The 230686-nt window shown below is 42.4% G+C and carries 167 protein-coding genes, 1 tRNA gene, 1 other RNA gene and 1 pseudogene (2 of these 170 only partly in view); 74 read left to right on the forward strand and 96 right to left on the reverse strand.

Annotated elements, in window-relative coordinates:
- The 4 genes from JMX18_RS04435 to JMX18_RS04450 all read right to left on the reverse strand — a co-directional run.
- Nucleotides 1-788: the 5' portion of an NAD(P)H-dependent glycerol-3-phosphate dehydrogenase gene (locus JMX18_RS04435; protein ID WP_201584880.1), read on the reverse strand. 529 nt of this gene lie to the left of the window's left edge; 788 of the gene's 1317 nt are visible here — the first part of the coding sequence; the start codon lies at nt 786-788; its stop codon lies off the left edge, out of view.
- A gap of 143 nt (nt 789-931) precedes the next feature.
- Entirely contained in the window at nt 932-1516 is a 585-nt protein-coding gene (locus JMX18_RS04440) for a nitroreductase family protein (protein WP_406947363.1), read from the reverse strand.
- A 133-nt stretch (nt 1517-1649) separates the two neighbouring features.
- Complete coding sequence (gene zapE / locus JMX18_RS04445; RefSeq protein WP_201584882.1) at nt 1650-2756, reverse strand: cell division protein ZapE; 1107 nt, start codon at nt 2754-2756, stop codon at nt 1650-1652.
- A 149-nt stretch (nt 2757-2905) separates the two neighbouring features.
- Nucleotides 2906-3559: an alpha/beta hydrolase gene (locus tag JMX18_RS04450; protein WP_201584884.1), complete on the reverse strand. Its 654-nt coding sequence runs from the start codon at nt 3557-3559 to the stop codon at nt 2906-2908.
- A 324-nt stretch (nt 3560-3883) separates the two neighbouring features.
- On the opposite strand from JMX18_RS04450, the gene JMX18_RS04455 reads away from it, so the two are divergent.
- The 3 genes from JMX18_RS04455 (at nt 3884) to xseB (ending at nt 6417) form a co-directional block, all read left to right on the forward strand.
- Nucleotides 3884-4264: a hypothetical protein gene (locus JMX18_RS04455; protein ID WP_227674558.1), complete on the forward strand. Its 381-nt coding sequence runs from the start codon at nt 3884-3886 to the stop codon at nt 4262-4264.
- A 260-nt stretch (nt 4265-4524) separates the two neighbouring features.
- On the forward strand, nt 4525-6051 hold the full coding sequence (gene xseA / locus JMX18_RS04460; RefSeq protein ID WP_201584886.1) for an exodeoxyribonuclease VII large subunit: 1527 nt from the start codon (nt 4525-4527) through the stop codon (nt 6049-6051).
- 126 nt (nt 6052-6177) lie between these two features.
- Nucleotides 6178-6417, forward strand: coding sequence for an exodeoxyribonuclease VII small subunit (xseB, locus tag JMX18_RS04465; RefSeq protein ID WP_201584888.1), 240 nt, complete (start codon nt 6178-6180; stop codon nt 6415-6417).
- Between the two features lie 125 nt (nt 6418-6542).
- Here the strand turns inward: xseB and pncB are convergent, their stop codons facing one another.
- From pncB to JMX18_RS04490, 5 genes are all read right to left on the reverse strand, one after another.
- Nucleotides 6543-7760 (reverse strand): nicotinate phosphoribosyltransferase, encoded by a 1218-nt coding sequence (gene pncB / locus JMX18_RS04470; protein ID WP_201584890.1) that lies wholly within the window; start codon nt 7758-7760, stop codon nt 6543-6545.
- 321 nt (nt 7761-8081) lie between these two features.
- Nucleotides 8082-9911, reverse strand: a complete 1830-nt coding sequence (gene msrAB, locus JMX18_RS04475) for a bifunctional peptide-methionine (S)-S-oxide reductase MsrA/peptide-methionine (R)-S-oxide reductase MsrB (RefSeq protein WP_201584892.1) — start codon at nt 9909-9911, stop codon at nt 8082-8084.
- Nucleotides 9912-10365: 454 nt separating this feature from the next.
- The gene (locus JMX18_RS04480) at nt 10366-11298 is read right to left on the reverse strand and encodes an ATP-binding cassette domain-containing protein (protein ID WP_201584899.1); all 933 of its coding nucleotides are present in this window, start codon (nt 11296-11298) and stop codon (nt 10366-10368) included.
- Nucleotides 11299-11368: 70 nt separating this feature from the next.
- Complete coding sequence (locus JMX18_RS04485) at nt 11369-13333, reverse strand: glycine betaine ABC transporter substrate-binding protein (protein ID WP_201584901.1); 1965 nt, start codon at nt 13331-13333, stop codon at nt 11369-11371.
- 256 nt (nt 13334-13589) lie between these two features.
- Nucleotides 13590-15062, reverse strand: coding sequence for a coniferyl aldehyde dehydrogenase (locus tag JMX18_RS04490; protein WP_201584903.1), 1473 nt, complete (start codon nt 15060-15062; stop codon nt 13590-13592).
- Nucleotides 15063-15320: 258 nt separating this feature from the next.
- Between JMX18_RS04490 and lipB the strand changes: the two genes are divergently transcribed.
- The 3 genes from lipB (at nt 15321) to JMX18_RS04505 (ending at nt 17495) form a co-directional block, all read left to right on the forward strand.
- Nucleotides 15321-16184, forward strand: a complete 864-nt coding sequence (gene lipB, locus JMX18_RS04495) for a lipoyl(octanoyl) transferase LipB (protein WP_201588223.1) — start codon at nt 15321-15323, stop codon at nt 16182-16184.
- Between the two features lie 177 nt (nt 16185-16361).
- Nucleotides 16362-16892 (forward strand): inorganic diphosphatase, encoded by a 531-nt coding sequence (locus JMX18_RS04500; protein WP_201584905.1) that lies wholly within the window; start codon nt 16362-16364, stop codon nt 16890-16892.
- Between the two features lie 135 nt (nt 16893-17027).
- Nucleotides 17028-17495 (forward strand): hypothetical protein, encoded by a 468-nt coding sequence (locus JMX18_RS04505; protein WP_201584907.1) that lies wholly within the window; start codon nt 17028-17030, stop codon nt 17493-17495.
- A gap of 33 nt (nt 17496-17528) precedes the next feature.
- Here JMX18_RS04505 and dusB read toward each other — a convergent pair whose 3' ends face one another.
- The 3 genes from dusB to JMX18_RS04520 all read right to left on the reverse strand — a co-directional run bounded on the left by dusB (nt 17529) and on the right by JMX18_RS04520 (nt 21514).
- Nucleotides 17529-18581: a tRNA dihydrouridine synthase DusB gene (gene dusB / locus JMX18_RS04510; protein WP_227674559.1), complete on the reverse strand. Its 1053-nt coding sequence runs from the start codon at nt 18579-18581 to the stop codon at nt 17529-17531.
- 120 nt (nt 18582-18701) lie between these two features.
- Nucleotides 18702-20747: a BCCT family transporter gene (locus JMX18_RS04515; protein ID WP_227674560.1), complete on the reverse strand. Its 2046-nt coding sequence runs from the start codon at nt 20745-20747 to the stop codon at nt 18702-18704.
- A gap of 326 nt (nt 20748-21073) precedes the next feature.
- Entirely contained in the window at nt 21074-21514 is a 441-nt protein-coding gene (locus JMX18_RS04520) for an HIT family protein (protein WP_201584917.1), read from the reverse strand.
- Nucleotides 21515-21720: 206 nt separating this feature from the next.
- On the opposite strand from JMX18_RS04520, the gene JMX18_RS04525 reads away from it, so the two are divergent.
- The 3 genes from JMX18_RS04525 to JMX18_RS04535 all read left to right on the forward strand — a co-directional run bounded on the left by JMX18_RS04525 (nt 21721) and on the right by JMX18_RS04535 (nt 26162).
- Nucleotides 21721-22473, forward strand: a complete 753-nt coding sequence (locus tag JMX18_RS04525; RefSeq protein ID WP_201584918.1) for a hypothetical protein — start codon at nt 21721-21723, stop codon at nt 22471-22473.
- Nucleotides 22474-22828: 355 nt separating this feature from the next.
- Nucleotides 22829-24715 carry a dihydroxy-acid dehydratase gene (gene ilvD / locus JMX18_RS04530; RefSeq protein WP_201584925.1) on the forward strand — a complete coding sequence of 629 codons (1887 nt, stop codon included), beginning with the start codon at nt 22829-22831 and terminating at the stop codon, nt 24713-24715.
- Nucleotides 24716-24911: 196 nt separating this feature from the next.
- Nucleotides 24912-26162: a cation:proton antiporter gene (locus tag JMX18_RS04535; RefSeq protein WP_201584933.1), complete on the forward strand. Its 1251-nt coding sequence runs from the start codon at nt 24912-24914 to the stop codon at nt 26160-26162.
- A 217-nt stretch (nt 26163-26379) separates the two neighbouring features.
- Here JMX18_RS04535 and JMX18_RS04540 read toward each other — a convergent pair whose 3' ends face one another.
- Nucleotides 26380-27747, reverse strand: coding sequence for a serine hydrolase domain-containing protein (locus tag JMX18_RS04540; RefSeq protein ID WP_201584935.1), 1368 nt, complete (start codon nt 27745-27747; stop codon nt 26380-26382).
- 241 nt (nt 27748-27988) lie between these two features.
- Here JMX18_RS04540 and JMX18_RS04545 point away from each other — a divergent pair, with 241 nt between their 5' ends.
- Nucleotides 27989-29566 (forward strand): phosphatase PAP2/dual specificity phosphatase family protein, encoded by a 1578-nt coding sequence (locus JMX18_RS04545; RefSeq protein WP_201584943.1) that lies wholly within the window; start codon nt 27989-27991, stop codon nt 29564-29566.
- The gene (locus JMX18_RS04550) at nt 29563-30450 is read left to right on the forward strand and encodes a phosphatidate cytidylyltransferase (RefSeq protein WP_201584945.1); all 888 of its coding nucleotides are present in this window, start codon (nt 29563-29565) and stop codon (nt 30448-30450) included. The genes JMX18_RS04545 and JMX18_RS04550 overlap by 4 nt, the downstream gene beginning before the upstream one ends.
- A gap of 9 nt (nt 30451-30459) precedes the next feature.
- Here JMX18_RS04550 and JMX18_RS04555 read toward each other — a convergent pair whose 3' ends face one another.
- From JMX18_RS04555 to JMX18_RS04580, 6 genes are all read right to left on the reverse strand, one after another.
- Nucleotides 30460-31299: an SDR family NAD(P)-dependent oxidoreductase gene (locus JMX18_RS04555; protein ID WP_201584947.1), complete on the reverse strand. Its 840-nt coding sequence runs from the start codon at nt 31297-31299 to the stop codon at nt 30460-30462.
- Nucleotides 31300-31323: 24 nt separating this feature from the next.
- Entirely contained in the window at nt 31324-32532 is a 1209-nt protein-coding gene (locus JMX18_RS04560) for a patatin-like phospholipase family protein (protein ID WP_201584949.1), read from the reverse strand.
- 9 nt (nt 32533-32541) lie between these two features.
- Nucleotides 32542-35262, reverse strand: coding sequence for an alpha/beta fold hydrolase (locus JMX18_RS04565; protein WP_201584956.1), 2721 nt, complete (start codon nt 35260-35262; stop codon nt 32542-32544).
- 177 nt (nt 35263-35439) lie between these two features.
- A complete protein-coding gene (locus tag JMX18_RS04570) occupies nt 35440-35943 on the reverse strand; it encodes a phosphatase domain-containing protein (RefSeq protein WP_201584958.1) in 504 nt (167 codons plus the stop codon).
- Nucleotides 35944-36097: 154 nt separating this feature from the next.
- Nucleotides 36098-37015: a MaoC family dehydratase gene (locus JMX18_RS04575; RefSeq protein WP_201584960.1), complete on the reverse strand. Its 918-nt coding sequence runs from the start codon at nt 37013-37015 to the stop codon at nt 36098-36100.
- Between the two features lie 337 nt (nt 37016-37352).
- Nucleotides 37353-38753, reverse strand: a complete 1401-nt coding sequence (locus JMX18_RS04580) for a 3-oxoacyl-ACP reductase (RefSeq protein ID WP_201584962.1) — start codon at nt 38751-38753, stop codon at nt 37353-37355.
- Between the two features lie 1060 nt (nt 38754-39813).
- Between JMX18_RS04580 and JMX18_RS04585 the strand changes: the two genes are divergently transcribed.
- Entirely contained in the window at nt 39814-41103 is a 1290-nt protein-coding gene (locus JMX18_RS04585; RefSeq protein WP_201588225.1) for an acetyl-CoA C-acetyltransferase, read from the forward strand.
- Between the two features lie 129 nt (nt 41104-41232).
- Nucleotides 41233-42246, forward strand: coding sequence for a polyphosphate kinase 2 (gene ppk2 / locus JMX18_RS04590; RefSeq protein WP_265088813.1), 1014 nt, complete (start codon nt 41233-41235; stop codon nt 42244-42246).
- Between the two features lie 122 nt (nt 42247-42368).
- On the opposite strand, the gene JMX18_RS04595 is transcribed toward ppk2, so the two are convergent.
- The 10 genes from JMX18_RS04595 to rsmG form a co-directional block, all read right to left on the reverse strand.
- Nucleotides 42369-42716 (reverse strand): PilZ domain-containing protein, encoded by a 348-nt coding sequence (locus JMX18_RS04595; protein ID WP_201584970.1) that lies wholly within the window; start codon nt 42714-42716, stop codon nt 42369-42371.
- 112 nt (nt 42717-42828) lie between these two features.
- The gene (locus JMX18_RS04600; protein WP_201584972.1) at nt 42829-43974 is read right to left on the reverse strand and encodes a DNA polymerase III subunit delta'; all 1146 of its coding nucleotides are present in this window, start codon (nt 43972-43974) and stop codon (nt 42829-42831) included.
- A 79-nt stretch (nt 43975-44053) separates the two neighbouring features.
- Nucleotides 44054-44878 (reverse strand): 3-deoxy-manno-octulosonate cytidylyltransferase, encoded by an 825-nt coding sequence (kdsB, locus tag JMX18_RS04605; protein ID WP_201584974.1) that lies wholly within the window; start codon nt 44876-44878, stop codon nt 44054-44056.
- A gap of 90 nt (nt 44879-44968) precedes the next feature.
- Nucleotides 44969-46093 carry a tetraacyldisaccharide 4'-kinase gene (gene lpxK, locus JMX18_RS04610; RefSeq protein ID WP_201584976.1) on the reverse strand — a complete coding sequence of 375 codons (1125 nt, stop codon included), beginning with the start codon at nt 46091-46093 and terminating at the stop codon, nt 44969-44971.
- Nucleotides 46094-46102: 9 nt separating this feature from the next.
- Nucleotides 46103-47884 carry a lipid A export permease/ATP-binding protein MsbA gene (msbA, locus tag JMX18_RS04615; protein ID WP_201584978.1) on the reverse strand — a complete coding sequence of 594 codons (1782 nt, stop codon included), beginning with the start codon at nt 47882-47884 and terminating at the stop codon, nt 46103-46105.
- Nucleotides 47885-47972: 88 nt separating this feature from the next.
- Nucleotides 47973-48404 (reverse strand): ExbD/TolR family protein, encoded by a 432-nt coding sequence (locus JMX18_RS04620; protein ID WP_201584980.1) that lies wholly within the window; start codon nt 48402-48404, stop codon nt 47973-47975.
- A gap of 48 nt (nt 48405-48452) precedes the next feature.
- A complete protein-coding gene (locus tag JMX18_RS04625; RefSeq protein WP_227674562.1) occupies nt 48453-49247 on the reverse strand; it encodes a MotA/TolQ/ExbB proton channel family protein in 795 nt (264 codons plus the stop codon).
- Nucleotides 49248-49359: 112 nt separating this feature from the next.
- Nucleotides 49360-50496, reverse strand: coding sequence for a ParB/RepB/Spo0J family partition protein (locus JMX18_RS04630; protein ID WP_201584982.1), 1137 nt, complete (start codon nt 50494-50496; stop codon nt 49360-49362).
- Nucleotides 50497-50583: 87 nt separating this feature from the next.
- Nucleotides 50584-51363 (reverse strand): ParA family protein, encoded by a 780-nt coding sequence (locus JMX18_RS04635; protein ID WP_201584984.1) that lies wholly within the window; start codon nt 51361-51363, stop codon nt 50584-50586.
- 139 nt (nt 51364-51502) lie between these two features.
- Complete coding sequence (gene rsmG / locus JMX18_RS04640) at nt 51503-52183, reverse strand: 16S rRNA (guanine(527)-N(7))-methyltransferase RsmG (protein WP_406947347.1); 681 nt, start codon at nt 52181-52183, stop codon at nt 51503-51505.
- 474 nt (nt 52184-52657) lie between these two features.
- Between rsmG and JMX18_RS04645 the strand changes: the two genes are divergently transcribed.
- The 3 genes from JMX18_RS04645 to JMX18_RS04655 all read left to right on the forward strand — a co-directional run bounded on the left by JMX18_RS04645 (nt 52658) and on the right by JMX18_RS04655 (nt 57333).
- Complete coding sequence (locus JMX18_RS04645) at nt 52658-55402, forward strand: AAA family ATPase (protein ID WP_406947348.1); 2745 nt, start codon at nt 52658-52660, stop codon at nt 55400-55402.
- Nucleotides 55403-55608: 206 nt separating this feature from the next.
- A complete protein-coding gene (locus tag JMX18_RS04650; RefSeq protein ID WP_201588229.1) occupies nt 55609-56652 on the forward strand; it encodes a helix-turn-helix transcriptional regulator in 1044 nt (347 codons plus the stop codon).
- 15 nt (nt 56653-56667) lie between these two features.
- Nucleotides 56668-57333, forward strand: coding sequence for a TerD family protein (locus tag JMX18_RS04655; protein WP_201584985.1), 666 nt, complete (start codon nt 56668-56670; stop codon nt 57331-57333).
- A 132-nt stretch (nt 57334-57465) separates the two neighbouring features.
- Here the strand turns inward: JMX18_RS04655 and JMX18_RS04660 are convergent, their stop codons facing one another.
- Nucleotides 57466-58446: an ion transporter gene (locus JMX18_RS04660; protein ID WP_201584987.1), complete on the reverse strand. Its 981-nt coding sequence runs from the start codon at nt 58444-58446 to the stop codon at nt 57466-57468.
- A gap of 667 nt (nt 58447-59113) precedes the next feature.
- Here JMX18_RS04660 and JMX18_RS04665 point away from each other — a divergent pair.
- Complete coding sequence (locus JMX18_RS04665) at nt 59114-59761, forward strand: OmpW/AlkL family protein (protein ID WP_201588230.1); 648 nt, start codon at nt 59114-59116, stop codon at nt 59759-59761.
- Nucleotides 59762-59941: 180 nt separating this feature from the next.
- Here the strand turns inward: JMX18_RS04665 and JMX18_RS04670 are convergent, their stop codons facing one another.
- Nucleotides 59942-61651, reverse strand: coding sequence for a 2-oxo acid dehydrogenase subunit E2 (locus JMX18_RS04670; RefSeq protein ID WP_201584996.1), 1710 nt, complete (start codon nt 61649-61651; stop codon nt 59942-59944).
- 36 nt (nt 61652-61687) lie between these two features.
- Nucleotides 61688-64507: a pyruvate dehydrogenase (acetyl-transferring), homodimeric type gene (gene aceE, locus JMX18_RS04675; protein WP_201585008.1), complete on the reverse strand. Its 2820-nt coding sequence runs from the start codon at nt 64505-64507 to the stop codon at nt 61688-61690.
- 617 nt (nt 64508-65124) lie between these two features.
- On the opposite strand from aceE, the gene JMX18_RS04680 reads away from it, so the two are divergent.
- From JMX18_RS04680 to JMX18_RS04705, 6 genes are all read left to right on the forward strand, one after another.
- The gene (locus JMX18_RS04680) at nt 65125-68244 is read left to right on the forward strand and encodes a DUF11 domain-containing protein (protein WP_201585010.1); all 3120 of its coding nucleotides are present in this window, start codon (nt 65125-65127) and stop codon (nt 68242-68244) included.
- 431 nt (nt 68245-68675) lie between these two features.
- Complete coding sequence (locus tag JMX18_RS04685; protein WP_201585012.1) at nt 68676-71792, forward strand: DUF11 domain-containing protein; 3117 nt, start codon at nt 68676-68678, stop codon at nt 71790-71792.
- Nucleotides 71793-72123: 331 nt separating this feature from the next.
- Nucleotides 72124-72588 (forward strand): hypothetical protein, encoded by a 465-nt coding sequence (locus JMX18_RS04690; RefSeq protein WP_201585014.1) that lies wholly within the window; start codon nt 72124-72126, stop codon nt 72586-72588.
- Between the two features lie 44 nt (nt 72589-72632).
- Complete coding sequence (locus JMX18_RS04695; RefSeq protein ID WP_201585016.1) at nt 72633-74681, forward strand: DUF11 domain-containing protein; 2049 nt, start codon at nt 72633-72635, stop codon at nt 74679-74681.
- 120 nt (nt 74682-74801) lie between these two features.
- Nucleotides 74802-80147, forward strand: coding sequence for a DUF11 domain-containing protein (locus tag JMX18_RS04700; protein WP_201585017.1), 5346 nt, complete (start codon nt 74802-74804; stop codon nt 80145-80147).
- A 185-nt stretch (nt 80148-80332) separates the two neighbouring features.
- Nucleotides 80333-81157 (forward strand): hypothetical protein, encoded by an 825-nt coding sequence (locus JMX18_RS04705; protein ID WP_227674563.1) that lies wholly within the window; start codon nt 80333-80335, stop codon nt 81155-81157.
- Nucleotides 81158-81372: 215 nt separating this feature from the next.
- Here the strand turns inward: JMX18_RS04705 and JMX18_RS04710 are convergent, their stop codons facing one another.
- From JMX18_RS04710 to glpK, 4 genes are all read right to left on the reverse strand, one after another.
- The gene (locus JMX18_RS04710) at nt 81373-82062 is read right to left on the reverse strand and encodes a TetR/AcrR family transcriptional regulator (protein ID WP_201585019.1); all 690 of its coding nucleotides are present in this window, start codon (nt 82060-82062) and stop codon (nt 81373-81375) included.
- A gap of 180 nt (nt 82063-82242) precedes the next feature.
- On the reverse strand, nt 82243-83268 hold the full coding sequence (locus JMX18_RS04715; protein ID WP_201585027.1) for an endonuclease/exonuclease/phosphatase family protein: 1026 nt from the start codon (nt 83266-83268) through the stop codon (nt 82243-82245).
- A 276-nt stretch (nt 83269-83544) separates the two neighbouring features.
- Nucleotides 83545-84015: a hypothetical protein gene (locus tag JMX18_RS04720; protein WP_201588232.1), complete on the reverse strand. Its 471-nt coding sequence runs from the start codon at nt 84013-84015 to the stop codon at nt 83545-83547.
- 460 nt (nt 84016-84475) lie between these two features.
- Entirely contained in the window at nt 84476-86053 is a 1578-nt protein-coding gene (gene glpK / locus JMX18_RS04725) for a glycerol kinase GlpK (protein WP_201585035.1), read from the reverse strand.
- Between the two features lie 463 nt (nt 86054-86516).
- On the opposite strand from glpK, the gene JMX18_RS04730 reads away from it, so the two are divergent.
- From JMX18_RS04730 to JMX18_RS04750, 5 genes are all read left to right on the forward strand, one after another.
- The gene (locus tag JMX18_RS04730; RefSeq protein ID WP_201585037.1) at nt 86517-88214 is read left to right on the forward strand and encodes a TolC family protein; all 1698 of its coding nucleotides are present in this window, start codon (nt 86517-86519) and stop codon (nt 88212-88214) included.
- 99 nt (nt 88215-88313) lie between these two features.
- Entirely contained in the window at nt 88314-89180 is an 867-nt protein-coding gene (locus JMX18_RS04735; protein ID WP_201585039.1) for a YihY/virulence factor BrkB family protein, read from the forward strand.
- A gap of 53 nt (nt 89181-89233) precedes the next feature.
- The gene (locus JMX18_RS04740; protein ID WP_201585048.1) at nt 89234-90436 is read left to right on the forward strand and encodes an HlyD family secretion protein; all 1203 of its coding nucleotides are present in this window, start codon (nt 89234-89236) and stop codon (nt 90434-90436) included.
- Nucleotides 90437-90439: 3 nt separating this feature from the next.
- A complete protein-coding gene (locus JMX18_RS04745) occupies nt 90440-91756 on the forward strand; it encodes an ABC transporter permease (protein WP_201585050.1) in 1317 nt (438 codons plus the stop codon).
- On the forward strand, nt 91756-92895 hold the full coding sequence (locus JMX18_RS04750; RefSeq protein WP_201585052.1) for an ABC transporter permease: 1140 nt from the start codon (nt 91756-91758) through the stop codon (nt 92893-92895). The genes JMX18_RS04745 and JMX18_RS04750 overlap by 1 nt, the downstream gene beginning before the upstream one ends.
- A gap of 100 nt (nt 92896-92995) precedes the next feature.
- Here the strand turns inward: JMX18_RS04750 and sthA are convergent, their stop codons facing one another.
- The gene (gene sthA, locus JMX18_RS04755; protein WP_201588233.1) at nt 92996-94474 is read right to left on the reverse strand and encodes a Si-specific NAD(P)(+) transhydrogenase; all 1479 of its coding nucleotides are present in this window, start codon (nt 94472-94474) and stop codon (nt 92996-92998) included.
- A gap of 315 nt (nt 94475-94789) precedes the next feature.
- Nucleotides 94790-95686 (reverse strand): posphoenolpyruvate synthetase regulatory kinase/phosphorylase PpsR, encoded by an 897-nt coding sequence (gene ppsR, locus JMX18_RS04760; protein ID WP_406947349.1) that lies wholly within the window; start codon nt 95684-95686, stop codon nt 94790-94792.
- A 564-nt stretch (nt 95687-96250) separates the two neighbouring features.
- Here ppsR and ppsA point away from each other — a divergent pair.
- The 6 genes from ppsA to JMX18_RS04790 all read left to right on the forward strand — a co-directional run bounded on the left by ppsA (nt 96251) and on the right by JMX18_RS04790 (nt 102638).
- Complete coding sequence (gene ppsA, locus JMX18_RS04765) at nt 96251-98635, forward strand: phosphoenolpyruvate synthase (protein ID WP_201585054.1); 2385 nt, start codon at nt 96251-96253, stop codon at nt 98633-98635.
- A gap of 113 nt (nt 98636-98748) precedes the next feature.
- Nucleotides 98749-99714, forward strand: coding sequence for an RDD family protein (locus JMX18_RS04770; protein ID WP_201585056.1), 966 nt, complete (start codon nt 98749-98751; stop codon nt 99712-99714).
- Nucleotides 99715-100002: 288 nt separating this feature from the next.
- Nucleotides 100003-100395 (forward strand): 30S ribosomal protein S6, encoded by a 393-nt coding sequence (gene rpsF, locus JMX18_RS04775; protein ID WP_201585058.1) that lies wholly within the window; start codon nt 100003-100005, stop codon nt 100393-100395.
- A gap of 16 nt (nt 100396-100411) precedes the next feature.
- Nucleotides 100412-100639 (forward strand): 30S ribosomal protein S18, encoded by a 228-nt coding sequence (rpsR, locus tag JMX18_RS04780; protein WP_068404827.1) that lies wholly within the window; start codon nt 100412-100414, stop codon nt 100637-100639.
- A gap of 25 nt (nt 100640-100664) precedes the next feature.
- Entirely contained in the window at nt 100665-101189 is a 525-nt protein-coding gene (gene rplI / locus JMX18_RS04785) for a 50S ribosomal protein L9 (RefSeq protein WP_201585060.1), read from the forward strand.
- A 150-nt stretch (nt 101190-101339) separates the two neighbouring features.
- Nucleotides 101340-102638 carry a questin oxidase family protein gene (locus tag JMX18_RS04790; RefSeq protein WP_201585062.1) on the forward strand — a complete coding sequence of 433 codons (1299 nt, stop codon included), beginning with the start codon at nt 101340-101342 and terminating at the stop codon, nt 102636-102638.
- Between the two features lie 111 nt (nt 102639-102749).
- On the opposite strand, the gene ssrA is transcribed toward JMX18_RS04790, so the two are convergent.
- Both ssrA and JMX18_RS04800 read right to left on the reverse strand, forming a co-directional pair.
- Nucleotides 102750-103108, reverse strand: a transfer-messenger RNA (tmRNA) gene (ssrA, locus tag JMX18_RS04795).
- A 244-nt stretch (nt 103109-103352) separates the two neighbouring features.
- Complete coding sequence (locus JMX18_RS04800) at nt 103353-104024, reverse strand: alpha/beta hydrolase (protein ID WP_201585064.1); 672 nt, start codon at nt 104022-104024, stop codon at nt 103353-103355.
- Between the two features lie 261 nt (nt 104025-104285).
- Here JMX18_RS04800 and JMX18_RS04805 point away from each other — a divergent pair, with 261 nt between their 5' ends.
- A complete protein-coding gene (locus JMX18_RS04805; protein ID WP_201585066.1) occupies nt 104286-105089 on the forward strand; it encodes a response regulator in 804 nt (267 codons plus the stop codon).
- Complete coding sequence (gene creC / locus JMX18_RS04810) at nt 105089-106831, forward strand: two-component system sensor histidine kinase CreC (protein WP_201585068.1); 1743 nt, start codon at nt 105089-105091, stop codon at nt 106829-106831. The genes JMX18_RS04805 and creC overlap by 1 nt, the downstream gene beginning before the upstream one ends.
- 196 nt (nt 106832-107027) lie before the next feature.
- Here the strand turns inward: creC and aroC are convergent, their stop codons facing one another.
- Both aroC and prmB read right to left on the reverse strand, forming a co-directional pair.
- Nucleotides 107028-108134, reverse strand: a complete 1107-nt coding sequence (gene aroC / locus JMX18_RS04815) for a chorismate synthase (RefSeq protein WP_201585076.1) — start codon at nt 108132-108134, stop codon at nt 107028-107030.
- 73 nt (nt 108135-108207) lie between these two features.
- Nucleotides 108208-109416: a 50S ribosomal protein L3 N(5)-glutamine methyltransferase gene (gene prmB, locus JMX18_RS04820; RefSeq protein WP_201585078.1), complete on the reverse strand. Its 1209-nt coding sequence runs from the start codon at nt 109414-109416 to the stop codon at nt 108208-108210.
- A gap of 346 nt (nt 109417-109762) precedes the next feature.
- Here prmB and JMX18_RS04825 point away from each other — a divergent pair, with 346 nt between their 5' ends.
- Both JMX18_RS04825 and JMX18_RS04830 read left to right on the forward strand, forming a co-directional pair.
- Complete coding sequence (locus tag JMX18_RS04825; protein WP_201585080.1) at nt 109763-111142, forward strand: L,D-transpeptidase family protein; 1380 nt, start codon at nt 109763-109765, stop codon at nt 111140-111142.
- Nucleotides 111143-111254: 112 nt separating this feature from the next.
- The gene (locus tag JMX18_RS04830; protein ID WP_201585082.1) at nt 111255-112046 is read left to right on the forward strand and encodes an aspartate dehydrogenase; all 792 of its coding nucleotides are present in this window, start codon (nt 111255-111257) and stop codon (nt 112044-112046) included.
- A 112-nt stretch (nt 112047-112158) separates the two neighbouring features.
- Here JMX18_RS04830 and JMX18_RS04835 read toward each other — a convergent pair whose 3' ends face one another.
- Nucleotides 112159-112377: a hypothetical protein gene (locus tag JMX18_RS04835; RefSeq protein WP_201585084.1), complete on the reverse strand. Its 219-nt coding sequence runs from the start codon at nt 112375-112377 to the stop codon at nt 112159-112161.
- A 386-nt stretch (nt 112378-112763) separates the two neighbouring features.
- Here JMX18_RS04835 and JMX18_RS04840 point away from each other — a divergent pair, with 386 nt between their 5' ends.
- From JMX18_RS04840 to JMX18_RS04860, 5 genes and pseudogenes are all read left to right on the forward strand, one after another.
- Nucleotides 112764-114494 carry a TIGR00341 family protein gene (locus tag JMX18_RS04840; RefSeq protein ID WP_201585086.1) on the forward strand — a complete coding sequence of 577 codons (1731 nt, stop codon included), beginning with the start codon at nt 112764-112766 and terminating at the stop codon, nt 114492-114494.
- A 168-nt stretch (nt 114495-114662) separates the two neighbouring features.
- Nucleotides 114663-117335: an alanine--tRNA ligase gene (gene alaS, locus JMX18_RS04845; RefSeq protein ID WP_201585088.1), complete on the forward strand. Its 2673-nt coding sequence runs from the start codon at nt 114663-114665 to the stop codon at nt 117333-117335.
- Nucleotides 117336-117605: 270 nt separating this feature from the next.
- Nucleotides 117606-118892: an aspartate kinase gene (locus tag JMX18_RS04850; protein WP_201585090.1), complete on the forward strand. Its 1287-nt coding sequence runs from the start codon at nt 117606-117608 to the stop codon at nt 118890-118892.
- 371 nt (nt 118893-119263) lie between these two features.
- Nucleotides 119264-119431 (forward strand): annotated as a pseudogene (csrA, locus tag JMX18_RS04855) (carbon storage regulator CsrA); the annotation flags it as partial.
- 105 nt (nt 119432-119536) lie between these two features.
- Nucleotides 119537-119911 carry a HopJ type III effector protein gene (locus JMX18_RS04860; RefSeq protein WP_201585094.1) on the forward strand — a complete coding sequence of 125 codons (375 nt, stop codon included), beginning with the start codon at nt 119537-119539 and terminating at the stop codon, nt 119909-119911.
- 143 nt (nt 119912-120054) lie between these two features.
- Here JMX18_RS04860 and JMX18_RS04865 read toward each other — a convergent pair whose 3' ends face one another.
- Both JMX18_RS04865 and JMX18_RS04870 read right to left on the reverse strand, forming a co-directional pair.
- Nucleotides 120055-120366, reverse strand: a complete 312-nt coding sequence (locus JMX18_RS04865) for a YeaC family protein (protein ID WP_201585096.1) — start codon at nt 120364-120366, stop codon at nt 120055-120057.
- A 60-nt stretch (nt 120367-120426) separates the two neighbouring features.
- The gene (locus JMX18_RS04870) at nt 120427-121431 is read right to left on the reverse strand and encodes an NAD(+) kinase (RefSeq protein WP_227674565.1); all 1005 of its coding nucleotides are present in this window, start codon (nt 121429-121431) and stop codon (nt 120427-120429) included.
- A gap of 410 nt (nt 121432-121841) precedes the next feature.
- On the opposite strand from JMX18_RS04870, the gene JMX18_RS04875 reads away from it, so the two are divergent.
- A complete protein-coding gene (locus tag JMX18_RS04875) occupies nt 121842-122561 on the forward strand; it encodes a Bax inhibitor-1/YccA family protein (RefSeq protein ID WP_201585105.1) in 720 nt (239 codons plus the stop codon).
- Nucleotides 122562-122871: 310 nt separating this feature from the next.
- Here JMX18_RS04875 and JMX18_RS04880 read toward each other — a convergent pair whose 3' ends face one another.
- On the reverse strand, nt 122872-125742 hold the full coding sequence (locus JMX18_RS04880) for a heavy metal translocating P-type ATPase (protein WP_201585107.1): 2871 nt from the start codon (nt 125740-125742) through the stop codon (nt 122872-122874).
- 453 nt (nt 125743-126195) lie between these two features.
- Between JMX18_RS04880 and mrcB the strand changes: the two genes are divergently transcribed.
- From mrcB to purH, 6 genes are all read left to right on the forward strand, one after another.
- Complete coding sequence (mrcB, locus tag JMX18_RS04885) at nt 126196-128673, forward strand: penicillin-binding protein 1B (protein WP_201585109.1); 2478 nt, start codon at nt 126196-126198, stop codon at nt 128671-128673.
- 108 nt (nt 128674-128781) lie between these two features.
- A complete protein-coding gene (locus JMX18_RS04890; RefSeq protein ID WP_201585111.1) occupies nt 128782-129600 on the forward strand; it encodes a tetratricopeptide repeat protein in 819 nt (272 codons plus the stop codon).
- A 92-nt stretch (nt 129601-129692) separates the two neighbouring features.
- Nucleotides 129693-130619, forward strand: coding sequence for a 50S ribosomal protein L11 methyltransferase (prmA, locus tag JMX18_RS04895; RefSeq protein WP_201585113.1), 927 nt, complete (start codon nt 129693-129695; stop codon nt 130617-130619).
- Between the two features lie 202 nt (nt 130620-130821).
- A complete protein-coding gene (locus JMX18_RS04900; RefSeq protein ID WP_201585115.1) occupies nt 130822-132033 on the forward strand; it encodes a DUF3426 domain-containing protein in 1212 nt (403 codons plus the stop codon).
- 186 nt (nt 132034-132219) lie between these two features.
- Nucleotides 132220-132555: a DNA-binding transcriptional regulator Fis gene (gene fis / locus JMX18_RS04905; RefSeq protein ID WP_201585123.1), complete on the forward strand. Its 336-nt coding sequence runs from the start codon at nt 132220-132222 to the stop codon at nt 132553-132555.
- 281 nt (nt 132556-132836) lie between these two features.
- Complete coding sequence (gene purH / locus JMX18_RS04910; protein WP_201585125.1) at nt 132837-134411, forward strand: bifunctional phosphoribosylaminoimidazolecarboxamide formyltransferase/IMP cyclohydrolase; 1575 nt, start codon at nt 132837-132839, stop codon at nt 134409-134411.
- Between the two features lie 114 nt (nt 134412-134525).
- On the opposite strand, the gene JMX18_RS04915 is transcribed toward purH, so the two are convergent.
- Both JMX18_RS04915 and JMX18_RS04920 read right to left on the reverse strand, forming a co-directional pair.
- Complete coding sequence (locus JMX18_RS04915) at nt 134526-136400, reverse strand: SurA N-terminal domain-containing protein (RefSeq protein WP_201585127.1); 1875 nt, start codon at nt 136398-136400, stop codon at nt 134526-134528.
- Nucleotides 136401-136819: 419 nt separating this feature from the next.
- Nucleotides 136820-137092, reverse strand: coding sequence for an HU family DNA-binding protein (locus JMX18_RS04920; protein ID WP_201585129.1), 273 nt, complete (start codon nt 137090-137092; stop codon nt 136820-136822).
- A gap of 706 nt (nt 137093-137798) precedes the next feature.
- Between JMX18_RS04920 and JMX18_RS04925 the strand changes: the two genes are divergently transcribed.
- The 8 genes from JMX18_RS04925 to fdx all read left to right on the forward strand — a co-directional run bounded on the left by JMX18_RS04925 (nt 137799) and on the right by fdx (nt 144980).
- Complete coding sequence (locus tag JMX18_RS04925) at nt 137799-138443, forward strand: hypothetical protein (protein WP_201585131.1); 645 nt, start codon at nt 137799-137801, stop codon at nt 138441-138443.
- 477 nt (nt 138444-138920) lie between these two features.
- Nucleotides 138921-139418: an Rrf2 family transcriptional regulator gene (locus JMX18_RS04930; RefSeq protein WP_201585133.1), complete on the forward strand. Its 498-nt coding sequence runs from the start codon at nt 138921-138923 to the stop codon at nt 139416-139418.
- Nucleotides 139415-140641, forward strand: a complete 1227-nt coding sequence (locus JMX18_RS04935; protein WP_201585135.1) for an IscS subfamily cysteine desulfurase — start codon at nt 139415-139417, stop codon at nt 140639-140641. The genes JMX18_RS04930 and JMX18_RS04935 overlap by 4 nt, the downstream gene beginning before the upstream one ends.
- A gap of 172 nt (nt 140642-140813) precedes the next feature.
- Complete coding sequence (gene iscU, locus JMX18_RS04940) at nt 140814-141233, forward strand: Fe-S cluster assembly scaffold IscU (RefSeq protein WP_201585137.1); 420 nt, start codon at nt 140814-140816, stop codon at nt 141231-141233.
- Between the two features lie 265 nt (nt 141234-141498).
- Nucleotides 141499-141819 carry an iron-sulfur cluster assembly protein IscA gene (gene iscA, locus JMX18_RS04945; protein ID WP_201585144.1) on the forward strand — a complete coding sequence of 107 codons (321 nt, stop codon included), beginning with the start codon at nt 141499-141501 and terminating at the stop codon, nt 141817-141819.
- Between the two features lie 46 nt (nt 141820-141865).
- Nucleotides 141866-142462, forward strand: coding sequence for a Fe-S protein assembly co-chaperone HscB (gene hscB, locus JMX18_RS04950; RefSeq protein ID WP_201585146.1), 597 nt, complete (start codon nt 141866-141868; stop codon nt 142460-142462).
- 211 nt (nt 142463-142673) lie between these two features.
- Nucleotides 142674-144551: a Fe-S protein assembly chaperone HscA gene (gene hscA / locus JMX18_RS04955; protein ID WP_201585148.1), complete on the forward strand. Its 1878-nt coding sequence runs from the start codon at nt 142674-142676 to the stop codon at nt 144549-144551.
- Between the two features lie 90 nt (nt 144552-144641).
- Nucleotides 144642-144980, forward strand: a complete 339-nt coding sequence (gene fdx / locus JMX18_RS04960) for an ISC system 2Fe-2S type ferredoxin (RefSeq protein WP_201585150.1) — start codon at nt 144642-144644, stop codon at nt 144978-144980.
- A 95-nt stretch (nt 144981-145075) separates the two neighbouring features.
- On the opposite strand, the gene JMX18_RS04965 is transcribed toward fdx, so the two are convergent.
- The 3 genes from JMX18_RS04965 to mfd all read right to left on the reverse strand — a co-directional run bounded on the left by JMX18_RS04965 (nt 145076) and on the right by mfd (nt 150982).
- Nucleotides 145076-146452 (reverse strand): adenylate/guanylate cyclase domain-containing protein, encoded by a 1377-nt coding sequence (locus tag JMX18_RS04965; protein ID WP_201585152.1) that lies wholly within the window; start codon nt 146450-146452, stop codon nt 145076-145078.
- A gap of 244 nt (nt 146453-146696) precedes the next feature.
- Nucleotides 146697-147128, reverse strand: a complete 432-nt coding sequence (locus JMX18_RS04970) for an HIT domain-containing protein (RefSeq protein ID WP_201585154.1) — start codon at nt 147126-147128, stop codon at nt 146697-146699.
- A gap of 140 nt (nt 147129-147268) precedes the next feature.
- Complete coding sequence (gene mfd / locus JMX18_RS04975; RefSeq protein ID WP_201585156.1) at nt 147269-150982, reverse strand: transcription-repair coupling factor; 3714 nt, start codon at nt 150980-150982, stop codon at nt 147269-147271.
- Nucleotides 150983-151501: 519 nt separating this feature from the next.
- Between mfd and JMX18_RS04980 the strand changes: the two genes are divergently transcribed.
- Nucleotides 151502-153136 (forward strand): BCCT family transporter, encoded by a 1635-nt coding sequence (locus JMX18_RS04980; RefSeq protein ID WP_201585157.1) that lies wholly within the window; start codon nt 151502-151504, stop codon nt 153134-153136.
- A 106-nt stretch (nt 153137-153242) separates the two neighbouring features.
- Here the strand turns inward: JMX18_RS04980 and rraA are convergent, their stop codons facing one another.
- The gene (rraA, locus tag JMX18_RS04985; protein ID WP_201588235.1) at nt 153243-153761 is read right to left on the reverse strand and encodes a ribonuclease E activity regulator RraA; all 519 of its coding nucleotides are present in this window, start codon (nt 153759-153761) and stop codon (nt 153243-153245) included.
- 140 nt (nt 153762-153901) lie between these two features.
- A complete protein-coding gene (locus tag JMX18_RS04990; RefSeq protein ID WP_201585159.1) occupies nt 153902-154609 on the reverse strand; it encodes an NAD-dependent epimerase/dehydratase family protein in 708 nt (235 codons plus the stop codon).
- Between the two features lie 549 nt (nt 154610-155158).
- Here JMX18_RS04990 and rpsT point away from each other — a divergent pair.
- Nucleotides 155159-155425 carry a 30S ribosomal protein S20 gene (rpsT, locus tag JMX18_RS04995; RefSeq protein ID WP_201585161.1) on the forward strand — a complete coding sequence of 89 codons (267 nt, stop codon included), beginning with the start codon at nt 155159-155161 and terminating at the stop codon, nt 155423-155425.
- A 143-nt stretch (nt 155426-155568) separates the two neighbouring features.
- Here the strand turns inward: rpsT and JMX18_RS05000 are convergent, their stop codons facing one another.
- From JMX18_RS05000 to JMX18_RS05090, 19 genes are all read right to left on the reverse strand, one after another.
- Nucleotides 155569-156405 (reverse strand): histidine phosphatase family protein, encoded by an 837-nt coding sequence (locus tag JMX18_RS05000; protein ID WP_201585163.1) that lies wholly within the window; start codon nt 156403-156405, stop codon nt 155569-155571.
- Between the two features lie 156 nt (nt 156406-156561).
- The gene (locus JMX18_RS05005) at nt 156562-157359 is read right to left on the reverse strand and encodes a metallophosphoesterase (RefSeq protein ID WP_201585165.1); all 798 of its coding nucleotides are present in this window, start codon (nt 157357-157359) and stop codon (nt 156562-156564) included.
- 301 nt (nt 157360-157660) lie between these two features.
- On the reverse strand, nt 157661-158365 hold the full coding sequence (gene pyrF / locus JMX18_RS05010) for an orotidine-5'-phosphate decarboxylase (RefSeq protein ID WP_201585167.1): 705 nt from the start codon (nt 158363-158365) through the stop codon (nt 157661-157663).
- Nucleotides 158366-158438: 73 nt separating this feature from the next.
- Entirely contained in the window at nt 158439-158846 is a 408-nt protein-coding gene (locus JMX18_RS05015; RefSeq protein WP_201585169.1) for a LapA family protein, read from the reverse strand.
- A gap of 236 nt (nt 158847-159082) precedes the next feature.
- Nucleotides 159083-159385, reverse strand: a complete 303-nt coding sequence (locus tag JMX18_RS05020; protein ID WP_201585171.1) for an integration host factor subunit beta — start codon at nt 159383-159385, stop codon at nt 159083-159085.
- A 235-nt stretch (nt 159386-159620) separates the two neighbouring features.
- The gene (gene rpsA / locus JMX18_RS05025; RefSeq protein WP_201585173.1) at nt 159621-161309 is read right to left on the reverse strand and encodes a 30S ribosomal protein S1; all 1689 of its coding nucleotides are present in this window, start codon (nt 161307-161309) and stop codon (nt 159621-159623) included.
- 341 nt (nt 161310-161650) lie between these two features.
- Nucleotides 161651-162400 carry a (d)CMP kinase gene (gene cmk / locus JMX18_RS05030; RefSeq protein WP_201585175.1) on the reverse strand — a complete coding sequence of 250 codons (750 nt, stop codon included), beginning with the start codon at nt 162398-162400 and terminating at the stop codon, nt 161651-161653.
- Between the two features lie 190 nt (nt 162401-162590).
- A complete protein-coding gene (gene tadA, locus JMX18_RS05035) occupies nt 162591-163130 on the reverse strand; it encodes a tRNA adenosine(34) deaminase TadA (RefSeq protein WP_201585177.1) in 540 nt (179 codons plus the stop codon).
- Between the two features lie 18 nt (nt 163131-163148).
- On the reverse strand, nt 163149-163898 hold the full coding sequence (locus JMX18_RS05040) for a uracil-DNA glycosylase (RefSeq protein WP_201585179.1): 750 nt from the start codon (nt 163896-163898) through the stop codon (nt 163149-163151).
- Nucleotides 163899-164120: 222 nt separating this feature from the next.
- Nucleotides 164121-166673 (reverse strand): ATP-dependent Clp protease ATP-binding subunit ClpA, encoded by a 2553-nt coding sequence (gene clpA / locus JMX18_RS05045; RefSeq protein WP_201585181.1) that lies wholly within the window; start codon nt 166671-166673, stop codon nt 164121-164123.
- 831 nt (nt 166674-167504) lie between these two features.
- Nucleotides 167505-167915: an ATP-dependent Clp protease adaptor ClpS gene (locus JMX18_RS05050; RefSeq protein ID WP_201585183.1), complete on the reverse strand. Its 411-nt coding sequence runs from the start codon at nt 167913-167915 to the stop codon at nt 167505-167507.
- Nucleotides 167916-167985: 70 nt separating this feature from the next.
- Nucleotides 167986-168957 carry a hypothetical protein gene (locus JMX18_RS05055; RefSeq protein ID WP_201585185.1) on the reverse strand — a complete coding sequence of 324 codons (972 nt, stop codon included), beginning with the start codon at nt 168955-168957 and terminating at the stop codon, nt 167986-167988.
- A 288-nt stretch (nt 168958-169245) separates the two neighbouring features.
- Nucleotides 169246-170313: an N-acetyl-gamma-glutamyl-phosphate reductase gene (gene argC / locus JMX18_RS05060; protein ID WP_201585187.1), complete on the reverse strand. Its 1068-nt coding sequence runs from the start codon at nt 170311-170313 to the stop codon at nt 169246-169248.
- A 67-nt stretch (nt 170314-170380) separates the two neighbouring features.
- Entirely contained in the window at nt 170381-171517 is a 1137-nt protein-coding gene (gene hemE, locus JMX18_RS05065) for a uroporphyrinogen decarboxylase (protein ID WP_201585189.1), read from the reverse strand.
- Between the two features lie 321 nt (nt 171518-171838).
- Nucleotides 171839-173011, reverse strand: coding sequence for a glutamate 5-kinase (proB, locus tag JMX18_RS05070; protein WP_201585191.1), 1173 nt, complete (start codon nt 173009-173011; stop codon nt 171839-171841).
- Nucleotides 173012-173192: 181 nt separating this feature from the next.
- On the reverse strand, nt 173193-174419 hold the full coding sequence (gene cgtA / locus JMX18_RS05075) for an Obg family GTPase CgtA (protein WP_201585200.1): 1227 nt from the start codon (nt 174417-174419) through the stop codon (nt 173193-173195).
- A 498-nt stretch (nt 174420-174917) separates the two neighbouring features.
- Nucleotides 174918-176363: a glyceraldehyde-3-phosphate dehydrogenase gene (locus tag JMX18_RS05080; protein ID WP_201585202.1), complete on the reverse strand. Its 1446-nt coding sequence runs from the start codon at nt 176361-176363 to the stop codon at nt 174918-174920.
- 254 nt (nt 176364-176617) lie between these two features.
- Nucleotides 176618-177814 (reverse strand): lipocalin family protein, encoded by a 1197-nt coding sequence (locus JMX18_RS05085; RefSeq protein ID WP_201585204.1) that lies wholly within the window; start codon nt 177812-177814, stop codon nt 176618-176620.
- 314 nt (nt 177815-178128) lie between these two features.
- Nucleotides 178129-178611, reverse strand: a complete 483-nt coding sequence (locus JMX18_RS05090; RefSeq protein ID WP_201585206.1) for a (deoxy)nucleoside triphosphate pyrophosphohydrolase — start codon at nt 178609-178611, stop codon at nt 178129-178131.
- Nucleotides 178612-178847: 236 nt separating this feature from the next.
- Here JMX18_RS05090 and hemP point away from each other — a divergent pair, with 236 nt between their 5' ends.
- Nucleotides 178848-179006, forward strand: coding sequence for a hemin uptake protein HemP (gene hemP / locus JMX18_RS05095; protein ID WP_201585208.1), 159 nt, complete (start codon nt 178848-178850; stop codon nt 179004-179006).
- A 93-nt stretch (nt 179007-179099) separates the two neighbouring features.
- On the opposite strand, the gene JMX18_RS05100 is transcribed toward hemP, so the two are convergent.
- Both JMX18_RS05100 and JMX18_RS05105 read right to left on the reverse strand, forming a co-directional pair.
- Nucleotides 179100-184097, reverse strand: coding sequence for a translocation/assembly module TamB domain-containing protein (locus tag JMX18_RS05100; RefSeq protein WP_201585217.1), 4998 nt, complete (start codon nt 184095-184097; stop codon nt 179100-179102).
- Between the two features lie 54 nt (nt 184098-184151).
- Entirely contained in the window at nt 184152-187640 is a 3489-nt protein-coding gene (locus tag JMX18_RS05105; protein WP_201585225.1) for an autotransporter assembly complex protein TamA, read from the reverse strand.
- Between the two features lie 379 nt (nt 187641-188019).
- Here JMX18_RS05105 and JMX18_RS05110 point away from each other — a divergent pair, with 379 nt between their 5' ends.
- From JMX18_RS05110 to JMX18_RS13320, 7 genes are all read left to right on the forward strand, one after another.
- The gene (locus JMX18_RS05110) at nt 188020-189351 is read left to right on the forward strand and encodes an MFS transporter (RefSeq protein ID WP_201585227.1); all 1332 of its coding nucleotides are present in this window, start codon (nt 188020-188022) and stop codon (nt 189349-189351) included.
- 153 nt (nt 189352-189504) lie between these two features.
- Nucleotides 189505-190149 carry a 2-polyprenyl-3-methyl-6-methoxy-1,4-benzoquinone monooxygenase gene (gene coq7, locus JMX18_RS05115; protein ID WP_201585236.1) on the forward strand — a complete coding sequence of 215 codons (645 nt, stop codon included), beginning with the start codon at nt 189505-189507 and terminating at the stop codon, nt 190147-190149.
- Nucleotides 190150-190390: 241 nt separating this feature from the next.
- Entirely contained in the window at nt 190391-191443 is a 1053-nt protein-coding gene (locus JMX18_RS05120; protein ID WP_201585238.1) for a hypothetical protein, read from the forward strand.
- Nucleotides 191444-191690: 247 nt separating this feature from the next.
- Nucleotides 191691-194174 (forward strand): esterase/lipase family protein, encoded by a 2484-nt coding sequence (locus JMX18_RS05125; protein ID WP_227674566.1) that lies wholly within the window; start codon nt 191691-191693, stop codon nt 194172-194174.
- 503 nt (nt 194175-194677) lie between these two features.
- Entirely contained in the window at nt 194678-196186 is a 1509-nt protein-coding gene (locus JMX18_RS05130; protein ID WP_201585240.1) for a cytochrome ubiquinol oxidase subunit I, read from the forward strand.
- On the forward strand, nt 196186-197202 hold the full coding sequence (cydB, locus tag JMX18_RS05135; RefSeq protein WP_201585242.1) for a cytochrome d ubiquinol oxidase subunit II: 1017 nt from the start codon (nt 196186-196188) through the stop codon (nt 197200-197202). The genes JMX18_RS05130 and cydB overlap by 1 nt, the downstream gene beginning before the upstream one ends.
- Nucleotides 197203-197287: 85 nt before the next feature.
- Nucleotides 197288-197404: a DUF2474 domain-containing protein gene (locus JMX18_RS13320; protein WP_227674567.1), complete on the forward strand. Its 117-nt coding sequence runs from the start codon at nt 197288-197290 to the stop codon at nt 197402-197404.
- A gap of 108 nt (nt 197405-197512) precedes the next feature.
- Here JMX18_RS13320 and murU read toward each other — a convergent pair whose 3' ends face one another.
- Nucleotides 197513-198241 (reverse strand): N-acetylmuramate alpha-1-phosphate uridylyltransferase MurU, encoded by a 729-nt coding sequence (murU, locus tag JMX18_RS05140; protein WP_201585245.1) that lies wholly within the window; start codon nt 198239-198241, stop codon nt 197513-197515.
- 59 nt (nt 198242-198300) lie between these two features.
- Complete coding sequence (locus JMX18_RS05145; RefSeq protein WP_406947364.1) at nt 198301-199404, reverse strand: aminoglycoside phosphotransferase family protein; 1104 nt, start codon at nt 199402-199404, stop codon at nt 198301-198303.
- Nucleotides 199405-199805: 401 nt separating this feature from the next.
- Here JMX18_RS05145 and JMX18_RS05150 point away from each other — a divergent pair, with 401 nt between their 5' ends.
- Together JMX18_RS05150 and JMX18_RS05155 are read left to right on the forward strand one after the other, a co-directional pair.
- Nucleotides 199806-202871, forward strand: a complete 3066-nt coding sequence (locus JMX18_RS05150; RefSeq protein WP_201585256.1) for an LPS-assembly protein LptD — start codon at nt 199806-199808, stop codon at nt 202869-202871.
- A gap of 226 nt (nt 202872-203097) precedes the next feature.
- A complete protein-coding gene (locus JMX18_RS05155; protein ID WP_201585263.1) occupies nt 203098-204498 on the forward strand; it encodes a peptidylprolyl isomerase in 1401 nt (466 codons plus the stop codon).
- Nucleotides 204499-204956: 458 nt separating this feature from the next.
- Here the strand turns inward: JMX18_RS05155 and JMX18_RS05160 are convergent, their stop codons facing one another.
- Nucleotides 204957-206075, reverse strand: a complete 1119-nt coding sequence (locus JMX18_RS05160) for an endonuclease/exonuclease/phosphatase family protein (protein ID WP_201585271.1) — start codon at nt 206073-206075, stop codon at nt 204957-204959.
- A gap of 378 nt (nt 206076-206453) precedes the next feature.
- Here JMX18_RS05160 and asd point away from each other — a divergent pair, with 378 nt between their 5' ends.
- The gene (gene asd / locus JMX18_RS05165) at nt 206454-207587 is read left to right on the forward strand and encodes an aspartate-semialdehyde dehydrogenase (RefSeq protein WP_201585273.1); all 1134 of its coding nucleotides are present in this window, start codon (nt 206454-206456) and stop codon (nt 207585-207587) included.
- A gap of 73 nt (nt 207588-207660) precedes the next feature.
- On the opposite strand, the gene JMX18_RS05170 is transcribed toward asd, so the two are convergent.
- Complete coding sequence (locus tag JMX18_RS05170) at nt 207661-208308, reverse strand: SOUL family heme-binding protein (RefSeq protein ID WP_265088814.1); 648 nt, start codon at nt 208306-208308, stop codon at nt 207661-207663.
- 203 nt (nt 208309-208511) lie between these two features.
- On the opposite strand from JMX18_RS05170, the gene tgt reads away from it, so the two are divergent.
- The gene (gene tgt / locus JMX18_RS05175) at nt 208512-209663 is read left to right on the forward strand and encodes a tRNA guanosine(34) transglycosylase Tgt (RefSeq protein ID WP_201585275.1); all 1152 of its coding nucleotides are present in this window, start codon (nt 208512-208514) and stop codon (nt 209661-209663) included.
- 174 nt (nt 209664-209837) lie between these two features.
- On the opposite strand, the gene JMX18_RS05180 is transcribed toward tgt, so the two are convergent.
- The 13 genes from JMX18_RS05180 to rimO form a co-directional block, all read right to left on the reverse strand.
- Nucleotides 209838-209969 (reverse strand): methionine/alanine import family NSS transporter small subunit, encoded by a 132-nt coding sequence (locus JMX18_RS05180; protein WP_201585277.1) that lies wholly within the window; start codon nt 209967-209969, stop codon nt 209838-209840.
- A 46-nt stretch (nt 209970-210015) separates the two neighbouring features.
- Nucleotides 210016-211539, reverse strand: a complete 1524-nt coding sequence (locus tag JMX18_RS05185; protein ID WP_201585279.1) for a sodium-dependent transporter — start codon at nt 211537-211539, stop codon at nt 210016-210018.
- 240 nt (nt 211540-211779) lie between these two features.
- Complete coding sequence (lpxA, locus tag JMX18_RS05190; protein WP_201585281.1) at nt 211780-212559, reverse strand: acyl-ACP--UDP-N-acetylglucosamine O-acyltransferase; 780 nt, start codon at nt 212557-212559, stop codon at nt 211780-211782.
- Nucleotides 212560-212670: 111 nt separating this feature from the next.
- Nucleotides 212671-213186 (reverse strand): 3-hydroxyacyl-ACP dehydratase FabZ, encoded by a 516-nt coding sequence (gene fabZ / locus JMX18_RS05195; protein WP_201585288.1) that lies wholly within the window; start codon nt 213184-213186, stop codon nt 212671-212673.
- 160 nt (nt 213187-213346) lie between these two features.
- Entirely contained in the window at nt 213347-214363 is a 1017-nt protein-coding gene (gene lpxD, locus JMX18_RS05200) for a UDP-3-O-(3-hydroxymyristoyl)glucosamine N-acyltransferase (protein WP_201585290.1), read from the reverse strand.
- Nucleotides 214364-214475: 112 nt separating this feature from the next.
- The gene (gene bamA / locus JMX18_RS05205; RefSeq protein ID WP_201585292.1) at nt 214476-216899 is read right to left on the reverse strand and encodes an outer membrane protein assembly factor BamA; all 2424 of its coding nucleotides are present in this window, start codon (nt 216897-216899) and stop codon (nt 214476-214478) included.
- A gap of 263 nt (nt 216900-217162) precedes the next feature.
- Nucleotides 217163-218539, reverse strand: coding sequence for an RIP metalloprotease RseP (rseP, locus tag JMX18_RS05210; protein WP_201585300.1), 1377 nt, complete (start codon nt 218537-218539; stop codon nt 217163-217165).
- A 145-nt stretch (nt 218540-218684) separates the two neighbouring features.
- Entirely contained in the window at nt 218685-219893 is a 1209-nt protein-coding gene (gene ispC / locus JMX18_RS05215) for a 1-deoxy-D-xylulose-5-phosphate reductoisomerase (protein ID WP_201585302.1), read from the reverse strand.
- A gap of 148 nt (nt 219894-220041) precedes the next feature.
- On the reverse strand, nt 220042-220854 hold the full coding sequence (locus JMX18_RS05220) for a phosphatidate cytidylyltransferase (protein ID WP_201585304.1): 813 nt from the start codon (nt 220852-220854) through the stop codon (nt 220042-220044).
- Nucleotides 220855-220920: 66 nt separating this feature from the next.
- The gene (uppS, locus tag JMX18_RS05225) at nt 220921-221691 is read right to left on the reverse strand and encodes a polyprenyl diphosphate synthase (protein ID WP_201585312.1); all 771 of its coding nucleotides are present in this window, start codon (nt 221689-221691) and stop codon (nt 220921-220923) included.
- A 454-nt stretch (nt 221692-222145) separates the two neighbouring features.
- Nucleotides 222146-222700, reverse strand: a complete 555-nt coding sequence (gene frr / locus JMX18_RS05230; RefSeq protein ID WP_201585314.1) for a ribosome recycling factor — start codon at nt 222698-222700, stop codon at nt 222146-222148.
- Nucleotides 222701-222894: 194 nt separating this feature from the next.
- Nucleotides 222895-223620, reverse strand: a complete 726-nt coding sequence (gene pyrH, locus JMX18_RS05235) for a UMP kinase (protein ID WP_201585321.1) — start codon at nt 223618-223620, stop codon at nt 222895-222897.
- A gap of 143 nt (nt 223621-223763) precedes the next feature.
- On the reverse strand, nt 223764-225371 hold the full coding sequence (rimO, locus tag JMX18_RS05240) for a 30S ribosomal protein S12 methylthiotransferase RimO (protein WP_201585323.1): 1608 nt from the start codon (nt 225369-225371) through the stop codon (nt 223764-223766).
- A gap of 478 nt (nt 225372-225849) precedes the next feature.
- Here rimO and JMX18_RS05245 point away from each other — a divergent pair.
- Nucleotides 225850-225934 (forward strand) — tRNA-Leu (locus JMX18_RS05245).
- Between the two features lie 82 nt (nt 225935-226016).
- On the opposite strand, the gene JMX18_RS05250 is transcribed toward JMX18_RS05245, so the two are convergent.
- Nucleotides 226017-226964 carry a serine/threonine-protein kinase gene (locus JMX18_RS05250; RefSeq protein WP_201585325.1) on the reverse strand — a complete coding sequence of 316 codons (948 nt, stop codon included), beginning with the start codon at nt 226962-226964 and terminating at the stop codon, nt 226017-226019.
- Between the two features lie 146 nt (nt 226965-227110).
- Here JMX18_RS05250 and JMX18_RS05255 point away from each other — a divergent pair, with 146 nt between their 5' ends.
- Nucleotides 227111-228091: an ATP-binding protein gene (locus JMX18_RS05255; protein ID WP_201585327.1), complete on the forward strand. Its 981-nt coding sequence runs from the start codon at nt 227111-227113 to the stop codon at nt 228089-228091.
- 6 nt (nt 228092-228097) lie between these two features.
- Here JMX18_RS05255 and JMX18_RS05260 read toward each other — a convergent pair whose 3' ends face one another.
- The 4 genes from JMX18_RS05260 to rarD form a co-directional block, all read right to left on the reverse strand.
- Nucleotides 228098-229243 carry an MBL fold metallo-hydrolase gene (locus JMX18_RS05260; RefSeq protein WP_201585336.1) on the reverse strand — a complete coding sequence of 382 codons (1146 nt, stop codon included), beginning with the start codon at nt 229241-229243 and terminating at the stop codon, nt 228098-228100.
- 3 nt (nt 229244-229246) lie between these two features.
- Nucleotides 229247-229495 carry a hypothetical protein gene (locus tag JMX18_RS05265; RefSeq protein ID WP_201588365.1) on the reverse strand — a complete coding sequence of 83 codons (249 nt, stop codon included), beginning with the start codon at nt 229493-229495 and terminating at the stop codon, nt 229247-229249.
- A gap of 114 nt (nt 229496-229609) precedes the next feature.
- Nucleotides 229610-230278 (reverse strand): glutathione S-transferase, encoded by a 669-nt coding sequence (locus JMX18_RS05270; RefSeq protein WP_201585338.1) that lies wholly within the window; start codon nt 230276-230278, stop codon nt 229610-229612.
- A 253-nt stretch (nt 230279-230531) separates the two neighbouring features.
- Nucleotides 230532-230686, reverse strand: partial view of an EamA family transporter RarD gene (gene rarD, locus JMX18_RS05275; RefSeq protein WP_201585340.1) — the end only. 916 nt of this gene lie beyond the right edge of the window; 155 of the gene's 1071 nt are visible here — the last part of the coding sequence; its start codon lies off the right edge, out of view; it ends in the stop codon at nt 230532-230534.

Genomic DNA, 230686 nt, shown 5'->3' on the forward strand with positions numbered 1-230686 from the left:
GCATAGATGTTTTTAAGAGCGCCGCCAAGCTCGACACCGCGAATATCATCGCTGGCAAACACTCGGAAAAAAGCACTGTGTAATGCCGCTTGTACTGCATGCCGCAGAGGCTCTGAGCTACTGGCAATAACCGTCGCAGATGGCATATTTTTCATAATCTCTACAGCGAGATTAGGTCCTGACATCACACCAAAATTTACTTCTGGCAACTCATCTTTGATGATGTCACTCATTAATGCAAACGTATCTTTTTCCATCCCTTTGGTTAGCGAAACAATGGACTGTCCGGTGATAAAAGGAGCAATATTTCTAAGGGTTTCGCGAAAGGCAGAGCTGGGTACAGCTAAGAAAATAATATCTTTATCTTTGATAGAGGCTTCTAAATCATGACTATACTTAAGACGATCATCAAGCTTATAGCCGGGTAAATACTGCTTGTTCATGCGTAATTTTGCCATAGACTTAACCGTGCGCTTATTACGCACCCAAAGGGTAGCATCACAGCCGTTACGTGCTGCTAAGTTTGCCATGGCGGTACCGAAGCTGCCCCCACCTAAAAAAGCTAAGCGCAGTTTGGTAGGATTTTTATGGATTTTATCCATATTTTTGGCAACGGCAGCTTCAACACTACTGGGATCAAGTTTTTTACGATTGAGACCTGATCTGGTAGCACGTTCAATGATACTGGCTAATAGGCCTTGTTTTTCAGTACTATTATCTTCGATTTCATTAATATCATTATTAATATCATTTTCGTTAGAGTCTTGATCATTTGTTGAGCTAGTCATTTCTATCTGTCCCTGTTAAGCGAATTATATTATGTTACTTAATTATATTGGTTAAGAGCTTTTACAGCCATTACAAAATAGCTTCTATCAATACTCAATATAGAACTATTTTCATAACTTTAGCGCTAAATATTTCATTTCATTTAGGATTTAAAGCTAATTAAGGACTCGATATCCATTGGTTTTCGAGCAGGACTCTCAGTAGGGCTGGTGCCAGTATAAACAAAAGCAGTGACATAATCATCCACGCCCACTCCAAAATATGCTTTGACTGCAGGCTCATTACACAATAAACCAGTACGCCATACGCTACTGAAACCTTGCGCTTTTAACGCTAAAATAAGATTCTGTACTGCTGCACCTGCACTTAACATTTGTTCAAAAGGTGGTACTTTTTTATGCTCTTGCATCTGAGTAACCACTGTAATGATTGTCGGTGCTCGCATAGGCAAGTTAGCAGTCTTTTTGCGAGTTTTATCAGACAGCTCCTCGCCTTCTGTAGCCGCTTTTGCTTCCGCAGCCTCGAGTAAAGCCTGACCGAACGCTTTACGGGCATCACCTTCAGTGACAATAAAGCGCCATGGACGTAGCTTTTTGTGATCAGGTGCGGTCGCCGCACAGCTTATTGCTGTCTTTATTTGATTGTGCGTGGGTGCAGGAGCTTCAAGATTACCAATACTGCGTCTTGATTTAATCCAATTAATCCGCTGCTCGCCCATATTATCCATTTTATTTGGTTGGCTTTCCTGCTTATTATCTATTAACTCATTGTTATTATTATCTAGTTTTTTATTCATTATCTATCCTTGCTGGTTTTCTGCTATTATCATCGGTTAATAATCGTTGCTCAGCTTCAATAAGCTAAGCGGCATCAGTGTCCTCAACCCGATGTTCCATCTTCAGATAATCCTCTGACTGCATCTCAAGCAAGCGTGAGCGGGTACGCTCTATCTCAAACGCTAGTTTTTCACCTTGATAAAGCTCCAAAATAGACTGTTGGGCTCTAACCAGTAGCTTGACTCTACGATCATAAAACTCATCTACCAGATAAATAAAACGCCGAGTAGGATCGCGCATCTCATCACTTAAAGCGGGTACAGCGTTGACCAATACAGTATTAAACTGTTTGGCAATTTCAATAAAGTCTGCGGCTGAACGTGGTTCCATACATAAATGACGGAAGTCGCAAAACAGTATATCTTCGGTACGTGCGTTAATTTTAATTTCACGGCCGTTGATGACAATGGGCTCATTACTAATTTTTTGGTTATTAGACAAGCTAGCAAAGCGGTTAGCGAGCCAGTGATGATTCTCTTTAGTCATTGGCGACTTATAAAGCTCCGCTTGCTGCAAAACCCGCAGTCGATAGTCAATACCTGAATCGATATTCATCACCGTAGTGTGTTTTTCCAGCTCTGCAATAGCGGGCATAAAACGATCTCGGTGCAAACCATCTTTGTATAATCCTGACGGCTCAATATTCGAAGTCGCTACTAAGGTCACACCACGATTAAACAGCATGGTAAATAAATCACCCAAAATCATCGCATCAGAGACATTAGAGACAAAGAATTCGTCAAAACAAATAATAATCGCTTCGTTATAAATAATATCAGCTACTTTTTCGAGTGGGTCACTCTGTCCTTGTAAGGCGTTGAGTTCACTATGAACACGCTGCATAAAATGATGGAAATGTTGACGCATTTTACGCTCAATAATCAACGACTCATAAAACATATCCATCATCCAAGTCTTACCACGGCCTACTCCACCCCACATATATAGGCCTTTTGGCGCTTCAGGCTTAGATTTTAAAAAGCTAAAAAAGCCTTTTTTCTGTTCTACAGTATTATTAAGCTGATGATAGAGATCATCAAGGTAGCTCATGGCCTGATATTGCTGCTCATCCCTCGTAAAATCATCGGTGCTAATAGCTTGTTCATAGCGCTGCAATGGTGATAATGACATAGTATGACTCATTTTTATAAAGATAAAATTAATAGGGGGAATTTATGAAAACCGGAACCAAAAATCTTGGTAAACATTTTTCTTTGAGCACTTTTTCCAAAAGCTGTTGCTGAAAGCCGTTTTTTGAGAGGTACAGTGTAGTTAGTTAGCTATTGTTTAAAACTATGCTGCTCTAATAATTGTTTAAGCTCAGACAAGCGCCCATGGAAAAAGTGTCCTGCGCCCTCAACGATACTGACTTCAATACCCAGCTTTTCTGCAAAATCTTGCATACTAGCAGGGTCAATAACCTTATCAGCATCACCGTAAATCTCAAAAGTTTTCTCGACTGGCAAGCTCAAGTCGCCGGTATCATTCTTTTCTACTGAGGGCGAAATAAGCGCCACATTGGCAATTTCAAAATCATCCAAACCCCATATATGAGGCGTTATCATGACTTGCTCAGCTGCCCGTGCGATTACATAGCCACCAAAGGAGAATCCACCAAGCCATAACTTACGAGCATTGGTTTGGGCACTAATCCATTGTAACACGGTCATAGCATCGATGACTTCACCTTCAGCGTAGTCGTGCTCACCTGTCGACTGCCCTACACCGCGAAAGTTAAAACGCACCGCATGCATACCGTTATCACGGGCAAAACGGTACATGGTGGTCACCACCTTATTATTCATCGTGCCTTCATATAAAGGATTAGGATGGCATAACAACGCGACCGTATCGGTATTAGGATCATTTGGGTTGTCTTGCTGCCATAATGCGTCAACTTCGAGCACGCCGGCAGGAGCAGGAATTAAGGTCATAGTTTTAGAGACTGTAGAGTATTTGACCCAATTATCCTAGATATAGTTTATATTTCAAGTTATTTGCTGTTTATATCACTCATAATCGCCAATAACTGTGATTGAAATAATTTTTATTAAATGAATTGCTTTTGAATTATATAAGATATTAAAACTATTAAGGCAATATAGAGGTAACACCGCATACAATAACGCTGTAGACGTTAGGACCATAAACCAGTTAAGTTTACAATAATTATTAACTATCCTTTGCTATTAATGGATATTGTTATACTTATGATCTTTTACATTCTAATCTACACTTAATTCATTGAGGAGTCAGCTATGGCTGTTTTTAATAAAACTTTTAATAAAACCCTTTTTTTAACTGGTGCCCTAGCTACAGCATTGACCTTGAGCGCTTGTCAAAGCACGCCATCATCACCCGTTATTCAGCGTGACAATGCTACCTATGAGACCACAGGCTTAGGTGCTACCAAGGTAAAAGCTCAGCAAAATGCTATCGATAGCGCCAACAAAGCTTGCCGAGGCAAACAAGTCATTGTTCTCAATGATAAAGTGGTTTATAACGGTATTTTGAATGAGCGTACTGATCGGATGATTGGACAAGTCGGCTCAGTAGTTGGTTCAGTATTTGGTACTGGCTCACCAAACTTGTCTCGTGATGATGACTATGAATACACGATTAACTTTCGTTGCCAGTAATGGTAACTATCAAACGGCTACTTAATACTTAACTCCTGTTCAAGCTTTATTTAAACCTCATAAAATAATGGCTAGCCAATGAGATTGCATCAAGTAACTTGATAGCACCTTGTTGGCTTTGCTTTTTGTAAGAGCGCTTTTAGGGTAAACTACGCTATCAGTCTATTTGGACTTTAACCAATGACAAGCTTTGTAAGCAGTTTCTAATTTATATAAGTCATATTAGCCACATTCACTTTTTACATTCTTGGTCTAAAATTATGCGCAAACCCAATCTTACTGGTCTTAAACAAGCTAAGGTTTTAACCCCTGCCAAAGACTTAGCGACGCTTGAGGCTGAGCTTGCCGAAAAAGAGAATGACCTTGAAGTCAATTTAGAAGATACCGTGCTGCGGTTAAGCGATTATCTATCCGCCGTTGAGATGGTCATCAAGCATACCTTTAATCACCGGGTTTGGGTCAAAGCTGAGATTCGTAACTTATCTAGCAAAGGCGGCCATTACTACTTTGAGCTGGCCGAAAAAGATGATGACGGCAAGGTCATCGCCAGCTGCCGTGGTAATCTATGGCGCTTTAAAGCCGCAAGAGTGTTGTCCAAGTTTGAGCGTGCTACGGGTATGGCTTTGGAGCGCGATTTAACCGTACTGCTTAAAGTCTCGGCAGGCTTCCATACCCAATACGGCTTTTCTCTTACTATTGAGGATATCGATCCCAGCTACACTTTAGGAGATTTGGCTCGGCAATACGCGGAGATGGTAGATAAATTAACCGGCGAAGGGCTCCTTCATCTCAACCAGCAGCTACCCACGCCTTTTGATATCGAGCATGTGCTAGTGATTGCGCCTGAAAAAGCGGCCGGATTGGGCGACTTTCAGGCTGATGCCAATAGGCTTGCCAGCACTGGCGCTTGCCAGTTTCATTATCATAATGCGACCTTTCAGGGCAATCATGCCCCTGGTGAGATTCGGCAAGCTATCGTCAGTGCCCAGCAGCAATTCTTTGACACTTATCAGCATCTGCCAGATCTGCTGGTTATTATTCGTGGCGGCGGCGCGGTAGGTGATTTGGCTTATCTTAACGATTATGAGCTGGCGGCGTTGGTTGCCGAGCAGCCTATACCCGTTTGGGTTGGTATCGGCCATGAGCGTGACAAGGTAATACTCGATGAGGTGGCGCATACCAGCTTTGATACGCCGTCCAAGGTTATCGCAGCTATCAGCAGCCATTTAGCAAGACTGGTCACGCAAACTTTGCATTATCGTGCTCAGATTAAACAAGCGGCCCAGCGTCAATTAAAGATCGCTGAGCAGCTGACCACACGCCAGTTGAGCCAAGTCCAATCACAAACCATTGGTCAATTAACCGCTCTCAAAAAGGACAGTGATTTTGCTTGGCGTAGTATTCAACAAAGTGCGCAGCGCCAGGTCAAACAGGCAGCGCGGCTCACTTTTGAGCTGAACAAACACACTCAAGCGAGCGCCTATAAACAGTTGAACAATGCTCAAGAGCAATGTACCAGCTATCAGCAAACCATTATGCAAAGTGCGCAGCAGCAGCTCATTCAAGCCCAGCGTAACAGCGAGCATTTGCGTGATATCATCCTTTTGCATAAACCCACACGGGTGCTACAACAAGGTTATACCATGCTAACGGATGAAAAAGGCAAGCAGATACTGACCAGTAGCGCTCAGCTTTATCCGGAACAAACCATCAATATTGTACTAAAAGATGGTCAGGTTAGCGCCCGTATTGTGGAAGTTAGAAATACTGAAGCTAAAGATCTATAATCAAAATAAAATATATTGTAGGTTAGCTTTTAACCCAGCCTCGCTATGCTATAGAACTTACAAATGAGTTAAAACCAGAAATATAGTAACAAAAACTTTATCTTTATTTAAATGACAGGAAACCTAATGACCACCCCTACTCGCAAACGTAAAAAAGCCGCCCCAAAAACCTTTAAGGCAGCCTACGATATTCTAAAAGCCAATGCAGCCGAACTCCAGCAGCAAGATGAGCCTGATATCGACAACTTGATGACTACGGTTGAAGAATCTATTGCCGCTTACCGAGTCTGTGAAACCCGTATTAATGCGGTGCAGCAAGCATTAGATGCAGCGTTTTCTGAAGAAGAAACCGATAGCGATGTTTAAGCGTCGCTAAAGTCTAGTCTTTCTATTAATATAGTCAGTCAAAAGTTTTGTAGGGTGCGCCCAGCGCACCGTTAACAAGACTATGACTAGCAATTAGTGCGCTGGGCGCACCCTACTAACAATAGCTAATCTAGCTCGTCAACTTCAAAAACTTGGCGTAGATAAGCTAGATAAGTATCATTGTTGATCATGGTTTTTCCAGGACTGTCTGAAAGTTTAGCGACTGGCTGGCCGTTGCATTCAACCAACTTGAGGACAATATTTATCTGGGTCAAACCGGTATCATTGGTCAAATTAGTGCCAATACCAAAGCTGGTTTTAATCCGGTCTTTAAAATACTGATGCAAGTCCCATGCTTTATTAATATCAAGCCCGTCGCTAAAGGTGAGGATCTTAGTTTTAGGGTCAATCTTTAACTTTTCATAATGAGCAATTGCCTTATCACCCCAACTATAAGGGTCACCGCTATCATGACGCAGTCCATCAAATAATTTAGCAAAATATAGATCAAAATCACGTAAGAAAGCATCCATTCCGACTACATCTGTCAAAGCAATACCCAAATCACCACGGTACTCGTGTACCCACGCCTCAAGTGCAGCTTTTTGCGAGTCACGTAAGCGCACATCCAACGCCTGAAAAGCTTGCATAAACTCATGTGCCATCGTGCCTATCGGCGTCATGCCTAGATTCTTAGCTAAATAGACATTAGAGGTTCCACTAAAGATTTCTGGCTCGGCTTTGTGAAAAGTTTCGACTACATGTGCTTGCCAGCTTTTACTGAAACGTCTACGAGTCCCAAAATCAGCAATGATAAAAGGCGGGTCTTCTGGTTGTTGACGTTTGGCATACTGATGCAGCAGCTCAACCTTGGCATCCAAGCGGCGCTGCGCCTCATCAATGACATCAGGATTCGATAAAGCATTGAAATAAAGCTCATTCACGATAGCCAATACAAACACTTCAAAAAACATCGCCTGAATCATCGGCCCTTCAATATCGATAAATAGTCGGCCTTTGCTATCAGTACTGACTTTAATAAAGCGGCGTTTAAGCTGAAACAGTTCTAAATAATCAACAAAATCTGAGCGAATAAAGCGTAATCTACGCAGATAATCGAGCTCATCTGGCAAGAACCGTAATTCACATAAACTATCTAGCTGTACCTCTAAAGATTCTTTAATGGTTGCCAATGGATAAGCGGCCTCATTATTATTACGGCAACGAAACCGATAAACGCCATGCGTTTGCGGAAACTGATGCAGCATAGCTTGTAGCATCGTAAATTTGTACAAATCATTATCAAGCAAAGAGGTAATAATCGGGTCGTGAGTAACGGTCATGCGATAACCTTAAACGTCAAAGAAAGATTAGGTCCAATAAACTAGCAAATAGAGAACAATATAAAATAAGAGGATTGCTCGTTATCAATAAAAACTTATCATCAAAAAACTTGTCATTGAGCAAAACAACTAATAGAAGCTGATGGGCTATTTGTTCAAAGTATAACGATATTTATATCTTTTTGCATGATTCCCTGCTGATTGCTGCAAAATGACTATAATTGGTCTATTAAAAAGACGCTAAGAATCCACCCTAGCGCCTTTTAATAGCAATAAATTCAAAAGTTAAAAATATAGCTCAGTCGTGCAATTAGACAATAATTATTGCTCTTTGACTAATTTGACCAGTGGCGCATAACCCGATTGCGGCATTACGCTGACCGGAATAAACTGTAGCGCGCCGCCATTGATACAATAGCGCAGCCCACCGCGATCTTTTGGACCATCTGGGAACACATGGCCTAAGTGTGAGTCGGCAACCCGCGAACGTACCTCAGTACGCACCATATTAAAGGCGGTATCTTGATGCTGAGTAATCACTTGCATATCGATAGGCTTAGTGAAACTTGGCCAACCGCAGCCTGATTGATACTTATCTGTCGATAAGAATAATGGCTCACCACTGACCACATCAACATAAACCCCCGGTGCAAACAGATCATCATACTCATGGCTAAAAGCACGCTCAGTACCCGCCTGTTGGGTAATATTATATTGTGCTTTGGTTAGCGTATCCTTGAGCGCATTTTTATCAAAGTTAGCATAGCGTTTCGGGTCTAGCACCTCAGCGACGGTATTAGCTGGGGCCAGCTGCACCCGAGTGCTCGGCTTAATCTTGTCATCAGCAAGACTTAGATCAACGTGGCAATAACCATTAGGATTTTTGGCCAAATAATCTTGATGATACATCTCGGCTAAGTAGAAATTATCTAGCATTTCATTTTCAACCACAATGGGCTGATTATACTTACTTTCTATTTGCTGAAGAGCGGCATCAACGATTGCCTTATCTGCTGGATCGGTATAATAAATCCCGGTACGGTATTGTACCCCGCGGTCATTGCCTTGTTTATTTAAGCTAGTCGGGTCGATGACGCGAAGGTAGTACTTGAGGATAGTCTCAAGATCCGTCTTGTCGGCATCATAAATGACTTCAACCGCTTCAGCATGGCCTGAGCCGCGAATCACCTGCTCGTAGCTTGGATTGGCCGTATCGCCATTAGCATAGCCTGATATGGCATCTACTACCCCATCGACACGCTCCATATAAGCTTCCACACCCCAGAAGCAGCCACCTGCCAGATAGATTGAACGCGTATTAATAGGTTTACCTTGATCATTATAATAAACGCCATCTTTTTGCTTGATAGTCTCAATTTTATTATTGCTATCTAAGGTTTTTACATTTGCAGGCTTGGCATTACCACTTTTAAGCTCGGCAAAATCGTTTTCTGCATTTTCAGCCAAAGCATAAGCTTGTTCTGCTGAGATATTTCCTTTAACCAGATGGACTAAATTGCCATTTTTATCCAATATTGCCCAACTGGGATACACTTGTACCCCAAGCTGATTGATCATATCGCCAGACCCATCAGCTAATACCGGCAGATTAGGATAATCCGCTTGGATGCCAGCATACCAACTATTAAACGCACTAGCATCTTTTTCATTTAAATGACCGGGGCTAGCAACCGTTACCACGTTTAAGCCAGCAAATTTAGGATCCATGCGCCAGCTTTCAGTCTCTTCAAGCGTACCTAAACATAGCGGACACCAGCTTGCCCAAAACTTTACCAAGGTGGGCTTGCTAGAGTCGATTACTGCAGCGCCAGTATCACCTAGACCTTTGGTCAGCTGCGGCAAAGCCTGCATTTGCTTCAAGGTATCAGATGGCAGCATATCACGTGAGCGAGTGACTCCGCTGTTTTGCGTACTGCCCTTCGCATTACTACTGCTATTATTGTCGGCATTACTTATCTGCCCACAAGCTAATAGTAGACCTGCACTCAATATCGTGGTAACCCCAAAAGCACTAACGTTTTTGAAAAAACGTGGGCGCTGGGGTTTAAACTCTCTCTTTAAACTTTGATTAATACTTTGGTTATTTCTGTCATTATTATAAGAGTTATTATGGCGATCTTTACGAGACATAAGGTGTCCTTTTGCGAGGCCTTGCAGATAAGATAGGAGGGAAATAGGGTCATAAAGCTAACTCTGATAAAATTAGCAGACCTTAACAGTATACTATATATAAAGGTTTTACTTTAATAATGACTCGATGGCTAATACATTTTTGAACAACAGGGAAAGAGTATTGATATAAAAGAATATAGATAATTGAAGCTCTATATGATGCTGTAGCTATAAATAGACAACTCTATAAAAGTAACAAAGATAATAAAGTTAGTTCAATATAAAAACGATACAGCGGGACTGAGATATATTTTTTGCAGCCTCTGTCGGCGTAGGCACAGCACGCCAGAAAAATTTATCCCAGTCCCGCGTTGAAATATAATGTATCTGCTTTGTTTGCAATTGACTATAGTAAAGCTACCAAACCACCTTTTTATAGTTGCCAAAACACAGCTATATCAGCGAAATGCTTTTAATGCTTAGCCGTCATAAACTGCGCCACATAGTCGTCCGCAGGATTGTCTCTGAGCTCGCTTGGCGTACCGGTTTGAATCAAACGTCCGCCATTTAAGATACTAATACGCTGACCTACTTTAACCGCTTCATCGATATCATGAGTGATAAATACAATGGTTTTATTCAGCCGTGCTTGCAACTCAAGCAACTGATCTTGCAGTTGCGCACGAATCAATGGATCAAGTGCAGAGAAAGCCTCGTCCATCAGCAAAATTGGATTGTCTGTTGCCAGTGCCCGTGCCAGCCCGACTCGCTGCTGCATGCCGCCCGATAACTCGTCAGGATAGCTGTGCTCCAAATTAGGCAGACCCACTTCATTTAGCCAATGACGAGCGATATCATGACGCTCGCTCACACTCATTTTACGTACTCTTAAACCATAAGCGACATTTTGAATAACTGTCATATGCGGCATCAAACCAAAATGCTGAAACACCATACTGACCGTATGCTGACGATACTGCTGAAGTTCCTTATCATTTAACTCCAAAATATTAATAGCTGTACTTTCTACATGGTCTGCATGATTAGTATTTGTTTCATGCGCAGCTATATTATTAGTATTACCATCGGGTTTTACAGCGTCTGTCTGCTGCTTTTTTTGGCCATTGATAGTGGTATCCACCCATATCTTGCCAGTAGTCGGATCAATTAAGCGGTTGAGATGACGTATCAAGGTAGACTTCCCTGAGCCTGATAGTCCCATAATACAGTGCAGCTCCCCAGCCTTTATAGCCAAATTAACATCATAAAGGCCTACCGAATACCCCGTTTGCTGCTTAACCTGCACACTATCCATACCATCCGCCAATAATTTCAAAGCAGATTTTGCTTGATTATTATTAGCGTTATAAATCTTACTGATATTCTCTAAGCGGATATGATTCATTATTCTCTCGCAATTTTATTGACCCAGCCTTTTATGGTCGCTATTGGTCAAAAATTAAAAAATAAAACTGTTAACCAATGTTGTGACGCTTGCCCTCTTCGATCGTTCTTTGCCGAGCACGTTTGCCTTGACCAAAAGCTTGGCTGATGCGGTCGATAATAATAGCGATGATGACGATAGCAGTACCCGCTTGCAGACCTTGACCAATGTTAAGAGTTTGAATAGATTGCAGTACGTCCTCACCCAATCCTGGCGCCCCAATCATAGAAGCCAACACTACCATAGCCAGCGACATCATGACCGCCTGATTAATCCCCGCCATAATACTAGGCAGCGCTTGTGGTAATTTAATCCAAATCAACAACTGCCAATGAGTACTCCCAAATGAGCGCCCGGCTTCAATCATTTCATGGTTCACTTGGGTAATACCCAAAGTCGTCAAGCGAATGAGCGGCGGCAGTGCATAAATAATAGTGGCAAATAGAGCAGGTACTTTACCAATACCAAATAACATCAGTACCGGTATCAAGTAAACAAAGCTTGGCATGGTCTGCATTACATCAAGAATCGGGGTGATAACTTTACGTAATAAAGCACTACTCGACATCGCAATACCAATAGGAATACCAACTACCACTGTTATCAAAACTGACACTATCAATAGCGCGAAAGTATTGATCAAAGCTCCCCATAAGCCAAACGCACCAATCAAAAATAGTCCCAATCCACAAGCAATAGCAAACCAGATTTTGCGTACTCCAAACCAAGCGAGTACCGTCACCAAAGCTATGATAATCCAAGGAGGGATAATCGTCAGCAGCTTTTCAATAGGCAGCAATAAATAGGTCAAAGTAACACTACTGATACTACGAAAAACCTCGCCGTAGTTTCTAACTACCGTCGCCAAGGTTTTATTTAAAGGCTCCTCAAGCGACCATGATGGAAAGCTTGATGACCCTCCCAATAAGTTGTCATTGGAGGCTATGTTGTTTATTGGGGTATCGACATCGGTGTCACCTGCGACGCCGGACGCTAGACTAATACCTAAATCAGCAGCCAAGCTATTAGCAGCCTCAGCTGACAACCATGACTGCCAAATATCTGGGTTCTCACGTAAAAACTTAAGCGCTTGCTCATCGCCACTACGCTTATTTTCATTCATCTCTAAGATTGCACCATTAAGCTGATCAGGCGTAAACTGGACTTGTTCAAACGCCTCAATCAGCTCAGGATTACTATCCAGAAACGGCGTTGAGACAGCAATAGCTAGTGGGGAGACAGGGAAGCCTGATATACAATCAGAAGTACCATTAGCTAACAATAAGTCTTGCCAGCAGGTTTCATCGTGAGGGGGGAAGTCTAGCGGCGCAAAGTCATACTTGGCCATTAGGCCGGTAGGCTGCCAATAGTAGAATAGCAAAGGCTTACGCTGCTCAAAAGCTGAGGAGATCTCCGCATCAAGAGCCGCTCCGGTCCCAGGACTAGTGATATTGAATAGCTGATCGAAGCCTGTATTTTTGAGCAAGCGCACGTTAAATACCTCACAGGCCCAACCTGCCGGACAGTTCATAAAACGGGCTTCACCAGGGTTTTCAGGGTCTGCAAACAGCTGTGCATAATCTGGTAAATCATGATAGCTACGTAGACCCGGATTGTCGTCCATAACGTACTGCGGTACGTACCAACCTTGGGTTGCACCGCCCTCTAACGTATCGCCTATCACTTTAATTTTATTATCAGCGATGGCTTGCTCTAAAATAGGCGAGCGCCCTATCCATTGTTCGCCTATTACCTGAATATCATCTTGTAAAAGAGCGTTTTCGAGCGCAGGCCCTGCTCCAGGAACTTCCTCAACGGTGCAGCCATAACCATTTTCGGTAATATATTTGAGTACTCCCGTAGTAAACTGCCCACTCTCCCACGTCAATGAGCCAAACTTGATAGGCGTATCACATACTGATGACGAAGCTGCTGCTGATAAAGGCAACAACCATGACGTTATTAACAGTAAACTTAAAGTGATCCATTGGCGCATACGCTGTCCTATCTGTTATCCGTTTATTATTGCTTAGCTTACTTACTATTATGATGGCTTACTAAGCGTTTTTGATATATAACAACAATTGTATCTATAAAAAAATATTATCAGACCCTACCTAACTGTAATTAAATATCATTTTTAAACCCTAGTTTGTATAAACTAGCAGTTTTTGATAGCTCCTTTTGTAAAAAAAAGCACTTATGAAAATAAGTGCTCTTTAAATTACAATATAAGTAGGGCTGAATGCTCTTTATTTTAGCAACAAAGCCATGCCTTTCTTGAACAGCTCCCCATAAGGCGGTAGCAGCAAATTCAGACCATTTAGTTTTGATTGTACAAACACGGGTTTCATATGACTCAAACGCTCAAACCCTGCTTTACCATGATAGGCTCCCATACCCGAATGCCCCACGCCGCCAAATGGCAGATCATGCTGAGCAACGTGCATAATCACTTCATTAATACAGACCCCGCCTGATACCGTATGGGCACGCACTTTATCAATATCTCGATTATTATCACCAAAGATATATAGCGCTAAAGGACGTGGACGTGCATTGATAAACCCAATAGCATCATCGAGGGTGTCATAGTGCATTAAAGGCAAGACCGGTGCAAAAATCTCATTCTGCATTACTTCGCTATCAGTCTCAGGGTTAGTTACAACTACTGGTGGCAGTAAACGGCTTTCGGCATCAGCAGCCACATCAGTAAGCGGCTGCACCACATCATTAGGCAGATCTTCTAAATAGCCTTGGACACGCTGAAACTGATCATCATTAATAATATGACTATAATCTGGGTTATTAGCAATATTGGGATAATGCTTTTGCATCCATTCTTTGGCAAGCTCAATAAAACGCTGATGATATTGACGCTGAATCAGCACATAGTCAGGAGCAATGCAGGTTTGACCGGCATTGAGGGTTTTGCCCATCATCACTCTATTGACCGCAGCTTCTAAATTAGCATCATCCAAGATAATGACTGGTGACTTACCACCCAGCTCCAACGTTACTGGCGTTAAGTTTGGCGCTGCTGCTGCCATGATCTTCTTGCCAACCGCCGTTGAACCGGTATAAAGCAGATGGTCAAAGGGTAGCTTGCTAAATGCTTCAGCAATATCGACTTCACCTAATACCACACTGATCATATCTGGGGAAAAATAATGGGCAATCTTTTTAGCAAAGGTTTCAGCAAATTCAGGCGCCGCCTCACTCATCTTAATCATGATCCGATTACCAGCGGCTAAAGCATCAATCATGGGCCCTATCGCTAAATATAGTGGATAGTTCCACGGCACCATGATACCCACAACCCCCAGCGGCTGTGGTTGAATCTCGTTATGAGCGGGCAAATATAAAGGTGAAATTGAAGCTCGGCGAGTTTTCATCCACGATTTACCGTGCTTTTTAGCATGGCTGATTCCCGTAAAGCTAGGGAACAGCTCGGCGAATTGGGTTTCTGAGACACTGCGATGACCAAAGTCTGCACTGATGGCTTTGGCTAAACTGTCTTGATTATCACTAAGTAAGGTCTCTAAGTTATTTAGCTGGGCTTCACGAGTTGGCCAATCAACGATAGGCTGACTACGGCTAAGCATTTGCATATGTGCAAATTGGGCTTGCATCTCCTCAGTATTTCTTATGATACTGAGCGCTTTATGAGGGTTGCTAGTGGTTGGATCGTTCGCTTGTTGATTAGTCTGATTATTATCCGTCATAAGTTATCCTTGTTATATATACTAAAATGAAAACATCTGCTTCAATCGCTATTCAATGTAGCCTATTGATTCGGAAATGAAAAGCAGGATTTACGTACTACTGGTTCGGTTAGAGTTATTTGGATCGCCTGCATTATGCCGATTTAAACTTAGATGAAGGTTATAAAAACTGTTAAAATTAGTCTTAATAACATTTAATTTATAAATAATAACGGGCAATAACTATCAAAGGTTATCTTGATGCAAAAACCAACACTAATGACAGAGGGTAATCCAAAAGCTGTCTCAAAAATCACAGATACCCTTATAAGAAAATCGCTAATTGCTGCTGATTATAATACCACCCATGAGGCGATGCTGGCACGTACCCTTGAGCGTATTGCATTAAAAAAGGCGGGTCAACGAACGCCTGACGAGCTTTGGATAGTCGATCATAATGATGTTTATACTCTCGGCCAGGCGGGTAAAGAAGAACATATCTTACAGCGAACGGACACTCCTATTATCAAGACCGACCGCGGTGGTCAAGTGACTTGGCATGGGCATGGGCAGCTGGTTATTTATTTCTTATTTGATTTAGGTAGTTTGAACTGGGGGGTGCGCAATCTGGTCTCTCATGCTGAACAAGCATTAGAAGATGTGGTCAGCGCTTGCCTAAATAAGTACTTATTATCGAGCAGTAATACCGCTAATACTACCTCCAGTATCAAAGCTTGTGCCCGCCGTGATGCTCCAGGCGTTTACTTATACAGCCACTTTGATAATAACGATGACGCCATCATGCTGGGCAAAATAGCTTCGCTGGGCTTTAAGATTAAACACGGTTTTAGCTATCACGGGATTGCCCTGAACCTAAATTGTGACTTGTCTGCTTTTAACGCTATCAATCCTTGTGGCTATGCTGGTATGCAGATGTTAAGGCTGGCTGACTTTATCGCAATGAGTGAAAATGCAGCTCACGCTACTGTGCCAAATGATTCGCTAAGCTATGAGCAAGTGACTCAAAAGCTGATCGATAATATTGCCAAGCGTCATGCAGGAGTGATTGAACTGCGTCCAACAGCGCCCTCAGAAGTGACGGCAAAAGAAGCATTGGTCGTCACAAAAATCCCTAAACCCTAGTTTATACCGCCGTTATGTTTAAGCTTGCATAACCTTTTGCCCGCTTAGACTTAAGCACGACAAGAAAATTTAAACCAAACTTGATATACTCGCACACCGCAGTATTTACAAACGATAGTATTCCCTTACCTTTAATCTTTGACCTTTGAGTCTTAAAAAACCAAATAGGAGTCCTTTATGGCTGATTTTAATAAAATTTTAGATGCAGGCGATGTTGATGGTGGCGTTATTAACGTAGTGGTTGAGATTCCAACCGGTAGCAGCCATAAGATTGAATGGAATCGTGAGCTAGCAGTGTTCGAGCTTGATCGTATCGATCCACAAATCTTTGCCAAGCCTTGCAACTATGGTTTTATTCCCCAAACTCTAGATGAGGACGGCGATGAGCTTGACGCACTGATTATTACTGAGCAGCCGCTGCCTACAGGTATCTTTTTAAAAGCTAAAGTTATCGGCGTGATGAAATTCGTCGATGACGGTGAAGTCGATGACAAAATCGTCGTCGTACCCGCTGACGACCGTGATACTGGCAACGCTTACAACAGCTTAGACGATCTACCAAAGCAATTGATCAACCAATTACACTTCCATTTCAGCCATTATAAAGACCTCAAAAAAGCAGGCACTACCGTGGTTGAGTCATGGGGCGATGTAGCCGAAGCTAAAGAAGTGATTAAAGAGTCTATTCAGCGCTGGAAAGATTTATAAATCGTTAATCTCTATAAAAAATGACTGATTAGCAATGCCGTAATCCTAAACGTGATTGCGGTATTTTTTTATGCTTGAGGTAAAGTTGCTATAATAGCTCTACTTTAGACCCGCCATGAAAAGGTAACTGTTATTATGTTCGATGCCGATCCAAAATCCAAGCCCGTAAATACTAAGCTACCAAAAGCGGTCATAATGATGATCGAAAAAGGCAACCTGGTAATGGCGATTAAAACTTTAGCTGCGGATGAAAATATAACTATGGATGCAGCAAAAGTACGCATCGATGCTTATGAGACTGAGATTAAGGTTAAACAGCAGCAAAAACTGAACACTATCGCCAGCAAGCAAGGGATTCCGAGTCAAGCTATTAACTTTGATAGAGAGCCTCCTGTTGATATACATCAAGAGCGACTAATTAAAAATCGAGTCAAAACTACTCAATCTGAGCAAAGCTTCAAAAGCTTGCAAAACGGTGTGGAAAATAAGTTGGGCAACTTAGGTTATAAAAAGCCATTAATTCCTTTTTGGGTCAAGCGTTTGCTGGTTATTGCAATTATTATGGTCGGCTTGTTTTTGATACTATGGCGGGTCTTTGGTTAATAATATATAAGAGCTTATTGAAATAAATAATAATTACTCGTGCGCCTGCAAGAATGCTTCAACCACTTTAAATTGTCCAGCGGTGCTCTCCTCACCATACATCGCTTGGCGAAAGGCGTTGGAGTCTGGAATGCCGGTGGTGTACCAAGCGATATGCTTGCGAGCGATACGGCAGCCTGAATATTCACCATAGAAATCATATAATTCTTGTAAATGCGCCAGTACGATCTGTTTAATCTCGCCAACGCTTGGCGCCGCTAATATCTCACCGGTACGCAAATAATGCTCAATATCACGAAACAGCCATGGCTGACCTTGTGCCGCACGCCCTATCATTACCGCATCACAGCCCGTTAATTCATAAACCTGTTGCGCCTTTTGCGCGCTATCGATATCGCCATTGGCAATCACTGGAATATTGATGCTGTCTTTAACTTCACGTATCAGCTCATACCTAGCTTCGCCTTTGTACATATCCTCACGAGTGCGTCCATGAATAGCGATAGCAGCTATTCCTGCTTGCTCGGCACGCTTAGCGACCCGCAAGATATTCTCGCGCCCGTTTTCAAACCCCAAACGGGTCTTTAGAGTCACTGGCGCATCGACAGCGTTAACTGCCGCATCTAGCAGACGAGCAACTAAATCCTCATCTTGTAGCAATGCTGAACCTGCCAGCTTGCGACAGACCTTTTTGGCTGGACAGCCCATATTTATATCGATAATCTGTGCGCCATTATCAATCTGATAACGTGCGGCTTCGGCCAGTTTATCTGGCTCTGCTCCTGCGATTTGTGCTGATATTGGAGCAATCTCGCCATCAAAATTGGCACGGTACAAAGACTTTTTGCGCGCATAAAGAGCAGTATCAGCGATAATCATCTCGCTGACTGCATGCCCTGCGCCAAAGGATTTACAGAGCCTACGAAACGGATTGTCGGTTACTCCTGCCATTGGTGCAACCATCAGGCGGTTCTCTATAGCCAAGCCCCCAATAATGAGCGGCTTTAATAATGGATGGTCATTAGCAATATGAGCTTGAGCTACAGGGGCTTGGGTATTGGGATGATTTAAGATATCTATTGACATAAAAAACGGCTTGATCTTTAAGCGAAACAAGCCGTTATTCTAAGGGTTCTTAGCTTTAATGCAAGCCATTCAAAAGAATAATTCGAATTAGCGAACATTAAATATTAGTAGTCAAACCAACTATTTATCAAACACACTGCCCTGCTCTAACGTCAGGTCTTCATCATGCTGCTGCATCCGCCATGGTAAGCTATCAGGCGATACATTCAGGAAGTGCAGATATTTCTCAAACTGATCAATAATATCATTGATGACAGCTTCCGACTGATAACCGTATAAATCATAGGTTTGCCCCCCGCGGCGTAAATAAACTTCCGCACGGTGGTAATGTTCTTGCGGTAAGTCATTCGCTACCCCTTCCGTATAATAGTCTGGCAACTCGTATTCAGATAAGCGCACCTCATACCAAAACTCGACGTCATCACCACGTTGCAGCTCAAGTACGGCGCGGTTATTGACTTCATCGTAATTGACTTCAGGTATCCAGCCAGTCTCCGCAAACTTCTTTGAGACCTCCGTCATGGATGGCATGACTACCTCTTTGATATAAGCCAATACATTGTCGCGGGTTGGCTGATTAGTGATATAGTCAATCCGATCACGCCATGCTGAGGGTTTCAGCAAATGCGGTGGTATTCTATTGTCTTTATCCAAGCTTTGATTACGATGTCCCTCGATACGTAGCGCACGCCACATACCAAATATCGCAATTAATATAATAATAGCAAAAGGCAAAGCACTAACGATCGCAGCCGTTTGTAAAGCGGTTAGTCCACCCGCAATCAACAAGACAGAAGCCACAGCACCTTCCGTTATGACCCAAAAAGAGCGCTGCCACCAAGGTGTATCGCTACGACCACCAGCCGCTAACGAATCAATGACCAGCGAACCTGAATCCGATGAGGTCACAAAAAAGGTAATAATTAATAGAACCGTTAACGACGAGACAAACTCAGTAAAAGGTAAGTTTTCTAATAACTTGAATAACGCAATCGCTTGGTTGTTTTGCACCTCGGTGATTAATGAGGTGTAACCATCGTTCATAATCATGCTAAGTGCTGTATCACCAAATACCGCAAACCAAAAGAAAGTAAAGAAAGTAGGAACCAACATCACCCCAAATACAAACTCACGGATGGTGCGGCCACGGCTAATTTTGGCGATAAATAGACCGACAAAAGGAGCCCATGCAATCGTCCATGCAAAGATAAACAAGGTCCAGTTACTGATCCAATCGCTGAGCTGATACGCTTGCAAGCTGAAGGTACGCTCAACGATATTACCTAAATAACTGCCGGTATTTTCCATAAAAGCGTTAAGAATAAATATCGTAGGACCGACGATAAAGACAAAGATCATTAGAGCTGTTGCCAACACCATATTTAGGATAGATAACCGCTTTACGCCTTTATCCATGCCCGCCAATACTGAGACCAACGCTGCTACAGTTATTAGCGCAATAGTAATGACCTGCACGGTCGTACTGACTGGTATTAAATCTGGTAGTAGATAATTCATACCTGCATTAATTTGCGATACTGAGAGACCCAAACTGGTCGCAATACCGAACATCGTACCCAAAATAGCAAACACATCCACCGTATGACCGATGGGACCATGGATTTTGTCACCAATCAACGGATATAGGGTGGAGCGCATGGATAACGGTAAACCATGGCGAAAAGAGAAATATGCCAACGATAAGCCGACTACGCCATAAATCGCCCAAATATGAAAGCCCCAATGGAAATAAGCAATCTGCATCGCTTCTTTGGCAGCAGCAATAGTTTGGGGCTCAGACAAGGGCGGGCTGGCAAAGTGCAGTACTGGCTCAGCGACACCAAAGAATAATAAGGCAATACCGTAACCCGCCGAAAACAGCATAGCAAACCACTCAAGGAACTTGTATTCAGCCTCTCCATGGTCAGGGCCAAGCTTAATACTGCCGTAAGGCGAGAACGCCAGCACAATAATAAACATCAAGAAGATCGCCACCGCCAGCATATAAAACCAGCCAAAGGTCTCAGTGATGTAATTGAGCACATCACTGAATAATGCGCCTGCTGCTTCTGGGTTAATAGACGTACCAATCACTAATAAAATCATGACAACGGCTGCAGGTATGAATACTGGCAGCAAAATAGTAGAGCGAGGTAACTTATTCATAAAAGATAATATCCTCAAATTAAAGAAGCTTTTACTGAATGAAAAAGTCATTCGTAAAGGCAAAATGGAACAAATGTGCCCAATAAAGCATATTTTGTACCACACTCTTAAAGTGAACCCTAGACAGAAACCTGTCTTGTAACATTAATTTTACGATTGTTACATGAATATTACCAAGCAATGTACAATAAACAAAAAAAGGCAGCTTGCTAGCTGCCTTGTTATACCTATCAGGAATTCTCTCGAGAACATCCTACCTCGAAAACACCCTAATGATTCCAATGTAGGATATATAAATCCTATTCTATAAAAGCTTATTCAGACAATTAAGAGTCAATCGCCGCTGCCAACTGCTCAGCCATATTGGCGAGCTCGTCGCTATCGGCTTGCTTGGCCGCATGAATACCTAACTCATGAATACTACCCGGGATCAGATGCACGTGGTAGTGAAAGACGCTTTGACCCGCTTGGGCGCCATTTAGCTGCATCTGAATAATACCCTCGCGCTCGAACACTTGGCGCTGTGCTTGCATCACTTTTTTGGCGGTCATTAATACCGCAGCGGCAAATTCTGGCTCAAGGTCTACCAAATCGACGGCTTTTTGCTTTGGAATGACCAGTACATGGCCTTGCGCTTGCGGCATGATATCCATGAAGGCTAGGGTTTTATCGTCCTCATAAACCTTATGATAAGGGATATCACCATTTAGCATTTTGGCGAAGATATTATTGTCATCGTATTTAGTGTTCTGATTATTCTGACTCATTTTTATTCCTTTATTAAAGTTTAGATTTATAATATTAGTGATAAGAGTAATATAGTGGACGAAATATAGAGTAAGTACAAGTTACCGTTTAGCAGGTGCTATTCAGCCTGTTATAGTAATTGACTGGCAGATGAGCTTATTAATTGATTGGCGGGACATAGGCCATAAATGTTATATTAGTAATCAACATTAATAATGATAAGTTTATGAATTTGACTGCTTCGCCTAATTCTACTGACACTCACACCGAGCTATTTACTAGCGCTACGGCCGATATTGGTGCAGCTCATGATGACAATACCCTTGATATCAATAGTCAGCAAACCATTGACCCTAATACCCTTATTTTAGCAGAAGCACTCACTGATGCTACTATTGCTTGGCGTATTCATAACTGCAAAGTTAGTGAAAAAATAGTTACTCAAGATAAACTGCTACCGTTTTTGTACCACTACGATAGCTTAGATGACACTATTAAACAGACGCACCCATTAACGCCTGAGCTTTTGGCACAGTTTAATACGCCTATGACGGCAAGCACGGCGGCCAAACTTATCGGTATCGACGCCGAGTTGATCCCCTGTCCTTGGCATGTCAAAATAATCGGCTCGTTAGTGGTATTTAGCGAGGCTTTGCAGTTGGCAGTACGTCTACATTGGACCAATACGGGAAAAGATGCCCAGCAAATTTATACAAAAATAGAAGCCGACGCTATTGCTGCTGCCTTGAAACACTGGCAGTTCTTTGGCCGTATCGATGTTCTCTATAAGAACGACAAGCAGCCACTTATTAGTATTGATGAGCAGGGTGTAAGTGACCAGCCGATACTCAAAATTGATGCCAATGCGAATTATCAGCTATTACCAGCCAGCCACGCTCTCACTATTATTGCTAAAATCGAGGCCGATAAAGAGCAGTTGCCTTGGTTTGAGACAGCTATTTTAGAACGGATTGAGTAAGGTTTGAATGCTAAGTTAATTAATATTACCAAGCCTTTTAAATTACTCATATAAACGATAAGTTATAAAAAGAACATAATACTACTGGGATGCTTTCTTCTTAAAATATAGATTGCGCAGCATTGAAAGATGTATAGGCCAGCAGCTAGCAAGGAAAATTTATACCAGTAGCTCATCTAAATCTATATGACAGTGTTACTTTCAACTGACTATAGCTAATGGTATGGTAAGCCTTTAATATTATTCACTTGTGCTACCTTTATATAAAAAGCAAACTATTCCTATAAAACAAATACCTATATCAAAAATGTAGGTGATTTTTAAAGAAACCTCGCCTATCTGTAAGGAACATCACATGGATTATCGCTCAAAAACCTCTACCGGTGGTCGTAACATGGCAGGCGCACGAGCCTTATGGCGTGCGACTGGTATGACTGATGGTGATTTTGGCAAACCGATTATCGCCATCGCCAACTCTTTTACCCAGTTCGTCCCAGGCCACGTGCATCTAAAAGACTTAGGTCAACTGGTGGCCCGCGAGATTGAACGCGCTGGCGGCGTAGCAAAAGAGTTCAATACCATTGCCGTTGATGACGGCATTGCTATGGGTCATAGCGGTATGCTCTATTCCTTGCCTAGCCGTGATTTGATTGCAGACTCCGTTGAATATATGGTCAATGCTCACTGCGCCGATGCGCTCGTATGTATCTCTAACTGCGATAAGATTACCCCGGGTATGCTGATGGCAGCGATGCGCCTCAACATTCCGGTAGTATTTGTTTCAGGTGGTCCAATGGAAGCTGGAAAAGTTATAGCCAGCACCGTTGGTCAGAGCCATAACAACGAAAACACTAAAGGCGATACTATCCGCAAGCTCGATTTGGTCGATGCGATGATGGACGCTGCTGATGACACTATTAGTGATGAAGATGTGTTAGCGATTGAGAACTCAGCTTGTCCTACTTGTGGCTCGTGTTCGGGTATGTTCACCGCCAACTCGATGAACTGCTTGACCGAAGCTTTGGGCTTATCACTTCCTGGTAATGGTTCGCTGCTTGCCACCCATGCGCTACGCCGTGAGCTGTTCTTAGAAGCCGGTCGTACCATTGTTGATTTGGCTAAGCGCCGCTATGAACAAAACGATGACTCGGTATTGCCGCGCTCAATCGCCAGCAAAGCGGCGTTTGAGAACGCCATGAGCCTCGATATCGCTATGGGTGGATCAACCAATACAATCTTGCACCTATTAGCAGCGGCTAATGAAGCCGAAGTTGATTTTAAGATGGCCGATATCGATAGACTCAGCCGCCGTGTGCCGTGCTTGTCAAAAGTTGCACCCGCTACCCAAAAGTATCATATGGAAGACGTGCATCGGGCCGGAGGCGTAATGGCGCTACTTGCTGAGCTTGACCGTGCTAACTTATTAACCACTGATATTCCAACTATTCATAGTCCATCCATGCGTGCGGCTATCGATAAGTGGGACATTATGAATCCTGATAATACCGAAGCTCGGGCACGCTATATCGCTGCTCCGGGCGGCGTCCGTACTACTGAGGCATTCTCACAAGACAAAGAATGGCCCAATCTCGATGTCAACCGTGAATCGGGTTGTATTCGTAGCGTACAACATGCCTATTCAACCGATGGTGGTCTTGCCGTACTCTACGGTAATATCGCTGAGCGTGGCTGTGTAGTCAAAACCGCAGGTGTCGATGAGAGTATCCTAACCTTTACAGGTCGTGCACGTATCTTTGAATCACAAGATGATGCAGTAGCCGCTGTTCTTGATGATCAAATTGTTGCAGGCGACGTGGTTATCATTCGCTATGAAGGTCCAAAAGGTGGCCCAGGTATGCAGGAAATGCTTTATCCAACGACTTATCTTAAGTCTAAAGGTTTGGGTAAAGAATGCGCACTGTTAACTGATGGTCGTTTTTCTGGTGGTACGTCAGGCCTGTCGATTGGTCATGCCAGCCCAGAAGCGGCAGAAGGCGGAGCGATTGGTTTGGTAGAGGAAGGCGATATTATTAATATCGACATCCCTAATCGTAGCATTAATATCGATATTAGCGATGCTGATTTAGCCGCTCGCCGTGAGACCATGGAAGCTCGCGGCCGCGATGCATGGAAGCCTACTAGCCGTGAGCGCCATGTATCCCCTGCTCTTCGTGCCTATGCAGCAATGACCACTAGCGCTGACACCGGTGCAGTACGTGATGTGAGCCAAGTTGAACGTTAATAAAAGTATCTGACCATTATTTATCAAAAAGCCAGCATAATGCTGGCTCTTTGCATATTAAAGAACCAAAAAACAACGAAGCTCTTATGCTGATAACGTTTTTTTGCGGAATTAATTGTTATTTGCCTGCATCATAGTAAGTTTTATACTTGTCAAATCACATTAGTTATAAGACCTATAAGTGTATGCACATATTATGCTTGAAAATTATAATTTACTCTTACTAAGTAGCGGTGTAACGTTTTTACTAGGGGCATTGTTTCCACTGGTGTTTAAGCGTAGCCCTATCTCATTACCTATGATGCAGATAAGCTTTGGGGTAATGCTGGGCTACTGGTGGACCAGTTTGGTATTTTTAAGGCCATTAGATGACGGTCTAATTATTGAAAAGCTCACTGAAATTCTAGTACTGATATCCTTGGTTAGTGCGGGTATTAAGATTGACACTCCATGGTCTTGGCAAACATGGCGACCTACAGCGCGTCTACTGCTTATCACTATGCCTGTCTGCATTTTTGCGATGGCGGTTTTAGGTTATTATACTTTTGGTTTAACTGTAGGCGCAGCGGTGTTACTTGGTGCTATGCTTGCACCTACTGATCCGGTCTTGGCTGCTAGCGTTCAGGTAGGACCGCCCAATACTGGCGGTGAAGATATCACTCATTTAACGCTGACTTCTGAAGCTGGTCTGAATGATGGTTTGGCTTTTCCTTTTGTCTATCTGGCTATTAAGATTGCAGAAGCTCATAGTAAAGGTGATAGATTTACCGGCCAACTACTTTGGTCATGGTTTACTCATGATGTGTTGTGGCAAATTGGCGCAGGTTTCGCTGTAGGCGTAGTTGTTGGTAAACTGTTAGCTAAAGTCGTGTTCTCGCAGCGAGCTTGTGAGACCACAATATCTCAAGGTTATCTCGTTATTGCCTTGACTTTAATAACCTACGGAATAGCCGAATACGTTAACAGCTATGGATTTATTGCCGTCTTTGTTGCCGCTTTTGTGTTTCGCCGTTCAGAATTTGAAAATGACTATCATCAAAAATTGCACGACTTTGCTGAACAATCAGAGGGGCTGATGATGTCATTTATGATTGTGACTTTGGGTATCCTTTTGGGACAAGAGCTGCGAATAGGGGTTGAGATACCTTGGCAGGTCTATATGATAAGCTTTGTGTTTTTGATATTGATACGACCTATCGGCGGCATTATTGCCCTGACAGGGCTTGACATGCAGCGTACCGAAAAATATGCGATTGCAGCGCTCGGTATTCGCGGTATTGGTACCTTGTATTATCTATCTTATGCGCTCAATCAAGGTTACTTCAATGACGACGATGCTACTAAACTATGGATTGTAGCTTCCATTATTATCTTTGTATCTATCTTTTTTCATGGTATCAGTGCGCCGTGGTTGTTAAATATGACGCCAGATAAATCAGATAAGTAGTCTCAGTGTTTTAACCCTTTAGCTTTTTAGTTGTTTGTGCTACTAACTAAAGTTTAAAAGAAACTGTCGCTCAATTTAGGCCCTCGTAGGTTAGCGCCTGCTCAGCCTTGTACTCTTAAAACTTTTAAAAGCTGGGTTAAAAACCCAGCCTACATCAATGAGGCTTAATAGTTGAAGTTGGCATTAAAACAGATTAACCCTATCCAATACTATGATTTTAATCGCCGGTTTCATCAATCATTTCAAGCAATGCCTCAGTTAAGACAAACTGGCGAATATCATTCAGCATGGTCACATCAAAGTTATGTACAAAGGCAAACGACAACTTACGAGTTGGCTCACACCAAGCGACTGAGCCGTTGTAACCCATATGTCCAAAACCATCTTCAGTATCTGTACAAACGCTAAATAATTGATGGTAACCCAAGCGCCAATTCATATTGACCGGCATAACTGCATCCATGCCGCTCACTTGCGGCGTCGATAGTTCTGCAAATGTATCACTATCAATTAGCGTTTTACCATTCCACGTGCCGCCATTTGCCAGCATCGCATAAATAATGGCGAGCGCTCTAGCAGATGCCACCCCATTGGCCGCTGGAATGATCGCTTGCATGGTTTGGCTATTATGATAGTCGATAGGTTGTCTATTGGCCGGTACTAACGCCGCTCTATAATTATTGGCATTTATAGCACTATGGTCAAAATATAAACGATTAATTTGAATGGCGGTCAATTTCTCATTTGCCAGATCAGCAGCGCTGTCAGTAGCTAGTTTTTGCCAACAGTTATAACTTGGCAAATTGGCATAAGTCGCTAAGGTCTGCTCAGAATCAGGCTTTAACGTCGGTTTATGGCGTTTGCTGCGCAGCTCTGAGTCCTGATCAGCGCTTTCATTAGCGGTCTCAAAGTCCTTAACCAATTTAGCCACCTCATCTACTTTGGAAGCCGGAACCCCAAAATAGCAGCTATCAGCAATACCGAGCGGCTCGGTCAAATAATGACGTAGCGCCTGAGCTAAGGTCATATCAGTTACCGCTTCTATCAAAGCGCCCAATATCCAGCCATAAACCAGTGCGCTATAAGCAGACTCGTACTTTTGGTGCTGGTCAGGCTTAATTGGCGACATCGCAGCGACTTTTTCTTTCATCGCCTGCCAATTAAGCAACGCCTCGCTATCAGCATCGATGGAATTAATAGCAAATAAATCCGCTTGATGGAGCATCAGCGCCCGCAGTGTAATATCTGCTTTACCATTGGTTGCAAATTCAGACCAATAATGCGCAATGGGCGTATCGTAATCTAACAGTTGCTGCGATACCAGTACATGAGTGAGCGTTGCCAAAACCCCTTTACCAGTAGAGAAATTCAGCGACAAGGTATCCGCCTGCCATGGCTTATTAGTCTGCGCCATACCAACGCTGGTTTGTGCGATACATTCACCAGCTTGATAAACCACTAAGGCACCGCCTGCTGGGGCGTCATCTAGCTGCAAATCGGTCAATACCTGTTGTAACTGCTGCTGGATGTTGGGATTAATATTTTTACTGTTGTCGTCGCTGTTCTTTTTATGGTTATTGGTCATTTTGACTCCGTTTACTGTATTTGGTTTTTATGGTTTATAGATACTGATAATAAATGACTACATGATATTTTTCAAAGATAAAAACCGTTAAAAAACAGTAGATTTATGAATCAAATGAAATTGTAAAACCAAGCCAATGCTGACGACGTTTTTATGATTTAATATTCTGCTAACTTTTCTAATTTAAAGTCTCTACAGTTTTTGCTACTCAATTATGACTAAAGAATCAAAAATAACTCTAGTGAAACGTATACAAAATTTAGCAATTTCTTTAGGGCTATTTGCTCTGCTGTATTCACTGACTAATAGCTATGCCGAAAAAATATTTTTTGCCAATCAAACTAAGCATTTTCATACATCCAGTCACCTGCCGCAGGTAAAGGTTTATGTATTAGCTACTGCAATCGACACTCATATCCCTTTTATCGCAAGCATGATTGTACCTTATAGCTGGTCAATTACTCTATTTTGCGCCAGTTTTTTTATGGTAAAAACGCCGCGGCAGCTATCTTTATTGACGCAAAGACTGGTTTTAGCCACTCTTTTGGCCTGCACTGTCTTTTATTTGCTCCCAGCTAGATTTAGCTTTGAGCGTCCTTTTATCGATAACTGGACCCAGCTTGGCTATCAATTTTTGAGTGTGACGGACAAACCTTTTAATCAACTCCCTTCCTTACATGTCACTTATGCGCTACTATTAGGCATCACATTATGGCCGATTACCAGAGTAAATAATGAGCTTTTAACATCTACTTATCGCCTGCTGTTGTTTGGTATTTGTAGCTTAATCATCGCCTCTACGGTATTTACTTATCAGCATCATCTACTAGATATTGTCGGTGGCTTTTTATTAGCCGCCGTGGTTTTGATAGGGGTAAAAACATTACGTAGCTATTTGGTGCTTAAATATATAACCATCGCTATCACCGGGTTTTTACTGCTTGCTACGACTGGGTTTTTTCTAAGCTTATCTTTTAGCGTAGTCATCGAAGCGCTGTTTTTTGTATTCGCTTTATATTGGCTGATCAGCTTTTTAAGGGTGGCTTGGTTTTATCAAACCCCCGATCAAATCCGGAATAAACATTGCTTTAAAAAAGATAAGCAGGGCCGTTTGAGCTTAATGACTTGGGTTAAATTTGCGCCATTACTGCTAAGCTATCGTTTGCTAGCATATTTAGGACAGCGCTATGAGTTACGCGGGTTAAACAAAGGTAATTGCAGGCTGAGTACTGATAAAATACCCAGCTTATATCGCTTTATACATAACCTACAGCCCTACTATATTACAGATTGTATTTATGCCATAGCCACGCCGCGCTTGGCAACTGCTAATATCGCCCATTATATAGCTCTGACTATTACCAAAAGCGATATTAAACAAATTATCATAGTCGACCTTGCCGCAGAAGTACCCAGTCATTTTTTAACCTTAAAAAGAGCTATTAAAAACAATCTCGATGCGCCACCAAATATGTCAGTGACGCTAGATTATCTGTATTTGCCGTTATTAGATTTGCAATCTTTGGATGAGATTAACCCTCAAGATTTAATCCATTTATTTGTACAGCTAGATCAATTATTACTTACTAAACAGATAATTAAAGGCAAAATAATGATCAACTTTCACTGCGTTATGGGATTGTCTCGCAGCGTGGCGCTACAGGTTTTGTATCTGCTTTACTGCGGCAAATTAACGCCTGCTAATTATTTATTGTGGCTAAGCGAGCACTACCCAAACGCGCATATTAACGATGATTATTTACCAAAATCTATAGTAGAGCATATGGCTTTTGCGAAAACACACAAGAAGACGTTATGACCCTTGCCTCAGACCAATTTTTCATCGTCTTTATCGTGACCATAAATACGATTGTATGGGTATTATTTTTTATACCGCAAAATCGCCGCAAGCTGCCCAAAATTTACTTGATCGCGCGCTCGTGGTGGTGGATGCTGGCGTTGTTGTTCTCAAGCTACTTATTAAGCATTTATACGCCCTTTTGGTGGCTATTAGATGCGCTATTTGTGGTGATTGGTCTACGCGGGGGCTATGAGATAGTAAGGCTGCTACGTCACGACAGCAAAATTAAATTTATTGCCAAACTAAAAAGACAGCAAGATAAAGAGGCACAAGAGAGCAATGCTGGAATAACTGTGATTCCTGTAACCAATGCCGCTATTCCTACGAAGCGTTTTAGAAGTATCAGCTTATTGGATATTGGATTTTTGATCGTATTTATTGGTTTAATCGCTAGTCTTATTCTGCTCAGCCGATTGACCATAATCCGTGAGCAGCCAGGCGTATTACTATTTGTATTATTCGCCAGTCAGTTTAATGATATCGCCCAGTACCTATGCGGACGCTGGATGGGTAATCGCTGGTTTAAACGTAAGCTTGCCCCCATTATCAGTCCTAATAAAACCATTGAAGGCGCATTATTAGGCAGCTTATTGTCGGCCAGTTTGGCGACAGTGTTAGGATTGTGGCTCACTCCGTTTTCAGCGCTAGTATGTTTCGGTATTGCTTACTTTTTGGCCGTTAGCGGTATCGCGGGTGATTTATTTGAGTCGGCCTTTAAGCGTCGCCACGGTATTAAAGACACTGGAACCATGCTGGCAGGACATGGCGGTATTTTAGACCGCGTGGATAGTTTATTACTTGGTGTGCCTGTTTTTACGGTGGTTTATTGGTTGCTGGGTTAATTTACCGAGCTATTTATCTAGTCTTTTGTGCATTACCCAATTAAGAACACGTTTGGGAGTTTTATCTAAAGCTCGCGTAAGATAACGCATTGATTTTGGAAAGACTGCCAGCTCAAGGTTATCTGCTATAGCCTTCATGATATGCTCTACCGCTGCTGCTTGTGTCATGATAAAAGGTTTATGACTGGCATCACCATGGTTAAGATCACGTAGAGTTTGGGTGTCGACATATCCGAGGGCGATACAATTGACGTTGATGTTAAAGGGTTTTAGTGCTAAACGATAGGCGCTAGCAGTCACTATCATCGCACGTTTGCATTTGGCATAAAGACTGGCGTATGGATAATTAATGGTGCCGGCAATGGAGGACAGACAAACTAATGATGGATTTTGATCGTTGCCGTTTAAGTCTGTCTTATTATGGCGATTATTGATTTTCAATTGCTCGCTTGCCCATGCAAATATTGCTTGAAACGCTTGCAAATTAACCGCTAGCATATAAGCACTATCTTGCTGGTTTAAATAAGAAGTGCGTTCGTTTAGATACCAACCTGCACAATATATTAAACGCTCAAATTTATACCCCTCTAACTGCTCAAATAATTGTCTTCGCTCGTTATCATCAGTAATATCACATTGCAGCGTTGAAATACGCGGCTGCTCTTTATTAAGCCGCTGGATTTTTTCGCTACTACTACCGACCACCACGATTTGCCAGCCCAGTGCGAGATGCTTTTTTGCTAAAGCTAGGCCTATGCCGCTGGTACCGCCAATAATGACGACGCAAGGTTTAGATAGCTCATTTGACGACTGAGAAAGTGATGACACTTTTATATTAGCAGTCTGCATAGTATTCCTTTTGCAATTCATCGATTATAACGATGCTAAATACTGCTGCGTACGCTGATAGCCATAATCCCACTGTGACTGCATTTGCGCCATAAAACCTGCGTAATCGGCGTGAATCAATTCAACGTTGCCTTGTCTTAAATTAAGACGCTTACGGATCTGCATTTTGATAAGCCTCTTGCTATTATCAGCGAAAGGTAGCCAATGAATAGTCGGTGACTGCAGCTCTGATTGCGCATCATTAGCCGATAATAAGTGTTGCGAATGCTGTTCGTTAATTAAAAAATCATGTACCGCTTGCAAACGACTATTAGGATCAAACCCGAATACGCGCTTGATAGCAGGGGCCGCAAGCTTGGTATCATAGCCTGCTTTGGTTTCGGCAAATACCGTTGATCCCAGTTGGCTCGCCAGCTCAACAGGGGTCAAATCAATGACCCCGCCAAGACACCAACCTAGTTTTTCTACCTGAATTGGCGTTAGATAGTACATATCCGCCATCGAGGCTCGCACAGCTTGCTCGGTACCTACATCGGTTATATTACTTATGAAAATATCAGGCAGTAGCCGATTGGGTGCATATTGGTACGTTGGGCAATTTAGTTCTGCGACTTGCTGGGAAGCTTGGTTGGCATAATGAATAACTTTTGAGGGCGCAAATAAAACCTCTTGTAGCTGCACTGATTGAGAGTCAGTCTGTTTCTCTTTTATTAGACGACTGGCAATAATGGCTATGTCAGGCGCATTGGTTTTTTCTTTCTCACGGTATTGACCGTTTTTACTTTCATTTTTTTGTTTCCAATCCATCAGTTCGTTTAACCACTGGTCTTCATTACGGATTTCAAACATAGCTAGATGTTGTAACTCTGCCAGTAGCTCATCATGCATTTCTAACGCTTGCAGCTGAGCTAGCTTTTTAGGACGATTAGATAAATACCAGCGCCTGATAGCGTTTTGAAAAAAGTTGGGCTTAACACTTTTTGATGATACAAGGGATACCGCTTGAATGGCTTGTAGCACGTGATAAAGCTCACGGCTCTGTGCCAGCTGTTTTAACTCACTAGGCTTGGGCGCTATATCTACCAATAGCGCTGATAAGCTGCCACCGCAGGTTGCCAAAATCAAATCCGGTTTCAGACCTTGCTCACACAAAGCGGCATAACTGCCTAAATAATAGCCAAAACGTGAGCCACCACCGGAGAAAAGCTGGACGCGATGATAAATAGGATTCATAAACTTTTATCAATCTTTTGTGCTGACAGAGTTGACTAAGTGTTCATCGTTAAAGGACGCTATAACATCGCTTGTTTTTATAGCTAATGAAACCGTAAATATACCAAAGCGATCGATACGCATATCTACCTTTTCAAAGCCTGCCTGCGTCACCAATTGATCCATCTCGGCTTGCGAGCGGCAGCGCATGACCCAGCTGCTACCGCGATGATTGTTTAAGGTTTTACTGATAAACTCTTGCTCTGGATGCCAAGGCTGATTGGTGTAAATAAAATAGCCACCGTCGTCTAAACTGTCATAAATACCTTTGATAGCGGTACTTACGAGCGTATTGTCTGAAAACAGCTCAAAGACTCCCGAAGCGATAGCAATATCAAATTGCTCAGTGGTTTTTGCAGGCTGTTTATCAGTCGTACTAGGATAACTATGGCTAGCAAAAGCATCTTTTTCTAATACGGTGACTCTATCGCTAAGCTCAAGCTGCGCAGCTTTCTCAGTCATTACCGTAACATTATGCGTATCATAATCGCGCAGTTCGGCTTGCAGATGAGCAAACTCAGTCAATAAATCAAACGCATAATAACCATTACCACTAGCGATGTCGAGTAGCTTGATTGCTGACTTGCTTTTGCCAGTAACATCTTTAAGCTGACGTTTTTTAACAGCCATACGGCCAAGCTCAAGCAAATGCTCGCGGCGGATACGGATGCCTTGCCAGCCGATATTGCTCAGATAAAACTTATCTACTGCTTTGCCAAAGGCGTTTTTACCTGCTGGCTGATTGCTATATACCTTATCAAGCGAGCTACCCGAATCAAAACCATGCTCAAGTCCTGTAGCAATAGCATCACTGACGTGACCGAATTTTTGCATGGCAAAGCGGGTTACGGCAAAGCTGGGGTTAAAGGGTTTGATCGCCAGGCGATCTACCCTATCCTTACTGGCGCTATTCATATGAGCCTGTGTTAAGTCTACGCTTTGGAGAGGCGCTACAAATAAACTATCGGCAAAGTCGATACAATCGCTGATGACATCGGCTTTATTGGTCTCGTGGAATATGGCATGAAAGCTATCCGGATATAGCTGCCAGTGCTTGATAGGCGTAGCGAGCTTTTCATAAAACTCACGCTCAGCTTGTTTATCTACCACGTAATCTTTGCCTGCACACAGGATAAAAGTCGGCACGGTTATTGCGCCTGCATCATCTAACAAGCGCTGTCCGGTGGCGTGAGTGTCAATTAATAAGTCGCTTGATATGGAGCTAGAGATGAGCGGATCGTCATTGTAAGCTTGCTGCGCCTCCTTATCATGAGTCAATACTTGCGCTTTGACGTAACTTGAGACTCGTGACATCAGGCCAAACTTACGCGCGATTTTCAGCGCAGGAATCGCCAGCGGAATATAAAGACGGATACTTATAGCAGGCGTGCCCAGTATCATACCGCGGATGGTTGGGGCGTAGTCATGCACCCACGCTGCAGCTAGCACCGCGCCAATGCTACTGGCGACAATGACAGTATCTTCGATACCAATACCTGTTTGCGCGATCACTAATTGCACAAAGTCATTTAAATCGCGCTCAAGTTGGGTCACACTATCGGCATGATCTTTTATGCCTCCTGAGCGTCCATTACCGCGTGCGTCCCAAGCAAACACCTGATAGCCTGCCCGAGCATAACGCTTACCCAGCTCATCTAGACGGCCAGAATGCTCATGCCCGCGGTGCAATAAGATGACTTGTTTTTGCTGAATAGACGCACTAGTAGCGCTGGACTGCTCTAAAATCTTATCTAGCGGCTGGGTTAGCCAATAACGATAATAAATCGCCGTGCCGTCATAAGCGTTAAAACAGCTTTGCTTGCTAATGACATCAAAAGACTTTGATGATGAAAAATCCGATGACGAATGCTTTAAGTTATTGTTATTATCGTGAACCTCATTGTTCTTAACTTCTTCATTATGCGTCTTAGCCATGGAAATTCCTTTTATAGTATCGGTATAAGTCAGCGAGCGATTTTCTCGTAATTGCGGGGCAGGATGTAATACTTCAAAATAACGCTTGAGCATAAAAGCTAAGCGATTGAAGCTGGTTTTTAGCAGCAATAACTGATTGATCAATAACAAAGGCTGAGCGAAGCGGCTTACAGGAACACCAAAAGTAGCCAATGTACCTATAACACCTAACTCTAGTGCTCTATCACTTTTTCCTAGCGGCCCTTGGTTGGCACGTTCATGAGTAGTAATCAAAGAGGTTATAGCGATAAGCTCGGTCGTAGTACTTAGGATATTGACAAGCTTGAGAGAGATATTTGAATTAAAGTGTTCTGATTGACTGCTATTGATCTGATCCGTAGATGCTTTAGGGAGATGAGGATGTAAACTGGCAATCAATAACGTATCAGCAACGATATCGCCCACTTCATTGAGCACTGCGCCAAGTTTTGATGCCTGTCCATGCTCACGCGCCATCATGCCATCGATGGCATTTAATGCCATACGGCAGAATAGAGTCACGGGTAATATGAGCCAAGTAGTTTTATTTGAATGGCGTTCATTTTTATTATCAAAATGCTTGCGATCATCGATAGTCGCGATGATATAAGCCGTACCTGCGCTCATCAACACCGCAGTGATAGTGACCTGATTGGCAGTGACACCCCATTTGACCAACTCATTGCTGATAGGCCGCAGTTGATTTTGAAATTGGGATTTGAGTTGGTACAGGGACATATTTTTATGCACGAAAGTAGGCTAACGAGAAGTATAGCAGGATATAGTCGAGCAATAGCAATACATGTGATAAAAATAAATAAAGCTCATAAAACAGGCCACCCACTGGTCGCCTAGTTTGAAATATACTACTTTTTTATAAATCAATACAGCTACCTGATCAATGCGGTACAAATATCAACGCGGTACTAATAAACGATTATATACTTCTTCTTCTAAACTGGTGAGCCCATGATTACGTCCGCGCTCCATAGCAGTATCCATTTTACGTCCACGTAACCAGCCTGCCCGCAGCGCTACTGCAGCGCCAGCGCGATTACCCGACCCACAGTGCATCACTGTTTTTTTGCCAGGATGTTGGCGCAATATATTATCAAATGCCAGTATTTTGAGCTGCTTTAGATCCTCTGCGCCATCTATGGGCAGATGCTCATAAGCCATACCTGCTTGCTTTACGGCTTCTGCTTCATCAAACTCTAGCTCTTCATCCGCTTGTAAGTTAATCACCAGCTCAACGCCCGCTTTTGCTAAAGCAGCTACCTTAGCCTTATCAAGCGCACCGCAAACAATAGTTTGTTCATCAGGACGATAATAAGGCTCTAAAGTATCAGTTAGATTAATGCCATTATCTGCGGGGGTTTTCTGTACGTCATCTAAGTTTTTTTTAATGTTTTGAGTCATGGTTATAAGTTAGTTAGTTGGATAGATTTAGCTCATTCATAGCATTCGCTTGATGAAACTGGCTAATGCTATGAATAAGAATAAGAATAAGAATAAGAATAAGTATAATAATTATTGCTGGGCGTTATTCAAATAAGATGACCTACTAAATTATCTACTGATCTTCAGCAACTAATTTAACCACCCCAGCAAGGTGCGGTTTATCATTTTTGGCGCTATATAAACCAAAAACACAGGCATCTTCTACAGTTTCAAGCTTATCAGTCGGCTCTGCAATCAGCTCAACCTCTGATGGCAAAAAGATAGGTAGTTTAAATGATACCTCAGCGCTACAAGCATCGGGTAAATCGCCCATCAATGCCAAGCATTTAGCTTTAGACCACATCCCATGTGCAATAGCTTTAGGAAAGCCAAAAGCTCGAGCAGATAACGGATGTAAATGAATTAAGTTAAAGTCGCCAGAGATGAAAGCATAGCGGCGACCGACATCTTCGGCGACCTCAAATACTTTATGCACCCCTTTTTCATCAACCATAGGCTTTACGGTCGCTGGACGTGGTTTGTTTTTGCTACTTACACTACTCTCCGGTTTCTTGCCACGAGCAAGATAAGTGGACACCCCTTCCCAGATAATATCGTCTTGCGACTTAACCGTAGTCACAAAATCAAACTGCTGACCCTGAGCATGATCACGTAAATTATCAAAGGTAACTGACATCGAGACCGTTTCGCGCTCGCCGATAGGACGATACTGAGTAACCACATTATCCACATGAACTAAGCCTAACATGGCAAATGGGAACGGTTCTTTGACCATCATATTCATTTGCAGCGTCTGTGATAACACCGCAAAATAAGTGATGGGCACTTTGCCATTATCCGCAAACCCACATATCTTACGATAATCATTCAGGTTACCCTGATCAATATGCAGATCATCTACATAATAAGTAGATCGGGGCAACTGGTCTTTACTGACCTTGGGGTTATCACCGATAGGCAATAAACTTTTGATAATATTAGCGTAGGTAGTATGCGCTTTTGGTAACGCATCATAATGTTTATCTGACATAAATCGATCCTATTGGGGCTTGAACAAATATTCTTAGCACATCCATTGAGCTATGAGTTATATATTATATTACGATATTACTAGTATTAACGGGCAAATGATCCACTCAAAAGCGCACAATACCAACAAATAAACAGCAATAGCGCAAATTTATTTTATTAAGCCTGTTTTTTATCATAAAAAAGCCACCCTAGGGCAGCTTTATTAACCTTTACTAGTGCTTTTTTCGTAAGCATTTGTTATCTTAAAAATTAATCAGCAACCATATCAATGACTTACAAGGTCGATAGACATTGCTACATCTGTACTCCAAACTAAGCTTTAGAGGAGTCAGCTTTTAAGCGCCCAGTAAGCTCTGACCACAGACACGAACGGTGTTGCCGTTCAGACCTCCAGATGCTGGCGATGCTAACCAAGCGATAGTTTCGGCAACATCGACTGGTAATCCGCCTTGGCTCATTGAGTTCATACGGCGACCGGCTTCACGAATAGCAAATGGAATCGCTTCAGTCATTTGAGTTTCAATGAAACCAGGAGCCACCGCATTAATCGTCATACCTTTATCACTGTCCGCCAGCTGTTTGGCAGTGGCATCAACCAACCCAATGACGCCAGCTTTAGAAGTGGCGTAGTTGGTTTGACCCAAGTTACCGGCGATACCTGAAATTGAAGAGACACAAACGATACGAGCATTTTCTTTTAGGACTTCGTTTTCAAGCAAATAACGGTTTAGTTTGACGATACTAGCAAGGTTGATGTTAATCACCATATCCCATTTTTTCTCATCCATTTTAGCCAAGGTTTTATCACGGGTCACACCCGCATTATGAATGATAGCATCAAGACCGCCCCGTTTTTTAGCAGCATCTGCTATTTGCGCGCCGGCATCTTCGCTAGTGATATCAACCATCAAGGCTGAACCGCTAATTTCGCTAGCTACTTTTTGTAAGTCGCTTTGCTGCTGCGGGACGTCAAGACAAATGACATGCGCGCCTTCACGAGCCAAGACTCGAGCAATAGCTTCACCAATACCACGGCTGGCGCCAGTTACTAGCATAGTTTTGCCGCCCAGTGGCTGCGTCCAGTCGAGCTCGACCACATCGCCTTTGGTTACTCGTACGACTTGTCCTGAAACATAAGCTGAGCGTGCTGAGGTAAAGAAACGCAAGCTTGAATCAAGGTTTTGCTCGGCACCGTCAGCCACATAAATTAGCTGTGCAGTAATACCGCGCTTAAACTCTTTGCCCACTGACTTCACAAAACCTTCAAGCGCACGCTGTGCCAATACGGTTTCTATATCATCATTATCTTCTGGTGGACGTCCGATGACAATGACCCGGCCTGACTTTTCAATACGGCGAGCGACAAAGTGGAAAAACTCATAAACTTGCTTTAATTGATCCGCATTGGTGATGTTACTGGCATCAAATAGCACCACTTTAAATTTATCATCACCACCCGTATTGGCCTTGGCATCGACACCAGCATCCGCAAGCGCATCTTTCACCTTGTCGCGACTATTGACGTAAACCTCAGCATGTAGCTCTGATAATACCCGAGCTACTGACGCACTAATGCTCATATCATCGCCATTAGCACGACCAACCAATACGCTACCACGCACCAAACGTTGACCGCTCTCAAAACGATCTAAACTAACCGGTAAAGGCAAACCTAAATTTTTTGCTACTTTTTTACCAATCGTAGATTGAACAAAATCTCCATAACGATCCGACATATTTATGCTCCTATAAGTATTTGTAATTGGGAATTTTTATCAAAAATCAAAACGATAACTATTATAATGTGATTTACTTAACATAAGCTATTTACTTACTATAATATAACTAGGTGTCTATAAGTACTATATAAATAAGCGTTGAGTAAGTGACACTAGCTAAAATAATGCTAAACGCTACCCGATAACTATACACACCAATGGGCCTAAGTACAAAAGTCAATATCTGACATCAGCAGTCATATAACTATTTGTAGACCGAGGCGTTACGTTAACCATCTTCAAAAAATAGTGAGTTATGCTAATATCATACCGATAAGTTATAGGTTTACGATATAAGTATTCTGTTTATTGATGCTATTTTTTATTAGCCGTTCCAGCTGTGTACTTAGCATCCGCTAAAATTGCATTGAATAGCATGGTTTGTGTATAGCAGATATTTTTGACCTTGTATATTCGGAGTTATGCGTTCTGAGTATAGTCATTTATCTAGTCTATTTGCTTATAGTTACCTGCTTTAGCATATTATGTACATTACAATAAGATCAGCTCTATAGAATAGTTATATTCGAATGCCATTTTTACATTCATTTTATTAAAGGATAATTTTATGAGTAACAAGAAAAACAATCCCATTGTCGAGACCTCTGTAGTCAAAAATTCTGACAGTTCTGACTCGGTAACTGCTAGTACGCAGACCGAAAATAAGGGTAATGATAAAGGTGGCCAAGACGCTAATACTAACTTTGATTCGATTGCTGATCTCAAACAAGCGACTGATATCGTAGATAGTGAAGGTAAACCAGTAGAAGATAATTCAAAAAATAAACAGGCGGAGAAGAAGTCTAAGATTAAGGAAGACTTAATTGAAGAAGCTGAAGAGCTTAACGCCTTTGATACTACCGCAAAGTCGAACGCAGCAGAACAACCGAAGCAGAGCAGCAAGCAAGAAGATAAAAAAGACAGCAAAAAGCAAAATGCTAATAAAGATCAGAAAGAAGCTGATACTAAAGCTACTAAGCAAACCCGCCCTACTCCTAAAAAGCCGGGCAAGACTACTCTGAGCTCAGGGCAACACCGAGTGGCTATTTTAGGCGGTAACCGTATCCCATTTGCACGCTCAAATGGTCCTTATGCTGATGCTAGCAACATCGATATGCTCACTGCTGCTTTAAATGGTTTGATTGAGCGTTATGATTTACAAGGTGAGCGCGTAGGTGAAGTAGTAGCCGGTGCAGTACTTAAGCTTAGCCGCGATTTAAACCTAACTCGTGAAGCGGCGCTCAATACCGCTTTGGATCCACATACGCCAACTTATGACGTCTCGCAGGCTTGTGGCACAGGCTTACAGGCTACTTTTGCCGCTGCTAACAAAATTGCGTTAGGAGTCATTGATTCAGCTATTACTGGTGGTGTCGATACCACGTCGGACGCCCCGATCGCTATCGGTGATGGCCTGCGTAAAGTCATTCTTAAGCTTGGCGCAGCAAAAAACAACAAGCAGCGTCTTAAAGCATTAATGGGTCTGAATCCAAAAGATCTGATTGAATCACCACAAAATGGTGAGCCGCGCACAGGTTTATCTATGGGCGACCATCAAGCGATTACCGCTCTTGAATGGAACATCGGCCGTGAAGCTCAAGATGAGCTGGCTTTTAACAGTCATAAAAACCTAGCCCGTGCTTACGATGAAGGCTTCTTTGACGATTTGATTACTCCTTACAAAGGTCTGACCCGTGACAATAACTTACGCCCAGACTCTACCAAAGAGAAAATGGCTAAGCTAAAACCGGTATTTGGTAAAAAGAACGCTAACCCAACCATGACCGCAGCCAACTCAACCCCATTGACCGATGGTGCTTCTTGCGTGCTATTAGCTAATGATGAGTGGGCAGAAGCGCATGGCCTCAAGCCACTGGCTTATATCGTGCATCAAGAAACCGCAGCGGTCGACTTCATTGGTAAATCTGGAGATAGAGAAGGTTTATTGATGGCGCCTGCTTACGCAGTACCACGTATGCTTGAACGCGCAGGATTAAGCTTGCAAGACTTTGACTTTTATGAGATTCATGAAGCCTTTGCCTCACAAGTATTATCAACGCTGGCGGCATGGGAAGATGAAACCTTCTGTCAAGAGCGTTTGGGACTAGATGCCCCACTTGGCTCTATTGATCGTAGCAAACTTAACGTTAATGGCTCGTCATTAGCAGCAGGTCACCCCTTTGCTGCTACTGGTGGACGTATCTTAGCGACTGCTGCCAAGCTACTGGATCAAAAAGGTTCAGGACGTGCGCTAGTTTCTATCTGCGCAGCTGGCGGTCAAGGCGTAACTTGTATTTTAGAAAAGTAAGACGCCTAAATATTCAAATTTAACTTGAAAGCTATTGAAACTCTATTACTTGCCCTTTAATCTGTTGATTAGAGGGCATTTTTATTTAGGTTTATTTAATATAGAAACATTATCTGACAGGAACTCATTATGGCAAACATCCCCTCATCGATAGACCCTAAGTCTTTAACTCCGCAAGAACGCAGCGAGCTTAGTGAGCCTGAGCAGGATAATTTTATTGAGCGCATGGACAAAGAGGTATTCAATGATGAGTTACGGCGCAAAATGCACCAAGACTTAATCGATACCTATGACGAAGAGCTTGAGAATGAAATCGATGATTACTTCCGAGATTTTCGTTTCGCTGGTATTGAGATGACCGAACAAGAAAAGCTTGATCGTCAGACCTACTTTCAAGAGCTGGTGCGCTTGCAACGTGAATTAATTAAACTGCAGGACTGGGTGGTGGATCGCGGCGAGCGTATAGTAGTGATATTCGAAGGTCGAGATTCAGCGGGTAAAGGCGGCGCGATTAAGCGTATTACCCAACGACTTAATCCCCGTGTCTGTAAAGTTGCCGCCCTACCTGCGCCCACTGAACGTGAACAATCACAGTGGTACTTTCAGCGTTATGTGGCGCACCTGCCAGCAGCTGGCGAAATTGTATTGTTTGATCGCAGTTGGTATAACCGTGTGGGTGTTGAGCGAGTTATGGGTTTTTGTACCGATGAGCAATATGAAGAGTTTTTCCAATCGGTGCCTGAGTTTGAGCGCATGTTAGTAAGATCCGGTATACGCCTAGTGAAATACTGGTTCTCTATTACCGACGATGAGCAGCATTCGCGCTTTATGAGCCGTATTCATGATCCGCTAAAACAGTGGAAGCTCTCACCGATGGACTTGCAGTCAAGACGACGCTGGGAGGATTATACTAAAGCAAAAGAAACCATGTTCGAGCGCACTCATATTCCTGAAGCGCCGTGGTGGGTGGTGGAAGGTAATAATAAAAAACGTGCCCGCCTAAACTGTATTGCCCATTTGCTGGAGCAGATCCCTTATAAAGAGGTGCCTCGTGAAGAGGTGGAGCTACCAGATCGCAAACGCGATAATGAATATTACCGCGAGCCCATTCCTGATGATATGTATGTACCGCCACGCTATTAGAGACTGTAATAGCCACCTATTTATGCAGTAAAGTCAGCTATAACTACCAAAAGAGATTGATATATGATCACTCTCTTTTTTTCTTATATGAATACTACTTTCAACGGACTGAATTATAAGGGCTACATGGTATAGGTAGCTTGTAAGCTGTCTATTTTTCCAGCCAATAGGCGCTCAACTTCATTTTTTATTCTTTGTCCCGCCACGTCCGTCCCGATTTGCACCGCAAAACCTGCTGGACGACTAGACTGAGACTGATGGTTTATCCATACCACTTTACCATTCATCGGTAGGCGCTCACTAGAATTTGGTAGCGTCACCGCAATAAAAACCTCATCACCTAGCGCTTGTTCACGCTTGGTAGGTATAAATAGCGCCCCATTATCGACAAACGATAAATAACTGGCATATAAAGTCTCGACATCTTCAATATGGCAGGTAAGAATTCCGCCACGCCCTGGCATTGCCATAATAAGCTCCTGATCGTAAAAGTTGATTCTGTTTAGTTACTAAAAAACCTTAGCATAATTACTGCTTGATAATTAGACTAAGCAAGCCTTAAGTGCAAGCCCTAAATGAGAGTTATAATTCTGCTAATTCTTGCATTAGCTTATCATAAGCAAATTTTTCTTGTACGTTTTGTTGCAAGGCAATTTTGATCTGTTGTAAGCTTTGGGTCAGAGCCTCTAGTGATTGAATACTGGGCGGATAGTTTTGTAGGGCAGCAGTAATCTCAATATCCTGTTGTACAGCCCTTAACCCAAGACCAACCCGCCTGATATCAACCAGCATGAGCTCAGACAACTTAATAAAATCAAAGATATCAAACTGCGTTTGCCAATAGTCGCTAGCAGCGATGCTACTGCGCTTACCACTACGTAGCGCCTGCCAAGTCGTAAGCCATAGCGTGCGCTTACTGTACCAACTAGCCTTGGCCAGATCCACCGCTGCCAGAGGCGCACCATTGGCCAGTTGTAATAACTGCTCGATCTGAGCGGGAGTCACCAGCTCTTTATTCACTACCCCGCCCAAGGTATCTGTCACATAATTGCGAGCAACCGATGTAGCAATCGCTTGTAGCGGTAACTGTTGTACACGGCTTTTAATAGTAGGTAGCAGTTTGGCTGGCATATCGCTAATCAGGAATAAATGCACTTGCGCTTGCGGCTCCTCAAGGGTTTTTAGTAGCGCATTAGCTGCGGCAATAGTCATTTGCTCGGCATGATCTAACACGCAAATGCGCATGCCCTGCCCGCCTTGGTAAATAAAAGGCTGTAGCGCGCGGATATCATCTATTTTTATAGTATTGCTGGAGGTTTTGGCAGATTTATTGTTGGCTTTGGTACTGGCTTTAGAGGATTTGCCTTTGTTAGTACTGCTCTCCATTTGGCTATCTCGGCTTTCATCGCTGATGAGCATATTGCTAATAGGCAACACTTGCAAGCTAGGATGGGTGCCCGATTTGAGCCACTGGCAGCTTTCACAATGACCACATGCCCCTTGTGGATGCTGCTGGCGGTTGCGACATAGTAACCAAGCGACCAAACGCCAGACAAAAGCTCGTTTGCCCATGCCTGACATACCAGCGGCAAGCATAGCGTGGGGTAAGTTTTGTGGCGGCGTCAATACGCGCTTAGTCAGCTGCGTCCAAATAATCTGTTGCCACGGTAATAAAGGCGCAAAATAAATGTCGCTTGATTTATTATTGGTATCTGCGCTGTTATTCACCTTTACTACTCCATTATTTGCAGTATCGACCTATTTTACGAGAGTTTAAATATGCTTAGGCTATTTCACAACTGTAGGCTTATTTATGATAATTCTGAAACTGCTCAATGCTAAGCGCATTCAAACGCTCTAAATCCTCTTGGGTATCAACACCTGCTGGCAGATGTAGTGCCGCCGCTTCGATAGCAATCTTGCCACCACTCTCTAAAATACGTAGCTGCTCTAAATGTTCTAGCTGTTCAAGTGGAGTTTGGGACCAATGAACAAACTGCTGCAATAAACTTACGCGGTATGCATATAAGCCCAAATGACGATAAGCGTTTTTTGGGGCGAGTGGCTGTACATTTTTTTCATTATCTGCTGCTAAGGCTACATCACGATCACAAGGGATAGGCGCTCGGCTGAAATATAAAGCTCGCTGTTTATTAGCGACCACTGCACTCACCACTTTTACCACCGATGGGCGCATAAAATTATGATAGTCGGTAATAGGCTCATATAAAGTCGCCATCACACTGTCTTCATCCTGCACTAATAAATCTTTAACTTGCTGCAATAGTAACGGCGGTACTAAAGGCTCATCCCCTTGCATATTGATAACAATATCATGAGCTGACCAGCCCTTAATAGCAGCGACTTCTGCCAAACGATCGGTGCCTGAGGCATGATCAGCCCGGGTCATAACCACTTCATAACCGGCATCAGTGCATACTTTAGCAATGCGCGCATCATCGGTCGCAATACACATATCATCGGCAAAATGCGCCGCTTGTGCCTTTTCAGCCACCCACAATATCATGGGCTTACCATGAATCGATAATAAAGGCTTTCCTTGTAAGCGGGTACTTTTAAACCTTGCAGGAATCACAATATGGGTTTTGACAGTGGCTGGGGTGATGGTCATGATTTATTCCTAGAACCTAATATACAAGCATTTTGCAAAAAGTGTTGGTAAGCGAAAAAGTTAATTCTTAAAACCAGTTATCGGCTGATACTATTTATTATTCTCAGTAAGCACTATGCCAACCGCTGTCAATTGCTGCTCTAATGTCTGATAGCAAGCATCTGATAATACCGCAGTGACGGGCAGCACCCAAAGCTGAGTTACTAAGTCGGTCTCTTCTGCTGAGTAGGCTACTTTGCTTTCATCTTGGGTCAGCAAAGTGCGGATTTTTACCGCATCTTTACTAGTCACAATAATAGGATAATCCTTATATTGCAGTAGCTCATCAATACCAAAATCATGGTGGTCAGGATAAGCATGTCCTATAACCTCAAAACCCAGCGCTTCAAGGGTATTAAAAAAGCGCTGAGGATAGCCGATGCCACTAACGGCATGTACTTTATTATTGATGGAGTTCGTAGCAGGAACAGTCGTCTCTGATATTGAAGAATTCTGACTATCATCAATATTAGCGGACAATAAGGGCTGCAAACTATCAGGCTGTAGCTGCATGGTTAGCGCAGACAGCTTACTTGATGCTTCGTCATTAACCTGACTATCATTAGGTTTTTGATGATAAATGACAGTACTGTTTTTGAGCCGCGATAGGGGCTCACGTAGAAATCCCGTAGGCAATAATTGCTTATTCCCAAAACCGCGGGCGGCGTCAACCACAATCCATTCTATATCACGCTCTAACGCATAATGTTGTAAGCCATCATCAGCGATGATCAATTGCAAATCCGGATGGGCTTCTATTAGTAGCTCAATAGCTTGCTGGCGATTAGGACATACCGCCATAGGTACTTGAGTCATACTAACAATCAAGCAAGGCTCATCGCCTACTACGCTTGGTAAGCTATCTATCGTTACTAACGCTGGCATTTGACTACTGTCACCACCGTAGCCACGGCTAATCACTCCAACCTTTACGCCATGCTGTTGCAAATGATCGACTAAGCTGATGATTAGCGGCGTTTTACCGCTACCACCAACCGTAATATTGCCAATTACCATTACTGGTATAGGAGCCTCGTAACTGGAGAACAGTCCTAGTTTATAAGCTTGACGGCGCAGTAAAGTGACTAGACCATACAACCCGCTAACAGGTAAAAGCAGCCATAACCAAGGCGCTTTTCGCTGCCATGCATCAGTGATTGTGGTCTCTAGGCTCATTGATAACACCTACTCAAAATCACGAGCATACATCTGTGCATAATGACTATTCGCTTGCATCAGCTCTTGATGAGTACCGATCTCTAGAATTCGTCCGCCATCTAGCACCGCAATACGATCAGCGGATTCGATAGTGGTCAAGCGGTGTGCCACTACCAAAGTGGTACGGTTTTTCATGACATTATCAAGCGCTTTTTGAATATAGTATTCTGACTCGTTATCAAGCGCACTGGTTGCTTCGTCTAAAATTAGAATAGGTGCGTCTTTTAATAACGCCCGAGCAATGGATAGACGCTGACGTTGCCCCCCTGATAATTGCAGACCTTCAGCGCCGATATGGCTTTGGTAGCCCTGCGGCAATTTCATAATAAAATCGTGGGCAAAAGCATCTTTTGCTGCCCGTTCAACCTCAGCTTGCGATTTATTTGCAAGACTGCCATAAGCAATATTGTTAAAGACCGTAGTATTGAACAGCACCACTTGCTGATTAACCATGGCAATTTGCGCCCGCAAGCTCTCTAAAGTAATGTCTTCAATAGGAATGCCATCTAAAGTAATCTCCCCAGAAGAAGTATTCAGCGTACGGGTCAATAGATTTAGCAAAGACGATTTTCCAGCGCCACTACGTCCTACAAGAGCTACAGTCTCCCCTGCTTTAATATTCAAATTGAAATCCTGCAAAGCAACGGTGGAGTCTGGGTAAACCAAGCTGACATTATCTAAATGAATATTACCACTTAAGCTGGGGTGAAGAATACCGCTATCGGTTTCTTCGGGCTCATCAAGTAGCGCAAATATAGACTCACCAGCGGCAATACCTCTTTGTAGCTTTTGGTTGACGTCAGTGAGGGCGCGTACCGGCTTACTTAGTAGGCCAGCTGCGGCAATATAGGAGATAAATTCACCTGCTGAGCTATTGGCAATAACCTCAGGACGCAATGCCAGCCATACTACCACTGACATCGCTATTGCCATTAATAGCTGGACGGCTGGGGTATTAATACTATTAGTGACCACCACCTTCATACCTTGGCGTAGGTTCTTTAGTGAAGTATAGTTAAAACGTTCAGCTTCATAAGCTTGCCCACCATAGTTTTTGACCACTTGATAGCCGCCAATAACCTCATTGGTAATATGGCTGACATCGCCCATGGTTTGCTGAATACCTTTTGACAATCTAAGATAGCGTTTAGAAGCAAAACGAATTAACCACAAAATCGGCGGCAATACTAAAAACAGAATTAACGTTAAGCGCCAATTGCTATACAGCAAAAAACCAATTAAGGCGACGACGGTTAAACCGTCTCGCAATAAGGTTTTCATAGAGTCAGTACTAGCCGCTGTAACTTGCTCCACATCAAAGATTAGCTTGGAGGAGATGGTACCAGAGGGGTTCATTAGATAAAACGAGCTTGGCAAACGTAGTAACTTATTAAACACCTCAACCCGCAGTTTATAGACTAGGTTGCGAGAGACTAAAGCTGAATAATAATTACCTAAAAAACTACCTAAACCACGTACAAAAAATAGCAGGATAATTAAAAAGGGAAATAGGTTCTGTTTACTTTGATCGTTTTGATTGACCGCATCAGTGACATATTGCAGTAATTTAGCCACCCAGATCTCTGTAGCAGCATTGATAGCAAAGCCAATAACCACTAATATTAGCGCCCACCAGTAGGGCTTTAGATAGCTTAGCAGCCGCAACAAAGTTTTATGCTTAGGCGGCGTTATAGGCTCCTGTGGTTTTTTAGTAATATCAGTTGCATCAGATGACCAAGATTGGCTCATAAAAGCCTCGAGTTAAAATAAATAAGTGAATTAATTTGATGGTTTAACTAAGAATGATAGTTATGATCTACTCATGATTAATAACTATTTATTGCGAAGAGGATTGACTTAACGGCATCACCGTACTGATGTTTAGATTTAAGAAGCCAAGCTTGCCCGCTATATCCATGACTCTAACTACCGATTGGTGAGTAGCATTAGCATCTGCCGCAATCACAAAGAGCATATCTCGGTTGCTGCCGGCCTCTTGTTGCAGCAGATTAGTCAGCTCAGCCTCACTACTACTAGCAAGACTGATGCCATTGACTAAATAGCTACCATCCTCTTGCACAGCCACTTCAATACTAGTCTCCGGCTCAATAAGTGCCACCCCTTCAGCTTCAGGTAAAACGATATTCAAACGACTGAAGTGATTGAATGAAGTTGCTAAAAGTAAAAAAATAATCAAGAAAAGCAAACAATCAATCATTGGGGTTAGATTGATTTCCAGCGGCTCAACAGCGGGCTTTCTAAAACGCATAGCAGTCTCTTTAATCAGGTCGACGTTACGGTACTAATAAACATGACGTCATAATGACTGCATGCCAACGGTAGCGCTCTCTGCTATCGATTGATTATCATTAGCAGTTCTCTCATTATCAATAGACTTATTACTTGTAAAATCTGCATTAGAGCTGCGAATATCACTTTGACTGTCTGCTTTAATACCAAGGTTAGTTGATGCTTTTTGGGTTGCCACCTGTGACTCTGAGAGTAATTGATAATCATAAAGCTCTTGAATCATCAAACCGGCTTCCGTTTCAAATCGGGCATTGACATCAACAACTCGGCGCTGAAAATAACGATACGCAACTAAAGCGGGAATAGCAACGATCATTCCTGCTGCGGTAGTAATCAGGGCTTGTGACACCCCAGCGGCTAATAAAGTTGGATCTTGCATGGCGCCATCGGTAATAGCCAAAAATGAGGAGATGATGCCAAGCACCGTCCCTAATAAACCCAGCAAAGGCGCTATTGCACCGATAGTCCCCAGCATATTGATGTTTTTTTCTAACTGATGAATCTGTACGCTAGCCCGATTTTGCATATGCATGGTCATAGATTCTAGACCATACTGCCTATAGATTAAGCCCGTTGCCAAAATATCGCCCAGCGGCGTTTTTTCTTTGACATTCATCAGCTGGGTGCGACCGATATCGCCATTTTCACGTAAGCGGGTAATCAGCTGTTCACGTAAACGCTTGGGGACAATATTGTCAAACTGTAAGGCGCGGCTACGCTCAATAATAATAATAAGCGCCACTACTGAACAAACAACAATAGGCGTCATTAACCAACCGCCGGCTTTTACCAACTCCCACATAGCTGTGCTTTCCCTTTATTAAGTCTAACGATTAAATTTTTATATCGATATAGCTTTGCTATTGGTTTTTCTGTGGTTTTATTGCCAAGACCATACTAGCGTTAAGACCACCTTAACTACGTTGTGCTTCTAATTGCTGAATGAGCGCAGCGAGCTCATCTTGATCATGAAAGAATATCTCCAAGCTGCCCTGCCCGTCTTTTTTATGCTTGAGCTTCACTTGAGCCCCTAATGCATCGGTTAAACGCTGGGTTAGACGCTCAGCTTCTCGGCTTTCTACTTGTTGAGTGCTGTTTGATTTAGCAGTAGGCTGCAAGATAGATTTGACTAGCTTTTCAGCCTCCCGTACCGTCATTCCGCCATCAATTATTTTTTGGGCGATAATAGGTTGCTGCTCAGATGACAAGGCTAGTAATGTACGGGCATGTCCCATATCAAGGGCATTATTGGCTAAGTGGTCTTTGACAGCGTCATGTAGCTGATTGAGACGCAGCAAATTGGATACCGTCGTTCGAGCCTTGCCAACCACATCAGCAATCATGGCATGGCTCATACCAAATTCAGTATGAAAACGTTGCAAAGCAGCCGCTTGCTCAATCACAGATAAGTCTTCACGCTGGATATTTTCAATTAATGCTAGAGCTATAGCTAACTCATCAGATAAAGCTCGTTCGATAGCAGGAATGACTGACTTGCCCGCCATTTTTGCCGCACGCCAGCGCCGTTCACCAGCGATGATTTCATGGGTCACCTCGGCGGTGCTCTTATCTTCATTAGCTAGTAGCGGACGGATAACAATAGGCTGCATGACACCGTGTTGCTCAATAGAAGAAGCCAGCTCCGCCAATGCAGTTTCGCTCATATCTCGGCGCGGCTGGTACTTCCCTGCTTGCAACTGTGTGACAGCTATTTGTACTAAGCTGATTTGATCTTCAGTGGCACCGCTTTCATCACTTGGAGCTTTGACACTTTTTCTAGCAGTATTGCGAACACTAGCCTTACGCGGTGCACGCTTATCGGTAGCTTCGACTTTGCTAGATTTGGCAGATTGGGCTTTTTTCGTACTAGCTTTGGTATTAACTTTGACATCTTCATTAGTTTCAATGCTGATATTTGCAGGCGTATTATCGCCCTCGTGCACAACCTTATCATCTTGCAACGCAGAGGCGGTAATTTGCTTTTCTCTTTTGATTGACCCAAGCAAGGCATCTAAACCTCGATTGGCAGCCAACCCTCGTTTTTTCGCCATGATTACCTATCCTCTAACGCTAAATAAATGCCAATTTGTGATTAATAATGGAGTCGAGCTACTACTTTTTTACTTTGAAGATCAATGCTAACGACTTTGCTTGATAACTTCAGCCGCTAACTTTTGGTAGGCTCGTGCGCCTTTGGACCATCTTTCATAAGCCAGTACTGGCAAACCGTGCGCCGGCGCTTCTGCCAAGCGTATATTTCTTGGAATGTGAGTTTTATACATAATATCACCGAAGTGAGCGTCAAGCTCAGCGGATACATCCTTAGCTAAAGTGTTACGCGCATCGAACAAAGTCCTAACGACTCCCCGAATATAAAGCTTATCATTAAGCTCTGTTAAACGCTCAATAGTCTGCGACAAATCAGCCAATCCTTCCAAAGCGTAATACTCACATTGCATGGGAATAATAACACCTTCAGTCGCTACTAAAGCATTAATGGTTAACAAATTCAAACTAGGCGCACAGTCCATAACGATATAATCATATGGCTGTTGCTGCTCGGCTGCTTGATCGGCGACTAGCTGGGTTATCGCTTTCTTCAATATCTCATGACTATCGGTCTGTCCCATTAAAGTAATGTCCATACCTGCCAGCTCGCGATTGGCCCCAATAACATCAAATCCTGCAGGACTATTGACCATAGCATCCGACAGCAAAACCCCGTCGAGTAGTACGTCGGCTATGGTTAAACTTAAATCATTTTTATCAAGGCCAGTCCCAGTGGTAGCATTACCTTGCGGGTCTAAATCAATCAGCAGAACATGCTTGCGCTTAGCGGCCAAACTGGCGGTCAAGTTTACCGCCGTTGTGGTTTTCCCAACGCCGCCTTTTTGATTCGCAATCGCTATGATTTCCATACACTCACTCAATTTAATTGGGGTCTATTACTGACTTACACTTTCATATTAGCTATTACAGTACTTTATACTTTTTTTAATTCATATCAACGGTTTCACAACTATAAAATAGTTTCATGAGTTTTCGGTTGTGCATAGCTTAGTCATTTTTAACCGATAATTCAATCAAATGACGACTGTCATCTAATCGTGGCACGTTTAGCTTAATAGTATTGATCTGCCAGCTCTTTTGTAGCGCCTGCAATTCTTCCTCAGAAGGCGCTTTACCTTTCATTGCCCATAATTGACCTTCTTTGCTAAGCCGCGACTGAGCGACAGTGACAAAGTCAATCAAGCTAGCAAAAGCGCGCGAAGTGATAATTTCATAACTGGCCTCATGAGCTTCGATACGTGCGGCAATGGGGTCTACATTATCGAGCCCAAGCTCGCTACTGATTTGCTTAATAAAACGAATCTTTTTCTGATTACTATCGAGCGCCGTGCAGTGACGCTCTGGCTGACAAATCGCTATAATGACAGCTGGCAGTCCCGCACCGGTACCAATATCGAGCAGCGAACCTTTCGGTAAATGCGGTATAATAGCCAAACAATCTATAACATGCTTGATTAATGCCTCTTTTGGATCGGTAATGGCAGTCAAATTATACGCTTTATTCCATAATAAAAGCTTGTCTAAGTACAATAACAAAGTGCGCATTTGAGTATCGTCAAGCGATAACTCCAGCGATTGTACTGCCTGCGCTAAGATATCAGCCAGTGCTGGAAGCTGGGCGCCAAGCTTTACAAAGCCTGCCGGATCTATAATAGTAGGATTCATCATATTGTTGATAGCATTTCTAGTGTTGGATTGGGTAGAAGCGAATATACAGCATATAGTTAAGTTACTTTAAAAGTGTTACCGTCCAGTGCTGCTGGTATTTATTTTACTTGCGTGCTGTGTCTACGCTGACAGAGGCTGCGCAAAATTAATACCAGCAGCACCTTTGAATTTACATAACAGTTTTACTTTCACCTAACTATACTACCCATTCTGGTATCTGGACCGATTATTTTATCACGCAGCCCGCTTATTGGATAGTTGCAGATTGCGCCAATGTGCGCCATCTTATACTATCTACCCTTTAATTAATGGTTTATTCTATATAACGAGCTCAAAACCTATAAGCTTAAACCTGATTTTATGTTTTGAAAAGCTATAGCTTCAATGACTACAATATCTATAAACTTATATAAACTCACCATCACAGATTATGCGTGCTGAGATTATCCTATATTTTATAAGCCCTATACGCTTATGCGCGAACCAAAAGCCAATCCTATGACTCAAGATTCAACAAATTTTACTGCTACAGAATTCGATTTGACGGCTGCAAACACTGCCGAATTAAATGAAATGACAAAACCTTCAAAATTAAAAAACGAGGAGTCATCAAAAAGCCCTCACTCGGTATCTCCTATATTTATTGAAACCATGCAGCGCTGCCGTATAGATGCTGAGCAGCTCAAACGCTATAGCCAACCTGATAAGCTCCCTACTGATACTCGCACGGCTCCTGATTTGGAAGTAGGTTTTGGGCAACAACGGGCCATCAAAGCCCTACAGACTGCTTTAGATATTAATGCCAGTGGCTATCACGTATTTGCGGCAGGTGAAAATGGCTTGGGCAAACGTACTATAATTAGCCGTTTACTGCAACGTATCGCCGCTGATGCCCCTACTCCTGACGATTGGGTCTATGTGCATAATTTTATTGATCCAAGGACGCCTATCGCTTTACATTTACCCGCTGGGCAAGCGCAGCTACTGCAGCAACAGGTCAATGAACTATGGCAGCAAGCAAAAAAACGGCTTAGCCAACGCTTTCGTAGCGATCATTATCAGAGCAAAATTGAAGCTATAAAAAATGCCACTCATCAGCAAGAAAGCCATGCTTACGAGGCGTTAAATACCGAAGGCAAGCAATACGACTTAGCGCTCACTTTTCGCTCTCATGACAATAAAGCAGTATTTGTTCATCCCAACCAGTTGCCCACAAACGAGCCTTCCGAGGATACTGGAGAGAGACAAAACCTTGCTCAAAGCGCTAATGAAAATCATAAGGAAAAAGATAAAAACAATAACGAAAATACAAATTCAAAAGCAAACATAAAGTCAAATCAGACTTCTGAGGATACTGAGCGGCATAATTTTACTCAAAAAAACTATATGCAAAAGCGGCTTAATCAGCTGACTATTGCTTTGGAGCAATTAGAAGATGAGGCTAATGACGCCATCGAAAGCTTACATCGAGATATTGCGCAGCGCACATTGCGACCTCTATTCACCCCTGTTTATGAGCAATTTAGTGAAAGTGCTGCGGTTGTAGATTATCTAAAATCCATGCTTAACGATATGGTTAATCATGTTGAGCGTATCGTCAATGCTGACGATGAAGAGTTTATCGCTGCTATTTTAGCCACCACTCCTAGTCGCTACACAGTCAATATTATCGTCAGCCACGAGCCTGAGAGCGGCGCACCAGTGATTTTTGAAGACTTGCCTACTCATTTAAACTTATTGGGTCATGTTGAACAAATCACCCAACTGGGTACGGTGACCACCGATGTTAGTATGATTCGTGCGGGCGCGCTGCACCGTGCCAATGGCGGTTACTTATTGCTGGAAGCTAGCCATTTGCTCGAGCATCCTTATGCCTGGCAAGGGCTAAAACGAGCGCTGCAATCTCGCAAAATTAAGCTATCTAGCCTTGAGCAAATGCTGACTTTAACCGGTAGCTTGTCATTAGCACCTGCACCAATTGACTTGGATGTCAAAGTGGTTTTGCTGGGCGAAGCGGATTTATATTATGAGCTGTTAGAGCTTGAGCCTGAGTTTGACGCGGTATTTAAAATACGAGCTGACTTTCATGATGACATCATTCGTAATGATGCTCATGAGCTGGCGCTAGTGGCAAAAATGGCTGATATTATCGACTATGCCCATCTTTATCCCTTTAACAATGAAGCTCAGGCGGCCTTGCTTGAGCATTTAAGCTTGCAAGCTGAGGACCAAGATCGCCTAAGCTTACATAGCGATCGGCTGATTAAACTACTGCATGAGTCCAATCGTCATGCACGCTTGAAAAAGCAAGATATCGTCGATGCCAGCCATGTCGCTCAAGCTATTGCCGATATGGATGAGCGCTCGGGCTACTTGCGCGATTTATACTGGAACGAGCTCAAAACGGGTCAGCAATTGATCAACACCGAAGGACAAGCGGTCGGACAAGTGAACGCCTTGACGGTAGTCAGCTATGCCGATAGTGAGTTTGGGATGCCTGCCCGTCTAACTGCGGTTATCCAGCCTAATACTGGCACTGGCGACATTTTGGATATTGAGCGTGATGTTGATTTAGGGGGTAGCTTACACGCTAAAGGCATGCTGATTATGACCAGCTATCTACGCGCCCTCTTTAGTCAACATCATGCGCTTAATTTTAGTGCCTCTCTTGCTTTTGAGCAAAGCTATGCGCATATTGATGGCGATAGCGCTACGGTTAGTGAGGCCTGCGCCTTATTATCGGCTTTAGCTGACGTACCTATCAATCAAGCATTAGCGATTACTGGCTCTATGAATCAGTTGGGTGAAGTACAAGCGGTTGGTGGTATCAATGCCAAAATTGCGGGCTTTTTTGATGCCTGCCGCGAGCAGCAATTAACCGGTGAGCAAGGCGTAGTCATACCGATGGCCAACATCAATCAGTTGATGCTACGTGACGACATTATCGATGCCGTTGAGGCAGGACGCTTCCACGTTTACGGCGTTAGCACTCTGAGCGAAGCCTTAACTTTAATGACCGGTCTACCTGTCGATACTCTAAATGAGAAAAAAGGCAAAAAAGCCAAGAAAAAGGGGCGCTATCATAAGGACAGTCTATTCGGCAAGGTGCTACAGCGCTTGATGTTATGGGATGATGATCAAGAAGCAGCCGAAATGATGGAAGATAAAAAGAGCAAAAAAAAGTCTAAGAAGAAACGCAAGGATAAAAAGCACCAGTAATCATTCCTAGACGTTACTGCCCTTTTCTGCGATGATAAAAAATGCAGGGCTAAAGTAGTGCTGTTGACTATTATCTGTCTATAGCTAACTTTTAACAGACCCTAATAATCGTATTTATTTATATAGGTTATCTTGCAATGACTGTGCAACCTACTGATAAAACAGATATTGAAACTGCTAATGAAGCCACAAATGAAACCAGCGGTATGGCTGCCAGTCGTCACGGGGCGGCGACTACAGCGCGGCAATGGCAAGTGCTGTCGCAACTACAACGCAATCGCTGGGTAGGAACCACTCATATCTATGAGCAGCTAATGTTAGCTGGCTTTGATATTAGCTTGCGTACGGTACAAAGAGATTTGAACGCTTTAGCCAAGCGCTTTCCTATCGAAAAGAATAATGCCAATCCGCAAGGTTGGCGCTGGAAGGAAGATGCGCCGCTACAAAGCTTACCGCACATGAATTTATCACAGGCCGTAGCGTTTAATATGGTCGAGGCCAACCTGACCCAGCTGCTACCCCCTGCTATTTTAGATGAGCTTTTCCCTTGGTTCGATTTGGCACGCCGGCAACTAAAAAACAGCAAAGTAACCCACTCTTGGATTGACCGAGTACGGATTGAGCCTGCCACGCAGCCCTTGATTGCGCCGCATATCGACTTGGAGAGCAAAGACAATATTTATCACGCGCTATTTTATCAATTGCAAATAAAAGCCTGTTATACCCGTAGCAATAAAACCGAAGCTAGCGAGTATATTTTAAATCCTATCGCTATCATTCAGCGCGGGGTAATTATTTACTTGCTGGCCACCCGCATCGACGATCCAGAAGCTATCATTCGCACCTTTGCTCTGCATCGTTTTGCTAGCGTTGAGATTCTTGAAAGTAGCGCTCAGACCCCTGATGACTTTCAGCTGGATAGCTATCTAGATGCTGGCGGTATGGGCTTTACTCATCCTTTATTGAGTCAGTTGCCCGATCATGGCAAAAACACCGCTATTGAGCTTACCTTTACTAAAAGAGCGGGCAAAAGCCTGACTGAGAGTAAACTTAGTGAAGATCAAGTGGTAACCATTAATGATGAGGATGATACGCTGAGCGTAAAAGCCACTGTAAATTTGACTTCGCAATTGGTTTGGTGGCTGCGAGGTTTTGGAAATGGCTTATTAGATGCCAAGCCCACACTACTCCATCAAGTGGTATTGAATCAGCCTGCCAGCGATGATTCTGCCCCCTCTAAAACCAAATAATCAATAAGGAACACTATGCCAACCTCACAACCTTTGTCACTGCTATCAGACAATTTGAAGGCGCTTGGACTAACTTCAGACACTTTATTTTTTGCCTTAAATTTTGATTTCACCCCGCCTGATCCTGAGCCTAAAAAGAAAAATAAGTTCAAACGTTTAAAGCAGAATCAAGGCGCAATCGATATCGATATTGCTTGTGCACTCTATGATGATAACTGTAATATCACAGACCTAGTATGGTTTAAAAAACTGCGGGACAAAGTGGAATGCGTACGTCATCAAGGCGATAGCCTAAATGGCAAGGATCGTGGTCACGAAGCTATGTATAATGCGCCGCTCGATCAAGAACAAATCCGCATTTATTTGGATAAAATCCCTGCCCATATCAATCAAATCGGCTTATTAGCGAGCTCATACTATGAACAAGCCTTTGGAAAAGTACACGCCGGTGAGATTCATCTTAGTGATGACGAGGGTAATCGAGCATTCGAGGTTAATTTAAAGCAGCTACCCCGTGATTGTAATGCTATTTGGGTCGCCAGTTTACAGCGTGAAGTTGATGATTGGCATTTAACGGTACAGAACTTGCCTTTATCAGAAACTGACTTACAAAAAGCCGCTCAACAAGTGGCTCATGAGCTCGCCCGTGCGCTGCCTGTCCCCGCCACTGCACGTAGCTAGGGAGATAGCTGACTATCGACTGTGATGGGTTATAAGTAAAAATGAAAAGTAAAAAACAAAAGGGCGATAAACTATAGACTAGTTTATCGCCCTTTTAGATATATAAGCTTAGGTTTGGTTGCAATTCTAGCCTTAATCTAATGGCTCTCCGCAATGGGGACAAAAATTCTTTTTGCGCACTTCTTTTTCGCGGCGCTCAAGCTCTTGCTCACGTAAAACTTGCAGTACAATATTCTGCGACTGCTCTTTATCAAGTCCAAGCTCACGACGAATCTTATCAATTAGAACTTGGTTTTGTACCAGATCAAAATCCCCATTTACCAGTTGTTCCCGAAAGTGCTGCTCAAGCTCTTCACGGCGCTGAGCAAGCTCATTTGCCAGACCCGTTGCCAAAATACCTGCTGGCAGTGCTGCTAGACCTACACCCAATATCGTAATGACCGCGCCTAGTATTTTACCCGCATTAGTGATGGGCGTTACATCACCGTAACCCACTGTGGTCAAAGTTACCACCGCCCACCACATGGCTTTGGGTATCGACTCAAATTCTTCAGGTTGGGCATGATTCTCAACTAAATAGATACCACTGGAGGCAGTCACAATCATGATAAGCAAAATAAAGATAACCGCTTGGAATGAGCCACGCTCTTTACTGATGACCACCAAAAGAATGCGCATTGATGCAAAGTAGCGAGTAAGTTTAAGGATTCTAAACAAACGTAAGATACGTAAGAAACGTAGATCTATACTGACAAAGAAGTTCAGAAACGCCGGTGCAATCGCTACTAGATCAATCATAGCTGAAGGACTTCTGAGCCAGTCCCAACGTTGCCGCCAGGTGGTATTATCAGGCTTAGCTTCGGCAACACTCCACAAGCGCAGTAGATACTCAATAGAAAATATGACGATAGAGAAGTTTTCAAACCAAGTAAAATACTGCTGATAAGGGTAATACAACTGGTCTACTGATTCGGCAATTACTGCCGTTACGTTAGCCAAAATTAGAAAAATGAGAAAATAGTCAACGTAACGACTAAAAAGGGTATCATGCTCATCGTTTTGTAAAATATTATAGACAAAACGACGTAAGCGCCGTATAGATTGGAATAGCATGCCGTCCCTATGCGGTATAATACCGAGCGTTAATAAGTAAGCGATAAAGCTAGAGATTTTAAGCAGATAATTAGATTAGCTTAATAAGAGCGGTAATTATACAAATTTTTGGTAGTGAATATAGACTAATATTAGTAGTAACCCTACCATAAGTAGCAAACTAACATACAAAAACTTCTGATCAAGGCGCAGACTATCATTAGCGTTCTCAGCAGGAATCAACGAAAACTCGCATTTAGGACAGTAATGACTAGTTTGCACCAGCACTTTCACTGAACGTGCATTATCACACCTTAAAAAAGAATTACTGCAATATCCATTCATGATATTTATTACTTAACCTTTAATTATTTAGAATTATCTAATTATTAACACTTGCTTTTAACTATTTATTAAAGAATAGTTAAAGACTTAATTTTAAAATTTGTTAATAATTACATTTGTTAAAGTGATAACAATATTAGCAATACTCTTTATTAAATTAAAACTTTTTAGCATTGAATAGCCGATTTGTGTCCAAATCACTACTGTTAACAAGGAATATGTATTATACTACCCCTAAGATGTTACAGATTATATTTTAACATCTGCGTTGTGTATTAGTGAAGGCATCCACTTCTGATTATAATCCCACTGATATTCCTCTTTTTCGTTAAGGAACCAAATGATGAAACTACAATCCCTAGTTTTAGCCACTGCCGCTGCACTTACTATGACCTCTGCTATCGCCGTTCCTGCAGGAACTTGGACTATCGGCGCCGGCGCCCACATGGTCGACCCTAAAAGCGATAACGGTACTTTGTCTACGCCTTTAGGTGCTCTTAAAGTCGATGTTGATGATGATATTCGCCCTACTATTACTGGTGAATATTTCATAGCTAATAACGTTGGTGTTGAACTGCTAGCAGCCATTCCATTTCATCACGACATCACCTTAAAAGCTGCTGATGGTAGCAAGGTTGATGCAAAAACTCAGCATTTACCACCTACTCTATCATTACAGTATCACTTTGATGGCTACAACATGCCAATGAATGTGAAACCGTTCGTTGGTGTTGGTTTAAACTATACTACTTTCTTTAAAGAAAGAATTGGTGTTAGCGGTGCAAAACTAGATATTGATGATAGTTTTGGAGTTGCTGGGCATATTGGTGTAGATATTCCATTCACGCCTACTGAGTCTTTCCGTATTGATGCCCGCTATATCGATATTGATACCGACGTTGAATTGCAAACAGGCGGTGTGTCTTATGATGTAGGTAAAGTTGATATCAGCCCTTGGGTTTATGGCGTTGCTTTTGTGAAGCAGTTCTAATATAGCCATAGCATTAGCAAAATTGAGAATGAAAAAGCCAGCTTGATAGCTGGCTTTTTGCTGCTTATGAATAAAATGTGCTGATATCAAAATGAGGGGTAATCACCATACTTAAGCAAAAAAAAAGACCATCCGTAGATGATCTTCTTTTCATAATTGCTATTTAGGCATCTTGAATACTTAAAGCAGAATATGACGTGGATCCGCTAGCAAGCTTGCTACATAACGAGTAAATACGGCCGCATCCGCACCGTTGATTACACGGTGATCATAAGATAATGATAGCGGTAGCATCAGACGAGGCTCAAAGGTTTGCTTATCTTTATTCCAGCGCGGCTGCATTGTCGCTTCAGACGCCCCTAATATACCGACTTGTGGCCAGTTTACTAGTGGTGTAAATGCGGTGCCGCCCAAGTTACCTTGGCTGGAGATAGTAAAGCTTGCCCCTTGTAAATCCTTGGTGCCGAGCTTTTTATCACGTGCTTTTACGGCCAGCTCACCAATCTCAATAGCGATTTGCTTAATACCTTTATCTTGCGCATTTTTGATCACAGGGACGATTAAGCCGTCATCGGTAGCAACGGCGATGCCCATATTGACGGTTTTACGTAAGATAATTTGGCTATTATCATCATTTAGATGACTATTAAATCTCGGATATTGAGTCAAGGCATAAGCCGTTGCTTTTACGATAAAGGCCAAAATAGTCAAACCAATACCTTCTGCCTTCATACCGCCTTTGAGCTCACCGCGTAGCTTTTCAGTTTCAGTAATGTCTGATATATCAAACTGGGTCACTTGCGGCAGATAAGTATTTAAGTTGAGCTGCGGAATCGAAACTTTTTGTAGACGACTTAAATCTTGTACTTCGGTCTCACCCCAAAGCTCAACATTGCTCATATCTGGTAACGCCGGCAGGCCCGAACCTACATTAGCGCTGGCAGGAGCGGCTTGCTGCGAGCTTAAGCGGCTCTTAACATGAGCAAATAAATCCTCTTTTAGGATACGATCATTGAGTGCTGAACCGTTTACTTGGGTGATATCTATCCCCAGCTGACGAGCCAGTTTACGTACTGCAGGACCGGCGTAAACCTCAGTTAGTTTTTCATTAACTTGTGCTTCAGACAGTTTATCGTCCTGATTATTGGTAGTAGTAGACTGTTTGGCCGCTTGCTTGGGCTCCCCTGTAGTTTGCACTTGCGTTGCTGTTTTTTTATCTTTCGAACTGTCTGAAACTGGCGCTGCCGTAGTTTCTACTTCATCGACTTGAGAGCCACTATCACCGATGATCACCACAAAATCTTGACCATTAGCGACCATATCACCTGCTTCGACCAAGATTTTTTCAATCTTGCCCGCTTCAGGCGCAGGGACTTCAACAGACGCTTTATCCGACTCAATCAATAGAATCGATTGATCGGCGCTCACTGTATCGCCCACACTTACCATAACCTCAGCCACTTGGGCTTCATCAACCCCTAAATCTGGTAGGGCATGGGTAGTTGCTTTACCTGATGCCGCTTTAGCTGATGTTGAGTTAGACTTAGATTGTGTCTCTTCTTCCTTAGCTGCTTTTTGCTCAGACTGCTTATTATCAGCTTCAGCCTTCTCAGTAGAAGCTTCATCCGAGTCTGAATTGGTATCATCATTATTGGTATCAGCTGCATCACTATCAATCTCAATGAGTACCGTGCCTTCACTGACTTGATCACCAACAGCAATATTAATCTTCGTAATCTTGCCAGCGGCTGAGCTCGGTACTTCGACTGAAGCTTTATCAGACTCTAATAATACAATGTTATCGTCTTTAGCAATGACATCACCGACTTGCACCATTATCTCACTGACTTCGGCGCTATCAACACCTAAGTCGGGGGCTTTAATGTCCATCTTTATTCTCCTTATCTTCCGATTGTCTTATGGTTATTATTCTTTGACATCATCATCATTGAGTAAATTGGCGTCAGCTTGATCTTCTGCGCGGCCTTCACTGCTGATTTCGTCATCGTCTTCACCGACAAATTCAGGTACAGGAACCGGATTAACATTATCAAGTGCAGGAGCAGGAGCATCTGGGAAATGGTCATAATGAGGCTGTTGTTGCCATGCAGGCGGCTGATCAGCATCAATACCAAAGCTTGAAATAGCGTCTTTTACTAAGCGCATCTCAACTTCTCCCTCATCTGCTAAGCGTTTGAGTGTTGCTACCACAATATGAGCGGCATCAACATGGAAAAAGCTACGCAGCTTCTCACGAGTATCTGAACGGCCGTAACCGTCGGTACCCAAGGTAGTATAAGGACGATTATCAGGTAACCAAGCACGGATTTGCTCAGAGTAATTACGCATATAGTCGGTCGCTGCTACTACGATACCTTCGTGCGGAGCCAGCTGTTCGGTTACCCACGAGACTTTTTCTTCTTCCATAGGATGCAAACGGTTATAATCATCACAAGCCATACCGTCACGGGTCAATTCATTAAAGCTGGTGACACTCCAAACGTTGGCCTTGATATTGAACTCGTCTTTTAGAATACGGGCGGCTTTTTGCACTTCACGTAAGATAACCCCCGAACCTAATAATTGAACTTGGTTTGAGCCATTATCTTCAAGCAAATACATACCACGCTTGATACCCTCTTCGACCCCTTCTGGCATCGCAGGTTGCTCATAGTTCTCATTCATTAGCGTCAAGTAATAATAGACGCGCTCACCCTCGGCATACATTCGGCGTAAACCATCATGCATAATCACAGCTAGCTCGTAACCAAAACAAGGGTCATAGCTGACACAGTTAGGAACGGTATTAAACAGAATCTGTGAATGTCCATCCTGATGCTGCAAACCCTCGCCATTCAAAGTTGTACGGCCGGCTGTACCGCCTAATAAGAAGCCTTGAGCCTGACAGTCACCTGCCGCCCACGCTAGATCACCTACTCGCTGAAAACCAAACATTGAGTAGTAGATATAAAGCGGAATCATCGGTAAGGCGTTCACTGAGTAACTGGTCGCTAAGGCAATCCAAGTACTCATTGCCCCTGCTTCATTGATACCCTCTTCTAACATATGACCGTCTTTGGCTTCTTTATAGCCCATCAAGGCTTCGCTATCCTCTGGGGTATATTTTTGTCCACCAGCAGAATAAATACCTAATTGACGGAACATACCCTCTAAACCAAAAGTACGGGCTTCGTCAGGGACGATAGGTACTACGCGGTCTTGGATATCTTTGTTTTTGAGCATGGCTGCGAGCAAACGCACGAATACCATAGTAGTCGATTGCTCTTTGCCTTTACTACCTTGGAGCATTCGATCAAAGATAGATAAATCAGGAATAGTGAGCGGGATATGACCACTGCGGCGATTAGGTAAATGGCCACCAAGGGCTTCACGGCGACCTTTGAGGTACTTCATTTCCAGTGAGTCCTCTTCAGGACGGTAGAAAGGTAAAGTCTCTAATTGTTCGTCGGTAAAGGGCAAATCAAAGCGATCACGGAAGTACATCAAAGACTCTTGATCCAGCTTTTTGATTTGGTGCGATTTATTTACCGCTTGAGCTTGGGTAGATAAGCCATAGCCTTTAACGGTTTTTACTAATATTACTGTCGGCTGGCCCTTGGTTTTCATGGCTTCACTAAAAGCGGCATATACTTTCATGGGATCATGTCCACCACGATTAAGCCGTGAGATATCATGATCTGATAGCTCATCTGCCATCTCTTTTAGCTCAGGGTATTTATTAAAGAAATGCTCACGAGTAAACTCTGGCGTACGTGCTTCATAGAGCTGATAATCGCCATCGACAGCTTCTTCCATACGATACTTAAGAACACCGGTCTCATCTTTATCGAGCAGCGTATCCCAGTTGCCACCCCAAATGACCTTGATAACTCGCCAGCCTGCCCCGCGGAATACGGACTCAAGCTCTTGAATAATCTTGCCATTACCCCGTACCGGCCCATCCAGACGCTGCAAATTACAGTTAATCACCCAAATAAGATTATCTAGCTTTTCACGACCTGCCAGCGAGATGGCGCCTAAGCTTTCAGGTTCATCAGTCTCACCATCACCGATAAATGTCCAAATTTTGCGATCTTCTTTTTCTAATAAGCCACGGTTTTCCATATAACGATGCACGTGGGCATGATAAATCGACATAATAGGGCCAAGACCCATGGATACCGTTGGGAACTGCCAATAATCTGGCATTAGATAGGGATGCGGATAGCTTGATAACCCTTTACCACCAATTTCACGACGGAAATTATCAAGCTGTTCTTCATCCAAACGTCCTTCTAGATAAGAACGCGCGTAGATACCCGGTGCCGAATGACCTTGATAATAAATCATATCGCCGCCGAAATGATCGGTAGCCGCCCGGAAAAAGTGGTTAAAACCGGTTTCATAAAGCGTGGCACTCGAGGCAAATGTTGCCAAATGTCCACCCAAATCATCATCGTTTTTATTAGCGCGCATGACCATAGCCAAGGCGTTATAACGAATCAAAGCCCGAATTTTACGCTCAATGGTCAAATCACCCGGATACATAGGCTCATCTTCGACCGCGATGGTATTGAGATAAGCGGTATCAAGGCGGTTGAACGGCATGCCTTCTTGCACCGCCTTATTGTATAAAGCCTTTAATAAAAACTGGGCACGATCTTTGTCTGTATGTTTAATAACCGACTCAAAAGCGTCGAGCCATTCTTGAGTTTCGGTGCTATCAGCATCCTTATAATAATTCATCTTTATTAGTCCTTATAAATAATCATCCCCGTTTAATAGCAGGGTATTAGTAATAATATAACCAGATTATAGTCTACTCAATAACTTCCTTGATTTATTTAAGTAGTTAATTCTTGCTGAATGGTTTAGATAGGCTGCGAAGGCGATAGACAATTAACAAAGATAGACAACTAATAATATAACCATTGCCTTACTAACCGTAAACCACAAACTATCCAAAATCTGTCTAGCAAGCTATAAGCATCTATTATAGGCGCTTACGCTCTTAATGTTTATAGCTGTGAAGAAATGACAACACAACAAGTATTTCTAAGATAAATAGCGATTAGTTAAAATATAAATATATTACTATTAGCTACTAGCACTTTGGTGCTAGTAGCTAATATTTAGTCTAAACTTATTTGGAGTAATAAAGGTAATGAATGTTGGATAATAAAAGTAGTTCCCGATTCCATTCAGGCATTAATCCTAGCCTTCTGTCACTAAAAGCTTACTATGAGTAATATAATGTTAGATTTTATTAAGGTTTTTGTTTATATTCTTTATAAGTAGTATTTTTTTTATTGTGAGTAAGATCACTGCTTATTTGCAACATGCAGGACATAGGAAGTAGCACTATGAGCAAAACCAAAGATGGTAAGCGTCTGAATTCAATTGATAATTTTGTAAAAAATATTATAAATCTCATCATACTGCTATTGATTAGCAGCTCATCTTTTGCCTTAGTGGCGAATGATGGTCCAGATACTTTCTGTCCTGCAGGAGCCATACAAGGCAGTTTAAACAATGCCAGTTATAGCACGCTAATGACGAGCTATAATAACAATGATTTTAGATCGGTAGTTAGCACCCCTTCTAATACCATTCCTTTACAGATCAAGATGAGCAAGCAGGAGCTGCCTAATAGCAACTCTAATACCACGAATAGTTTTGCGGTTAATAGCCAAAATAGTAACTACGCTATTAATATTAATAAGCGTTTTGCTAACAATGATACTGCCGCTACCACTATCACCCTTGAGTTTCGTAATAGTGATACCTTACAACCTTTATACCTTAGTAAGGTCGCTCTAAGTGCCTTTGATATCGACGCCTCTACTCAAGGAAGCAGTAACTTTGATGACTATGTCAAATTTACTGGTGTTGCTGAAAGCAAGTCTATTACTGGGAAAATCCAAACTATAACAGGTTCAAACGTAGTAGCTTTTGATAAAGGGCTGAGAACCAATAATATTAGTGATAGCGGCTGCTCTGCCAAAGGCTTGCAAGGAAGATGTCAAGGCTCCGTAGTATTTGAGGAGCCCGTTAAGTCCGTGACCCTTACTTACAGAACCACTGAGCGTATCAAGTCATCTGCAACCACTAATCAAGAGATTGACTTTCGGTTAGACAGTTACTGCTATCTACCGCCTTCCTATGAGATTACTAAAGATGATGGCCTAGCAATAGTTGCTACTGGCGATACCACTAATTATGTCATTAAAGTAACCAATACTGGAGGATTTCCACTAACTAATATTACCTTAAAGGATCCGGCAGTTTCAGGTCTCAATAAGCTCATTGGTATCAGCTGTGATAATAATGACCCCACCAATATTTGTAGTAGCGTGCCAAGTGTTAACCAGCTAGAGCGTGCCGCAGGATTTAATATCCCATCTTTACCAGTTGGCAAGAGTTATAGTATTAGAGTGCCAACACGGGTCACGGCAGCTGAAGGCTCTACTATTATTAATACGGCTAACATTAATACTGCAAACTTAGATCCTAAAAGTGCGAGTGATAGCAATGAAGTAACCTCTATATTTGGTGGTGGATCGAGCAGCGCACCAGCAACTTGTCCGAGCGGACATCAAATGTACTACCTTGGCGAAAGTCCACCTGCTTACTCTCCTATACAAACACAAAATCTAGGCTGGACTAGGAACTCCAGCAATACTAATAGCTTTAATTTTGGTAGCATCAAGCTAACCTTAGCGTTTTCTGATATATCATATTTACGTAACGGTTATCCAAGCTACAGTAGTTATTCTGGCGCAACAAACAATGCCATTAATATGTATCACGAAAGCCCATACGCACCTGTTAATCACCGATTAACCGCCACTATGAATAAGCCCGTATCAAAGTTCGGCTTTCTGGTTCAAGACTTAGATACCAATCGAAATAGCTATGTAGAGTCCCTTTCATTTGATACGAGCAATAATAAAGCGACGGGTGGCGTATTCTCATTTCCAAGTACGTTTAATGATTATTTAGAGCTTTCTAATAACAACCAAACTATAGCAGGCAAAAGATGGGAGAACTGTAGTACTTCTAATCCATGTGATTTCAATGTAGATTGGGGCTATCAATCAGCGGGCACCCCTTTTGTAGTCACTCATGGCAATATCTACAATACCTCTAGTACACCAGGGCAATTAATGGGCTACTCTGACTTTTACTTCTGTCTTGCGCCGCCAAAACTGGTAGTCAAAAAAGAGCTCGAAGGCAATCGTATTAATGATACTAACGCCAAGCGTGATCAGTTTGAGATAACCGTCGTAGGCGGTTCAATAGCTGCTAATAGCTTTACAACTACTGGAACCGGCGCGACTATCAATAACGGTCGTAGTACAGTTTTAGAGTTAAAAGAAAACACCACTTATACGATTACTGAACGAGTAATAAATGGTAATGCCAACAGCTATAGTGCCAGTTATACTTGTACCAACACTACTACTGATAGCACCACTATCGTACCTAGTGGCGCAATGAGCTATGATGCAGCGGCAGGCACACGCTCATTCAATTTGTCTAACGTCAACTTCGCCGATGAAATCACTTGTACCATTACCAATAGCGCCAATTATGTATTCTCAGGTATTGTATTCAACGATAATGGCGGTATCGTCGCAGACGATGAGAAAAAACGAGATATCTCCGCCACTTTTACCGCTAACAGCAGCTATTTTAATGGGCTATTCGATAGTGGATCTGAATCGGGGATTTCTAGTAGTAATTTAAGCATACGTCTAACTGACTGCAGTGGAACAGATATAGCTACTAGCTCGCCAAACCCACAAACGGTAGCAGATGATTCAGTAAACAACGGCAGATACCGCTTTACCGTAGCGCCTAGTGCTTTAGTCAATAAAACCCAAGTGTGCTTGATTGAGGCTGAACCCAGCGCGTGGGAATACCCCATAGATACTACCACCAATGTTCGAGAGATTACACTTGTAGCCGATGTCTATAATTACAAAACAGAAATAAGCAGTTCAGGGACGATAATACGTAATTTAGACTTTGGGGAAGTAAAGTCTGATAATGCGGCTTTAGTGCTTATCAAATCACAATACGTTCACGACTGTGATAGTAATCTTGATTATCAGAGTATTCCTGACAGTGAAAACCCAACGATAGGCTTTAGTATAGAGCCTATTAGTGATATTAGCCCAAATAACTGTATCGCTTACCGAGTTCAAGCTTATAACCGCGCTCATTTAATTCTAGAACAGATTCAAATTAGCGATATATTGCAAAACACGCCGGTTGCCTCTGTATTTAAACAACCTGCACCTTTATTTCTACCTACATCGGTAGCTAGTCCTACCGTTGTTTATGATACTAATGGGGAGATCCAGTCCAACCAGTTTAGCCTAGCTGCCGTTGCAGCAACAGCTAGCACACCCACTTCGGCGACGCTATACTTCAATACGAAATATGGTACTACCGTTACTAGTCTAGTAGTTCCTTAATTATTATTAAATCTATGATATAACTAAAGTTATTTCAAGATTAAAGTTTCAATAATTAGAAGCCTTAATATAAGGATATTAAGGCTTTATCTAGTCATTCTTCTTTTACTATGAATATAGTCTAAATATGATTGGACTTATTAATATCATCCAGCCCAAAACTTTAGTCCCCGTCTATCATACCAATAATGCCTCTTGTCACTTTAAACTATTCACTCACTCATATTATGTTAATATCGAATGTTAACATAGCGTCAGGCTATAGATTATTTAGAGCCGTTAACTAATTTAGAGCCACGAACTATTAGTAACCGCGACTTTGTAGCACTACCAAGCTGTAAATTTTACAAGATTTAAAGCTTTCCTATAACCCCAGTATCTGATTGGTGTAGAGCTTCGTAATATTAGTAGCGCTTTATTAGGAATATGTCATGCACCCAGCATTGTATCTGTTGAATTCAATAAGCTCACATCGAGCCCGTCATTTTATGTATAAACTATTCATCTCGATGAGTTTACTTATCGCTTTATTGATGAGTAATTCCTCATTTGCTATTGCGCCAAATCCTGGTGCAATATGCCCTGCTGGCACTCAAGGTAGTTTTACCGAAGCTGATTATAGTACTTTATTCTCTAGTTATATTCGCAAAAACTACGCGGATATTGCAGGCTCTGGCAGCATTCCTCTACAAATGCAGATGAGTGCTATAGATACTGACCGTAAAACCAAAGTAAGGGTTGAGCAAAGAGATAGCGGCGGCTATTCATTTATTCGTGTTAGGAGAGAAGCCGACGATGACCCTACTTCTACCACCAATGTAACCCTTGATTTTCGCAAAAGTGATACTACTGAACCTCTTTTTCTTAATAATGTTGCGCTCAGTGTATTTGAAATTGATAGATATCTAGATAAAGGTGAAGGTTGGGATGATTTGGTAACCGTGACGGGTAAGACCAAAGCAGGCACTACCATCAATGGCATTATTCAATCTATTGCAGGCTCTACAGTCACTGGTTCTAATGGCTCACTTTATCAGTCTGGCAATGCCAACCGAATTCGGTGTAGAGGCACGCTTGCAACAGACTGCCAAGGCTCTATCGCCTTTGATCAACCTGTAGACTCGGTAACGATTTCATTTGGCAATACGACCAGAATTACCAAAGGTGATGAGGAACAAGAAATAGAATTTAGAGTAGACAGCTACTGTTACGCGCCGCTGTCTTATGAAATCTCTAAAGACGATGGTATTACCAGTATCGGTACTACCAACCTTACCAATTATACGATTAAGGTAACCAATACTGGCGGTGCGGTCTTAAATAACGTGACTCTAAAAGATCCTATAGTCGCAGGTCTCAGTAAGCAATCTAATATCACTTGTGACTCGGCAGATAGCACCAATAGTTGTAATACAGTGCCGACAGTAGCGCAGCTAGAAGGTGCTGGATTTAGTGTTCCGCCTATACCGATTGGTCAGAGCTACAGTATTAACATCCCTACGAGAGTAACTGCTGAACAAGGTTCAACCGTAACCAATACCGCCACCATCAGCCATCCAACTCTAGCATCCAAGAGCGCCAGTGATCGTAATACAGTAACCGCTATATTTGATGGCGGCACCACTGACACGCCAGCCATTTGTCCAAGCGGACATAAAATGTACTATATTGGCGCTAACCCACCAGCTTTTAGTCCTATTCAGAGCCAAAGCCTGAGCAGTTGGGTTGGCGGCAACACTTCAAAGACTTTTACATTCACTGAGGCTTCAGGTAACAAAAGCTTTAATATTAGCTTCTCTAATCTTTTAGATTTAAACACTTCAACCTCTGGGGGCAGACCACCTTTTTATAGTTCACTAAAAGATGTTACTACCTCAGCGATTAATTTATTGCATCACTCTTATGGAGTGAGAACCAATCACGTTTTGGACGTTAGCGTAAACCGTCCTGTGAGTAAGGTCGGCTATAAAATACAAGATATAGACTCAACTATTATCTCCGGTCAAGTACCGTACATAGAACAAGTAGATGTCTCTAGTAGCAATGGTCAGCTAACCTTTAATGATATCTTCCATACTATCAATGCTAATAGAGATAAAGTCACGGCTATTAGAGGTCGAAACTGTGATACTAATGAATGTACTATCGATGCCACTTGGGGCTATAATCCTGCAAACACCCCTCTTAACTTAAAGCACAACAATACTTTTACTGAAAGAAATAGCTATCATGCCGTAGGCTATTCTGACTTTTACTTTTGTCTAGCACCGCCAAAACTAATAGTTAAAAAAGAGCTAGAAGGCAATCGTATCAATGATACTGATAGCAAGCGCGATCAGTTTGAGGTCAAAGTCACTGGTGGATCAATAGCGAGCAATAGTTTTACCACTACGGGCACTGCTGCCACTGTAAATAATGCTAGTAGTCGTCTCTTGAGCTTGACGGAGAATACCACTTATACCATTACTGAACGGGTAATGAATGGCTCGACGCTTGGTGATATTGCTAACTATAAAGCGACTTATATCTGTACCAACAATAGTACAGGTAGCACCACTGTCATGCCCACTGCTGATATGACTTACGACGCGGTGGCTAAGACTCGTTCGTTTACCTTATCAGGGGCATCCTATGGCGATGAAATCATCTGTACCATTACTAACACCCCGGTAAGCTATACTTTTTCAGGCATTGTGTTTAATGATAATGGTGGCATCACAGCTGCTGAAGAAACCAAACGAGACATCTCTACTACCTTTATCGGCAACAAGGATTACTTTAACGGTATCTTTGATAGCGCTACTGAATCAGGTATCTCTAATAGTAATTTGAGCATCAGCCTCACAGACTGTAATGGTAACAACATCACCAATACCACAGCGCAAACAGTCTCTTCTGAAGGCAGATATCGATTTGTAGTACCGGTAAGCGCTTTATTAGGTAAAACCGAAGTCTGCTTGGTTGAGAATGAGCCCAGCTCATGGCTGTATAAGGTTGACACCACTCCTGATAAGCGTAAAGTCACTCTAATGCCCAACGTTTATGATTACAAGACTGAGAAAAGTGCGGGAGGCGAAATGCTCCGTAATTTAGACTTTGGTGAGGTCAAAGAGAACAACTCAGCTTTAGTATTGGTGAAATCTCAATACGTTCATCAGTGTGATAGCGCCTTAGACTATCAAGCTATCCCTGAGGGCGAGAATCCAACTTTGGGCTTCAGTATAAATACGATCGAAGATCTTGCTCCAAACCAGTGTATTGCTTATCGGATTCAAGCCTATAACCGTGGACATATAGGTTTAGAGAAAATTCAAATCACTGACCAGCTACAAAGTACGCCTGTCATTTCTGTGTTTGAATTACCGGCACCTTTATTTCTTCCTACTTCGATAGCGAGTCCTACCGTTGCTTATGGCACCAATGGTGAAATTACGTCCAATAAATTTAACTTAGCGGCTACTCCATCATCTGCTACTCAGCCAAATATGGCGACACTCTATTTTAATACTAAATACGGAAACACCGTTTCTAATCCAGCGGCACCTTAACAGGCTGCCGTTTCTACACCTCCACAAAAGTATTTATGACTGTATTCTGCAAGTTATAAATCCCATTTAAAACAACTACCTACTGACTCCTTTCTTATCAATTTCCCTCATCACAAACAGAGGTCTTTGTTTGTGATGAGGGTCATTACCACTGACACCCTTCAAATTGCCATTTGTCGCTTTTATGATGAATGTTTGTAGCTACTTTGTAATAATGCCAACATAGAAAAGATATCTACTCTTTATCAGTAACAGTTAATTATATCGAACATCAGTTGAATAACTGAAGACCAAGGTTACTGATAGCCATGGTTTTAGCAAGGAAAGTTATATGAAATGTTTTAACTACTTACGCAGTGTTTTATTAGCTACTTTGGCTTCTAGCTTGTTGTTGAGCGCCGCTCACGCCAATGAAGCTCTAGATATGCAACTAAGTGCTAATAAAGTCATGACCAATGCTGAAGGCAAAGTTGTCTACTCGCCTATCAGCACGGCGCCCAAGGGCACGGTCGTACAATATAAAGCCACTTATACCAATACCATCGACAAAGACATTAAAGACTTAGTAGTGGTACTGCCTATTCCTGTCAACATGACCTTTAATGGGGTAGCACTCCCGACTAGTGCGCAAGCCAGCGTTGATGGCAAGAACTACGCTGATATGCCGCTTATGCGCCGTGTCGATGGCAAGTTGGTCAAAATCCCATTATCTGAATATCGTAGCCTGCGCTGGAATATCAAATTATTACCAGCCAAGAAATCTGCCGCTGTAGCACTGAATACTATTGTCAATTAATCCCATTGTTAGAGCATTTCATTTACCCTTAGGAGATTTACCGTATGAAACCAAACCCTTTTAAATATTCAGTGCTGACCGTTGGTATTGTTACTGCCATGGGCGTTGCCAGTATCGCTATGGCCACTACTAGCCTCACCTACGATCAGGAGAATGCCTTTTCTGTTACTAACAAAGCTGAAGCTACCTATATGGTTGAGGGTAATACTACTGAACAAAAAGCTGAATCAAATGAAGTCAAAATTAATGTTACTGAAACAGGTGCATTTAGCTTAATTGCTACTTCAGCTGACGACAAACCTAATGATGATCTTAATAAGAACCTTACTATTAACCCGCAAATTGATCAGAAGGTCGACTTTAAACATACCTTAAGCAACGCTGGTAACGTCGCTGATAGCTATACTATTAGTATTCAGAATGGCGAAGGTGATGACTTTAACTATAGTATCGCCAACAGCGTTATTAAATATCAAAAGGTAAGCGCTGATGGGAACAATATTGGCGACGTTGTGACGGTTGCTAACGGTGGAACTATAACACTAGGCGCTGGTGAGTCTGCTGGAATTACAGTGACAGCGGCGGCAGAAACAGCTCGTGTTGTTGGAAAGAACGGCATACTTACTGTTACTGCTATTAGTACCTTCTTAAATGGTAAGGGTAAAACAGCTACCATTACTAATACTGACAATGCTATTACCACTACGCCTATTTATGCCATTAACAAGTCGGCAACGACTAACCTTGGCACTAAGAATTTTGACCTTAAAAATGACAATGCTTATGTCGACTATACCATTACCGTCACTAACCAAGGTAATGAAGATGGTACCGCAGTTACTATCGAAGATAAGCTACCTAATGGTTTGGTTGCCATTCAAAGTGGTGAGGATAACTATGTAGCGCCTACTACCACTGGTGGCACTAGTAGCGTTACTCCTAGCATCTCAAGCGATGGCAGAACCGTTACTGTAACTGGTCAAAATATCTTACAGAACCAAACCATTACGGTTACTTTCCGTGCTAAGAAAGCAGAAAATGCTACTGTTGATAGTACCTTTAATAACTATGCAGTGGTAAGAGACGACACTAATGGCGATGGTAGCTTTGATCTTGTAGATAGCTCAGGCGATAAAAAAGATGACTCAGTTATTGAAAATAACTATGAAGACCCAGCTAATCCTAGTGTCGGTACAGATACTGATAACGGTACGATAAGACCTACACAGCAAAATCGCGAATTAAACATTAGTAAAGGCGCTGATAAAGAAGTAGCACTACAAAGTACTAATAACGTTTATACCTATACTATAACCAACGCTGGTAAAGACATTACCGAGGCTGCTAAAGCTGGGGATGTGTTGTTTACTATCACTCCTACTACTGATATCAGTCAAATTAATGTTACTCAAGTATTCGTGGATGCCAACAATAATGGCGTATTTGATTCGGGTGAAAAAGTATTGACTGCTAATCAAAGCGGGCAATATGATCTTAATAATGCTGCTCCAGCTGGCTTAGCATCTGCTGTTGCTGGCTCTCCTGCTGGTTCAGTCACTATTGGTGTAGTAGTCGCTACCAATGGTTCGGGCAGTAAATTGCAAGGTAAGAATGATATCGGTAAGTTTGAAGAGATTACTGTTGCCATCTTACCAAAGACTGAAGTAGATGGTACCCCAGCACCTACCAAAAACGTATCTACTACCTCAACTACGACTATGCAAGGTATTGACTTGACCAAGTACCAAGCTGTCGCTAGCTGTGGTACTGCACCAACAGATATTCCTGCTAATGATTGGGTCACAACTGATCTTACTGGTACAGCGGGTGCTTGTGCTTTCTATAAATTAGAGGCTATTAACACCTTTACTAATATCAAAATCAATAACATTGTCTTGAAGGATAGTTTGGTTGGCAAACTTACCTATCAAAGTGACTTTGCTTCTGATACCAGTATTAACTCAGCAGCAGCCACATCAAACATTTCTGGTAATGTCATTACCGGCACCTTTGCCAGCTTGGCAGGAAAGGAGATCGGTAACGTCTACTTCTCTGCAAAGATATCTCAAGCAGGTAATAACTCTAATCCATAAGTAATTAACCTTCATTTTAATAATTCAAAGGAGCTTTCTTAACCCGATTAAGGAAGCTCCTCTCCACCATCAACCAAGTCTCTCTAATTATATTTTCTTTCATAAGTAGGATTAACATATATGCATTACACTTTGTCATCGTCTAGTAAACTACGCTGCCGTACTGGCGTGCTTACTACACTGGCGACTTCGATGCTACTTATGCAAGCAAATATCGCCTATGCTGATACCGGTAAAGGCGTTACGACTATTAATAATATTGCCAGCGTTGATTACACGGTGGTTGCTGGTGAATCACAGTCCGGCACCTCTAATCAAGTTAGCGTCAGAGCTTTGACCTTGCCGCAGTACGATATTACCCTCACGCAGCCACCGCTAAACATTATTGATCTGGGTAGTGGTACTCAATGGATTAATATTCTGTCTAACACTGGCACCTATGACGCAACCGTATTATTAAGCTACTCTTTGACAGAAGGCTTCGCCCCTTTTTCTAACTCATTTAGCAGAACAATGCCTGCTGCTATCTCAACTTATGACTCTCCAGTAAGCCTTTCTAACTTTGCGGTCTATCAAGATGTCAATGAGAATGGCCGTATTGATGATGGTGATATTCGCTTTAGTAATCCACAGCAAATAAAAATTGCTCAGGGTGAAAGCATTCAACTGATTGTAGAATCATTGTCTGATATCAACCATCGTGAAGATGAGCAAGTGGATATACACCTCAATGCGTTAGTTCTTGAAGATAACTCGGTGACAAGTCTGGCAATGAACAGCTTGATACCTATTACTCCTCGTATCAATTTTAAAAATACAGCTTATGCAGATCCTCTAAAAGCTTCACAAGTGGGCAAAGAGATTTATGTTGAAGCCAGTTTTGCACAATGTAATGCTGATCCTAAGAAGCCTGATCAAGCTTGGGTTACCATAACTTCGGCCTTGACGGGGGACAAGTATTCGCTAAAAGCGGTAGAGACTGGCGATAATACGGGTAAATATCGTCTGTCAGCGCCTACACAAAATAATGCCAATCCTATTGATGATCAGATTATCCAAACGCTGCAAGGTGATACCCTTAAAGCCAGCTTGGATGCTTGTATTGATCCTGAAAACTCTACTTTGATTCCTATCAACCAAAATATTAGCAGTAATATCGCTATCGTTGACGAGCTTCCAAGCCTACAAGTCCTTAAAGAAGGCGATGTCAAAACTGCTGAGCTTGGCGACTATGTCAACTACACTATTCAAGTCACTAATAATGGTGCCGCTACCGTTTATGATGTCGAGCTAAAAGATGCCCTGCCTCGTGGTTTTGATTATGTCAAAGGCAGCGTTCGTTTTGACAAAGATAACCTTGATATCAATCAAACCCAAACGACTGAATTTAAAACTGAGGGTAAATACCAAGTTTTAAGCTTAGGCGAGATGGCGGCTGGTACAACTAAAAAGATTCGCTATCGGGCTCTCATTGGCTCTTCTTCACTAGGCGGCGATGGTATCAACCGTGCGACGGCTTATGGCCGTGATGAAAATAGCAATCCACTAGCATCAATGGAAGCTCAGTGGGAGATCGAAGTTGACCGTGGCCTGATAAATACTGACGGCATTATCGTTGGTAAGGTCTACCACGATATCAACCGTGATGGCATCCAGCAAAAAGCGGACGGCGAGCTTGGCGTCGCAGGCGTACGTATTTATATGGAAAACGGTAACTTTGCCGTTACTGATCCTGAAGGTAAATATAACTTCTACGGGGTCAGCGCCAAGACTCATGTCCTAAAAGTCGACCGCACTACTCTGCCAAGAGAGACTGAATTAGTTACCCAAAGTAATCGTAACGCCGGCGATGCCGGTAGCCGCTTCGTTGACCTAAAGTACGGTGAGCTCCATCGTGCAGACTTTGGTTTGGTCGGCGGGATGGCGGATAGCACTGAGCGTCTTAATGAAGAGCTTATTAACCGCAGCAACAGCATTAGTGCTAAAAATGACAAGCTAGAGCAAGCAGTCAAAAGCAAGCTAGATTTAGAGCCTATCTATAATCGCAACTATGAAGACAACGTTGACGCTAGTGGCTGTAAATCTAACGATATCTTAGATCAAGGTATCAAATGTGATTCAGCCATCGTCAATGAGATGGCAAATCCTAGTGCTGAACGTATCGATATGGCAGTCAATACGGTCACGCAGCCTAAAGCGAAACTGCTAGAAGAGTATCTCAAAGAAGTTCCTAATAATGATGTGGCTTTTATTAACTTGACTAATGATCAGCAATTAGCGTCTTACAAGCAGCTGATTCAAGTACAAGCGCCGCTAGGAGCACAGTTTACCCTTTATGCTAATGGCAAAGCGGTATCAGAGCAGCAAATCGGTAAGACCGCTGAGCAAGAAAAGCAAAGCGTTATCGCTTTTGACTACTATGCCGTCGAACTCAAACGTGGACGCAACACTTTACGCGGCGTAGCCACCGATGTTAATGGCAAAGTCATATCTGAGCAAACCATCCAAGTGACCGCACCGGATAGTCTAAAAGCTATTAATTATCGTACTCAAGATGGTCTAGTAGAAGCTGACGGCGTTAGCGAATATCAGATCGTCATCAGTCTAAAGGATTCAGATAATCGTCCTTATGTGGCCTCAACTCCTATCACTATTGATACCAATATTGGCCGTATTAACCTAAAAGATAGCAGTAACAATCAAGCAGGTACTCAGGTCACGGTCAATGGCGGCGAGCTTTTAATCCCAGTTATTGCCCCAAGCGTACCGGGTAAAGGCGAGCTGGTTATTGATACGGGTAGTAGCAAGCAAGTCATTCCGCTGCAGTTCACTGCCAAGCTACGTCCACTTATCGCCGTAGGTATCGTTGAGGGTGCTATATCCCTCAAGGACTTTGATGGCGGCAATATCACCGATGCTCAAGGCGCTTTTGAACAAGAGCTCCATGAGATCTCGGGCAACGATGATTACTCAGCAACTGGCCGTGCTGCTATGTTCCTAAAAGGCAAAGTACGCGGTGATTATCTGCTTACTCTAGCCTATGATAGTGACAAAAAAGGCGAGCGCTTGTTCCGTGATATCGAGCCTGGCGAGTACTATCCTGTATACGGCGACTCATCTGCCAAAGGCTTCGATGCTCAGTCTACCAGCAAGCTTTATGTCCGCGTCGATAAAGGTCGCTCGTTTGCGATGTATGGCGATCTAAAAACTCAGATTGAGAACGATGAAGGTATCGAGCTTGGTCGTTACAATCGTACTTTGACCGGTGCCAAGGCGCAGTATGAAGACGAGAACACTCGTATTACCGCCTTTGCCGCAGAAACCAGCTCATCACAGCGCGTAAATGAGACTCGTGGTTTAGGTATCTCAGGCCCTTATCCTTTAGCTGAGAACTTCGACGCCGTTCTTGAAAATTCAGAAACCGTTGAAGTGATAGTGCGTGATGCCAACAACCCGGGGCTTATCATCAGCCGCGAGACCTTGATTCGCTTTGCTGATTATGAGATTGATCCTATTAGCCGCAGCTTATATCTAAAGTCGCCTATCGCTAGCCAAGACTTGGCGGGCAACCCCATCTATCTACGTGTTACGGTAGAAGTAGACGCGGGCGGCGAAAAGTACTGGGTCGGCGGCGTAGCAGTTAAGCAGCAGTTAAATGAAAAAGTTGCTGTTGGTGGTAGCTATGTCAATAGTGACGATCCTTTAAACAAAGAAGAGCTTGCTAGTGTTAATAGCGTGATCAAATTTAATGATAAGCTCAAGCTCGTAGCAGAATACGCTCGAAACAAAGCGGATAATCCAAACTATCAACCTAGCAACCAGATCAATGCTGAATTACTAACAGGCGAAAACGTTGAAGGCGACGCCCTACGTATCGAGCTTGATTATGATGATAAAAAACGTACCCGTGCCAAAGCTTACTATAATGATGCGGACGCTGGCTTCGTTACTGGCGCATCCCCTTTAACCGCTGGACGTACTGAATCTGGCGTAGAAGTAGTTCATGCCTTAGAGAACAAAAAAACAGCTTTAAAATTAGAAGGCGTACGCACTAAAGACAACATTACCAAAGCTAGCCGTCAAGGGGTAGAAGCTAGTGTTGAGCAGCGTTTAAGCAAGAATATCGTTGGTGAGGTCGGTGTACGTTACTATAAGCAAGATGCTACGGCGGCCTCACGCAATATCCAAGCGGCAACCGATGTCGAAGATATCACCGATGATACAATATTTAATGATAGTATCGTCAATCAGTCGGCTCTTAGTAGTGTTAATGACGCTGATAAAGATATTGAGGGCACTACGGCACGTGCTCGTATTACTGCGCGCCTGCCCAAGCTTAATAACAGCTTAGTCTTTGCTGAATACGAACAGGACATTAGTCATAGCGAGCGTAATGCCACCTCAATTGGCGGTGAAACTCCACTAGGTAGCCTCGGTCGCCTTTATGCTCGTCATGATTTAATCAATAGCTTATCAGGTAGCTATGGACTCGACGATACCGATGAGCGCCAGCGCACGGTTATCGGTTTTGACACCACTTATATGAAAGACGGTAAAGTCTATAGCGAATACCGCATGCGTGATGCCGTTAGTGCACGAGAAGCTGAAGCCGCTATTGGTCTTAAAAACAAATGGTATGTACAAGAAGGGCTGACCCTTAGTACTTTATTCGAGCGTGTTGAGTCTCTTGAAGGTAAAGAAGACAATACCGCCACCGCTGCCGGTATCGGTGTCGAATATCTAGCGCAGGAAGACTATAAAATTTCAGGACGTCTAGAAAAACGTTGGGGCGAGACCAGTGATACGCTCCTTGCTAATGCAGGCGTAGCTTATCGTTATACCGACGACATTACCTTATTGGCAAAGGATATCTATTCACGGGTCGATTATCTCGACGGTCACCGTACCATCAACCGCTTACAGATCGGCGGTGCTTATCGTGATTACGATAGCAATCAGCTGGATATGCTGGCCAAGCTAGAATACCGTCTAGATGACAATGCTACTGGTGATGATCGCTATCAAAAAGATACTTTGGTTTGGACTTGGAATGGTAACTACCATCCTACTCGCGCCTTAACCCTATCGGGCCGCTATGCTGGTAAATATACCGAGTATGATGCAGATAATATTACTAGTGATAATACCGCGCACGCAGCCTATGTACGTGGTCTATATGATATCAGCGAGCGCTGGGATATAGGATTACAAGCAGGCTCTTACTGGAACGATAGAGCAGACGATTTATCTTACATGCTCGGTGCTGAGATTGGCTACAGCCCAATGACCAACCTATGGTTATCGCTTGGTTATAACTTTATGGGCTTTGAAGATGAAGATATTGCCTATGATGATACTACCCAAGAGGGCGCCTACTTTAGACTACGCTTTAAGTTTGATGAAGACTTATTTAAACGTAACGATCCTCGTAAGAACAAACGTATCACTAATAATGCTACATTATAGTGAACGTTTTTGAATATATGACATAAATAAAAAGGGTATCAATAAATATTGGTACCCTTTTTGCTTGTAATGAAGAGATTTAAGTTATCATTATGCTATGATTATTATTTTTTATGTGCTGTTAGAATAAATCTATTCGATTGCGCTATTACCTATCTACCCTATAATTTTATGAGACCCACTTTATGCTTCGCTTTGCAACTATGGCAACCCAAAAGAAATCTTATCGCCCGTTTACAGCTTCTACAGTTGCAGCCTTAATATCGTTAGCGCTAGGTACGCTCTCGTTAACCCTAGCACCAGCCAGCCAAGCCAGTGCTGTTGACTCTGTCTCTGTTAAATCGATTAATATTGATTGCCATACTGCTAAGGCGATGCAAGCCTCAAACCCCACTTATCAAAGCGCCCACCAGCGTACTATTAATTGTATGATGACTGAGCTAAATAGTTATCAGCAACAACAACGAAGCGCACGCCAGCGCTATTTCGCTTACAAAGCACAGGCATGGCTAAACTATGCTTATCATGAAGATAGTATTAACAGTCGTTCGATTGCTGGAAAACAAGCCTTTGAAGCTGCCGATACTATTCTACAAGCCCTAAAGAGTGGTACTGAAAACCGGCTCGATCTTACTACTGATATTCCTACTACCTCTGCTTTGATGCGGCCAGACCTATGGGCAACCCTCAGCGCCTTAAAAGATCGTCAAGGAATAGATCAGGCACCAAGAGAGCTGGCTTATAGTGAGATTGCCCTGATTTGGGCCGCAGCCAATCACTGTCAACAAGGATGGCGTCAGTCGAGTGCGCACTTTCGGATGGCAGACCGCTGGCTGCAGCAAGCTCGTGAAGCTTATGTCAACGCTCATAATTCTCGCGACAACGTTGCGCTTGAAGAGCTTATCAATCAATACTATAAGCACTATGCTCCTTTAGATCCTAGTGATGATGTTTGTCGAGGTCAGACACTCGCAAACAATATCTCGATAACAAAGAGCCAATCGTTATAAACTGCTAATGACAGCCGCTTAGAGTACATGCCATTTAGTTAGCGTTATGATCATGCTGACACTAACAACCATCTCCAATATCGCTGATTAGCTTTTATTATAAAGGGGCTTATAAGATTTAATTTTTACTTAAACGGCCCACAAAAAAGCTGACATGGCGTCAGCTTTTTTATTTCATCGGGTTCTTTCAATTAGAGAAGCTCTCCTAGCAACGATTAACTTTTACGAGGTAGTTTCTCCGGTAAATAACAACGCAAATAAGCAATAGAAGCCGTTATAGCTTCTTGTAAGTAATTATCTGTAATGCTTTCATGACGTCGATAAGATAAAGTAAATATCCCATTTATAATACTAAAAGTGACCAGTAGAGTATCTTCAATATCTTCAAATTTTGGTACCTCGTAACGTTCTGATAAACGCTCATATATTAGCTTTATAATTTGATGGTCAATATCCTCACCAAAGCTATCTTCTTCAAAATCTGGCGTATTGGTATCATAGATCAGCTTAGCTTTGGTTTGATCACTATGAAAGATACTAACCGAGCGCTCCATGAGGGCGGTTAGATAGCCCTGCCATCTATCATAATTGTCCGTTTCAACCGTCGCCAATATCTCCAATATTTCAATAGCGTTCAAGAAGCGCAACGCTAAAAATATCGCTTCTACATTAGGAAAGAAATGATACGCAGAAGCTCTAGGAATACCAGCTTCCTCACAAACATCAGCTAAAGTGATATCATTAATAGCCCGAGTTTCGCTTAACTTCTTGGCACCCATCAATAGCTTTTGACGACGGATACGCCCTTGTTGACTGGTAAACTTAAACTTATTAGGCACTAGTTTTTTGGCCAGCTCCGAATCTACGAGTATGTCTTCTATCTTTTCATCTTTATGTTCACTCATCGTAAACCTCTTAAAATTATGTTTGTTTTTACCCCTAACACTCTCAATCTCACTCTATTAAAAATAATTATAATAATTGAGCTATGGCCATTAGGGTTAATCAGAACCATTATAAACAGTAGTACATCATCAAGCACAGGGCGCAAATGAATTAAAATAATAAGCTACTAATCATTGCGCTCAATCATGAAGTTTTATCTTGGCACGTATAATACCATGATCAATGACTCTATCAGAATAATCCCATTTGAGATGATCATTAAAATAATCTACCCTATCTACATGACCTAACGCAAATTTACTATCAGGTAAAAACTCTTCTGAGACAAACAACTGATCAATAACCTCTGGCATACCTTGATAAATATGGGTATAAGCTACGTCTTTCATCCACCCATAACGCGCTTGGATACGAGCTGCATCGAATAATGCAACATCACGCATACTTTTATCATAGTTTACCTCACCTGTCTCGGTCATCAACTGGGTGGTCACACTACCCGTGACATCATTCATATCTCCAAGTAAGATAAGCGGCTCTCGAGTATGCTGCAAACGCTCGATAATAGACATTCTAATTGAGGCCGCTTCAGACGCACGCATACATAAACTACGCAGTTTAGCACGCACCCGAATATTAGGATCATCCATATCCTCTAACAAATTACCATTTTCGTCTCGTAAAAAAAAGGCACGTTTACTTTTTAAATGGGCAGTGATAATCGTTATCGGTTGACCAAAGGCATCGACTCGTAGTAATAAAGGGGGGCGATTAAAACGCTGATAGGGTCCGATATCTGGGATATCGATCACCGCCTCTGCTACTACCTCTTCTAATAATTCGCATTCTAATGGTTTAAAGCGGCTAATAATACCTACTGCCGGCGTCTTTTGGGCACCCAATCCTTGAGTATGAACACTGTTTTTATCATTACTAGCCAGCGGGATGACCACATCCTCAGCTTTGAACCCCAAAGATATAGCCAATGCTTCTAGGGCTGTACTGTCCCACACCTCCTGCACAGCAATGATATCAGCATGCGCTTTTGCTAATAGCTCAGTGATGCCTGTTAATTTGTGTTGATAAGCTTTTTGATCATAAGCAGGCGCATTGTCATAATAAATGCGCCCTGGATTGGCAAAATTAAGTAAATTGGCAGTAGCAATATAAAACTGTTTTTGACCATTAGTATTCGCAAGTTGCATAGTAACTAACCTGTTATTATTTTAGTATTTTAATTTTTGATATAAAAAAAGCTTTCAGAGCATCCTCTGAAAGCCTCAACAATAGCACATTTATAAAGATTAGGGTCATCGGCTCATAACTATATTTGCCTAGCAATTTACATGGTATGCATAGATAGATGACTATAAGTTTTTTATTTAGCATTACTCTAAAAGCTTATTTTATTTATATATAGTCTCTAAATCAATCGACCCTAACTTATTTTATGGCTTGAGAATTTGGGTTAATTTTTTGAATTAACTTACGCGATTCCAAGCATCGCGTGATGCCAAACGGGCTTCTTCCCAAGTCAAACGTGAATCACCTTTCACTTCTTCCCATGACCGTTTTAGATCTTGCTCATGATCTTCAAAACGAGCATCAGCGGCGTAGTGAGGGCGATTGGCGTAACCTACCGCATAGGCAGGATGCAAATCACGGTCAAAGTCATAACCTTCTTTGATATAGCTGGCATTGGCATGCTCTGCGCGCCAGTAAGCTTCCTCATGAGTGGGGTTGATAGCTTCAGCCGAGGCGTGACCTGCTCCGCCGCCAGCAACCGCACCGATCGCACCGCCAATAAGTGTACCTAAAGGACCAGCCATCGAACCAATAGCCGCACCAGCTACTGCCCCGCCAACACCGCCGACACCGGTACCTACTGGATGTGAACCGGGCTCGCCAGTAATCATACTAGCGTTAAGCTCATCTTTAGCTTCATCGGACATCTCTTTAACTTCGTGACGATCGATACCATCACGATCATGAATAACTCTGTCATTATCTACTCTAGTGCCATCCACTCTCGTGTCGACTACTCTACCATCTACATCTGTTACTACATGGTCAGCATCAGCCATGCGGCGGGCATTGTCATCAATAATACGCTCTCTATCGCCTACTTCCATATTATCTTGGGTGATTACGCGGTCATTTTTGTCTATCACTTTCTCATCAGCAGTTACTACTCGTTTTTGATCTACTCTATCATTGTTATTCATAATATATTCCTTTAATTAATTGTGAATTATTAATTTAAGCGCCATTAAAAGCTATTAATGACTTATCACCTTTAAATTAAAGGATATGCTTGGTAGTAGCTACCTTGATTTTGTAAACTATGTCGCTATAACGCTGAACTTAAGTTACAGCATGTACATTTATAAAGGCCTTGTATTTATATAGCTATCAAACTTTTATTAAAGCTCTATCAATAGTATCTTGCCATTTTGCTAAATGCTGCGCTCGGATGTCAGCTGACATCTTGGGTTCAAAAACTTTATCAATCTCCCATGATGAGGTTATAGTCTCACTATCATATAACCCTGTTTTTAGGCCGGCAAGCAAAGCCACCCCCTTCGCTGTAATTTCAGTGTCTTTAGGTCGCAGTACCGGCACATCGAGTAAGTCTGCTTGAAACTGCATAAGTAAATCATTATTAGCGGCGCCGCCATCAACACGTAATTCTGTTAGGGCGTGAGGACTGTCTTTTTGCATAGCAATGAGCACATCATAAGTTTGATAAGCAATAGCTTCAAGCGCCGCCCGTGCTATATGCGCTTTAGTGGTACCGCGGTCCATGCCACTAATACTAGCACTGACATCTGAGCGCCAATAAGGGGCTCCCATACCGGTAAAAGCTGGCAATAGAACCACATTGGCACTGTCATCAACTTGCTGTGCTAGACGTTCAATATCACCGCTTTGTTTGATCATGCCAAGATTATCACGTAGCCACTGTACGATGGCTCCAGCCATAAATACACTACCCTCCAAAGCGTAAATGACCTCACGTCCAAAGGTAGAATTGGGTGGTTGGAGCATACGCCTACCTGACTGGACTATATTGCCAAAGGATGAGTTGTCCATACGGTTCAAGCTAGTTTTGCGTTGCCATGCTACTGTGGTTAATAACTGATGCTCACTAAGCTTGGCTGTTTGACCAATATTCATCAGCATAAAACAGCCCGTACCATAAGTATTTTTAGCCATCCCCGGATCAAGGCAACCTTGACCAAATAAAGCGGCTTGTTGATCTCCCAGCACGCCATTAATAGGGATTTGTTTGGCAAACAAGCCTTTTTTAGTTTTACCAAAGTCGCCATCAGAAGGTAGTACTTTTGGCAATATCACCATAGGAATATCAAAACGTGCGCACAGCTCCTCCGACCATGCCAGATTATGAATATCATATAATAAAGTGCGTGAAGCATTGGTCACATCGATAACATGCTCGCCGCCGGTCAATTTATAAATCAGCCAGCTATCGATAGTACCTACTGCTATCTGACCACTACTAATACGAGCCTTGATATTCGGATGATGCTCTAGAAGCCAAGCTATCTTGCTAGCACTAAAATAAGGATCTAGCCGTAAACCAGTAATATTTCGTACATCTGCTACTGTGTCTTTATCGTCTTCAGCTAGAGCCTTACAACGGCTAGCGGTTCTTCTATCCTGCCAGATAATTGCTGGAGCCAAAGCGTTACCAGTCTGCTTGTCCCAAATAACGATAGATTCACGCTGGTTGGTAATGGCGATGCTAGTCACATCTGTTGCTAACAACCCTGCTTGATTAATGACATCGTGCGCACAACTGATCTGCGTCTGCCAAATTTGCTGAGCATCTTGCTCAACATAACCGGCTTTTGGAGTGCGTAACGTCGTTGGCTTCTGTACTATCTTTAGCGGACGCGCCTGATCATCATATAAAATAGCTCGGCTCGACGTAGTTCCCTGATCTAATGCTAAAATGTATCCTGCCATTACTTCCTTCCTCCATCCACAATACTGCTTATTTGCATAGGTAACGCTTTATAATAGGTATAGTTTTCTTGCTAACGATAGCATGGCAATAAAATATTAGTTTTATTTTAGCACCCTATCTTCATCAGTATGGTCGTCAACTATTAAGCCTGTCTTAAATACACTCGAATACTTTTATCTTTTATATTTATAACTGTCGATTTTAGTAGTATATTTATATTGTTGAATATCCACTATCATTCAATATGCATTATCAACCCTTAAAACATGCAAAATGACTATACTTATTGGCTATGACGCTAAGCTCTAGGCTCAAACAACAGTCTAACCTAATAGACAAAAATCATTATTAAAAGAATAACAAGCACATAATGAGTATTGACCCGTCATGATTAGGACTCTAAAGTGTACGCTTTTATTGTACCACCACATTCTGTTTTCTGATTAACGGTCTACTTCCATTATGAAATTTGCTATCTTATCTCTACCTAGTGCTATTGCTACTATTATGCTGGTAGGTGTGTCAACTCAGACGCTAGCGAACAGCCCTGTCGACACCGCTACTAATAGTCAAAACTCTATATCAGAGACCGCTGTAATACCGGTAGCAACCACCCAAATTGTAGATGCTAGCCGTACTAATGTTAGCAGTACCATAGACAATAATCCAAAAGTAGCCACTCATACTGATAAGAAAAACTCTAAAACGGGTGCAGTTCAGCCTATAACTACCCCTCTAAACACCCTTATAGATCCTGTTACTCACAAAAGTATTGAAAACAGCTATCCGTTAGAGGTTTCTAGCTTTTTAAGTCTTGAGCAGGCGCAAAATATCTTATTGCAGGTCTCACCAAAATTAGCAGCCAATCAAGCGGCGATTGCAGCCAGTGAATATCAGACTGAAGCGCTTGAAACTATCGATGATCCCTTTGTGTTTGCCCAGCTATCAGCAAGTACTTATACTTTCCAAGAAGACTTTGATTTGTCATCGCTAAGAAATGAGATCAATAACGGTATCAATAACTTAGAGAGCAATGGTGAAGGGCGTTCGCTGCCTATTCCTCCGCCACCTAACTTACCTAATCTCGATCTTCCAAACACCTACGAAATTAAGCGCTCAGGCTCGCTAACGGGTGCAGGGGTAGGCTTTGCTTGGCCGGTATATACCGCTGGACGTACTGCTGCATTGACTGGTGCCTCGAACGCCCGTACTCAAGAGGCTATAGCAGATAGCATAATAGATGAAAATGAGCTTTATAATACCTTGATAGAGCGTTACTTCAAGGCGCAATTGGCGATTATCGCCGCCTATCTACGCGAGGATGCTTACGATACTTTGCAGCAGACCGATCATATGGCACAGCGTCTATTCGAAGAAGGTTTCCTTTCCCGTGTTGATCGCCTAGAGGCGCAGTCGGCTCTTGCGGATGCAAAAAGCGAATCAATCAAAGCCAATAATGATGCTCGCTTAGCGATGATTGCCTTACAGCGGTTGCTACGCACAGATTATCGTATTAAGCCTACCACGCCGTTGTTTGTTTCTAGTCGACCTCTACCTGATATAGAATACTTCCAAGACTTAGCGCTCAAAAACCATCCCGGGCTGCAAAAAGTGGCTGCCAAACGCGCGCAAGCCGAGCAAGTACGCGCCTTATCTGATACCGGCTATAAGCCAACGGTCATGCTCTATGGCTATGGGCAAGTTGAAGAAAACCCCAGCTGGATTGCTGGAGTCTCCGCCAGTTGGAAATTATGGGGCGGACTAAATAAGAACGCATCGATTGCCTCTAGTAATGCGCAAATACGTCAAGCAGACCTCTCGGAGATTGAAGTTAGCGATAATCTGCTGTTGTTGGTGGAGAAAAACTGGAACGATGTCAATAATGCTCAGGCACGTTACCAAGCGTTACAGAGCAACGTCGACTTAGCTGCTGAAGTATTACGTCTGCGCCGTCTGGGACTACAAGAAGGGGTGAATACCACTATCGACGTGGTACAAGCACAGACTCAATCACTAAAAGCACGCACTGAACAAGCTCAAGCAGCACACGACTACGTGCAAGGTCTAGCATCCTTGATGGAAAGCTGCGGCACCCCACTCGCTTTCAATGCTTATCTGAGTGCTGCTGATATTCGCTTGCCAACCTTGTATAGCGAATAAGGTTTTATTAGCCATAATAACAACACTATTACTAACTAGGAGCGGTATAAATTTTATAAATTGACATCTATACCGATCCCCACTGTGAATAATTGCTTTATGAAAAAAAACACTTCTAAAATAACAAGTTGGCTGCATTCTATCCAAGAAACCTGGCGTATAGCAAACAACTCAAATGTCTGGGCGCATTGTGCTGGCGTGGGTTTTTTTGGTTTTTTATCTATTTTTCCGGTAATGGCGGTGTTTGTGCTGCTATATGGTCTTGCCTTTTCACCCGCTGAGATGCAAGAGCAAATTGCCTTACTACGAACATTCGTGCCTGCATCCGTCTATGAAATCCTTGATAACCGCTTAACTGAGCTGGCAGCTAACACCACTTCACGCTTGACTTTTAGTCTGCTACTCTCCAGCGTATTAGCACTTTATGCAGGCTCAAAGGGTATAAAATCATTAATTCTTCTTATAAATCTCGCTTTTGGTATCACCCAAGAGCGCAGCCTTATATCAGCTACAATCCGAGCGCTTAGTTTAACTTTTGCAGCGGTAGTGGTTATGATCATTGCAATCTCCTCTATTGCTATTATTCCATTACTGGCGGCATACTTTCCTTTCCCACAAATAGCTAAGACGATTGCCCTTTGGAGCAGATGGCCTATCTTAGCTGGCATTATATTCTTGAGCTTTTTAGGCCTCTATCGTCTGGCGCCAAACCATGAAGCTATAGCACTGAAAAAACTAGTGCCCGGAGCTATTCTAGCGACTGTTCTGTGGATCTTATTGTCAGTATTATTTTCGATTTATGTGCAAAACTTCAACAATTATAGTGCTGAGTTTGGTGCCCTTTCAGCCGCCGTAGTCATTATGCTATGGCTTTATTACTCAGCGTTTATCGTGGCTTTTGGTGCTATCTTTAACTATGAGAGCATAGAAGGATCTAAACCCTATGCTATTCGCATGTACTCGTAACCTATTGATTATATAACTCATTGCTTACTGATTGATTTAGGAATATCACTGTCATGACTGAACACAACCATAATAACGACGATTTGAATGCAGTAAATGCTTCTAGCACCTCTAGAAACAAAGTGGAAACTGAGCAAAAAGCTGGACAAGAAAATAATAACAGCGCGCCTGAATATCAACGCTCTCATTCAAATAATGATACTGCAAAAAAGAAAGCTGTGATTAAAAAAGCGGTTATTGCCTTAGTCGTCATTATAGTATTGGCTGTAATCGCTTATGGATTGTTCAAAAGCAATGAAGATAGTAAGCCTGCAGTGACGACCTTTCAAGGTCAGATGCAAATGCAGCAAACCTCCATCGCTGCCAAGGTGCCTGGTCGTATCTCCAATATATTAGTCACTGAAGGGGATAGGGTTGAAAAAGGACAACAACTTATTGAAATGGATCCTCCTGAGATTAATGCCAAGATTAATCAGGCGCAGGCTGCCAAGCAAGCAGCACAGAGTCAACTTGATAAAGCCATAAATGGTGCACGCCCACAAGAGATTGCTCAAGCAAGAGCGGCCTGGCAAGCTAATAAAGCCGCTGCTGATTTGGCTGCCAATACTTATGAGCGTATCGATAGACTCTATAAAGAAGGACTTATGTCACGACAAAAGCGTGATGAGGCCTATGCACAATATTTGGCTACCCAAGATCAAACCGAGGCGGCGCGTTTGCAATATGATATAGCTTTAGAAGGTACTCGTAGCGAAGATGAGGCAGCAGCAGCGGCGCAAGTGGCGCAAGCAGATGCCAAGCTTGAAGAAGCTCTAGTTGCAAAAGATGAAGCCAACTTACAAAGTCCTATTGCTGGGCTAGTGGACGACGTGATCGTGAATGCCGGTGAAGTCGTTGGACAAGGGGTACCGCTGTTAACCTTAGTTGATACCGATGATCAATGGGTCGTTTTAAACGTCACCGAAAGCTTTCTCAACCATTTTACCATCGGTAAGCAGTTTACAGGTACCATTCCAGCCTTGAGATTATCTTCATCTGAACAGCCTCAATCTATGCAGTTCACCGTCTATGCTACCTCAGTATTGTCTGATTTTGCCACTTGGCGACCAACCAATAATGACGATGGTTTTGATGTACGCACCTTTGAGATTAAAGCTCGACCTACCAATCCCGACTCACGTGTTCGTTCAGGAATGAGTGTCATTGTCGAGATTGACTCGAAAAGCTCCGCTCAACCTAATCGCTCTCAAGAGTAAGCTATGCGCCTGATACAAGCTTTTTTACGCAGTGCGGTTTATGAACGCCGTTTTTTGGCCAAAAACCCTTGGGATTTGGCTATGGTCATTTTTATACCTTTAGTTGCAGCATTAATGATTTGGTGGATTTTTTCTAGCACTCAAATTACAGACTTGCCTATCGGAGTTATTGATAACGATCATAGCCCCACCGCTGGTACTTTATTGCGTTACTTAGAAGTCACTCCTGATATTGTGGTAGCTCATACTTATCACTCGCCAGCGGCTGCTGAAGCGGCTATCTTGCAACGTGAGATATACGGCGTAGTGACTATTCCTGAGAACTTTGAGAGTGATATCTTGTCCGGCAAACCCTCGCCAATAGTCCTGCAGGTCAATGCTCAATACGGCACCCACTCAGGTATCATCCAAAAAAGCGTACAGTCGGTGGCAACCACCCTATCAGTAGGAGTTGAGATTCAGCGTTTAGTCAAGCAAGGCATGGCACCTACGCAAGCCGCTATCGCCGCATCACCCATCGGCATTCAGCGCATTAGCTTATTCAATGCCGCCACCGACTATCAACAATTCCTAGCCTCTACCATTATTCCGGCACTGCTACATATTTTGGCCATGGTGGTTGGAGCGACCACTATCGGCCGCGAATTACGCGACAAACAGATCGGACGCTGGTATCGTTTTATCGATACTGAAAGTAAAGCTTTAGTAAGTAAGCAACAAAAGAGCGATAAGACTCTAGCAAATAGTAATAATAATGATTTGAAAAATGCAGATAAATCAGACGATAAAACGCCGAATAAATTAAAAGCTCCTGAGCAAGTTAGTATTCTAGTATTGCTATTTGGTCTAAGTGGTAAGTATTTTTGGCCCATATTGGCTTATAGTCTTTGGTCAATATTAGCCATTTGGCTGGCCACTTATCAGCATTCAATCGCCTTTTCTTCTATTTTAGCCACTTATGTTTGTCTAGTCGTTCTTATGATATTGTCGTTTTGGCTGGGGGCTATTTTTACTCTAACCTCATACTCTTTACGCGCAGGATTATCAGCGGCGGGCTTTATCTCCGCGCCTTCTTATGCGTTTGCCGGGATTACTTTTCCTTATATTGCCATTCGTGATAGCGCCAAGTACTGGGCAGACGCGCTACCGCTTACCCACTATCTAAAGCTGCATTTGGCTCAGCTGCAAATGAAGGCACCAGTGCTGGTTTCGCTACCGATTTTATATGGATTGATATTAGCGACTGTTGTAGCCGGGCTTATTGCTGTTTTATTGACCAAACGCGCATTGGCGCATCCTGAACGCTGGGGAGCACGCTAATGATATCGATACAGAGTTTTTTTGGTAGCTTTATTCAGACCCTCAAGGATATCTTTAGCGATAGTGGGGTGATTTTGATGCTGATTATTGCTCCGGTTATTTATGGATTTTTTTACCCCTGGCCCTACTCATCTGAAGTCGTCGACCACGTGCCAGTTGGTATTATTGATTATGATAATAGCGACCTATCACGTACTATCGTGCGTTATGCTACGGCTACTCCGCAGCTGGACACCGAACGCTTTATCAATGAGCAGGCCGCCAAGGAAGCTATCTGGTCAAATGAAATCGCTGGTTATATGATTATTCCAAGCGGACTGGAACAGCGGGTACTATCTGGAAAGCAAGCTAAGGTCAGTGTCCTGGCTAATGGTAGTTACTTTATCCTAAATCAGCGAGTGCAAATGGGATTTTTGCAATCAGTCAGCACCGTATCTGCTGGTATTAAGATTGAAAAAAGCGTAGCACAAGGCGCTTATAAACCTATTGCGGAGAAGAGTTCCCAAGCGCTACCCTTACAAATCATTCCGCTATACAATCAAACCGAAGGTTACGGTTCTTATGTGGTTCCAGCGGTTTCCATCATTATCCTCCAACAAACCTTAATGATGGCAACCGCTATGCTAGTCGGCACTTGGTATGAGCAAAAGCGCGATAGAACCTCTGTGCGTGGCTGGCTTGGTAGAATTGCTGCACTCAGCTCCATAAGCTTTGTCATAGGTTGCTTTTTTTATGGCTGGGTATTTGAGATCCAAGATTACCCGCGCGGCCAGAACATGATGGGCAGTTTATTATTCTTGCTGTTATTCTGTCCAACGGTGGCAACGCTAGGCTGTGTCTTTGGGTTATGGTTCCGCCAGCGCGAACGTAGTATGCAGATTTTGATTTTCAGCTCGCTACCGATGCTTTTCATTAGTGGTTATCCTTGGCCCGCCAATCAGCTGCCGCAAGCATTACAGATATTACGTTGGTTAGTTCCTACTACCCCTGGTATCAATACCTCTGTGCAGCTTAACCAGATGGGTGCCAGCCTATCGCAGGTCGCTACCGGATTTTATGCGCTGGCGGGTTTACTGATATTTTACTTCATCTTGCTATTACTTTTCCGCTGGCGTACCGCCCAAAAAGCAACCTATTAATAGAAATCCAAGCAAATAAGCCCAAAAAAGCGCCCATTAATTTAATGGACGCTTTTATAGTAAAGATATACTTAAAAAGGTACTTAAAAAGCTCTAAAACTTAGAATATTCGGTTCAGACCATTTAGCGCCGCTACCCGATAGGCTTCTGCCATGGTGGGATAGTTAAAAGTAGTATTCACAAAGTACTCAAGAGTGTTATTACACTTCATTACCGCTTGTCCGATATGAATAATCTCGGAGGCATGGTTACCGTAGCAATGGATACCTAATATCTCTAAGGTCTCACGGTGGAATAGTATCTTTAGTACTCCAGAGCGTTCACCGATAATCTGTGCACGAGCCAGATGTTTGAAAAACGCCTGTCCCACTTCATAAGGGACTTTTTCATCGGTTAGCTCTTGTTCGGTTTTACCGATACTTGAGATCTCAGGGATAGTATAAATCCCCGTAGGTACGCTGGAGACTGGCTCGGCATCACTATCCCCTACCATAAAGGCCGCTGCACAGCGCCCTTGGTCATAAGCGGCAGACGCTAGAGAAGGCCAACCCATTACGTCACCAGCAGCATAGATATTTTCAACCTTAGTACAATAACGATCGTCAACCTTGAGCTGACCGCGGCTATTGGCCTCTAAACCAATCGCTTCTAAATTTAAACCTTCGGTATTGCCTGAGCGTCCATTTGACCAAAGAATGGCATCTGATTTAATTTTCTTACCACTTTTTAGATGCAAAATAACATAATCATCATGAGTTTCAAGATGGTCGATTTCCTCATTGTTACGAATGAGGACGCCAAATTGTCTAAAGTCATGAGCGATGGCATCACTAATTTCTTTATCAAGATAGCTTAACAACTGGTCTTGGTTGTTAATTAAGTCAACTTTGTAGCCAAGGCCGGTAAAGATAGAGGCATATTCACAGCCAATAACACCAGCGCCATAGATGATAATCTTTCTAACCACATAATCCATTTGTAAGATCTTGTCAGAATCAAAAACTCGTGGATGATCGAAGTCTAATATCTCTGGTCGATAGGGACGGCTACCCACAGTAATAATAGCTTTATTAAAGGTAACGGTTTCGAACACATTTTCGTCAGTTTCAACTCGCAAGGTATGCTTGTCAACGAAGCTTGCCCAGCCATGAATAACATCAATGCGATTACGCTCATAAAAGCGCGTATGAGTGGCAACTTGACTACGTATCACTCGGCGCGCATTAGTTAGTACTTTGTTCAGCGGTACTTGCTCGTACTCTAATGCTTTGGTGAACATAGGATCGCGGCGAAAGTTAATTAAGTTAAATACCGATTGACGTAGCGCTTTACTTGGGATCGTTCCCACGTGCGTGGAGTTACCACCCACTTGGTCGCGTGGATCAATGACGGCTACCTTTTTTCCCGATTTAGTCAGTTTCATAGCAGCAGCTTCACCAGCAGGACCTGCCCCTAATACCACCGCATCATATTCAAAATCATGCTGATCACTCTTTATACGCTGCGAGTCTTTGGTATAGCCTGACTTTATATCAATACGAGTATCATCTAATGGGTTAATTAAGTCAGGATGGTGCATGATATCTTCTGTGACTTGCTCATGAGTTTGTTCAATTTGTTCTTGTTTGTCCGCTTTTTTAGTATTTTCAGGAGTGGTTACTGGCGCACTACCGCTGTCTTTGTTAGACACTTCGGTATCTAGATCTTTACCAATATCATTGGTGGCGTCGTCTTTGCGTTTTTTTCCCATGATGTCCTCTTTATTTATTAAATTTTAATTTTTTATTAGATAACTAATATTTAATCACTTAGAGCTAATACTCTATCTTAACCGATTAGATTGATGCTTTATTTTAAGCCTCAATCTAATTCACAACTTTACGCTACCCTTTTATTAACCAATACGGCGCTTCAGACCTGTCATTTGCAATATGCGCGTGGCAATTTCCTCAACCGACATCTCCGAGACATCCAGACTTGGGATGCCCTGTGAGATATAAATAGCTTGTATGGCGCGTTGCTCTTGCTGAACTTGTTGATAGCTGGCATAACGACTGCCTGCGCGGCGCTCGTTACGAATACTGACCAAACGATCGGTGTCAATAATCAATCCAAATAGCTTGTCCTTATGCTCACGTAAAGCTTTTGGCAACTGGTTGTCATATAAATCATCTTCGGTCAGCGGATAGTTAGCCGCCCGAATACCAAACTGCAAAGCCAAGTATAACGAAGTTGGCGTTTTTCCTGAACGTGAAACCCCTATGAGGATAATATCCGCCATATTATAGTGACGGGTACGGGCGCCATCATCGTTATCTAAAGCAAAATGAACCGCATCGATACGTTCTTTATAAGTTTCAGAATCGACATTATCATGAGCATGTCCTGAATGACTATCCGCCTCTACCCCGATCTCCTCAGCAATACGACCAATCAAGCCTTCATACATATCCAAATTACAGCTCTCAGCAGAATTGATTTTTTCTCTTATCTCAGGGCTAACAATAGTATCAAATACTAAAGGCAGCAAACCATCACGCTGATGTGCCATATTGATCTGCGCTACTGCATCTTCTGCTCGCTCCAAGCTATCAACATAAGGCAAAACTTTAGTCTCAAAAGGCACCGAAGCAAACTGACTTAGTATAGAACGCCCTAAAGTCTCAGCCGTAATAGCCGTCCCATCAGAGATGAAAAATGCTGTTCTAATAGCTTGCGAATTATCCAGGCTTAGCGCATGACGATTTTGAATAGTAGGCTTATTTTGTTCAGGCGGATTGTTTGAGTACATAACTTAAAACCTCGGTGAGAAACTCGGCGGCAGCCTTGAGCGATTTGGTAATGCGATAACGCTTAAGCCGTACATTATACTCACAATACCCGCTGAAAAACAGCTGCGTCATAGAAATCCATACATAGTCCTACTCCTATTGATTGACTTCTGCTTATACTACTATTGCTACCCTCTTTATTATTCACAGTCAATTAAATACCAACTAGTGTTTATTAAAAACCACTTTCTATGATAGCTATTTGCCTTATGACTATTTATATCTTTTGTAGCTCTCTAAATCATTGCCTCAATAAGATAGATCTGTAGCTTAATAAAGGATATACCTCGTTTTATGTTAATATAGCGCTCGTAATAGTAGGGTCAGAAGAAAGCTTATATTATAGACACTGCAACGACTGCCTGAGCTAAATTTGGTATGGCTTTATCAGCAGGTGACAAACAAACTCTATAATTTGTATCTTTTTAATAAGTTTTTGACCTCACCCCTCGAAATTCTCTTCAGATAGCGGTATAATTTCGCATTATAATCCTTACTAAATAACCTTATTTTTTGGAGTTATCATGGCAGATCAATCTTCGGCCCTTGTAATTAATCTTGACCAGCTGGGAAAAAATGACATCGAGACCGTCGGTGGTAAGAATGCCTCACTTGGTGAGATGATCAGCCACTTGTCTGATTTAGGGGTCAGCGTCCCAGGTGGCTTTGCTACTACAGCAGATGCTTTCAACCGTTTTTTAACTGAAACGGGCTTATTAGACAAAATCAATGACGAGCTAGATAACTTAGACGTTAATGATGTTAATAAGTTAACCGCTACCGGTAAAAAAATCCGTGGTTGGATTATTGAACAAGATCTGCCAAGTGATCTTGAAAAATCAGTACGGGAAGCTTTTGAAGAAATGAGTGGCGGTGAAGACATTGCGGTAGCCGTACGCTCTTCTGCTACTGCTGAAGATTTGCCAGATGCCTCATTTGCCGGTCAGCAAGAAACTTATCTAAACATTCGTGGTATTGATAACGTTCTGATTGCTATTAAAGAAGTATTCTCTTCATTATACAACGACCGTGCTATCTCCTATCGTGTTCATAAAGGCTTTAAGCACGCAGGTGTTGCCCTATCAGCCGGTATTCAGCGCATGGTACGCTCAGAAACTGGCGCAGCTGGCGTGATGTTCACTCTAGATACTGAAAGTGGCTTTGATCAAGTGGTCTTTATCACATCAAGCTATGGTTTAGGTGAGATGGTAGTACAAGGGGCGGTAAACCCTGATGAATTCTACTTATCAAAGCAGTTGCTTGCTAATGGCAAACCCTCAGTCATTCGTCGTAACTTAGGTAGCAAACATAAAAAAATGATTTATGGCGATGAAGGCAGTACCGCTAAATCTGTCAAAATTGTTGATGTTGAAAAACAAGAACGTATGCAGTTCTCTCTAACCACAGACGAGCTGACCGAACTTGCTAAACAAGCGATGACTATCGAAAAGCATTACGGCCACGCGATGGATATCGAGTGGGCAAAAGACGGTGATAGCGGTGAAATCTTTATCGTTCAAGCCCGTCCTGAAACCGTTAAGAGCCGCCAAGACAGTAACGTTATGGAACGTTATGTCATTAATACAGGTGACGCCAAAGTCCTATGCGAAGGTCGTTCAATCGGTCAACGTATCGGTGCGGGTAAAGTTCGTATCGTTGATAACTTAAATGAGATGGATAAAGTACAAGACGGCGATATATTGGTTTCAGATATGACTGATCCTGATTGGGAACCCGTCATGAAACGCGCCTCTGCTATCATCACTAACCGTGGTGGTCGTACCTGTCACGCTGCTATTATCGCCCGTGAACTTGGTGTTCCTGCGATTGTTGGTTGCGGTAATGCCACTGAATTATTATTCGACGGTCAAGATGTGACTGCCTCTTGCGCTGAAGGCGATACTGGCTTCATCTATGAAGGTCAAATTGATTTTGAGGTTCAAACCAACTCAATAGAGACCATGCCAGAACTTGCATTTAAAATAATGATGAACGTGGGCAACCCCGATCGCGCCTTCTCATTTACGCAAATGCCAAACGAAGGTATCGGCCTTGCTCGTCTTGAGTTTATTATCAACCGTATGATTGGTGTGCATCCAAAAGCGCTGCTTAATATGAATAGCTTGCCACGCGAAGTGTCACAAGCAATCAATGAGCGTATTGCTGGTTATGCTTCACCCGTTGACTTTTATGTTGACAAACTGGTCGAAGGTATCTCAACTTTAGCCGTTGCCTTTATGGATCAACCGGTTATCGTGCGGATGTCAGACTTTAAATCAAACGAATATGCTAACTTACTTGGTGGTAAACTGTACGAGCCATCAGAAGAAAACCCCATGTTAGGCTTCCGCGGTGCTAGCCGTTATGTTTCTGATAACTTCCGTGATTGCTTTGAGCTTGAGTGTAAAGCGTTAAAGCGTGTACGTGACGAGATGGGTCTGACCAACGTTGAGATTATGATTCCGTTTGTACGTACCGTTAATGAAGCCGCTCAGGTGATTGAACTGCTTGAGCAAAATGGTTTGAAACGTGGTGAGAACGGTTTACGCGTCATCATGATGTGCGAGCTCCCAACCAACGCCCTATTAGCTGAAGAATTCCTAGAGCACTTTGATGGCTTCTCAATTGGTTCAAACGACTTAACCCAGTTGACATTAGGTCTAGACCGTGATTCTGGTATTATCTCTCATCTGTTTGATGAGCGTGATCCAGCAGTCAAAAAGCTTTTATCCATGGCGATTGCCGCTTGCCGTAAGCAAGGCAAATACATCGGTATTTGTGGTCAAGGTCCATCTGATCATCCCGATCTTGCTTTTTGGCTCATGGAACAAGGTATTAGCTCAGTATCACTAAACCCTGATTCTGTGCTTGATACTTGGTTCTTCTTAGCAGGCGAAACAGCACAATAAACCGTCACAGTGAGTCAATGCTGTAATCCAAATAGTAAGGGGTCTATGAGAATAGACCTCATACTATGGCTTAGAAGTAATGATTTAAGATATGACTAACTACACAGGTAACTATGCAGATTTTCCTCGCTCGAAATAACGTCCAAGCTGGCCCTTATAATCTGGAACAGCTTAATATCATGTTGGCATCCGGTGAAGTAACACTAGATGATTTGGCATGGCATGAAGGCCTAGATCAATGGCAGCGTCTTGGTAATTTAACTGGGAATCAGTATGTTTATCGCCCGGCAAATACTCCTGCGCCTAATGATTCTATTATTAACAACGTCACTGTATTTCCAGAAGACGATGATAAAAATGATGATAAAACCGTTTCATTAGATAGACTGTACGGTAAGCCCGAACGTTCAAAGCCTAATAGCAAAAACACTAAAGTCGATATGACTACTAACCGGAGCTATAAGCCCAATGTGTCACTCAATAAGACACCTGCGGCAAAATCGGCATCTAGTAAAGATGTGGTCATCGGTAACGTAGTACTTGCGCCTATCATGTCTCGAATATTGGCAACCGCTATAAACGGTTTGCTATATTTCTTGGCTATCTTGCCGCTCATACTGGCGCTGACGAAGATGGATATTGACTATAGTAAGTTTCAAAATATTCAGGATATGGATGCCGCTTACCAATACTCCATGACGCTTATGGAGAGCCTACCGAGCAGTACGCTGATGATGTCACAAGTCTTAGTCTTTGGCTTATTCATCTTACAATTGGTATTTATTACCATGCGTGGTCAGTCTTTAGGCAAGCTAATTACTGGCATTAGGGTGGTAGATCAAACTACGCATCGTTTGCCCTCTTTTGGTAAGCTCATAGGTATGCGTACCTTACTGCTATTTTTCGTTTATAACTTATTGTTCTCATTTACCAGCTTTTTAGGCTTTATCGTAGTCGCTGTACATTATTATATGGCATCAAAAAGCTCGCAGAATATTGGTTGGCATGATAAGTTGGCTAAAACCTTAGTGGTAAAGGCCAATAATGATCAATTAGTGAAACAGCCAAAAATAAAATAGTCAGCATTTTAAACCAGTAAAAACATATTTTAGTATTAAAAGCAGTGCTTAGGTGCTGCTTTTTTTATTAATACTATTTTTTAGACACTATTTCAGTGATATCAGTTTTGCTTATATAAAATTGATACATATTCATAAGTAACCATCCATTAAGCTTTGTATTAATGAGCGGTTACTGTTATAATACGGCGCTTTATAAACTAAGCTTATCTAAGAATTTGAGCTTACCTTATAAATCTCCTTGCTATTAACATAGGGTTGATAGCTACTAATCCGTAAGGAGTCATAATGCGACATTACGAAGTGGTGTTAATTGTACACCCAGACCAGAGCGACCAAGTGGTTGGCATGGTTGAACGCTATATCAAATTGGTTCAAGACAACAACGGTATCATCCATCGTCTAGAAGACTGGGGCCGTCGTCAACTTGCTTACCCAATTGACAAAATTCATAAAGCTCATTACGTTCTTTTCAATATTGAAACTGACGGTGAGACTTTAGCTGAGCTTGAAGAATTATTCCGTTATAACGACGCGATCATTCGTAGCCTAGTTATCCGCCGTGACGAGGCAATCACTGAAGAGTCACAACTAGCTAAAAATGCCGATGAAAAACGCGCACGTAAAGCTACTACTCGTCGTTCAGACAGCAATGACGACAACGACAACAGTGAAGACTAATTAAAGGAGAATACTTATGGCACGTTTCTATCGCCGTCGCAAATTCTGCCGTTTCACTGCTGAAGGCATCACTCACATTGACTATAAAGATGTTGAATTGCTAAAACAGTATATCAGTGACAATGGTAAGATCGTACCAAGCCGTATTACCGGTACTTCTACTAAATATCAGCGCCAACTAGCAACTGCTATCAAGCAAGCTCGCTATCTTGCGCTACTTCCGTATACTGACAACCATCAGTAATTTAACCGTTAACTAGGAATGACTCATGCAAATTATTTTGTTACAGCGTATCGTCAACCTTGGTAAACTCGGTGAAACTGTCGATGTAAAACCAGGTTACGGACGTAACTTTCTTATCCCGCAAGGTAAAGCATTACCTGCGACTAAAGCTAATATTGAAAAGTTCGAAGCACGTCGTGCTGAGCTTGAAGCTGAAGAAGCCAAAGAAATCGCTAGCGCTCAAGAGCGTGCTGACGCCCTAACTGATGTTAACGTTATCATGCGCGCCAAGTCTGGTGACGAAGGCAAGCTATTTGGTTCTATCGGTACTCGCGATATCGCTGAAGCCTTAACCAACTCTGGCCTAGAAGTTGACCGCTCTGAAGTTAAACTTCCAGAAGGCACACTACGTCAAATTGGCGAATATAACGTTGATATCCAGTTGCATCATGATGTTACTGCTAGCATTTTAGTTACTATCTTATCAGAAGATGGTGATGACGAAGACCAAGCAGTAGAAGAAGATGATAACGAAGCAGCAGACGAGAACGAAGACTATTCTGAAGAGTAAGTTTTAGAATCTCTAGTTTAATTTTAAAAAAAAGCCAGTAACTTAAGTTACTGGCTTTTTTTATGTGAAATGGCATTTAAAATGTTATATTTTATAACTGGTTAGGTTTTTTTGCAGTCTTTATTAGCATAGCAAACCAAGAGAATTCATATGACATTTTACTCAGCCCCTAATTATTCCCAGCGCTTACATGAGTGGCTCAAGCGTGGCAGAAACTGGCACATTGAGTATGATGAGTATTTATCCAATCATATTACTCATAACTGGATTGCGCTGGATGCTGCTGGTGCTGATAATGAAAAAATGCAGTGGTGGGAGGAGGTTTATGTTTATAACACTACCGATAAAGTTAATGGTAAAAAAGCGTTACACTCTAAAAAACTAGCAAAAATGCTACAGCCGCCACGCAGCAACCCCATTGATTACACCAAAATAACTGACGCTAATTGGTTAAATAATTTGCAGTCTATCCGGATTGCCTTTGGCTTATATCGTGATTTTTTTGATAAAAAAATAGCCAAGCTGGGTTTGAGCGCTTGTCTGAATCGCTATTACCCTGCACTATCAGAAGGTATGGCAGGGGCAGCAATGCATGCTGTTATTCATACGGGCTGGGCGGTTGATGTCGACTCTGTAGACATGGCAAGTGAGGGCTTAGCTTACATGGCAACCGCTTTTCAGCCGTTAGCAACTGGCTCAAATCATAGTGAACATCAGCTATGGTGTCCTAATGCACCGAGCATCATTGCAGCCTTTAAGCAGATTTTTACCAATAACGACATAGCAGCGCTGGCTAAAAAAGCCGATTTATTGAGTAAGACTGAAGACTATACAGACCTTAATAGAGGCAGCTTTCAGCAGCGGCTCATCACTTTTGATAATCCTGAACACCCAATGGCGCAGTTTCTCAATGAAAACGTGACGCTAAGACTACCCGATATCGGCTGTGACTTAACGCCATCAATAGAAGCATTAACGGTTACTGCAACCACAGCTTTGTACAGCAGTGATAACGAGTTTTTTATATTGCATGGATTAACTAGCCTACATGCTGTTTTGTGTGTCCTGCCGCACCTTGATGAGACAGCCCAGCGTAACGCTTTAGGCTACTGGTTTAGAGCGTTAGTGGCTACTATTATCGTTCAAGGCATCCCTAATATAGTGGATACAATCGTATTGCTAGAGCAATGGAATAAGTATAAGGACAAAAATCAATCTGATAAGCATCAGCTAACTGATGAACAACAGGCATGGTGGATGCAGATATTACAGTCAACCACAGACAGCCTTGATGAGCATGTCCCAAAAGGCGTTTATGTGTTAAAGCGTTGGGCTGAATGGCAGGCGTTTTCAAGTGCTACCCATGATGTGTATATTAAAGCGGCTCAAAACCTCGCAATGCCCCACCCTAGTGGTAAGTTAGATGCAAACTTATGGTTTAATCGTTGAGCATCAAAGGCTCTATAAAACAAAGATAAAAAATTGAGATAGCATAAACATTAAAGTTAAGACTACCCATAAAAAAATCCGACCACACTATGTGATCGGATTTTTAATATTTGGTGGAGATGGCGGGAGTTGAACCCGCGTCCGCCAGCATTACGCTCATGACTCTACATGTTTAGATTCTGTCTTTGTTTTTAGTCCGCACCGATCCGACAGGCAGGATGGATTGGACGATTCTCTACTTTTGAACCCAAGCGATTGAGACAATCCCTTGTGGCGAACCTATATTCGGACGCTTCAACTGGGCTGGTCAACTATAGGTAATCGGCAGCGCAGTAAGCAGGGTTTAAGCTGCTAGAGCGTAAGTTTCGTCGTTTGCGACTATAACAATATATGTTTGATTTACGAGAGGACATACACTCTCGACATGCATCATTGAGTTTCATCACCAGCGTCGAAGCCAGAACATCCCCAATAAGATTGCGTATTATAGGTTATAAAAGAGCTTTTGTCAACCATATAATAATTTATAGCGTATTAATTTACATCCTAACTGATTGATTATGTAGACAATATATCAAATTGTAATATCGCTCTAATTAAAACTCTATATCAAAATAGAAGCTAGTAAATACCCTATAGAATGATATATGGGGCAGATAGTTATCTTTTCAACCATTCAGGAGTAATAAGTTTATTATTATATGCTGTAGTGATTTAGCCCAAAACTTTATTCAGCCATTTACCGATATTTTGAATCTGCGGCATACAAACCTGATGCGCCATCGGATAAGTATTATATTCAACCTGATAGCCTTTAGCTGATAATAATTGCTGCGCCTGCTGACCTAAAACCACTGGAACAACGGGGTCATGAGTACCGTGCTCAATCAGTACAGGTATATTTTGGTTCGCCGTGCTATATTCTAAATCATCATTGGTCGCCAAATAAGTAGACAATGCCATCAAGCCAGCCAAAGGCTTTGGATAGCCCAATGCCACATGATAAGCTACTGCCCCGCCCTGAGAAAACCCAGCTATGACAATATTTTCAGGAGCAACGCCGTGCTCTATTTCACGAGTGATTAAATCATGTATTTTTTGCGCTGATTGCTCAATTTGGGCAATATCAACTTTACGCTCAAGGCTCATCTCCAAGATGTCGTACCAAGCTGGCATAACCATACCGCCATTAATAGTGACAGGGATATTCGGGGCATGCGGAAAGATAAAACGTACCGCCATATCATTACTCAAGCCCAACTGCGGCACTACAGGCTCAAAATCATGCCCGCTGGCACCTAAACCATGGAGCCATATAACCGCACGATCTATTTGCTTATTCGATGGGTTATGCTCTTTGATGACCGCCTCTAAATATTGACTCATTTTATTCTATTTCCTTTATATAAAATTATAGGTATGACCCATTTATGACTTAATTAGAATTTGTTGAACCTTCAATTATTATCCACCAATTTTTCACAGCTATTGAGATGCCACATACTACCCTAGCAAAGGTTTTATGCTAGGATAATTTAATAGCGTGAGTGGTGTCGATTTTACCAATGTAGCTACTTTATGACGCTCTATTATTATTTTTCAACATTTATTATATAAGAAAACTTTTTATAACAAGATATCACAACTATGACTCATATTTTATTGGTAGAAGACGATCCCGCTATTGCCATGTCTTTGAAAGTGACTTGCAAACGTGAAGGGTGGCAAATCACTTGGCTAGATAATGCCAGTGGGGTTTTACCTATGCTGCATAGTGATGAGGCGCAAACATTATCAGCTATTATTTTAGATGTTGGTTTGCCTGATGGTGATGGCTTGAGCTTGTGTCAACAAATTCGTCATACCGCCGAGCTTGAGCATTTAAAAGACTTGCCCATCGTATTTTTAACCGCCCGTAGTGATGAGGTAGATCGTATTTTAGGACTGGAGATGGGCGGTGATGATTACTGTGCTAAGCCTTTTAGTCCTCGGGAGTTGGTTGCCCGTTTAAAGGCGATTTGGCGGCGTGAACAAATAAGCGCCCAGCAGTATGCTACTGAAGATAGCACTCCGTCTCATAACTCTCATACCTCTAATGGCGCAGCTGATAACTTATCTCCTAACCCGATGTCAGGGCAGGCTTTAACTTTTGAGTGTCAATCTGGTACTTGGTATTATCAGCCGCTTAATTATTCACTAATGTGGCAAGATCAAAAGCTTGAGCTTAGTAATACCGAGCGCAAGATTTTATTAACCTTACTCCAAGCCCCCAATCAAGTCTTTAGCCGTGAACAATTACTAAATGCGGTCACTGACTATCCTGATCACCGCCTGGCACGCACGATAGACAGTCATATCAAATCTATTCGCAAACAGCTGGCTAGCATTGATGCTAGTACCGATGTGATTCATACCCACCGTGGTCTTGGTTATGGACTGTGTCCTGCCTAATGAGCTCTCCTGATAATAAAAATAATCCCATCAAACCCAATCAAAGCAGTTGGTATGCCAAACTGCACCCTATTGGTACTGCCCAGCAGCAGACGAAAACCCCGAAACGTCCGCTTAATCTAAGTATATTTTTTCGGATTTGGCTGGCCGTTGCACTGATTCTAATTCTCTCTGGCATAGTCGCCTTTACCCAATTGTTTGGCTATATCAAGCCGACCGCGCAGCAAGTCATTGAGGATACTTTATTAGATACTAGCCAATTACTAGCGGCCAGTTTGCGCGTGCCTCTAAGCTCAGGGCAACTATATGATGAGAGTTATCAGAGACAGCTGGATACTGGTTTTGCCAGCACCCAAACGACAATCAATGGCTCACTTAATAAAGATCTAGAGCCGACTATTAATAAGCAAACGGATAACGGTTTTCGAGTCTATGTTACCGATAATAACGGTTTAGTTATCTACGACTCTTGGCCTATGCCTTACAACGCTGAAGGCGAAGATTATAGCCGCTGGAATGATATCTATCTGACTCTAAAAGGTCAATACGGTGCGAGAAGTACGCTCAGCAAAGATAGCGGGCACAATACTTCTATCATGTATGTTGCCCAGCCGATAAGAGACGAATTAGGCGAGATTATCGGCGTGGTTAGTGTCGGTAAACCAGTTGCGAGTATCTTGCCTTATCTGAATGATACACGCCAGCGCATGTTGATCACTACCCTACTGGTTAGTATCGCCGCTCTGATACTAGCAGGTCTAGTGGCGTGGTGGCTTAAGCAAAGTATCACTCTGGTCACTCAATATACTGGCTCGCTCGCCGAGGATACTAAAAAGCCTTATTTCTATTTGGGTCATGAGCTTAACAGCCTAACCGATACTATCGAGACCATGAAACATCGGTTAGAAAACAGGGCTTATGTCAGCGATTATGTCCATACGCTAACCCATGAGCTAAAAAGTCCATTGACCGCTATTCGTGCTAGCAGTGAGCTGTTAGAGGATGACGGCCTAGATACTGAAGATCGCCACATGCTTAATCAGTCTATTGGTGAGCAAAGTATCAAAATGCAGCAATTGATTGATCGTTTATTATTATTAGCCAAAGTTGAGCAGCCTACTTTTAGACTAAATCGGCAACCCGTAGCCTTATTACCGATGCTCCAGAGCTTGATAAAAGACAGTAGTCCAAAGCTCCAACAGCGTCATCTGGACGCTATTGAATTGTATGTTAATGAGGAAAACCTGCTTTCTCATTCTAAAAATATGACGCTACCTGTGGAGATACTGGCCAAAACCACAGTATTTGCGGATAGTTTTTGGTTACTACAAGCCTTGCAAAATGTGCTGGATAATGCAATCTATTTTGCCGCCAATAAAGTCACCATTCATATTTATAATACTACAGCGCACTCAGTAGTTATTGACATCTTCAATGATGGCAAGCAGCTTCCGGATTATGCGGTTAGTAAAGTATTTGATCGTTATTTTAGCTTGTCGCATCAAAGCCAATTACGTTCAAGCGCTATCCAATCCGATCTCACTTCTCAACAACCTAAAACACAGACCACAACTACTCACACCTCTGCAAAAAAAGGAACGGGACTGGGGCTAACCTTAGTCAAACAAGTGATTGAACATCATGGTGGCAGCGTTATTATGCATAATGTTGGCGCTGACTCCGCTGCCGATCAGCTAGCTGGAGTTATGGTGCGCATAACCTTACCTTTATTTGAAAAGTAAATATCTGAGACCTGGCCACTGACAACTTTTAAACCATTCAATGGATGCTCAAAACCTGTGATAGCACTGGATGATGACTACAATAAAAAAGCCCTTTATCCTTCCTAGCTAAAGTAGAAAAGATAAAAGGCTTTTGGCACATAAACGCTTAGCAGCATAGTAGAAACATAAAGGCTATAGCTGCTAATAAGTTAGCTTATTCAGTAATCGATTCTACTGGCGGCTCTACGTCAGCGTTTTGACCCCGATGACGTAGATAATGATCCAGTAATACTATCGCTAGCATCGCCTCGGCAATTGGTGTAGCACGTACGCCAACACAAGGATCATGACGACCTTTAGTTAACATATCGACAGCCTCCCCTTGAGTATTAATACTCTTGCCAGCAGTAGTAATACTAGAAGTTGGTTTGAGCGCAATACTGACACGAATGTCTTGACCTGATGAGATGCCGCCCAAGATACCACCAGCATGATTGGCAGTAAAACCCTCTGGAGTCAGCTCATCACGAGACTTATGTCCAAACTGTCCAGCTACGGCCATACCATCCCCAATCTCAACGCCTTTTACCGCATTGATACTCATCATCGCATGGGCAATATCGGCATCTAAGCGATCGAAGACTGGCTCGCCGAGTCCTACGGGTACGCCGCTGGCGATTACCTCAAGGCGCGCACCGCAGCTGGTACCTTCACGGCGCAAGCGATCTATCAAAGCCTCAAAGCGGGTAACTGCTTCAGGGTCCGCACAAAAAAATGGATTGCTATTGACATAATCCCAATCTATTTGACTCGGATCCGTTACTTGACTGTGCTCATCACCGATTTGGGTTACGTGACCACGAATTTGTACGCCCAAACGCTCTAGCAGGTACTTTTTAGCGATAGCACCAGCCGCCACCCGCATAGCGGTTTCACGCGCTGATGAACGCCCGCCGCCACGATAGTCACGAAAACCATACTTCATACTATAAGTATAATCAGCGTGGCCGGGACGAAAAGTGTCTTTGATTTCGCTATAATCTTTGGATTTTTGATTGGTATTACGAATCAGCAGACCTATGGAGGTGCCAGTGGTTTTGCCTTCGAATACGCCCGAGATAATCTCAACTTCATCAGACTCACGGCGCTGGGTCGAGTATTTAGAAGTACCGGGCTTGCGGCGATCTAAGTCGGTCTGCAAGTCAGCGGCACAAAGCGCCATCCCAGGCGGCACCCCATCCACAATAGCCATCAGTCCGGCACCATGCGACTCACCGCAAGTCATAACCTGAAAAAGCTGTCCTATACTGTTACCTGCCATGTCTATCCTTAAACGAATTCGATTTATTTATAAATATCCGATAATAACTATCAAAGGCTGTATAGCACCTCTATTAATTATTGTTCATATCGTCTAAGCGCTGCACATAATGAGCAAAAAGCGAGCGATACTCCATCAATTCCTCAAAAGTAATCGCAAAGACTCCGTGACCGCCGTGCGCAAATGTCAACCAATCAAAGTTAATATCAGGATAAGCTTGGTTCAAAGCCCATTCGCTATCGCCTACTTCACACACTAGCAAACCTTCAGGGCTGAGATAGTCTGGCGCTTCAAACAAGATACGATGTACCAAATCTAGCCCATCTTGACCCGCAGCCAGTGCCTGCTCTGGCTCATATAAAAACTCAGGCGGCAAATCTGCCATAATAGCTGCATCAACATAAGGCGGATTGGTAACGATGAGCTCATACTGGTGCTCGCTTGGTATTTTAGCAAACAAATCCGACTCTATAACATTGACTTGATGGCCGAGTTCATGATGATCGACGTTGACCATTGCCACTTCTAAAGCACCTTTATCGATATCTACCGCATCAACCAAGGCATCAACAAAACGACTTGCCAAGGCAATAGCGATACAGCCAGAACCGGTGCATAAATCTAAGATACGCTCCGGTTGTGACAACTGCTTTACCTCAAGACCGTGGTCATAAAAAGCGGCTGACGGCTCTTTGGATTTTGTAGCTATCCCTGTCGCTGCTCCTAGCGGTTTGGCCCATTCATTGACTTCAAAGTAAGGATAAAACTGCTGGCGAATCAGCTCCGCTATCGGTGAGCGTGGAATCAAAACCCGCTCATCAATATAAAAAGGCAAATCACAAAAATAAGCCAAATTAATTAAATAGCTCAGTGGTTTACGATCACTAATACGGGCTTCCAATAAGCTTAGCACCGCCTGTTTTTCAGAGTGGGTAAGACGGCAATCTAAAATCTGTTCATTAGCTGACCAGTCCAAAGATAAAGAATGCAATACGATAGCTGAGGCTTCTGCAAACTCATCGGTAGTCCCTTGCGCCACTACTACATCATAATTGCGCAGTTGAGTGACCGCAAAACGAATAAAATCACGAATGCTGAATAATTGTTCGCGCGCTTCTTCAAGCTCGCTCTGCGAACTTGTCAATGAAATATTCTCGGGATCTAATAGCTCAGAATCCTGAAGATCAGAGCCTTGATAATCTAAGCCTTCAAAATCGCCTTCAGCTTCAGCAGAGTATTGATTTTGAAAATCTTCTGCGCTCATGATTTGGTCTTCTGACATAGGGCACCTTATTGATTAAAAGCCAAGCTTAGTTAAAAATAGCGTTAAAAGAGTAGCGCTTGAATAAAATTATATTAAAGCATTATAAACCCAAACGTTAGATGGCGCCAATGACTGTGCTTTTTATTTACTTTTATGCCAATGCTATCTTATCAACACCTTGCTTTACTCAATATTTATGCCATTAACTCTAACAATCATAGCTAGATTATCACTACACTGTTATTAATACGTCAATGATTGACGCCTAACAACCTTTTGCTATAAAAAGAGGTAGCAAAAGTTTGCGAAGCCATCGAATTATGCGCATAATAGCTCATCGTAAAAACAATTGTGATCAAATATTATGAAAATAAAACCCCTTATCGCTTCAATGTCAATCGCTGCACTGACAGCCAGTGTTAGCTTAAATGCGCTTGCTGCTCCTAACGATAATACTCGAAACCTCCCAGTAAGCGCAGGTGATAACTTGCCGGATATGGCAGTGTTGGCAAGTCTTGATATTCAAGAAGATCGTAGTCAATCAATCGATGGCAATACTTTGAGCACCTCTAAAAAGCAACCTGCTGATCGTATGAGCAAATTGATTGATAAACAAGATGAACAGTTGCAAGCTGACAACATTAGTGCAGAAGAATTGACCCGTAAAGATGAGCAGTCTGAGCGTAATGATGATATCAGTGAAGGCCAAGCGCTAGCTAATCCTAACAGTCAGCTGGCAGACAATGGTGCTGATTCTTTAGGATTTGAATCTCCCGTTAATGAGCAGCAAAGTGTTAATGACGAGTCCTCAATCAAAAGTATAGAAAATAAAGACGGTAAAACCTATACCACTTTGAATTTATCGAATTATGCGCAGCAAGTAAACAGCGCTACTTGGTCGCCGAACATGAAAGTCAACTCAGCCATGACTATCAAAATGCAAGCGTTGCTCGACTGGAATCACGCTTCACCTGGTCCAGTCGACGGCGGCTGGGGAATGAATAGCAGAAAGGCTTTGACCAACTTTCAAACTATGAAAGGCTTGCCAGCGACAGGTAAAATGGATCAAAAGACTTGGGATGCGCTGACCAAAAACATCCCGGCCAATAAGCCGGTACTCGTGACTTATACGCTAACCGAAGAAGATATCAATACTAACTTTGCGACCACGCCTGCAGGCTCAGAAGCTAAGTCAAAAATGAAAGGTTTATATTATCAAGACATCAAAGAGATGCTCGCTGAGCGTTTTCACATGGATGTGCGCTACCTTGATAAGTTAAATAAAAACAAAAAATATCAAGTCGGTGAAACGATTACCGTACTAAATACCCGTAAACCTCTTAATGAGCGTATCAATCGTATTGTTGCTGATAAAGCCACTAAAACCCTATATGCCTATAATGATAAAAAGCTAGTGGCTACCTACCCGACGACTATTGGTAGTGACGCCACTCCTTCACCGCAAGGCACTTTTAAGATTATTAATAGTGTTAAAATGCCATGGTATAAAGCGACTGTCGGTGAAGGCAGTGACAAAAAAGTACACATGCTACCACCAGGACCAAATAACCCGGTAGGAGTCGTCTGGATGGGGCTATCGAAGCCTTCTTACGGTATTCACGGCTCACCTAAACCTGAAGGTATTAGTCGCCAAGCCTCTGCAGGCTGTGTACGCTTAACCAACTGGGACGTATTAGAGGTCTATGCCAATATCGAAAAAGGGGCAACGGTTGAACTGAAGTAGTCAACTTCATTCTATAACCAATATAGTTATCAGTAATCTAAAAAGGCCTTTTAATAAAAGGCCTTTTTATTTTTTAGTTATATTGTTTAATTATAAAATATAGGAGTTAGATATGAAAAAAGTAATGTTTATAGGGTATGGCTCAATGGCTAGGAAGGTCCACGAGATGCTACCTGAAAACGTGGTGCTATCGACTATATTATCCAGTCAAAGAAGTGCCGATCGTTTAAGAGCTGAATGCGGTGACGCTATTAAAGTGATAACTTCGGTAGATGATTTAGCAGAGATGCCTAGTTTGGCTATTGAGATGGCCGGACAAGAAGGGCTGAAAGAACACGGTATCAATATTTTAGAGAAAGGCATACCACTTGGAGTGGTTTCTGTAGGTGCTTTTACCGACGAAAAGTTTGCGATATCGTTGTGTGATGCAGCAGAAAATCATGGTGTAAAAATCCATATACTAGCTGGTGCTGTCGCTGGTATTGACGGTATCAATGCCGCAAGTTTGGCTGGACTCGATAAAGTTGTTTATCAAGGTAGAAAGAACCCTGCCAGCTGGCAAGGTAGTCATGCTGATGAGCTTATCGATTACGATAACTTAGCAGAGTCAGCGGTCTTTTTTACTGGAACGGCTAGAGAAGCGGCGACTTTATTCCCAGACAACTCCAACGTTGCTGCAACGATTGCTCTTGCAGGAGTCGGGCTTGATCAGACTCAGGTAGAATTAATCGTTGATCCAGCACTTGAACATAACATTCACCATATAACGGCTGAAGGCGTATTTGGTAAACTTGAGCTTAGCATCACAGGATTACCCTTAGCTGAAAATCCGAAAACATCAAGCTTGGCCGCTTTTAGCGCTTTACGCTTATGCCATCAGCTGGATCAAACTCTACAAATATAAGCCTCAATTATCATTGATAATACTCTAACAATTGATATAAAAAAAACAGCCTCTAAAGGGCTGTTTTAAAATCAGGTATAACATCCTTTAAATACTACAAACGCATCATTAATTAGGCTCGATGTCCATTGTTATCTTCTTCACCAGTAATGCTTCCGACTTTTTTAGTAAAAAACAAACCTGCTGGAATAGAAACTAATAAACCAACCACCACAGCAATTTGAATATGAGGAATTTCATTAAATCCTGTCACTAAAGCTGTAATGATAAGCAATCCAACGATAACCGTTGCTGCCATCGAGTAGATCATGGAGAATAATGGCCAATTCATGATTTATTCCTTATTATTTGTGTGGGTATATCTACAGTTATACGCTAATTCCTTATAAAAAGTAAGTATTAATTGTAAACTAGCAGGCCAGTAATAACAGAAGACTTATAATAAAAGCCATGCTAATATTAAGGATTTATTTGTTATCTAATTTATCCTTAATCAATATTCATTTAAAGCTTTTATCACTATCGGTTTACATCCCTTATTTAAACTAATCATTTCGTATGATACTCATCTATACTTTTGACTGGCTATAGTATAGATACCCACTTTCTTCATTACTCTCCTTTTTCTGGAAGTTTTATAGTCATAAAAATTACTATGCTAGTATTGTTTTACAATTACAATAGTCACTCTTACTCTTCTGCAAAAGCCTTGTCAACATGACCTCATCTAGTAACAACTCTGCGAACTCTTTATCTAAACAAGACTCACTAGATAATGAAAATGATCCTGATATTGGTCATGATGAGGCCATTACCGAGTCTGGTGCTGAAATAGCGCAGGAACCTTTGATTGACCACGTAGATAATTTGGCTGAGCAGAATATTGAGGAAAACGAAAATGATGATGAAGATCAAGAAGTAGAAACAGAATGCGCTAAAGCTCCTGAACCTCAGATAACCATGACCTCGCCTAGCCCTGACGTGGTTATTGCTACCGTAGAAACTCCAGATCTTGAAGATTTAGCTCATAAAGATACACCAACAGAGCAGCAAGACCAAACCGCACCCGCCACCTCCGCTGCCGCAGATGAAGCTAAACAAAGCAGCTCTGAAAACTACGATAATCAAGCAAGCAACCTAGAAAACTATGCTGAACAGCAAGATAATGATAATGATCAAGTGGATAGCGATAATGTTGATGAAGCCCGAAATGATAACGATAGAGAGAGCATTAATGAAAGTAAGGTTGATAACAGCGATATTGATGCGAGCGACATTGACAAAACTGAGTCTAATCAAGATCTAGAAGATAGCGAGTATCTAGATGATGAAAAAAGACAAGAAGCCGTCGAAAAAGAGAAAGAATCTAAACTTGAGTCTTATAAGCAGTTTATTGCGCGGCAATTTAGCAATCAGAAAGTAGACTATCCAGAAGTACGGGTTAGAATTGAGGCCAATGCCCTACCCAGCAAAATGTACTTTGTGATGAATATGCTCTCAGCTATTATTGCCAGCTATGGTTTAGTCACTAATTCAGCAGCAGTAGTGATTGGTGCGATGCTGGTGGCGATGATGCTTGGTCCTATTACTGGTATTGCGCTCGCCATCATTGATCACCGTGCCCCTTTGTTGCGTAAGTCTTTATTTACGGTAATAACTGGGGTTTCTTTGGTGGTCTTGGTAGGCTTTGTAGTAGGTTGGTTGCACAATGAACAACCGCTGACTGCAGAGATATTATCACGTACCCAGCCGACCTCTATGGATTTGATGATAGCCTTAGCTGGCGGTACGGCAGGTGCTTATGCCATGGTCTCGCCGCATCTGTCAGTGGCCGTCGTGGGGGTGGCAGTGGCAACGGCATTGGTGCCGCCACTGGCTGCCAGTGGTATCTTGTTTGCTAATGGCGAGACCCAGCTTGGACTTGGAGCACTACTGTTAGCCATTACCAACATCATCGCCATCCAGTTTACCAACGCTTTAGTACTATGGATTTTGGGTTTTCGGCGCTTAGTCGATGATGATTATCAGTCAAGTACTTACTTAACTTTTTTGCGACGCAACGCCGTTACTTTATCACTGTTGGTGGTATTAGGTGTTTATTTGTCAATTAATCTAAATAAAAACGCCAATCAGCAAGCCTTTGAAAACAATGTTAAAACAGCGATTAATAGCTATTTTGTTGATAAAGGCAATGTACTGACCAACACCCAGTTTGATCAGACGGATGAACACTTAACTATTCGGGCAGTCATTCGCGGTGAAACCACCCCAAGCTCCTACGATGTGCGCCAACTTGAAGCAGAGATTGCTCAAGATATGCTCGATAGCTTTTCGGAGAACTCGCGCATTAAACTACAGCTACGCTACCTACCTGTACAAGTTATCGAAGCCAACCCTCTGACTGCTGATAAGCTCGACAAAACCGATGCCGCCATCTTAACCAATTAAGGGGTACGCTAATTAACGTTATAAAAGCTTTTGAGACTGTTAGAATAATGCAGCAATTGCATATCCTATATCAAGAGCTTAGCTGAATGTGCTAAAATCGCTTGCAAATTTATTAAACCTTTTCTTATCTCATTTTATCTCAACTATAGCCGTTAGTAAGGAGCCGCTGTGAGCCAGCCATTCCGCTCAGCCGACATTCGTAAAGCTTTTTTTGACTTTTTTATAAGCAAACAGCATACCCCGGTGTCTTCATCAAGCTTGATTCCACATAATGACCCGACCTTGTTATTTACCAATGCGGGCATGAATCAGTTTAAAGAAACCTTTTTGGGAATAGAGCCTCGCGATTATACTCGTGCGGTCACCTCACAAAAGTGTGTCCGTGCTGGCGGTAAGCACAACGATTTAGATAATGTCGGTTATACTGCACGCCATCATACTTTCTTTGAAATGCTAGGTAACTTCTCCTTTGGCGATTATTTTAAGCAAGACGGTATTGCTTATATTTGGGAGTTTTTGACCTCAGATAAGTGGCTTGCCATCGATAAAGATCGCTTGTATGTCACTATTTATGAAACCGACGACGAAGCCTATGATATCTGGCATAAAGACATTGGCCTGCCAGCGGAGCGCATCATTCGAATTGGTGATAATAAAGGGGTGCCCTACGCTTCTGACAACTTTTGGACTATGGGTGATACCGGACCTTGTGGTCCATGTACCGAAGTGTTTTATGACCATGGCGCTGAGATTGAAGGGGGTCTACCCGGTACTCCGGAAGAAGATGGCGACCGTTTTATCGAGATTTGGAACTGTGTTTTTATGCAGTTTAATCGTCAAAAAGATGGCACGATGACCCCGCTACCAGCGCCAAGCGTGGATACTGGTATGGGGCTTGAGCGTATCAGCGCTATTATGCAAGACGTCCATAGTAATTATCAGATTGATTTATTTGCGCACCTGATGGATGCCGCTGCGCAAGTTTTAGAGATTGAGAACCAGCAACAATCTTCCTTAAAGGTCATCGCTGACCATATTCGTGCGGTTGCATTTTTAATCGCCGATGGCGTGATGCCGAGTAACGAAGGTCGCGGCTATGTACTGCGCCGTATCATTCGCCGTGCGGTGCGCCATGGTCATAAATTAGGTGCCAATAGCGACTTCTTTTATAAGATGGTCGCCCCTTTGGTAGCAGAGATGGGCGCTGCTTATCCTGAGCTTCTAGAGAAGCAAAGCTTGATTGAAGACGCTATTCAAAAAGAAGAGGCTCAGTTTGCCAAAACTTTAGCACAAGGTTTACGCCTACTTGCCAGCGAGCTTGAAGATTTGCAGGATGGTGATGTCCTCTCAGGGGCAGCTGCCTTTAAGCTTTACGATACCTATGGTTTTCCGCTCGATCTAACCGCCGATATTACCCGTGAGCGCGGTATTACTATCAATGAAGAAGAGTTTGATGAGCACATGCAGGCACAACGTGAACGTGCTCGTGATGCTGGCAAATTTGACGTTGATTACAGTAGTGTGATTCAAGTAGATACGCCTACTGAATTCATTGGCTATGAGCAGTTAGAAGACCAGAATGTTCAAATTGTAGCGCTCTATCAAGAAGGTCAAGCTACGGACAGCTTAGCAGAAGGTGAAGAAGGGGTTATTGTTCTTGATCGCACGCCATTTTATGCAGAAGGCGGTGGTCAAGTCGGTGAGCTGGGTGAGATTCGCACCCCATCCGGCGTCTTTGAGGTACAAGATACCAAAAAATCTGGTCAAGCCATTATTCATTACGGCGTGGTCAATATGGGCACCATTAGTGCTCAACAAACCGCTGAAGCCGAGGTAATCTCTAGCATTCGCGCTGCCAGTGCCAAAAACCACTCAGCCACTCACCTGCTCCATGCGGCTCTACGTGAAGTATTAGGTGATACCGTTAGCCAAAAAGGCTCGCTGGTATCCAGTGAGGTGCTGCGTTTTGACTTTGCTTATGATAAGCCGGTTAGCGCTGCTGAAATTAATCGTATTGAGCGCTTAGTCAATGAGCAAATCCAAGCCAATACCCCAGCTTGTATCGAAAACATGCCTATCGATGAAGCTATGGATAAAGGAGCCGTGGCTTTATTTGGTGAAAAATACGGTAATGAGGTGCGGGTTTTAACCATGGGTACCGATCAAGTCATTGATGGTCGACGCCAGCCCTTCTCTATTGAGCTATGCGGTGGTCTGCACGTAGAGCGTACAGGTGATATTGGCGTATTAAAAATCACCAGTGAAGGCGGTATTGCAGCTGGCGTGCGCCGGATTGAAGCCGTTACAGGTATGAATGCTATCAAGTATATTCAGCAAAATGATCAGCAGCTAAGTACCCTTGCCGGTCAGCTTAAAGTCAAACGCCCTGATGTGGCGAAACGTGTACAAACTATGGCTGATAAGCAGCGTGAGCTTGAGAAACAGCTTGAACGTCTAGAGCAAAAAATGGCTAGTGCACAAGCTGCTAATTTGCTTGATGAAGTACAAACCATTGCTGGTACCCCAGTATTGGTCAGCACCTTATCCGGTATTGATGGCAAATCGATCCGTACCCTGATGGATGATATCAAATCCAAATCACCTGACAGTATCATTGTGTTGATTGGAGATAAAGACGGACAATTGGCCTTGGCTGCTAGTGTCGCTAAATCCTTAACCTCACGTATTAAAGCTGGTGATATTATCCGTCATTTGGCCGGCGAGCTTGGTGGTAAAGGCGGTGGTAAGCCTGATTATGCTCAAGGCGGCGCCCCTAAAGCAGATAATACTGCAGCTGTGGTTGGTGCTTTGCCAAACTGGATCGAGTCTCAGCTTGGCTAGTTAGACCGATTAACTCCTGAACCGGGATGCAGGTAAAGCGATTGGTTATAGCTCCTATAACTAATCGCACTGGATATAAGCGCATCTAACGGGTGCTGTGACTTAAATTCTTCGGACGAGTATGGTATAAAGGTCAACGTTTCACTTAATACCAAGTACAGTTTTTATATCCAGTTTTATCTTTAATCTATAGCTGAATATAAAAATAGCGCTACAATCTATAACTCTTAATAACTGATAGCTAGCATTGATGAATAATAGGTAAATTTTATGGCCTTAATAGTACAAAAATACGGCGGCACGTCAATGGGCAGTATTGACCGCATTAAAAACGTCGCAAAACGCGTTAAACGCTGGCACGATAATGGCCATCAAGTCGTCGTTGTAGTGTCAGCCATGAGCGGCGAGACCAACCGCTTGATTGATTTAGCACGCCAAATTAGCCCTCAGCCAGACCCGCGCGAATACGATCAGATGGTATCTACCGGTGAGCAAGTGTCGATCTCGTTATTAGCGATGGCTATCAAAGAGTTAGGTATCGGTGCACGCTCTTTTACTGGTCGCCAGGTAGCTATAAAAACCGATGCCTCGCACAATAAAGCTCGTATTGAGTCTATTGAAGATAAGAATATCCGTGAGCAGTTAGACGCTGGTAATGTGGTAGTGGTAGCAGGTTTCCAAGGTACCGATGAGCATGGCAACATCACCACCTTAGGCCGCGGTGGTTCTGATACTACAGGGGTTGCCATTGCAGCCGCACTCGGCGCCGATGAGTGCCAAATTTACACCGATGTGGATGGCGTTTACACTACCGACCCACGGGTAACCTCAAAAGCTAAAAAGCTTGAAAAAATAACCTTTGAAGAAATGCTGGAGATGGCAAGCCTTGGCTCTAAAATCTTACAAATTCGCTCAGTAGAGTTCGCAGGTAAATACGGCGTCCCTCTACGAGTGTTATCAAGTTTTGATGAAAACAACGATGGCAGCTTTGATGACGACTTTAAAGACAATGTTGGTACCCTAATTACGATAGACGAAGGAGACAGTATGGAACAGGCAATCATCTCAGGGATCGCTTTTAACCGCGATGAGGCAAAAATTGTAGTGCGCGGCGTACCTGATCATCCCGGCATAGCTTCTGCTATCTTGACGCCTATTGGTCGGGCGAATATCGAAATTGATATGATTGTCCAAAACGTATCCACCCATGGTACTACCGACTTTAGCTTTACCGTAAATCGTAGCGACATGGAAAGAGCTATGAAAGTGCTCAATGATGAAGTTAAAGATGAGATTGGCGCTAAAGAAGTACTCGGCAATAGCGAAGTGGTCAAAATATCGTTAGTAGGCGTAGGTATGCGCTCACACGCTGGGGTTGCTAGTCTGATGTTCCAAACACTGGCTGAAAACAATATTAATATTCAAATGATATCAACCAGTGAAATCAAAGTCTCTGTACTTATCCAAGAGCAACATCTAGAAAAAGCCGTTAGATCATTGCATACTGCTTTTGGTCTTGACCGGGAGGATGGTGATAGCAGAGTTGCTGGTCAATAATCAAGCGCTTAATAACAGAACGTTAGGAAATAAAACAGAGATTTAATTCTATATAGGGTCTATCAAGACCCTATCGTTTATTACAATGGTCTACTTTTACCCAGCAGTTTTGTTAAAAGCCGTGACAGTATCTAATAGGATACTTATAATAGGCTGTTCATTTGGGCTAAATGAATTTACCTATTATCACTGATATTTATTTTATTCTGGATTATGCTCTTAATCTTATTTTATTAAATAGGACGTTTCTTTATAAAGATAGGACGCTTTAGCATAATAAGTAGTGAAATAATGTTCAATTTGGTGATATTCTGAAGTTGAGTAATATACATGAGTAATAATATTTTATTGCGACATAAGGAGTGTGACGCATGTTAATTTTGACACGCCGCGTGGGCGAAACTTTGATGATTGGCGATGAAGTCAGTGTAACGGTATTAGGGGTCAAAGGTAATCAGGTACGTATCGGTGTTAACGCACCGAAAGATATTGCGGTACACCGCGAAGAGATATATCAGCGTATTCAACAAGAGCGTTCGGTGCAATCACAAATGCAGCACCTCGAACAAGGCAACTTTGCGCCTTCATTCGATGACGAAGACTATTTTAATCGCTAATTCCACCTGCTTTGAGGTCATTTGATTATGAGTATCCGCCAATCAGACGTATCTGCTTTGCTTAATGGTTTGGACAAAAAAGCCATTGGGTTCAATGATGTTATCAGTTTTATTGATGATTTTTATCGTTATGCGCCCGCACCATTTGTAAATGGTATGGTGCATAATGATGCTGGTGAAAATGAAGGTAGTGCCAAGATTTTTGGTTTTGCCAAGCACCATGGTTTAAGTCAGTTAGATACCCTTAAATTATTCGGTGAGCATTACGAAAAGGTGCTAGCTACTCCGAAAGGCACCGATCACGCCAATATTCGTAATTTTTTACATTGGGGTTGGCAAGGTTTCTTGATGACCAAGAATCCACTTACGCAGCGCCCATCAGTAGATACTACTGCATTGTAACTTTGCGATGTAAGTTAGATAGATAACATTTAGATTAAATAGATCTAGTATGAAATCCAAAAAGCCCACACTATCAGTCGATAGCGTGGGCTTTTTAAATGGCTGTTCTTACTCTTTATTCAGTCAACAGCTTATCATTACAACTATTTATCACGGAATTTAACCGGCTGTATCGCCCCTCTTGGATTAGGCATATTAGGATAATGATGTTCATGCTCGACATCACATTCAGCGCCTATAACACTCCCATCATCTTTTATGGGTTTATGAATATAGCCTGTACGTTCGGCAGGAGGCAAATGCTCATGCTCCCATACCATTACTGCTTGCATGCAAGTTTCACGTTGCTCGCTAGTCACTAGCCGGCCATCCGGCCATTTACCCAGCTCAATAGCAACACGGAATTTGTCGACTACTTCAGGCGTTAGGCTTGCTAATATTGTTTGCTTGTCCATACGGCCTACTCTCCTCATGATATCTGTTATCTGCTTTGTTTTATGCTCAAAATATACTCATTAATTATCATCTATAATATCATCATCAGTATCAAGACTGAACTCTTCAGCGTGGACGTTCCAGTGTAATTTAGTCCGGCAAGCTTCGTAGAACTCAAAGCCTGGCGGATGCAGCAAAGTCAACTTATCAGGATGCTTACGAATATATAGCCGCTGATTTTGCTCGATCGGTACACTTGCTTTGCCATCGGCACTGACCATCGGCTGGGTTCGATTATCTTCATGAATACGAATACATATCTCACTATTACCGCTGACCACAATAGGCCGGCTCGACAAGGTATGAGGATGCATAGGTACCAGACAAATCGCATCCATACTAGGATGTACAATAGGGCCGCCACCTGAGAGCGCATAAGCAGTTGAGCCGGTTGGAGTCGCTGCAATCAGCCCATCACTGTGCTGACGATAGACATCTTGACCGTCAATCTTCATCTGAAAGTCAATCATGTGCACCGATTTACCCGCATGCAATACCACATCATTCAAGGCCATATCTTCATACAATATCTTTCGCCCTTCTCTTACTTCCATCGTTAATAGAAACCTATGATCAAGCTGATAATCACCCATCAATACTTGGCGTAATTTAAAGGCTACTTCATTAGGTTTAACATCTGCTAAAAATCCAAGACGACCTCTATTAACCCCTAAGACTGGTACTCGATAGCGAGCTAGCGCTTCAGCAGCATGTAAAATAGAGCCATCACCACCTACGACAATGACAAGGTCACAAATCTCCCCAATCAAACCGCGCTTAACGATTTTGACTCTTTCGATATCACTTAAGTCTAGGGTCGGGAGATTGGCCGTCTGCACGTCCATAACTAAGGTAAGACCCATCTCATTAACGGTCTTAGATACCTGAATAAGACTTTGAATGACACTGCGCTTGCCAGCACGGCCCATCAGACCAATACGGCGAAAAGCAGGGTTCTTTATAGCATGAAACAGCTCTGATTCATGTAGGTGCGGCAATCTTGCGGACTGCGCTGAGTTTTCCATATAACGACTCGGCATAACTTTAGAATATATGACATAAAAACGTGATCATCTGCAATAAGATTGAGCACGTAACAATGATAGCGATAAATGAGCCGTTAAACTAGCATGTTTTATTAATTATCGTTGTTAACTGTCGTAATCGACCCCATATATTAGCTATTATGCGCTCTTTTAGAGTATTATTTCTGCTACTTAACTTACATCGTTCATGCTATTTTATAGCTAGATATGACTATTATCTTGATACCTATCTCTATCTTTAGCACTGACTATAATGGCGCTAAGCCTTGGTGCTAAACTGATAGAGACTTGCTAGCGGATCGATAAGCGTCACGTAAACACAGTTGACAATAGCAGCGGTTTTGCTAAAGTAGCGCTAATTTATATTATTTTATATTAAGGACTTATGTATGGCCAATCCTATTGTCAGTCGCGCAGAACTTGCGGTCGGCGGTAAGCCGATGACCGTCAAGGGCGTGGTACAAAAAACCACGATGTTATTAGGTTTGTCAGCGCTCTCTGGTTTAGGCTTTTTCTTTTATGCTATTGCTGCTGGACTCTCTAGCAGCTTTATCTACATGACTGCAATCGTGAGTATGTTTGCTGGTGTAGGCTTAGCATTTTTTATGATTTTCAAGCCGCATATGGCAAAAACCCTTGCTGTTCCTTACGCGTTATTAGAAGGGCTGTTCTTGGGCGGTATCTCGATGATATTTATGAGCATGTACCCAAGCGTGCCTTTGACCGCATTGTGTGCAACCTTTGTCACCGCAGCAGTAATGCTAGGTCTGTACCGTTCAGGTCTGGTCAAGGTTACTGATAAATTCCGCTCTATCATGATGTCAGCAGTATTTGCGATTATGATCTTGTATGTGGTGCAGTGGGGCTTTGTGTTATTTGGCTCAAGCTTACCGTTTTTATTTGACGGCGGCATGATTGCTATTGGATTTAGCTTATTTGTCATCGTTATTGCTTCATTCAGCTTGCTGCTTGACTTTGATAATATCGAGCGCGGTGTCGCTGCTGGCGTATCTGAAGACTTTGAGTGGATATTCAGTGTCGGTATCGTTGCCACTCTAGTGTGGATGTATATCGAATTCCTACGCTTGCTTAGCTACTTACAAGACTAATTTGTAACACTAAGCTAAAGCCTTTTAATAAAAAGCTTTTTAATAGCTGACTCTAACTAAAACGCCTGCTACTTTTATAGTACAGGCGTTTTTTATGGTTGTTGATAAAGAATCAGATGAAACTTTGTTATAAGCTTTAATATAGCTAAGTCACTCTAAAAGTGTTGTAACTCAGTGCTACTGATATTAATTTTGCGCAGCCTCTGTCAGCGTAGACACAGCACGCCAGTAAAGTTAATATCAGTAGCACGTGGCTAAATATGTCAGTTTTATTTGGGATTGACTATAGTTTTACTTTAATAACATAAGTCTAAGCGCGTTTTAAACGCAGCGCATTTAGCACGACTATTAGTGAGCTTAGGGACATACCGATCGCCGCCAGCCAAGGCGGTACGTAACCAAAGATGGCTGGCAATAGTACGATACCATTATAGCCAAGCGCCCAGCGGAAGTTTTGTTTAATGATACGCTCAGTTTTATCAGCAATACGCTTGGCGGCTGTAATAGCTTCGATTTGCCCGTTCAAGATAATACTGTCACTCGATACCTGCGCTAAGTCGGCGGCCCCTGCAATAGATGTCGATACATCAGCAGCGGCTAACACCGGCGCATCGTTGATACCATCACCGACCATTAACACCACGGCATTTTGGGCTTGTAACGCTTGAATGTGCTCGACCTTGTCCGTAGGTGATAGACCATTATAAGCCGACTGCATACCCAGAGATTCCGCCATAACTAGTGCTTGTGGACTGGGGTCGCCGGTCAGCATAACGGACTCGACACCTAAGCCTTTGAGGCTATCTAGCATAGTTTTTGCCGTATCACGAACTTTATCATTAAAGTAAAAGCACGCCAGCGCATGCCATGATTGGGACGGTGAGCGCTGAGAGGACAATACCACCGCAGAGCTGGCACGATTGGCTTCCAAATCGATAATTAAATCGCTCTCCACAGTAGCATCGCTATTATCTATTTTGTTCATCCTATCTAGCGCAAAGTCAACGTGACCAATACGATAGAGGACCCCATCAATCCTTGCTTCTACCCCGCCTGCCGGATAATACTCTAGATCCTGAGTGGTAGGTAGATGAAGTTGATAAGCCGCTGTTAATAGTGCATGCGCAATCGGATGTCGACTACCGACCTCTAAAGCTGCTGCTATTGATAGTAGCTCGTCTTGCTGCTCTACTTTCTGAGCAGCGTTTGTAGTTGATAATGCCGATGAGGATGAAGAAGGCAATAATTCAATATTTAGTAAATTGGGCTTACCGTAAGTCAAAGTGCCGGTTTTATCAAAGGCGACATGGGTAATCTCAGCTAGGGTCTGCAAAGTATGACCACGGGTAGTCAAAAAGCCGTAGCTTGCTAAGCGGTTGGTCGAGACCGTCAGAGCGATGGGGGTAGCTAACGACAATGCACAAGGACAAGTGGCGACCAATACCGCAACCGTTGCCCAAATCGCTTGGCTGGGATCCACAATATACCAGCCGATAAATACCAATACTGACAATACTAAAATCCGCGCGACGAACCAGCGTGCCAACTTATCCGCTTGCTGCGCTAATTTCGGTTTTTCGCTCATAGCCCGGTTCATAAGCCGATCAATCAAACCCATCTGGCTATCTTCTGGTAACGCCGTGACTAACATCTCAAAGGGCTGACTGTCATTTTGGGCACCGCCAATAATGTAGTCACCCTGCTGCTTAATGATTAAGTCGCCCTCACCTGTCAGCAAGCTTTGTGACACTGTAGCAGTTTCGCTTAACAAAATACCGTCGCTGATAATTTCAGCACCAGCCTCCACCATGATAATATCGCCAACCTGCAAGCTGTGCGCGGTGACCATCTCATTGTTATCTTTAGCTGGCTGTTGAGCTAACGAAGCATTTGAAGTTGATTGTTGTTCTAAATAATGATCCTGAGCTAGTAAATGCTGACGGTTCTGTTGCCAGTCCATCGCAATGCGCTTAGTAATCGCCAGCACATTCGCCTCTATATCGCCCATAAAGTTGGGTTTGGCACTAGCTAGCGATTTTGGCACGGACAATTTATCATCAGCAATAGACAGGTCGTCAGCAGCCGCTTGATTATGCTCATTTTGTTGTATCTGTGCTAACACCTGCTCAGCGGCCTGTTTATCCTCAGCGACCTTTTGGACCAAAACCGGCTCGACCACGACCAAATCATTGGCCATAGTGGCCGCTTTTAGACGCGCATTGTGCTCAATATAGCGCCCTGCCAGTAAGAAAAAGATAAACATACTGACCGAATCAAAGTAAGTCTCCCCTTGCCCAGTCACCGTAGCATAAAGGCTGGCGAAAAAAGTGACAATCAGCGCTACACTAACGGGCACATCCATATTGACTTGACGCGCTCGAATGGCTGACCATGCCGAGGTAAAAAACGGAATGCCGGCATAAAAGAACACAGGCGTACTAACAAATAAAGACACCCAACGCAAAAAGTCACGTTGAAAAATCAGCATGTCACTATATTCACCAAAATAGATTGCAACCGCATACATCATCGCTTGCATAGCCCCTAGTGCAGCAACTCCAAGGCGTATTAGCATCTGATTATTATGCTTGGCTAGCATGGCTTCATGAGTATCTTGCCGATACGGTTTGGCATCGTAGCCAATTTCATTGATAACCGCTAAAATACGGCTAATGGGCAGTTTGGTTTCATCCCATACAATGCGCATGCGCTGATTGGTTAGATTAACTTGGCTTCTCTCAATGCCATTGATCTCCTCTAATCGCGACTCAATCAACCAAGTACAGGCTGCACAGCGTAAGTTATTGACCGATAATTCAGCGACTGACAAACCATCTTGGGCATAAACAAACTGCGACTTTATTTCATCATGATCATAAGCTTCAAGACGAGTCAGCTGGGTTGGTAAACTTGCGGTACGGTTAATCTCTGAGCGATCTAGATAATACTGCTCAAGTCCAGCTTCAACAATGCTTTGTGAGGCTAGCTGGCAGCCCATACAGCACATTTCACGTGCGCTACCAAGCACTTCAGTATAAAAAGGCGGCTTGGGTACCGGATCGCCACAATGGAAACAGTGATCCGCTGGTGGTAACACCAAACCTTCGGTGATAGAGTGATCCTCATAACCAGAGGAAACCGCTAATGAGGAGGAAGGATTTGGTGAAAAAGAACTGGACATAGTCGCTCTTATTTCCTTTAAACAGGCTAAAATAGGGAACAGGGTTTATCTGAGATTTACTTAACGGCCATAACGTTAACTTGAATGCTATCAATCAGAAATAAAGCCTAATTAAAACTGGGCTTAATCCATATAAAAAACATCATCAGCAAGTGGATAACTCGTTATCTTATATGGCCTCTATAAGCCACATTAAAAGCTATTTTTTATTTAAAAAACTACCGAACATTTATCATCTGTTAAACCTTTACCAATAATCTTTTTCACTACCCTAGTGAAAAGCGCTACAGCCTCAATTTTATCAAGTACTAACAGATTATAAATGGTTATTATCATAATACTCCTCATAGGCTTTAGCCCTATAAATATTTAGGTCAGTGATGATAGATTGAAAATCTTGTCAATTTGCGTCATTATGAAGCAGTTTTTCTATCCCAAAACGGTGCGTTATCAGTGCAAAAATCCCATTCTACTCTATCACAGTCGTCTAAGCCTGCTGTAAATACGCTACCCTCGCAGCAGCGCGGCTTGGTATTTAGCAGTATTTTATTGATCATCATTATTGTTGGCATGGTGTTGCTAGCATTATATCTGGTCAAACTTGATCGTACCATTACGCACAAGTTTGAGGGCAAGCGCTGGGATCTGCCAGCAAAGGTGTATTCTCAGCCCCTTGAGCTTTATCAAGGTGCGAATGTAGATAAAGCCTCGATTGATACCTGGCTTGACTTACTCAATTATCGCAGTAATAAAGCCTACGAGCAGACAGGTAGTTTTCATAAGTCAGGTAATGATTATTTCATCCATACCCGCGGCTTTACTTATAGCGCTAATGACGTTGATAAAGAACAAGTCATCAAAATGACCCTCTCTGGCAATAAAATTGAATCCATTCAAAGTACTGAGCAGAATAAAACCGGCATCATTCGCTTAGAGCCTGTAAGTATCGGTGGTATTTATCCGGATAGCAATGAAGATCGTTTAGTGGTGTCCTTAGATCAGGTACCACAGCCCCTTATTGATGCTCTGATTGCTACTGAAGATCGCAGTTTTTATGAGCATAAAGGAGTCTCTGTACGTGGTATTGCGCGCGCTGTGCTCAACAACTTCTCGGGACGTTCCATGCAGGGCGGTTCAACCATTACCCAGCAGCTGATTAAGAACTTTTATCTTAATTCTGATCGCACCTTAAAACGTAAAGCCAATGAAGCGATAATGGCGGTGTTGCTAGAGCTGCATTATAGTAAAGACGAGATTTTGCAAACTTACCTCAATGAGATTTATTTAGGTCAAAATGGCAACCGTTCAATCAATGGCTTTGGACTAGCATCGCAGTTTTATTTCAACCAGCCATTGAATGAACTGCGTTTAGATCAACAAGCTTTATTGGTAGGGATGGCAAAAGGTCCTAGCGTTTATAATCCACGCCGACATCCTAACGACTCTAAAGCGCGCCGTGATACGGTACTCAACAACATGCTCACTGTTGGTATGATTAGCCAAGAAGATTATGATAAAGCTATTGAGCAGCCTTTAGGGGTGGTTGAAAAACCTATCGAAGGTAAAAGCCGCTTCCCTGATTTTTTAGATATCGTCAAACGTGAATTAAATGAAGTCTATTATTCTGATGATCTTAAAAATGAAGGTCTTATTATTATTAGTACCCTTAATCCAATCACCCAGTTAGCCGCTGATAAAGCGGTAGATAAAAAACTGGGCGAGCTGCGCCGTGGGAGCAGTAAAACTAAAGACCTACAGGGCGCACTGGTTAGCGCCAACCCTGAGACCGGCGAGCTGGTGGCAGTAGTCGGTAGTGGTAGCGAATTTACTGGCTTTAACCGAGCGGTTGACGCTAAACGTCAAGTAGGCTCACTTCTCAAGCCAGTCATTTATATGACCGCATTAGAAAGCGGTCGTTATAATCTAGCAAGCCCAGTGGACGATTCACCGGTAACGGTTAATTTGAGTGATGGTACCAAATGGACTCCCAAGAATTATGATGGACGTGATCACGGTTATGTCCCTCTTACTACTGCACTGGCCAAATCTTATAACCAAAGCACCGTACGCTTGGGGATGGAATTTGGCGTAAGTACTTTTACTCGCCAGCTCAGACGTTTAGGTGTGGAGAAAAAAATCCCTACTTATCCCTCCGTACTTTTAGGGTCAGTAAACTTAAGCCCTATGGACATGCTGGGTGTCTATCAAGTCTTTGCCACTGGCGGCTTTCGCACTCCCATTCACAGTATTCGTACTGTTATCGATGATAAGGGCCGTATCTTACAGCGTACAGGACTGAGTACCCAGCGTAGCATTCCTCCTGATGTCAACTATTTGACCAATTATGCTCTGCAGCAAGTAGTCAAAAATGGTACTGCACGCCGAGTACAGTCGCTAGGTAGTGAGCTTAATCTGGCGGGTAAAACCGGTACCACTAATAACTACCGTGATGCATGGTTTGCAGGCTATAGCGGCAATTATGTTAGCGTAGTATGGGTTGGCCGTGATGATAATAAGCCTATAGGGCTTAGCGGTGGTACTGGCGCATTACCAGTATGGGTTGACTATATGAAGCGCCTAAAGCTTACACCTGTTGCTATGCCTGAACCAGAAGGTATTGAATGGTTATGGCTTGAGAACAACTCCGGCAAGCTCTCCAATGAGCGCTGTGCCAACGCTCGCTATTTACCAGTATTATCAGCTCATTTACCAGAAGAAGCCAGTGACTGTGCCCTACAGCTGTATCAACAAGAACGTGCTCGTGAGCAGATTCAATGGCAGAATGAGCAAGGCTCAATAAACCAGCAACGTCAGCAAGAAGGGTTAGAAAACTTAGACGATCAGGCTAATGATGGCGGTGACCAACAAGACGATGATAACGCCCAGCCACAAGCAGATACTTGGTACGATCGCGCACTCGAATGGTTTTAGTTTAATTCAGATTAAGGCGCTATTTATTAATGCTTTAGCCAGTTATTAACGGTCTATAAGTAGCGCTACTATCTTAGTAGTCATAACATTATAAAGAAGGGGTTTGACATGGCAGTATCAGTTTGGCATCGCCAATTAATAGCTATTACAAGACTTCAATCAATGGCACTTAAACCGACAGTACTATTAAGTATTTTTGGCGCTTTAACTTTGACAGCTTGCCAAACTGTACCGATGTCACCATCCAGTCCTGCTGGCGCAGTTACTAGCCCTTCAAGCGCCACAACCGGACCTACTGATAGTCGATTTGATGATAGTAGCATGGCCGATAGCGCTGATAGTGTTGATGACGATAGCTCTTCAATTGAAGTCTACACTCCTCCCGTACAATCCCCTAGAGCGAGCTATCCAGCAGCTACGAACACCCCGTCGACAATTCCGGAAAATGTTTATCCTTACTCTTCAAGCCCCCAAACTTCCTCTGCTCCCGTCATTGTTACGCCAGCACGTGAGGACACCTTACCCTCTCCCTCTATACCCTCGCGTAATGAGCTGTTAGAACGTGCTCGTCAAAACTCGCAACAGCAACGCCGTCAGTCTACAACTGACCAAAGCGAATTGCCGGCATTTCGCAGTTTAATGCAAACCGGTACTAGCCAGCTCAAAGCTGGCAATCTGACCGCCGCTGAAAATAGTTTTACTCGTGCACAACGCTTGGCACCGCGCTCATCAGCAGTTTACTTTTATTTGGCTCAAGTGGCATTAAAAAAGAACCAACCTCGTAAAGCTGAAGCTATGGCAAGGCGTGGTCTCAATGTTGCAGAGGACGATAGCCGCCGCCGAGCCTTATGGCAGATTATTCTACGCTCAGGACAGCTACAGAATAATACCCGAGTGATTCGTGAAGCCCAGCAAGCACTTAGGTAACGTCAGTAGCTGAACTACGACTATTACTACTTTTATTATATTATTTCGTAAACTCATTTTTAAACCACTTCATTTTTAGATAAGGTTATTTTATGGCATGGCAACAACTCCACCTGCAATGTGAAAAAAAAGACGTCGATTTAGCAGAAGCGCTATTATTAGAAGCAGGCGCTTTATCTATCGTCCTAGAGGATGCAGGCGATCAACCGTTATTTGAGCCTCTACCCGGAGAGTCACCATTATGGGATGAAGTGGTACTCACAGGAATTTTTGATGCCACAACAGAGACAGGCAGCCGTCAGGCAGTAGAAAGTCTAAGCCATGAGATTGCAGCTCAAGTACAAGCTAGTCGTATTTGGCTAAGTGCCCTTGAGGATAAGGATTGGGAGCGAGAATGGATGAGTCATTATCATCCTATAGAATGTGCTAATAACTTATGGATTGTGCCTGAATGGTTATCTCCACCTGACCCTGATGCAGTTAATATTATTATGGATCCAGGTTTGGCTTTTGGTACCGGTTACCATGCTACTACGCGCTTATGCTTAGACTGGCTAACCGAACAGGACTTAACCGATAAAGTGGTCATTGATTATGGTTGCGGTTCGGGTATTTTAGGTATCGCCGCCCTGCTGTTAGGTGCGCGTCAAGTCTACGCCGTAGATATCGATCCCCAAGCCGTTCTTGCTACCAATCAAAACGCAGCACGTAACAAGGTTGATGGTCAACTTAAGGCCTTTTTACCCGATGAATTCCAAGATTTTTGTCAGCAGAACGATGTTTTACCAGTTGAGGTTATTGTCGCTAATATTTTAGCCAGACCACTAATCAGTTTAGCACCCTATTTCGCTACTTTAATAGCACCACAGGGCCGTATAGTTTTAGCAGGACTGATAGAAGCACAAACCGAGCAAGTTAGCGCTGCCTATGAACCCTATTTCAAGCTCGATCCTAAACATGCTTTTAGTGCTCAAGAAGATCAGCATTGGCAACGTTTGTCAGGTATATTTACACAGTAGCAACATTAAATTACATATGTTATAATAAGGAGTTAGCTTTGGTTTACATAATTGATGCTGCTCCTTTTTTATGTGAGTTAGTTCATCATTAATCCATCTCAAAACCTACCGCTTCGATAATTGATAGCCAATATCAAAATATATGGGACAGTGGTAAGTGGGTATGCGACCTAGCAGGTCGTAACTTTTTGGACTTGACGATATGACGACACCCATAAAAACTCAGTGCCCAAGTTGCCATACTTGCTTTGAGCTGTCTGAAAAACAGTTAGACCAGCCTGAGACCAAAGCACGTTGTGGACGCTGTAAGCAAGTTTTTACGGTAAATGAACATTTATTAGTTTTAGCACCAGCCTCTGAAGCTGTTACATCTATAGACATCGATGATTTAGACAGCGATAGGCTTATTTATGATGATATGGATATTGAAGCTAATACTGAAAAGGTAAATGGCAAGTCTAATATTGAGCCTATATTTGATTCTCTTGATGAGATGCAAGCTTGGCTAACAGAGCTGAAACCGACGACAATTCATTCGACTAAAGACACTACTCAAAGTAATAAACATAACTACTCTAATAGTAATCGCTTAGCAAACGATGGCCATAAAAACTGGAATTTAAGCGATTGCATAAAACAGTTATCAGATGCTAACAGTGACCGAGATTACGCCTACCCCTCACCACATGCAAATATAGTAAACGACGAAGCTGTTTCTAATACTAAAAACGTCTCTGACCTTAAAGGCTCAGCCAGCAGCCAAAAGCACTTTATTTGGCTTGAAGACCGTCTGAAAGAAAAAAGAATCGATTATTCTGAACCTAGCTTAAATCGGCTCTTGTCAGATATGGGTGTTAACATCGCTACCGCACAAAACAATAACGTTCAGACTCAAGCTATAAGCCATTTAGCTGCTAAACAGCGACCTCCTCTTACCCGTGCCCAAACCTCTATTGCTACCTTGCTGTGGTCGCTTGGCTCATTAGTATTAGTACTACTATTGTTTGCTCAATATATTACTTTTAATTTAAATACTTTAGTCAAGAACCCAGTTTATGCTCAGCATTTGCAGAGCCTTTGTACCTTAGTGGTGTGTAGTCTGCCATACGCAGATATTGACGCGTTTCAAATTACTGATCTTAACTACTTACCTAGTCAGATAAGCTCCCCTGTGGTCTTTAGTGACATTAAGGCCAGCCTAGTAAATCAAAGCGATTATTCTCAAATTTTACCGAGCTTAAAGGTGAGCATTCATGGTAATAACGCTTTAATTGGAGAGTTTATTGCCATGCCTGAAGATTATTTGCTTAGTCCGCAAAATCAGTTAGCAAGTCATTATGATAAGTCGGTTATGTTCACTATCCCTATAGCTATCGATCAAATAAATAAAGTAGTAATAGATCCTATCTATTGATAGTTTTAGAGATGAATAGTGCTATATTTATAATCCATACTATGAATATATGTCCCCTTAAACTAGAAGCTTGTCAAAAACTGACAGTTGCTTATACTATTTATTAATCCTTAGTAAGTGTTAACCTTTTATAGTCGTTCACATAACCCCGTGCCTAACTCTCTTTATATTTAAGGACAATACCTCATGGCAACTCACTCACAGATATCTGCCGACCGTCTTGCCCAAAGCCAGCCAACCTTTAACCGAGCTGAAAATCAAGGTGTTGATAGTAGCACCCAACATCCAGAGATGTCCGCCCCTTTACGCGTCCATGTCGAGCGGGTGGTTCGTGAGTATTTTGCTGCCTTAGGTGATGAGGTGCCAACAGACTTATATGAGCTCATTCTGCAACAAGTAGAATTGCCTTTGTTAACCGTGGTTCTTGAACAAACACGTGGTAATCAAACTAAGTGTGCACAAATTTTAGGGCTTAACCGTGGAACCTTGCGTAAAAAACTCAAAGCTTATGACTTGATGTAATCTGCACAGATGACGTTCATAAGCACACTCATAGGGTAACAATGCTATAAAAAGAGTCCTATTACTGTTTTATATTTTGTATAAAACGGTCAGATGTTTTATCATTATCATGCTCGGTAATTCGTAGACTATCTAGGGCATGTTGAATAGCATTAAATATGGATAAATAATCTCTGTCATTGGCAAGCCTAAATATCCCATAAACCCTAACGTAGTCACCATATTACCATTACTATTTTGCCGGACGTTGCTGTCAGGCTTTTTTTTATGGAACTGTTTTTATGGTTACATCACCACTTGCTCTGCTTTCAGTCTCTGACAAATCAGGTATTGTTGAATTTGCTCAAGGTTTATTACAATCTGGTTTCAGCTTATTATCTACTGGCGGTACTTTTCGCCTGCTCAAAGAAAACAACGTTGCTGTCACTGAAGTATCGGACTATACCGGCTTCCCTGAAATGATGGACGGCCGAGTCAAAACCCTCCATCCCAAAATTCATGGCGGTATCCTAGGTCGCCGTGGCACTGACGATGAAGTCATGAGCTCCAATGATATCGAACGCATCGACTTGGTAGTGGTTAACCTTTATCCGTTCGCCCAAACCATTGCTCGTCCCAACGTGACTATGGATGAAGCTATTGAAAATATAGATATTGGTGGACCAACTATGGTGCGCGCAGCGGCCAAAAACCATGCTCATGTTGGTATTGTGACTGATCCAGCGGACTATGAGCGCATCTTAGAGGCTCTTGGTAATGATACTAAGCTCAGCACTGCTCTGCGCTATGATTTGGCTGTAAAAGCTTTTGAGCATACTGCCCAATACGATGGCATGATTGCCAACTTCTTAGGCAGCCGTGTGAATGAGAACCAACAACCCGAAACCTTCTCACGTACCCTTAATTTACAGCTCGACAAGGTAGAAGACTTACGTTACGGTGAAAACCCGCACCAAAAAGCGGCTTTCTATGTAGAAAACCAGTCAACCGAGAATCAACAGGCTTCTATTGCTACTGCAAAACAGTTACAAGGCAAAGCTTTATCGTTTAACAATATTGCTGATACCGATGCTGCGCTTGAGTGCGTGAAAGCTTTTAAAGCCCCTGCTTGTGTCATTGTTAAACACGCTAACCCTTGCGGTGTGGCAGTTGATAGCGACCAAGTTAGCGCTTATCGTACGGCTTTTAGTACCGACCCTGAATCCTCATTTGGCGGTATTATTGCTTTTAACCAGCTTTTAACAGTAGCGACCGCTAAAGCTATTATTGAGAATCAGTTTGTAGAAGTTATTATCGCTCCAAGTATTGAGGATGGAGTATTGGAAGTTACCGCTACTAAGAAAAACGTACGAGTATTAGTGTGTGGGGAGCTTTCTACTGCCAGACAGCGCCAACTAGACTATAAGCGTGTCAATGGTGGATTACTAGTACAAGAACAAGACTTAGAGATTATTGGCGCTAATGACTTACAAATCGTCACTGATGTGCAGCCAACTGAAGAACAAGTGGCTGATTTGTTATTTACTTGGAATGTAGCTAAATATGTCAAATCAAACGCTATTGTCTATGGTAAAAATCAGCGTACTATCGGCATAGGCGCTGGTCAAATGAGCCGAGTTAATTCAGCCCGTATTGCAGCGATTAAAGCGGAACATGCCGGCTTAGTTACTGAAGGTGCAGTAATGGCTTCTGATGCCTTTTTCCCGTTCCGTGACGGTATTGATAATGCCGCCGATGTAGGTATTTCAGCCATTATTCAACCCGGTGGCTCAATGCGTGATGACGAGACTATTGCAGCTGCTAACGAACATGGTATTGCTATGGTATTTACCGGTGTACGTCATTTCCGTCACTAACTAGCTTTTAAGCTTTTACTAATATTTTTTACTAAAAGCTAAGTAGTAGAACAACAAAAAGGCACTGTACGAGTACAGTGCCTTTCCTTTATTTATTTTAGATTTAGCTTTAAATTAACGCCCTTGGGCGCTTGCCATATTGGCTTCGTTGATATCAACCTTATAAACTAAACGTAAATACTCTAGATAATCTTGGAGTTGATCTTGACCTAAGTTATCTCGAATAATAGCTGCTGTTTGAGATCGCTCAATATCAGACAGCTGCGATTGACTTTCGGTACTGATCTGATCACCTACAATAACAGACGCTCCTATCTCAGTTTTTCTCGCTAACGCCACTACCTCATTGGCTGCAGCCTGCTCACTAAAGGCAAGGCTACGCTCTTTTTCAGTAAGCAGCGTCGTTTGACGAGTAATCTCACCCAAGTTTTGGAAGTTGACCGCTTGTTTACCGATATCAGCAACGGTTTTTATACCGGCAGCAACTTGCTTAGCGTCTTTAAGGGCCAAATCTGTAGCCTTTTGCTGACGAAGTATCTGCGTTATTTGCGCTGTCGCTACTGCAAGCGTCAAGGTTTTAGTAGGACGATAGTTGCTAGGTTGTACCCAAACCGTACTAGAGCCGACTTCAATGCCAGACGTTACTGCTTGATCTTGAATAACAAACTCATCAAAAGCTTGGTTGATGACCGCTGGCTGCGCTAATACTGAAGTATTATTTTCTTTACGATAATCTTTAAGACGTTTCAAAGACACGTTTTCTTGCTGAGCGATATCTTCAATGCTGAAACCATCAGCTGCCATATCATTGATAGCCGTTACTTTATCAGCATAAGTTTCTTGACGTTTATACTCCTGCGCTTTGGCTATCAGCTCTGCTCTCATACTTTCCATGCTAGGTAATTGACTACTATTGTCTTCAGTCACCTTGAAGATTTGGTAGCCAAAACTGGTCTTAATCGGCGCGGTCACCTCACCAACACTTAGCCCTTCAAGTGCTCGTTCAACAGCAGCCGCGTCATTGCCAAAGACTGATGGATTGAAGCGCCCAATCGCTCCACCGCTAGCCCCTGTTGGATCATCTGAGCTCTCTTTTGCTAGCTTGGCAAAATCCTCACCTTGATCTAAACGCGCTTTGATACTCTCAGCACGCTCTTTAGCCTTAGCTCCCGTGAGCAGAATCTGACTCAGTTGGCGCTCATCGACTACTCCAGTTTCGGCTTTATAAGCTTCATACTGGCGTTGTATATCTTCTTCTGTCACTTCATCAATTTTAATAGTCGCAGGATCTAATTGAATATAAGCCAAATCAACCATAGCATTGCTTTTTAGACTGTCTTTATTGGCATCATAATAGCTTTGAATATCCGCTTTACTAATACTCACTTGTTGCTGATAATCCCGCCAGTCGAAACGATGCAACCAGACATTGCGCGACTCTAGCTGCAAATCAATGAGCTGACTTACTGCTTTCATGGGATAAATGGCCGTTCCTACAATACTGGCATTGAGCTGATCTAAGCTCAACTGATTGCGAAACTCAGCAAACAACTGATCTTTGGTCATGCCGCGCTGACGTAAAAAGAAAGAAAACTGCTCGTTTGAGAAATTGCCATCAGCGTCTTTAAAAGCATCTTCTTGCAATAATAGACGATTGATAGTCTCATCTGACACCGTCATACCAAGTTTACCCGCCTGCTGCTCAAGTAAAGCGCGGTCTATCAAACCTTTCAATACTTGTTGATGTAATACCTCTTCATTTAATAAGCTGGCATCATCGAGCTGCTCTAAAATCTCTGAGCGCCTACTATTTACAGCATTTTGATATTCAGACAGCCCAACACTGGCCTCACCAACTTGAGCAATTTGGTTGGGGTCCACGTTTCCTTGGAAGTAGCTTTCAATACCTAATAATGCCAATGGCGATAGGCATAGAACCAATAAAATGCGACCAGGCCAACTCTTCAAAAAATCGCGCAATTTATCCATAATTTTTCTACTTTATAAAACTATATTAATGAAAAACCATTAGCGCAGCATAATTAAATAACATGAGGGATATCGATGTTATCTAAATCATGATTATCAGCAATGGCTTAATGAATGAAAGACGGCCGTATTTTATCAACGATAGATAGGGTGCTGAAGCAATACAGTTACATGCGCCTATGATACGTGAATTTTCGTATAGACTCAAAATATTCACGTAGCTATAGCAAAGATAAGCTGAAAATAGGCTATAGATTTATCAATAAAAAAAGCACCTTATCAAAAGGTGCTTTTCTATTATTTTTTAGTTTTATTAAGTTAGCGTTGTATTGATTGATGGTTAATTATAATTAGAACCTTATAATCAGTAACTTAATATTGAATACCCTATTCGGTACTCTAACTTATGGTTAATCGGCTTAGTTCAAACGCTCTTTTAGATTTTTACCTGCTTTAAAGCTTGGTACTTTGCTAGCTGGGATATTAAGCTCTTCACCAGTCTTAGGGTTACGACCAGTACGGGCTTTACGATCTTTTACACTAAAGGTGCCAAAGCCAACTAGTGAAATACTTTCACCAGCTTCTAATGCTTCACCTACACTTTCCATTAACGCATTTAGGGCATCACCGGCTTGAGTTTTGTTCAGGCCACTTTTGTCTGCGATGCTATCAATTAATTCTGACTTATTCATAAAATTTCCTTCAAGTTTAAGGGCTGTAATAAACGCTAACGCCAAGAATTGTAACGTTCTCAAGCGATTTAAGCAACATAAACCTACTCGACGCGCATCTTTACGGGTTAATCGTTGTTTTACTTTAATTTCGCTATATAAGTGTCTTTATATCAAGGCTATATAAGGAGCGCAAGCGATTTTACATTTTTTCGTGCTTAAAGCTACGTATTTGACACTTAACGTTACGTAAGTATGCTGTAATTTATCTTCTATACAAAGAGCTTTTGAGCGAAATACGCTAAACTACGCCAATAATAAGCATAATCTAGTCATTAAAAGCTCTTAAAACCTAGCATAAACACAGTTATAACTGGTCTGGCTTGGGATATAAAATAACCTTGAGTTAGTGTTTATGAGTTACCATAATATTAATTTTGGTAATGATTTCCTATAATTACTTTTTATGATAGAAACGTTATGATAAAAAACAATGTAATAAAACATTATGCGTTAAAATCACCGCTGTATGCTGCTATCGTTAATGTTATTATAACCCCGTTTCTACATTGGAGATGATTAGGCTTAGTTAAAAGCTAATGTCTATATTAGTATAATAACATTAGTATAAAAACCAACTGGTACTACTAATAATTACAACAAAAACAGTTGCTTATAAAAGACCTTTAATTAATCTTAACCTAAATAAAAACAATGGAATATTTACATGAAGCGTTCTACGTTGTCTCATTCTCTTCTTAATATCGTTCTGGTGTTCATTGAGTCAGCATTAACGCTGCTGTTACGCTTAGACCCTGAACTGCGCAAAGCCGCCTACCCTCTTGCCAAACAGGGCACTGTTGTCTGTTTGCGTTTATATCTGCCCCATGTGCAAGTTTTTGCGACCTTTAGTACTAAAGGTATCCTTCTAGATGCTGCGTTGCCACCAGATCGCAGTGAGCCTGACGTCATTATCAATGCTTATACCATTCAAGTTCTCAATGCTATTAGCACTCATGATCACGAGACCACCGAAAAGCTACAAATGCGTGGTGAAGTGACTCAGGTAAAATTGGTTAAGCACTTTATAACCCAAGTTGGACTCGGTAGCTTGATTCAAGGTGTTATGAAGAGGTTTAAAGGTGAGAATAAAAAACCTAAGTCTGATGCCGCAGAGCAAGCAGAAAAAAAGAACGAATACCAGCTACGTATTAAAGAACAGCAAACTCAAATTAGCACTTTGACGATCAAAAATCGTGAGCTTGAGACTACTGTCAAAGAATTGCAAAGCAAACAAAAAGTATTGACTATAGCCTTGGTAGTCACCGTTATTGTCGCTATTATCGTCATTGTCGCTATCATGGTAAGCTAAATATAGGCTAATACTTTATATGGCTAACGCTTAAAGGTGGCTACTCAAACTCTTGCCCCTAATTGAAGCACTATTTCTATGCTTTGATTAGAGGGTTTAGCAACATAATTATATTTAGCCAGCCCTTATGTCATACCTTTATAATCTCCTAGTAATATAGATACCAAATAGATAAAAGTTTCTATATTAACCCGCCATTAACCCGCCAGTTTTAGGGTCTTTACTCTTCAATTGTTTTTATCAATATGAGCAATAAAAAAGATTAATCAATCCGCTACATTTTAATCTTGACTAAATTAGTCAGGATTGCTTATAATAGACTTATTAAAACATGACCCTACACATCGAATTGGAAATTCATTGATCAGTAGCATTCTATTAGATTGATGACCGTTAGTTTAACGCTTATACATATGAAGCGATAAGATTAATACAGTATTCAATTTGGCCTATAACTGATCAGTTTGGAGACAAATTATGCGCTTAACTACCCGAGGCAGATACGCAGTCACTGCGTTGTTAGATTTAGCTTTACAAGCCAGTCAACAAGATGGCGCTGTCTCTTTATCAGACATTGCTAAGCGCCAATCTATTTCTATCTCTTATCTTGAACAGCTATTTTCAAAACTGCGTAAGCGTGGATTAGTAACCAGTATTCGCGGCGCAGCAGGTGGTTATTATTTAGCAAAACCGCTTGATGAGATTGATGTGATGACTATCATTTTAGCCGTCGATGAATCTGTCAATGCTATGCAATGCGGCGGGCATGGGGACTGTCAAGGTGGCAGTATGTGCCTAACTCATGATTTGTGGTGTGCGTTATCAAATCATATTGAGCAGTACTTGAAAAACATAACTTTAGCGCAATTATTAGACATGAAAAACGTGCCGTCTGTATCAGCACGTCAACAAAACTTATCTTTAAAAGATATTAACACTATTACCTTATCGACCAGCGAGGCGAATCCAGCATGAGTCAACATAACCAACTTATTTATTTAGATTATGCCGCTACTACCCCAGTTGCTAGATCTGTGGCTAAGAAAATGAGCGAATACCTAACGGTTGACGGGGTTTTTGGTAACCCAGCGTCACGCTCACACGGCTACGGCTGGCAAGCTGAAGAAGCGGTGGAAACGGCACGCCAACAAGTTGCTGAAGTGATTAATGCTGATCCTCGTGAGATAGTATTTACTTCAGGAGCCACAGAGTCAGATAACTTGGCCCTGAAAGGTGCTGCACACTTTTATCAATCACGTGGTAAGCATATTATTACTAGCAAGATTGAGCATAAAGCTATCCTTGACACCTGCCGCGAACTTGAGCAAGAAGGTTTTGAGATTACTTACCTTGAGCCTCAAAAAGGTACGGGGTTAATTCTACCTGAACAGGTCAAAGAGGCTTTACGTGAAGATACTATCTTAGTTTCACTAATGCTTGTTAATAATGAGCTTGGTACTGTAACTGACATCAGCGCTATTGGTGAGATTACTCGTGAAGCTCGTGTCATTTTTCACGTAGATGCGGCGCAAGCTATCGGTAAAGTTAGTATTGATTTAGAAAAGACTAAAGTTGATTTAATGAGCTTCTCAGGTCATAAAGCTTATGGCCCAAAAGGTATTGGCGCTTTATTTGTAAGCCGCAAACCTCGTGTGCGTCTAAAAGCAGAACAGCATGGCGGTGGACACGAGCGTGGTATGCGTTCAGGGACACTCCCTACTCACCAAATCGTAGGTCTAGGTGCTGCATTTAGCTTAGCAGAAGAAAGACGCGAACAAGATTATGCTCATGTAGCAAAGTTACGTCAAAAGCTTTGGGACGGTCTACAAGATATTGAAGAGATCTATCTAAATGGCGATTTGGAGCAAAGTGTTCCTCATATCGCTAACATCAGCTTTAATTTTGTTGAAGGCGAGTCATTGATGATGTCGCTGAAAGATTTAGCCGTATCCTCAGGCTCAGCCTGTACCTCAGCAACCTTAGAGCCATCTTATGTATTACGTGCTATTGGGCGTTCAGATGAGCTAGCCCACAGCTCTATCCGCTTTAGTTTCGGACGTTATACTACTGAAGAAGATATCGATATCGTCCTCAGCCAAATGCATGAGGCAGTAGATAAATTACGTGCTTTATCGCCACTTTGGGATATGTATCAAGAAGGTGTAGACCTAGACTCAGTAGAATGGGCTGAACACTAAGATATAGGCTTTATTAGCTACGATTAATATTAAACAGATACGGTACAGCTATTATAGTTTATAGCTACTAAAATCACTGAAAAATCAAACCGTTATAGTAATAAACGTTTGACCCCAATTATTGATAAGTAGTGTAGAGAATACTACTTATCATCTAACCAGGAGAAGACTCATGGCATATAGTGACCAAGTTATTGATCATTACGAAAATCCACGCAACGTTGGCAACCTTGATAAGAATGCTAAAAACGTTGGTACCGGTATGGTCGGTGCCCCTGCTTGTGGCGATGTAATGCGTCTACAGATTCAAGTCGATGACCAAGGCATCATTGAAGATGCACGCTTTAAAACTTATGGTTGTGGCTCAGCAATTGCTTCAAGCTCACTAGTGACTGAATGGCTAAAAGGCAAAAGCTTAGATCAAGCTGGCGAAATCAAGAACAATGACATCGCTGAAGAGCTAGCTTTACCACCAGTAAAAGTTCACTGTTCAGTACTAGCTGAAGATGCTATCAAAGCTGCTATTAGTGACTATAGAGGCAAAAGTGCAGCAGCGGCTGAAGGCAATAACGTAGAAGAAGCTACTAGCTAAGCTCAACGCTCACCTTATTGTCTCTGGTGCTGAGCTGTACACTCAGTACGGCACCAACTTATTAAAGCGTCAAAATTATCTATTACACTGTCAAGGTGACAATAACGCTTATGTGATTGTCACCTTTTATTTTAAATAATTACCTCAATATAGTTTATTAGTACCCTATCCTAAGAGGTTTATAGGTAGCAAAAACGTCTCATAGAATGAGAGAGACTATATTTTGCTAGGGTGTTTTACATATTAAGAGTCAATAGGAGTTGGCATGATTGAAATGACAGAACGCGCCGCTCAGCATGTTCGAGATTTTTTGGACAATCGCGGTAAAGGTGAAGGTATTCGAGTAGGTATTCGTACTGCTGGTTGCTCAGGACTGGCCTACGTCCTAGAGTTTGTAGATACGCCAGACGAGAATGATACTAGATTCGACAGTCGTGGGGTTAATATCTTTATTGATCCAAAAAGCCTAGTTTATCTAGATGGTTTAATGATGGATTATGAAAAAGAAGGTCTAAATGAAGGCTTTAAGTTCACTAATCCTAATAAAAAAGGTGAATGTGGCTGCGGTGAATCTTTCACCGTATAATGATCTGAACCTTCATAATAATAAATAAAAAAGCCAGGTATACGCTATGACAGTTACCAGTCAACAAGCTCAGTTTGATAACTTTTTTACTTTGTTTGAGCAGCCTGCTCAATTTGAGCTATCGCAAGCTGAGCTAGATCAGCGCCTACGCTCTCTGCAAAAACAGTATCATCCTGATAATATAGCGAAAAACAACAGTGCAGATGGCATCGATAAAGCCACTATACAGCAACGATCAGAGCAATCTTCTGCTTTAATTAATCACGCTTATCAAACGTTAAGCGCTCCTGATAGCCGCGCCACTTATCTATTAGATTTGGCTGGACAAGCGCAAACGTTAGAAAACTCTATCGCAGATTTAGACTTTCTAGATGATGCTATGGATATGCGTATTCGTTTGGATGATGCTATTGACCTTAAAGATTTAGCAGAGCTTAAACAGTTGCATCCACAAATCTCTGATCGTTTGCAGACACAGTCGAGGCGCTTCAGTGAGGCCTATGAAAGTGAAGACTGGCAAACCGCTATTGATGCCGCTCAAAAGCTAAAATTCCTTGTTAAGCTGGATGCAGATGTTATCGCCGGTCTTGATGAAGTTGCTAATGCAGCCGCTCAACTAGATGATGATGACCTGTACGTTTAATCTTTAGCTATTTATTTATTTTTATAAAGCTAAAAAGTAAATATGCTTTTATTTTGCCGTATAATCTGCTGCGTCAAACCTACTTTTGAACCGAATGATAAATACTGTATTAATAAATAATATATTAGTAGTCATTAATCATCATAGCTTTATTACCCTATTTTATAGCAGACTTTAATTTACCTATTCTATATCTGATTTGAGTTGTCTTATGTCCTTATTGCAAATCGCTGAACCCAATCAAAGTGCCCAGCCTCATCAGCATCGTTTCGGTCTTGGTATTGACTTAGGAACCACGCGCTCGTTGGTCGCAGTTGTCCGTTCTAGTAAGGCGCAAGTATTGCAAGCAAATGCAAGTACAGACACCCTTTTGCCCTCAGTTGTGTATTATCCAGAAACTGGTTCTCCACTAGTAGGCTATGAAGCGCTAGAGCACCTGCCTGATGATCCAAAAAACACAATTATTTCAGCTAAGCGTTTTATGGGTCGTAGTCAAACAGATATTAAATTCTCTCACCCTTATGAGCTCAGTGGTCATGCTGATAGTATGCCAGCATTTGTTACCGCTCAAGGCGAAGTATCGCCTGTAGAAGTCTCGGCCCGTATTCTAGCAGCACTAAAACAGCGAGCTATTGATGCGCTACCAGAGGATAGTATTGAAGGAGCAGTAATTACCGTTCCTGCTTACTTTGACGAAGCGCAGCGCCAAGCAACTAAAGATGCGGCTCAGGCTGCAGGAATCAATGTTTTACGCTTGTTAAATGAACCTACAGCAGCGGCAGTGGCTTATGGACTCGATAAACCCTCTGAGGACAATAATGCCCATTATTACTTAATATACGACTTAGGTGGCGGTACTTTTGATGTCTCTATCCTTAAATTGACTGATGGGGTCTTTGAAGTATTAGCGACTGGCGGTAATAGTGCCCTTGGTGGCGATGATATCGACCGACTACTAACTAATTGGCTGATTAAGCAGCTAAATATCGCCCCTGCAGAGGTGAGTTTGCATGACAAGTCTATCCTAGCTCAACAAGCTAAAGCTTATAAACAAGCGCTAAGCGACGCTGAGCAAGTAGATATCGATATTGTAGTCAACGATCAGTCTTATAAAGGCGTTCTAAATCGTGAGCATTTACTCGCTATTGCTGACCCTGTCAGTCGCCGAACGCTGAGCGTCTGCGAGCAAGTCCTACGTGACGCTAAATTAACTACCGAAGCTTTAGACGAAGTCATTTTAGTGGGTGGTTCTACCCGTATGCCTGCGGTTCAACAAGTGGTTGCTGATTTCTTTGCCAAGCAGCCATTATGTCGTCTTGATCCGGATGAAGTAGTCGCTTTAGGCGCTGCGCAAACTGCGCATCAGCTGGTCAATGGCGATAGTGACAGTAGCCTATTATTATTAGATGTGACTCCTTTATCGCTCGGTCTTGAAACTATGGGCGGCTTGGTAGAAGTGCTTATTCCCCGTAACACCCCTATTCCAGTCAAAAAGCGTCAAGTATTTACCACTTATCAAGATGGTCAAACGGGCATGGTAATACATGTGGTACAGGGCGAACGTGAAACTGTAGAAAACTGTCGTTCGCTAGGGCGTTTTGAGCTATATGGTATCCCACCAATGAAAGCTGGATTTGCCCGTATCGAAGTTACCTTTAGTATTGACGCCAACGGTCAGCTGACGGTCAGCGCCCAAGAAACCACTACTGGTACCGAAAGCAAAATTGAGATTGTCCCTGCTTATGGTTTGTCTGATGAGCAAAAAGAGCAACTGCTTATGGCTGGCTTTAAACATGCAGAAGAAGATAAAAATGCGCGCTCATTAATAGAAACCAAAGTAGAAGCCGAACGTGAGCTCCTAGCATTACAATCCGCGCTTACTGAGTTTGCAGCTTTGTTAGATGACGATGAAATACAACAGATGAGTCTGCAAATGCAAGCTCTACAAACCGCGCTTGAGAGCGACGATTTAACCCTTATCGAAGCTAAACAAGTGGACTTAAAGCCGCATAGCGATGCTTTTGCTGCTCGTATTATGAACCAAAGTATTAAAACCAGTATGGCCGGTACTAGTGCCCAAGATTGGTAAAATTACGACTGAAAAGATAATAGCGCTTTCTAATTTATAACTTTTTATATTCAAAACTTTCTGAAACAAATAGTAGCGGATAGAATAATTATGCCAAAGATTACAGTACTACCCCATCATGAAATCTGTCCTGAAGGGACTGAAGTTGAGCTAGAGCCTGGTAGCAATTTATGTAAAGGGCTATTAGAAAAAGGTATCAAAATTGAGCATGCCTGCGAGATGTCGAAAGCCTGTACCACTTGTCATGTTGTGGTGCGTAAAGGATTCGATAATTTGGATGAAATGGATGATATCGAAGCGGATTTACTTGACCGTGCTTGGGGACTTGAGCCAGACTCACGCCTATCTTGTCAGGTAATGATTGAAGATGAAGACTTGACGATTGAGATACCTAAATATACTTTAAACCATGCTAAAGAAAATCATTAATCATGTGCTAAGTATCTTAGAGAAACTCTATTAAAAAGCCAGCTATTGTAATAATAGCTGGCTTTTTAACGCCGTAGTAAACTCCACTATTTATACTATTCAATGCCACTCTCTTCTTTATCGATACGTTCGAGTGCGAGACTTAAATGATTTTTGATTTCCTGATAGTCGTAATTTTTCATATCCTTAAAGTTTAGATGTAAATTAAATCCAGGCAAGGTATGATCCACCCACTTTGATAAACGTCCTTTATTCGCATCGGGATCAAGCACTTGCCAAGCTTTTATCTCATTATCAAAACCTTTAAGCTGATAGCTACCTGCGTACTCACACTCATAGTCGTGACAGATATAATCATAGGTCGCTTGGCTGATTAATATATCACCTTTGCCAGCTATACTCTCCAGACGAGAGGCTAGATTGGCCTCTTTACCAATAATAGTATAGCTAAGACGATTATTACTACCGAAATTACCAACATGGCAGTAGCCGGTAGTAATGCCGATGCGCACATACAACCCTTCAAACCCCATCAAGCGCCATTGCTGCTTCAAGCTGCGCATCTCACGGCGCATATCTATAGCCATCGCTACGCAATCCAGCGCATCCAGGCGCGCACCTTTGCTATCAGGCTCACCAAAGAAGCAAACCATACCATCACCGATAAACTTATCCAGTACCGCACCATGCTTATTAGCAATGGTAGTCATGCAGCTCATATAAGTGTTTAGAATATCAGATAAATTATCAGCACTTAAACTGTCAGAAAGCTCTGTGAAGCCTGCAATATCAGAGAACATAATAGATAGCTTAGCGCGCTTATTAGCGACACTAACGGGATCATCAGACTTTATTATAGGCTGCCACACTTGCGGTGGTACAAAGCGGGTTAATTTATTAATGACTGAGACCATAGTATCTAGCCGGCCAATGGTTTGCTTGGAGGCATTATCGTAGCTAATATACTGGCGATATATATTTCCATATTGCCATAAGATCGCAACAATGCTCGCTGACAAAGTTATGGTTGGCAAAAACCCCTTATCACAGTCTATAGCGGCGCCGTTCAAGATGACACTAACATAGTAAAATACTATCATGGAGACCGCAGAAACTAGGATTAATTTAAATCGGTTTTCAGGAGCGCTAACAATCAGGCGTGCACCTATTAATAGTCCTAGACTTAAAGAGATTATCGTACAAAACTGTACTGCACCAATGACTGTTGATAATAAAATTACCACTATATTGGAAGTCCAAAAGCTGGGCTGGCGGCGATAGTTATAAACTAAAATCATTAAACTGGGCAGAGTGATAATAATCAATAACGCCATTGAAGTGGGACTGAAATCAAAATGTAAAGCCATTAGTACTACGGTAAGTAGTAGCACAAAAACTTCGGGATAGTCAAACTGATTACATTCATTACTATCTAACAAGACACGCTGTGGTATTTCGTCAGAAGATGCCATGTTCAGTATTCACTTTTATAAGAAAATCAGGAATAAGAAGTTTAGAATAAGCGTGGATGTAAAAATATATTAATAATTAAGTATTACTTATTTTAGGTATTATAAAACGATTTTTTTATAAAATGTAGGTTATTGACTACAAAAAAAGCACCGCCCATCGCTCACTAATCTATTTAATGGATAGTAATGAGTAATAAGCGCCGCTTTAGGTTCAATTGAAACTTAGTGTTTATTGAAGCTCGATCTACATTTGCCAATCAAACGGCATTTGATGATGACCTCGTAATGCCATCATTAGGGTTTGCTGCATTTGTGCTAATACCGCTTGGGTATAAGGGACAGCAGGAACTCCCCATACGGGCTTTGGCCACTGCATATCGTTTTGATAACGGACAATATGATGAAAATGTAGCTGCGGGACTTGATTACCAAGCGCTGCCACATTCATTTTGTCAGCCTGAAAGGTTTTAGCTAACTGGCTGGATAACCAACTCGATTCACGCAAGAACTGTGCTTGATCGGCTTCGGATAACTCATAAAGCTCTTTGATACCAGAAACTCTCGGTACTAAAATCAGCCAAGGAAATTGACAATCATTGATCAAACGACAGGTCGAAAGTGGAAAATCGCCCACCAAAAAACTATCGGCAGCAAGCTTGGGATGCAATTGGAACATAGTAACGGCTTCTCTTATTATAAAATATGAATAAAATGGACTAATAGAGGCTATATATAATAAGTTATTTTATCAGGTATTCTGTCGATAAAATAGCAGCATTACCGATTAGCGCTCCCCCTTTAATCTTAAGCCTAATATCACGCCGGCTCTGCTACGACATGCTCACTGAAGTAACTTAATAATTCTTGTATAGCATTCACGCGCTGTTGAGGTGTCGCAAGCTTATCGGTATTGTTATAACGAATACCCGAGGCGCCATTCATTCGATAATGCTGCCCATCTGCTTGAATCAATTTTATAATCGCCATCGCATCGACGGGAGTGTCTGGGGCAAACTCCACCGTCATATTATGACTACTGGCATCAATTTTATTAATCTGCAAAGGTTCAGCCAGCAGGCGTAGATTATGAATAGCAAATAGCTGTTTGGTTTGATCCGGTAGCGTGCCAAAACGGTCTATCATTTCGGTACGAATATCCGTAAGCGCTTCCTTATCATCGGCGTTGCTAATGCGTTTATAAAACAACAAACGTTGATGCACATCATGCAAATACTCTTCAGGTATCAACGCTGAGCTGTGTAAGTTAATCTCACTCGTAAGCGATAAAGGCGTATTTAAATCCGGCTCTTTGCCCGCTTTGATGGCTTTGGTTGCCCGCTCTAGCATATCCATATATAAGCTAAAGCCGATAGCTTGCATGTTACCACTTTGCTGTTTACCCAATATCTCGCCGGCACCGCGAATCTCTAAATCTTCACTGGCTAGCATGAAGCCTGCGCCCAAGGTGTTGGCTCTCTGAATAGCATGCAAGCGCCGTTTGGCATCGCCTTTTAGACCTTTTAAAGAAGGTACTAATAGGTAGCAGTAAGCTTGATGATGGCTACGCCCTACTCGGCCGCGTAGCTGATGCAGCTGAGCTAAACCAAATTTATCGGCACGCTCAATGATAATAGTATTGGCATTCGGGATATCAATACCAGTTTCAATAATGGTTGAGCACACCAAAACATTGAACTTTTTATGGTAAAACTGCTGCATAACCTGTTCAAGCTGACGCTCTTGCATCTGTCCGTGAGCAACGCCTACCCGAGCCTCTGGTACTAGCTCCCGAATGGTTTCCGCCATGCGCTCAATACTAGCCACGTCATTATGCAGCAGATACACTTGCCCGCCGCGTAATAGCTCACGCAGTATCGCCTCTTTCATCAAAGCATCTGTTTTTTGCATCACAAAAGTCTTAATCGCTAGGCGACGGGCGGGCGGCGTGGCAATAATAGACATATCACGCATACCTGATAGCGCCATATTGAGCGTCCTTGGGATGGGCGTTGCCGTCATGGACATACTATCAACATTGGTCTGAATAGCTTTTATACGCTCTTTGTGACGCACTCCAAAGCGATGCTCTTCATCAACAATCATCAGACCTAAATTAGCAAATTTAACATCTGGCTGTAATAATTTATGCGTGCCGATGACGATATCTACTTTGCCAGCAGCTAAATCCGTTAACACTGTTTCTTGATGTTTTTTACCACCGAAACGTGACAGAGTCTCAATACGTACTGGCCAGTCCGCAAAACGGTCACGGAAGTTGTCTTCATGTTGTCCTGCCAGCAAGGTCGTGGGCACCAAAACTGCCACTTGATAGCCAGCGCTGACTGCAATAAAAGCAGCACGCATGGCCACTTCGGTTTTACCAAAGCCCACATCGCCGCAAATCAGTCGATCCATTGGCTGATTCTGCTTCATATCATGGATGACGGCTTGAATAGCATTGGCCTGATCGGGAGTCTCTTCAAACGCAAATTGACTGGCAAATAGCTCGTACTGAGAGATATCCATTTTAAAGTTAATACCGACTTTGGCTTCACGCCTTGCCTGCATATTAAGCAGCTCTGCCGCTACATCATGAATCTGCTCGAGCGCCTTTTGCTTGGCTTTATCCCATTTGCCACTACCAATTTTATGCAGCGGTGCTAGCGCTGGATCGCCGCCACTATAGCGGCTAATCATTTGCAAATTAGCCACCGGCACATAAATACTAGCATCGTCAGCGTACTTTAGATGAATGAACTCTTGCTCACCGTCGCCGACATCCAAGGTAATTAGACCGTTATAGCGCCCGATACCGTGCTCAATGTGCACGACAGGACTGCCCTCAGTCATCTCAGTGACGCTCTTGACCAAAAACTCTTCTGAAACCCCGCCACTTTGGCGACGACGACGGGTTTGTAGCACTTGACGACCAAATAGCTGAGTCTCGCTAATCATTACCAAGCGCTCAGGGATATAAACCCCGCGCTCAATAGGAGCCACGGTCAGTCCTACCTGTGGACGCTGGTTTTGATTGTGAATATGCTCTTTATTATGGGCTAAAAAGTCTCTGAAACTATCATAGGCTTGTATATCAATTTTGCCTTTGAATAGCTCAATCAAAATCTCACGGCGACCCGCCGTTTCGGCGACTACTAATACTGGCGTATTGCTCTGCATTTGAGTATCTAAAAACCCTAACAGCTCAGATAGAGGCTCGGCTTTTTGATGATTAATAGCCAGCTGCGGCGGTTGCTGGGCGCTTAAAGTCACTAAGCCCTGAGGTTTGTGAGATTCTGAATCTCTATCAGACTTATCAGGATTTTTATTTTGATCTTTAGCGGTGTCTATTACAGTAAGCAACTCTTCGCGTGCACTCAATATTACTCGTGGATAATGATTAAGCTGCTCGTTAAGCAGGTTCGCAGTTAGATATAACCACTCAGGGGCGACAATAGGTTTATCAATATCGTGCCGACGCTCTTCGTAGCGGCGCTGAATCTGTGACCAATAATCAACTTGACGCTCCCCAATCAGCTCATCGGTAATAAATAGAGCATTATCAGGCAAGTAAGCAAATAAACTGCTCTCTTGACGCCAATCTTCTAAATCAAAAAACAGCGGCTGATAATACTCTAAACCGCTACTGGCAATGCCTGCCATCACATCTTTATGCAGCTCAAACTTACGGCTGCTGGTATTAGGAAACATCGCCGCAAAGTTCGTCCGAAAGGTTTCGCGGCCCTCATCTAGCGGAAACTCTTTAGCTGGCAATATCTGAAACTTTTTAATAGGTTTAGAGATATCAGGCAATTTATGTAATAGTGATAAAGACTCTGCTCCCATACTATTATCTTTGCCTGAGATCATATTTTTGAGATCGTCATCTGTCAGCGTACGCTGAGTCTGCGGATGAAAAAAGCGGATAGTTTCAATTTCATCATCGAATAAATCTAGGCGCAGCGGAAAAGGCTGCCCCATCGCAAAAATATCAACAATGCTACCACGAACAGCAAACTCGCCGGGCTCAAAGACATTCTCAACCGCACGATAGCCCGCCTTTGCCAACAGCTCGCGCTGAGTATTGATATCGAATCTATCCCCAACGCTCAAATCAAAATGCTGCCCGATAAGCCAGCTTGGCGGAGCGACCCGGTGCATCAGTGCCTGTATTGAAATCAGCAGCACACCTGATGATGGCATATCGGTTAGCAGATTAATACGCTCGCTGACGATATCTTGATGCGGTGATAGCTCATCATAAGTTAGCGTCTCCCAATCTGGGAATACATAAGCATCGACCCCGCAAAACGCCAGCTCAGTCTCTATTTGATTGAGCTGATTTTGATCGCGAGTCACAACGATTTTTAGCCGATCAGCGATTTCCCATAAAGGCGTCTTGACTAAGCTTGCCAGCCAAAGACTACTAACCGCACCGTGAACCGGTGCCAGCCAACGTTTTTGGGTGTCTTTAATAGGAAATAGTTGCTGGTTGATAGGCGCAAACGCGTCAGTTAAAGCGGTGATAGGCATAGCAAATAGAATCAAAGTTAGAAGTCAGGGGACTATTATACGAACATTTTCGCCATTGACCAAAATTAATGCCGTAACGGTTTGTCACTGTTTGACAATAGTCAGTTATTTGTTACTATAGCCTATTTTTTGGGCTATAACACTTTAATGCGCTTCTATTAATAGATATTTTTAAATACTAATTAGCGTATCTCCCATCCTTTATATCTATTCGATCTTGGTGTCCTCTCAATTATTGTATGAGAAGCCGAGATTCTTAGACCGTTATTTCTTTAACTGTCATTTATTAAAACTCGCTTTTAATAACCCATTGTCTCTTGGTGCTTTTGGAATTTAACACTTTCAAAACTTGCTACTTTTAGAGTTGGTCTTGAGTAGAGTTGGTCTTGAGGCAATCTCTAATCGGTATGGCCTTTTTAATTATTTGAAGCTTGTAGCTGCGAGAATTATTTGCTTTTAGTAAATAAAAGACGCACAACAGCGTCCAGCACAGCTACCTCATCAGGAGATTCGTCACCTATGAACGAGCACAGAAAAATCCCCAAACATCTTCTTGAAAAATTTCGTCGCCGCCTATATAGCACCGAACATCGAGTGGGCGACAATAATGTAAAGATATTAGGCTTAGACCTGCATCGACCTGTATTTTTTACTACCGCAATTGCTGTGGTTGGTTTTGTATTATTTGCTCTGCTATTACCTCAGACCGCTAATTTGTGGCTAAATGGAGCCAAAGATTGGGTGGTGAATGGTTTTGATTGGCTGTTCGTCAGTACTGCCAATATTATGGTTATATTTTGCTTAATACTGATCGTTTCTCCTTATGGCAGTATTCGGATTGGCGGTATTTATGCTAAGCCTGATTTTAACCGGCGCTCCTGGCTTTCGATGTTGTTTGCTGCAGGAATGGGCATTGGCCTGATGTTTTGGAGTGTGGCAGAACCGCTAGCTTATGCTAGCGGCTGGGCAGGAACACCGCTTAATATTCAAGCAGACACCCCAGAGGCTTACCGTGCCGCCATGGGCGCAACTATGTATCACTGGGGTCTACATCCGTGGGCAATTTATGCAGTTGTCGGGTTATCATTAGCATTATTTGCTTATAACTTTCGCTTTCCGCTTACTATGCGTTCGGTCTTTTATCCGCTGTTTAAAGAAAAAACGTGGGGACTTCCTGGGCATATTATTGATATCTTGGCGGTTTTGGCTACTATCTTTGGTTTAGCTACTTCGTTAGGATTGGGCGCACAACAAGCAGCCAGTGGTCTTAACTACCTGTTTGGTTGGAACTTTGCTGGTAACTCGCTTGAGATTGTCATTATCATATCAGTCACTATTCTTGCCACATTTTCGGTGGCGCGCGGTTTAGACGGCGGAGTCAAGCTATTAAGTAATATCAATATGATGGTGGCTTTATTACTGCTTCTTTTTGTATTTTTTGTGGGTAATTCTTTTGGTCTGCTGGGGAAAATTGCTCAAACGACGGTCGATTATGCTACTTATATTCTGCCATTATCGAACCCAGTAGGCCGTAGCGATAACGAGTTTTTTCATGGCTGGACGGTGTTTTATTGGGCGTGGTGGATTAGCTGGTCACCGTTTGTAGGGATGTTTATTGCTCGTATCTCCAAAGGTCGTACCGTACGCGAGTTTATTACCTCAGTCATGTTAGCGCCTACTTTAGTCACTATCGTTTGGATGACTGTCTTTGGGCAGTCAGGGTTAAGCCAATATAAAAACCAAGTGGGCGAGTTGGCAGGCGGCGTTAGTAACGCCTCTTTAACGCTCTTTCAAATGCTCGAAAACTTGCCACTTGGCGCTATTACCTCATTAGTGGCGGTGGTTTTGGTTATGGTTTTCTTTATAACCTCATCAGACTCAGGCTCGTTAGTGATTGATACCATTACCGCTGGAGGTAAACTTGAAGCATCAATAATGCAGCGTATATTTTGGGCAGTTGCTCAAGGTCTAATTGCTATTGCTTTACTTTATGGCGGCGGCGCCGAGGCACTTAAAACCATTCAGTCAGGTTCAGTAAGTACTGGTCTACCCTTTACCTCAATACTGATTGTTATGTGCGTGAGTCTGTGGCTGGGGCTGCGGCGGATTTATAAAGCCCGCGAACAAATGCTCTCGGAGCTGGAGAAATACTAGTCTCAAAACATTAAAGCAAAAATTACTCAACTCTCAGTTATCTGACAAAAAACCCCAATCTATTAACATAGACTGGGGTTTTGATATTTTGAATGCTTACCCTATCTTAATCGATCAAAGGTTTATCGCTAGCAATGATGCCGTTATTATCGGCATAAACGAACATTCCTGAGTTCAAAGTCAAATCACCAAAACTAATTTCAAGGTCAATTTGCCCTTCATCACGGCGAGTTGATTTGCGCGGGATGCACCCCAATGCCATAACCCCAATATCCATCTGCGCCATATCGTCAACATCACGGACACAGCCGTAGACTATTACGCCCGCCCAGCCATTATCGATAGCGGATTGGGCAATCATATCACCGAGCAAGGCGCAGCGCATAGAACCGCCGCCATCAACCACCAGCACTTTGCCTTCCCCATTTTTATCTTTACCATCACTATTTAATAGCGCTTTGACTCGGCTATTATCTTCAAAGCATTTAACGGTTACAATCTCACCGCAGAACTTATCTTTAGCACCAAAACTATAAAACGATTTGCCTTCGATATTAGGTAAACAGACCTGCGATTCTGGGTTAGCATCCAATAAGTCACAAGTGACAAAATTCTCTTTGGTCATAGCTGTTGATTCTGACATGATTATACTCTCCTTGTTAATATTTTGATTATTGATTAGTAGTATTATGATTTTTTATAGCGTTAATAACGCTTAGGCTATTTATAATTATAGATAAACGTTTTTAAAGGCTTGGTTTTATATTAATGTTTTACCCGCGTCATCGCAAGCATCTGCTTATTCTCGATTATAGTTGTGGTGCCCGTATTGGTTAATAACTCTGGACGATATTTACGGCGCTCATAACTGTCTTGTGCCGTCACTGCCATAGCTATGGCTACTCTTTTAGCGGAGATAGGATGTAATGGTAACGCTTCTGAGACTAGCGGTGAGATCATTTTAAAGGCTTTTTGGCTGATACTTTCAAGTGGTCGACCTTTATGTTTACCTAAAAGCAAAGAAGGACGAAAGATAAATAACTGTGGGAAATTTAACGCCATAATAGACTGTTCCGTTTCAGCTTTTACGCGGTTATATAAGAACCGACTGTCTTGATCAGCGTTGGCAGCCGATAGTAAATAGAAGTTTTCAACGCCGTTTTTATGACAAAGCTTTGCAAATTTTACATTATAATCATGATCGACTTTTCGAAATGCTTCATCGCTTCCTGCCTGCTTTTTGGTAGTGCCGAGACAGCTAAAAGCATCGGTATTATTATTGGCATTCACACTAGCAAATACTTCAGCTAAATTATCAAAATCACTAAGCTGATAAAAACGCATATAGGAATTGATATAACGTGGCGGTCGCCGAGCAATCACAATCAAAGTGTCATAAAGCTCGCTTAACTGCTTAATGAGGCGTTGCCCAACCAATCCTGTGGCGCCGATTACAATTGCTTTTCGCTGCATATTTTACCTATCTTTTTTATCACTTATTATGAAATGTAGTCTTATGTCATTAGCAAGCTATATTAGCAAACTATTACTTTTTTCAAGCTCGCTCTTCTTAAGACTGCATCTGCCAAATATCGCCTTTATAAATTATACGACTTGAGTATCATACCTAAACTACCCGATAATAAACGCTATTGCTTTGCCTTAATTGTAAGAGATTTTGTCATAAAAGTGTTGATGTGCGCTTGTTAATTATCAAGCAAGCTATTCTGTATGATGAAAGCTATGGATTGCATAGCCATTTCTTTACGCATTTTTACGCATTAACCATTAAATACATTGTTCTAAGCCCGATAATTTGTTAAGATAACCGGCTTTACAGGTTAAGGCTGTTTAATTATTCCAAACCGCCTTAATACTTGCGATGACTTACTTATAAATAACTTATTCGTATTTGGCATCGACATCATATTTGACGAGACGGCTGCTCGTCACCGATGATTGTTACACCCATTATTGCAATCAACATTCATATTTTATCTGTCTTTTATAAAGGAGATACGCGTGGCTAATACTGCACAAGCTCGTAAACGCGCCCGTCAAAACACCAAACGTCGTCAGAACTCTGCGTCACAACGCTCAATGGTTCGTACTTATCTAAAGCGTGTTGATGCGGCAATCGAAGCAAAAGATTATGATGCAGCTACCGAAGCTTACAACAAAGCGGTACCTGTACTTGATCGTATGGCTGACAAAGGCATTATTCATAAGAATAAAGCTGCTCGCCGTAAGAGCCGTTTAAACAAAACCATCAAAGGCTTACAAGCTTAATATTGGTGTTGTAAACAACTGCTTAAAGAACCTTGTCCTGGTGGCAAGGTTTTTTTGTGGGCAACTATATATAAGAAAAGCAAGTCTGTTATAGACCATCAGCAATAAATACGAATGCTTAAAAACATTAAGAGCTGAAAAAACTAGGTCCACTTCACTTCAGGGGGCAATATAAGCTTGCTACCTTGGTCACTTGACGACTCATATCTATCAATCAAAGTCTTGATGGAACGAGTATAAACCTTACCACGCCAAACGAAATAAGCATTAGTCTCCCTAAAAGGTTTATCGTCAAACCATAAAAAAGACCCTTCCATCATCTTTGGCCAATCATCCCAGTTAATCTCTTCTCGATCTAGCATGACTCCCAAGAATGCCGACAACAACGTATCATGGCTAACCGCTAGCATTAGATGACCTTGTTGCGGCTGGTTTTGATAAAACAGCGACAAAATATCTAAACCACCTTGATAAACGTTCTTCGTACCTGCAAGGTTGCCTTGTAAAAATCTATTGATAAAATTAAGCACCCCAATCTCTTTAAATACTTGATTGGCAAGCTCAGGCTCAGTCACCAAGCTGCCAGGCTCTACCAATAACGACTCATGAGTAATACTACGCTGTAGGCCAGCCCCTTCTTGCATCAGCTGTGCGGTGTCAATACAGCGACCTATAGGGCTTGATATGCTATCGACATCCATTGAGTACGGTAAATTACCCGCCAGCCAACGGCCCCAAGACCTCGCTAATACACGGCCTTTGGGTGTTAATGGTAACTGATAACTAGCAAAGCCCTGACCGTCCGAACGCTCCCGTAGAGAGTGTCTGGTGAACAAAATCAGGCGCTTATCTATAGGTAGTAAATCAACTGAAGAGATCATACTATCTGGCAGATGCGCAGGCGCAGATGATACACTTGAATGGGGTGCTGATTTGTCAGAGCTGGTAGTAGCTTTTGAAGCATTAAAGGGTTTATTCATGAGGGTTAGCGTAGCAGATTTTCTGTGAAGAGTGAACGAAATATAAATATATTAGCGGCCAAACCAAAGTTCTTACTTACTATAAAGGATCTTTAATAAATCCCAGTATGATTTTTCATCATCATTTTATTCAAATTATTATTAAAGCTTGCTTTGTTAACTAATATCAATAACTTTGTCCCACGCAAATGCTAACGCCGTGCTACTCACCTCGTTAGGATAAGCACGCGGATTTACCAGCACCCGAGTGTTATTAATTCGATAATCAAAAGCTTCATGAGTATGCCCATGTACCCATAATGTAGGTGCCCATGGCTCATGCATCCAAGCAGAAAAGTCGCTAACAAAAGCAGCATTACTAGGCAAGGTCGCAAATTTTTCAGATACGGATAATGGACTGATACTATGATGACTCATGACCACAACCTTTTTATCTAGCGCTTTAGCTTCAATCAGAGCTTGCTTAAGCCATTCGCGGTGCTCAGCATGTATCTGCATGGATACCTCAGGCGAGAATAGCTCACCGCCCGCATATATACGTTTATAGTCGCGCATAAAACGCTTGGCTACCATCATAGTATCCTCATTAGCTTGATACTGATAATCGGTCCACAACGTACAACCTAAAATACGCACCTCACCAATATCAATGTGCTGACATTGTAAAAAGCGCACTCCTGTTTGGGTAGAGAAATCATAATTGTCCCAAGTAGCTAGCTTATGATCAAAATGCAGTACATCTTCATTAAAGTACTCGTGATTGCCGGAGATAGTAATCAGTGGCACCTTTAATCGTGCCGCCTGCTCTTGTAACCATGGCATCCCATTGTCACTATTTGCCGTATCACCAGCCACTAAAATTACATCTGCATCAGTTTTTGGAATATGCCCCATCGGGTGTGATTGTCTGACATAACTGTCAATGTGTAAGTCACTTAAAATCTGCAATTTCATACGATTCAATACCACTAAAACATAGATGAATTAAAAGAATGTAGCCTTTATCTCGCTATTTTTTGCTATTTAATATAGTGAACACACTTTAAAATTGGTAAAGTACTGCTGGTATCAATTTTACGCAGCATCTGTCGGCGTAGGCACAGCACGCAAGTAAAATTAATACCAGCAGCACAGATTACAGAGTGTGCCTATTTTATTTAGAATTGACTATAGTAAAAAATAAAAGAGACAACAGCTAAGTTGTCTCTTTTATTATAATTTCAAGTAAAAATAACTATAAGGTACTTAAACTAAATTATAAAATACCTTGTAATATTTTTTCTAACTTAGCCGTTGGATTAGCTGCTTGCGTGATTGAGCGACCAATAACCAAATAGTCTGAGCCATTACTTAGTGCTTGTTGCGGAGTGCAGATTCTATGCTGATCATCTGCATTATCCTCCGCCAATCGTATACCCGGAGTTACTAGCTTGAAGTCTTTTCCGCACAACTTCTTAAGTGCCTGAGCTTCTTGCGCTGAACAAACTACTCCATCAAGATCGGCTTGCTTGGTCAGTTGCGCTAAACGCTGTACCTGAGTCTCTAACTCTCCAGCGACCCCGATTTGCGCCAGCGCATCAGGACTCATAGAGGTCAAAACCGTCACAGCGATGAGTAAGGTTTGATAATCGTTGTCTAATAAGCGCTGCTTCGCTAATGACATTGCGTCGTAGCCTGCACTGGCATGGACATTAACCATCCAAACGCCCATGTCCGCTGCTGCTAACACGGCTTGAGCCGTTGTATTAGGAATATCATGAAATTTTAAGTCTAAAAAAACTTCAAAACCGCGTTGATGTAACGCCGTTATAATAGCAGGACCACAGCGGGTGAATAACTCTTTACCTACTTTTAATCGACATAAGGTAGGGTCTAGCTGGTCAGCCAAAGTAAGTGCTGTGCCCATATCGGCGTTATCTAGGGCGACAATAATAGGCGATGTTATTAAAAAATCACTCATGGTTTAGTTACTTTTTAGATGAATGTTTACTAAGTTATCAATTAAATTTAGCCGTAATAAGCTGTTAAATGAGCTATTCTCGTTTACGCTTAGTCAACGTAGCAGTTTCAATAGGATCAGTGCTGGCTTCATCATGCACATTACTGGCTGTCGCTCCATATACCGCTTCTTCTACCGTCGGAGCATTGGCTTGACGATCAATAACTACATTGGCCTGCGCCACCTGCTCTTGTAAATTCTTATTTAACTTTTGCAAGCGTGATATTTCCCATTTATTCTGTAAAACCCGGAATATCAATAAAGATAAAAGCATACCAATGATGATACCTAAAGTCATACAAAGTATTAATAACAGCCCCAAATTCATAGCTGGTGCTTGAGAGAAAAGCAGGTTAACGCCGATTTCGGTATTGTTTGCTAATACCAAACCCAAAGCATAAGCAAAGCTCAAAAACAGTAGGACGAACAGTATGAAGCGCATAAGGTAACCTCAGTTGTCAATAATATTGACAGTCTAATACTAATCTACCCAATTGAATACTAACGGCAAATATAGTTTAACTTTTATGATATTAACAATCATACGTAGCATCTAACACTATAGCAGAGTACTCAGTCGAGCAAGCGGACTGGGATAGTCTATTCCAACTTATAAGCAAGTATAGCTGAGTATTTAGTTACCCATATAATTGTTTATATAACTGTTTATGTAGCTCACTATAGGGCTACTTTTTCGTTAACCGCCTCACGTAATGCTTTACCTGGTTTAAAGTGTGGAATAGCTTTAGCGGGTACTGGCACGCTTTCTCCAGTCTTAGGATTACGACCTATACGAGCACGGCGGTGATGCAAGCAAAAGCTTCCAAACCCCCGCACTTCCACTCTACCATCGTTTACCAAGGTATCCACCATTAAGTCTAATATTTCACGCACGGCATCATCGACAATAGTTTCAGTTATGGTATCGCAATTGGAACTCAAATTATTAATGAAATCGGATTTATTGATTGCTTGCTGCATTATTACGCTTGCCTTATCAAATTTGTGATTATGGTCTTTAACGATTTGGTATTAGTTTACATTCTGTTACTCAAGGTTGCAAACAATAGCGGAACTTACTGTCAATAAAAATGTTGTTTAGCGAGCTCATTATACTATTTAATTTACTCATATCATTTAAAGCCAAACTATAATCATAAAAAAAAGCGACCGAAGTCGCTTTTTCATTATATCATTAAATAATACAAAGAGTTACTTACTGCATTTGCTCTTTGATCAAATCACCAATTGTTTTTGGCTGGGCATCAGAGCCAGAAGCGGCTTGTGGTGCATTGCTACCCAAGTCTTTAATAGCTTGACGCTCTTCGGCTTCATCTTTCGCTTTGATAGACAAGCTAATGTTACGAGTTTTGCGATCTACACTGATGATTTTCGCTTCAACGTCATCACCAACGCTCAAGTGCTTAGTAGCATCTTCAACGCGGTCACGTTGAATCTCAGAAGCGCGTAGATAGGCTTCAACTTCGTCAGCAAGTTCAATAGTTGCGCCTTTAGCATCAACGTCTTTCACTTTACCATTAACGATAGCACCGCGGTCATTAGCGACTAAGTATTCGTTAAATGGATCTGAGCTTAACTGCTTGATACCTAAGCTGATACGATTTGCTTCTGCATCTACAGACAATACCATAGCTTCTACGGTGTCGCCTTTATTATAGTTGCGGATAGCTTCTTCGCCAGTTTCATTCCAAGAGATATCAGATAAGTGCACTAGACCATCGATACCGCCATCTAGACCGATAAAGATACCGAAATCAGTGATTGATTTGATAGTACCTTCAATCTTATCACCGCGCTCATGCTTTTTATCGAACTCTTCCCATGGGTTAGGTAGAGTTTGTTTGATACCTAAGCTAATACGGCGACGCTCTTCATCGATGTCAAGAATCATGACATTGACTTCATCACCTACTTGTACAACTTTTGAAGGGTGGATATTTTTATTGGTATGATCCATCTCTGATACGTGTACTAGACCTTCGATACCTTCAGAGATTTCAGCAAAACAACCATAATCTGTCAAGTTGGTTACACGAGCTTGGACAATACTACCTACTGGATAAGTACCGGCAACGTTATCCCAAGGATCAGTACCAAGCTGTTTTAGACCTAAGCTTACACGATTGCGCTCACGATCAAACTTCAATACTTTAACTTTTAGGTCTTGACCTACTTCAACCACCTCAGATGGGTGCTTAATACGGCGCCATGCCATATCAGTAATGTGTAGTAGACCATCGATACCACCAAGATCTACGAACGCACCGTAATCAGTTAGATTTTTTACGATGCCTTCGATCTCGATACCTTCTTCAAGCTTATTCAATAACTCTTCACGTTCAGCTGAGTTTTCAGCTTCCATAACGGCACGGCGGCTAACCACAACGTTGTTACGCTTTTGATCAAGTTTGATAACTTTGAATTCTAACTCTTTACCTTCTAGATGCGTAGTATCACGAATCGGACGTACATCTACCAATGAGCCTGGTAAGAACGCGCGTACTGAACCCACGTCTACAGTGAAACCGCCTTTTACTTTGCTTGAAATAATACCTTTTACAATCTCATCATTATCATAGATTTTTTCAAGGACATTCCAGGTCTCAACGCGTTTGGCTTTTTCGCGTGACAGCAGGGTCTGACCCATACCGTTATCAACCGCTTCAACCACCACGTCGACACTATCGCCAACTTCAACTTCAAGTTCGCCTTCTTCGCTTAAAAACTCTTCACGAGCGACGATACCTTCAGATTTAAGACCGGTATCAACTGTGATCCAATCATTATCAATGGCCACAACAGCACCTGTAATAACCGAGCCACGCTCGATGTCCAGACCCTGTTCTTCAATGCTCGCTTCAAATAGTTCAGCAAATGATTCCATTATTTCTACCTTTGTATAGCCGTAGCCTGTCCAGCACAGTACGGATCAAATTTATGATTATATAAGATGAGATACTGGTTTTATATCTTATGTAACCATATAAAAAAACAGTTGTTGCTAATAATCTATAGCTTTTAGCCTGCTATTTATTTGAAATGAGACTAAGTTTCAATGAGACCAAGCTCTATTCAGCTATGTTCAATCAAATTGCTAGTAACAACTGACTTGTTCTATTCACTGTAATTTTATACTAAAACCTACCAATTAGATATTTTTTTCATTCATAATTGGTTATATTCTATTTTAAACCCTTATTTTCGCTAGTTATTTAAAAGACACGCTTAAAAACAAATACCATGCTGCTGACAATGGATTTTGATACGCTCATACACTTGGTCAGCATTCAGCTCTGAGCTATCTATAAGATAGGCATCCTCTGCTGGCTTTGAAGGGGCAGTTTTCCGATTTTCGTCACGATCATCACGGGTCTTAATAGTAGCCAATATCGCTTCATAATCAGCTTGCTGACCTGCCTTGGTAAGCTGGGTAACCCGGCGCTCAGCGCGTGCTTTGGCACTGGCTGTCAAAAATACTTTTATATCAGCATCAGGAAAAACTACCGTACCCATATCTCGGCCATCAGCTACTAGCCCTGAGTGCATAGCCATCTCCCGCTGCAGCGTCAATAGGGCTGCACGTACCTTTGGAAACACGGCTATACGAGAGGCATAGCCCCCAACGGTCTCATTACGTACTTGCTCACCAACCAAACCACCATTAACGATAATATCAATGCGGCCGGACTCTACATTAGGCTCAAAAACAATCTGTAAATTCTGAGTGAGAGCCAATACTGCTGACTCATCAATCGCTTGTTCGGTGTCTGCAGTAATTAGCCCTGCTTCAAACGCCTTGAGACCTACAATGCGATATAAAGCACCTGAATCCAATAGCTGATAACCTAAGACCTGGGCTAGTCGCCATGCTGCTGTGCCCTTGCCGGCACCGCTAGGACCATCAATGCAGATAACAGGATAACGCTTGGCTCTAGTTTGATTATTATCTTGGTTATCCGATAAAGAGACAGTCATAATACTCACTTAACAGCAGGCTGTTGATAGGCAAAAATTCATTACTTATCAAGTATTTAGCAAAAATCCGCAATATTCACGGCCAAATAGTGCGCTATTATAACAAAAAACCAGCGCCTTCTCTAGCATAAAACCCGTAACTTACTTAATCTTACTGTTAGTAAAAATATGGCTTTTATAAATAATAAAATCAAGTATTAACAGTCTTTTTTAACTTCGCCCATTGTCGACGATTTTTGAAAAACTGTTTCAGTAACTGACTACTCTGCTCGGCATATAAACCACTATAAACCTGAATATTATGATTATAAAACGATTGCTCAGGTAAATTCATTTGGCTACCGACCATACCAGCACGCGGTTCATTGGCGGCATAAATAAGTCTATCCACACGAGCATGGATCAAAGCGCCAATGCACATAGTACAAGGTTCCAAGGTAACATATAAAGTAGTCTGCAAAGGCAAACGGTAATTCTGTAGGCGCAGGCAAGCATCCCTTAATGCCACAATCTCGGCGTGAGCAGTAGCATCGTGGCGTCCAATTGGTTCATTAAACCCTTCACCAATGATTTTTTGTTCATGAACCAATACTGCACCTACAGGCACTTCCCCATTATTAGCGCCAAGCCGAGCTAAAGATAAGGCTCTCTCCATCCACTTCGCGTCTGATAGCGACCATAACTTGCTATCGGCTAGACTCTCTGGCGGTGGTGATAATTGCAGCTTCATATATTGACTATTTAACATCTATTGCGGCAACTGCCAATCAATCGGAGTTTGTCCATGTTGCGCCAAATAATCGTTAGTTTTCGAGAACGGCTTGGAGCCAAAGAACCCACCACGATTGGCGGCAAGTGGTGACGGATGCACCGCAGTCAAAATCAGATGCTTATCGGTATTGATATACTTACCCTTTTTCTGTGCTTTACTGCCCCATAAAATAAAAACCGTATGCTCAGTCTGCTCATTGACCACATCAATGACCGCATCAGTAAATTGCTCCCAGCCTTTATTCTGATGGCTATTAGGCTCACTTTCTCTTACGGTCAAAGAGCTATTAAGCAATAACACTCCTTGTTTAGCCCAATGGGTCAAATCGCCATGGGCTGAATACTGGGTACCAATATCATCAGCCATCTCTTTGAGCACATTATTAAGTGAAGGTGGCTTTGGAATGGTTTTAGGTACTGAAAATGACAGTCCCATCGCCTGACCTGGGCCATGATAAGGGTCTTGACCTAAAATCACTACTTTTACTTTTGATAATGGGGTTAAATTTAAAGCGTTAAAGATTAAAGGCGCAGGAGGATAAATGCTAGCGCTCGACTGATAGGCTTGCTTTAGAAACTCGCGCAGATTATCCATATTATCAGAGGTTAGCTCTTCTTCTAAAGCCCTCTTCCAGTCCTCAGGAAGGCGAACCTTATCTAGAATTGCTTTTTTTTCGGCGGCGGTTTTTGTGGTTTTTTGATCCGCTTGCTCATCGAATAGTGCCATAGATGCTTGCCTATTTTAGTTATTTTGACAGTAATAAATACGCTTTAATTTTATAAAAGCTAGGATTATGCTAATGGTAGCAAAAAATTGGCAGTTATTGCGTTATAAAATTTAACGGTTATAAGAAGAAATTTTTACCTTTTAACAGTAGTTCAATAATTACCATAAAAAAACGGCTACCCCAGTAAGGATAACCGTTTTCGTCTCAATAAAGTACAGTAATTAGCTCGCTAGCGACTCAGAATCCGGGTGTGGTTCGTGAGTCTCAACCACTGTTAAAATGATGCGGCTATCAGCGGAGCCTTTATCACTTTTACTAGTGCTAACAGAGGATTTTTGCAAATCTACTGCCTCTTCTTCAGACTCCAAAGTGACATGAACCACGCCGCCATTGACCAAATCACCAAATAAAATCATATTTGCTAATGGCTTTTTGATTTCGTCTTGAATCAAACGCTGCATCGGACGAGCACCCATTAGGCGATCATAGCCTTTATCCGCAAGATAATCACGTACCTCATCATCAATCTCTAAAGTCACTTGCTTGTCATCGAGCTGAGCTTGTAATTCAACCAAGAACTTATCAACGACTGACACTACTACCGAAGTATCTAGAGGATTAAACTGGATAATCGCATCTAAACGGTTACGGAATTCAGGCGTAAAGACCCGTTTCAAGGCTTCGGTATTATCACGGCTGTGATCTTGCTCAGTGAAACCCATCGAGGAGCGACTGATGTTTTCTGCACCCACGTTAGTGGTCATGATGATAATCACTTGTTTAAAGATAGCGACCCGGCCGTTATTATCAGTCAGCGTACCATGATCCATAACCTGTAATAGCAAGTTAAAGACATCAGGATGAGCTTTTTCAATCTCATCCAGCAATAACACACAATGCGGATTTTGATTGATTTTTTCAGTAAGCAGACCACCTTGATCATAACCTACATAGCCAGGAGGCGCACCAATCAAGCGTGAGGCGGTATGAGCTTCCATATATTCAGACATATCGAAACGTACCAGCTCAACCCCTAATAGATTCGCTAACTGACGCGATACTTCGGTTTTACCTACCCCTGTTGGGCCTGCAAACATGAAGGAACCAATAGGCTTATCCGGCTCTTTTAGACCAGCACGAGATAGCTTAATAGCATCTGCTAGGGTGGCAATAGCTTCATCTTGTCCAAACACTAGGCGTTTGAGATCCCGATCTAAGTGCTCAAGGATACTCTTATCATCGCTTGACACGGCTTTGGGCGGAATACGCGCTAGCTTTGCAACGATAGCTTCAATGTCTGCTACACTGATCTTCATTGGCGCCTTTTTCTTGTCAGCGGCAAGGAATTCATCGGTATTTTCAGAATCATCAATTGCTTTAGAGGCTGATTGCTGCTGGGTTCCAGTAGCTTTTTCACTCTCAGCAGTATCATCAATACTCGCTTCGATATCTTCGAAACCTTCTTCATCAATATCTTTGTTAAGATCAGCAAGTAAGCTTTCTTCTGCATTGATATCATCCGCATCTGGGATAACCCCTAGACGCTTGTAAGCTCCTGCTTCATCTATAATATCAATAGCTTTGTCTGGTAGAAAACGCTCATGCAAATGCTTAGCAGACAACTCTACCGCACTGACTAAAGCTTCATCACTATATTCTACATTATGGAACTCTTCATAGCGTGGTTTTAGACCACGTAATATATCGATGCTTTCTTCGATAGTAGGCTCTTTTACATCTATTTTTTGGAAGCGACGCGAAAGTGCATGGTCTTTTTCAAACACTTGGCGATACTCTGTAAAGGTAGTCGACCCTATACAGCGCAGCTCACCATTGGCAAGAGCTGGTTTGATTAGGTTTGAGACATCCATGTTACTACTCATAGATGAGCCTGCACCAATAATCATGTGAATCTCATCGATAAACAAGATGGCATTAGGCTTGTTTTTTAGCGCCTCAAGTAGCGACTTCATACGCTTTTCAAAATCACCACGGTACTTAGTACCTGCAATCAAAGCACCAATATCTAAACTATAAATCACACAGCCACTAAGAGGTTTGGGTGCTTTATCATTGATAATTAACCAAGCTAAACCTTCAGCAATAGAGGTTTTACCCACCCCAGGCTCGCCTACTAACAAAGGGTTATTTTTGCGGCGGCGACACAATACTTGAGCCGTACGCTCAATCTCAGGAGCACGGCCGACCAGTGGATCGGTTTTACCTTCAGCAGCACGCTGGTTGAGGTTACTAGCAAATTCCACTAGGGGATCTTTACTGGTTTTCTCTGACCCAGCACGGCGCTCGCCGGTCATAGAGGCACGCGGCTCAGATGGCTCACCTTTATCTTGACCATGAGATAAGTATTGAGTGAGCTCAAGGCGGCTAATACCTTGCTTTTTGAGCAAGTAAACCGCATAAGTATCATGCTCTGAAAACATAGAGACCAGAATATCTGAACCTTCAACCAAACGGCCACCACCAATAGACTGCACATGGAAAATAGCTCGTTGCAGAATACGATCAAAGCTTTGAGTAGGCTGTGGAGACTGCTCAATATCTGGATCTACCGTTGGTGTATGCTTATTAATATAAGCTTCAAGCTCTGTACGCAAGCTTGATACGTTGGCATTACAAGCAGTAAGCGTATTAACCGCATGAGTATTTTCAAGCAAGGCTAATAATAGATGTTCAACAGTGAGATACTCATGCGACTTTTGGCGCGCGAGTGTCATTGCTAAACGCAAAGAGACTTCAAGATGACGACTTAACATAACGAATTCCTACGGTTGTTCAAATCTTTATAATTTAATTAAGCTCTTAGGGACTAAATCAGGGCAAGAGAACCATTGTTCAAGAGCAGTGCTTAGACCTAAGATATATTTATTTATAGCCGATAACGATTAATAGTTGTGAGGTGAGCAATAATGGCTGTATTAATAATAATTTTAGTAGAGGCTATCACGGCTAAGGCTATTACCCTTTTCTTCATATCAACACGATAAGCTGACATAGTCAATAAATTAACCACTATTAAAGTGTATCAAGGCTTATGTTTTTTTAAGTCTCATCACCACCAAACTGCTTTTTGAGCAACTTCATTGTGACTATACTCATCGCAATGAGTTTTAGATAGGATTAGTGGATGAGTACTAACAGTAAGTTTAATTTGAGAGAATATGATTAAAAATCAATAAAGAGCTATAAAAGAGCTCAGTTGATAATAAAAAGAAAGTCAGCGGCATATTAACTTAATAAGCCCTAATAATATGAATAGAATAAGAAGGTAATCAAAGCGATTTTAGTTATTAGTACAACATAAACAATCACTTACACTGATAGATATATAAGGTTGATTAAGATAAAAATCAAGTGATAATGGACGATTAATTGAGGAAATAACAGACAACTTAGCCATGACCCCCAACAGGATATGGCCAAACTTAAAGCGATCGGTATAAATGATCTAAAAAAGAAGTATGAGGTATAAATTACGAGGTAAAATACGCTTAATATTATTATTGAGAGCAATATTTGAAAGATAATCTTGGCAAATAACGTTTAGATATTAGCTAAAATAATAGCTAGATTTTATCTAGCCTATTTTACTCGCCTTGATGAGGTTCAATCTGGGTCAATAAAGGGTAACCTTCACGATGCGCAAGACTATTAACCTTTTTCGCTTTGGTCTCGGCAATATCTTTGGGATAAATACCAGCGATACCTTTGCTGTTATTGTGAATGGTTAACATAATTTTAACTGCTTCATCAATATTATGGCGAAACTCCGACTGTAAGACGTACACTACAAATTCCATCGGCGTATAATTATCATTGTACATAACCACGGCATACATAGGTGGTTTGGCTACTTCAGGCTCTGCGACTAATACATCGGCTTCCGGCGCCGTATCAGCATCGGTATCATTATCTTGCGCACGATGTACGGCTGGCATACTTGGAAAGTGCCAGTCTAAAACAGCAGGTTCAGTAACGGTAAATAAAGGTTTTATCATAACAATATTTTCAAAAATTTAATTTTAAGGAGAGACTAATTCTAATAAATGAGGCTTATAGCACTGATTATCAAGAATTGTCTTTTTTGGTATTGGTAAGCGTATCACCAGTAATAGGACTTTGATCAACTTCGGGTAGATCTAAAAGCGAGAGCGGCATACTATCAACCATGTCACCTAGCTCCCAATCGTATAGTTGTTCGACTTGTTCATTACCTGACTCTAAGACCAACTTCATTTGTAACGGCTTGAAGCCTTCAGGCATAACAAAACGGCCGCGAATACGCTCTATTCCATTGATAGAATAGCGTGCTGGCTCTAGGGGCACTTCTACTAGATTATCATCATCAAGCAAGGTTAAGGTTGCAGTCATACTTTTGGCTTGCCCATCCTGGCTAAGCATAGCTACATCGAAACCATATTCGAAGGCATTCTCGGGCAAAGGTTCAATTTTTGCTCCTAATACTTGTAAGGGCATGCCTCCTTGCTCACTAATAGTTTGAGTATATAGCTCATTAAGCTGGCTTACTTGTTTATTTTCGATATCAAGTGCTTGCTGATTCTGGCGCAGATCATCTAAGGTCGTCAAGCTAATGGCAAGTTCTTGCTTAGCGGTAGCTGCTTTATTACTCAGCACCTTATTTTTTAAACGCAAGGACTCAAGCTCTTCTAAAGCTTGAGTACTATTATCAAGAGTTTGTCTGGTCTCAGCTTCTAGCGAGTGATAACCGTGTTGATGACCCAGCTTATAACCAAATAGCAAGCCAACTACAATCGTCACTAGCACAGTCACTACAAATAATACTAATAGCCCCGTCGTTGCCCCTTTTTGATGAGCACCTAACTGGGCACTATCTGCATGAATATTATCGGCATAAATACTGTGACTATTGGAGCTATCCCGATCAAAGCTACTATGACAGAGGCCATTAGGAACCCTATCAACCTGCTCTAAAATTTGCTTTGAATCAACCAGCACAACAACCTGACACGATGAACGTGATGGCTGCGAGTGCAAGTGGGAGGCAGTCTTAACACGCATGTAAGTAGCATCTCTTAACGGTGGAGGGCGTCGTATTATAACGGAATTTAGATTTAATACCTAGCACAGCGCTGTAAGCGAAATAATCAGTTAGTAATGAACCTGTGATAATTATAAAAACCTTACCACTTGTTTGCTTCTATTACCCTCATAAAATAGGCAACAGTGCCATAAGCTAAAGCGCTGATATCAAAGAACGGAAACTAAAGCAAAATCAGAGGCACAGAAGTTAAAGCGCAGTAAGTTAGGATAAATTAATCAAGGAACCATTAATCAACGCTCAGTTAATCAAGGCACGATTGGAGCAAAGTTTAAACCAAGTGTTTCATCAAGACCAAACATGACATTCATGTTTTGAACCGCTTGTCCCGCTGCTCCTTTGACCAAATTATCCTGTACTACCAGTACGGTAAGCTCGCTACGCTCATTATTCTGATGCACTGCTATACGTAAACGATTGCTAGCACGTACACTACGAGTATCAGGATAAATACCTGCTGGCAAGACATCAATGAACGCTTCTTGATGATAGCTATCTTCAAACGTGCTTTGCCAGTCGATCGCTTTACCCGCTTCTGTCAGCTCCAAATGAATACTGCTAAACATGCCGCGAATCATCGGCACCAAATGCGGTAAAAAGCGTACACGATGGCTAAATTGACTGCTAAGTAGCTGCTCTATGCCTTGCTCAATTTCAGGTAAATGACGATGACCAGTCACCCCATAAGCATTAAAATTATCTGTAGTTTCAGCATAGTTTAAGGCAAGTTTTGCCTGGCGCCCCGCTCCCGAAACTCCCGACTTGGCATCAATGACAATACGCGGCTCGATCAGACGCTCTGCCTGTACATTCTCCAGCTCAATAATAGGCTTTAAACCTAAAATAGCGGTTGTTGGATAGCAGCCAGGGTTACCGACTACTAGTGCCTCTGATAGCTTATCTCGGTTAATTTCAGGTAAACCATAGACAGCGGTTTTTAGTAAATCAGGACAAGCATGTGGCTGCTGATACCAGTGCTCAAAATCAGCCAGCGACTGCAAACGAAAATCAGCCGCCAGATCCACGACTTTAACCCCAGCTTGGGTTAAAGCTTCAGCTTGCTGCATTGCCACGCCATGCGGTGTCGCAAAAAACACCACATCGCACTTTTGCAGAGCTGTCAGTGTCTCATCGCCTAAATCACTAAAAACTAAATCAGAGATACCGCGTAAGCTTGGAAATATTTCATCAGCGCGGCGGCCCGCTTCACTTCGTGAGGTTAATAAGTCAATAGACACCTCAGGATGAGAGGATAATAAGCGAATAAGCTCAATACCGGTATAGCCGGTACCACCGACAATAGCTGCTGAAATCATAAGACATCCTTTTACTAAAGTTACTCAAGTCATTTTTTAACAGTTGTACTATTAAATCTGATAGCCTTTAAATTTGATAGTCATGCACGGCATCGATAAATACCTTGGCGTTATCAGGGTTAACCCACTGAGTAATACCATGGCCTAAGTTAGCCACATAACCAGTTTTGTCCCCACACGCATAAGCGTTATCCAGCATGAATTTGACTTCAGCACGAATAGTTTCTGGTGAACCATATAAAGTAGCAGGATCCAAATTACCTTGGATGGCTTTATTACGCTGCAATTTCTTATGCTGCTTAGTCAATTGACGCTGACTTTCAGTCAATATTTGACGCGCACGGTCAAGTGGCATAGTCCAATCAAGTCCCAAAGCATCTGCTTCACTATCCGCTTGAATGTCAAGCCACAATCCGCCACCTTTGGTAAACAAAATAACTGGAACATCAGGATGACGTGCTTTCAACTCAGACACAATACGCTTATTATAATTGTGAGAGAAATCTATAAACTGGCGATGAGCCAACGCTCCGCCCCAGCTATCAAATATCTGTACTGCTTGGGCACCTGCGATAATTTGGGCATCAAGATAGTCCACAACAGTGGTAGCCAGTTTATCTAACAGCAAATGCAGTAATTCAGGCTGACTATAAAGCATGCCTTTGGTATAACGATAGTCTTTTGAGCTACCCCCTTCAATCATATAAGTGGCTAGCGTCCAAGGGCTACCTGAGAAACCAAATAACGGTACTAGCCCATTAAGCTCTTTACGAATACTGGTAACAGCACGCATCACATAGTCTAAAGAATCGTTAACATCCAAGGTAGGTAGACGCTCAATATCAGAGCGCTCACGTATGACCTGTTTGAATTTTGGACCTTCACCGGTCTCAAAATATAGCCCTTGTCCCATAGCATCAGGAATAGTTAGGATATCACTAAATAAGATAGCCGCGTCTAAGTCCATCCGGCGTAATGGCTGCATAGTGACTTCAGTCGCCCGAGCCGTATCTCTACATAAACTCATAAAATCACCGGCTTCAGCGCGAGTGGCTTTATACTCAGGTAAATAACGCCCAGCTTGGCGCATCATCCAGACTGGGGTGGTATCAACAGGCTCAAAGCGTAATGCCCGCAGTAGTCTATCGTTCTTTAAAGGCGCAAATTGTTGCTGAGTTGAATTATTATCGTTTGAAGTGCTCATGCACAAATCTCCAAAATGCTACAATATTAATTATTGTCATGGTTAAGAATAGGAATGAATTAAATACTAAGAATAAATAGAAGAATCTTTTATAAATAGGATTTAAATAAAAAATCTTATAAAAGAATATAGTTATAAATACCACAAATTAATGCCATAAAAAGTGAATTATTATGGCATTAATAAGTTGCTAAGCCTTAAAAAATAGACTTTAAAGCATAAATCAAAAGGTAAAATAGCTAGGGTGGCTAATGAATACAAGCTTAACCAATAAACCATAAGATTTATAGGCCAGCTATGTATAGCTTTTATAGCCAGTCATTACATAGACAGGGCTAAGTTATCGCGGTGCACCATAACTACCCGCTCTTCTTTCCCGCCTAAGATTCTATCAAAATGCTCAGTCCGCTCTCGAGCCACGCGGCGAGCATCATAGGATGAAAAGTTCATTTGTCCTACTGCTAAACGCTCACCGGTATCATGATGGACAATCTCTACCACGTCACCTTCATCAAAGTCGCCACGCACTTCCACTACGCCAACGGGTAATAAGCTCTTGTTATGTTCAGTTAGTGCTTTGGCAGCACCCGCATCCACAATCAAAGTCCCTGCCATCCGTAAATGCGCAGCTAACCACTGTTTACGTGCGATAATCTTATCAGCATCATTGGTAGTTAATAACGTACCCACTGCTTCACCTGAAACCACACGCGTAATAACGTTTTCAATAGCGCCACTAACAATGACCGTTGGGCAACCACCCATAGCTGCTAGACGTCCTGCACGGATCTTAGTCAACATACCGCCGCGGCCAAGCTTACCGCCATCACCGGCGATATCAAATAAATAGTCAGCCATAGCTCGCTCTTGACGGATCATTCTAGCATCTGGATTATCACGTGGATTATCTGTAAATACGCCTTGTTGATCGGTCAAGATGATATATAAATCCGCATTGACCATGGCCGCTGCCATCGCACCCAAAGTATCGTTGTCACCGAACTTGATTTCATCAACAGTAATGGTGTCGTTTTCATTAATTACTGGTAGAACCCGCCAATCGAGCAATTGAGTCAATGCGCCAGTCGTATTCAAGTAACGGCGACGATTAGACAAATCATCATGAGTTAATAACAGCTGTGCACTTTGTACGCCGTGCTGGATAAGCGCTGACCACCAAGTTTCGATTAAGCCCATTTGTCCAATGGAAGCACAAGCTTGAAGGGCTGCCAGCTTTTTGGGACGCTCATCTAAGTTCATCCTTACTACGCCCTCAGCTACCGCCCCTGAGGACACCAACAACACTTCCATGCCTTCATTGTGTAGCCGAGCAATCTGTTTTGCCCATTCGTAAATGGCAGTTCGATCAAGTCCACGACCATTATTGGTTAATAAGGATGAGCCAATCTTGACAATAACACGTCGAATATCAAAGTTACGTGTCTGCTTGATAAACCTTGCTTCTTCGGTCGTACTTGCTATGTCAACTGCCATAATAACTCCTGTCTGTTACGGGGATTAGTCTACATTTAAAAAAACCAATAATAGGTCAAACAAAGAAGAAGTAAAAGTGTCGTCCATTCTTTTTCTTTGTTTAAACCAAAACATATTTCAAGACAAAAAATGATGATATGCCACTATAGCTCACCAGGTTAAACTGGTTTATATATCGGCATTAAGGGGCATAAACCACTTCGACATCATTATCATCATCGTCGTCGTCAAAATAATCATCCATATTATTATCTGTTAAGTCGATACCTTCACGTTGGGCTTTACGAGCAGCACGATAAGCTTCTCGCTGCGCTTCGGTATTACGGCGCACCTCAGCCTCCAAACGCTCAAAGCGCTCTTGCTGAGCTTCTGCAAAGATGGGGTCTTCCTCTTCACGCTCACGCTCACGCTCAATCTCATTCATCAAATGATATTTGACTGCATCAACGCCCTCACCGGTCAAGGTGGCGGTACGAAAGACGATACCCGTCCAACCAAGCTCAGCAACAATATGAGTGCAAAGCTCATTTAAATCCTCATCGGCTACCTGATCGATTTTGTTCAGTACCAGAATTTGTGGCAGTTTAGCTAATTCAGGTGAGAAGCGCTCTAGCTCATTTAAGATAACCTGAGCGTTCTCAACAGGATCACTACCATCAATAGGCTTCACATCAACCAAATGCAGCAAACGACGCGTACGAGCAACGTGCTTTAAAAAACGAATACCAAGACCAGCGCCTTCTGAAGCCCCTTCGATGAGTCCTGGTATATCAGCCATCACAAAAGAACGATGGCGACCAATATCAACCACGCCCAAGTTTGGTACTAAAGTAGTAAAGGGATAATCAGCCACTTTAGGCTTGGCAGCAGATACTTGACGGATAAAGGTGGATTTACCGGCGTTAGGTAGACCCACTAACCCGACATCAGCAACCACTTTGAGCTCAAGCTTGAGTACTTTAAGCTCGCCCTCAAAACCTGAAGTGGCTTTTCTGGGCGCTTGGTTGGTAGAGCTTTTGAAGTGGGTATTACCCAAACCACCGTCACCACCTTTAGCGACTAGTACCGTCTGTCCAATCTCAATCATATCACCAATGACTTCATCGGTCTCGGTATCAATAATAGTAGTACCTATCGGTACTGGCAAGAAAATATCTTCAGAACCTTTACCTGAACAGTTCTTACTTTTTCCATTTTCACCGCGCATGGCATCATAGCGGCGGGTATAACGATAATCAACTAAAGTATTGGTATTATCATCAGCGATAACGTAAACGTCACCGCCACTGCCACCGTCACCGCCATCAGGGCCTCCACGGGGGACATACTTTTCACGGCGAAAACTGGCGATTCCGTTACCACCGTCACCTGCTTTTACCGTTACGACGGCTTCATCAATAAATCGCATACTGCTTCCTTAATTTACAATCTGGCTTATAACCTAACGATCTAGGTTAAAGTCAACGACTGCTTTTATGTTTGTACTTTTAGGTTTACTTTAAATAATAGACAAATAATAATTCGTTCATGCTCTGTTTATCGTTCATACTCTGTTTATATAATAGAGTTAGCCCTAAAATCAGTTGCGCATGCCTTAACTTGACTTTGGGCTGTGGCTACCATAAAACAAGCCTGCTATGAATTCAAATCTCATTCTGACTAATTAGGCGTTTATACCTATTATAAAGACATTCGTATATTTTTATAGCTATAAGCATGACTATTAGAGTATTAGTAGTATATTCATAGTTATTATAACAACAACACCCGATAATCGAATAGACTATCGGGTGCCGTATTTTATATTAATAAGCGCTAAATAAGGTGGCTAATATAATTATAAACGAAATTTACTCACAAAAACTTATCTCTACGAGTCATTATAATATATCTACTTTATTTAAGCTTATGCTGGTATTTGCTTATAACTAATACCAGCCATTTGGGTCGCTAGGCGCAATACCTGAGTACTATAACCTACTTCATTATCATACCAGATGTAAACAGTAGCATGGTTATCGGTAACGATTGTGGCCTGTGCATCGACAATTCCCACATGCTTAGTACCAACAAAATCAGTCGACACCGCTTCGGTTGAATCAGTATAAGCGATTTGTGACTGCCAAGTACTGCTATTGGCCATTTCACGTAAAAACTCGTTTAAGGCGTCTTCACTTTTAGGGGCGGTTTTTAGATTTAAGTTCAAAATTGCTAAGCTTACGTTCGGAGTCGGGACGCGAATAGCATTTCCGGTTAATTTTCCACTTAACTCTGGTAACGCTTTGCCAACAGCCTTAGCTGCTCCAGTGCTAGTAATAACCATATTGAGCACCGCACTACGACCACGGCGATCGGCTTTATGATAATTATCAATCAGGTTTTGATCATTGGTAAATGAGTGAATAGTTTCGACATGACCATTTTCGATACCGTATTCATCATTTAGCACTTTAAGCGTGGGCGTAATAGCATTGGTCGTACAACTAGCCGCACTAACGATGGTATCTTCACCAACAGTATCGTTATTGACCCCGTAGACGACGTTTTTAATCTCGCCGCCAGCAGGAGCGGTTAACAGTACCTTTTGCACCCCTTTAGCTTGCAAATGCTTGCCAAGACCCGCTTCATCTTTCCAGATGCCGGTATTATCAATAACGAGAGCATTATCGATACCGTAGCTGGTGTAATCAATCTCGCTTGGGTCATTAGCATAAATGACTTGTACAAAGCGGCCATTGATAAGGATACCATTATTATCATTATCGACGCTGACGCTACCTAAAAAGCTACCATGGATAGAATCGCGCTCTAGTAATGATGCACGTTTCTCCAAATCACCTGCTGGCGCTGGACGCACTACAATCGCTTTTAATTGTAAACCTTTGGCGCTCGAGGCTTGAGAAAGTAGTAAACGAGTTAAGATACGGCCGATACGACCAAAACCGTATAAAACCACGTCAGTCGCTTCATTTGCGCTATCGCTGTCAGCACTAACCGCTTGTAGTGCTTGTTCGATATCACTGTTATTAGCTATTAGCTGACCGGCATCCACGTTTGCTGCTTGGATATTGTCGTTTGCTAGCAATTTATTCGCTAACGCTAAAGTGTCAGCGACAGCAATAGACTTGCTATTCGGATGACGAGTAGCGGCTTTTTGATGCAGCGCTAGTATTTGTGCTACTGAAGTCGTATTTAAAGACTCACCGAATAAAGTAACTTGTACATCGCGCTCATTGTATAGTTTATTTAATAGCCCCATCAGCTCAATAGCTTGCTGTTCTTGATTATTATATTGGCTTAGGTGGTCTTGTTGTAATTGGCGGAGGGTATCAGCTTGGCTCACAAAGGACATCCTTATGGTCAGTAAAAAATGAATGAAAGATAATAAAACCTAAAGCAGAAAGTTATCGTTGTTGCTACGATTTGATCGGTTAGATTTTAGCCCAAAATGCCTAATTTTGCTAGTGATAACCATTATAGTTATCCTTTGACAAAGATTAAGCAACACTATTGAAAATAGCTGACGAGTATAAAGTCTAATGCTATAAAATATCGGGCCTTATACCATCAATACTTTATACCGTGCTTAGGACCAAGCCATTCGCGCTATGGAACCAGTTTGACCGTTTGATTAGCATGTGGAGTTAATTTAAACTCTTTTAAATCATAACCTTGCTGCTGGGCAATCTGACGATATCTAGCATAAGTCTGCTGATCAATATTAGGCGAGCGTGCTAATAGCCATAAATACTCTAAATCAGGGGTTCCCACCAATGCCGTCTGATAATCGTTATCACGCGCCAGTACCCAATAATCTGCCCGCCCGACCGGTAGCCAGCGAACCCATGAAGGTAAAAAGGTCACTTTTAGCTTGCTACCAGTCTCATCGACCGCTTTGGCCTGTCCATTAGCTTCAATGATAGAGCCATCTTCAGTAGCGCATTTATTAACCACAGTAACGTCTGAACTGTTAGCTTTAGGAGTATAAGTGGCGGTCACATCACTGGCGCAGTTACGTTGGAAATACATAGGTAAGCGCCCTATTTCATACCAAGTGCCACTATACTTTGCCAAATCAACATTATCGACGGTGGTAGGTTTGGTCGCCGATTTGTGTATGATTGAAGAAGGCGGTATGGTTATTTTTGCTGAAGTCTTCGCAGCGGGCGTTGCCCCTTTGGTAGGCATATTAGGAGTGGCTGCATAAGCAGAGAACGCCGCTAAAGGTATGATAATAGCCAAGGCGATTGCGGTATGTTTCAATAGTCCGTTCATAAAAACTCGTTCCGGAACTTCATTATCAGGAAGTTGCTCATAGGCTTGCATAGGCCTTAATACCTTATTAAATGTATTTATTTGATCATTGGTGTTTATTTGGCTTTGAAAGTTATCTTTTTGCAGACTATCTTTGAAAGCTGCGCTTATCTGCTTATTGTTATCAGGTTTATCTAATTCTGCTTTTTTCTGCTCATAGTAAGCATCATTCGTTGTTCTATTGAGGACATCGTTGTCGATAGCATCATAATCCATAAAGCCATCGTCTTTCGCTACTGTACCAATTTTTTTCGCTTTTTTATAGCCACTACTTATAGACTGAAAATCATTATTATGCGACTGCTGAGCGTCACCGTCTTGACTTATAGCGCTTTCATTATGATTATTATAGTTATTTATGGAGACATAACTATCCATAGAAGTACAGTTAGAGCTCGGATAATAAATATCCGATCTAATAGGCGTTTTGGACTGAGAACCGACTGCCTGCACGTCAAATAGAACTGACTGAGGGTTTTTGGTTTTCATAATAATACCATTAAAGTAATAAATGATTGATTATTGGAGTGCGTAAATAGACCGGCTCTGCTGGATGGTAATATTAATAGATTTCCATCGTCAATTAATCTACCGGACCATCAAACACTTTATTAATTTATAAAATATATTAACGCCCCTAGTACCTATAAAAAAGAGGAGCCGTGTGTATAAAAGCAACGGTTTGTAAATAGATATACTATTAACGGCAGTTCTAGACACATACCTATAGACACAGTTACTAACTGGCAAAATACTATAAAATCAATAGTTTATAACCACCACTAAAGCTCTCCGAAGCCTATTTACTGCTGGTGTTGTAGCCAAGCCAAAATAGATTTATTGGCTGCTGGAAGTGGATAATGTTCTGCGACTAAATCAAGCTTATCGACCCAAACCAAAGCTTGTCCTTCTAATCCGTAATGCCGATCACGATTTTGCTCATATTGCCCAGCATTCAGTGCTATCTGATAGACCTGCAAGCATACTTTCTTATCACCATAATCATGATTGAGCTCACCTAACTTTACAGTTCTATTTTGACCGATATCAATACCTGTCTCTTCTTTAACTTCCCTTACTAACGCCTCTAGTCCTGACTCCTTAGCGTCAATCTTACCTCCAATAAACTCGTAAAGATCACCTTGATGCTGAGTGTTATCACGATAACCTAATAAATACTGATTTTGATAGTGGATTACTCCTACAGCCACCTTAATTAGTGTTGAGTTTTCATTTTGTGTTTGACGAATAGTTTCATAACTTAAGGATGGTAAAGGTTTATGCATTTCTTATCTCAAATTTTAAATAGTTGAAAGTGTTTTCTACCTATTATGCCCCTACAAGGGTTACATAGGTTTACATAATGACTATGATTTATTTTATCAATATGCTTGCAATAACTACAAATGTAAATGATAATTATTATCGTTAACAATACTTAATTAACGATGTATAGTGCTTTTTTTTAGCACTGCTCGTTATTCTCATTGGTATTTAGCCATCACTTCAGAAGGAATTTATTATGATCATCTCTCGTTATTTAAACTACCGAGACAATCGCCTACCTACTTTACAGTCTCAGCACTTATTTGCCCTCACTAAAGAGGTACGTATCGAACATGAAGGCGAAGAATATCGTCTACGCTTAACTCGCAATAATCGCTTGATTTTAACTAAATAGCTCATTGACTACCTAACCAGCAGTTTTACTATTAGCAGTTAATATCGCATAAAAAACGCCTTTATCTAAAAGGCGTTTTTTATAGCAGTGAACTTAGAACTGCCAACTGTAGACCACGTCGGCGGCATTCTCGGCAGCAGATGTCGCTTCAATATAGAGCCGGCGAGTTAGCTGATAACGAATAGATAAACTATCCTCGGCATTAAATACGCCTACTCCGTAACGAATATATAGGTCAGGCGTAATATATCCGGTCACGTTAACGTTAGTATCTTCGCTATTACCAGAAGCGTCCACGGTTAGGCTTTGCAAGCCAAAAGCTTCTCCAATTTGATTGGTCAAGCTACGAGTACCGCTCAAACCAAAGTTAAGTCCAGCGGCCGCTAAGTTGTTAGTAACCTGGGATTTAAAACCTTGCTCACTCACCTGGGTCGCACTGCCATTATTAAGACGGCCAGTAACTAGCGCATTCATAGCTTGCTGCTGAGTCAGTCCTGCATTATTGAATACTACAATGTTCGGATTCTCAGTATCGCCCGTCACTCGTAAACCGACTGTTTTACCATCAATAGTTTTGACCGCTTCGATACTTAGATCGGGCTTCATAACGTCACCATTGAAACGTATCTGACCGTAATTTAACTCCAGACTCTGTCCAAACGCATCGATATTAGTACGACGTGCTACTTGAATCACTCCTTTGGCACGCATTACCCCTTGACCATTTTGATTAATATTTAGAGCCCCTGCTAAAGGAATTACTGCGCCAAAGCCGCGGAAATTGATATCATTACCTAAGTCGATACCAATATCCGCATTGATAGACCAAGGTCTTGATATGGCTAGTACTTCGTCAATATTCCCAATCAAACGTCTATCAATCACTACCGCATCTTGAGTTTGAGTAATAACGTCTTCACTAGCTTCTGGCGGACGAATGGTGGCTGTTGGCACACTAATGGCCCCTTCAATATTGACATAACGGTCATTTGGTCGCACGATAATATCAATATCAGGATTAATGGTGGCAGTCAATAATGGTGGCTGCGTTAATACCAAACGCTCGCCCACAATACTAAACTTGGCTTGTAAGTCTTGCTGCCAATTGACGCTACCGGTCAAGTCAGCTGTGCCAGTTCCACTATTAAAAGTGCCGTCAATAGTCGCTTGAGTACCGCGAATTTTGGCATCAACATTAATATTGGTGAAGTTAACCGGTAAATCTAATATGGCCACCCTGCCGTTAACAAGCTCCACGTCACCATAAAACTGCGGCTTGGTTAAAGTACCCCCCAGACCACCTGCCATAGTAATATTGCCCTCAAGGGCCCGCATACCTGGGAAAAAAGGTTTAAAGATAGCTAAGTTCAGCTCATTAAGTACTAGCGCCCCCGATATCGGTTTGGGGGTCTTGTAGGGATCAACAACGACTTCAGCATAACCGCGGGCATCTCGGCCGGTATCAATATCTGTACGCAACTTAAGGCCTTCGGGGACTGACATCGCAATCAGTGATACCCGCTTGTAAGGTAGGCTTACTGGTGCAGTATCACCATCCTGTATCAGCCCAATTTTGCCATTGTCCGAATACAAAGTCGTATTGATAGTAGGCGGTTTGCCGCGCTGCCAGCCTATGATTGCTTTACCATTGATCTTGGCTTGCCAATCAATATCATTGGGCAAAAATACTGAAAGTAGTGAGGTGTCTACTGCTTGTAGGGCTAAATTGACTTGCCCAGAAGCAGCTGAAGCAATTAGATTTTCACGCAGACATAGCTTGCCTGTCTGGTCAGCCGCTTGCCAACAATGAGCGGCTAGCTGAACTTTTAAATCACTACTATTAGCGTTCTGCGTTTGCGGCAGATCAACAATGAGCTGCGCAGGCTGTAACTGATTTAAGGTAGCATATTGAGATTTAACCCGACCTTTTCCGATAGAGCCTGACCAACTAAGCTGATCTCGATTAAAGCCCCCTTTGAGCCTTGCTGAGATATCAAGCTGTTCATTGGCTACCGCAATATTCAACACATGAGCTTGCTCAGTACCATTAAATGAAGCATTAACACGCTCAAAGCTCTGTCCTGCTGCATCTAACCCTTCAGCACTGATGATTAGCTGGCTGGGGCTATTAGCTAAATTGACCACCTTACCGCGTATTCGCCCTTGACGTAAAATGAATCCAAGTAATGCAATGCGTTCACCGACCAAATCGATATAAATAGTTGGCAATGACTGCCCTGCTGGCTGCGATAAGGTGGCACCGCCTGTCACTTTACCCGCTAGATTATCTGAAAGTTGATCGAGACTGGTAATATTCACTTTTGCTTGTAGCTGTTTAGCATTGCCATTAGCAGTTAAATAGTTATCACCCCAGCGTATGACTAGATTATTAGCATTTAGGCTTTCGATAAGTGCATTAACCTGCTGATATTGCGCTTCAGCGTCTTGGGACTGCAAACGTTTAAAATAGCTAGCCAAATCTTTAGGTAGATTTAGTTTAGCAGTCAAACTGCCTTTGGCACTCAAAGGCTGACCTTTTAAATCGCCCTTTAGATTGATTTGTTTCAAATTGATAATTTGCTGGGTCTCAGTCCAGCGTCCATCAGTATCGATAGTACCAGTAATAACACTTGGCGTATCTTTGATAAAGTACCCTAAATTAAAGCGATCCATAACGGCGCTAATATCCCATGCAATACCTCGGCGTACATCAACGGTACCTTTAGCATCGATGCTGCCCGCAGCCCCTACATGACGAAAGCGCTGCACTCGAATCAATTGTGCATCACCACTAGCATCAATAGTAAGCCTACCCGCAGGCAGCTGCTCAGCATCAAGAACACCATCAAAATTAACCGCAAAGCGCTGCAGGATGCCACTAGCATTAGGACTATTCTTGGGAGCTGGTTGCCATTGACCACTAGTGTTTAAATCACCAGTAATAATGGCGGGGTTGTCGGGTAAGAAATAACCCAGATCAAACTTATCAAAGCGACCAGTGACCGTCCAACCTATGTCTTTACGTAGGTCAATCACCCCTTTAACATCGACAGCGCCGGCTTCGCCTGCATAGTTCAATTGGCGTACATTGATCAGTTTTGGGGTGCCAGCGGCATTAATCGACAATCGGCCGTCCGGCACATCTTTGGTATCGACTCGGCCATTAAAACGGGCATCAAATACCGATAACTCGCCTCCAATCATATCGACGCTCGCATCACCACTACCGGTAATGCCGATAGCACGATCCGCTTGCGTGGCATCAAGCTGAGCTTGCAAGTCCGTATTATTGATTGTAATAATATGACGCTGACCTTTTATACCATTTTTGCTGATATTAAGTAGACGGCCGCGCCCACTAATCTGCCCAGTCAAACGCTCAAGCGGCAGATCACTACGATATTGTTTGGGCAATAGACCATTGGTACGCGCATCTATTTGCCACGTAAGTGGGCGCTGCTTAGTAGCCAGCTGTATTTGACCACTGCCTATTAAATCGCCCACTACCCCTTTGTAATTCAAACGATTGATATTAATAAGATTATTGACTTTACGTAAGCGCACATCGTAATTACCCTTTGGTGCTGCATTGAGCTCGTTGATCAGCGCATTGGCATCAACGGACAGACGTGAACCACGTACAATCACATCAGCTTGCCCGCGAGGGCTATCGATATTACCGATATTGGGCACATTGCGACGAGTCAGATTCTGCCATTTAGCATCAATATACCAAGGTGCCGCTTGGCTTGATTTTGGAGAGGTCTTGCCGCGCATGATATTAGCGTTTACATGCTCGCCATCACGTTGACGCAAATCAGCATCCATTTGCAAATTGCCGGCGCTATTTTTTTGCTGATAATGAAATGAGAGTCGGCCATTAAGCTTCTCCGGCGCATAAGCCTTGTAATCATCGTATTGATTAGGAATAGCACGGCGGATATCAAAATTAGTCCCTACGGCTCGCACCTTTGCATCAAAACTGTCTTGCCAATCGAGGATACCTTGCAGTAGCAGGTCGCCTGCAGGGACGTTAGCCTCTAAGCGATCAATACGTAGCTGACTGTTGGCAATAATCCCGCGCCCTTGATAATGTCCTGAAGGAATATCTTTGGCAGTAAGCTCGGCATTAATACGTAGACGAATCTCAGATATCACCCCAGTAGCAGTAGCTATACCGTCTTTTAGATGAATGTTTTGGGCATCGGCATACGGAATGAGCACATCGTCCCACTCAAGCTTGGCTCTGAACGGCGCATTATCATCCAGTCCTTGTACGACAAACTCGCCACGCACATCACCTTCGTTATAACGGCTACTTACTTTGCCTACAGTACGTTTGAGGCTACCGGTTGCGTTAACATCAAGCGGATCTATATAAGCCTTTTCTAAAGCGCTGACTTCAACAATAGCTGAAGCGTCTAATGGATAGTCACCTTGTAAATCAATTTCTCCTTTGAGCGCACTCACCTTTACGATATCGGCATAACGCAAACTGCCCCGGCCAACCGTTACTAAGCTGCCTACCCAAGTCAAATCACGAGCAGCAATATTATGAATGATGACAGGCTCTTTGGTTACCTGCTTATAAACGATGGTTTTTATTTTTGCTTGATCAAAACGTAGATTAATAGGTAGTTTGAGGGTTCTGTAATCAAACGGCTCACCTGTAGGTGGTTTTTTATTGATAATTTCAATGCGCTGGATATCAGCATCACGTAAGTGTACTTCTTTAGAGAATATGGCCCGCCAGCCTATTTTGACATAAGCCTTATCAACCAGTATTTCAAGATCTTGGTTGGCTTCTATATCAATATCAGTGACCCAGATTCCATCACGTAAATTACCGTCACCATACTTAAACTCGATCCCGGTCTCCGCACTTATCTTTTCTAATAAGAACTTGGTGCCTGATTCTGTACCGGCCATATAAAAGAATATCGCAAACATAATCAGTAATACGACAACCACGAATATCAGTAGCTTGAATAAAAAAGACAGCGGATACCAGCGGCGTACCCGCTGGGCATCTCTTTGTGCTGGATCTTCATCCGATGGATCTTGAGGAGGCGGGGTATTATTAGTCAACATGACACTCAATTACATTTAGAAAAGACAAGCACCAAAAAGCAAAGTGCAGTTTATTTATAACGGCGAACCAATAAAGAAGTGCAGTCTAACCGGAATACTGTCCTCTGTCACGCCAGCAGCAACATCGACGCGTACCACGCCCACAGGCGAAGCCCAGCGAATACCCACTCCCACACCAACCTTAGTTTCGGTATCAAAGTTTTTATCATAAGCATTACCGACGTCAGTAAATAGCGCCCCACGAAAACCCGGACGGAACTCATAGTTATACTCGGCACTACCTACTGCCAGCACTTGTCCGCCCGTTAGATAGCCCTTTTCTAAGGGAGAGAGACTTTCATAATCATAGCCGCGGATACTTTGGTCACCACCTGCAAAAAAGCGCAGTTTATAAGGGACTTCATAGAAATCATCGGCCCAAATATAACCTGTATTAAAGCGCCCAAGAACCTGATGTTTATTATCTTCACCAAAGCTATAGATACCACTGATCCCAGCATGAATGATAGCCATATCAGTATCACTAAGCACTTGCTCTGAGCCCACTTCGACCCCGTAATACTGACGCATACCGCGAGTGGGATTAATAGCATTATCAGTATCGGTCTTACTTACACCATAACCGAAGAGTAGCGCTTTTTGTTGAGGCTTTCCTGAAGTAAACTCTACTGGTAAGTCCTCTAAAGCCGCTTCATCGACGCCTGTTTCAAGCTCATCTACGCGGGCGCGCACGAAGTAGCTACGATCCCAGCCGCTTTCTTTACGAATATTACGAGCCAGCGCCGCTTTTAAAGTTTTAGTCGATAAATCAAAGTTACCTTCACCTTGATCAATCACCTCTTCCTCATAAGTCAAACGGGTCTCTAATTTATCATTAAGGGGATGCTTCCATGGTCTACTACCATAAACCGTCGCATTTTTTCTAATTCTTGATAACTCTACCTCAGCACCGGCTTGATAACCTTTTTTGTTGATCAAGTTATAATCAATTCGACCAGTGACACGGATATCAGTGTCGGTGCCATAACCGATACCAACCTGAGCATCGCGGGGCTTGTCGGCGCCAATATAAACGTATAACGGTACTTTTTTGCTCTCTTGAACCTGTTCAGGGGTTTTGCGGCCTGCCAGTGTGGGTGGCACAAAGTCCTCATCAGCAGTGATAGGCTCGTCGTCAGGGAATATCTTTTTGGCAACATTACTAATGGAGTTACTAATCTTACCTAAAATACTGTCAACTTCTTCAGTCTGCTCATCGAGTACCCGATTGTTTGGTAAACGGCTTAAACGTTCCGCTTTCTGTTTAATAGCCGCTAGTTTTTCGCTGGTCTCTTCATCAACTGTAAATTCAATCGGTGCTACATCCTCTGCATCAGTATTATCTACAGTGACATTATTTTCATCCGGTTCACTATCTGGCTCATTACTCTGGTTATTATTATCAGCAGTGATAGACTCTGCCTGTTGAGACTCACCGATTGGCCTATTATCTTGCGCACCATTCTCATTAACATCGTCATCTATAGTACTGCCATCTTCAGCGGTAGGCGGGGCATTATCAAACGCTAAAGTTCCTCTTTCATTGCTCTCATCGGGCGGCAAAACCGCCTCAACGTTGACTATATTAAAATAGCGCGTTGCTGATAGACTATTACTAAACTTGGTAATAGCAGGCCGATAAAAAGGATCGCCAGCATCAAAATCAAACAGTTGTTTTAATAAAGACATCTCGACTGGCAGCTTTTCAGGATCTCGGGTAAGCGTGCCTGTATCCTCGTCATAAGTAAAGAAGACCACGTCATCAAAGTCGTAACGCTCTCCAGTCTCGTAAACTAAGGAGATATCAGCGGTATTGTCCGGTAAAATAATATCGACTGATTTATCTAACCAATACTGATCAAAGTAACCATAGGTGTTACTTAAGGCTTCTAATGCCGCCTTGCTATTCTTATAGACTCGATGATTAAAAATCTCATCCTCTTTGGGTGGTAGACTGGCTTCAAGCTCTTGGAATTCAGCTTGTTCACTACCTTCGCCGCGGACATTCACAAATCGGCTCTCAACTCGTACAGGCTCACCGAGCTTCTCAATAATGACATCAATAGAGTCAGCATTAGGCTGACGCAGACGTAGCGTCACATCATAATAACCAACGGCGCGGGCTGCATCTAATGCCGTTTGGCGCAGACGTGGTAGCGCTGCAGTAAAATCAACCACCGACTCAACGCTAATATCATCGAGCGCCGCTTTTATATTATTAATCGGTTGAATGTCTTTATCAGCTTTAACGAGTTGCGGTCTTAGACTAGGGTCAATACTAGCCGCATTACCGCTACCCTGTTGGAGATAAACTGTGGTATCAATACGTGGTAGCGCGGCCTCACCCCCATTAAAAAACCTATTATATAAACGCTTAAAAATACCACCGTTATTACGAGCCTTAGGCTTATCAGTAGAGGCCTGCGCCATACCACTAGCAAGCGCTTGGGTTTCAGTTGAGGCCTCATAGTCCGGTAAATAATCATCTGGATTTAAATCGTTGGCCTGCGCACTACTTTTGTCTATCTCACTCTCAGTTGGCGCTCTACCAGCACTAACCTGTGCTCTGATTTCGTCCGCATTGTCATCCCTACCAGTTACAGTATCACGCTCCTGCTGGGCTAGAACTTGCGAGGGATCTTGTTGGCTACTACTCACTCCACTACTGACAGCATCACTCACCTGAATCGGCCGCGATGTAGGTTCATCTTCAACAACGTTGGTGTTCGTTTGAGCGTTTTCACTTTGATTACGTCCTAACGTATCAAGGTTAGTCGGCGCTGGTAAATTCGCCGCATCTAGACTAGTGTCTAACCCAATAGGAGCCTGTTGACTATCCAAAGTGGCAATCGGGTTGTCAAAATCAGCTGAATCGCCTTCTAGACTTTCTTCATTATTAAAAATAGCAAGCTCACGTTCAATCTGTTCAGGCGTCATCATCTGATACCCTTGCTGCTGCAAAGTTAATGCTTGCTGCAAAGAATCATCAGGCAAACGATTACTATCTACATCACTGCTACTAGAAGTATAGTTAGACTCTTCGAATTTATCGTTATACGTATCGGCATTTTTTGCAGGCTCTTGATTAGATTTATCTGCATCTTTTTGGTTGTAGCTTTCCCACACTGATGGGTCAATCAATCCTTGTTCAATCGCTTTTTTGAAACGCAGCGCCTCTAACGCTGCCTCCATTTGCTGGTCAGATTGATTATCATTATTAGTGTTATTGGCAATCTGGCGTTGAGATAAGTTACTAGACGCACTTTCAGCAGCTAAAGTGGGCGTGATACCCAGTCCAAATAAGGTACTGGCTATAGCAGTACAAAGTGCAGAACGTGCAAAATAGGTACGAGCATGAGACGATGAGTATGAAGCAGCTACAGGCAGCTTATTTGTAGGGCAATCTCGCCATTCTCGATGAGGCAACTGACAACCTTTGTTTGGTTGTGACTGACACGCTACAGCAGGCGATTGCTGTGATGAATTTGATGTCTGGTAGCTCATGGTCATTTATACTTTATCCCCTCACACGGTAGCAACATGCTTATTACTGCTCGAGTTATCTTTGCCATCACTTTAATTTACCGGTGAATATACTGGTTAATACTCGACTGATATTTATGCTGATTAGTCGTAAAATTTACAAATCATAACTGAGTTAATTATAGATTCATAGCATTTGGCGCATGTATTTGTGACACAGCCTTGCTATTATACGGCCTAACAATCATCAATACTATCGAAAAACCCTCTTATATTTAGATAAGTTTTTGATAGTATTGATGATTATCAGATCAAGAGTATGATATAAAGCTTTATGGCTTATCAACGGTTACCGATCTCTGTCAACTTCAAACGTAGCCCGCCGCTTGTAGGAGCTCACATGGCAAACCAGTTTCAATTATTTAAGCGTCGACGCTTTAGCGCTATGTTTTTTACCCAGTTTTTGGGTGCGTTCAATGACAATATTTTTAAGCAAGCGCTTATATTGGTTTTGACTTATACCGCTGCCAGCCAAATAGGTATCGAGGTTAGCATCCTAAACAACTTGGCTGCTATGCTATTCATTTTGCCCTATTTTTTATTTTCAGCTTTAGCAGGACAAATTGCCGACAAGTTCGAAAAATCCCAATTGACACGCTTTATTAAACTGCTAGAGCTGGTGATTATGATCATTGCGGCAGTAGGCTTTGTGTTTGAATGGTATACCTTGCTATTTGTCGCTTTGTTTTTGATGGGAACCCACTCTACCTTTTTTGGGCCTATTAAATACGCTTATCTACCTCAGGCTATGAGAGAGGATGAGCTGGTAGGAGCTAATGGTCTATTTCAAATGGGTACTTCGCTAGCCATTTTACTGGGAATGATCATCGCAGGGGTGTTGACCCAATTGCCGCAGTCGCTATATTGGATCAGTGCTTCGGTACTAATTGTCGCTATCTTGGGATATTTGTCGGCACGATTTATACCCAATATGCCCGCCATGCAGCCTAACCTAAATATTAATTGGAATATTTTTACTACTAGCATGGCCACGGTACGCTATTTGTACTCCTTACCTTTTTTATTTTTTATCGTGCTAGGTAATAGCTGGTTTTGGTTTTATGGGGCAACGTTTTTAACCCAAACCCCAGAGTTTAGTAAAGTCATTTTACAAGGTGATGAATCAGTGGTTATTTTCCTACTGACTTTGTTCTCAGTCGGGGTGTCGATCGGCTCTTTATTATGCAAAAGCTTGACCAAAAATCAGGTGAGTTTACGCCTATTACCCTTTGGTATTGCAGGTCTGAGTATCTTTGCCATTGACTTATACTTTTCGCTCTCAGGGTTAAACATCAATCTTGATACTGATACCTTGATGGGTATCGGTGAGCTATTTAGCATTCGTGGTAGCTGGCGGGTGTTTTTTGATTTGTTCTTTTTAGGGTTTAGCGGTGGCCTGTATATCGTACCGTTATATGCGTCTATGCAAGCTTATGCGCCTAAAAGTCATCGCGCACGTATTGTTGGCGCTAACAATATTTTCAATGCTATATTTATGGTCACCTCAGCCATCTTCGCTATCTTAATGCTGAACGCCTTAAAGTTAAGCTTACCGCAATTGTTTTTGGTTACCGGTGTGCTCAATATTTTATTTGGGTTATTTTTATATCTAAAGCTCAATAAACATATCAAACAAGCCGTCATTCAAACTCGTGATGAGCCTATTAATTAAAATAAAGAGTCTAAAAATAAAAGTACTGACCGACCCCTTATAGTAATAAATTGCCTTATAGCATACAATCGATGAGGTATAAGTAAATCGTAGTATTAATCCCCCTGCATTAGATAACATTTGCGTTAAATGACATTGTTCTAGGAGTTAATTATGGCACTACAACCCTTATCCAAGATTGACCATTTACTACTCGGTGTCGATAAAGCACTGCGAGCGGTGGTTCCTCACTCAAATCCCAGCACTCGCCCCTTACCGGTCAGCGATGATAAGATTCCTGAATTGAGTATCACTGAATCTCGCCATGTTGCAGGGCTGATGCGTATTAATCATACTGGCGAGGTTTGCGCTCAGGGTCTCTATCACGGCCAAGCCCTTACTGCAAAAAATGACGATGTAAGACAAGCCATGCAGCAATCTGCAGAAGAAGAAGTGGATCATCTGGTTTGGTGTGAGACTCGCCTTGATGAGCTGGGCAGCCATCCTAGTATCTTTACCCCACTGTGGTATGGCATGTCTTTTGCTCTAGGCGCAGTAGCAGGCGCAATCTCTAACGAGTTTAGTTTGGGATTCGTCGCCGAAACAGAAGCGCAAGTCAGTGAGCATCTACAAGACCATATCGGTCAATTGCCAGCACAAGATAAACGCTCCAAAGAAATACTGGCACAAATGGATATTGAAGAGCTGCACCATCGTAAGTTGGCGTTAGAAAACGGAGGCGCAGCACTCTCGCCATTAGTACGTCATACCATGCGCTGGATGGCCAATCGCATGAAAGCTACCGCTTACCATTTATAATTAAAAACATAAGTAGTCGGTATTAGAGTAGGTTTAACATTTGACTAAATGATAGCTAAGCGTAGTACTTTTAACAATCCAACTATTGAGCACTCTTATATTAGTTTGCTACGGTATAGCTACTTTTGGGATTGGTTTTGTGCTTAGCGGTTACGTTACTGCTATCTTTTTACAGCCTACAACCCGCTTCTTTTATTTATAAAAAATATTCGCTATAGACAGATATAAGGTGCTTTATTTTATGAACCACTCAATCAGTTATAAATTTGCCGCTTTAGCAGCAGCAAGTACTATGATGCTAGCCACTTCGGCTATAGCAGCAACGGATACTACGGCTAGCCCTGATACCACTACCGCTAGTGCGCCAAGTGCTATTGATTCAAGCCAGCGTGTCATTCGCCGAGCTCAGCCAAGAACTGGTGCCAGTGCTGATACAGCCAATACCGACACCACTCGTGCAAGTACTGCTACGGCACAGTCCACGCCAGCCAATGTTAGACCGGCGGTATCCTCTGCAGCAGTTAATACCTCTCCCATTGAATCGACTCCAATCACCACCACCCGTGTTTATGAACGTGGTCCTGTTGTAGATACTGGGGTTGATATCAGTCAAGGTCAGCTTGCGAATGTGCCTACTCCGCAGCTCAGCGTCTCTGATGTAACTTTTGTGCCGACCATCGTGATTAATCAGACCAAAGGACCTAACTCTGATCAGCTCGATGTCAGTCTGTTGGATGATTTTATTGAGGATGTTTCACCAAACGTCCGTCACTATCCGCCAAACTTTCCTAACCGCTCTCAGCGTCACTATACTCGTGAAAAAATTAAGATTTTGACCAAATGGATTGAGCCTTATGCCAGTGCGCCAAACGCTTCTTTTGATGTGTTAGTCCGAGCAGCTAAGCTTAATGGTATGGGTCGTAACTTGGATTTAGGCTCAGACTTTGCGGTACGTGCGGGACAATATATCGATCGTGCGATAAAAACTGATCCTGACAGCGGTGAAGCCAACTTTTTATATGGCATGATGCTCTCAGAAGGCGGCGGCTTTAAAGAAGGTGAAAAATACTTGACCCGCGCCGTAGCCTTGGGCTATACCGAAGCTGAGCAAAGCTTGGCACAGTCAGATCTATTGAGCGATCGCCGTAGCGAGGCTTTAGATCGTCTACGTCGTCTACAGCAAAGAGCCCCAAATGATGCTATTATTCGTCAGCAAATAAAACTAATCGAAGATGGCAAGTATTATATTTGGGATATTCCAGCTCCTGACATTAATGTCAAACCAACCATCTAATTCTAGTATCAGATAGGCAGTGGCTTGATTAAAACTTTTATTAATTGATAAAAAGCTTCAAGTCAATTGCCATCACTTAACTCAATAGATTCTAGAAAAAGCGTGCGCTTTTTATTGATATAGTCAATAATAAAGCGCACGCTTTTTGCGTTAGTTTAGCATTAGCGCTGTTTGTTAATTTTATTGACTGGCTCTTGAAAGCCTGCCATATAGCTTTGTTTAATTAAAATAATTAAGGCCTTTTATTATGTATGCTAGCCTTGTCGCAACTACTCCGATGCCACGCCGTAAGCTAACAATACTAAACTTAGCACTGATAGTAGGAGTTATATTGTTACCTGCTTGTAGCACGGTCTCAGTCAGCCAGTTGTCACCAGAAAAGGCTATTAGCTTGCAGCGTGGCAATCTGGTGTCAAGTAACAAGCTCAGTAGTAATACCGCCTCAAGTTTACTTTCTGCTGGGCTTAATCAGCAAGCCTGCATGCAACATTTCGATCTATGTTTAGAGCAATTAAGCGACAGTATACTAGATAGCAAATATCGTCCCCGACTGGCCGCTTTTGCTGAGCTCCATTATGGTAAAGCGCTTCAGCTAGCGGATTCGCAAGACTGCCGTAATGCGCTGGCGCGGCCACCGATAGATCCTTATTATGCTAACGCTCCCTTGAGCCCTGAACAAGAAACTACGCAGAAAAAAAATACCGCTACTTGTCTCAACACCTATCAGGAAAGGCTTTTTGATGCGGTAAAACTCAGCTATGCTTATCTGTTTTATGATCAGTTAGACCATGATTTCGCCGATGCTGATAATGAACTAGCTCAATCAGTAGAATATCACCGTATTCCAAACGATATCGATATCCAGACTCAAGATATCTATAATGCCGCTAGTAATGATATTATTACCCGGTTGTATAAATCTAGAGACAACTTGCATGAGTTGATAGAGGATGCTGATGTAAAATACTTACCCATTATAAGTGCGGCAGCCGATACGAATAGATCTGCTACCATATCCAATCAAGCACCGCTCAAAGGAGATTTAACCGATCAAGTCAAAGTCATGACTATGAATTTAAATAATTATGATTTAAATGTCTATCTGCCTAATGAAAACAACTATCTACAAAATGCTCGTGACCAAAAATCTGCCTTGGCAGACCTAACCTCCACTTATGAGATGCGACTCTCAGGACTTAATACTATCAGTCAGCGTCCCGGTCTAGGCGTCAAATTGGTCGCTTCGCTAGATGACCGATATACCACTACAGTCCGTCAATTACTTGCCTCTTCCTTATCTGGTAGGTTGACCAAAGATGAAAGTCAACTTAGCCCCGAGGGTCATATAGATGATAGCACCCCAACCTCTCGTATTTACCCTACAGGTCACTTATTAATTACTGGTCTCATCAAGCCTACTGGGAAAGGTGTCCTTGAAGTACTAAACAGCAAGCAGCTCAATATCCACCTTTACAACCCTTATCGTACCAACAGCGTACCTATATTAGACGATGACTATCCACTCGCAGCTAACTTTTCGGCAGGTTACGGTCTATGGTTGGCAGAAAATCAGCTCAGTGGTGTGGGCTATCTCAATCTGCTAGCTCGCAAGCAAGAAGCGAATTTGCCCAAATTATTTATGTTAGAGCCCTATGATCCCGATAAACGGGTGCTTATTATGATTCATGGCTTAGCTTCCAGCCCTGCTACTTGGGTTAACTTAACCAACGATATCTTAAGTGATGACAAACTGCGTGAGAACTACCAAGTTTGGCAAATATTCTATCCTACTAATTTACCTATATTAGAAAACCGCTACGAGATTCAAAAGCTGCTGACTACTGCATATCAGCAAACCGATCCTCAAGGACAGAATCGAGCCAGTAGCAATAGCGTTATTATCGGCCATAGCATGGGAGCGGTCATAGCTCGTATGATGCTCTCAGACGACAATTTAGAAGATGATATAGAAAGACTTGATGAGCAGAATTTACTTTCCTATAGCGAGAAAAAGCAAATCATTGACGTACTCAAGCAAGCTTTTGGGGAAGAAAAGCTAAACAACCGTTTTGAGCTCCAAACTTTACCGCAAGTTGATACTGCTGTATTTTTATCCGCACCCTTTCGAGGTACCGACTACGCTGATCGCTGGTTTACACGTGCGCTGCGCCGCATCATTCATATTCCTGTAGGTTTGGTAAAAACAGTCACCGATAACTTAGCCACTATCTTTACTCAGGGCGATTTGACACAGAACCCTTTGGGAGCACTATACCTAGAAAACGGTGCCAGCCAGCTCAGTGACAAATCCTCATTTATTCAATTGACTAAAGATATCAATATAAATGAACGCATTACTTATCATTCGATCATTGCCAGCAATGATGATGATATCACCAGAGGTCTAGCACAGATGCAACCAGGCGGCGGCAAAATTGATTTATCACAAGCGCCGCAAAAAGATGATAATAATAGTGCTAACTCAACACCGAGACAATCAGACCGTACAAACTCAGTACAGCGACAACCACTAGTTGCTGCGGTTACAGTCAATGAGGATATCAGCCAAGCACTCACTGAACGTCTATCCGATGGTATTGTCCCCTATACTAGTGCTCATCTCGACGGTGCCGCATCTGAAACTATTATCAGTGGCGGTCATAGTGTTCAAGAGAACCCACAAACTATCCTAACCTTACGGCGAATTTTACGTCAACAATTGCAGCAATAAACCCTCTCAAACATTCAATACTTGTGCCTATATTTGCACTTAAGCTTAGTATCTAATCCTATCTTAGATGTGTTTTCACACTTAAGATAGGATACCCGCCCTATGTAAAACCAAATATTGTCCGTTAATTTATGTTGGCTATATTTATTTTCAAGATATAACTTATGACTACTACGTAGTTGCGAGAATGAGTTATTTCTTGCGTGTCATGAAGCATAAGCGCATAATAAATCCATAAAAAAATACAGTAACACCTTGATTTGACGAGTAAATACCCCTTTAGCCTATAAGGTTATAAGTTATTAACTCTGATTAAAAAGTATTATTAATATCATATTTTAAACCTACTTTTTAACTCAATCATATCCATTCATAATAGTTACTGTCCAAAATAAACTCAGGTTTATATCTCAACTTAAAAAACTGACAAACTAATGCAGACCATTATGCAAGCGTATCACGGAAGCTAACGCTACTTTGCTCACAAATAAGGGTAAGCGCTTATGTTCGCTACATTTATAGTCGATCAACTGGATGCGCTGATGCTGGCGCGTATTCAGTTCGCCTTTGTAATCTCATTTCATATTGTTTTTCCCGCATTTTCTATCGGTTTAGCCAGCTTTTTAACTGTACTTGAGTTTCGCTGGCTTAGAACGGGAGAACCTATCTACGCTGAAGTTTATAAGCACTGGGTGAAGATATTCGCTGTAGTCTTTGGCTTAGGCGTGGTATCTGGGGTAGTAATGTCCTACCAGTTCGGCACCAATTGGGCGGTGTTTTCAGACAAAGCCGGCAACGTCTTAGGCCCACTCCTCGCCTACGAAGTATTAACAGCGTTTTTCTTAGAGGCATCATTCTTAGGAATTATGCTATTTGGCTGGGGACGAGTAAGCAAGCGCATGCACTTTGCATCGACCGCCATTGTCGCTATCGGTACGCTAATCTCAGGCTTTTGGATTTTGGCTGCCAATAGTTTTATGCAAACTCCGCAAGGCTTTATGATGGGTGCCGATGGCCTGCTTTATCCCACCAACTGGATTGAGATTATTTTTAATCCCTCATTCCCCTATCGCTACGCCCACATGATGACCGCCGCCTTCTTGACCACAGCTTTTGTCATCGGCGGTATCGGTGCTTACTACCTTCAATCGAAACGTCACACCGAACACCGCCAGCATGGCCGAGTGATGCTAGGTATGGCAATGATCATGGCAATATTCGTCGCCCCGATGCAGGTACTCATTGGTGATATGCATGGTCTAAATACCCTTGAGCATCAGCCAGCCAAGGTAGCAGCAATGGAAGGGCTTTGGGAGGATGAGCGCGGTGCGCCATTAGTACTATTTGCAATTCCAGACCAACAGGCACAAAAAAACCATTACGAGATCAAAATACCTTACGTATCAGGCTTAATCTTAACCCATTCATTAGATGGTGAGGTCAAGGGGCTGAAGAACTGGGCTCCAGAAGACCAACCCTATGTGCCCATCGTATTTTGGTCATTTCGCATCATGGTAGCCATTGGCACGTTAATGGTGTTAGTGGGATTATTTAGTGCCTACAAGTACTTTAAAAAGCAGCAATTTAATCCTGAAAGTAAATGGTTCCACCGAGCATGGATGATGATGACGCCGCTAGGTTTCATTGCGCTCCTCGCAGGTTGGTTTGTTACGGAAACAGGACGTCAACCCTATACGGTTTATGAAGTCATTCGGACAGGGGAAAGCATGTCGCCGCTTGCCGCACAGCAAGTCGCCACCACGCTAATCGGTTTTATTGTGCTGTATATCTTTGTGTTTGGTGCGGGGAGCTTTTATATCTTGCGCTTGATTGCTCAAGGGCCAAAACCGTATGAAGATCCTGCTGATGATAACTTTTATGAGCACTCTATAACTGAGGGTCAAGGACGGACGTTAAGCGGTGACAATAATCCTGCAAAGCATACGAAAGAAGGTCAGTCGCAGGATTTAGACAGTCCAGAAAATGACCAAAATGACGGAGGGCTGCGCTAATGTTTAATTTCGGCGATGTCTTAGATTTACCCCTGATTTGGGGCGGCTTGATCGCTTTATCGGTCTTTATCTATGTTCTGCTCGACGGGTTTGATTTGGGCTGTGGTATTTTATTTCCCTTTGCAGGCTCCGATAAAAACCGTAGCCGTATTATGAACTCTATTGCCCCCTTTTGGGATGGTAATGAGACTTGGTTGGTACTGGGTGGTGGGGGCTTATTCGCCGCCTTTCCAGTAGCTTATGGCATTATTATGACCGGTCTGTATTTGCCGGTAACTTTGATGTTATTTGGTTTGATCATGCGCGGCGTGGCTTTTGAGTTTCGCTTTAAAGCCTCTTCTCGTCGTCATGTATGGGATACCTTCTTTTTTGTTGGATCAATCGTTGCTACCTTTTCACAAGGTATTATGCTGGGCACTTTGATACAAGGGATAGAGGCCAGTAATCGTCTTTATACCGGTGGCCCTTTTGATTGGTTATCTCCTTTTTCCATCATGTGCGGTTTTGCCTTACTGATTGGTTATGCGCTGTTAGGCTCCACCTGGCTTATCATTAAAACTGAGCATAAATTACAAGTGTGGGCACGTAAAGTCTCTAGCTGGATGTTATCGGCGTTGTTATTGGCGATGGTAGTAGTCACGATATCGATGTATTTCTCAGATATTGAGGCGCTGGTAGGCTGGTTCAGCTTCCCTGGACTACTTTATTTGGCACCCATGCCTATTATCGTGCTGTTATTATTCTTTGTGATGCGTAAAGACTTAAACACCGAGCGTGAGTATCGTCCTTTTTTATTGACTGTCGCTTTGTTTTTGATGGGATATATTGGGGTTTGTTTTGCGATATTCCCTTATATCGTACCGTATCAGATGACTATTTATGAAGCGGCCGCCGCTGATACTTCTTTATCCTTTATGTTGATTGGTGCGCTGATTATGCTGCCGATTATCTTAAGTTATACCGCTTTTGCTTATTACACCTTTAAAGGTAAGTCTGATCATAATCCTATGTATTAAAAGAGATATAAATCAGCTTTATTTCAGAAAATATATGAGATATAGGCGGTGATAATAGCGGATGAGGAGCTAACGAGGAAGTTTTATGAAAAAGCTCAGTAAAAAACAATCTCAGTGGGCTTGGTTTATAGGCTTGTATCTAGCGGGTTTGTTGGTGATATTTACTATTGCCCAATTGATCAAGCTAGCCATGGGCGTGTAATTTTATCGCTATAATCTTGGTAATAAAAACAGCGCCGTGCTAAATCATAAGCACAGCGCTCTTTTTGTCAAAAACTTTGGTTTTAGTTTTAAGTATCAGTGGTCAACTTCAAGCGCCTTGATGATTGCTGGTACCTTTATTGTCAATAAAATTATTTATCTGAGTCAAGCGCTCAGGCGTACCGACATCTATCCAATTATCAGTAATCACCTCAGCAGTGATTTGAAACTTCAGCATCGCCTGCTTAAGCAGTGGCGCAAGGGCGGCAGGTTGACCTGTAACCAGTCCATCAACCAAACTCGGCGACATCACACTAATCCCAGCAAAGGTATATTTATCGGCATCAGCAATCGGCTGTTCACTAGCGAGCCCATTATTGATAGCAAAGTCGCCGCCACTATTATGCTCAGGATTATCAATAAGCAACAGGTGCGCGCGCTGATCATTCCCTAATTGATAGTCAACCAATTGGCTGAAATCATAACTGCTCCATATATCAGAGTTGATGAGAATAAACGGCGCATCTTGTAATTTACCCGTTTGCAATGCCTGAAAAATCCCCCCAGCAGTCTCAAGCGGCTCTTCGGCTTCAACTGACCAATGTATAGTTACCCCATACTCTGAACCATCCCCTAAAGCATCCATTAACTTATCTGCCAGCCAAGAAGCGTTAATCGTAATGTCAGTAATGCCAGCGGCTTGCAGAGCTTTAATATGCCAAACAATCAAGGGTTGTCCGCCCACTTCGACCAAAGGTTTTGGGGTCTCAAGCGTTAATGGGCGTAAACGAGTCCCTTTGCCCGCTGCCAAGATCATCGCTTGCGTTATTGCACTCATGGTGGCTCCTGCTCATCTAATTAGATTTAATTTTAGGATAAAGGTTAGATTCAGGCTTTTTAGAGAAATTTAATTTTATAGCCAACCATAGCCTGCGTTTGTAGCCAGTTATAAAATGGCTGTATGGCTTGTTTAAGCTCTGCACTACCCTGCTCGCTAAGCCAATCAAGCTCAAGGATTAAATCGCCCATAACCTTTGGAATATCAGCCAAATAACGGTCTTTGCCATCACGCTGTAACAAGCGAATAAAAATACCTAGCACTTTTAAATGGCGCTGAACGCCCATGATGTTGACATCCTTTATAAACTGTTCAATGCTATCAGCGCTAGCTAGCCCAGCTTGCTGCTGCATTTGCCAAAAGTCATTCATCCACTGCACAACCTGCGCCTCTGGCCACTCGGCATAAGCATCTCGTATTAGTGATACCAGATCATAGCTATAAGCCCCAATAACGGCATCTTGAAAGTCAATCACCCCTAAAGCTGAATGATCGTTCTGATCTTGCATGAGATTACGACTGTGATAATCTCGGTGCACAATCACCGCTGGCTGAGCCAAAATAGCGGTTATCAAAGCTGACTTCAGATTGCTCCAAATATTTTCATCGAGATTGGCACCAATGAAAGGAACGAACCAATCACGGAATAAATCCATTTCTCGGTTAAGCGTATGAGCATCATAATCGGGCAACTGGTGCTGGATTCGAGCAGTCTCAACCGGTATTTTTTGTAGGGCTATTAGGGTTTGCATAGCTAACTGATAATAATCATTTACTTGCTCAGTATTAGCATCAACCAATAAATGAGCAAACTCCGTCGTACCAAAATCTTGTAATACTAAAAACCCTTGGCGAATATCTTGCGCTATCAGCTCTGGTACATTAATAGCGGGTGCCATTAGCTTAGCGACATTGATAAATTGCTGCATGGCCTCTTGTTCATCAGCAGAATCCATGACAATATAGCGCGCCGGCGCCCCCTGACTACCTGTTAGTTGCAAACGGTGATACTGACGAGCGCTGGCATCGCCAGGCAAGCTATGAAGAGTAGAGTCTTGCCCAACAAAGACCTGATTTAGCCATTGCTGTAATTGTTGGTGCCGTGTTTTGTGGGTTGCAGAGGCTGTCACAGTATTAAGGGAATCGTCGGTCATGTCAGTCATAGTAGTCATAGAAGATGTCGTAAGTTAATAATTAAGATGAAAAGAGATGTATAAATAAGGCTGTCTAGAATCAGCCAAAACAATCGACTCAACGGAAAATTTAGCAGTTATTGGAACAAATACTTGCTAAAATGACCCTTAATCCGTGGCTATCAAGTGTTTTTATAAACTTTTATAACCTCAGATGACGATTGAATCACTGTTATTTTATAGTATTATTTAGGTTTTATAAGCATTTATATAAGAAACGCCTTGCTAGACTATAAAATTTGGTGAATAGTGTAGCTGATTTGATTTTTTTTGACTATCATAAGTCGTCAAGATATGTAGCTTAGAAAGTAAGTGCTTAGCCATTCACTCGTTACCGTAACCCAATAGGCTCTACAATCATAGGTGTGCCCTTGTTATATTCTCCGCTTTACCAAAGCATTCGCATGATTTTATTTGGTGCCTTGAGCTTAACTGGCTTGACCGTCAGTGCAGCTACTATCGACGATGATAACCTTAATGCGGCGGCACTCGTTGCTGATAGCCCCACTATCGTTGATACTCAAGCTGAATTTAATAACACCTCCTATACTGATAGCACCTATTACAGTGAGTCTGTTGCCCCTAGAGTTTTAGCTGACGACAATCATTTAGTTACCAACGATTCATCAATTGCTAACAGTCAGTCAGTTGACGATGAAGACTACGTTAATCAAGCCATTACCATAACGCCTATTACCGACAACAGTGACGATATCACGGCGAGCAACACGGCTGGTTTTGATGAGCAATATCCTACAGAGGATAATGATAGTAACGATACTATAGCTAAAGAAGCCGTTGCCGAAGATTCAATCGACCAACAACAAGCAGCTGATGGTAAGCGCTTAAAAGCTGAAGATGAAAGTATTCAACAAAGCCTAGTACGTTTAGCCGAATTCTATGAGTTGCGTCCTGATACTGATGTATCTGAGCTTCGCTCTAAAAATGATAAAAATATAGCTATCGATGCTCAAGACAGCCTACAAAAAGATCCCCAAACCATTCAAAAGCTAGGTAATAATTTAAACTTAGTCCCGCGCACAGTAGATAGCTCCCAACGCTGCGAAGGTCAGTGGGTATATCCTACTCGCAATCCAAATTATCAGCGCGCTGTCGATGAAGCCAATGCTACTAACGACCAGATGACTGAGCGCTTGAAGACTACTAATGCTCAGGCGGCTTTATTTGCAGAAGCTGATTATGGTTATTATGACAATATCGACTATGCTGAGTTGTCAGGTAATGTCATTGTCGACCAAGGTAACCAGCACATAGAAGCCGATAAGGTGCTCATAAATAGAGCCACTGGAGTGGCAGGTGCTCAAGGTAACGTTATGTTTACCGACCAAGCTGTCGGTAATGGTCAAAGCCGAGCTACGGCAGATAAGCGCGGCGCCGAAGATGAGATGAGCTCGACCGAAGCTGTTTCTCAAGGGGGGCTAATTGGGGTAGCCGACAGCTTAGCTTACAATACAGAAAGTGGGCAAGCGACTGCTCATGGCGTGGCTTATGCCAGCGTACCCATGCAATCACATGGCTATGCTAAGCGTTTGAACCGTCCTAATGAGAGCCAGTATGAGCTTGATGAGGTGATGTTTACCACCTGCCCACCTACTGATCGTAAATGGCAATTAGAAGCAAAAAGTATCGATTTAAATACTGATACGGGCCGCGGTGAAGCCCGCAATACCACATTCCGTATCGCTGACGTTCCAGTATTTTACTTGCCTTATTTCAACTTTCCTATCGATGAGCGCCGTAGCAGTGGATTCTTAGTACCAAGTGCTAGTATCGGCAGTGAGAGTGGCTTGGAAGTCGATGTCCCTTATTATCTAAACTTAGCGCCCAATTATGATGCGACCCTGAACACTCGTATCTATACCAGCCGAAACCCTATGATTTCAGGTGAGTTTCGCTATCTAACTGAAGAGTATGGTGGCGGTATTCTTAACGGTTCTTATTTGCCGAATGATAAAGAATATAATGATGAGGACCGAAGCAGTCTTTTCTATGATCATTACTGGTCATCTAATAGTATTCCACGCCTAAGCGGTGATGCTAAATATAGCTACGTCTCTGATGCGGATTATCTTAATGATTTCGATACGTTAGGGCTATCAAGTAATACCGTGAATTTACCTAGACGGGCACGCCTTAACTACTATAATGACTATGTTACAGGAGAGCTTAAGGTTGAAACTTTCCAAACCTTGGACGCCTTTACCAATACTGGCGAGGCTTTACAAGATAAAGATAAGCCTTACTCACGTTTGCCACAACTTAGTCTCAACTATCGTCTGCCTTGGCTAAATAGCTTTGATATCACTGGTACTCATGACTCAGCTTATTTTAAGAAATCTATAGATGATGGCTCAGAAAATGAGAAAAGTGGTGTACGTGTTTATAATAAACTAAGCGCCTCCTACCCATTAGAGAAACCATGGGGCTATATCAAACCAAAAGTAAGCTTACAGCATTTATATACTTCATACGATGAAGACAGTTTAGAAGATAATTTACTGAGTAAAGAGGATGGCAGTCAGTCCGTATTCGTACCTCAAGCTAGTATCGATGCAGGCTTGAACTTATACCAAGCTGGTTCACCTTTCGGTGCTTTTGATAACAGTTTAGGCGGCTATCAACTGCTTAGTCCACGCCTGAAATACACTTACTCGCCCTATGAAGATCAAAATGATATTCCAAACTTCAATACTCGTATTGCGTCGATCAATTATGAGCAGCTGTTTTCAGACAGTTGGTTTTTAGGAAAGGATCGTCTGCAGGACTTACATGCCTTTACTGCTGGCCTTAATTATAGTTACATCGATGCAACGGGCGTGACACGTTTTGATGGTAACATCGCAGAGCAGTATTATATTGATGATGGCCGAGTGACTTTAGAGGACCAAACGCCAGTATTTAGTGATTCTTCGTCAGGCCTAGTGTGGGATGCTAGCGCTCAACCTTATAATAATGTTTGGGTTGATGTCAGTGGTGCCTTTACTAACAGTTATGATCTAAACTATATCACAACTGAGCTACGTTACCAGCCAACCGATAATAGCTTATTTAATGTAGGCTTCGTCAAGCGTCAACGCGATAGAAACACCAATCAGTTGCCGTTATCAGCGTTAACAGCGTCTACCATTTTCCCTATAAGTAATAACTGGCGTATATTAGCCCAAGGTCAATACGATCATCGGCGTAATAAAATGTTGGATGCGCTTGTTGGGGTTGACTATGAGGATTGCTGCTTTGGTTTTGCCGTCTATGGGCGCCGTTATTATAACGATTTAAATATCCAAGATGAACCTACTCAAGCTATTATGGCTGAGATTAGGCTAAATGGCTTAGGTGGTGGTAGTGGACGCTTAACCCGTTTATTATCAGAGAAGGTATTGGGGTTTGAGCCTGTACAGAGCGCGTGGAAAGACTAGAAAGTACCAATCATCGAAGAGTTAACGCAGCAGCTTATATAGTAAGTAATCCAGTTGATAATATACTAATGGCTAGCTTAACCTTAACCAAGCAAACCAGTTAAGAAATAATACCAAGTTCAATATTGAAACAATGGTTTAACCTTTTTATATAATATAGACAGTTTTATTGAGTGGATATGTTAATCCAAGAATATCCAGTGCAATGACATTGACGAGGAGCATCATGAGATTTTTTTCTTTACGCAAGACCAGCCGTGCGGTAGTATTTTCTGGCATGAGCGCTGCTCTTTTGCTAAGTATCAACGCCCAAGCAGCCACAGTCGATGCTACTAATGCAAGTAATGCCCAGCCTGCTACTAACCAACAGAGCAGCCCTCGTCTAAACTCGGCGAACAGTACTGATGGCATCATCGCTTTAGTTAATGATAACGTGATTCTAAAAAGCGACTTAATTAATGCTATTGCTCAGACTCAAGCACGAGCACAAGCCACTGGTGAATCCATACCCAATTCTGCGCAGCTGCAATCTGAGGTATTAAATGCTTTAGTTCTACGCGAACTGCAATTGTCATTGATTAACCGTGTTGGACTTCGACCTGATGAGGCGGCGATTAATCAACGCCTTACTCAAATCGCTCAAGCCGAAGGACTCAACAGCATCTCAGAGCTACAGCAGCGCTTAGACGCTTCGCAGCCAGGCAGCTATGCAGCGTTACGAGCCAGCCTTATAGAGGATGCGGCGATTCAATCTTTACAGCAGCGTCAAATTAGTAGCCGGGTTCGCATTACCGAGCAAGATATCGATGCATTTTTAGCATCGCCTGAAGCCAAACGTCTTAACCAAAATGAATACCAAACGATTCATATTCGTATTCCTTATTTAGATGATTATAATCGTTTGTCACAAGCACAACGTGATGAAGCATTAAAGATTGCGCAGACTCTACGTACCCGTTTACAGCAACCCAACGTAGATGTCGACACTGCTATTGCAGAAGCTCAAAGCAACTATCCTATAGAAATTCAAGGTGGTGATATGGGCTTTCATAAAGCCGCTTCTTTACCCACTGAGCTTGCCAGTGAAATCACTAAACTTGAGGTAGGAGCCGTAAGTGCGCCACTTGTAACACCTCAGGGTATCGATATTGTTAAACTCGCTGATAAAAAATCTGATGATAAAACTATCATTCCGCAGTGGAACACCCGTCATATCTTAGTTAAGGTCGATGAGATTCAAACTGACGCCCTGGCTGAACAAAAGATCAATGATCTATACGAACAGCTACGTCAAGGCGCTGACTTTAAAGCGTTAGCTTCTACTTATTCAGATGACCCAGGCTCAGCGGGCCGCGGTGGTGATCTGGGCTGGGTCAGTGATGGTGATATGATTGGGCCATTTGAAGCGGTTATGAAAACGACAACCGTTGGTGACTACTCTACTCCTTTTAAAACCCAGTTCGGCTGGCATATCCTAAAAGTTGAAGGCCAACGTCAACAAGATGTTACCAATGAATACCGTCGCAATATGGCTCGTCAAGCTTTGTATCAACGTTTAGCGCCTCAAGCCCGTGAAGACTGGCTACAAGAGCTACGTGCTGGTGCTTATATACAAGTATTTGAATAAGATGCTTACTTTTAGCTAACGATATAGATCGCACAGAGTAAAAATCTTTAAATCTTAATGAATAACAAAAAGGTATGAGCAAGCGCTTATGCCTTTTTTATTTAGTGGTGCCCCACCCGTAAACAAGTTACTTAATTAAGAAAAAACACCTATACAACTATGAATATTTATTATTAAGCAATAAAAAACCCCGAACTTTGGGCGATTAGTTCGGGGCCATGAGCTTGCGTTTTATTATTATTCTCTTCCTTGCTGACTTATCCCAAGTCATAACAGCAACTTATTACAGTGGGCTGACCTGTATATTCGTGCTGCTGTCTCAGCACCGTATCCTTACCTCTCCTTGTGCTGATAATAGTATTTTATGCCAATCCTCTAAAGCAAACTAGAAGCTAAAAACTCTATTTATTGTAAGCTTTTGCTTACAATATTCTGTAGTAGCTAGCTTTATACTAGACTTAGTTTTCTTCTGCATGTTCTTTTGAGACTTTTTTACCTTCTTCTTTACCTGCTTTTATTTTATGCTCAGATTCCTTCATATCTTCTGCATCAGTGGTAGGCGCATTTTGCTCTTGTTTGGGAGCTTCTTCTGGCTCATATTGCAACGTCGTTAATACTGGAAAATGGTCAGAGCCAATAGAGGGTAGACGCTGGATATCTACTACGGTAAAGCAAGCACTATGAAAAATGTGATCAAGGGCCCAGCGTAAAAAAGGATACTTTACATGGAAGGTATTAATAAAATGGCGCCCAATACGTGGATCAAGCAGCCCTGAGATACGTTGAAAACGGCGGGTAGTCTTTGACCAAGCCACGTCATTGAGATCCCCTGCTAGTATGGCGGTTTGATTATTATCTTTAATATGACGACCAACCATTAATAACTCGGCATCACGAGTAGTAGATTTGTCGGCTTCCGTTGGGCTGGGCGGCATTGGATGCAAACAGTATAACCAGATGATACGCCCACCTTGTAAGCGTATCTGCGTATGAATAGAGGGAATATCATCGATCATCAGATATTTGACTTCCGGCTCTATCAACTCAAGCTTAGAATACAGATGCATACCATAAAGGTTATCCAGCGGCACTTTTACGCTATAAGGATAGTCAGGTTCTATCTCCTTGAGCGCCGTCTCCCATTTTTTATCTGATTCAAGAGTGATTAAGACATCAGGCTGTTTCTGCTGGACTAAGCTCACCAGCTTATGAGTCTCATCATTAGGTGTTAATACATTTGACACTATAATTTTTAATTGATGAGCTTTACCTTCAGGTTTGTCTTTAGCTTGCTTAACTTCTTTTTTCCATAACTTTGTATAAGGTAGTACCATTCTTAGCTGGAATGCTAAAGCCACGCTTAATAGCAAAAATAACAACCCTTGCCCTATCTGCCATTCTGACCAAAAAAACAGCATGACGAACCAAGCAACAAGCCCTAGTACTAAGATTTGAATCCGCGGAAACTCCACCCCACGTACCCACCAGTTATCAAGCGGTAACCAACCCCAAACCGTTAGAAAGGTAATCAGCGCTGCTAGTCCCTGTACGCCATAATATAGCAAAGATAAATCCATAATATTTGTTAATCACTTATTAGATTGATAGTTATATCAGCAACTAGATATTTAGTTGATTTAATGAATTAATCCTACAAGCTCTCATTCAATCTGACGCCTTTATGCTTACTTTAGCATCTCATAATACAATCGCATACTATCGGTAATCAATTAATGTGCTCACAGCATAAAACGTTACAATTTTCTATTGCTTAAAGCTGCATTCTGCTAGGGCTGGATAGATTTTAAACTCATAATAGATATAAAGGATAATACCTAAAAGCAATTAAATTTATCTAAAATCCCTTGCTTTTTAGTGTTATTCACGGCATTGTTAACGGTTGACAGTTCAAATTGACTGAAGCAAAAAATAACTGCAAAAGAGGATTGGTTTTCATGAGTAATTTAACAGTAGGCTTAGTCGGCTGGCGTGGTATGGTAGGATCAGTGCTGATGCAACGGATGATAGAGGAAAAAGACTTCGCTGGTATTACGCCGGTGTTTTTTTCGACCAGTAATGCAGGTGGCGACGCTCCGAAATTCGATGGTATTGAGCCCAGTAAACTTAAAGATGCTCATGATATTGAAGCACTGGCAACTTGTGATGTCATTATTACCTGTCAAGGTGGCGACTATACCCAGAAAGTACATCAGCCGCTACGTGATGGTGGCTGGGAAGGTTACTGGATAGATGCGGCAAGTACGCTAAGAATGGATGAAGATAGTATTATTATTTTAGATCCAGTCAATCGTAACGTTATCGATCAAGCGCTAGCTGACGGCAAAAAAGATTTTATCGGTGGTAACTGTACGGTTTCGCTCATGATGATGGCCATTGGTGAGCTCTTCAATAAAGGCTGGGTTGAGTGGGTCAGCGCCATGACCTATCAAGCAGCTAGTGGCTCAGGTGCCAATAACATGCGCGAGCTAATCGAAGGCATGGGTGTGTTGCGTGACGCCGTCGCAGATGAGCTGGCTGACCCTGCCAGCGCTATTCTAGATATCGATAAGAAAATTGCTCAGACTCAGCGCTCGGATGACTTTCCTAAACAATACTTCGGTGTACCATTAGCTGGTAGCTTGATTCCTTATATCGACGCGCAGTTGGAAAACAAGCAATCTCGTGAAGAATGGAAAGGCGGTGTCGAAACCAATAAAATCCTTGGCAACTCTGAAGCAAACAGCATTCCCATTGATGGTATGTGTGTACGTGTGGGAGCGATGCGTTGTCATGCGCAAGGGTTAACTATTAAACTCAAAAAAGATATTCCACTAGAAGAAATCGAAGCGGCTCTTAAAAATAGCGGCAATCAGTGGCTTGATGTGGTTGAAGATGATAAAGAGGCAACCATGAACCGTCTAACACCAGTAGCCGTTACCGGTACATTAACGGTTGCACTTGGACGTTTGCGCAAGCTCAAAATGGGCGGCGAGTATTTAGGAGCATTCACGGTCGGTGACCAGTTACTCTGGGGTGCAGCAGAACCGCTACGCCGGATGCTAAATATTATCCGCGAGCAAAACAGCTAAAAGTTCTGATTAACTTTAATATAAAAAAGACAGCCTAGGCTGTCTTTTTTATACGCTATATTTGTCTAATAAATTACTGATACTGAATCATAACTTCATTACGACGCAAGAACGGTAGCGTCCATGGCGGATTATATCTTGCCAGTTCAGGATTACCTATAATATCTAGCTTTTGGCTTTGTCTCTGCATCCAAGTTTTCAGCGCTTCTGTTTTGGCTTCTACTTTTTCGCTGCCAGCTAATCCTGAAAACTTGATCACGCCATAAGTCTGCGCAGGAACCTCAATAATAGTCACTTCAGCGTTATTGGGTTTTGGTAAAGTCTGCATCGTATATTGACTAGGCATAACAAAGCGTACACGCCATTTATCGTCTTGTTGCTGCATATTCACTGGAGCAGTCATAGCTATTTTCTGTGAGACACTTTGGTCAGCTTGCTGCATCTTGACCGGTGCTGTCATACTAATTTTGCTACTATCACCATTATCGGCGGTATTGTTACCAAAAATATAGTTTGCTAAGGTTTTAAAACCTTGACGACTGGCAGAGTCTTGATCGCCTGTAACCCAAGTTTGAGCGACCAACTGCGCATCATAACGACGTAGCTCAAAATCATTATCCTGCAATAAAATCGTATAATTAGGCTCTTCAACGGCCATAGCGGCTCCTGAAATAAATAACAAACTGCCAAGTAGTAGAGATACTGATACTATAGTTTTCAAATCAATCTCCATGGGTAAAACGGCAATCAAAAACAAGTTTAATCTCTTCTTACCTTAGCAATCACCTCATCCTATTGTCTGTGCTATTTTGGTATAAGCTTTAACTTCCTGACTTATAGCAGGGCGATATATTCCAAGCAACAGCTCCGATTATAAATGCTATAATTAGCGTCATTTTTTATAGCTTAAGTAGTGATTATTATATGCAATTTACTCTCCATAAAACTGCTAGCGGTGAAACTCGTGCGCGCCGCGGCACCGTTCATCTCAATCATGGCGATGTACAAACGCCTGCTTTCATGCCCGTTGGTACTTATGGGACGGTCAAAGGTATGCTGCCACGTGATATCGAAACCATTGGTGCTGATATTATCTTAGGCAACACCTTTCACTTATGGTTACGCCCTGGTACTGAAATCATTGACAAATTTGGTGGGCTGCACCAATTTATGCACTGGGATAAGCCTATTCTCACTGATTCCGGCGGCTTTCAGGTATTCAGCCTAGGGGCGATGCGTAAAATAACTGAAGAAGGGGTACATTTTAAATCGCCTATTGATGGCGCTAAAGTGTTTTTATCTCCTGAAAAATCCATGCAAATTCAGTATAGTCTAAATTCTGATATTGTCATGCAGTTCGATGAATGCACCCCCTATCCCGCTACTCACGATGAAGCCAAAAAATCTTTAGAATTGTCCCTTCGTTGGGGACAGCGCTGTCTTAACGAGCATCAAAACTTGGGTAGCACTAATGCTCTTTTTGGTATTATTCAAGGTAGTATGTATGCAGACTTACGCCACCAGTCTCTAGAGGGTTTGCTTGAGATTGGTTTTGATGGTTATGCCATTGGCGGACTCTCAGTTGGCGAGCCTAAAGAGGAGATGATGGACGTGTTGGATTATATCCCTCATGCTATGCCAGCAGACAAGCCACGCTATTTGATGGGTGTAGGAAAACCTGAGGATATTGTAGAAGCCGTACGCCGTGGTGTCGATATGTTTGACTGTGTGATGCCGACCCGTAACGCACGTAATGGTCATTATTTCGTTACCGGTAACCCAGAAAACGCAGGGGTGGTTCGTATTCGTAATAGTCAATATCGGGAAGATACTGGGCCATTGGATGCAGAATGTGATTGCTATACTTGTCAGAACTTTAGTCGTGCCTATTTATATCATCTGAATAAATGCAAAGAGATGCTGGGCGCCCAATTAGCGACCATCCATAATTTGCGCTATTATCAACGTCTAATGGTAGCGATTAGAGAGGCCATCGAGCAGGATAGTTTTGATCAATTCGTTAATGAGTTCTATGCTAAACGTGGACAAGCTGTACCTGAACTAAATTTACGTTAATCTATTTGAGTTCTAATATCTTATAATATTAATTTAAAAGACCAGTCAAAAATATTGACTGGTCTTTTATTTTGAGCGCCTTAAAATCTTTTAAAGCTTTAAGAATTAAACATAGAGCTCAAACTTCAAGAGCTTAAACCAAGAGCTCAAACTTCAAGAGCTTAAACCAAGAACTTAAACATAGTCATCAGGTACCTGATCCATGGGAATATCAGGATGTTTTCTTAGGTGCAAGATGGCCGCAAGTAAACCGCCCCATATCAGCACCATTGAAAATATCATAAAAATAATCGCTGAAGTTGTCATAATAATTTCCTATTAAAGTTTTAATCTACCTGCCAGCTATGGATGCTTATCTAGTAGAAGCGTCATCAATGACACGAGCTTTATCGTCTTCATCATCATGAAGACCTCTCATACGGGTGAGTATGAAAGCTCCTAATCCAAAGAAAACCACCACGCCCCAACCAAATAATAATAGTATGGTAGTAGAGTAACCTTCATAAGGATTTTGTACCAGCTCAATAAGCTTTAGACCTAAAGCAATGATCAATACGGTTGGAGTGATAACCGTCAGCATAAATACCCAAGCACCACCAAGTTTGACACTAGAGATGCGGTTGATATGATCCAGTAGACCTGGGATTTTATGGCGATTAAACCAAGTTACCCAAATAATTGATAACAAGCCACCCGCAACGATGCCAATATTATTAGCAAAGTGATCTATTACATCTACTAATACCAATGAGCTACCGGTAGAAAAAGCAGCGATTGAAATTACAGCACACGCTCCGCCTATAACAGCCACAGCCTTGCGGCGTGACCAAACAAACTTATCCTGAAAAGCAGCAATAGGCACCTCAAGAATACTAACTAGAGAGCTGATACCCGCTACCACTAAAGAACCAAAAAATAAGAAACCAATAAAATCACCACTTGAACCCATAGTAGAGATGATCTTAGGGAATACAAAGAATGCCAGTCCTACACCACCACTAGCAACTTCAGAGACATCTTGACCTGAGGACATAGCCATAAAACCAATGGCAGCAAAAATACCAATACCCGCAATTAACTCAAAAGATGAGTTAGCAAAACCAACCACTAAACCTGCGCCGGTTAAGTTAGTATTCTTTTTAAGGTAAGAGGCATAAGTCACCATAATACCAAAACCTACCGATAGCGAGAAGAACACATGGCCATAAGCAGCAAGCCAGACGCTAGGATCTTTCATCCGCTCCCAGTTAGGCTCAAAGAAAGCATTTAGGCCAACCTCAGCACCGGGTAAGTTAACGGCTTTGAAAACCATGATGCCAAACAGTACTATGAGGAGTGGAATACAGATCTTGTTAGCAATCTCTACCCCTTTACGAATACCGCCTGCCATAATCAGTATGGCTAGCGCCCAGACGATGAGCAAACCTATAAACATCTGCGGCACGAATACGGAAGTCAAATCTCCAGTGTGCTGCACAAAGTCGCTAACAAAGAAGGTCGTGGTATCCTCACCCCACTTTTGTCCGAATGAGAAGAGCATATAACTGCCCGCCCAGACGATAACAGCGGCATAGTAGATCGCTATCACAAAAGAGACAAGGGTCTGCCACCAACCAATAAACTGGGCAGATTTTATCATTTTTTTGTAAGCACGCGGTGGCGCAGAACGATATTTGTGCCCTACGATATAATCTAAAAATAACAGCGGAATACCCGCTGTTAATAAGGCGATGAGATAAGGCACCATAAATGCCCCGCCCCCATTATCATAAGCAACATAAGGGAAACGCCATATGTTGCCTAATCCTACTGCTGAACCGACAGCAGCTATAATAAATCCAGTTCTGCTGGACCAATTTTCCCTTTGTTCTGCCATACGATACTCCTAAAATAATGGTAGGCTATTTAAGTCCAGTAGACTATAAAATGACTGAATCAACAAAGAAGCTACAAGCCAGCTAAAATAAGTTGCTGTAACCTTACTATATATGAATAGAAAGTTTCTGCTAATCATTGCCAAAAGTCAAGTACTCATAAATACAAAAAGCCATAACAATTTGTTATAGCTTAATCTCAAATATTATTTTTAGCTAAAATCATGCTGTTATAAAAGGTTCTAGCGTACTACTCCTCGTTGACTGTGCTCTAGAGAATCTATGATTAACTGTATCTTGGGCTCTTTTTCTAGCAGCTCTTCTTTCAACACTGCCAAAGACTGAGCGGTAGTAAGTCCTGATCTAAACACCGTAAGATAGGCTTGACGTAAGACATCGATGGTTTGTTGTGACCAGTCTTTTCGGCGCATACCCTCAATATTGAGGCCATGAGCTCGAGCTGGATTGCCTGAGACCATAGTAAAAGCAGCCACATCTTTTAGGATCAAACTGGCGCCGCCAATGAGACTGTAATCATCTACTCGGCAAAACTGATGGATACCTGAGTTGCCGCCAACAATAGTATGACTACCAATAACCACATGACCAGCTATACCGACATTATTGGCAAATACGTTATGATCACCAATAAGACAATCATGAGCAACGTGGGTGTTGACCATCAGTAAGTTATGATTACCAATTTTAGTTAGGCATTGGTCTTGTATAGTACCGCGATGTAAGCTACAAGCTTCGCGAATGGTATTATGATCGCCAATCTCCAGCCAAGTGCGCTCGCCTGCATATTTTAAATCCTGCGGGTCTTCGCCAATACTGGCAAATTGAAATATCTGATTATGTTTACCAATTCGAGTCAGCTTTGATACCACCACATGTCTATGCAGGACAGTATGAGCCCCGATAGTTACTTCATCGCCAATGATGCAATAAGGCCCTATAACGGCAGTATCATCGATCGTAGCAGATGGTGAGATGAGTGCTGTAGGGTGAATCTGACTCATAAAACAGGCCTTTGTATCACTGGTGCAAAAAATGATGAAGTAGTAGGGTTAATCTTATTTGTTATTTTACAAACTTTAGAGTATGGGTCAAAGCTATCATAGTAAAGTCTGTTATTGTTCTTGACGGGCTATCATAACCTGCGCGCTCGCTGCCAATTCATTTTCCACATGTACCGTACAGTCAAACTTATAGATACCGCGTTTTTGCATGACTTTTTTTGCTCGAATTATTAATTGATCACCAGGAATAACACGGCGCTTAAAGCGTACCTTATCAACGCCTGCAAATAGATATAAATAACCATCCTCTGCAGTCAAACCAGCGCTAATAAACCCTAGAACCCCTGAAACTTGTGCCATTGACTCTATCATTAACACACCTGGCATAATAGGCTCGTCTGGAAAGTGCCCATTAAAAAACTCTTCGTTGATAGTCACATTTTTGATGCCAGTAATACACTCACCAGGTTTACATGCTGTCACCTTATCGACTAACATAAAAGGATAGCGATGCGGTAAATAATGTTTAAGGGTATGATAAGTTAATGGCAAAGTTAAGCCTTGCTCAGATAAAGATTTTATATGCTCATCATTTAACGTTTCAATATCGACTTCAGTAGTGCTCATGGTCTGCTTCCTTGCTTATATTGCATTATACATCTGTTTGTGGTGAGTATAAGTAGCCGTTAAATTTACGTCTACTGTCATTCTCAATGGGCTTTATCATTTTGAATTTATCATTTCAGGTTTAATATTTTTAGTGCATTTGGTGATTACGTTTCAACTCTTAACTGTCGCCAAGTTGACGAAACCTCACTGCTGCTCTCCGCCATTTAGCTGTAGGCATGGCAGCGGTTCCTGATGAGTAAGAGCCTGGGCTTTTAATGGACTTAGTCACCATGGTCATTCCTGATAATATCACGTCATCAGTAATTTCAATATGACCATTGATACCGACTGCTCCACCAATAATACAGCGCTTACCAATTGTAGTACTTCCGGCGATACCTACATTAGCAGCGATAGCAGTACCGTCACCAATGTGGACGTTGTGGGCTATTTGTACTAGGTTGTCAATAATAACGTGGTTGCCAATTATTGTGTCGTCAATAGCGCCGCGATCAATACAAGTATTACTACCAATACGAACATGGTCACCTATGACCACCCGCCCAAGCTGAGCAATACGCTCCCAACCATCGGCACTAGGGTCTACTGTCGGCGCAAATCCAAAACCCTCAGCACCAATACTGACACCAGTATGCAACCGCACATGGTTACCGATCACACAATTATGAGCTACGACAACTTGGGGTTTAATAACACAATCTTCACCAACGCTGGCGTATGCTTCAATGACCACATGAGCATCAAGACAACTACGTGCCCCGATATGCACCTGCTCTCCAATCACACAATAGGCCCCAATCGTCACGCCTTCAGCAATAATAGCAGTGTCAGCGATAATGGCAGTGGGATGAATCTCCAAAGGTGCTGCCAATCGTACAAACAATTTACTACTGCTAGCATAAGCTAGATAAGGGTTAGCGACTATTATAGCTACTACGTTCTTAGGTACTTCTTCATAATAGTCTGCAGTAACTAGCACTGCGCCCGCCTGACTACTAGCAAGGCTCGCTACATAATTAGCATTAGCCAAAAAGCTTAGCTGCGTATGACTGGCGTCTTTTAAGCTACTAACACCGTCTAAAGTAAACCCTAGCTGCTCAGCGCTCAGCTTATCTTTATTTAACACGGGCTGGCGCTGTTCAATCTGAGTGATAATCTGCTCAATCGTTATCATAATAAGTATTAATATTATCAGTATAAAAAATTAAGCACCAAGCTGAAAGCTCAGCTTGGCTGCTCGTTCAAGTTCCATAGATCTCAATATCGATAAGAGCTATTAAACTCATCTAGAAAGTACTACCAATCTGGAACTGAACTTTTTCAGTCTCATCACCTTCTTTATCACCGATAGGTACCGCATAACTCAATGAAATAGGACCGATTGGGGTATACCAAGTAATACCAGCACCAGCACTAAAACGCAGCTTATTATCTTGGTATAATAAAGGTACACCTGTATCTTCGCCTGTATTAGGATTAATAAAGGTACGATCTTCTTTATCAGTGGTATCAAATACCTGACCGCCCTCGGCGAATAATACCGGACGTACTTGATCGGTCCAGTCACCCTTGAATGGCATCGGTAAAATTAATTCGGCACCAAAAGTTGCTAGAGCGTTACCACCGACCTCTTCATCTTTAAGGTAGCGTATCTCGTCAGTGATCGCATCATAATAACTTTGCGATCTAGGACCTAGTGTTGAGGATTCATAACCACGTACCGAACCGTAACCACCAGCATAGAAGTTTTCATAAAACGGTAAATCATTACCGTAACCGAGCTTGGTATAACCCCGTGCTACCCAGTCTTTATAAATGGGATAATAGATATTACCGCGGTAGATGGCTTTTTGATAACTGGCATCACCAAGGCCAATGGTGGCATCAATGGTATGGCTCATACCTTTGGTAGGGAATACCGGACGATCAAGCGTGCTATAGTCCCAACCAAATAGCAAATTATAAGTGGTATATTCATTGCTGAAACCAGTACGACCGTCAAACTCACCAGTGAACTTCTCAAACTTACCACCGTCATCAATAAGTTGCTGAACGTTAGATACTCCCAAACGGTTACCACCGCGTACTTCGGTATTATCAATATTCAAACCAGCGCTCACGCGTTTGGTTTCGTCAACAGGATAACTATAGTTTAAAGTCGCACCATAAGAGTCTGTCACATAGTTACTAACGTTTCTACTATCGTATTTAGTTTCACGATAATAGGCACTAATCCCTTGTGATACTCCATTTTCAGTAAAATAAGGATCGGTATAACCTAAGCTATAAGAATCGCGGGTCTGAGAACGTGATAGAGCCGCTTTTACTCGGTTACCCGTACCCATAAAGTTGTTTTGGGTCAGATCTAATTGGAAAGTCACCCCGCCACTTTGCGAGTAACCAGCAGCAATAGTAGAGCTACCAGAAGGCTGCTCTTCCACTGTATAGTTAATATCGATTTGATCAGGCTGATTGGGTACAGGCTGCACATCAACATTAACCGTCTTAAAGAAACCAGTACGCATCAAACGGGTTCGTGACAGCTGTATGTTTCTGTTGGAGGCTAACGCTCCTTCTAATTGGCGCATCTCACGGCGCAGCACTTCGTCTTGGGTACCAAGGTTGCCCTCAAAATTAATGCGGCGCACATAAATAGGACGAGCCGGATCAATAAAGTAATCTACATCGACAATTTTCGTTTCATCGTCAATGCGTGGTACTGGACGAACTTGGGCAAAATAATAGCCTTCATTACCATAACGATTTTTTAGCGCCGCTGTAGTAGCATCAAGATTCGCTTGAGAGTACTGTTCGTTAGGAGCAAAGGTTACCAACTCTTGTAGCTCAGCCTTGTCTAAGACCGGCTGACCTAAGAAGCTAGTATCACCAAACTGATACTGCTCACCTTCGGTTAAACTCACTTCAATAAATACGCTGCTTTTATCTTCGCTAATATTCAAGACTGCATTATCAACTGAAAAGCGTACATAGCCATCATTCTGGTATAGAGCTTTTAGGTTCTCTAAGCTCGCTGCTAGCTTCTCTTTAGCATAACGATCAGACTTAGATAGTAATCTGGTCCACGAAGATTCTTTTACCGCAAAGACATCTTTAATATCATCATCGCTAAAATGCTTATTGCCAATAATATTAATATCGACAACCTTGGCAGGCTTACCTTCGATAAAGCGCACTTCAAGCTTGACGCGATTACCATCTAGTAGCGTTTGATCTACTTCGATATTACTATTGTAATAACCTTGACTAATGTACTGCTGCTGAATCTCATTAGCCACACCCTGTAAGGTTGACTGCATGAGCACATCGCCTACTGATAGCCCCGCATTTTTCAGGCCTTCTTCAAGGCCTTCTTTAGGGATAAGTTTATTACCTTCGAAATTAACCTCAGCAATAATAGGACGCTCAATCACATCGAAAACTAAGCGGCCACCCTCAACACGACTTTGGATATTTGCAAAGTTATTAGTGGCATATAACGCTTTAATACTGGCCGCAAGACTACTATCTGTAACGGTATCTCCTACCGAGATCGGTAGAACTGGGTAGAGGCTGTCAGGAGTTAGACGTTGTAGACCAGTGAAGCCAATATCTGTTACTACAAAGTCAGCAGCTTGTGCTGAAACACTCATTGTGGCCATTGCTACCACTAACGGCAACCCAGCCGCGCTCATAAATAAAGGCGTATGCATAAACACTATCCGTCAATAAAAAACTTGCTTAAGTTAAGTTAAAAAAGCGTATTTGGCTTTATCCCATCTTTTGATATCTAGAATCTAGTCATGGGCAACTCAGAATACTTTATATAAAACGCGTCATAAAATAAACTAAAAATTATTATTAGTACAGCCGTACTACTATAATACTCGTATCGTAGTTATTTAAGAATTTAGGTATGATTGGTACGTAGGCGTTAGTGTATCGTGCTTGAACCGACAAGTCACGGCTTACCTAACTAAAATAGCCGGCTAATATCATTACCAATTGCTAACACCATGAAACCTAACAGCAAGAGTAAACCGATATTAAACCCTACTATTTGCGCTCCTTCTGACACAGGTTTGCCGCGGATTAACTCAATGGTATAATATAAAATATGTCCACCGTCCAGTACAGGAATAGGCAATAGATTAAGTACCGCAAGACTCAAACTGATTAAAGCGGCGGTAGATAACACCATCTCCCAGCTGATATCAAAGCTTTGTTTAGCCACTTTTGCGATGGTAATGGGGCCAGATAAGTTCTCAAGACCTATCATTCCTGAGATCATTTTGCCCATCGAGCTCACTGTCATCACTGCTAGCTGCTCAGTTTTTTCAAACGATTTTATCAGCGCTGTACCGGGGCTATAAACTACGGTCGTTTTATATTCATCAGGAATAACAATTTCAGTTTGCGCAACCATAGCGCCTATTTGACCATACTCGTTGCCCATGCTGTCTTTTTTACCTTGCGGCATGATTTGCAGCTGTAGCGACTTATCATCACGTAATACTGTAAAGTTCAATAAGGTTTCAGGGTTATCACGAATAATACGAGTCGCACTAATCCAATCATTAATAGGCGTCTCGTTGATCGCCGTAATACGGTCACCGACCTGTAATCCCTGCAGACTAGCGGCACCATCTGCTGAGAGATCGCCTATAATAGGCGCTATATCAGGCTGCCATGGTAGCATCCCAAAGCTAGTTAAAGCGTCTTTGCCGGCAGCATCGCCTTGCATAAACTGGGTTACTGGTGCTTGATAAGTGGTAGCGGCGCTGCTAGATTGCATATCAGGTTGTAAGGTAATACTAATATTATCAGTCTCGCCCATACGCCCAGCAAGGCGATAATTAATCGCTTCCCATGTCTGCACTTCATGACCATCAATAGCGACAATCTGCTCCCCTACTGGCAGCTGAGCCATTGCTGCTGGCGTATCTGGAATAACTTGTCCTATCTTAGTCGCTAACTGCTCAGAGGGAGTGATGAACAGCACCCAAAATAAAGCGATGGCTATGACAAAGTTCATTAGCGGACCGGCAGCCACGATAGCAATCTTTTTGAGCGGATGCTGACGATTAAAGGCCAGATGCAACTCGTCTTTTGGTACCTCGCCTTCACGCTCATCCAGCATTTTGACATAGCCGCCCAGAGGCAGCATAGAGACTCGATAATCGATACCGCTCTTTTTGCTAGTCCAACCGGTGAGTTTGGGCCCAAAGCCAATTGAGTAGGTCAGCACCTTTACACCGCACAACCTTGCGACGATATAATGGCCCCATTCATGCAAGGCAATCAATGGCCCCAGGACAAAAATGGCAGCCAGTAGCGTCAACAAAAACGTCATAAGCTTCTCTTAATTAGAGGTAATCTATCTAGATAAAAAACGATCAACGGGCTAGGTAATAGTTTGATTTTTTGCTATTTTATTTTATATTATATTAGGCACTTTTGCTTAGCTATTAATAGGTTCTGATCCAGCAAAATTTATACTAAACCATCTTTGCTATAAGGGTCTCAGTGTAGCTCCTTGCCAAGCTATCTATCGCCAAAATATCATCAATATCAGAATTAGCATCTAGTAGTGGCACCTGGACTTCATTTAATACTTGTTCATTTATAGCGGCAATATCAGTCAAACGCACTTGCTCTGCTAAAAACGCCGCAACTGCAATCTCATTGGCAGCATTGAGCACGGTAGTCGCTTGCGTTCCCGCCTGCATCGCTTGACGAGCAAGGCCTAAACAAGCAAATTTTTGCAAATCAGGTTCAATAAACTCTAGAGCACTTAATGCAAATAAATCTAACGGCTGCGAGCCACTATCGATGCGTTTAGGGTAACTCAGGGCATGAGCGATAGGGGTCTTCATATCGGGGCTACCCAACTGTGCTAAAAAACTGCCATCATTATATTCTACCATTGAGTGAATGATACTTTGTGGATGAATCACCACCTTTATCTTACTTTCATTTAGATCGAATAAATGACAGGCTTCTATCAATTCCAGCCCTTTATTCATCATCGTCGCAGAATCGACCGATATCTTTTGACCCATTGACCAGTTCGGATGTTTGACTGCTTCGGCTACCCCTGCTTGCTGCATTTGGGTAAATGACTTTCGTAAGAAAGGACCACCAGACGCTGTCAGCCACAATTTACGCACGCCATAGCTTTGATCATGAATTTGAGTATTGTCTTGTTGGATGGCGGCGGGTAGGCATTGAAAAATGGCATTGTGCTCAGAGTCAAGCGGTAATAAGGTAGCATGATGGGTTTTTACCGCTTTTATCATGACTTGCCCAGCCATCACTAGTGCTTCTTTATTAGCTAGCAAGATACGCTTACCAGCACGAGCTGCTGCCAATGTTGATGGCAGTCCTGCTGCTCCCACAATAGCGGCGACCACTGTATCCACTTGGCTATCTTTAGCCAGCTCGATTAGCCCAGACTGCCCTCCAACGACATCAGTATTCAATCCCACACTGCGCAAGCGCTGAGCAAACTCATCAACTGCACTTGTAGGTACGGCTACGCGCTTAGGGGTGAACTGTTGACATAGTGCCAACAACTTATCCAAACGCTGATAGCCTGATAACGCATAAACTTCGTAATTCTGCGGATGAGCGGCTAATATTGCTAAGGTGCTATCACCAATAGAACCCGTTGCGCCAAGTACGGCGATGCGTTGCGTCATAACCATCAATGCCTATGATATTTTGAAGGATAAAAATAAAGATAATATAGATAAAAAAGCTATCGTTTAAAAGCTTTGTCTATAGTTAAGTCACTTTAAAAGTGTCAATTTTATATGGAGTTGACTGTAATCGACCATAAAATGAGCTTATTTATTATATTATTACTAACCAGCCCATTTGCTGTAATCCCCAAAAGCCTAAAGCAAATATAGGGATAGCTGATAATAGCGAATCAATACGGTCTAATATACCACCATGACCGGGCAGAATCGTTCCTGAATCTTTCACGCCGGCACGGCGCTTGAGCATAGACTCGAACAAATCACCCAGCACTGAAGCCAATATCGTCACTAGTGATAAAGCGACGAAAGATACCAGTGCCATTCCCGTCATCTGCAACATAAAGACACTAATAGCAAGGACCACTAAAAGGCCAGTGACTACTCCGCCTGCCAGTCCCTCCATGCTTTTATTGGGAGAAACGTTCGGTGCCATCTTACGGCGACCCAGCTTACGCCCGACGAAATAAGCACCACTATCAGCACACCAGACTAATACAAATACGTAGAGTAGCCACCAAGCTGATAGCTGCCATAAATAGAACATAGCAGTAATGGCAGCGGTTAATATCACCACTCCCATGAGCGCCAGTTTTTTACCGTACCAATTAGTATGCGTCGGAAATTGGCTTACCCAAGATAGGGCCATCAGCCAAATAATAAAAGACGCTATCCACCACCACACCCAAGTCCCTTGCAGCCATAGCGAAGCTAAGGTAATAACCAACACCATCAAAACAAACATAGGCGGATGACGCCACCTAGGCATTAACTTGGTCCATTCGTGAGCTGCAATCGTAACCCCAACTGCGAGCAAGGGTATAAATAGTATTGGAGTTTTGCTAGTAAACATCGCTATGCCGACGATGATAATTAGAATAATCGCCGTTTTAATCCGTTGCCACATACTAATCAGGCCTTATAATTATAGAAGATAGCCAACCAATACTACATTATAGCGATTTTATGCTCATTAATCACACTCATTAATCACAGTGGTTTGGGTCTCTACTTGTTCACTAGTCTTGCCAAAACGGCGTTGACGTTGAGAGAACTCAGCTATCATGGTAGCAAGTTCATGGGGTCTAAAATCAGGCCACAGAGTTTTAGTAAAAAATAACTCGGCATAAGCAGATTGCCATAATAAGAAGTTTGAGATACGGTACTCACCGCCAGTTCTAATGAGCATATCAACAGCTGGCACATCAGCCAGTTGCACATGTTGTGCCAAACGTTCCTTGGTCACATCTTCAGCACGCAACTGTCCTTCCTGCACCTGCTTAGCAAGCTTTTGAGCGGCGTGAGCAATATCCCATTGTCCACCATAACTAATAGCAATAACCAAAGTCATGGCTTCAAAGTTAGCAGTTTTAGCTTCAGCATCTGCCATTAACGCTTGCAACTCATCCGTAAGCTGGCTGCGATCACCAATAAAACGTAACTTAATACGGTACTTTTGCATTCTTGGCATTTGCTCATTGATTGTCAATGCCAAAAGATACATCAATAAAGATACTTCATTGGGCGGTCGCTGCCAGTTTTCGCTTGAAAAAGCAAAAACAGTCAGCACTTCAATTCCCGTACTCAGACAATATTCGACAATAGGATCTAAGGCATCTTTGCCAGCGATATGACCCTCACCTTTACCTAGTTTATGAGCTTTTCCGTAGCGGTTATTGCCATCCATAATGACGGCAATATGTTTGGGAATGATGGTAGAATCTGCAGAGAGGATAGTAGACATGAGCTGTACTGCTTATTATTGAGGTAAGTTTAATAGTCAACGCTTATGGAGATATTAGAACGTGATTTACGAGATAAGTTTTATCATAATATATGCTAGGCTTTTTACATAGCGTAGCATTTAAAATTCACAAACTTACCATAAAGCATTTATCGTAAAACCACAGTCAAACAGTGCTCTATTTATTCATAATAAATCAAGTATTCAAAAGACAAGTAATAGTGTCTTGGTATTGCGGTACAGCGTTTGACAAAATATAAAAATGCCATATAAATAAGCTATAGCTAGTCATTTAACCAACTATAGCATCAATATAGTATTCATATAATAAAAGCTAAAACTTAAGCAAAAAGTGAGTTAATAGTATAGTTATAATCCTAAATTATTTGACAAAGCTGTGCGAATTATAATAAGGACTACACTAAATCTATAAACCACCTAAGGCCTAGAGGATTTAAACTTCCATCAAGTCAGTTTCTTTATTACTGAGTTTGCTATCGATAGTTTCGATATACTTATCAGTCAGCTTCTGAATATCGTCGTTAGCACGGCGTTCATCATCTTCTGAGATCTCTTTTTCTTTGGCTAAGTCCTTGATATCATTCATCATATCACGACGGATATTACGAATAGAAACGCGGCTATTTTCAGCTTCTCCGCGCGCCAATTTTTGCATATCGCGGCGAGTTTCTTCGGTTAGCGCTGGCATCGGCACTCGAATTACGTCCGCAGTCATAGGATTCAAACCCAAATCTGCTTCACGAATCGCCTTATCTACGGCTTGTACCATAGTCCGATCAAATGGCTGTACCAGTAGAGTACGAGAGTCTTCTACGTTGACACTGGCGACTTGATTGAGCGGCGTATCTGCTCCGTAATAACTGACCATGATACCTGATAACATACCAGGGTGCGCGCGTCCCGTACGTACCTTGCTAAAAGTGTTCTCTAACGCTTCTAGCGTCTTTCGCATACGCGCTTCGCCGTCTTGCTTAATCTCTTTAATCATAATATATCCTTATTTACCGATAACGATAAATCACTCATGGGGGTTAATAGTTAGCTGCTTATTATTTTACTGTACTTATTGTTTTACTATATTATAGAAACATTGCTTTTAAAAATCATCTTTAAACCACTAGTTTTTGGTTCAGCGGCTTTGATTTTAGAATTAGTCATCTATATTAAGTTTCAGCTTGCTCATTAATGATAAACACGCGTGCCTTCATTTTCGCCCATAACTACGTTTAATAGAGCATTAGGCTTAGTCATATCAAATACTTGTAAAGGTACGTTGTGCTCACGGCATAAGGCAATAGCCGTTAAATCCATGACACCGAGTTTTTGCTCGAGAACCTCATCGAAGGTCAGTCCATCATACTTTTGGGCATCAGCATGCAAACTTGGATCTTTATCATAAACACCATCAACTTTGGTGGCTTTTAAAATCAGACCCGCTTCAATCTCAATCCCGCGCAGGCATGCTGCCGTATCAGTGGTAAAGAATGGGTTACCCGTACCAGCAACGAAGATACAAACTTCGCCATTTTTAAGATAGCGAATCGCATTACGGCTGCTGTAACTTTCGGTGACCTCGCCAATAGGCAAGGCTGACATCAAACGGGTCTTGATATTGCGGCGCTCAAGAGCGTCACGCATGGCAAGGCCATTCATAACGGTGGCTAGCATTCCCATCTGATCGCCAGTAACCCGGCCAACCAAGCCCTCTTTTTGCAGCTGTGCGCCGCGGTATAAGTTACCGCCGCCAACGACGATACCGACTTGTACGCCAAGCCCGCGCAAATGAGCAATAGATAAGCTCATTTTATCAAGTACGGCAGTATCAATACCCATGTCTTTACCGCCAGCTAAGGCTTCGCCAGAGAGTTTGAGCAAAATACGCGAAAAAAGAGGGTTTTTATCAGACATGGAAGCACCTTATTGTCATGTAAGTTATGGTTTAACTATGGGCATTTAAAATTGTGCTAATTGTAGCAAAAACTACTTATGATGGGGCACTTTTAACGGTCTTAGTAGACTTTTAAACCCAGTAGTCTTTAGCTTAATAAGTTTTAGCCTTTATAACTAGCAAACAAATCGTATTCGCTTGCCTCATCGATAGTGACACTTAAGAACTGCCCTACTTTTACGGTATCATCAATATCATCAACATAGACATGACCGTCAATCTCAGGCGCATCAGCATAGCTGCGGCAAATGGCGATATTTTCTTCGTTATCTATCTCATCGACCAATACTTTTAGGGTTTTGCCTACTTTTTCTTGCAATTTTTGCGCTGATATCTGTTGTTGCAAGGCCATCAAACGCTCGTAACGCGACTGTTTAACATCCTCGGGTACTGGATTAGGAAGATCATTGGCAACCGCACCTTCAACTTCTGAATAAGTAAAAGCGCCCACGCGGTCAAGACGTGCCTCTTTTAGCCAATCAAGCAGACATTGAAAGTCCTCTTCGGTCTCGCCTGGGAAGCCAACCACAAAGGTTGAGCGAATGACAATCTCAGGACAAATCTCACGCCATTTATGAATACGCGCCAGGGTGTTTTCGCTGTGCGCTGGACGCTTCATAGCCTTTAGCACACTATGGCTGGCATGCTGGAAAGGAATATCCAGATAAGGTAGCAGCTTGTGCTCGCCCATCAGTTCAACCACCTTGTCCACATGCGGATAAGGATAGACGTAATGCAAGCGCACCCAAATGCCCAATTGATTTAGCGCTTGGCACATATCATAAAACTTGGATTTAATCGGCATGCCATTCCAAAAGCTAGTCTTGTACTTTAAATCAAGACCGTAAGCTGAAGTATCTTGCGAGATGATGAGCAGTTCTTTTACACCCGCATTCTTCAGCGCCATAGCTTCATTCATCACACTATCAATGGGACGAGAGACCAAGTCACCACGCAAACTTGGGATAATACAAAAGGTACAACGGTGATTGCAGCCCTCTGATATCTTAAGATAAGCGTAATGACTGGGGGTCAGCTTAATGCCCGCTTCATTGATTAAATCAATCTTGGGATCGTAGTTAACGTCCAAGCTACGATTTGGTCTTGGCACATGCTGAGCTACTGCGGTAATGACTTCATCGTAAGCGTGAGCGCCAGTCACTGACAGTACCGCTGGATGCATTTGACGGATCTTGTCCGCTTCTTTACCCAAGCAGCCCGTGACAATCACCTTGCCATTTTTACTAATAGCCTCACCAATCGCATCGAGAGACTCTTGTACTGCCGACTCAATAAAACCACAAGTGTTAACCACCACCAAATCAGCGCCGTCATAGTCGCTGGCCACTTGATAACCGTCACGGCTTAGCTCAGTAATGATACGCTCGCTATCCACTAGCGCTTTAGGGCACCCAAGCGATACAAAGCCGATCTTTGGTGCACTGTTTACAGGCGCACTAGTTGCATACGCATTGGCAGCTGCACTATTAATAGTAGTAATGTCGCTACTTTGCGTGATGCTGCGGTTCTGATTATGATTGGCTTTATGATGATACGGCTGAGTGCTATCTGCTGCCTGCGATGGCTGAGGCTGGGCAGGATTAAAGACCGTCGCGGTATTTTTAAGTTTTGGGACGCCTGAATCAGTGATATTACTGATGTTATTGTCTAAAAGGGTAGTATCGGCTGACTGAGTAGAGGTTTTGGACATAGCTGACCTTGCTTGAGATGAATGGGCTGAGCGCATTGTACGTTTTTTTTACGTAAATCGCCAGTTTTGCCACGCTATCCTGTTGATTTGCAGTTAAATAATACCTTGAATAAAGCGGTACTTAATAATAGTGGCAGTGAAGAAACAGCGGCTATTAGATTATTATCTTAGAAACATTATTTAGAAACATTATATTGTCACTCGTAAACTCAAACAGCCGAGTATTGCTCAGCACACAGCTGTATCGCTGATAAAACAAAACAAGGATGGTAACCAATAAAAATTATTTGTCATAAATGCTAATAATATCAACTGGCTATCTCACATAGTATTAAAAAATTTAAATTAATTGCAAAAAGGGCTTGCCAAGATAATTATTTTCTATATAATAGCCAACCACTGAGACGCACTACCGAATCAGTTATTTGTCTAGACGGTGTTTGAATTTAAACGCTTTTGATGATAGAGTAACGCAAATGGGGATGTGGCGGAATTGGTAGACGCACCAGATTTAGGTTCTGGCGCCGAGAGGTGTGAGAGTTCGAGTCTCTCCATCCCCACCATTTTCGGTTAGTTCATCTTAGAACCAATATTAAAACCTGCTTTTTAGCAGGTTTTTTTGTGTCTGAAGATTTTTTTATCAACTTACATCCTCTTCAAACTTCCCAAAACCTCCTGCATACTCTTATAACGCCGCTCCAGCCACTTCGCCAGCGCCTTATCAATAATCATCTGATAATGAGCATATTGCTTTGGCAAGATAGGAATAGGCTGCTGACAATGCTGAAGCGCCCACTCTTGTAATGGGTCATCACTTTGCGAGTTTATTGCAAACGGTCTCTTGCCCATCAACATCTCATACATCATAATGCCAAACGCATAAATATCACTTTGTACTGTAGCGCTCTGCCCTTGCCAGCACTCAGGCGCAAGATAGGCGGGCGTGCCAGCGCTATTTTTTCTATCTTCATTAAAATTATTGTCAAAACTGTTATCGACACCCTTTGCTAAAGCAAAATCCGTTAATAATAAAGACAGATTATCTTCAATTAAAATATTACTGGGTTTAATATCACCATGAACCCAGCCGCTTTGATGAAAACTGTCAACAAGCTGCGCGGCTTGCACGATAAGGGAGTGCTTTTGCTGCTCATTGAGCGGTTGTTTTAAAACCTGTGCTAAGCTGCCATTGGGATAATACGGCATCACAAGTAAGACCAGCTCTTGAGGCTGGGCTAATGCTGTTATGGTTATACTGTTATACGCTAATAACGATGGAGCAATAGTGTTATTTTGATTGTTTTGCCACTCATTTAAAGCTTTTGCAACTCTTATTTCGTGGTTTAAAGGTGCTGAGTTTTGAGGATTTAAGCTTAATTGCCATCTAATAATGATCTGTCCAAACGGCTTACACTGGGCACGAGTTAAGCCTTGATAGTTAATCTCACTATCATCATTCTGCTGGCTGATACGCTGATGCACTGCTTTTTGATAGCCCAAATTTGATAGCGCATGAGTTATTGATGGCAATAATTGTTCAGCTTGCATCTGCAACGCTTGTATTTGACTGTGATTACTGGCACTATTTTTCATAGTATGAACATGCACTTTTTGATATCGTCAGTTTAGAATAAAAAGAGACTGCTATTAGAGCGTGCTACTGTATTCTCTAAAGTGGATTAGCTATATCGCTAAACCTTGATTTATTATCCTTAATACTTATAAGTAATAGAAACCCTATGTCCGATTTTTTGCAAATCCCTCAGTCCTCTAATGACAACTATGCCCTACCTCAGCCTTTGCTAGCTCTGCTCACTCAATATCTTGAAGAGCGTATCACGCCAACTATTGAGATTGACCCTGAGCAATTGGCTTATCGCTGGGTTGGTGATCGCACTGGGCATCTAGAACCCCTAACGGTTAATCTATTTTTGAGCTTAGATGACTTGCAGGGTATTGACACCCAAAAGTCAAAGCTGGTACAAAACACCCGCCAGTTCTTAAAAGGCTATCCGGCCAATCATGTACTGATGACCGGTACGCGCGGCGCTGGTAAATCATCTTTGATTCGAGCATTGCTGCAAGCTTATCATAGCGAGGGGCTACGTATTATCGAGATTGCCCGTGATGATTTATTGGTGCTCGATAAGATTCGCGCGGCTATCAATGAGCTGCCTGCTGATTGCGGTTGTCGTTATATCGTCTACTGCGATGATTTGGCGTTTAACGGTCAAGATGAGAGTTATCGTACCCTCAAAAGCGTGCTGGATGGCTCGCTGGACTCCGAGCAAGATAAGATTTTGGTCTATGCGACCAGTAATCGCCGTCATTTATTACCGCAAATGATGAAAGATAATCTGAACATTTATGATGGACAAACTGATGAAGTCAATCCTTATGAGACCATCGATGAGACCGTTTCTTTGTCCGACCGTTTTGGTCTATGGTTATCCTTTCATCCGATGAATCAGCAGACCTATTTACAAATTGTGCGACATTATTTACAAGGGCAAATGGCGCACATTCTCTGTAAAACAGATAACGATAAAACGCTAACTATCGATGATTTTGCACCTGATAAGGAGCTGCCCGAAGCTATCAGAGCTGAAGCTTTACGCTGGGCATCACAGCGCGGTGGACGTTCAGGGCGCATAGCTTATCAGTTTAGTCGATATTGGAGTGGTAAAAAGCTGCTGGCAGCGGCGGATAATCCATCTTAAAATGCGCTAATCAGGTTTACGTGCTGAACCTAAATACTGCACACTGTTGTCAGTCGCACCATTTACCAGATACTGGTCAAAGTCGGCGGCGAGCCACAGGTTACTATGATAAACGCTTTGAGCATCTATTCGAATGTGTCCCATGTTTGCTGTACTACTCTCTGGGTTATCAAAGCTCTGATAGCGGGCGCTAAAGTGGGTCAGAATAAGGTTTTGCAAACCGCTCTTTTGCGCAAAACTGCCCACTTGGCGCGCGCTGCTATGCATCGGGTCAAAACCGCTGTTAAAAGCAGTATCAAGGTCAGAGTTTTTAGCTAAAATTTTGGCTAAAACCTCAGTAGTATAAGTGGCTTCATGAATGAGCAAATCCGTATCTTTTACCGCCGCTGTCAAGCAATTCGGCGTATCATTATCGCCGGCAACCACTATGCGAGTACGCAGCTGCTGCTGCTGCACATAATCTGCTGAACGTAATAACTGCCCGTCATCACTACGAACATCTTCGCCTTGTTGAAGCTTGCCCCATAGTGGGCCTGCAGTGATACCATCCGCCTGCAGTTTGTCAGTATTCAGCGTACGGCGGCTGATAATTTGGGTGAGCCCAAAACCATAAGAAGGTACGCGGTGCGACAAGGGATGAATATCGATGTCCAAGCGCTGCTGCGCACTTAGAGGAATGGTGAATTTTCTGTTTTCTTTATCTTGAGTTGTATTGGTATCTGCATCTTGAAGCTGCTCACGATTCAGTAGCTCCTCAATCGCTATAAAATGAACCGCAAAAGGAAAGTATAGTTGGGTAGTGAGCTTGACGGCGTCAAGGAATTTCTCAATCGCTTTTGGCGCAATAATCGTTATCGCCTCGCGTCGTCCTGACATCGCTGCGCTAGCTAGAAGTCCTGGCAGACCATAACAGTGGTCACCATGGATATGGGTAATAAAAATGGCGGTCAGTTGATTGAGTGATAATTTGGTATGTAGCAGTTGCTGCTGTGTACCCTCACCGCAGTCAATAAGGAGCCAAGGTCGATTTTTTTTACTGTGCTGCTTAGAACCTGTCAAATAAGGGTTTAAACATTCAATAGCCAGCGCAGTGACATTGCGCGCTTTGGTAGGAACGCCTGCTGAAGTGCCTAAAAAAGTCAATTGTAACATAGCTTATGATAATTCACATAAGATGGTTTTACCGCCTTCAACGACTTGACCGCCACTTGCCACACACTCGTTAACCATATTGGACTCATAAGACTTCCAGCCGCCATAAAAGCTAGCCACGCAAAGCAATACCACCAGTAGCTTTTGCGACCATGCCTTTATAGACACTTGCTGCGGATTTGTATGTTGCTCAGTTAAACTAGTGTAGTCTTTATCAGTAGGTGTGGGCTCTATGTTCTTATGATCGGTCATCGAATTGCCTTATTGAATCGATTATGGTTAATAATTAGGGCGTGTCATCAATGTACTAGTCGATGACACGCCCTATGAATAAGCATAAGATAGCAAAGATAGTGAACGCTGTCTCTAAAATTGCAGGCGTCCGCCCTTCTCTTCACTAAGCTTGAAGGCTGGTCGCTCTTGGCAACGTTTGAGCCAATTTAATAGATTAGCATATTTCACCTTATCTAAGCCTTCTCCTGCATTAGCGCCAACTACTGCCAAATGCATCTGGATGTCGGCAGCGCTAAAGTCAGTACCTGCAAACCAATGATTATCTTGTAATTGGCGCTCCATCATATTGAGCATGATTTTTAAGTTCTTATCAATCATACTATTTTCAACTTGCTTTTGGATACTTTTGCTAATGGGTTTTACCAGCATAGGCGACTTTTCGACTACTTTGGTAAATACCAAACGCATGACTAACGGCGGCATCACAGAAGCTTCAGCAAAGTGCATCCAAAAAGTATAATCCTCCCAAGCGCTTTCATTATCATCGCTAGGCTTGAACTGCTGCTCTTTATCGTAATGCTTGAGCAAATATTCCATAATAAAACCAGACTCAACCAATGGACGGCCGTCCACTTCTAATATGGGAGCATGACCTAGCGGATGAATCTCTTTTAGACTATCGGGGGCTAAATGCGCTTTATTACGCTCGTAACAGGTCAATTTATAATCCACATTTAGCTCTTCTAAAAGCCATATTATACGAAAAGAGCGTGAATTTTCTAAATGATGTAGGTGTAACATAGACCATCCTAGTATTAAGTTATGATTATTAATAGTGGTAATTATAAGTATAATTAGTCCTAAATAAAAAGTGTGCAGCCCATAGCATTTATCCGTTTTAAAGGGAAAGAACTATAGTATAAGAGCTATACCTTTCTTTATGATAATAGCGTACTTAATGCCCTTTGACACAGTCTAGGCACGCCACTGTTACGAAAAACAATGCCTGAATAGTCAAAGTACAGTTGTAAACACAACAGCAAGCTACCACTCTTTATTTGGCATCCATTTGCTCAATTTTTTGTTTGATTCTATCCATGCGCTGCTGATAGCGACGAATCTTGCGGAACCGATGCGCTCGCAGTACCCCGTCAATCCGCCGGTCTATTAAACGGCGACGTGGCGGGAAAGTAACGACTTGTGGTTCAT

It is taken from the genome of Psychrobacter jeotgali (genome assembly GCF_904846315.1).
Classification (GTDB): Bacteria; Pseudomonadota; Gammaproteobacteria; order Pseudomonadales; family Moraxellaceae; genus Psychrobacter; species Psychrobacter jeotgali.

Bases quoted from the DNA above. Each gene is read 5' to 3' on its own strand.
- JMX18_RS04440 (WP_406947363.1), bottom strand. From the start codon at position 1,516: ATGGATAATATGGGCGAGCAGCGGATTAATTGGATTAAATCAAGACGC.
- zapE (WP_201584882.1), bottom strand. From the start codon at position 2,756: ATGTCATTATCACCATTGCAGCGCTATGAACAAGCTATTAGCACCGAT.
- JMX18_RS04450 (WP_201584884.1), bottom strand. From the start codon at position 3,559: ATGACCTTAATTCCTGCTCCTGCCGGCGTGCTCGAAGTTGACGCATTA.
- JMX18_RS04455 (WP_227674558.1), top strand. From the start codon at position 3,884: ATGGCTGTTTTTAATAAAACTTTTAATAAAACCCTTTTTTTAACTGGT.
- xseA (WP_201584886.1), top strand. From the start codon at position 4,525: ATGCGCAAACCCAATCTTACTGGTCTTAAACAAGCTAAGGTTTTAACC.
- xseB (WP_201584888.1), top strand. From the start codon at position 6,178: ATGACCACCCCTACTCGCAAACGTAAAAAAGCCGCCCCAAAAACCTTT.
- pncB (WP_201584890.1), bottom strand. From the start codon at position 7,760: ATGACCGTTACTCACGACCCGATTATTACCTCTTTGCTTGATAATGAT.
- msrAB (WP_201584892.1), bottom strand. From the start codon at position 9,911: ATGTCTCGTAAAGATCGCCATAATAACTCTTATAATAATGACAGAAAT.
- JMX18_RS04480 (WP_201584899.1), bottom strand. From the start codon at position 11,298: ATGAATCATATCCGCTTAGAGAATATCAGTAAGATTTATAACGCTAAT.
- JMX18_RS04485 (WP_201584901.1), bottom strand. From the start codon at position 13,333: ATGCGCCAATGGATCACTTTAAGTTTACTGTTAATAACGTCATGGTTG.
- JMX18_RS04490 (WP_201584903.1), bottom strand. From the start codon at position 15,062: ATGACGGATAATAATCAGACTAATCAACAAGCGAACGATCCAACCACT.
- lipB (WP_201588223.1), top strand. From the start codon at position 15,321: ATGACAGAGGGTAATCCAAAAGCTGTCTCAAAAATCACAGATACCCTT.
- JMX18_RS04500 (WP_201584905.1), top strand. From the start codon at position 16,362: ATGGCTGATTTTAATAAAATTTTAGATGCAGGCGATGTTGATGGTGGC.
- JMX18_RS04505 (WP_201584907.1), top strand. From the start codon at position 17,028: ATGTTCGATGCCGATCCAAAATCCAAGCCCGTAAATACTAAGCTACCA.
- dusB (WP_227674559.1), bottom strand. From the start codon at position 18,581: ATGTCAATAGATATCTTAAATCATCCCAATACCCAAGCCCCTGTAGCT.
- JMX18_RS04515 (WP_227674560.1), bottom strand. From the start codon at position 20,747: ATGAATAAGTTACCTCGCTCTACTATTTTGCTGCCAGTATTCATACCT.
- JMX18_RS04520 (WP_201584917.1), bottom strand. From the start codon at position 21,514: ATGAGTCAGAATAATCAGAACACTAAATACGATGACAATAATATCTTC.
- JMX18_RS04525 (WP_201584918.1), top strand. From the start codon at position 21,721: ATGAATTTGACTGCTTCGCCTAATTCTACTGACACTCACACCGAGCTA.
- ilvD (WP_201584925.1), top strand. From the start codon at position 22,829: ATGGATTATCGCTCAAAAACCTCTACCGGTGGTCGTAACATGGCAGGC.
- JMX18_RS04535 (WP_201584933.1), top strand. From the start codon at position 24,912: ATGCTTGAAAATTATAATTTACTCTTACTAAGTAGCGGTGTAACGTTT.
- JMX18_RS04540 (WP_201584935.1), bottom strand. From the start codon at position 27,747: ATGACCAATAACCATAAAAAGAACAGCGACGACAACAGTAAAAATATT.
- JMX18_RS04550 (WP_201584945.1), top strand. From the start codon at position 29,563: ATGACCCTTGCCTCAGACCAATTTTTCATCGTCTTTATCGTGACCATA.
- JMX18_RS04555 (WP_201584947.1), bottom strand. From the start codon at position 31,299: ATGCAGACTGCTAATATAAAAGTGTCATCACTTTCTCAGTCGTCAAAT.
- JMX18_RS04560 (WP_201584949.1), bottom strand. From the start codon at position 32,532: ATGAATCCTATTTATCATCGCGTCCAGCTTTTCTCCGGTGGTGGCTCA.
- JMX18_RS04565 (WP_201584956.1), bottom strand. From the start codon at position 35,262: ATGTCCCTGTACCAACTCAAATCCCAATTTCAAAATCAACTGCGGCCT.
- JMX18_RS04570 (WP_201584958.1), bottom strand. From the start codon at position 35,943: ATGACTCAAAACATTAAAAAAAACTTAGATGACGTACAGAAAACCCCC.
- JMX18_RS04575 (WP_201584960.1), bottom strand. From the start codon at position 37,015: ATGTCAGATAAACATTATGATGCGTTACCAAAAGCGCATACTACCTAC.
- JMX18_RS04580 (WP_201584962.1), bottom strand. From the start codon at position 38,753: ATGTCGGATCGTTATGGAGATTTTGTTCAATCTACGATTGGTAAAAAA.
- ppk2 (WP_265088813.1), top strand. From the start codon at position 41,233: ATGGCAAACATCCCCTCATCGATAGACCCTAAGTCTTTAACTCCGCAA.
- JMX18_RS04595 (WP_201584970.1), bottom strand. From the start codon at position 42,716: ATGGCAATGCCAGGGCGTGGCGGAATTCTTACCTGCCATATTGAAGAT.
- kdsB (WP_201584974.1), bottom strand. From the start codon at position 44,878: ATGACCATCACCCCAGCCACTGTCAAAACCCATATTGTGATTCCTGCA.
- lpxK (WP_201584976.1), bottom strand. From the start codon at position 46,093: ATGAGCCTAGAGACCACAATCACTGATGCATGGCAGCGAAAAGCGCCT.
- msbA (WP_201584978.1), bottom strand. From the start codon at position 47,884: ATGAGCCAATCTTGGTCATCTGATGCAACTGATATTACTAAAAAACCA.
- JMX18_RS04620 (WP_201584980.1), bottom strand. From the start codon at position 48,404: ATGCGTTTTAGAAAGCCCGCTGTTGAGCCGCTGGAAATCAATCTAACC.
- JMX18_RS04625 (WP_227674562.1), bottom strand. From the start codon at position 49,247: ATGTGGGAGTTGGTAAAAGCCGGCGGTTGGTTAATGACGCCTATTGTT.
- JMX18_RS04630 (WP_201584982.1), bottom strand. From the start codon at position 50,496: ATGGCGAAAAAACGAGGGTTGGCTGCCAATCGAGGTTTAGATGCCTTG.
- JMX18_RS04635 (WP_201584984.1), bottom strand. From the start codon at position 51,363: ATGGAAATCATAGCGATTGCGAATCAAAAAGGCGGCGTTGGGAAAACC.
- rsmG (WP_406947347.1), bottom strand. From the start codon at position 52,183: ATGATGAATCCTACTATTATAGATCCGGCAGGCTTTGTAAAGCTTGGC.
- JMX18_RS04645 (WP_406947348.1), top strand. From the start codon at position 52,658: ATGCGCGAACCAAAAGCCAATCCTATGACTCAAGATTCAACAAATTTT.
- JMX18_RS04650 (WP_201588229.1), top strand. From the start codon at position 55,609: ATGGCTGCCAGTCGTCACGGGGCGGCGACTACAGCGCGGCAATGGCAA.
- JMX18_RS04655 (WP_201584985.1), top strand. From the start codon at position 56,668: ATGCCAACCTCACAACCTTTGTCACTGCTATCAGACAATTTGAAGGCG.
- JMX18_RS04660 (WP_201584987.1), bottom strand. From the start codon at position 58,446: ATGCTATTCCAATCTATACGGCGCTTACGTCGTTTTGTCTATAATATT.
- JMX18_RS04665 (WP_201588230.1), top strand. From the start codon at position 59,114: ATGAAACTACAATCCCTAGTTTTAGCCACTGCCGCTGCACTTACTATG.
- JMX18_RS04670 (WP_201584996.1), bottom strand. From the start codon at position 61,651: ATGGACATTAAAGCCCCCGACTTAGGTGTTGATAGCGCCGAAGTCAGT.
- aceE (WP_201585008.1), bottom strand. From the start codon at position 64,507: ATGAATTATTATAAGGATGCTGATAGCACCGAAACTCAAGAATGGCTC.
- JMX18_RS04680 (WP_201585010.1), top strand. From the start codon at position 65,125: ATGAGCAAAACCAAAGATGGTAAGCGTCTGAATTCAATTGATAATTTT.
- JMX18_RS04685 (WP_201585012.1), top strand. From the start codon at position 68,676: ATGCACCCAGCATTGTATCTGTTGAATTCAATAAGCTCACATCGAGCC.
- JMX18_RS04690 (WP_201585014.1), top strand. From the start codon at position 72,124: ATGAAATGTTTTAACTACTTACGCAGTGTTTTATTAGCTACTTTGGCT.
- JMX18_RS04695 (WP_201585016.1), top strand. From the start codon at position 72,633: ATGAAACCAAACCCTTTTAAATATTCAGTGCTGACCGTTGGTATTGTT.
- JMX18_RS04700 (WP_201585017.1), top strand. From the start codon at position 74,802: ATGCATTACACTTTGTCATCGTCTAGTAAACTACGCTGCCGTACTGGC.
- JMX18_RS04705 (WP_227674563.1), top strand. From the start codon at position 80,333: ATGCTTCGCTTTGCAACTATGGCAACCCAAAAGAAATCTTATCGCCCG.
- JMX18_RS04710 (WP_201585019.1), bottom strand. From the start codon at position 82,062: ATGAGTGAACATAAAGATGAAAAGATAGAAGACATACTCGTAGATTCG.
- JMX18_RS04715 (WP_201585027.1), bottom strand. From the start codon at position 83,268: ATGCAACTTGCGAATACTAATGGTCAAAAACAGTTTTATATTGCTACT.
- JMX18_RS04720 (WP_201588232.1), bottom strand. From the start codon at position 84,015: ATGTCCGATGAAGCTAAAGATGAGCTTAACGCTAGTATGATTACTGGC.
- glpK (WP_201585035.1), bottom strand. From the start codon at position 86,053: ATGGCAGGATACATTTTAGCATTAGATCAGGGAACTACGTCGAGCCGA.
- JMX18_RS04730 (WP_201585037.1), top strand. From the start codon at position 86,517: ATGAAATTTGCTATCTTATCTCTACCTAGTGCTATTGCTACTATTATG.
- JMX18_RS04735 (WP_201585039.1), top strand. From the start codon at position 88,314: ATGAAAAAAAACACTTCTAAAATAACAAGTTGGCTGCATTCTATCCAA.
- JMX18_RS04740 (WP_201585048.1), top strand. From the start codon at position 89,234: ATGACTGAACACAACCATAATAACGACGATTTGAATGCAGTAAATGCT.
- JMX18_RS04745 (WP_201585050.1), top strand. From the start codon at position 90,440: ATGCGCCTGATACAAGCTTTTTTACGCAGTGCGGTTTATGAACGCCGT.
- JMX18_RS04750 (WP_201585052.1), top strand. From the start codon at position 91,756: ATGATATCGATACAGAGTTTTTTTGGTAGCTTTATTCAGACCCTCAAG.
- sthA (WP_201588233.1), bottom strand. From the start codon at position 94,474: ATGCACCATCCTGACTTAATTAACCCATTAGATGATACTCGTATTGAT.
- ppsR (WP_406947349.1), bottom strand. From the start codon at position 95,686: ATGTACTCAAACAATCCGCCTGAACAAAATAAGCCTACTATTCAAAAT.
- ppsA (WP_201585054.1), top strand. From the start codon at position 96,251: ATGGCAGATCAATCTTCGGCCCTTGTAATTAATCTTGACCAGCTGGGA.
- JMX18_RS04770 (WP_201585056.1), top strand. From the start codon at position 98,749: ATGCAGATTTTCCTCGCTCGAAATAACGTCCAAGCTGGCCCTTATAAT.
- rpsF (WP_201585058.1), top strand. From the start codon at position 100,003: ATGCGACATTACGAAGTGGTGTTAATTGTACACCCAGACCAGAGCGAC.
- rpsR (WP_068404827.1), top strand. From the start codon at position 100,412: ATGGCACGTTTCTATCGCCGTCGCAAATTCTGCCGTTTCACTGCTGAA.
- rplI (WP_201585060.1), top strand. From the start codon at position 100,665: ATGCAAATTATTTTGTTACAGCGTATCGTCAACCTTGGTAAACTCGGT.
- JMX18_RS04790 (WP_201585062.1), top strand. From the start codon at position 101,340: ATGACATTTTACTCAGCCCCTAATTATTCCCAGCGCTTACATGAGTGG.
- JMX18_RS04800 (WP_201585064.1), bottom strand. From the start codon at position 104,024: ATGAGTCAATATTTAGAGGCGGTCATCAAAGAGCATAACCCATCGAAT.
- JMX18_RS04805 (WP_201585066.1), top strand. From the start codon at position 104,286: ATGACTCATATTTTATTGGTAGAAGACGATCCCGCTATTGCCATGTCT.
- creC (WP_201585068.1), top strand. From the start codon at position 105,089: ATGAGCTCTCCTGATAATAAAAATAATCCCATCAAACCCAATCAAAGC.
- aroC (WP_201585076.1), bottom strand. From the start codon at position 108,134: ATGGCAGGTAACAGTATAGGACAGCTTTTTCAGGTTATGACTTGCGGT.
- prmB (WP_201585078.1), bottom strand. From the start codon at position 109,416: ATGTCAGAAGACCAAATCATGAGCGCAGAAGATTTTCAAAATCAATAC.
- JMX18_RS04825 (WP_201585080.1), top strand. From the start codon at position 109,763: ATGAAAATAAAACCCCTTATCGCTTCAATGTCAATCGCTGCACTGACA.
- JMX18_RS04830 (WP_201585082.1), top strand. From the start codon at position 111,255: ATGAAAAAAGTAATGTTTATAGGGTATGGCTCAATGGCTAGGAAGGTC.
- JMX18_RS04835 (WP_201585084.1), bottom strand. From the start codon at position 112,377: ATGAATTGGCCATTATTCTCCATGATCTACTCGATGGCAGCAACGGTT.
- JMX18_RS04840 (WP_201585086.1), top strand. From the start codon at position 112,764: ATGACCTCATCTAGTAACAACTCTGCGAACTCTTTATCTAAACAAGAC.
- JMX18_RS04850 (WP_201585090.1), top strand. From the start codon at position 117,606: ATGGCCTTAATAGTACAAAAATACGGCGGCACGTCAATGGGCAGTATT.
- JMX18_RS04860 (WP_201585094.1), top strand. From the start codon at position 119,537: ATGAGTATCCGCCAATCAGACGTATCTGCTTTGCTTAATGGTTTGGAC.
- JMX18_RS04865 (WP_201585096.1), bottom strand. From the start codon at position 120,366: ATGGACAAGCAAACAATATTAGCAAGCCTAACGCCTGAAGTAGTCGAC.
- JMX18_RS04870 (WP_227674565.1), bottom strand. From the start codon at position 121,431: ATGGAAAACTCAGCGCAGTCCGCAAGATTGCCGCACCTACATGAATCA.
- JMX18_RS04875 (WP_201585105.1), top strand. From the start codon at position 121,842: ATGGCCAATCCTATTGTCAGTCGCGCAGAACTTGCGGTCGGCGGTAAG.
- JMX18_RS04880 (WP_201585107.1), bottom strand. From the start codon at position 125,742: ATGTCCAGTTCTTTTTCACCAAATCCTTCCTCCTCATTAGCGGTTTCC.
- JMX18_RS04890 (WP_201585111.1), top strand. From the start codon at position 128,782: ATGGCAGTATCAGTTTGGCATCGCCAATTAATAGCTATTACAAGACTT.
- prmA (WP_201585113.1), top strand. From the start codon at position 129,693: ATGGCATGGCAACAACTCCACCTGCAATGTGAAAAAAAAGACGTCGAT.
- JMX18_RS04900 (WP_201585115.1), top strand. From the start codon at position 130,822: ATGACGACACCCATAAAAACTCAGTGCCCAAGTTGCCATACTTGCTTT.
- fis (WP_201585123.1), top strand. From the start codon at position 132,220: ATGGCAACTCACTCACAGATATCTGCCGACCGTCTTGCCCAAAGCCAG.
- purH (WP_201585125.1), top strand. From the start codon at position 132,837: ATGGTTACATCACCACTTGCTCTGCTTTCAGTCTCTGACAAATCAGGT.
- JMX18_RS04915 (WP_201585127.1), bottom strand. From the start codon at position 136,400: ATGGATAAATTGCGCGATTTTTTGAAGAGTTGGCCTGGTCGCATTTTA.
- JMX18_RS04920 (WP_201585129.1), bottom strand. From the start codon at position 137,092: ATGAATAAGTCAGAATTAATTGATAGCATCGCAGACAAAAGTGGCCTG.
- JMX18_RS04925 (WP_201585131.1), top strand. From the start codon at position 137,799: ATGAAGCGTTCTACGTTGTCTCATTCTCTTCTTAATATCGTTCTGGTG.
- JMX18_RS04930 (WP_201585133.1), top strand. From the start codon at position 138,921: ATGCGCTTAACTACCCGAGGCAGATACGCAGTCACTGCGTTGTTAGAT.
- JMX18_RS04935 (WP_201585135.1), top strand. From the start codon at position 139,415: ATGAGTCAACATAACCAACTTATTTATTTAGATTATGCCGCTACTACC.
- iscU (WP_201585137.1), top strand. From the start codon at position 140,814: ATGGCATATAGTGACCAAGTTATTGATCATTACGAAAATCCACGCAAC.
- iscA (WP_201585144.1), top strand. From the start codon at position 141,499: ATGATTGAAATGACAGAACGCGCCGCTCAGCATGTTCGAGATTTTTTG.
- hscB (WP_201585146.1), top strand. From the start codon at position 141,866: ATGACAGTTACCAGTCAACAAGCTCAGTTTGATAACTTTTTTACTTTG.
- hscA (WP_201585148.1), top strand. From the start codon at position 142,674: ATGTCCTTATTGCAAATCGCTGAACCCAATCAAAGTGCCCAGCCTCAT.
- fdx (WP_201585150.1), top strand. From the start codon at position 144,642: ATGCCAAAGATTACAGTACTACCCCATCATGAAATCTGTCCTGAAGGG.
- JMX18_RS04965 (WP_201585152.1), bottom strand. From the start codon at position 146,452: ATGGCATCTTCTGACGAAATACCACAGCGTGTCTTGTTAGATAGTAAT.
- JMX18_RS04970 (WP_201585154.1), bottom strand. From the start codon at position 147,128: ATGTTCCAATTGCATCCCAAGCTTGCTGCCGATAGTTTTTTGGTGGGC.
- mfd (WP_201585156.1), bottom strand. From the start codon at position 150,982: ATGCCTATCACCGCTTTAACTGACGCGTTTGCGCCTATCAACCAGCAA.
- JMX18_RS04980 (WP_201585157.1), top strand. From the start codon at position 151,502: ATGAACGAGCACAGAAAAATCCCCAAACATCTTCTTGAAAAATTTCGT.
- rraA (WP_201588235.1), bottom strand. From the start codon at position 153,761: ATGACCAAAGAGAATTTTGTCACTTGTGACTTATTGGATGCTAACCCA.
- JMX18_RS04990 (WP_201585159.1), bottom strand. From the start codon at position 154,609: ATGCAGCGAAAAGCAATTGTAATCGGCGCCACAGGATTGGTTGGGCAA.
- JMX18_RS05000 (WP_201585163.1), bottom strand. From the start codon at position 156,405: ATGAATAAACCCTTTAATGCTTCAAAAGCTACTACCAGCTCTGACAAA.
- JMX18_RS05005 (WP_201585165.1), bottom strand. From the start codon at position 157,359: ATGAAATTGCAGATTTTAAGTGACTTACACATTGACAGTTATGTCAGA.
- pyrF (WP_201585167.1), bottom strand. From the start codon at position 158,365: ATGAGTGATTTTTTAATAACATCGCCTATTATTGTCGCCCTAGATAAC.
- JMX18_RS05015 (WP_201585169.1), bottom strand. From the start codon at position 158,846: ATGCGCTTCATACTGTTCGTCCTACTGTTTTTGAGCTTTGCTTATGCT.
- JMX18_RS05020 (WP_201585171.1), bottom strand. From the start codon at position 159,385: ATGCAGCAAGCAATCAATAAATCCGATTTCATTAATAATTTGAGTTCC.
- rpsA (WP_201585173.1), bottom strand. From the start codon at position 161,309: ATGGAATCATTTGCTGAACTATTTGAAGCGAGCATTGAAGAACAGGGT.
- cmk (WP_201585175.1), bottom strand. From the start codon at position 162,400: ATGACTGTCTCTTTATCGGATAACCAAGATAATAATCAAACTAGAGCC.
- tadA (WP_201585177.1), bottom strand. From the start codon at position 163,130: ATGAAGCTGCAATTATCACCACCGCCAGAGAGTCTAGCCGATAGCAAG.
- JMX18_RS05040 (WP_201585179.1), bottom strand. From the start codon at position 163,898: ATGGCACTATTCGATGAGCAAGCGGATCAAAAAACCACAAAAACCGCC.
- clpA (WP_201585181.1), bottom strand. From the start codon at position 166,673: ATGTTAAGTCGTCATCTTGAAGTCTCTTTGCGTTTAGCAATGACACTC.
- JMX18_RS05050 (WP_201585183.1), bottom strand. From the start codon at position 167,915: ATGATAAAACCTTTATTTACCGTTACTGAACCTGCTGTTTTAGACTGG.
- JMX18_RS05055 (WP_201585185.1), bottom strand. From the start codon at position 168,957: ATGCGTGTTAAGACTGCCTCCCACTTGCACTCGCAGCCATCACGTTCA.
- argC (WP_201585187.1), bottom strand. From the start codon at position 170,313: ATGATTTCAGCAGCTATTGTCGGTGGTACCGGCTATACCGGTATTGAG.
- hemE (WP_201585189.1), bottom strand. From the start codon at position 171,517: ATGAGCACTTCAAACGATAATAATTCAACTCAGCAACAATTTGCGCCT.
- proB (WP_201585191.1), bottom strand. From the start codon at position 173,011: ATGGCAGTTGACATAGCAAGTACGACCGAAGAAGCAAGGTTTATCAAG.
- cgtA (WP_201585200.1), bottom strand. From the start codon at position 174,419: ATGCGATTTATTGATGAAGCCGTCGTAACGGTAAAAGCAGGTGACGGT.
- JMX18_RS05080 (WP_201585202.1), bottom strand. From the start codon at position 176,363: ATGTCCTTTGTGAGCCAAGCTGATACCCTCCGCCAATTACAACAAGAC.
- JMX18_RS05085 (WP_201585204.1), bottom strand. From the start codon at position 177,814: ATGAAAACCAAAAACCCTCAGTCAGTTCTATTTGACGTGCAGGCAGTC.
- JMX18_RS05090 (WP_201585206.1), bottom strand. From the start codon at position 178,611: ATGCATAAACCTTTACCATCCTTAAGTTATGAAACTATTCGTCAAACA.
- hemP (WP_201585208.1), top strand. From the start codon at position 178,848: ATGATCATCTCTCGTTATTTAAACTACCGAGACAATCGCCTACCTACT.
- JMX18_RS05100 (WP_201585217.1), bottom strand. From the start codon at position 184,097: ATGTTGACTAATAATACCCCGCCTCCTCAAGATCCATCGGATGAAGAT.
- JMX18_RS05105 (WP_201585225.1), bottom strand. From the start codon at position 187,640: ATGAGCTACCAGACATCAAATTCATCACAGCAATCGCCTGCTGTAGCG.
- JMX18_RS05110 (WP_201585227.1), top strand. From the start codon at position 188,020: ATGGCAAACCAGTTTCAATTATTTAAGCGTCGACGCTTTAGCGCTATG.
- coq7 (WP_201585236.1), top strand. From the start codon at position 189,505: ATGGCACTACAACCCTTATCCAAGATTGACCATTTACTACTCGGTGTC.
- JMX18_RS05120 (WP_201585238.1), top strand. From the start codon at position 190,391: ATGAACCACTCAATCAGTTATAAATTTGCCGCTTTAGCAGCAGCAAGT.
- JMX18_RS05125 (WP_227674566.1), top strand. From the start codon at position 191,691: ATGTATGCTAGCCTTGTCGCAACTACTCCGATGCCACGCCGTAAGCTA.
- JMX18_RS05130 (WP_201585240.1), top strand. From the start codon at position 194,678: ATGTTCGCTACATTTATAGTCGATCAACTGGATGCGCTGATGCTGGCG.
- cydB (WP_201585242.1), top strand. From the start codon at position 196,186: ATGTTTAATTTCGGCGATGTCTTAGATTTACCCCTGATTTGGGGCGGC.
- JMX18_RS13320 (WP_227674567.1), top strand. From the start codon at position 197,288: ATGAAAAAGCTCAGTAAAAAACAATCTCAGTGGGCTTGGTTTATAGGC.
- murU (WP_201585245.1), bottom strand. From the start codon at position 198,241: ATGAGTGCAATAACGCAAGCGATGATCTTGGCAGCGGGCAAAGGGACT.
- JMX18_RS05145 (WP_406947364.1), bottom strand. From the start codon at position 199,404: ATGACTGACATGACCGACGATTCCCTTAATACTGTGACAGCCTCTGCA.
- JMX18_RS05155 (WP_201585263.1), top strand. From the start codon at position 203,098: ATGAGATTTTTTTCTTTACGCAAGACCAGCCGTGCGGTAGTATTTTCT.
- JMX18_RS05160 (WP_201585271.1), bottom strand. From the start codon at position 206,075: ATGGATTTATCTTTGCTATATTATGGCGTACAGGGACTAGCAGCGCTG.
- asd (WP_201585273.1), top strand. From the start codon at position 206,454: ATGAGTAATTTAACAGTAGGCTTAGTCGGCTGGCGTGGTATGGTAGGA.
- tgt (WP_201585275.1), top strand. From the start codon at position 208,512: ATGCAATTTACTCTCCATAAAACTGCTAGCGGTGAAACTCGTGCGCGC.
- JMX18_RS05180 (WP_201585277.1), bottom strand. From the start codon at position 209,969: ATGACAACTTCAGCGATTATTTTTATGATATTTTCAATGGTGCTGATA.
- JMX18_RS05185 (WP_201585279.1), bottom strand. From the start codon at position 211,539: ATGGCAGAACAAAGGGAAAATTGGTCCAGCAGAACTGGATTTATTATA.
- lpxA (WP_201585281.1), bottom strand. From the start codon at position 212,559: ATGAGTCAGATTCACCCTACAGCACTCATCTCACCATCTGCTACGATC.
- fabZ (WP_201585288.1), bottom strand. From the start codon at position 213,186: ATGAGCACTACTGAAGTCGATATTGAAACGTTAAATGATGAGCATATA.
- lpxD (WP_201585290.1), bottom strand. From the start codon at position 214,363: ATGATAACGATTGAGCAGATTATCACTCAGATTGAACAGCGCCAGCCC.
- bamA (WP_201585292.1), bottom strand. From the start codon at position 216,899: ATGCATACGCCTTTATTTATGAGCGCGGCTGGGTTGCCGTTAGTGGTA.
- rseP (WP_201585300.1), bottom strand. From the start codon at position 218,539: ATGACGTTTTTGTTGACGCTACTGGCTGCCATTTTTGTCCTGGGGCCA.
- ispC (WP_201585302.1), bottom strand. From the start codon at position 219,893: ATGGTTATGACGCAACGCATCGCCGTACTTGGCGCAACGGGTTCTATT.
- JMX18_RS05220 (WP_201585304.1), bottom strand. From the start codon at position 220,854: ATGTGGCAACGGATTAAAACGGCGATTATTCTAATTATCATCGTCGGC.
- uppS (WP_201585312.1), bottom strand. From the start codon at position 221,691: ATGTCTACTATCCTCTCTGCAGATTCTACCATCATTCCCAAACATATT.
- frr (WP_201585314.1), bottom strand. From the start codon at position 222,700: ATGATTAAAGAGATTAAGCAAGACGGCGAAGCGCGTATGCGAAAGACG.
- pyrH (WP_201585321.1), bottom strand. From the start codon at position 223,620: ATGTCTGATAAAAACCCTCTTTTTTCGCGTATTTTGCTCAAACTCTCT.
- rimO (WP_201585323.1), bottom strand. From the start codon at position 225,371: ATGTCCAAAACCTCTACTCAGTCAGCCGATACTACCCTTTTAGACAAT.
- JMX18_RS05250 (WP_201585325.1), bottom strand. From the start codon at position 226,964: ATGAAAAATAGTGCCAGTAATCACAGTCAAATACAAGCGTTGCAGATG.
- JMX18_RS05255 (WP_201585327.1), top strand. From the start codon at position 227,111: ATGTCCGATTTTTTGCAAATCCCTCAGTCCTCTAATGACAACTATGCC.
- JMX18_RS05260 (WP_201585336.1), bottom strand. From the start codon at position 229,243: ATGTTACAATTGACTTTTTTAGGCACTTCAGCAGGCGTTCCTACCAAA.
- JMX18_RS05265 (WP_201588365.1), bottom strand. From the start codon at position 229,495: ATGACCGATCATAAGAACATAGAGCCCACACCTACTGATAAAGACTAC.
- JMX18_RS05270 (WP_201585338.1), bottom strand. From the start codon at position 230,278: ATGTTACACCTACATCATTTAGAAAATTCACGCTCTTTTCGTATAATA.